The sequence below is a fragment of the Paenibacillus sp. GCM10012306 genome, from assembly GCF_042649265.1.
Classification (GTDB): domain Bacteria; phylum Bacillota; class Bacilli; order Paenibacillales; family Paenibacillaceae; genus Paenibacillus_AQ.
The window spans coordinates 1-230,686 of sequence record NZ_JBHRYW010000004.1 but is presented as its reverse complement, the minus strand read 5'-3'; the positions used below and the strand labels follow the sequence as shown (position 1 = coordinate 230,686).

The window sequence follows — 230,686 nt, the reverse complement described above, 5'->3', positions numbered from 1 at the left end:
TTCCACATTGCCCGCTGTACGCGGAATGACCATATTGTCGAACCATTTGTTCGACCCTTCCTTCGGCACAACGAAGTCCAGCTTGTCATTGTCGCCCATAATCTCCGAGGCGTCGCCTGACCAGACGATACCTACTGCGGCTTCTTCGTTCGCCAGCAGCATTTTGATCTCGTCCCCGACGATGGCCTTCACGTTCGGCGACAGCTTGTTTAGCTTGGTCAGCGCTTCCTGCAAGTGTTCCTCGTTGGTATCGTTAACGGAGTAGTGCAGGCTGTTCAGCGCCATGCCCATGACCTCACGTGCCCCATCCACGAGGAAAATGTTATTCTTCAGACGGCTGTCCCACAGGGAATCCCAGCTGCTGAAATCCATCCCCTTCGTCATCTCCGGGTTGAAGATAATCCCGACTGTTCCCCAGAAATAGGGAACGGAATAAAGATTATCCGGATCAAACGACAGATTCATGAACCGTGGATCGATATTAACGAGATTCGGGATTTTACTGTGATCCAGTGGCAGCAGTAGGTTCTCTTCCTTCATCTTCGAAATGGCATAATCCGAAGGAATCACGACATCAAAGGTCGTTCCCCCCTGCTCTACCTTGGTCAGCATCGCTTCGTTGGAATCAAAGGTCTGGTAAATGACCGTAATCCCGGTCTCTTTCTCGAACTCCTTCAGCATGGCGGGATCAACATAATCGCCCCAGTTGTAGATGGTCAGCGTGTTTTTTCCCGTGTAGCCCTGGTTGGAGTTCATCCATGACCCCAGATACATCAAGCCAAAAGCGACGATGACAATGGCGAGAAAAGCATTAACCAACTGTTTCATCTAGGCACCCCCGCTTCTGACACCGATTCTGCAACCGGAGCGGCTGTGCGGTTCTTGCGAGTTGTCAGGAAGTAATAACCGACCACAAGCAGAATGGTGAAGAGGAAAATCAAGGTCGAGAGCGCATTGATAGACAACGATACGCCCTGTCTCGCTCTGGAATAAATCTCAACCGACAAGGTCGAGTATCCATTACCGGTCACAAAGAAGGTAACCGCAAAATCATCCAGCGAGTAGGTTAGCGCCATGAAGAATCCACTAAAAATACCCGGCTTGATGATCGGCAGAATGACCTTGGTCAGTACATCCCGGCGGCTGGCACCCAGATCGCGGGCCGCATCGGTCAATGTAGGGCTCATTTCCTGCAAATGCGGCAGAATCATCAGCACCGCAATCGGGATACTGAAGGCCACGTGCGAGAGCAGCACGGACATGAAGCCCAGCTTGATCCCGACAATCGTGAACAAGATCAGAAACGAAGCCCCGATGATGACGTCTGGGCTCACGATGAGTACATTGTTCAACGACAACAGGGTGTTCTTCGCCCGGCGGCTACGGATGCGATAGATGGCCAGCGCACCAATCGTCGCAATCAACGTGGCAATCGCCGAAGACAGCAGCGCAATGACCAGTGTATTGATCACGATAATGATCAGCCGGGTATCCTGAATCACCTCACGGTAATATTCCAGGGTGAAGCCTTCGAACTTGTGCATCGTCCCCCCGCTGTTGAACGAGTAGTACATCAGATAAACAATCGGTGCATACAGCACAGCGAACACTAAAACGAGATACAGATTCGAGAATCCGTTTCTTTTCCTCATCTCTGCACCCCTTTCCGTGCGCCGCCCCACAGAATCATGAACAGCGCCATAATCGCAATCAGAAATACGGCTACTGTGGAGCCCATGCCCCAATCCTGTGTAACCAAAAAGTGCTGCTCAATCGCGGTACCGAGCGTAATGACCCGGCTACCGGCGATGAGGCGCGTAATCATAAACAGAGATAGCGCCGGGATGAATACCGCCATACAGCCAGAACGCACACCCGAAATCGTCAGTGGAAAGACCACCCGCCGGAAGGTTGTCCAGCCGGACGCTCCCAGATCACGCGCGGCATCGAGCAGAGACAGATTAAGCTCCTCTAGCGCACTGAAGATCGGCAGAATCATGAACGGAATAAAGATGTAGACCGACACGAACACAAAGCTGAAGCCCGTGAACAAAATTTGCTGCTCACCGATCCCAAGCACATCGAACAGGTTATTGATCGGTCCGAAGGTGCCGAAGATCCCGATGAAAGCATATGTTTTCAGCAGCAGATTAATCCAGGTCGGCAAAATAATCAGCAGCAGCCACAGCTGCTTATGCTTCGTTCTCGTCAGCAGATAAGCCGCCGGATAGGCGACCAGCAGCGAGAATAGTGTGATCAGAAACGCGTACCAGAAGGAGGTCAGCGTCATTTTCAAATATACAGGTGTAAAGAAATTCACGTAATTGTCCAGCGTCAAATGACCGTCCAGATCAAACAGAGAATAGTAGATGACTAGCAATACCGGAGCAATAACAAACAAGGCAATCCACAAATAATAAGGGATGAGATAGAACGACCGGCCCTTATTGTTCATGACTCTCCACCTCGCCGTAAGCTTCCAGACGTCTGTCGAACTCTTCCTCCGTTTCCCCGAATCGCATAACATGAATCGCTTCAGGATCGAAATAAAGGCCAATTTCACTGCCGACAGTAGCTTGACGTGTGGAATGGACCAGCCATTCATGCCCGGACTCGTCATAACAGCTGATCTCATAATGCACACCCCGGAACAGCTGGGAATCGACGCGCACGCGCAGCTTGCCTTGCTCCAGAGTCGTAATTTCCAAGTCTTCTGGGCGAATGACGATCTCTACGGACTCATTTGGGCGTAGCCCAGCATCGACACACTCAAAATGGCGCCCGTTGATCTCCACCAGGTAATCTTCGATCATAACCGCCGGAACAATATTGGATTCGCCAATGAAGTCAGCCACGAAACGGTTAATCGGTTCATCATAAATATCGTGCGGTGTGCCGCTCTGCTCGATTTTGCCCTTGTTCATGACAAAGATCCAGTCCGACATCGCCAGTGCTTCTTCCTGATCGTGCGTGACGAAGATAAACGTGATCCCCAGTCGCTGCTGCATCTCTCGCAAAATGTACTGCATCTCCGTCCGCAACTTCAAATCCAGCGCCGACAAGGGCTCGTCCAGCAGCAAGACCTGTGGCTCGTTGACGATGGCACGGGCGATGGCTACGCGCTGCCGCTGACCGCCGGACATTTCGTTAATGGCCCGCTGTTCGTAGCCTGCAAGGTTCACAAAGCCCAGCGCCTCCTGTACCTTTTGCGTGATGACATCTTTCTTCATCTTCTTGATGCGCAGACCAAACGCCACATTCTCGAACACATTCAGGTGCGGGAACAAAGCATAGTCCTGAAATACTGTGTTGACCTGCCGCTCGTTGGCAGGAATGTGGTTAATCACCTGGCCGTTCAGTATGATCGAGCCGCTTGTCGCCTCTGCAAAGCCTGCAATCAGCCGCAGAATCGTCGTTTTACCGCAACCGGACGGACCCAGCAATGTATAAAATTTGCCCCGCTCAATCTCGAAACTGACCTCTTTGAGCACAGCCTCTTCATCGTCGTATTGCTTCGTTACCTTCTCAAAAGAAATAATAGTGCCTTCCTGGGTAGCTATAGCTAACAACCTCCCTGCCTTTAGTAATACAATCCTATTTTACCCGCTTCCTGCGGGGAACAATCGATATCGGCATGCCCAGTGCGGATAAGCGACAATTCCTCCTTTCGTTCGACACTCCATATAGGTATAGCATAATAGATAGCTTCCCCTTATGCGATAGCTTAGATTGTTAACATCCCCCAGAAACTTAACAACTTCGTAAAACTTATCAGGATTTTCGTCAAAAATGAGGTGATATAATGAAAACGGATGAAAGTTAATTGATGTTTTCCTATTTTTGCGAAAGAAGATGAAGAACATGAACGAGGGGTTACTGGACCGCCTTGAGAAATTTGGTTTTTCCCTATATATGATACGTGTGACGCTAGCTGCATCGCTCTCTTGGGTGGTGGTGCACAGTCTTTATAGCAATCATTATCTGTACTTTGCTCCGCTAGCTGCCATTCTGATTACCCAAGGTACTGTTAAGGGCTCTGTAGAAAAAGGAATCTACCGGCTCCTCGGCATCATTCTTGGCGGGATCGTCGCTCTGATCGTCGGTAAGTTCTTTGACATAAGCGGGCTCTCTATCCTGCTTATGCTGCTCATCGGCATTGGCATCGCCACCGCCTGCCGCGTGAATATTCAGGCCGTGACCCAAGTAGGCGTCACCTCTGTTATGGCCCTTTCCTTCTATCAAAACGATTATGTAGTCTCTAGAATATTCGAAACCTTCATCGGCGTACTGATTGCCGTCCTCATCAATATGATTATCGTTCCGCCGAAGGGGTTCGTCAAGGTAAAAGCCTTGGCACTTGAAGGAAGCCTGCTGCTCGCAGATGCACTGAGAGGACTTGCCGCCGGAGAACAAAGTACGGAGAAGGGCAAAGCCGTATCGAAACAAGCCGGGGAGCTGCTGACACGAAGCCGCAAGCAACAGAAAGAGATTCACTACACACTATCCCATTACCAATGCCGTAATGAATTGCACAAGCTGAGCACAGCTACTACTCATCTGAAAACCGTTCATGCCTATGTGAAGGAAATTGCCGATGAGATTGCTCTGCTTCCACCGCATTATGCAGCTGCAGAAGGGCTGGCTGGTTCGCTGGAAGCCACCGCGGATTGCATCGCACTGTACGGAACGAAGACCCTGTCCGATATCGAGTGCACCCGTTCCCTCCCAGACGCCCTGCGCCATGCACGGGAATTACAGCTCTCTTGCTTCTCAGAGCTTCAGAGACATTGCCCTCTGACAGCCATGCGCGATCTCGGTGCAGTGTTCTCCCACTTGAACCGGGTGCTGGAAGAGGTGGAGCGGGCGGAATATGCCACCTGTTCAGTTGTACCGCATGAGGCCAAGACCAATATCGCACAAGGTATTCATTACATGAAAAAAGGACTCTCCCAAAAGCTATAAACGGGAGCGTCCTTTTATTTTACTAAAACCATCTTACGCGTTATAATTAAGGAAATGTGGAATATATAGGTACTTCTGTGGACTATTTGATCCCATGAGAGACGTCCCGGGCCATCCGGCTTAGACGCCTCTCTTTTACATGTGGACGGTCTGGGTGAATTTATTTATTTTATATTGTCAATTCGTTACTTTAGCACTAAAATTAAAAGGATTTAATGCCGACAATTTTATATATACGACGTACCGGCGCCTTCTTTTTTTGTCGATTTTAGTCGATTAAAGTGCCTGATGCTGAGTATACATCATTGATCCATTTTTAAAGGCAAACTATTCGAAAGGGTAGGACGCAAAGCAATGGGCCTAAGAATGCACAAGCTGCATTTATGGTTGCCAGGCTGCCAATTAGACGCCTGCATGGCGGATATCCCTAGCGGATATCGCATCTTAACCCGGTGCTCTCTATGTACAGATGCCTTTGATTATACAAAGAAGCGAGGTAACAGAATGTCGCAACACCCTAATCGAAATGACGTAAAAGAATTTGCCCGGCCATTGCCGATAGAGCCCTCCGAACAAATCTTGAATAGTGCTCCACAATCTCTACCACTGGACGACACGAACAATAAGGACGGCATCATCATTATTCAAAATAATCAATTTTTCATCACCTCACCTTTATCTGGCGGCAAACCTGCTGTCATCTCTCCCGTTCCTCCCGTTGTCCTTAGGAAGAACCGGCAGATCATTACTGCCCCTACCGAAGTATTGTCATCCGACCGCCTGGAGTGGGAGATTGAAGAGCCCGCACCGTATGAGATTACAGTCTCCGAAGACAAGTTATCGGCTTTCCTTACCCTGCGACGGTTGGAACAGTACGCCTGGCGCCTGAAGGATTGTGCAGCCACGAATAACATTGCGGTTAGTGCGGAGCAGGACAAGAAAGCCCTGCTGTCTACAGTCCGCATCGAACAGGTCCTTGCCGACTTTGACAAAAAATCCATCTCCCAGAATCTCAATATTCCAGCGATTTACGAGGCATTGAACCACCCTACCGGACGGCCTGTCCGTGTAGCGGAAGGTACCGCGCCCAAACCCGCGATCAATGCAAGAATCGAGATCCCTTTTTCCGAGGAAGCCCTGACCGCAGAAATCTTCCATAGAAACGTGAGTGGACAGGAAGAGCAGAATTACCCGGACATCCCAGAAGTCCAAGAGGGCGACATCGTAGCTATCAAGCATCCACCCATCGAAGGGGTTCCCGGATATGATGTGTATGGACATCTGCTGCCTGCTGCCCCACCTGAGGATTTCCAGCTTATAGCCAAGGAGCATACACAGCTTATATCCGGTCTGAAGGTCATGGCGCTTCGTACAGGCAGACCCCGCCTGACAGGAGTGAAGGGCAGAACCTTTGACATTGCCGCAGCGCACAGGGTTCTGGGGAATGTCAATCCTGAGACCGGCCACATCGTATTCCCGGGGGACGTTGCTGTTCACGGCGATGTGGAAGAGCAGATGATTATTGAAGCGATTGGAAATGTCTATATTTACGGAAACGTGAAGAATGCGACCATCGTTGCAACCGGGAGTATTTGGATACATGGCGATGTGGTGGAGAGCAGACTGTATTCGGGATATCATGGAGTTTTGAATAACCGACTCTACCATCTGTCAAAACAGATCCTAGAGGAAGGCAATCTGCTACGGAAGGCAGCCAAGGTGTTGGCCAAAAAGTTAGAAAACCGCCAACAGCCTGTGAATTACGGCCAGGTCATTCAGCTTTTGCTTGATACCAAATATAAACGATTTGCGATTCTGATCCCCGAGCTTCTGCATGTTCTCTCCGATATCAAGCATTCCTACCCTCAGGATATAAAACAGTTGAAACGATTGCTCGAGGTCTTTTTGCAGCCGGATCAATTTATCGGGATGTTGAATGATGCGGTTGTGGAATCCTTCCTGAAGCTGCTAAAGGATATGTACAACGGCATTACGGTTATGCTGGAGAGCAAAGTCCGAATTGATCTGCCCTATAGCGACAATAGCATCATTCAATCTGGTGGCAACATCACCATTTATGGGAAGGGTACTCGGCAAAGCAATCTGCAGTCCGATGGAGACATTGCCTACACAAGCCGCAATGCGGTCTGCGAGGACTCCAATTTAGAGGCCACAGGTGCCATCACCGCGCAGACGGTTGGCGGGACAAGTGAAACCAACTCCGTCCTGAAGGCCGGAAAGAGACTTGTTCTGCACAAAATGAGCGGCGGCAGAATCAGTGTTGGCGGCTACTCAGAAGAGGTTACCGGATTGCTGGAGAACGCCGTGATCACACCACAGACGCTACAGCGCCGACAATAAATGAAATAAAAAGAAAAGGAGGTCCCTTGCAGCATTGTCAGCAGGGATCTCCTTTTACTATTCAATATAAGGCATATGGTCTTGATCAGTTAGCCGACAGTTTGGCCGAACGCCTGAACTTCACATTCACCAGGACAATACTACACACAATTAGCAGCAGTCCGATGACTAGGTTAAGCGTGATTTGTTCTTTAAGGAAAATTACACTGGTGCCAATCGAGATTAACGGAATCAAGAAGGTGAACGAACCTACCTTGCCCGCCTCCCCTTCATTAATCAGCTTGAAGTACACGACCCAGCCTATCGCGATCACAAAAATCGAAATGAACAAGGTATCGGCAATAAAAGCACCATTCCACACAATATCTCCCCAACGTTCAGTCACGGACCCCGAAACCGTCAGGATCAGTCCGCCGATCGTAATCTGCATGGCGGTCATCCATAGCGTATCTACACGGGCAGACCGCAGCTTCATATAGATCGTGCCAAATGCCCAGCTTAACGCACTGGCAAGGGCGAGAAGAATGCCCCAAGGGGAAATGCTGCCTGTAAATCCGCCGACGCTCAGGGAGGCTACTCCGATGAAACCCAGCATCAGTCCGGCAATTTTGAGTGCATACATGCTCTCCCCCAGCCACATCCAGGAGAAGATTCCTAGCAGGACTGGCTGCAAAAAAACAATCGAAGAGAACAGACCGGCCGGCACATATTGTAGCCCAATGGTCTGAAAGCCATAGTAGAAGACAATGCTGAGAATGGCAGAGACAAGATAGATCGGCCACAGCTCTTTAAAGCGCAGGCTCTTCCATCTGGGTAGAGCGAGCAGTATGAGCAGCACACCGCCAATCAGCGTGCGAATCCCTGCGAACAGCAAGGGTGGCGCGTAGGCCAGTGCAATCTTGGACAAGGGCCAGTTAACGCCCCAAACAATAACAAGAAATAAGAGCAGCAGTATATTTTTCTTCTGCATAGATGTAGGTTTCATCTCCTTGAATCGGCTTCATGTCAAATGATACAATAATCATACTCATAATAGAAATAAATATTAATCATAAGGGGCATATCAAAAATGATATGAACAACAATCAGATTCGCTTATTCGTTAAAATCGCCGAAAGCGGCAGCTTCACTAAAGCCGGATTAGAGCTAAACATGACCCAGCCCGCTGTCAGCCGGGCCATTTCAACGCTGGAAGAAGAGCTAGATGTGAAGCTCCTGCTCCGTGACCGGCGCAACGGTCTGGCGCTTACCGATGTAGGAAAGCGTGTCCTTGTTCTCTTTCGTGAAATTCTGGCCGGCTTCGACAAAGTTAATCAGGAGATCGCTCTGGAGAAGGGCCTCGAGAAAGGCCGAATCCGCATTGGCGCTTTTCCCGTGGCTGCCGCTTATTTTTTCCCAAAGATTATCCGTTCAATCGCCTTACAATATCCCGGTGTGGAGATTGAAATGTACGAAGGCTCTGTCACTGAGGTTAAGGACTGGCTGGATTCCCGCTTTATTGATGTCGGATTGATCCTGCCTCCCATTGGAGATTTTGAGACCTTCCCCCTCTTCCGTGAGCAATTGTTCGGTGTGGTGCAGGAGGATAACCCGCTTGGCAAACAAAAAATTATTCATGTAAGTGATCTTCAGGAGGAAACTCTGCTAATCTGCAGAGCTGGTTACGAACCGCCGGTAGAGGACCTGTTCCGCCGCAGCGGCAGCACACTGAACCCCAAGTATGTGGTGAGCAATTTCGCCACCGCATTGAACATGGTCAAGGAAGGATTGGCCGTTAGCATTATGTCCGAGCTGTCGCTAATCTCAATACCCTCGGGCGTAATCGTACGAGAGCTGTCCCCGGATGCCTACCGCGACATCCATATCGCCGTCCAATCGCTGGAGGATTCATCTATTGCGGTGAAGCTCTTCATCGAGACGGCGCTGCAATTATTCACCAATAAAAATATGGAGTGAAGGCTATGAACTATCATCGACTTGGAAACAGTGGACTTCAGGTATCTGCACTCGGTTTAGGAACGAATGCCTTCGGCAAACGGGCTGACGAGGGTACTTCCATCGAAATTGTCCATGCAGCCCTGGACGGAGGTATTAACTTCATTGATACTGCCAATATCTATGCTGGAACAGAGTCGGAGCGGATTATCGGCCAGGCCCTGAAAGACAGGCGCCACCATGCGGTACTCGCTACCAAGGCAGGACTAATCCGCAGTGAGGGCCCGAACGGAAGCGGATCCTCCCGCCATCATCTAATGCAAGAGCTGGAAGGTAGTCTGCGCCGCTTGAAAACAGATTATGTTGATCTGTACCAGATTCATACCTTTGATCCCTATACTCCACTGGAAGAGACCCTGCGTACGCTGGACGATATGGTCTCCTCAGGCAAAGTCCGCTATATCGGTGCCTCCAACTATGCCGCCTGGGAGCTGATGAAGGCTCTTGGCATCAGCGAAGCACACCGCTTCACCAGATATGTCTCCATTCAGTGCAGTTACTCGCTGGCTGACCGGACACCGGAGAATGAGCTGCTACCACTCTGCCTCGATCAAGGCCTCGGTATCATTCCATACTTCCCACTTGCCGGGGGTATCCTGACCGGCAAATATAAATCGGTCAGCGATGTCCCGCAAGGCTCACGGGTCGAGACCGATCCAAGCTTCTCCCGCTTCCTCAGCAAGGAGCGGATCGCGCTTGGCGAGACCGTAAGCCAATTGGCGGCAGCGCTAGATACTACGCCTACCGCCTTGTCTCTCGCCTGGCTGATGAATAGGCCGGCTGTCTCCAGCGTCATCGTAGGCGCTACCCGTGTGGATCAGCTGCAGGAGAATCTCACAAGCACCACGCTGGCGCTTGATGCAGAGACACTCCGTAAGCTGGAGGAAGCTAGTAACGCCTTTCGTTACGGCGAACCATTCGCCTACTACCGCTTGTCATAAGCATCATAAAGCTGAAAAACAGCAAGTCCCTGATTTCGGGACTTGCTGTTTTTCAATTTATTCAAGGACGCGTCGGCTTTGGCTCTCCCGTCACTGCTGCAACTGGGGTTCTTGATCCTCTACCAATCCATAATTGGACACCAATCATTAGAACAATCACGACCATAAGCCCCATCAAGGCCAACCGGAACTCACCCGTCCAGTCATAAATCCGACCGATCAGAAGCGGACCCGCAGCACCTAGAATATAACCACCGCCCTGGTTCATGGCTGACCAGGAACTGACTTCCTCAGGCCGCTGTGCCTCAATAATCGGCAGCATCAGCGCTAGTGGGAACAAGCCCCCTGCTCCAATCCCGAGCAGGATTGCACTCAGGAATGGCGATACTGCACTGATTAGCGTAATGATCCCAACCAGTTCGAACAAGCTGCACAGCACCAGCCAGAAGGTGCGCCGTTTATATTTAGCTACCATAATCGGAATGATAATACTGACCGGGATCTGAATTAAAGTAAACAGGGTTAGCAGATTACCCGCCTCATGTCTGGTATACCCCATGGATGATACAATCGGGGCCAGCCAGGCCGTCAACGAATAGAAGATACTGGCCATCATTCCGAAGAATACGGTTAACAGCCAAGCTCGTTTATTAGTCAGCGGCAGCGTAAAATCGGCGTTGTTATTAACCGGCACAGGCTTCGAGGCGACCTTCCACCAGACAAGAATGGCGGCAATCGCCAGGACTGCCCATATGGCCAATGATTTCTGCCATGATTCGCCCAGTAAGGTATACAGAGGGACTGATAATCCTGCCGCCAGTGAAGCTCCGAACACCAGCGAGGCGGAGTAGACGCTGACCAGCGCGGAACCGCTGGGAAAATGAGCTTTAATAAAACCTGACAAGAGCGGTCCGGCAATCCCGATCCCGATGCCTGACAGGAACGCTGTCAGAATCAGGATCCCGGAGGAGCTCGTTACTGCCCGGGCGGCTGTAGCCGCACCAATCAGGATCATGGAGTACAGAATGGCTCGCTCCATACCGATTTTGCGACTGATCTTAACAGCAAGAGGAGCAAAGACGCCCATACATAATACAGGTAACGTGGTCAGCAGACTAGCAGATAACCCGCTCATCCCGAGATCACCCTGGATATTGCTCAGCAGCGGAGCCACAGACGTAATGACCGGGCGCATATTTAAAGAGGCCAGAAACAACGCGGCCAGTAAAAGCACGATTGGCATGTGGATCATCTCCTGTTCAAAGTAGTATCATTTCTGCTTCCTGAGTATACGACCCTGCATAAGAATTGTTCAATACTATTGTTTGTATTATTATCATAGAAAATAACTATGATTGGTAAGGAGCAGAGCATGGAGACACGACATCTGCATTATTTTCTTGCGTTATGCGAAGAACTGCATTTCACCAGGGCTGCAGAACAGCTCGGCATCAGTCAGCCAACCTTAAGCCAGCAGATTCGGGTGCTGGAAGGTGAATTAAATATGCCCCTTTTTGACCGTATTGGTAAAAAAATCGCACTTACGGAAGCCGGGGTTCTGCTCAAAGCCTATGCCTCCCGGATGATCCAGGATGAGCAGAACGCCAAAAATGCCATCAACGAGCTTCGTTCCGACAGCCGTGGAACAATCCGGCTGGGTCTGCTTCCCTCTGACCTCGATTATCGCCTTACACCGCTCCTCGTACAATTTCACCAGGAGTTTCCCAATATACGACTACAGGTATACGCCACCACTCTGATTCGGCAAGAGGTGCTGGATAACAAGCTGGATATCGGGATCAGCCTCAAAGGCCCGCGAGACCCTATGCTGGTCGAAGAGGATCTAGGCATCGAGCTGTACCAGTTGATCATTCGCAAAGATCATCCCTATGCTGACCGCAAATCTATTGAATTATCCGAGCTGCCTGATCTTCCTCTGGTCATGTATCCGCGAGGCTTGCTTGGTCGGGAGCTGGTGGAGGATTGCTTCCGGGAAGCAGGGCTGGAGATCACGCCCCTCATGGAGACCGGATCAGCTACCTCTGTACTCCAACTGGTCAAAGCGGGGATTGGAGGCACGATCCAGCCTGCCAGTCTGCTCAATCATCTGGAGGACCGCAGCTTCTGCTCCATTCCGATTATTAATCATCCTCCACAACGTGAATTGAGACTAATCTACCGGAGTGACCGATTCATCAGTCATGCCACGGGCATTTTCATCGAGCGACTTAGAGAATTTCTGATTAGTGACCTTACCGAAGTGAAAACAGAATCTGATGCTTAGGGATAATAGCTGGACTATATAGTGAGATTGGCTCAGACAATAGCACTGAATAGTTGTTATGAATAGTCAGGAAGGCCTTACGATTATAGACACAAAGCCCCCTCCAAGTTAGTATTAACAAATATATAATGGAATCAGGAGATCAATGAAATGCCGACAATTAAAGATGTGGCACTGAAGGCTGGTGTTTCAGTGACAACCGTATCCAGAGTGCTGAACAACAGAGGTTATCTCAGTGAAGAACTGAAGAAAAAGGTCTATGATACCATGGAGGAGCTGAACTATCGGCCCAATGAATTGGCCCGTTCATTAAGCCGCTCCAAGTCTAACATTATTGGCCTCATTATTCCCTTTGTCTCGCACCCGTTTTTCGGTGAATTGACAAGCCATATTGAAGAACATGCCTACCGGAATGGGTATAAGCTTCTGCTCTGCAACTCTCAATTGGACAAACTCAAGGAGTTCGAATATATCGACATGCTGCGCTCCAGCCGTGTGGATGGCATTATTATGGGGAGCCATACGCTAGAAGTGGAGGCTTACCGCCAGATTCATCTGCCGCTGGTCACCTTTGACCGGCAGATATCACCAGAGATCCCTTACGTCTGTTCCGATAACTACCGGGGGGGAGTACTGGCAACGAGCTTACTGGCTGACAAAGGCTGCCGGAAACTGGCCCACATTGGCGTACATCCGCACCTTAATCTGTTGTCCCACCAGAGATATGTCGCTTTTCGGGACGTTGCGGAGCAACGCGGGATATGGCATACCTCGCTGCACACAGATGTTAATGGCTATAAACTGGAGGAATACGATGCTTTGCTGGAGCGACTATTCTTGGAACACCCGGATATCGACGGAATTTTTGCCAGCAGCGATATTCTGGCGGCGTATGCCCTCAAGGCTTGCCAGAACAGTGGTAGACGGGTTCCGGAGGATGTCCGCATCATCGGCTATGACGGCATAGCCCAGCGGAAGCTGCAAACGCCGCTGATCTCCACTATCCGCCAACCGATTGAAGAGATTAGCAAACGCGCGGTCGAACTGATTATCGAGCAAATGCAAGGCAAGGCTGTCGCCTCCGAGCATATCCTGCCGGTAGAGCTGGAGGAAGGCGCCACTACATAACAGCGGATTCGCTATGGTGAGACCGCTACATGAATAAGGAGGTCACAACGATGACTTTGAACGCTGTTCCATGTATACAGGTGCTGCTGCAAGAAGTGCCGCAGACCTTTCGAAGTCTCACCCATGCCGAGGCGTTAGAACCACTAGCACCTGGCAAATGGTCCCGGCTGCAGATTCTAGGACATCTGTGCGATTCAGCTATCAATAATGTATCGAGGTTCATCCGGATTTCGTACGAGCCACAGCCCCTGGTGGTTTTTGCCTATGAACAAAATCATTGGGTAGATGCGCAGCGTTACAACCAGGCCTCCGTAGAAGAGGTGCTGAGTCTCTGGATTAGCTTGAATCAATCTATATTACGGGTAATCTCGGATCTGAAGCCCGCTCAGTTATCGTTGTCCTGTAAGTTACCTAACGGGGACAACGTCACCCTACAGTGGCTGGTAGAAGACTATCTGAATCATATAGTGCACCACCTGAAACAAATATTCCCGGATATTGATTTCCTTTAAAACTCACAAGGCCCCCGTCACGCTTCCATCGTAGGAAGCAGGACGAGGGCCTTTTTTCATTCTCTCATAGCGTTATCTTATCGCAGTGCTTACCCTTTTACCGATCCACCCATGAGACCTCTGACAAAATATTTTTGTAGCAGGAAGAAGATCGCCAGTGGCATCAGCATAGAGATGAATGCGGCCGAAGTAAGCAGATGCCAATCGTTGCCGCGCGAGCCGACAAGGTCGGCGATCTTCATGGACATGACCTGCACGGATGGTTGGCTGCCGATAAAGATCAGCGACACCAGATAATCATTCCACACCCACAGGAACTGGAAGATGCCGATTGAAGCCAGAGCCGGAACGGACAATGGCAGAATCAGTCTGCTGAAAATCGTAAAATGACTAGCCCCGTCTATAAAGGCTGACTCAAACAGGTCCTTAGGCAGCTGGCTAATAAAGTTGTACATAAAGTAAGTCACCAGCGGCAGTCCAAACGCAGTATGCGCCAGCCAGATGCCCAGGTAGCTCCCGTTCAGACCAAGCGCAGTGTAATCCTTCAGCACTGGAATAAGTGCTACTTGAATCGGGATCACCAGCATGGCAATAATGGTGACGAACAGCGTCTTGCGCCCCGGGAACCGCAGCCAGGCGAAAGCGTACGCGGCAAAGGAGGCAATCAGCACCGGAATCACTGTGGCCGGCACGGCAATCGTGAGCGTATTCCAAAACGCCTGTGACAGACCAGAGCCTTTTTGCACCTTTTCACTGCCATCGGCTTCCTTCAGCTTGTATTCCTTACCGGACAGCACATTCTTATAGTTCTCGAGTGTCAGATCTGGCGTGGTCTTCCAGCCTTGCTCCTGGATGTTCAGGGTACGTGCCCGGCGGTTCTCCCACATTAGGCGATTGCCGTCTACCGTTACCCCCGCTTTTAACTGGTCATCCGTATAGGTCTTGCCCTTGACCTCTATTGGCTGGCGCAGATCCACATCCTTGGAGAGTTGAATGCTTTCCCCTGCCGTCCAGGTCTGATGAGGGAACACCTTCCACCAGCCGGTCTGCAAAATATCCGCCGCCGGCCTGAAGGAGGAAATGAAAAGGCCCAGTGTCGGCAGCAGCCAGATGAAGCAGATAATGCCCAGCACGATGTTAACAGCTGTTTTGCTACCTTTTCTCTTCTTGTTACCGACCATTAGAATCCCCCTTGCTTGCGGAACTGACGCAGATTAATGAAGATCACCGGTAAGACTGCTATCAGCAGAACAATCGCCAACGTCGAGCCGTAACCGAAATTCCGGTACATGAAAAACTGTCTGTAGAATTGTGTGGCTACCACTTCTGTATCGTATTGACCTCCCGTCATCACCATGACGACGTCAAATATTTTCAAAGTAAAGACGATAATGGTTGTCGTAACCGTCAGGATCGTGGTTGAGATGTAGGGAATCATGATGCTGAAGAAAATTTTGATCTCACCCGCACCGTCCACTCTTGCCGCCTCCAGAATATCTTCAGGAACCCCCTTGATCGCTGCCGAAAAAATGACCATGGCAAACCCTGTCTGCATCCAGATCAGAATGATGATGAGGAAGAAATTGTTCCACGGCTGAATCATACTAGTCCAGGCCTGCGGCTCACCGCCAAAATAAGTCACAATTGCATTCAACAACCCAATTTGTTCATCACCTGGCTGATAGTAGTACACAAACTTCCAAATGACACCTGCGGCCACAAAAGATATCGCCATGGGCATAAAAATAATCGCTTTGGCGATTTTCTCATAGCTGCTGCGGTCGGCAAGAATAGCAATGAGTAGCCCCAAGGCTACACATGCCAGTGTTCCCACGAACACCCAGAGCAGATTGTTACGCAGTGCCGTCGCCAGCAGACGGTCATTAAAAATCGCCGTATAGTTGCTCAGTCCAACGAATTTCTCCGAAGAAGCATTGAAGAAGCTCAAGTACAGTGTCCGCAATGCAGGCAGCACCAGCAGCCAACCCAATATCAGCACCGCTGGTCCTATGAAAACATAGGGGAGCACTCTCCTGCGAATATGGGCGGGGTATCGCTCAACTGCCCAGGTCAGTGTATAGTAAATCAGATAGACGCCCAGCACGCCCCAAAGCACGGCAAGAACGGCGGTCACCAGCGGATTCAGCGTTGAATCCCGGAAAAATAGAAAAATCAGTCCATTCACAACGATATTAGCAAGCAATACACCGAGGGATAACAACACCGCCGATACACTGATTCGTTGCTTTGCTTGTGCACCCATGTTAGCTTCCTCCTATAAGTTCTGCCGAGCAAAACTCTCTTTGCAAGCAAGAAAAAGAGAGGCAGCTTACGGTTGCTGTGGCCCGCCTCTCTTCTTGTTGTCATACAGTCCTGTGTTTACGTATTCCGTTTAGTTGTTCCATCCCGACTGGATTTGCTCCAGTGCTTGATCCAGGGTAGCCGTCCCGCTTACATAATCGGTCATGCCCTTCCAGAAGGTCCCTGCACCCACCTTGCCCGGCATGAGGTCAGATCCATCGAAGCGCAGAGTTGATGCGTCCTGAACTAGCTTCGCCATACGTCTATCGGATTCGGAGCTGTACCAATCCAGGGAAGCATCATTCATCGGAGCAATCATCCCGCCAGATTGAACCCAGCTCTTGACCGATTCACCTGTTGTGAAGAACTCCATTACGGCCCGGACTTCCGGACGATCGTTGAACATCGCATAAATGTCGCCAGCTACAAGCACCGGCTTGCCGTATTGAGGATCAATTGGCGGCAGGTAGAACCAGTCGTAATCGACATCCACCTTGGCAGTTTCAGGGAAGAAGCTGGTGATAAAATTTCCTTGACGGTGGAACCAGGCTTTTGGCGGATTGTCGAACATCGGTTTTGGCGCATCACCAAACGCTGTGGTTACAATCGACTTCGTGCCACCGTAGACATAGTCTTTATTCATCCAGATCTTCGACATCACTTCCACAGCATGCTTTACCTCAGGAGAAGTGAACGGTAGCTCGCCTTTGACCCATTTGTCATAGTTCTCTGGAGAAGTGGTACGGAGCATGATATCCTCCACCCAGTCTGTAGCTGCCCAGCCAGTAGCCGCACCGCTCTCGATACCGATGGTCCAAGCAGGGTCCCCGTCCTTGGCGATCTGCTCCGTAAGAGCCATCATCTCATCCCAGGTCTCAGGGATCTTGTAGCCGGCTTCATCAAATTGCTTCTTCGGATACCACACCAGGCTCTTCACGTTGCTGCGGCTCCAGACACCAGCCATAATTTTGCCGTCTTTGCCGTCCATCGTGGACATATCCAGCCAGCTCTTGTTGTAGTTGGACTTCATCTTCTCCTGATCCAGCACATCTGTCAGATCAACGACCTTCCCGGTTTTGGCGATGGCGGCTAGTAGCCCCGGCTGCGGGAAATCAGCGATATCAGGCGCGTTGCCTCCGTCTACCCGGATGTTGATCGTCGCTTCGAATTCTTTGGAGCCCTCGTATTGAATATCAATGCCGGTCTTCTCTTCAAACTCCTTGATGCTGTTCTCGAATTTCACCTGGTCGGCATCTACGAACGGTCCGAACATAGTGACCTTGGTCCCTTTATATTCACCTTTCATCGCTAAATCCAGCGGTGATCCCGCTACGGTGTCCGTACCTGAATTTGTTGAATCCGGAGTATTGTTCGTCTGATTGTTGGCTTTTGCTGGAGGATCTGTCGGTGCTGTTCCGTTATTGCTGTTGCCGCCGCCACATGCGCTTAGCATCATAGCGAAGGACAAGCAGAGTACAAGTGGCAGAGTTACTTTGCGTGTTGAAGATTTTTTCATCTTTGCATACATCCCCTTTTAGTGGTTTAGAGAAGTTTCTGCTGTTAATCACGCCAGGTAGCCCGACGCTACCAGCTTTCCTGGATCACCCCCTTTGCAAAGGTTTTCAAAATATGGATATTGCCGTACTTAAATAGTCGGATTAAACAGCAGTCATTATAATAGCGCTTACATTTAAGTGTTATTTTATAATGAATGCGCTTGCAGTTTTATTTTTATAGGTAAACTCTAAAGTTGGATTGGGTGTAATTCATGGTGGGATAGGAGAAGAGAATACGATGCATGAAGTTATGGTTATTTTAGTGAAAAGCTTTTCAAAATAGATGGAAAAAGAATGCTGCCACTCATTTTTCCCTTGAAGATTCCCTTACGATCAGTCTGTGATCCATTCTTTCCCGCAGAATAGCAACCGAACCGGTCACAAGCAGCTCATGCAGCTTCTCAGCGGCACGATATCCAAGTTCATAGATTGGCTGTGCGATGGTGGTCAATTTCGGAATGAACATACTAGACATTCTAAGGTTATCAAAGCCGACAACGGATACCTGGCCTGGGACATGAATATTCCGGTCTTTAAGATAGGAGATCGTACCCATCGCAAATTCATCAGCTACGCAGAAGACGGCGGTTAGCTCCGGATATGCCGTGAACAACTCATGTGCAGCCTCATAAGCATGCTCAAAACGATGATTGGCGTATCTGATTTTGCCGATATTCTGTTCAAGACCACATTCCGTCAAGGCCCTGATGAACCCTTCATAACGTGGTGGACCAGCGATGGAATTGTCATGGTTAAAGCCGATCATACCGATTTCCTTGTGGCCAAGCTCAATCAGGAATTTTACCGCATCATAGGCAGCCGCTTCGTCATCAACCTCAATAGAAGGAATTTCATAGTCGTAGGTGTGGGAGGATAAGAGTACAAAAGGAATACGGCAACCAACAAGCTTGTCGTAATACTCGGGGTAAAGAACGTCACTGGCGAACACGATGCCGTCCACCTGCTTCTCATGGAAGTTATCGATGTAGGACAACAAGCGTTCCTTGTCACGGTCTGTGTTGCAGATCATCAGACTGTAGCCTAGCTTAATACATGCATCCTGCATGCCCCGGATAATTCCTGCGAAATAGAGGTTCTCGATATCCGGTATTAACAGCCCTAGCGTGAAGGATTTCTTGTAAATCAGACCACGTGCAAAAGCGTTCGGCTGGTACTGCAGCTTCTGCACTGCTTCCATGACCCGCTTACGCTTGCTCTCCACCACCGAATCAGGGGAATTCATCACTCTGGATACGGTACTGATGGATACTTCGGCCATCCTGGCCACATCTCTGATTGTTGGCTTCATTATAGATACTTCCTTTTTAGAAAACCTTTTCAAGGGGATTATAGCAAGGCTGTTTGAAATTGACAAGAGATTTTGTTATGCGCTTTCAAAAATATGTTGCCTAGCAGATCCTCTATAGAGAATCCGGAATTTCAAAAAGCAATTAACTTACTTGAAGTGTGTAAATTATAATTAATCATGGTATAATGTCCTGTGTATCTCCGCACAGCATTGCAAATACTGTTATCAATAGTATGGGAGGGATTATACTTGAAAAAACTTCAGGACGTTCGTATCTCTGTGCTCGATCTGGCTCCGATTGTGGAGGGCGGTTCGGCACGCGATTCTTTTAATAATTCACTCGACCTGGCTCGCCATGCCGAAGATTGGGGCTATCACCGCTACTGGCTGGCCGAGCATCATAATATGCCCGGTATTGCCAGTTCCGCAACATCGCTTGTGATCAGCCATGTGGCAGCAGGAACCAAGACGATCCGCGTTGGTTCTGGCGGCATTATGCTGCCCAACCATGCGCCTCTCACCATTGCCGAGCAATTCGGTACATTGGAATCCTTATATCCAGGCCGTATTGATCTGGGCCTTGGCCGGGCTCCTGGCTCGGATCAGCCTGCTTCCCGTGCGCTACGCCGAGGACTCGGCAGCGACGGAAGTGATTTTCCCGAGCAGCTTAGCGAGCTGCGGGCTTACTTTGACCCGAATGGCGCGGAGTTCCGCCCAGCAGGCGTGCGCGCCGTTCCTGGCGAAGGTCAGAACATTCCGATCTGGCTGCTGGGCTCCAGTGGTTTTAGCGCCAGACTTGCTGGTCAGCTAGGTCTGCCATTCGCCTTCGCCAGCCATTTTGCACCAGAATATCTGCTGCCTGCATTGCATCTGTATCGCACCAGCTTCCGTCCGTCTGAAGTGTTGGAGAAACCGCATGTTATGGTCGGTCTCGGGATTACGGCAGCAGATACCGTGAAGGAAGCCAAGCGGCTTGCTACTTCCCAGCAGCAGCAATTCCTGAATCTGATCCGCGGACGTACCGGGATGCTTCAGCCACCGGTTGACAGCATGGATGAGCTCTGGACTCCGCACGAGAAAGCTATACTTCTCGACAAAGGGAAATATGCCATTGCCGGAGACAAGTCTGCCATTAAGGAAAGACTACAACAAATTCTCGAAGAAACAGATGCGGATGAATGGATCATTGCTTCTCAGATCTATGACCATGCTGCACGACTGCATTCCTATGAGCTGGTGGCCGAAGCCATCAAGGAGAGCTAATATCTTCAGGTGAAACTGTTCGCAATAAAATACACCTTATCTGGTGTAATCTCTAAAAATAAAGAGATAACAAGAGGAATCACTCAATAAAATCATATAATGATTAGAAAATGACCGATTTCAGGTATAACACTTGAAATTGGTCATTTTTCTTTATATCGCATTTTGATTATACTTTAGTTATTCGCTATAACGAACAATTGTGTTCATTATATCCTCTTCTCTGTGCCTCTAACGATTACAGACTGTAGAGAACGGTTGACTTCGTTTTTATAGTAGTTCTTAAAAGAACTACTTTTCGACAAAGTATGAGGATATATGTGTAAATCAACAGCGTATTTTGGCGGGTACCGACATAGTTTGTCTATGCACATGGCAAAGGGCCCCAAGTGAGAGGAGCGAAGACTGTGATTAAGAAATATCGCTCGGCCTTTATAGCTGCGTATGCCCTGATTATTCTGGCAGGTGTCATCTGGCATGCGGGTGGGGCAAGCGCACAGGACACCATTAAACTTAAAGTAAACTCGCATACGACGAGCACAGCAACAATGAACAATATGAAGCCTGGCGATCAGATGCGCTCCGACTACACGATTATTAATGAGGGTAATGAGGGTTTCGATTATTATGTAGACTTTAAATTCAAGTCCGGGGACGTTGAACTGTATAAAATACTGCAAATGACCCTGCAAAAAGAGGGAGTAATCCTCTATTCCGGGGTGATGAGCGAAGCCGCCGGAAGAGTAGCGGTAGGATCGCTCGCCGGAGGCGGGCAGGAAGCCATCATCATGGATGTCACGTTCCCATGGGAGGCCGGTAACGAATACCAAGGGAAAAAGACTACGGTAGCGTTCGAATTCACGGCTTCGGGCACAGCGACGCCAACACCTTCGCCTAAGCCGTCTACCGAACCTAGCCCGACTCCGTCTGCTACGGCCTCACCTGGACCGTCTGCAGAGCCTAGCCCTGAGCCGACTGCTTCTGCTTCGCCGGTGCCGTCTACCGGTCCTAGCCCGACTCCGTCCGCTACGGCAACACCTGGACCATCTGCGGAGCCTAGCCCTGAGCCGACTGCTTCTGCTTCGCCGGTGCCGTCTACCGAACCTAGCCCGACTCCGTCCGCTACGGCAACACCTGGACCATCGTCAGAGCCTAGTCCTGAGCCGACTGCTTCTGCTTCGCCGGTGCCGTCCACTGGTCCTAGCCCGACTCCGTCCGCTACGGCAACACCTGGACCATCTGCGGAGCCTAGTCCTGAGCCGACTGCTTCTGCTTCGCCGGTGCCGTCCACTGGTCCTAGCCCGACTCCGTCTGCTACGGCCTCACCTGGACCATCGTCAGAGCCTAGTCCTGAGCCAACAGCTTCTGCTTCGCCTGAGCCGTCTACTGGTCCTAGCCCGACTCCGTCCGCTACGGCCTCACCTGGACCATCGGCTGGACCTAGTACTCAGCCGACAGCTCCGGCTACTAGTGAGCCTACATCCGGACCTACGGCTACGGCTTCCCCGGGTATACCAGGCTTCATTGTAACGCCTGGACCGTCGGTCGCTCCAACGCCAACGGCAACACCAGTGCCACGCGACATTATCATCACCGACGATTCGGTCCCACTGGGTGGCGGTGATCACAGTGGCGGAACTGCTCCATCGGCTTCACCAGGTGCAGGCACCACTGCTGGTAGTACAGCTAAACCAGCACCATCACCGACATCGTCACCAGGTAAAGATGTCACCTTGACCGACGATAAGCTGCCGCTGGCGGCTCCGGATGCCGGTGATAAGCTCCCGGATACCGCGGAGCCTTGGTATAATCTGATTCTCATCAGCTTGGCTGTCGCTGTGATCAGTGTCATCATTTTGCGCAGATTGAGATCGAAGGGGTAAACTGAATTTCCCTAAGTCTGGAGGAGAGAGTATGAAGAAGAAGCGTTCCGGTGCCGTCATTGCCGTGAAGCTGATCCTCATACTCTCTTTGTCTGTGCTGCTGTATGCTGTCGTGCAGGTGGTTAAAGCCCCTATAGAGGCCAGGCAAGCCCTGCAAGCCTGGGAGAAAAAGAGGGAGGAAGCTGTAAATCCCTCCCATATTGAAGAACAGCCCCTGCCGGAAGGGATGATTAATGTCCCTGCGACAGACCCCGGCTCCAAGCCATCCTATACGGAGGGCGAAGTGATCGGGGAGATTTTTTTCCCCACCTTGAATAAAAAAGTAGCTATCTTGGAGGGGACGGACAGCCCGCAGCTGAAAAAAGGAGCCGGGCACTACGCAGGAAGTGCAGCTATAGGTATGGACGGCAATAGCGTGCTGGCTGGACATCGTGACACTGTATTCCGCAATCTCGGGGAGCTGGCAATCCATGATCCCATCGAGGTGGAGACCGCAAGTGGAAAATTCACGTACGAAATTACAGGAAGTGTAATTGTGGACAAGGACGAACGCGGAGCGATCAAATCGAGTGCAGAGCCTGTTCTCACGCTGATTACATGTTATCCATTCTCTTTCGTCGGTTCGGCGCCTGACCGGTATCTGCTCACTGCGAGGCTAGTGGGGAAAGAACCACTCGGTTCATTTTGAAAGATGGCCTGAGGATGAGACCAGCGATGGAACGTGATACTATAAAGAGAGAGGATTTGAAAATGTTGTGTTGAGGAGCTGAGACAAATTGAAGCAAGAAGTGATGACACGCTTTATTTCATATGCAGTAATAGATACACAGTCTAATGAAGACAATGATACCTGTCCTTCCACACCAGGGCAGTTTGAGCTGGCCCATAAGCTGGTCGGAGAGCTGAAAGAGCTTGGCATGCAGGAAGTGACGGTGGACGAGCATGGCTATGTGATGGCTACGCTGCCGTCCAATACGGACAAGGAAGTGCCGACCATCGGCTTTTTGGCCCACTTGGACACAGCAACGGATTTTACCGGAGCAAATGTAAAACCACAGATCGTAGAGAATTATGACGGTGGCGATATTGTTCTGAACAAAGATCTTAATGTGGTCTTGTCCACGCAGAGTTTCCCTGAGCTGGCTGAATACAAGGGACATACGCTAATCACCACAGATGGAACGACGCTGCTGGGCGCAGACGACAAGGCGGGAATTGCCGAGATTATGACGGCCATGAATTATCTGCTGCAGCACCCAGAGATTAAGCACGGTAAGATCAGGGTGGCCTTTACCCCGGATGAGGAAATCGGTCGCGGACCACATAAATTCGATGTGGCGGCTTTTAACGCTTCTTATGCTTACACGATGGACGGCGGACCGCTAGGGGAGCTGGAGTACGAGAGCTTCAACGCAGCCGCAGCCAAAATCACTGTGAACGGCGTAAACGTCCATCCCGGAACGGCGAAGGGGAAAATGATTCACTCTTCCAAAATCGCCATGGCGCTCCATCTTAGACTGCCGGAGGAGGAAGCTCCCGAGCTCACAGAGGGTTACGAAGGCTTCTACCACCTGATCTCCATTCAGGGATCGGCCGAGCAGAGCAAGCTGAACTACATTATCCGTGACTTTGACCGCAGCCAGTTTGAGGCACGTAAGGCTCATCTGACAGCGATTGTGGACGAGTTCAAGGCCACCTACGGTAATGAGAACGTGATTCTGGAGATCAAGGATCAGTATTACAATATGCGTGAGAAAATTGAGCCCGTGCGTCAGATCGTCGATATCGCACACGAGGCGATGGTGAACCTCGGCATCAAGCCGATCATTCGCCCGATCCGTGGTGGGACCGACGGCTCGCAGCTCTCCTATATGGGGCTGCCAACCCCCAATATCTTTGCCGGGGGAGAGAACTTCCACGGGAAGTTCGAGTACGTTTCCGCCGATAACATGGTGAAGGCGGTTCAAGTCATTGTAGAAATAGCCCAGCTATTCGAGCAAAAAGCATAATAGCAAAAGCCGGGCAGAGGGATAAATCCTCTGCCCGGCTTTTTTAATACCCTCTAATCACTCAATTAATCCACGCATAATCACTCAATTAATCCACGCAAACAAGATTCGCTTCCACTGTTCTCTCCACATAAACACCTGTATTTATGGTGGATGAATTCACCCAAGGTTATTTTGCCCAGATTACCCAAGCAATTTTCTGAATATTTCGGAGAAAAGATGCTGCATTTTCAGAAAAGCTGTGCTAATATTACACTTTGTTTGGAGGATAAAAAAACTATATAGAGTGTGAGCCTACACTATATAAGTATATAAATAATAAGAAGGTGCATCATGGAAAACAAAAATCATCAACAATTTAATCTAATGAAGCTGACTTGGCCGATCTTTCTGGAACTCTTCCTGTTCATGCTCATGGGTAGTGTCGATACCTTTATGATCAGCTCCGTCTCAGATGATGCCGTATCCGGGGTAGGCGCAGCCAATCAGATTATCGCCATTGCCATTCTGGTTCTCAGCGTAATCGGGAACGGCGCATCTATCGTCGTCTCCCAGTACCTCGGTTCCAAAAAACCACGGGAAGCCGCAGAGGTGACCGGGAATGCCATTACCCTCAATCTGATTGTAGGGCTGATCTTGAGTGTGTTACTGTTCGGACTAGGCCGTCCTATGTTACATGCCCTTAATGTTCAGGGCGATATTTTCGATTATGCGCTGTCCTATATGAATATTGTTGGCGGGCTGATCTTCTTTCAAGCCTTGATCAACGGACTTGCTGCCACGATCCGTACACATGGTTTCACCAAGCAGACGATGGTAATTTCCCTGCTGATGAACATTTTTCACGTAATTGGCAACTATCTGCTGATTTACGGACATTTCGGTCTCCCTGCGCTGGGCGTGGAAGGTGCCGCTATCTCGACGGTTGCGAGCCGTCTGATCTGTCTGGCTTTATTCTTCTGGCTGCTCTACAGAATTATGGAAGTGCGGGTTAAGTGGAGATACTATACCCACCTGACCAAAAACTATGTGATGCAAATTCTCAAGATTGGTATCCCATCCGCTTTTGAATCGATTATCTATCAAGCTTGTCAGCTTGTATTTACGCTCTATATTACGTACCTGGGCGCGGAAGCCATGGCTACCCGTCAGTATGCACTCAACATCTCTAACTACATCTATCTGTTCAGTGTAGCTGTATCCATGGGTACCTCCATTATCGTGGGCCATCTGGTGGGTGCAGGACGTAAGGAAGAAGCGTATAAACGTGTATTCTCCAGTGTAAAATGGGCCATGCTCGTCACCGTTATCATTGACGTTATCGTTATTGTGTTCCGGGTGCCGCTGTTTGGACTGTTCACCAATAATGAGAACATCATTATTATGGGTGCCCAGGTTATCCTGCTGAGCTTCTTCCTGGAGACGGGTCGTACAACCAATCTAGTTATCATTAACTCCCTGCGCGCTTCTGGTGATGCCAAGTTTCCTGTCTACATGGGTCTGATCTCCATGGTCTGCATGAGCTTGCCGCTCGGTTATGTGCTGGTGTTCAAGCTTCACCTTGGTCTTGCCGGTGTGTGGATTGCCACAGCAGCAGATGAATGGTTACGAGCGGTTATCATGTACTTCCGCTGGAAGAGCCGGGCTTGGGAAAAACATGCGCTGCTGGAACCGGATCGTCCGGAGTCCTCCTCCGCTTCAACAATGGCAGCTGTACATTAATTTATACTAAAAAAAAGGGCAGTTCTTCGCGTCATTCAGACGCCAAGAATTGCCCTTTTTATTTAATTTCTTAAAAAATGAGGACTATTTTCTAAATTTTAACACATATTTTTTCTGACAAGCTTCCTATTATAATGTAAGCGTTATCAAATATAGTTGAAAAGGAGGAATTTCAATGATTCAGCACTCCCGCAAGCGTAGACAGAAGCACGCCCGGCCCAGGCCGCTCTCTAAGCTAATGTTAGCTGCAGCTGTACTGTTCACCTCTTTCGCTATACCGTTCCAGACCCCTTCCGCTCAGGCCGCACCAGGAGCCGCACAGGTCTATTTCAGCTCCGAGTCATCCACAGGTTCGCCGGGTAGCGGCATCTGGTACAATAATCCCGCCGCCGCTGCTGCCGGAATTCAGTACGCTACAAGCAAGCAGGCCGATATTCCCCTCACCAATCCCACAAGCTCCACTGCCACAGCCATCACCGTAAATCCAGATGTCCAGTATCAAAATATGCTGGGATTCGGCACGTCGCTGGAGGAGTCTACGATCTATAACCTGTCCCTGATGTCCACAACCAAGCGGGATGAGGTACTGCGCAGATTGATTGATCCCGTGAACGGAGCTGGCATGAACCTTTTCCGGATCACTTTCGGTACCTCTGATTTTACGAGCCGGAATTTCTACACTTATGAGGATACCAGAGGCAGCTTCTCCATCCAGAAGGATATTGACTATAACATCATCTCTACCGTGCAGCGCGCCATCGCTATCGGGAACGAGACCGGCAATCCGGTCAAAATCTTCGCCAGCTCCTGGACCGCACCAGCCTGGATGAAGACTAACAATAGCCTGATTGGCGGCTATTTAAAACGGGAAAATACAAATGATCTGGCGGTCTACTACCGCCGCGCCATTCAGGAATACCAAAGCCGCGGCATCCCCATCTACGCTATGACCCTGCAGAATGAACCGTTGTATGCCGCGCCTGATTATCCCAGCATGCTGCTGACCTCCAGCAATGAACGAGAACTGGCGATTGCCTTGAAGTCCCAGCTAGACACCTACAACATCTCCACCAAGCTATGGGCGTACGATCATAACTTCGGCGAGGTCTGGACTCATCTTCCCGGTGTTCTGGACAATGCGGCAGCGAATGCTGCTATTGAAGGGGTCGCTTTCCATGACTACTCCGGCGATCCTACGGCTATGACAGCGGTGCGCAACACCTATCCGAGTAAATCCATGCAAATGACCGAACGTGCCTTGTGGGGCACGGGAGGAGCCGACAGGATGGCACAATATTTCCGCAATTGGTCCGGTTCCTACACCAACTGGGTCACAATGCTAGACCAGAATATTCAGCCCGAGAAGTGGACAGGAACGCCAGGACCGACCATGCTAATCCAGAGCACGTCGAACCGCAATACGTACTGGGTAGCGCCAGAGGTGAATTTTATCGGTCAGTACGCCAAATTCGTGAAGCCAGGAGCCAAGCGGATCGACAGCAACTATGGCTCTGCCGCGACAGTCACCAATGTCGCTTTCCTGAATCCTGACAACAGCATCGTGACAGTCGTCATTAACCAGACCAGTTCCGCCAAGAGCTTCAAAATTCTCTCTGAAGGTCAGCAGCTTCTCGGAACCCTTCCCGCTAAGACTGTAGGTACGTACATCTGGACCCGTGGCGGAGGCGGTAGTGGCGGCAGCGTGCCAATCGGTTCCACCATCGCACTCCAATCGATGGCCAACAATCTGTATGTATCAGCGGATAATGCAGGTGCCAGTCCCCTGATTGCCAACCGGGCGACGGTCGGCACATGGGAGAGATTCCTGGTGGCCGATGCTGGGGGCGGCTTCATCTCCTTGAGAGCACTGGCGAACAACAAATATGTGACAGCAGAAAACGGCGGCGCTGACAGTCTCATTGCCAGCAGAGACACCGTTCAGGGCTGGGAGCAGTTCAAATGGATTGACAACGGGGATGGCACTTTCTCGTTGCTATCGAATGCCAACAACAGGTACGTGACGGCTGATAACTACGGCAATAGCCCACTGATAGCCAATCGTACAAGCATTGACGGCTGGGAGAAATTCAAATTCAGCATCCAATAACCGAGTATCCTGGCGCACTCGGACAACAGGTAACAGCCCGCCCCTCCATCAGGGGCAGGCTGTTCTTGGACAATACCCGTCACACTTCTAAAATTAAGCAAGCATAAGTGCACGACTTATGCTTGCTTAATTCATAGAAACAGAAGACAATATTCAGGTACCCGCAATACATCAACAAAATTGAAGCTTAATCGATGTATCCAGCGAGTCCCTTGTCCATCAGATAATCCATCTCGGCATCGAGAATCGTCTCCACAGTCAGCTCGTCCAGCTTCACATCACGCTGGGCTGTGATATAATCCACTAGATCATCATTATCGATGTCTACCTCACCCTTAGCATTAGCTTGGGCTTTATTAATAAAGGTCTGTTCATGCTTCAGCACCAGCCGGATTAGTCCGGGATCGACTTTAGTCTTGGCAGACAACACCGCCACCAATTCCTGCTCATTCACCTGTTCGCTCATATTGATTGTCATCTCCTTACAAGTTGCTGCAAAGTCATTGTAACACAGTATGCCCTGAGCCGGGAGATTTAACTTTAGCACAAACTGTGCGAAAGCGTTCAAATTCGGGAATTACCCGCATAAATATAGCCAAGAACCCTTGTTTTGCCTTGTAATTACTCCCATAGACGTATAATTATTCACCCCCTTCTCCAATAAAACGTATCATTCAGAGTAAAGTTTTTTTAAAAAACAGTTGTTAGCGGCGCGTTCTTATGCCAAAATAATAAAAAATATATCCCAGCGTGAAAGCAGTAACGCGAAGAAGCATTAAAACCAAGGAAAAATAATTATACGTAAAGGCGGTTGAATTCATGAGCTTAGTACCTTCGATCGATACAGACACCTCCCGCAACGATGCTCAACTCTATGTTGAGAAGGTCTACAACAACGTTGTGAAACGGAACCCGCATGAGCCTGAGTTCCACCAGGCCGTTAAGGAAATCCTGGAATCCCTTCTTCCTGTCCTGGAAGCAGAGCCTAAGTACCAAGAGAATTCCATTCTCGAAAGAATTGTTGAACCGGAGCGTCTTGTTCTCTTCCGGGTGCCTTGGGTAGACGATCAAGGTAAGGTTCGCGTGAACCGCGGCTACCGGGTACAGTTCAACAGTGCCATCGGACCATACAAAGGCGGACTCCGCTTCCACCCGTCCGTAAACTCCAGTATCATCAAATTCCTCGGCTTCGAGCAAATCTTCAAGAACGCCCTCACCGGCCAGCATATTGGCGGCGGTAAAGGCGGCTCCGACTTCGACCCTAAAGGCAAATCGGAAGGCGAAATCATGCGTTTTGCCCAAAGCTTCATGACAGAACTGCATAACTACATTGGACCACAAGTAGACGTTCCGGCTGGCGACATCGGTGTCGGCGCACGTGAGATCGGCTACATGTTCGGACAATACAAGCGCATCCGCGGCGGCTACCCTGCCGGCGTATTGACTGGTAAGAGCGTAGTCTACGGCGGAAGCCATGCCCGCCCTGAAGCAACAGGTTACGGAACCGTGTACTTCGTCAATGAGATGCTGAAATCCAAAGGCCTGTCCTTTGAAGGCAGCCGTGTAGTTGTCTCCGGCTCTGGTAACGTTGCTATCTACGCAATCCAGAAGGCTGTACAATTGGGTGCGAAAGTCGTAGCATGTAGTGACTCTTCCGGTTACCTATATGATGAAGACGGCATCAACCTCGACACTGTCCGTCGTCTGAAGGAAGTAGAGAGAAAACGGATCAGCGAATACGTGAAGGAGCATCCGAACGCTGTGTACACCGAGGATTCCTCCCAGATCTGGACAATTCCTTGTGACATCGCGCTGCCAAGTGCAACCCAGAACGAAATCGACGAGACCCTGGCATTGAAACTGATCGCGAACGGAGTAAAAGCGGTTGGTGAAGGTGCGAACATGCCATCCACTCTGGAGGCTATTGAGCAGTTCCATAAAGCCGGCGTTCTGTTCGGACCAGCCAAAGCTGCAAATGCAGGCGGTGTAGCCGTATCGGCATTGGAGATGGCGCAGAACAGCATGCGCTTGTCCTGGACCTTCGAAGAAGTAGATGCCAAGCTGCATGATATCATGGTCGACATCTACAAACAGTCCGTAGAAGCGGCTGAGCAATATGGACACCCTGGTAACCTTGTGGTTGGCGCTAACATCGCCGGCTTCAAGAAAGTTGCAGACGCTATGCTCGCTGAAGGTGTTATCTAATATAATAAGGCCGATTATTCAATAGCCGGCCACTGACAGAGGGACCCTGCAATTTAAGGGTCCCTCTTCTATATCCAAAAAGAGTCTCGTATCCAGCCAAAATGACACACATCGCTGGATACGGGACTTTTGTCAGCTTATTTCCGATTCAGTTTACGAACCAGCAAAATAATCAGCAACAGTGATACGATGATAATCACAGTATTAAACCCCGTGGCACCAGTCAACCAGCGCAACCCGGTAGAAGATACCGTTGACACCTCCGGTAGGGCGTTCTCAGGTCCTAATCTGGCTGTGCCTATCTTTTCCCCTTCAATATGACTCTTGAAGCTTACAATGTCATACTGGGGCGCTAGAGCCCCAATGTTCCCATACACTAACCGGAAAGGTCCTTCGCCTTCAGCGGGAAACACCAGCTTATCCACCAAGTATTCCAGATGGACTCCCTGGAGTGAGATAGGAGCATCATCCCGGTTCTCAATGACAACTGCAAAATAAGGCGCGGTCGTGGGCTCCTGGAGAATAATATCTGTCCCAGCAATTCGGGAATCTTTGAAGTCAAGCCGATATAGCTTACTGCTCCCTACAACACCAAGCTCCCTTTCACTGTCATCGCGCAGCACATAAGTACGAGTAAAATTCCCGGTCGCCTCCAGCCGGACCATCGATACCTGCAGCCGGTCATCATTGCGGATAACAAGCTGTGTCTTCGAACCCTCCTGCTTCATCTCGTAGACAGGATCTCGCTGCCGTATGAAGTCTTGGACAGTCACCATAGCTGTCTTGTGGATCAGCTTCATTTGACCGAATTCCAGCTTCTCAGCGTTATTCGGGACCACCAGACGGTAGTGGGTGAACTTGTAAGCCGAGCCCAAATCAATGCCATTCTGCGCAAATTCCCCCACCCTATACAGATCGCCCTTGGCCAGAGGCTCCCACGTATTCCCGTCATATCCGCCGTAGATCTGAACATGCTTCAGGAACGCTTCGCCGGGTAGATCGAATTCCAGCCTGCTGCCCTGAATATCACGATTCTCTTCATTCGGGATCACCCTGTAATCAAAGGTCGTCTCCAGGTTCTTATTGAATTTAAGGGTTAAGTCGGTCTTGTAGCTATTACTCTGCTCTTTCCACTCCGCCTCTCTGGATTCCCGATAGAAAGGGACAAACTGCCCCTGGTTATCTTCAATTCGCAAGTCGCTCAAACTGCTGTTGGCGTGCTTATATACCTCTTCGTCAAGATATAACTTCTGATATATCGCGCCATCACCTGGTTCGATAGCCTTGGCGAATCGCCACTGGGCACTGTTATTTGCCCCATCCGTCTTGGATGCAGCCGCTTCTGCAACACGCACTCCACTAATCTGACCCGGTGGGAGCATGCTTGCTCCTATCCCGCTCAGTCCCAGACAGCTTAGAAAAAACAGCGTGATACTAACCCTGCGTATCCGTCTTTGCCTCCGCATGAGCCTCCTCCATTCTGTTCGATACTTTTTGATACAAGTAGGAGATCCCGAGCAGACAAACCCCGAAGCTGAAATACGCGATGATCTTGTGGCCCGTGCTGAGGAGGCTCAGGTCATACAGCAGCAGTTTGCCTGTTGCCAAGAGTGTAAGCCCGAGGCCGAAGCGGCGGATATATACATACCGTTGGCTGAAACCATACAAAATGAACAGTACAGCCAGCAGCAGATAGACCATACTGAAGATCAGACCGGCATCATGTAATTGAAGCTGCACACCCAGGAATGCAGTAATAATGCCGAGTAGATATATCGCCAGAATGACAGGGTATAACTCCATGCTCTTATATTCCCGCTTCAGGATAGCGACCAGCAGTTGACGACTGCTAAACCAGACGAAGATGTTGAAGACCACAAGCAGCCCCAGCGCGATGTAATCGGCTGAAGTATTTTGCGCCAGTTCGCCTTCCAGGCTCGGTAGTCCGGCTGTAATTCCGATACAAATAACATAACCGACGCCATATAGCAGTATTGCAAAATACCTGACTATAGTGTCAAACAGTATCTTCACCTTCGGCAGTAAATAGGCCAGAATTATGGAGATTACAGCAACCAATACCCAGCGGTAGAAAACCGTATGGGTGAAGTCATCGGGAACCACACGCTGATAGAGCAGGCCCGATCCGTAGAGTAGAAAGGCCCAAACATTCAGCAGGGCAGCATACTTAAACCAGACGGCCAAGCGAATTTCCATTAGTCCGCTCATTGCCGACGCCTCTTTGTTGTTATGACGGATGGCATACAATACAGCAATAATCATCATCCCGACAGTAACAAAAGCATATTTCAAGGCAAAATAAGGATCGCCATCAGGCATGACCGTATTTTCCATAATCACCTGCATCGGTACCGACAGTCCAAAGAAGGCTCCCAAGCAAAGGGCAAGTATCCCCCAACCTGCCCGTTCCAGTCCCTTGAACCGATACTGGCTGCCATAAACGGTTAGAACGACCGCCTCCACCAGCCAGCCAATAGACCACCAGGCTGCACCCAGCTGGAAGGGAATCATCAGCACCGCAAAGGTTAATGAGGTGGCGTAGAACAGCAGCATACTCTGCTTCTCCTGCACCATATACTTCTCCAGCAATCGACCAAGTCCCAGATACATGAGACAGAAGAGCAGTGCCAGAGCACCCTTGTAATGGCCCAGTCCAGTATCCACTAGCAGCACGTACAAGGTGATGCAGCTAACTAGCGTGTTGCAACCCAGCAAGGCGAAATCCCACCAGGACAGCTTGATGCGATACTTGAACGGATACCACAAGGTAATGCACAGATACATGGCAAAAGTCAGCACGGCATATAACATACTTGCGCCATCACTACCAGACAACATGATCAGCAGAAGCATGGATGGCGTATTAAACAAGAAGCTGATGTAATTCACGACCACCCAGCGCTTTCGCAGCGAGATCAGCAGCACCGAAAGGTTCAGCAAAAATAGATAACCCATCGCGACATAGACTGCGCTGCCCTCCAGTCCAAACGCCAGTATGTAGGAAAAGAGAGGTAAGTAGCCGCCGACAAGGCCGAGCGAGCAGATTGTCCGTGACTCATACCTTAACGACAGCAGCACTGCCGTTAACGTCACGAGTATGGAGAGGGACAGCCCAACATAAATACTTATAATCCCCAGTAAGAAATAGCTGTAAAAGATGGATCCATAAAGAATGGAAATCCCGCCGCCAAGAAGACCTAGGGCGAACGTATTTCTACCCTTACGAAACAGCCATTCCCCAACGCCCAATAACAAGGCCCCTAGCAGGAAAAAGGCGCTGCCCTTCATATAGCCATTGAACCAGGTGGAATAGCTGTACTTGAATCCTGCGCCGACGGCGAGGATTAGGAGCAGAATACCCAGCCGGTTGATCCAGTTCAGGCCGATCTTCATCTCGATCTGATTCTGCTTCCTTCTACGCTGCAGAACCTCCTCACTGACCCCTTCGGCTTCAAGCTCACGGTATTTATCGGAAAGCCCAGCCTGATGAATCTGTTCTAGTTCCCTCTGCCGCTCACGGCGTAGTTGAATTCGCTGGTTCAATTCCACAGCAAGGCCCCCCAGTCGGGCGGTGATTGCTTCCTTATCCTCACCCAACTGACGGTTAGCGGTACTGTACATTCGCTCCACACGGTGTTTGGCCTCCTGTTCAAGAGCCGTCAGACGATCCGTATAACCACGGCTTTGGGATGCAAAATAAGTATGTAGCTTCTGCTGTGAAATTCTAAGAATGTTGCGCTTCTCGTCCATCATTTGTTCTGACAGAGCAATACGCAGCTCGGAGTTCTCCATCTCCAGACGGGAAGCCTTGACTCTCAGCTCATCCAGGACAATGAGATGCTCGTCATATTGCTTCTTCAGCGCTTCATGCTCATGTACCAAGTCATGACTTTCATATTCAGCGATCAGTTTTCCGTAGTCTTGCAGAAGCTCATTCTGCCGCTCTTGCACGGACCTCATCCGTTCTCTGAATTGCTCCATAGCGCCTCCCCATGTCTTTATTTGTTAATATTTTCATTTTACTACAAATGAACAATAGTTCGATGCAATTTGCCTGAAACTACAGAGATTTGCCTGTTTTGCCCACAGATTTGCGGTTTTTGGTTCATCTGGTGCAACATTCTGGAAGAAACCAGCGTCAGATACGTAACAATGGTCTAAAATACTCATGATTAAAGGAGCCTCACAACATGAATAACATACTTAAAACCAGTGCAGTCCTCTTGACCCTGTCCATGGCTTTGACCACAGGCTCAGCCCTGGCCAAGCCGTCACCAGCTAATCAGAACAATAGTGTGCAGCCGTCTGCGACGAGCGCAGGACAACAAGTCTTCACCATTGAGATTAACGGAGCTTCTCTTACAGACACAGGCTATCAGCTTCCTGGAGGCAAGGAACCGCTGGTTCCTCTGCGGGCAATGTCCGAGGCCTTGGGATTCAAGCTGGAGTGGAACAGCAAGACCAAATCGGTCGAGCTGAGCCAAGGTAATATTTTCACAACCGTAAAGACTGGCGAGGACCGCTATGTCATCAATAGAATGTACACCACGCTTGGCACCGCCCCTGTGCTCAAGGGAGACAAGCTGTATGTACCAGCTTCCTTCGCTAGCGAAGTGCTGCATCAATCCGTCTCGGTGAAAGGAGCCTCGATTGTTATTCATACCAACACTCAAGATCAAGATACTCTGATCGACACCGGCGTTATTACATCGGTTTACCAAAGCGAAAACGGCAAATACAAATCTGTTCAGATTCAAGGCGCAGGTACAGACGGGATCATCCTCACTGTCAGTCCGGATACTGTCATTAAGTCGGCTGACGGAAAGACTCTTGCGTTCACTGATCTTCATATCGGGATGACCGTGCAGGCAGCCCATTCCATAATCAGCACCTTCAGTCTGCCGCCGCAAACCCCTACGTATTCCATAACCGTTTTGGATCAAAAGAAACAGGGTGACCTGCTCGGAACTGCAGGAACCCTGGAGGAAGTGCTGAAGGATGCAGATGGTAGTATCAGTTTCCGTCTGAAAGGCGACCCTCTCACCGATCTTTCGCAAAGTGAAATTGTACTTCGCTTGGCTAAGGACACCGAAGTGGTGAATGGAAAAGGCGAGGCTATGGACAGTAGCAGTCTTGTAAAAGGGGCCAAAGTTATTGGCTTCTATACTCCGATGATGACCAAGAGTCTGCCGCCAATCGGCACAGCCGTCAAAATCGTCGTGCAGCCTGCACCTGCTAGGCCTTAAAGCAATACCGTACCAACGGCAGCACATATCACAAAGAAGCCCTGACTCCAGTATTGAAGTCAGGGCTTCTTTGTTTAGTATAACTTACGCGCTAACTCTTCAGGACCTCCTGAGCTGGCGATTGACCACCCAAAGTAACTTTATCCTTACCTGTCGTCTTGGATACGTACAACGCTTCGTCCGCCTCGCGGTACAGTGCCTCGAAAGTCACATCACCTCGCTGGGTATAGACGATTCCGATGCTCACAGTCAGGGATATGTTATGTTGGTCATCCAGCTTCACGACATGATCCCTGATCATAGTCCGGAAAAACTCCGCTTCCTCCAGCGCCGCCGCCTCGCTGCTGGCAAAGAAGCAGACCGCGAATTCTTCACCACCCACTCTTCCGGAGATGCCTATGTCTTTGTATACACTCAGAATTTTACTGGCCAAGTCGACTAGCGCCTGGTCACCCGCCAGGTGACCATATGTATCGTTGATTAATTTGAAGTCATCAATATCGAACAGCAGCAGCGCTGTGCCCTTTCCTTCCTGCAATCCATGCTTCTGTACCAGTCCCATAAAGTGCCTGCGGTTGTAGAGCCCGGTCAGATCGTCCACCGTAGCCTGATGCAGCAGCTCCCGCTCGTACCGCTTCTTCTCACTCTGATCGCTGAAGACCAGCAGCATGCCTGTTGTCTCAAGCTCATTAGGCTCTGTCACAATCAGTGAAACCCCATAATATGAACCGCTCGGGCCAGCGGCCTCAATCTCGTATTCGCCCGCCTGTCTCTGTCTGTAGGCTTGGGTAAGCTCCGCATCCTCTGCCAAGAACGGAGTAATATTCTTGCCAATCCAAGTCGAAGGCCATTCTCCAAACAAATCAGATAACATCATGGCACCATTCTCATTGATATCCATAATGATGTCATGGGGATCAATCACAACAATGCCGTCCTTCATATTCTCAAAAACTTTGTTCTTATCTAGTGGGTACAAAGCAAGAGACGGATCTCTAAATACGGTGAAGTACGCGGCTATCGTTGCTGGCAAATACGTAAAGGCTGTGAAGCCTGTAACCGTAATCTTCAGAATCGGGAGCAGAAAGATGGAAGCCACGGGTACCAGTAGTCCGCCAAGCAGCAGCAAATTGCGCCTCAAGTAGTATTTGGGAGCACCCCACATAGAGGTGACCAACAAATAAACTGCATAGACGCCAAAAAGCTGATCATAGGCGATCAGACTCATACTGAGCAATGTAGGTTGAACCATAATTCCGCTGATTCCCGCCTCTGTTGCCATGCCGACTTCGCTGCGCATCAGATGGTGATAGGAATCCGTAAAGATAAGCAGCACATACGCGAAAACAGGGATAGAGAACAGAAATAGCCGACGCGGTAGCTCTGCCGTGGAGCGGGACACGTAGTCCTTGATTACGGCATATGTAAAAATCGTACTCAGAAACAGCGGAGGCTGCTGCAGGTTCTTCCACCACAGCTTAGCCTCAAAAGGAATAGCAATTATCTCTCCGGCCGTCGCTGCAAATATCCAGCTAACCAGCAGCATCAAAATCCATAAATAGTGTCTTCCTGGTGTTTTACGAAACTGATAAGCTTTGACACCCATGTAAAGACTGAGAATACTGCCCATGATTAAGTAATACGGATAACCCTGTATCCACGGCATGTAAAATTTCTCCTATTATTAGATAGCTTTGCCTTATTATAGCTCACTCTCACTAACAATTGAATCATTCTTCCATAATCCTCAAGGATAATATTGGTAGGCATATTTACGTAGCCGCTGTAGTTATAGGATTATCCCTTAAATTTAACCCGATTTGAGAACATATGCTTTCTGGCCAGTTCTTTGAAGAACTGCTTGTCCTCCTCCGAATGGAAGAAACGTTTGGGAAGGATTAGCGCCTGATTGGGAGAGAGAAAAAAAGCAAATAAACTAGCTGTCTCCCCAATCTTATATATCTCTTCCCATTTGACGTGCCCGGAGCCTGAATCAGACTGATGCCGGATGCCCTCATCCGAGATTACATAGCTTTGGGGTAACTTCGATTGACTGTCATTTTCAAAAGCTCTTTTCGACTTTTTGATCAAGTTTGTTCGCGTAATAAACCAGAGAACTACAGCAAGTCCAACTGCTGTTACCGCGAGAATCGAAAGACTGGAAGTACTGTAATTCTTAGTTATCGCCAGCATAATTGCGAAATAGGCAACCACACTGAACGAAGTGATGATAATTCTGCTATTCAGGCTGAACCACAGGTTAAACTCCTGAACATCTCCGCCGCTTAACTCGGTATCCACCTTGATCTCTTGTGTCATCCTGACTCTCCTTCAGCGCATGATAAAATGTATGATCCTATAATTGTAACACTAATTATGCAGGATGTGACCTCCTGTATAGGCAGAAATAGACACTTAGCAGACAAAAAAAGACAACCCTCCACTTGAACGGGTTGTCTGGTCCGAAAATGGTATCTTATTTCTTCTGTGCCAGGCGCTGCTTGAACTTGTCCACACGTCCGCCGGTTTCTGCTTCTCTCTGCTTACCGGTATAGAAAGGGTGGGAGGCAGAACTGGCATCTACCCGAATCACCGGATAAGTGTTGCCGTCTTCCCACTCCATCGTCTCATTGGACGACTTGGTGGAGGTGCTGAGAAATTTGAAGCCTACGCTGGCATCCAGGAATATAACCTGGTTGGTTCTGGGATGTATGCCTTCTCTCATGGCCGATGACCCTCTTTCTGAGCTATTGGATTTAAATAGTAATCATTACGATTTAAATCATGTCTACATCATACGCTAACTCTGACATGAAAGCAATCTTAATGAAACAGCATTCCCAAAACCGGTTATTTATAGTCCACTTGCAGCTCAATAAATCCATGGCCTTATCTGATCAAACATCGTACTCCAACTGTTTCTTGGCCTGAACAATGAAATCGAGCGGGTTCTCGATGGTATCCGGCTGATATTGCACAGCCCCAATCTTCAGTCCCAGCTTAACCTTGTATTTACTCATAAACCCGTTATCGTTCAGTTCCTGCAGCTTATACTTGATCCGTTCAATGACGATTTTTGCCCCGTCGCGGTCTGTGAACAGCAGCAGACCCCACGTGGCATCCTCCTTGTCCAAGAGGTAGATCGCATCATTGGTACGGATACTGGACTGGCTGATTTGTGAGACATCATAGATGGCCTCTGTAAGCTGATCTTCCGGAATCAGGCGCCGGATCTCATCCCAATATTTGACCTTGACTACAAGTAGGGTGAGCGGAATCTTGTACCGTGTAGAGATGCCGGTGAACAGGCTGGCGTCCTTCTGGAAGGCCACGCTGTTGCGCAGATCGGTGTTCTCGTCCACCGTCGCCAGCTGATCTGCACGTTTCTTGAGGTTCTCGTTCTCCGTCTGAAGCTGGCGGTTGCCGAGCGTGAAGATCCAGACCACAACGGTCAGAAGCGGGGTCATGATGAGCCAGAAATAGGTGTTCAGACCAATGGTCTCACCCTGCGATATCGTCTGGAACATAACGAAGAACCCGTAGCCGAAAATAAACGCAAGATTCAGCACCAGTCCAGCCGTCACTGTAGTGAAATAAGTGACTACCGCCAGGATAAAAGCCACATTCAGAATAATAATGTTCTGAATGTAATGATCTGGTGATCCGGCAATGAACACAATACAAATGTAGGCCAGAACAAGAAATCCCAGAAAGGCGGCATCAGATACCAGAATGCTGCGGTTACGTCTCACGCTTATCACCACGTTTCTTCATATGTTTGCGAAGCAGCAGAATCAGGGATATCAGTACCAGCGCAATGACCATTACGGTCGCAACCACAAAACCTAGCACGTCGCCTCGTTCCAAGACCTGCTGTACTGCCGAGTCCTTCGGAGCACCGGTGACAGTCTTGAAACGATAGGCATTGACATTGCCATCTTTGTCAGCAATTACGCCATCGCCAAACACCTTCCATCTGTCCTTCTCCGTGGCAAGCAGTCTGGAAGCCACATAATAATCCTCGGAGCGAGCGCCCGTAACAGCCAGCATCCCCCGGCCAGCTTGAAATGGCGATTCAATTAACTGCAGGGTACCTATCTGTCCTCCGTAGTTGTCCTCAATGCTCATTTTCTCATTCGAGCGAAATCTAGTACCGTCAGAATTATATTGAAAATATAGCTTGTTATTCGTATCCCGGATGACCTTATTGTCTTTGAAGCTACCGATGGCAATAATGTTATTGTTCTTCAGACGATCCTCGTTGACATTGTCCGGGTAGAAAATAATGTCGCCTGTATTGCTGCCCGCATATTTGCCTAGCAAATTGAAAACATTGGACAGGCTGCGAAACGCGTAATCATCCAGTTTCTGCGGAAGCACCACAGCCACATGATTATAAACTCCATCGCGCAGGAACGGATACGGATAGTTGTTGAACAAGAGATCGGTGCGGTCCTTTGTATTCAAATGCATCATAGAGTCCTTGCCGATATACGCCCACGGCATTTGCTCTGTATTCGGCGTACAAATCGCGTTCGTCATCTCCAGATCAAAAGCCACCTTGACCGAGAAGTTGCCCGAGATGTTCAGATTCTGCGGAATGGCCAGATTCAGGGTATCCCCGTTCGCCAGCTCCCGATTCAGCTTCTTGCTGCCGATCGGGGTATCGTTGATGCTCACCGTCACCATCGCACGGTCGAAGTCCAGATTTTGCGCATAGCGGAGATCCAGACTGATCTTACCAGAATCGGCAATCGAACGGTTGGAAGGCAACGAGACAAAGTAAGTTTGCTCCTGATGATACGGTCCGGTTAGCTTATCCCCATTCTCAGTAAAGGTAATGTTGGTGCTAAGATCGAACGGAGGTGAAGCCACTTCTGTTGTATCACCAACGACTTTCAGATCACTGCTGATCTGACGGGTCAGCTCCCCATTGGCAAGCAGCCGACCGGCTTTAATCAGCAAATTCTCGTCTCTGGAGGTGACAACCAATGTAGGTCGGGTCTCTTTGTTCACCAGTTCAATCACCGCATGAGTTCCCATATCCTGAGATGGAGTAATTGCTGCCTTGAGGCTGGCCGGGAGGCGGTCATACATGGCGATCAGCACTACCGCTTCTTTATCCTGAAGGGTATCGCTCCGGTAGGGAAGCAGCGGGATGGTGCGGTCATTCAATGTATTGGCCTTGGCGTACCCAGAGAGGGCGTAAGCTGCGGCTTCCAATTCCACAGCTGTAGCGTTCTCCGGCACGGTAAGCAGGCTTTTGCCCCCTTTGACCATATCAATGCCTGAGAACCGCCTGCTGAAGTCGCTGATCCCCCCGGTCAGGTCTTTCGGTGTATAAGTCACACTTACACTGGAGGTGTTGAATAAATGTAACCAATTATCCGGCGTATTATCGACAGAACAGAGCTGATCATCAGTGAGTTTGGTCCGCAAATATCCCTGAATACTGAGCGTGTTCGTCCCCCGCTTCAGAAATCCCTTTGGTGCAGGAATCGTCAACTGCTGCTCTCCATTGTTTCCAAGGGAAGGACGAAAGGTGTAAAAAGGGCTGCCGTTGAGCGACAGAGTCACACTGGACAACTGATCTTCGGTAATTTGCGATATTTGAAAATGCAAGTTGATTCTGAGATCCTGCACATTCCAGTAATCCATGACCTCAAAGAACTGCTGCCGGGAGCTTGTCCCCATCAATGAGGAGTCGGTTCCGGTAAAGAAGGTCTCATAGCTCTTTCCTTGGGTTCCGGGGAGCGTTTCGGCAGCCACGACCTGCAGAGGGGTCAGGAAAAGGATGAGGCAGACCGCCCATAGTGCCAGTTGTTTTTTAATCATAGTTAAACTCTCCTGTACTCTTGTATTTCTCTTCGGTGCGCATCGGGTTCAAGCTCTGTCTGCCGTCTGGCACTAATAACGCTCGGTCTTGTACCATTTGGCTTCCCGTTTAAAGATCTGGTCCTTCATATAGTTATAAAGTCCATAAGCGGCAACTACCATCCACATCTGACAGTAGGAGACATACATCAGCAGGATAATCCACAGGTTGGAGAGGCTCATCTCGCCCTTCTCGGTTGTCAGTGTAATAAAAGTGCCTACTATGAACAGGATGACCGCCAGCAGCCACAGAAAGTTGCTTAATCCGGCAATGGTCGTATGCACGTAGCCCAATGCATGCAGAATCAGCAGCACATCAGAGGTTACGAGCGAGGTCAGGAGCAGGAAATAGATGGACAGAAAGTACAGGATGTCGAAGCGTACTCGCTTGGCAGACTTATTAAAAAGCAACGGAATATTCTTAACGATGACATAAATATTGCCCTTAGCCCAGCGCGTCCGCTGCTTGAACCAGACCTTCACCGTTTGCGGCTCCTGCTCCCAGGTCACGGCCTTGGGCTGAAATTTGATCCGGTAGCCCATCATATAAATGCGGAAGCTGATCTCGGTATCTTCTGCGATTGCCTTGACATCCCAGCCCCCGATACTCTCCACAATCGACCTGCGCATAATGAAGTTGGTGCCAGGTATGGTGCACAGCTTGAACAGCTTCCAGCGACCTGCCTGTGCCATCCATTGAAAAGACAAGGTCTCAATATTAATAAACCGGGTCAGTAAGCTGGCATCACGATTGCGGGTCCGGAATTTCCCGATCACCGCGCCTAAGGTAGCATCATTCATAATCTCCCCTACCAGGTACCTCAGCGCCGTTTTCTCCGGCGTATTGTCGGCATCATAGATGGCGATGAGCTCCCCCTTACTATGGCTGAAGCCAATATTGAGGGCATTCGACTTGCCTTTACCGCCGGTTACAGCATCCGTATTGATCACGATCAGGTTCCGCCCGGGATGGCGATCCTTGATATTCTGCAGCAATTCAGCACTATTATCCGATGAATTGTCATTGATGACAATGATCTCATAGCGGTCATGCGGGTAATCCAGCTCCAGCAATGATTCCACCGTTCTGCTGATGACAACACCTTCATTATGGGCTGGCACCATGATGGAGACGAAGGGGATCTCTCCCTTGATATCAGGCACTTCCTCATCTTCAGATTTAATGTAATACAGGTACCCGGCAATAATAAGAACCACATTCACCAGCAGCAGCGACCAGATGCAGACCACTGCAATGACCATCAACACATCCGAGATTGTCATGGTTTTCTCCTATGAACAAGTTATTTTATTATTTCATATATTTACGGCGATATATCCGGTAGCCGATAATGAGCAGTCCACCGAAGAACACCAAGGATACGATAATCGCCACAATGAAGAACTGGTTCTGTACACTGAACAGCCTTGTGAAGCTCTTGACCTGCTTCTGTGAATACTCGAAATCTGCACTCACGGCCTTGGGGCTGTAATCTATATTCAGCTCTTGACCATTTATAGAGATCACGCCCTGCGAGGAGGTGATTGTATAGGTGTCTGTAGCCACCTTATGCGCTTCCTGTTTATAATCTGCAAAAGGAATCCAGGACTGCTCCAGCTTCTGCAATAGCTTCTCCATTCCAGCTTCATCCTCCGGAAAATCGGCGACTATAGCGGTGTCCATTGGTAGATCTGTCAGTCCACTGCTCCCTGTTTTGTATTGTGTCACTAGATCATCCAGTGGCACACTGTATAGTGAGGAGATAAATGCCTTCGATGTATTGGTCTGCTCCATATAATGGAGTTCCTTATTGGGAAAAAGCACTGCCGAGTCAAAGAAAAGGAGGCCGTCCTGTGCATATTCCTTGTCATAGGTCCAGTAGCTCTCTGCGCCGACGCCAAGTGGAGCAACGCCCTGATCTGCCAGTAGATTGATGAAGCTGCTCATCTTCTCCCGTAGCGTATCGTCGCTCCGGCTAATGACGGGGCCAATCACCGGGACATTAACCACAATACTGCCGTTACGGGCTTGAACAGCCTTCAGCGCCTCCAGGTACCGCATCATTGCCGGGAAGTCAGTATTGGTAAAGACAGGGCGGATACTCGCAATGAAAGGAATGCCCTCCTGATATAACCGTTCCGCCATCTGTTGCAGCAGGCTTAGATCAGTGAACGGATAAATCTCTTTTAATATGAGATACGAATGAGGGATATCCGTAATACGGAGCCACTCTCTCAGGACACAGGCCATCGCCAGCGAACTTCCATCTCCCTGATTTAAATATGGAGCATACGTATATTTGCCGCTGCTCACAGCATAAGGAGCCTGTACACTGCTTCCAAGAAACAATAGATTCCCATATGAACGGTCTGCTTCGCTTGCAGCAATGTAAGGCATATCTTGCACCTGTAGGCTTGCCTCCGGCAGCCCGCCAATCCTTAGACTTGCGCTACCGCCAGGCTGTACAGCCACCGATAGATGCAGGGCGTCTTTCATATCGGCCATAGGGTTATACCCAATATGCAAATATTGCCCCTTATAATCCGCTAAATCCTCCAGAAAAACATGATTGTCAGTAGTAATATCAGCGGCATTTATTACCGTTATCACATTGGAATAATCATTCATGGCGCCTTTAACATATTGATCCAGGTGCACCACTGTAACCTGCGCACTGTAGGCCGCCAGCTGCTTTTGAAGCTCATCAACATTGCCCTCGTGTACGGTCCCTTTCGCCAGACTATCGAACAGCAGCAGGACACGCAGCGGCGCGGCGGCGGATTGCGCAGGGGCAGGCGTAAGGAGCAGCAGACAGAGGAATAACGGCAGTACAACCATTGTAACTCGAGTCCTCATGCGCCCACACCCTTTTGCACTTCCGGATTGTAACCGCCGGTTGTATTCCGTTCTACATCCTTGAATATGGAACGGCCAATGACATTGGACACAGCCAGGAAGGTAACGAGATCGAACGATAACGTGAACAGAAATTCGTGTTTGGATAAATCGGCATCACCCGCTCCGATAATCGAAACCAAGATACCCGATACCCCTACACCCATCGTTGCCAGCACGAGCGCCATGCGCTGAATTCCCCGCAGGTTCCCTTCCTTGACAGCTGCTATACAGGACGGCATGTACAACCCCAAAATTAGCAGCACCCAGATAACAACAAAACCGAATGTATGAGGAGCAAGCTTTTGTTTAAGTAAACTGTAGCCAGAGAAAAAAAAGGTGTGTGCACCATATTCTTTTCCCACAGATTTCTCGTAATTCCCCATCGCCGGCGGCCTTATTGTAAACGCGCTTTTGGCAGCTACATTCAGAATAGAAGTCAACTGCCCCGGATTGCTGGCATAGTATTTCAGAATAGGAACGAACCCGTATTGACTGTAGAACTCTCTCTGGAGAATAGGTGAGTTCACATCAATCGTACTGTATTGCTCATAGTAAATCGTCCCTTTCAAAATGGCGTACTGTTCATCGATGCCAAAGGACTTCAGTGTATCTTCCGGGTTCGAGGACTGATTTAGCACCCCGCGGGTCATGGCATGGTATTGGTTGATATCCACGAATTCTTTGGAAATGTTCAAGTAGGTTGCAACGCCAGTGAACATCATCAAGATCACGGAGCCCATGGTCAGCCAGTGAAATAATCTATCCTTGCGAATCCAGATAAGTGTGATAGCTAACACGGAGATAATCATGCCCACTGGGGCATTTTGCTGCTTGGAGGTGGTCAGAATAACAGTGCTGGTGACTAACAAGGCCAGCATCGCGTAGTCATTGTATCGTTTGCGGTATAAAGCCAGCCATGAACCGAACACGAAAATCATCATGATCGTGACCACACTTTCACCAAAAAAAGAGTTAAAAAAAGCCGTATAGGCCGTATCGCCAAAGATAAAAATAGCAATCGCTGCAATTAGCAGCCCTTGCTTGCGGGACATTTTCCACGTAATCGATTCTATCAGAATATAAATAGCGCACACATACAGTATGGTATACATCGCAGCTTGAAAACGAACATCAAACACCTTATCGCTATACAACAACTTGTTCAGGCCGATCGCCAGCTTGATAAACAACGACTGGGAAGAGCTCAGAATCGCTTGGTTCTCATTGTAATACTGAAAGATTCCGAACTGCTTGATAAAGTAGCCAAAGTACTGACTGTCATAGTCCGGCTGGTTGAAATAAAGCCCGTTGCTGTAAGTGATGCGAAAGAAATCGCCATTATCGGCCATACCAATATAGGGGGCTGTAAATAAAGCGATGATTGTAATTAACAATACCCCAAATGCTGCTATAAACGCAGGAGATGTAAGGCGATTTGAAAGCACCAGCCTTTGCCGGAAAGACGGTCTGAGATTGTATTCAAGCATACAGGTTCCTTTCCTTCTGTATAGATTAGTCTTCGTAACAGTAAGCCAACAGCGCCATCAGGTTGTCAAAAGAGTAAGCCTGTCCGCTCGCCGTGTCGCCGAATCCCCCATACAGCACGCTACCAGTGTCCTGCACACGGAACTCGTTCATCCGTTCAATGCTTGTACGGTAGAGCTCATCATCTGCGAGCTGCGCCCCGATCAGGGCCGTTATGGCATAAATCGCTGTGGAACGAATATCATTCACCGGAGTGCCTTCCCGCGTGTATTGACCATACAGTGTTCCCGCCTCAACCTGCTGACGGATAAACTGGATGCTAGCAGGCTTCTGCAAATGGACCTCCGATAGAGCCAAAATGGTTAGTAGGGATTCTACTGTATTAATGTTCTCAGAGCTATACCTTCCGGTCTCATAATCAAAACGAGTCTCGTAGAAAGGAAATGAATCCGAGAGATAGCCCTGCTCCTGAATTTCCTGCATGTTATGCATGAGGACGGCGCGTTTTTCAACAGGAATCGACATTTTTTGCAATCCACTTAGATTAATATAACATAAAGTTACAAACTTGTTAGTGACATTATAGTTCCTATCGTAAAAATCATACATATATCCATCTTTTACATTGTAATTATAAAATCTTTGCCCGTACTTCTCTGCTTCCTGCGAGTAGCCCTCATCCTTAAAGGCCGCTCCAGCTTCCTCCAGCGCCCCAATCAAGCGCAGATCATCCACTGCCGCATTTACAGGATACTGCTTCTGTAGCTTAGGGCTGAAGCGATAGCTAAAGCCGCCTTCCATATCAAACGTCTTCTTGGCCGTCTCCCATTCCGCGGCGAACAATGCTCGGTTACCAGTTAGCACTGCGTATCTCATTATCAGAGACGCTGATTCGCTCAGAATCTCGTGTCCAGTGGCAGCTTCGCCTTTCTGGTCGGTATCCAGCAGGTTCGTGTATACGCCATACTCTCCAGTCAGTCTGGAGGAGATAAAGGAATAGAGCGTCTTCGCCTCCTGTATCTCGCCTGCCTTATGCACCGCTCTGTCTATCTGCTCTGGAGCTTCCGTATGGCTAATTGGGTCTTGGACAACAGGTTTTACCTTTGCTTCGCAGGCGGACAACACGGTCATAGTGACGGCTATCGCCGCAATAGCGCTCATCTTTCGTTTCATTGTTCCCTTCAACACGTCACTTCCCTTCTACGATGACTTGGCGCCTTGATCGTGACCCTCTGTACCACATCAGCATACCCAGTGAACATAGGCAGACTGCTAGTAGTACCCCATATACTTGCTTGTAAGCTATAGCTGGAGCAAGATCCTTCTGGGCATGCAGCAGTAAACCGCAGACAGCCACAGACACCGATCCGCCGAAGAACTGAATTAATTGCAGCAGCCCCAATCCGGACCCGATCCATTTAGGCGGAAGAATCAGTGAGGTCTCATTGTTGAGCGACGCCATCGTTGCTGAGAAGGCTGGGGAAAAGCAGAGATAGCCGAGCAGAATAATCGCTGGCGAGGCCGAAAGATCCAGCGCGAACACTCCCAGCGTGATGGCCATGACGGCATGCCCGATCAGCAGGAAGCGCATATTGCCATAACGGTCGATCCAGCGGCCGACAAAGCGGGTACAGAAAGCGGAAAAGACTGCGCCAGGGGCAATAAACAGGCCGATTGCCAGCGCCGATTGATGGAATAGATTTGCGAGAGCGAGCGGCATCAGGAATAGATTGCCAAGATTCAACACCAGGATACAAAATCCGATGACGACCAGCTTTCTATAGCCTGACATGCCTAGTAGCTGAGGATTTATAAACGGGCTCTTCGCCCGTTTAAGATGTAGCGCATGCACCGCGAACGAAACGATACTGATACTAAGCCAGATCAACGACTGACCCGTTACAGCAATGAGCAGACTGGCCGCATTAATGATTGTAAGAGTAGCGCCTGTCACATCGAAGCTCGCCTGCTGCGGCATCTCCTTGGGCAGCAGGCGAAGAAGCACCGGCAACACTAACAACACCAGACAGGTAACCCCGAACAGTCCGTTCCAGCCCCAATACTGGCTGATGAGGCCGCCCACAATCGGTCCGAGGCCGAAGGCCATAGCACTCCCCGCCGAGATCATGGCGATCGCTGCGCCCCGGCGCTCGGCTGGCACATACCGGCTGGCCAGAACAAGACCGAGTCCTGCCATAGAACCCGATCCTGCCGACTGCAAAATTCTCGTGATTAAGAGTGCCGTAAAATCATGTGCAAACAGCCCGAAGACCGAAGCTAGTCCGAGCGTAATCAGACCCACGCTGAGTAGTCTGCGAATCGGCACCAGATCCGATAATCGGCTGTATATCACTGTAGACAACGCATATCCGATCGAATAGCTGGAGATCACCCATGAACCCAAATCGGCGGTGATCTGCAGATCCTGTATAATCGTTGGAATGGATACGTTAAACATCGTTGTATTCATCACGACAATAAAGAGGCAAAAGGTCCAAAGCGGCATCACGACTTTATCATTCATCAGGTTTCATCCCTATCTCTTGTTATGAATCCAGTATAACCTTCATGCAAAGAAGAGCAAGCCTGGGAATAGGCTTGCTCTTCTGCTGTCCCTAATAGGGATATCTTATTGGGCTTCCTGCGAAACCGCTACAGGCGCCGCATTATCCTTGGTTTTGGATAGGAAAATATTTAGAATGATGGCGGTCAGCGAACCGGACACGATGCCGTTCTGCAGCAACATTTTGGCAAACTCAGGCAGTTGGTCGAACATGGCAGGCAGCGTAGCTGAACCAAGACCTACTGCGATACTGCAGGCAGCAATCAGCAGGTTGCCGTCCTTGCGCAGATCTACTTCCGACAGAATTGACATCCCAGAGGCAGCTACCGAGCCAAACATTACGATCATGGCTCCGCCAAGCACTGCATTAGGAATGACAGTAGTCAGTGCAGCAAGCTTAGGCAGCAGACCAAGCACGATCATAATTCCGCCTGCGGCAAAAATAACATTGCGTGTCTTCACGCGCGTCAGAGAGATCAAGCCAACATTCTGGGAGAATGCGGTATACGGGAAGGCGTTGAAGATCCCGCCCAGCATAATGGCAAGGCCTTCCGAGCGCAGTCCGTTCACAATTTGCTTCTGCTCTACCTTCTGATCTGTCGCACGGCCTACTGCAAAGTAGACGCCTGTGGACTCGACCATACTAACGATATTCACGATAATCATAGTCACGATCGCCGTCAGATTGAACTCCGGCCAGCCGAAGTAGAAAGGCTGGGCAATGCTCACCCAAGAGGCTTCACTTACAGAGGAGAAATGCACGATACCCATACCGTAGCCGATGGCCGTACCGACAACCAATCCGACCAGAACGGATACCGAGCGGAGGAAGCCAGTCGCCAGACGATTGACGAGCAGGATGACCAGTAGTGTAATCAGGCCCAGCAGCAGATTGCGGGGCTGTCCGAAGTCAGGACTGCCTTGGCCGCCAGCCACGTTGTTCATGGCTACCGGGATTAACGAAAGACCAATGATCGTTACGACAGAGCCAGTAACGATAGTCGGGAAGAACTTCAGCAGCTTGCCATATAAGGGAGCCGCCAACACGACGAATATACCTGAAATAATAATAGCTCCGTAGGCCGTCGCCAGATTGCTGGAGAGGGAGATCGCAATGATCGGACCTACGGCCGTAAAGGTACAGCCGAGAATGACCGGCAGACGGCTGCCGAAATACTTGGTGCCCATGACCTGCAGCAGTGTTGCCAGCCCGCAGGTGAATAGGTCGGCGGCGATCAGATACGCCATCTGCGTATTGTTAAGCTTCAGCGCGCCTCCCACAATCAGCGGGACAATGACCGCGCCGGCATACATCGCCAGTACATGCTGAAGCCCGAGTGTGAATACTTTTTGTTTGCTTAACATCCTGCACTCTCCTTCATTAATTGTGATTCTACCTTTGTATCATTGTCTATAAAATGAATCTCCCCTGGTGCCATAGAAGATATACGGGCCAAAGAATGAACGTTGATGCCCCGCTGCTCCAGCAGTCCACGTCCTTCCTGGAAGCTCTTCTCAATCACGCAGCCTACGCCGAGCAGTTCTGCGCCCGCCTCCTCGATAATATCAGCCAGCCCCACCAGGGCTGCGCCCGTAGCCAGAAAGTCATCGACAACGAGTACCTTATCTTCGGGCCCAAGATATTTTTGCGAAATGCTAATTTGGTAATCTTCCTGACGGGTGAAAGAATGTACAGGAGCAGAATATACTGCTTCGGATAGAGTGACTGCCTTTCTTTTCTTGGCATAGATGAACGGAACGCCCAGGGCAATCCCCGCAGCCATCGCAAACTGAATTCCGCTGGCCTCCACCGTGAGTATTTTTGTAATCGGCAAGTGACCGAAGATCCTCTTAAACTCTTGCCCGATCGCCAGTGCCAGCTCCGTATCGACCTGATGGTTCAGAAAGGAATCCACCTTCAGCACCTTGTCCGATAGAATCAAGCCCTCTTGTCTAATGCGTTCCTCTAGTACCTTCATAATGAAAATTCGTCGCCCCTTCTCATGTTGAAAAATAAAAAAGGACAGACTCCTTGAGCAGTTTCTCTCAAGTGAATCTGTCCTTCTGGGTTTTTGTCCCTTAGTGGTGTAACACATTATAGTGTCCGCATCGCTTGGACCAGTCCTTCTTCGCCGCAGCAGCAGAAGCGGAACCCTAGATGCGCTACTTCACTCATAGTCGGACAATTACATTGGTCATCCGGTAGAAACTTATGGGCCATATCCCCATGATTATATGAGTTTTTATGAATATTCCGATTGAATACTTTGTTTATCTTACACGGTCAGCTCAGGTGTTACAAGCAAAATTTTAAGGGTGTTTCTCCCTGCCTTAATGAAATAAACCATTTCATCCATTTCGCAAAACATGGTTATCCCCTGCTCTAAAAACAAACTCCCGGGGCTCTGATCCAGAGTTCCCGGGAGTCGGTTATACCATTTTAATTTCAAGCAATTCGTACTTGATGACGCCAGCAGGTGCATTAACGTGGATAACATCGCCGACTTTCTTTCCCAGCAATTCCTTGCCTAGAGGACTCTCATAGGACAGCTTGTTGTCCAGCACATCTGCCTCGGCTGGGCCGACGATCTTATAGTCGATTTTCTCCGCATATTCAATATCGTTCAGCGTGACCGTCGCCCCTACACTAACCGCGGAGAGATCCACACTGCTCTCATCCACGATCCGGGCCTTAGTCAGCATCTTCTCCAAAATCATGATCCGAGTCTCCATGAACGACTGGTCTTCCTTCGCAGAGTGGTATTCGCTGTTCTCCTTCAAGTCCCCATAGCTGATTGCCAGCTTCAGACGTGCGGCCAGTTCCTTCCGCTTGACGGTCTTCAGGTCTCTGAGCTCATCTTCCAGCTTGGCCAACCCTTCTTTGGTTAACAATACCTCTTCATTGGACATATTCTACAACTCCTATTTGGCTTTCCTTTACTGTAGTGTAACCTATATTGGCCAAACTTGCGAAAAGAAAACGCGAAACCAGACGATAATCTACGATTTAAAATCTTTGCAAGAACTTTCCGTCTGCTGGAAAGTATAAACTTACTGTACCATAGTCGCATGAATGTTCCACGTTTCCAGGAATATGCCTCTAAAATAACTACAGTAAGGAGTATGGCATGTGAATCTCAAACCGACTAAAAGCAAGCTCAAGAAGACTTATGGATGGCTGCTTATTACACTTATTCTGTCGCTGCTCACCCCTATTCCTCTCTCCTCAACGACCCAGGTCGCTTCAGCATCCAGTTCAGGATCTGCCCAGTATGATGTCGTTGTGATTGGAAGCGAAATTCAGGGCGTCCTGCTGGCCAGAGAGGCGCGGAATCAGGGATTGAACGTACTGATTCTAGACCCGCGCAATCGTCCGGGCGGCGAATTAATTCAGGGTCAGATGTTTTTCCTGGATGATGTGAACGACAACAGCAAGAAGAACCTGGTTCAAGGCGAGATCAAGAACCTCTTCAATGACTACAAGAAAGGCAAGATCCGCAAGGCTGCCGATTTCGAGCTCTATTATGAGAAATTACTCCAAGGCATTCCGCTGAAGAGCGGCATCACCATTGATTCCGTGTCCACCTTGAGTGGTGCCAAGGATAAGTCCCTGCAATCCCTGACTTACCGTCTCAAGGACGGTTCCAAAACTAACGTCACCTCCAGATACTGGGTGGAAAATACAGACTTCAATGCCCTATCCGGTAAGCTTGCTGGCAAGCGTATCCCCGGAATGGAAACCCTGTACAACGGCAAAAAGCCGGATTACATGGCAGCTACTTATATGCTGAACTTTAAGAATGTGGATTGGGGCAAGCTGCACCAGGCTGTTTTGAAAGACTATCCATTAACCAACGTGGCCAAAAAATATGGTCCTAACACCTATGTAGACTGGCAATTTGCCACCGGCTTCAGCAACATTACCAGCCAGTACAAGGCACTAACTACGCTATTGAAGCTGCGCGGGCTGAACGTAACCTATCAGAAGGATGGCCAGGCCATCATCAACGCTCTGCTCATTTATGATGTCGATCCTGCTGACCCCATCTCTGTACAGGGTGCGGTAGCCAAAGGCCGTGCTGAAGCGCCGCACATCTTGAGTTTCCTGCGGGCCAATATCCCTGGTTTCGCCAAGGCGGAGCTGAACGGCTTCCCTGACTATCTGTACATCCGCGACTATAACCGGTTCGAGACGAAATATGTTCTGGACTACCCTGATCTCATGGACAGCAAGATGTTCTGGGATAATGTCAGCATCGGCGGCTATTCGATAGATCTGCAAGGTACGCGGGCCATTCCAACCGGCATCGGCTTCGGCAAGCCGGATCGTTACGGCCTCCCGCTGCGTTCGTTCGAGCTGAAATCCTATGATAATGTGCTGGTAACTGGAAAAAATGTCGGTGCTGCCATCAAGGCATACGGCAGCGCCAGAATTATGCCAACCACAGCGCTTGCCGCACAAACGATTGGGATTATTTTAGGACGAGAAAAGAATAAGCGGCTGGTTGACCTGACACCGGCCGATTTCAAGATAATCCATCAGTACTTGGCCAAGGATTATAAGATCGTGCTGCAATAGCAAAGCAAGAGCAAGAATACCGGTGAATGAGCATTGACGGATCAGGACGAAGCTGGTAGATTGAATCTAAATCATACAATTCAACTCGGAATTAATACTTTTAAGCTAAAGGGGTTGTTATCATGAATTTTGTATTTTTCTCCCCTCACTTCCCGAAGAACAGCACAGAGTTTTGTTACCATCTACATGAACAGGGAGCAACTGTGTTAGGGATTGGCGATGTCGAGTATGCCCACTTGGAGGACAAGCTGACAACCTCGCTTACAGAGTATTACAAGGTAAGGGATCTGGAGAATTATGATGAGATTCTGCGGGCCGTAGGGTACTTCACCCATAAATACGGCAAAATCGACCGCTTCGAATCCCTGAACGAATACTGGCTGGAACAGGACGCCCGCATTCGAACCGATTTCAATATCTATGGCACCAAAACGGATTTTGTGTATAACCTAAAGCAAAAGTCCAAGATGAAAGAGTTTTTTCATAAAAGCGGTGTAAGTACCGTGCAGTTCTCTACAGGAACCACCCATGCTGACATTGATCCCTTCCTTCAGACCGTCGATTTCCCTCTGGTCGTTAAGCCTGACCTTGGTTCAGGAGCCAGCATGACTTACAAGATCAGCAATGAAGAAGAACTGAACGAATTTTTTGCAACTAAGCCCGGGGACGTGGCTTTTATCATCGAGGAATTCATCGACGGCATCATCCTCACCTATGACGGACTGGTCGATATTAATGGGACCGTGCGTTTTGCGACTAGCCACCGTTTTGAGCAAAGTGTCATGGACGTCGTCAACAATGATGATCATCTCTTCTACTTCTGCCTCAAGTACATCAGTCCGGATGTGGAGCAGGCAGGCAAGAGTATTCTGAAGGCTTTCGATATTCGCGAACGCTTCTTCCATATTGAGTTGTTCAAATCGAACAAGGATGGCCGGATCATTGCGTTGGAGGTCAACATGCGGCCGCCCGGAGCCTGGATGACGGATGCTATCAACTACACTCATGATATCGATGTATACAAGGAATGGGCCTCCATGATTGTCCATAACGAGGTTGGTGGTCCCTACGAAGGCAAATACTACACCGGTTATGCCAGCCGTAAAAATCACAAAACCTATACTTATAGCCATGAAGATATTCTGGCCACCTTTGGCGCAAATATCGTCCATTTCAATGTGATCGAGGAGGTATTTAGCAGGGCCTCAGGGAACAGCGCCTATCAATTCCGTGCAGAAGATCTGGATAAGATCAGACAGATTGTCCGCTATATCCAACAAGAAGAACAGGGAGTGTGAGGATGAGGATAAGCTATCATAAAGAGTACAGTCATTTTCTGAACCGTGATATGGAGTATAAAATCTATGGCCATACCGGCAAGCCGATGCTGGTATTCCCCACCTCGCTGGGCAGATTCTATCAATATGAAGACTCTGGCATGGTGAACACGCTCCGGGAATTTATCGATGCCGGAAAATTGCAGATTTGGGCCTGCGACAGCATTGATGAGGAGACCTTTTTCTCTACGCACTGGAATATTGAAGACAGGGTCGCCAGACATGAGCAATACGATAAGTACATTACTCAAGAGCTAGTACCTGGTATCCTTCAGCAGAGCAAATGGAATAACGGCGGTGACGAGCAGCGCATCCTGATCTCCGGCTGCTCCATGGGCGCTTATTACAGCGGCAACTTCTTCTTCCGTTATCCGCAATATTTCGATACCTTGATTGCCCTTAGCGGGGTTTACTCTACAAGATATTTCTTTGGGGATTATGTAAGTGAATCTGTCTATTTCAACTCACCACTGGACTATCTGCCCCAACTGCACGATGACTATTACCTGAACCAGTACAGGCACAGCAGCATCATCATTTGCTGCGGCCAGGGTGCTTATGAAGACGAGATGCTGGAAGAGACACACCTGCTACAGGATCTGCTGGAACGCAAGGAGATCCCGGCACGTATCGACTATTGGGGCACAGATGTCGACCATGACTGGCCCTGGTGGAACCGGCAAATTCATCATTATGTCAGCGACTGCCTCTAAGTCCTGATGACGTTAAAGCGCCCCGGGCATCCTGCCCGGGGCGCTCTTGTGATTGTCTTGTCGTTATGCCTTATGCTTCCGGCAAGTTGTCTTTGCAGAACTGCAGCAGCTCTGCTTCCTCATCTTCTTCCAGGTCGAACTCCAGAATCTGGTGAGTTGTCGTCCCCAGCAGATCATAGGTCACGATACTGGTAACATCATCTTCGACCTTCACAATGGTCCGTGCGGTAACGCCGCCGTCCACATACAACTCATCGTCCTCGTCAATATCCAGATGAACCATAAACTCATATCGTTTGCCGGAAATAATTCCGAACGGGTCCTTGATATGTTCCACTATGTAGCTTTTAACTGTTAACACTGCTCCATCAGCCTCTTTTCCTCGTAACTGCCGCTTACCTGTATCATAACCTAACATCCGCTGGGCGGCAAACGGGGTTGAGTATCCATAAGTTCTGATGTCTTCTTGAGCACAGACAGCATCTGTGTTTAGGCATAATAAAAGACGTCCCCGAAGGGACGCCCGCAATATCATGCTTAGCCAGCCGCAACTGTATCCTGTGCAGACTTGCCTTCTTTAGTCTTCTTGATCTGCTTACTGCGCAGCTGACCGCAAGCAGCATCAATATCGGTTCCGTGCTCCAGACGGGTGCTGACGCTAACGCCCTGTTTCTTGAGTGTATCAAAAAACGCGCGCACCGTTTCCCGCTCAGGTCTCTGATACTGGCCATGCTCATCCACCGGATTGTACGGGATCAAGTTCACGTTGACGAGCTGTCTCCGATCCCCGATCAGTTCCGTCAGCTCCAGCGCTTGCTCCCGCTGGTCATTCACATCCTTTAACAGAATGTACTCCAGCGTAAGTCTCCGATTGGTCTTCTCCAGATAATAATCGATGGCAGGCATCAATTTCTCCAACGGAATGGCGCGGTTAATCTTCATAATCCGTGTCCGTAGCTCATTGTTAGGCGCATGCAAAGACACAGCAAGGTTCACCTGAAGATTGGCGTCGGCGAATTCTCTGATCTTATCGGCCAGACCACTTGTCGATACTGTGATGCCTTTTCCGGCAATCGCCAAGCCCTTATGATCCTTGATGACTCCAAGGAAGTCGACCATGTTCTTAAAGTTATCGAACGGCTCACCAATCCCCATCACGACCACATGGCTTACTCGCTCGCCTTTTCCTTTACTGTCGAGATCGAGTTGCACCTTCATGATTTGCTCTACAATTTCTCCAGCTGAGAGGTCCCGGCTCTTGGCCAATAGTCCGCTGGCACAGAAACTACAACCAATATTGCAGCCCACCTGTGTGGTTACACAGACAGACAAGCCATATTTTTGCCGCATGAGTACAGTCTCAATCAGGTTGCCATCCTTCAAACGGAACAAGAACTTGATCGTGCCATCTGTAGATTCCTGCTTCACATGCTCTTCCATCGTACGAATCACGAAGTGGTCAGCCAGCAGGGCGATACAGTCTGTATTTACATCCGTCATCTCGGCGAAGTCTGTGACCCGTTTCCGGTACAGCCATTCCCACACCTGGGTGGCCCGGAATTTCTTATGCCCATGTTCCAGCAGCCATGACGTCAGTTGTTCAAAAGTCAATCCATAAATGGATTCTTTATTCATTGGTTATCCTCTTTTCAACACATAAAGTCCAGTCTATTCTAGCGTGTTCCAGCCAGGCTAACAATGCCTATTTATTGTCTCAAATTTTTTTTATTAAAACAAGGGTAGTAAACAAAAGCCTGCGAACTTATTAGAATTACACAAAAAAACATTTATTAGAAGACTATGTAAATATAAGTATGATAAAGTATTGTAATATCTACAAGAAAAGGAGATTGTTTACGTGCCAAATCCTGTGTACGGTAAAAATGCAGTGAAGCTTAAAAGCTCTGTAAAGATTGCAAGCCCGATATGGGCCCTGGTTGTTGCATTTATCCTATTCTTAGTCTGGACCCCTTTTCAAATCGGTTTATTTAATGGGCTTAGGGCGGATTTTGAGAAACCTCTGTATATAGCTGCCTTAATAAGCCTCTTGATGCTGCTGGGCTGGATCGCTCTGGATGCTGCCAAATTCAAAATAACCGAGCAGCGTGATCTCATCCCTTTGGCTGCTGTGCTGCTGCCGGTTACATACAACCTGTCCTTATTCGTTGCCGTGTCCAATTATACAGCTATGAATATGATGTTCATCCAGAGCATGTTTGCAGCGATATTCATAATTTCAGTCTACCTGCTGAAGCAAGTAAGGATAAACATTATTCTCCAGCATAGCCTGCTTGCTATCGCTTATTTTATCGTAGCCTTCGGACTACTGAACTGGCTGGGAAGCTGGAAACTGGCCGGCTCTCTGGTTGGCTGGTTCTCTGGAACTGTATACGAAGGAAAATATAACGATGCGGTAATGATCGACTCCAACGGCTTGCGACTGACTTCCATTTTTCAATACGCCAATACATATGCAGCCTTCCTGATGGCCTTCCTCTTCGTGGCCTTATTCGCCCTGATTCGTACCCGAAAGAGATATGCTAGGCTGGCTCACGGATTTATGCTGGTCCCCATCATCGTGTCCATCCTGCTAACGCTATCACGCGGTGGACTGGTCATGCTGCCGGTTGTTTTCATCCTGCTGCTCCTGTTCCTGAAGCCTTTGCAGCAGATCCTATGGATCGTACATCTTGGCATCGCCGGTATCATCTCACTAATTATTGCTGCACCTGTCACAAGCGCAGGTATTGCACTAAATGAGGTATACACCTCTTCCGCCGCTCTAAAGGGATGGGGATATCTCCTGGGAGGCTCCCTGGTCTCTACCGCGTTAAGCTGGCTAATTCAGCGTCATGTCGCACCCCGGTTAGGAGATAAGCTACGCAGACTGGATTCACGCAGATGGTCTGGACTGTGGATTCCACTGGGATCCGTACTGTTAGTCGGAGTCATCGCCTTCCTGTTTATCAGCACCAGCATGAAGCATATTCTGCCGGCCAATATGGAGACGCGGCTTGAGAATATTAATTTTAATCAGCATAGTGTGCTTGAACGGATTACCTTTTATAAGGATGCAGTAAAGGTTATGAAGGATTATCCGGTGCTCGGTGCCGGAGGGGGAGGCTGGGCCGCTCTATATGAACATTACCAGAACAACCCCTATATCAGCTTCCAGGTACATAACTTTTTCCTGCAGTATCTGATAGAGGTTGGCATTCTGGGATTTATCATTTTCATGGGCTTTATTCTTTATATTTTCTATAAATACATTCTGGGCTATGTAAAAAGAGAAAAAGACGAATTCACCAATGGCTTCTTCTATCTCATTATTGCACTGTCTATCCTGCTTCACAGTCTGCTCGACTTCAATTTAAGCTATGCCTTTATGGGCATATTGGTCTTCATCGGCTTGGCTGGAATGGCCGTAGCGATGGACAGCAAGCCGCTAAAGCGAAACTGGAATAAGCAATGGCTGCGCTGGGGGTATTTCTCCGTGCTCGGAGCAGGCTCATTAATTCTGCTGTTCATCCTGGTCGGTTATATCAGTTCAACCAATGCGCTTGCCAAAGGTAAACAGCTGCTTCGTGTCAGCCAGATGTACGAAGAAATCAAGGAACCGTTCATTAAGGTACTGAATCAGCGCCCGGGTCACCCTGAAGCGACATTATATCTCTCTTCTCTCGATCAGCAGGTATTTAATCAGACTTTGAACGAGCAGTTCCTTGACGAGTCCTATCAATTAGTTATGAGAGCGCTCAAGAACGAGCCTTACAACAAGCAGCTACTGACCCAATTGGCCGCTTACTATGACCTCAAAGGTCAAGGTGATCTAGCCCTAGGCGTGTATCGTGATCATGCTAAAGATTTCGTCTGGGATATTAAATGGATTGATACATTAATCAGTCGCTCTTTCGCCATGGGGGCTGAGGCCAATACCCTGAAGGACGACGCTAGAAAACAAGCATACTTCAACACCGGCCTTGAAGCCTATGCTAAGGTGCTCGCTGGCGTAGAGTATTTGAAGACATTACCTCCGGAGCAATTGCAAGGACGTCCATACTCTGTCACACCGACCATTGCATTGAATGTAGGTAAAATGCAGTTGTTGACCGGTGAACCGGAAAAAGCAGAAGCCACACTAGAGCTTGGATTCAATGAGGCTTACGCCGATCTCTTATCCAGCAGCAATCTCTGGGAAATGGATTGGTACGACACACTAATCAGCCGTGCCTATGAGTTGGAACTAGCTGCATTCAAGAGGGAAGATGAAGACAATATGGAGGCCAATTTAAGCGTCGGACTTCAAGCATACAGCCAAATTGTTGCCGATCTGGAATACCAGAAGACACTTTCGCCTGAAGAGCTTCAGGGGAAACAGCTAGCTATTCCTCCTGCTATTACGCTGAATGTCGGCAAAATGAAAATGATTACCGGGAAGCTGCAAGACGCAGCCGCTACTTTCAAATCAGGTCTGACCGAAGATTACAGTGACGCTACAAATCGTGAAATGGCTCGCTGGTATCTCGCCGCCCTGAAAAGGTCGAACGCAGATCTCGACCAAACCGTTTATGACCAGCTGCTGGCAGCCGATCCTGCGGCAATAGAGCAGGTGGATACCGCTGCTGCCTTACAATTTTAGCCCTATCGTGTTCCTGAAGAATCCATTGTTTTAATGCTAAGAAGCGTATCCGGAAAATTCACGGATACGCTTCTTAACTTTTGCTACTTGAATATAACAAATTTCAGATCCTTCGCTATCAGGTACTCGATAATTTCAGGCAAAGCTTCCACCGTTATTTTCTTCTCATGCAGGAGGAAGATCGCCCCAGAGGGATCAACGTTATGGAAATACTGAATCAGGTCTTCCGGTGCCTTCTTCCGCCAATCCTCCGTGTCTCGATTCCACATGAGAACCTTCATCTGCTGCTCCGTCACCTTACGGGATACCTTGGCATCTATGGCTCCATAAGGCGGACGGAAGAGGGAAATCGGCGCACCTGTAATCTTTTGCAGCGCTTGATTAGCCTTCATCAGGTTCGCCTTATTCACGGCTTCGCTGTTCGCCGTCAGCTTGCTATGGTCCCAGGAATGATTGCCAATTGTCATCCCCTTGGCCAAGGCATATCTAGCCTCATCGGGATGATGCACCACATTTTTCCCTATAAACAGAAAGGTCGCTGCCACACCATGCTCCACCAGAATATCCACGATCTCCTGGGTATACTTGGATGGCCCGTCGTCAAAGGACAACGCAACGTATCCCTTGGGCAGTTTAGAGGTATACTTGCCCTTGTCTATGACAACCTCTTCAATTGGCAGAGCCTGTTTCTGGGGTTTCTGGGACGCTTGCGGAGGAACTTCAGGTTCTGTAGAGGGAGGGAGTGGAGCATTGTTGGAGGCATTGTTTGGATCAGGAAGAGCAGGCACAGGAAAGCTGGCCTTCGGCTGCTCTGTAATTTCAGAGTGCTCGAGTGCCTCTTCATTCTTGACCGATAGCGCTCGGTCTTCGCGTAAGGGGGACAACAGCAATAGAATACACACTAAGGCGAGTAGTACAACAGGGCCTATACGCCGCTTCACGAGCGATTTAGCTCGCGATTTTACATAATCAGCAACACTGCTTATCCGTTCTCTTTGGAATGGCATCTGCAGAAGCTCAGGCACCGTCTCCTCCGCTTGGTCAATACGTTCTATTGCTCTCAATTGATTCAGCTGTGACACATAATACTGGGAACAAGCAAAATAAAGCGTCTCATTGAAGGTAGACTTCATTCTGATGAGCGTACTGAAATATATATTCCGAAATGGGTCCCATTTGGGGTACAGTGATAATCTCACTCTGTCCGAGTCAAAGGGCCCCAGTGCATTCAATTGGCTATATGTATATTCATCCAGTTCAAGAATACGTGTATGATACCCGTTACCGTCCGTTAAGCCTACCTCAATCTCATAACCGTTTGGTCCCTGACCAAGCGACAATAGCTCTATCATTACCGTGCTACTGGTTTCACTTACAGACATAGCGTCTATGCGTCCCCGTTTCCTTCTTTGCGCTCGTTACTCGTGTTACCAAAAGGTATCGACATACGGTTGGTAAAGTCGCTGATCATATTTGAGAGGTAGGTTTTTTCTTGCCGCACGGTGTCGTATTTCTGTTTCAGATGAGCATTCTCGGTTTCCAGACGTCCCATCTTCTCTTCCAGCTCATTCATTTTCTTGAGTTTTTCCGCATGTGCTTCATTGTGCTTCTGCACTAGATTCACATATTTCTGTTGCTCCAGGTCAATGTTATTCTTGAGCTCGTCGATTTCGGTAGACAGGGACGCCTGAAGCTCCCGGTAATCTTCCAGCACCTGATCAACCTTCAGATTCTTTTCGATCAGCTTCTTCTCAAGCTCCATAACGTTCTTTTCTCTTTCTTCGATGACCTTGCTAAGATTCTTAATGTCCCGGTTGAGTCGCTCTACATGCCCGTTCGTATGTGTAAGGCGATCCTGAAGCTCATGAATGTTCGTCTCGGCATGCTGTCTGGCCTGAATCATCTGCTCTACGGCAAAGATCAAATCAAGCGATTTTTTATCAAGCTGCGCTTTACCTGTCGAAATCATACCCACTGGCTGCTCTACGACATCCACGATCTCTGTTTCGATTTCAGATTCTTCGGCAATTTGCATCTTTTGAACCATATCTGGCCTCTGCTGCTTATCGGCTGATTCTTTCTTTTTAAAAAAGGGAGAAATCATCTATTCCAATCACCTCAATTATAAATGTCAAAATATGTCGACCCTTTACGAGTCTATTATAGTTTAATTGATCAGGTGATTAGTGAGCCTTTATATCTAACTTTGTTATTTGTTACTAAAGACCTATTTTGCAAAGCGAAGGATCTAAACGCCTTTTTCTAGGCCATGTTCCCTATAAAAAAGCACCCTTACGGGTGCCTAGATGTGGATCTTATTCATTCAAACTGCTTCGAAAATTGCTTGACGATACCCTCGCTGAGGATATCTGACAGCATGAGCATATGGTTTAAATTTTTGTCGAAAACAGCAATATCGGCGCCCCATTTCTTGCCGAGCCTTGTGACCACCTCTTCCGTAACATATTGTAGATGGGTGTACAATATCTCCTTCAGCTCCTTTTCTGACCAATTGGGATTAAGGCTGCTGAGGAATTTGGCGATCTCGTCGGCATTTTGGTGCCACTCTTTATTGTATTTGTCCAGATCGGTCTTATTTCCAGCTTTCGCAGCATCAAGAACCTTGCCGGCTAGCAGGATATGATCCTTCAGCAGCTCAGCCAGCTTATTGCCTGCAGCCTCTCCATAAAACGGCTTGAAGGCATCTCCGAGATCCTGCTGGTTCTTCAGCAATCTCTTCAGTGTCTCGTCCTTGTCTTCAAGGCCTGCCAAAGCGCTGACAATATAGCTTCTTGTCCAGAGGACGTGATCGGTCCACAGCTTTCTGAGATCCTCTTTGAGCTTGACCTTCGCTGGGCTCACACATTGCTTCCCCGCACGAGCAGACGCACTCTCTGCCGCTTGAGCCGATGGCGGGTTCACGCTGATTGTAACGAATGCGCACAGCAATATTAGCTTTAACCATCTACTCATGAAATACCTTCTCCTTTAAACTGGGAATTCAACATCGTGTCTAGTGTGAACTAACCCGTCTATTTCATTCATCGTTTCAGATTCAGGCCCTTTCATCGTCTGTCGCTTCCCCCTATAATGGTTGTGAATATAGCCAAGGAGGGCTCCTATGCTTGAGAATCAGGAAGTAGTTATCGGAGTAGATGGTGGAGGCACCCATACTCGTGTAATGGTTAGTAGCCTGGATGGACGTATTCTCTCTTATGTCGAGAGCGGGGCAGCTTGGGTACATAAAGATTTGCAGGCCACACACAACGTAAAACAAGGGATACAAGAGGCTTTGCAAGTAGCAGGCAGGACACTGGGCGATGTGAGAGGACTTGCGGCCGGCATTGCTGGATACGATTCGGAAGAGGATCTGGAATGGGTTAAAGCGCTAACTGCAGTGGAGGGACTGGACTGCCCTAAATGGCATTACAATGATGCGGTCGCTGCACATTACGGCGCTCTTCTAACGAAGCCCGGCATCGTTGCCCTTTCCGGCACAGGCTCCATCATTATGGCCTTGAAGGAAGACGGTGAATATCTTCGGAATTATGATTTTCACCATTATACGCGCAGCGGAGCCCGCTTCCTGGCTTATGATGCTGTATATGAAGTGCTGGCAGGGCATGCGGACGGAACAGATCAGCAGCTGACCCGGGACATGCTCCGTCACTGGGACGCAGGCACGGTTCAGGACCTGTGGCAGCTTGGTCAAAGCGGATTCACTCAGGACCGCCGGAACCGGGACCGCAAGTTCGAACAGTTCGCCCCCTTTATCACCGAAGCGGCCTTCAAGGGAAGTTCCCTGGCAAGACGGGTCTCAGACCGGGCTATCTATCAGCTTAAAATGGGGATCGAACTGGTTGCACCTTTTGTAGCGGGAGAGACCGTACTCGTCTCATTCATTGGAAGCGTCATTAACAGCAGCTATTTCACAGAAAAGCTCTCGGCTCTCTTGATGCAAGCCAGCAACCAAATGTACACGATCGTGGAGCCCCGCTTCACGCCCGTCACCGGATCTGTGCTCTATGCCATCAGCCGAGTAACCGGACACGGTATACAAGAAGAGCTTATTAACAATCTGGACAAAAGCGTCCATACCCGCTCCCGGGTATAGAGATAGGGGCAAGAGGTTGGCGGCGAGGGGGGCAATTCGCGGCGCGGAAGGCGGGTCGCTATGCGGGGGGCGGTTAGCGCCGCGGGGGCAGGGCGCTTTACGGAGAGCGGGTCGCGGTTGTCTGGGTGAAGCCCCATTCGTGCGTTTTTCAGAGCAGCGGCTACGTTTCCTGGGCGAGCCACTGTCTGCATAATCTCCCGCTCCGCTATTCCTTTTATCTAGAACTCATTAAAGTAACAAACAAAGCCTGGAAAAAAGAGAGATCATAATAATGATGCTCTGAAGTGTAATTAACAGCATTTTTGTACCCTAAATCATCTGCAGCTAAGGGTTTATTTGAATTAAAGGCAATATTGTACCTTAAATCTTCCAAAATGGCCCTTTTAGCGTTCTTTTCCCAAAAATAAGATACAATAATGCCCTTATACCAGTTATTTTTCTATATTTAACAAATATAAGGTACAAAAATGCCGTTAGTTGGGGTGGCTGAGCTCTTTTTCATTTATTCAACGGTGCGCTGGCTCATTGCCGGCAGGTGTTAGGTCAGTCGTAGTGAATCCATCGGCTAACGACAGGATAACAGAAGCTGGCTTGATGCAAATCCGTAGATGCCGCAATTTCAGTGCGTGGGTCCGCAAAAAATAAACGCCTGCCCAAGGACTGACGTTTACTTTGTTTAAATCCTATTATTTGTAGAACACTTTATCTACATTGTATTTGGCTTTTCCGGTATTGATGATGTACGTCTCATAGATCTCTCTGTCCACCGCATCTTCCACGAGGCATACTTCAATCTTGGTAACTTCATCACGATGCTGCTTGATTGGCGATACAGTGTCTTCAAAATGCTTCTTGATTCTCGGTCTAAGCTTTCTGGCTTTGCCTACAAACAACAGCTCATCCCTGTCATTGTAGAACATAAAAATTCCGCCGTGCTCACGAGTGATCAAGTGGAAATCAGTAAATCCGTAGATGTTGCTAAGTACAGGGTTGTCCTGTTTGGTAATGGTAACTTCCGGTGTCGGAATGGTGATTTTGATCATGGGTAAGATTCACTTCCTCTGTCTATATAGACCTAAATCTTATCACAGTTCATCACGCAACACCATTTCTAACTTCAGCAGATCAGCAGCGGATTCAGGACTTGGGCTTTGTCTTAGCCTGGCGGCGCTTGATGGCTTGAATCGTCTCTGTAATGCCTTTCTCGTAAGAAAGCTCAAAGCTTATGATGAAAAGGACACACCAGCTCCGCCCCATTGTCTTCGGCCTCTGTCTTATCAGACTTATCTTGGTCCTGTCCAGTCCCATCCAACCAACCAGCATAAGCGGCCTTTTGATACCGGAAGCGCGGACGTAGGTCCAGCTCCTTCAAGGTACTGTCATGCCAGATCGGGGTAGTCGAAGGCGACATCGGCGGAATCAGCCAGTTCCAGCGGCCGGAGACCTCACGGCCCACTTCCTGTTCCTGCTGCTGGAACCTGACGAACTGGTCAGCCGCCGTATGATGGTCCACGATGCTGACACCCGCTTGCTTGAACGAATGTAACACCGCACGGTTCAATTCCAGCATGGCCCGGTCTTTCCAGAGCGAGGTGTTCGTAGAGCGGTCCAGCCCCATCAGATCGGCGACTGCCGGCAGGCGATTGTACCTTCCAGTATCCCCAAGATTACGGGAGCCGATCTCGGTCTCCATATACCATCCGTTAAAAGGAGCCGCCGTGTACCGGATACCGCCGATCTCAAGCTGCATGTCCGAGATAATAGGTACCGAATACCAGCGCAGCCCAAGCTCCGGGAAGCGTTCAATCTCGGGATGAGTAAGCGGCACTTCCTTAATGAGAGACTTTGGAATAGGATACCAGCGGGGCTTGCCTTCTCCAATCGAGACCACCAGCGGCAGAATATCAAAGTCACCGCCTGTCCCCTGCCAGCCCAGAGAGCGACATACCGCGGTAAAAGCATCGGAAGCGGGATCACCGAAACGCTCACCACCCGGTGTCTCCGCCGGATAACCGGCATAACGGATCAGTTGATGATTCCAGACGCGAATTCGACTGTCCGGTTCCTCTCCGCTGCGGAATATAGTGATCACAGAGCGGATGCGGCCTCCGTTGCCAGCTCTTTCGATGTGCCGAAGCAGCGCTTCTGCAATCTGGTCCTCCGTCTCTGCCAGACGGGCGTCAATGACCTCCATCGTATGCCAGAACAGACGGCCGATACAGCGGCTGTTATTCCGCCAAGCCATACGCGCTCCATGCGCCAGTTCTTCTCCGGTATGCCGGTAGGTGCCAGTGGCCCGAATCTCTTCCTGCACCTCCAGGATACGCTTCTCCAGCTCCGCTTCAGATGATCCCAATTCTTGATGACACACCCTGAGGAAAAGCTCTGCTTGCGTCTTCAGTTCTTCCACACTACTGTTCTCCATGCTGCCCACTCCCCGATCTACGGCTATCCGCCTCATTTCTTTGATCAAAGTATAACATCTATCCCCTGCCGTCCACATCTTTTGCACAGTACCCTAGCCTGCTTATCCTCATTGCAGCCATGCGCAGTCGCCCGGCAACCCTGTTTCTGTGACCCAAGCTGGAATCACCCTTATACCTATTTTCAATAAATGCCCTATATTTCATGCAAAAATCACTTGCGTGACAGCCTTCCGCATGGCCGATTTCTCAATATTGCCGTATTTTAAAAAATGCCAGTTTTCATTTGTCGTATCGTGATGAAAAAATGTTGTCGCTGTGCTACAATATTGGAATTGCAACGGCAATGGTTAGGGAGGATATTAAATCGCCATGCTTATTATTGGTATCGCCGGCGGCACCGGATCGGGTAAAACCACGGTGGCTCGTTCCGTCATAGACCGGCTTGGGACGGGCAAAGTAACATTCATATCTCAAGATAATTACTATAAAGACCATTCGCATCTCAATATGGAAGAGCGGGCGCTGATCAACTATGATCATCCATTCGCCTTTGACAATGAGCTGATGATTGCGCATCTTAAAGAGCTGAAGCAAGGGCTCGCGGCCCAGGCTCCAGTATACGATTTTACGGTTCATGCACGTTCCACAACGGAGACGGAAGAACTGTTGCCGAACAACATCGTTATCATCGAAGGGTTGCACGTGTTGTCGGACGAGCATTTGCGGGACATGCTGGATATCAAAGTCTTCGTCGATACCGATCCCGATGTACGTATTCTGCGCCGCGTACTTCGCGATATCGAAGAGCGCGGCCGGACCATCCAGTCGATTCACCAACAATATCTGACTACAGTGAAGCCGATGCACGAAGCTTTTATCGAGCCTTCCAAGAAATACGCAGATCTCATTATCCCTGAAGGTGGAGAGAATGAAGTCGGCATACACCTGTTGTCCGTCCTGACCGAGAAATATTTGTCGGGCGATCAAGAGTGGTCCGGAGCGTAAGACGCCGGACACGCAGCAGCGGGAAAGAGAATATGACCGCTGAATTATATAAGAAAAGGCAGACCCGCAGGTCTGCCTTAGGCTGCCGGGAATCCCGGCAGTTTTTTTCTATTTTATAGCGATATAAATCTGTACTTCTACACCCTCCGAGTCAAACTTGCGTGCATCATACTTTTCAAAGTCACCGGTATACGTACGCTTCTCCGGTGAATCCTTGAAATACTGCCAGATCTCCGCCCAAGCCTGCGGGACCACTTCTTCCATCGGCCCTTTTGCAGTCGTGAACACCATATAGCTGCTCCCCGGAACGATAGCATGGGCAATTCCGCTCTCCTTATGGATCTCGGCGCTTCCGTGCTCATGACCAATAAGAATCGTGTAAGCACCTGTGAAGTCACTTTCATAATCCGTATACAGCCCATAGGTCAGATGAGGGTTAGCTGCACCTGTGGCCTCCGCAAGATTAGCTTGGGAGAATTGTTCCCACAGTCCCGGAATCACGCCGTTTGGCCCGGCTTCCTCGGCATTGGTCGTCCGTGCGCTTATTCCTGTCAGGATCATCTCTGGTCTATGAACAATCTCGGTATGCATAGGCTGTGTCCTCTTTTCTCTGTATTTGTAGCTAATTATACAGAGTCAAAGTAGACAGCCCTCTGTCCAGTTTCATAAAATCAGGTAATTATTACACAAAAATATTATAAAACCGTGAGCCGTCAGAGAACGTAATCACAGCCGACGCTGCCGCAATGAGGATAATCAGCGCCAAAGCGATGTAGTCGCTCTTAGTGAACGGACGCAAGCTATACCAGGTGCGTTTGCTGCCTCGACCAAAACCGCGCAGCTCCATAGCTGTGCTTATCTTGTCTATCCGCTCCACACTGGTTAGAATCAGCGGGAACAGGATGGATACGATATTTTTCAGCCGAGTAGGCAGCTTTTCCTTGCGTGAAGTATCAATTCCCCTGGCTTGGGCAGAGAAGGAGATATTCTCATAATCACGCTGGATGTCGGGAATATAACGCAGCGCCAGCGAGACGGAATAAGCAATCCGGTAATTCACGCCAATCCGGTTCAATGATGCGGCAAACTCACTAGGATCTGTCGTCAGCAAGAACAGCAGCGCCATCGGAATAACCACAGCGTATTTCAAAGCAATATTCAATTGATAGAACAACTGCTCCCAAGTGACGGTATACCGTCCGGCAATATGGAAAATATCATGCCGCGTGCCATAGATCGAGACACCTTCCAGAGGTGAGAAGAGAAAGATCGCCAGATGATTCAGCACGAAAAAAATCAGGATAAAATATAGAACAAATGCATACTCCTGAAACGGCACCCGTGACATTTTGAAAGCAATCAAGCTGAACAGCAGCATGACAGCCAGAACTCTCGTATCATAAGTTATCATCGCAGAGACGGACCACAGCACAAAGAACAGCAGCTTGGTCGCACCGGTCAAACGGTGAATCGGTGTGTTCAAGTCAGTGTAGGACAGCATCTTGACCTTCATCAGTGTCTCGCCCTCCGATCATAGGCAATGAACCGTCTGACGAACTCGGAAGGCTGCTCTATTCCGGCCTTCGCTCCCAAAGTGTACAGCGAGGTTTCCTTAAGATTGGCGTTACGTACAGCTTCCATATCGGACAATACAGATTCCGGGCGGTCGTCAGCGATCTTTCTTCCGTCTGCAAGCACAATCGTCCGCTGTGCATATTCCAGCATGAGGTGCATGTCATGTGTAATCATAATGACTGTCATGCCTTGCTGGCTCAGCTGTAGTAGAAATTCCATCATTTCATTATAATGCCGGTAATCTTGCCCAGCGGTAGGTTCATCCAGAATAATGACCTCCGGTTGCAGAACGAGAATAGAAGCGATAGTAACCCGCTTCTTCTGGCCATAGCTGAGTGCCGAAATCGGCCAGGCGCGGAACGGGTAGAGACCGCAGATCTGCAGTACCTCATGAACACGCTCCTGAATGAACGCCTCCTCCATGCCACGAACCTTGAGCCCTAGGGCTACCTCATCAAAGAGCAGCGTCTTCGAGATCATATGATTGGGATTCTGCATCACGAAGCCAATGTGCCCAGCCCGTTCTTTGATCGTATCGGGAGCAATATCACGTCCGTTCATCAGAATCATGCCCGAAGATGGACGGTAAAAGCCACAGATCAGCTTCGATACTGTCGACTTGCCTGCCCCATTCTTCCCGGCTATAGCGACCATTTCGCCCTTGCCGATGGTTAGGGATAGTCCATGCAGTACCGGCTTGCGCTTCTCATAGCCGAACGAAAGATCCCGCAGCTCCAATACAGGTGGGCAGTCCGGGTATTCCGGCTGCGCATCGTTGGCCTGGTACCAGCCACTCAGCTTTTCGGAACAGTCCTCAAGCTTTAGAGTATCCATATGCTCGGGCTTAATATCCGGCGTAATGCTGCATCCAGCGTATTTCAGCGCCGTCAAATACAGCGGCTCGCGGATGCCCGCCTCCGGCAACATACCTGAACTCAGCAGCTCGGCTGCGGGCAGGTCTGCGGCAATTTGGCCATCATTAATGACGATGATGCGGTCAACGGCCCGATGCAGAACATCCTCCAGCCGGTGCTCGATAATAATGACCGTTTTGCCGGTCTCCTGCTGTACCCGGTCTATTAATTCGATCGTTTTGGTCCCTGTATAGGGATCGAGACTGGCCAGCGGCTCATCGAACAACAGGATATCGACATTGCCCACCAGTACCCCGGCGAGCGTCGTCTTTTGCTTTTGCCCTCCCGATAATTCCTGGGGTGAAGCTCCAAGATAGTCGTAGATATCCACGGCTCTGGCGGCTGCGGCGACGCTGTCTTTCATCTCGCTCTGGGGAATGGCCTCATTCTCCAGCTTGAAGGCAATGTCCTCACCCACTGTAAGCCCAACGAATTGGCCGTCCGGGTCCTGAAGCACCGTTCCAACCCGTTCTGACAGTCCAGCAATGCCTGAATCCTGATGGTCCAAGCCCAGAATGCGCAATGACCCAGTGATCTCTCCTGGATAAGAGGACGGAATCAGCCCGTTGATCGCATGGGCTAGCGTACTTTTGCCAGACCCGGAAGGACCGACAATCAATACCTTCTCTCCTTCATAGATCGTTAAGTTGATCCCTTGCAATGTGGGCTCGGTCTGAGCCCTGTATTGAAAGCTAAAATTCGTAAATTCGATGACCGCTTTATTCGACATTCATACATGACCTTCCTCAGTGTTGATATAAGTAGCAGACGGGGATTATTAGTTAAAATGGCAATGGAAAAGCCGGTGATGCTCACCGGCCTTTGGTTTGGATTGTAGGGGATTATGCCTGCTTGGTCAAGCTTCCCTTTTTAGTTCTTGTCTTGCTGTAAGCAATGGCAAGCAGTGTGCCGATTACGGCTACAGATAAAATGTTAAACAAAGCGGCTGTTATCCCTTGTGTAAATACCTTGTTGGCTGGTTCCGCGTAAATAAGGATATCGAGGACTGGAGCCACAAGTAACCAGGCGACAACGTTGGCAATAATCTGAGCAATATTGAAACGAATGATTTCTTTTCTGCCGAACTCCCCGTCATGAATGGAAATATTGCGTACGATCAGTCCAATAATAAGACCGACCACACCGGAAGCAATAACCCAACTGAACCATGGCGACCCGTAAGAAATTGCATCCTTCAGTGTGTGCCCGATCAAGCCGATCAGCAGTCCTGCTGTAGGCCCGTATAGCAGCGCGAATAGCGCCAGTATTGCATAAGTGGTCTCAATGCTGGTATTCGGGATACCCGTTGGGATGGAACCGAACCTTCCCAGAATAACGAACAGCGCCGAACCGATGCCGATCGCTACAATCGTCTTGATTGATAATGTCTTCCCCTTTGCCATCTTCTTCATCTCCCCTGTGTTCATAATAATCTTACGCCTGCAACCACACTATAAAGCCATGAAGTAAGCATCTTATGTATGTATTTCATTAATTATACATCGGATTAGTGGGTATTTCTATAGCGCATTCTGTACTATTTTAAATAAAAATTAATTGAAATAGAAGTTATTTTCGCAAAAACAGCCCTCATTGCTGCAATCAGCATTAAAGGGCTGCTCAGTTTGATGCACAACCGCTATCAGCGGTTCTTATTATCCAGCGAAGACAGGCGATCCTTCTCATCGGCAAGTAACTCCTCGGCTAACTCTGCTCCTTGACCATTAAATACTCGCTGTGCCTCGTGGACCGCTTGTTCCGTATGCTCCAGGCGATTCTCGGCCTGTTCGACCGTCTGTTCGTTCGGATGACTTAAGGCCTGGGATACGGCATCATGCAGCTTCTTTACCGACCGCTGGGCCTGGGTCACCACATTGTCTTCTTTCCAACTGGTATCATTGCTATTATTCATGGATGAGATTGTCTCCCTTCTGGCATTCCTGCTATTCCTGATTAGGATGGATAAGGGAGCAACATCTTATACATGAGGATCAACAGATCTCGCTCTCGTCCCCATTCTTTATATGCCTGGGCCCATTGTCTAGTCTATAATTGAGCTACAGATGAATCTGAAGCCACGGAGGGGTACATATGAATCTAACTGAAAAGGTAAAAAACCTCCCTATGACTCCCGGCGTATATCTGATGAAAGACAGTCTGGGAAATATCATTTATGTCGGCAAAGCCAAGGCTTTGAAGAGGCGGGTGCAGTCCTATTTTCAAGACTCCAACTCCCATTCGCCTAAGGTCAAACGTCTCGTCAAAAACATTAGAGATCTGGACTATACACTGACGGACACCGAATTCGAAGCTTTTATGCTGGAATGCACATTAATCAAGGAGCTTAAGCCGCCTTATAATAAAAAAATGAAAAATCCCCTCGCCTACACCTACATTGTGATTCGAACCGACGGTCAACGACGGAGGATTGAAGTCACCCCTGACCTCGGCGACGGTGCAGAACGAAGCGATGGGCGATTGTTTTTTGGCCCTTACACAAGCCGAAGCACTGTAGAACGGGCGATACAGGGAGTCCTGGAAAGCTACAGCATACTCTGCAGCAATCCCCACTCCAAAAAAGCTTCGCTCTGCCTCAACCACTCACTGGGCCTCTGCATCGGAATGTGCGCTGGCGGGGAAGCTCTGACGATATACAACCGCATTATGGACGACTTCGTGGCCCTCTTAGACGGAACAGATCTGCGGATTCTGGAAGGGATGGAACAACGGATGGCGGCAGCTGCAGAGAATTATAATTTCGAAGTCGCGGCTAAATACCGTGATTACATTGGGGCGGTGCGCTCCCTCCTCCAGAAAGAGAAGGTCATTGAATTTGCCGGAGCGAATCAGCGGATCGCCATGGTTGAACCCATTAACGACCAGATACTCAAGCTGCTGTTGCTGCAGGGCAACCGTATTCTTTTTCAAACCAAGCTTGAATTAGAGTATTTCAGGAACGCCAGCCTGCAGGCAGAGATTACAACAATCATCAAGGACGTCTTCAGAGGTCATAACTTTACAGGATCGGCAGCCGTCAGTAGGTATGAGATTGATGAGGCCCAAATTATATATAGTTATCTTAAGGGTAGCTCGTGTAACCATATCATTGTCAGCGAAGAGTGGCTTGCTCCTGAGAACGACACCGTGATAGACGATGCTGTTCGTGAGATGCTGCTAAACTGTTATGCCGTTTGAGTAGCCGCTGAGGTATCCCCCCAGATCCACAACAAAAACCAGCATTCCCTTCCGCGTAGGGGCACCCCATGTCTGTGAGACAGGCTGGACTGCCTGGAAAGGTTGCTGGTTTTATGATGATTATTCGAAAAAAGCACCCTGTTCTCGATGAACAGAATGCTTGCCGCCAAGCGTAAGCTATACTTTTTTCACAAATTCCGATTTCAGCTTCATCGCACCAAAGCCGTCGATTTTGCAATCAATATCATGATCGCCTTCAACCAGGCGAATGTTCTTGACTCTTGTGCCTATTTTGACAACGAGGGAGCTTCCTTTCACCTTAAGGTCCTTAATTACGGTTACGGTATCGCCATCGCTGAGCACATTTCCATTGGCATCCTTGATGACCTTCACTTCTTCGCTGTCATGCTCGGCTTCTGCTCCCGGAGACCACTCATGGCCGCATTCTGGACAGACCAGCATTCCGCGATCCTCATAAGCGTATTCCGAGTTACATTCCGGGCAGTTTGGTAAAGTAGACATGAATTCATAGACTCCATTCGATAAATTAATAGTTGTTCTCTTCAAGTATAGGGGAAGTTATGGGAGGGTTCCAGCACATACTGTCTATATCAGTTGGCAGTCCTTACTGGCGTAATCAGAAACAGCGTAAATTCAGAAGGGTCTTTTGGCAAAATAACAAGCGGCCTCATAATTCCCGTAAACCTGAATCTGACATACTCGCAATCTATACAACGCAGAATATCGAGGAGGTATGTGGCATTCAAGGAGATCTTGAAATCCTCGCCGTTCTTTTCCGCTAAAGCAACATGATCCAGAACATCCCCTATCTCCGCAGTTTGCGACAATAGCTCCAGACTATTCGCAGAAACAATCAATCTGATAATACTCCCCGAAGCTAGGACAGACACACGCTCCACTGCCTGCAATAGAGGTACCGTCTTTACCGTCAATTCGGATAAAAAAGACTGTGGAATCAGCTTCTCTACAGAAGGATAGACTCCCTCAAGGAGAGCGGACTGAACCTGCAGTTCTTTTGACGTAAATTGGATCTGGCTAGGCCCCACTTCAATAACGGTCGTCCCCTGCTCGTCCTTCAGCATCTTGGATACTTCGTAGAGATTAACTCCCGGGATAACACCTTGGACATGAACGGCCTCAGATTGTTCTACCGTTAGGGTACGGGAAGCGAGACGCACACCATCGGTGGCCGATAGCACCAGATCTTCATTCTTACACTCGAAAAACACTCCCGTCAGGATCGGCCTAGTCTCTGAAGTAGAGACCGCAGAAGCAGCCTGTCTAACAGCAGATTTCAGCATGGCGTTATTGATGCTAAATCTGGATATCGTGTGGCGCTCTGTCTGTTGAATCATAGGGAATGCTACAGGGTCCATTCCACACAGCCGGATTTGTGTCTCCCCGGAAGAGAGGAGCAAGAGCATCTGCTCTGTAGTCTCCAGCCTGATAGATCCTGGTTCGAGCTTACGAACGATCTCATATAAATAACGCGCTGGCACCACAATAGCACCGTCCTCTTGTTCCAACGTGGAGCTATTGGTCAGATAAATTCTGTATTCTATGGTCATGTTCGTATTACTTGTGGTAAAGATCAGGACATCCTGATCCTTCCGAATGCTGACCCCTGACAGGATAGGGATGAGATGATTCGCCGAAACGGCCTTTAACACATGCTGGAGTGCATGCAGAAGAGACTCTTTGGTTACACTGACCCGCATAGATGACCTTCCTCCCGATACGCTAATTGGAATAATATGCTTCAATCATCTTGCGGATGAGCTCCGATCGGGACACTTCATCATCAGCACATTGCTGCTCAAGCTTGCCCCACAGTTCCTCCGTTAAGGTTAGGGAGACCTTCTTGGTCACCCCGATTCCCTTTCTACCCGCTCCTTCACGAAGTCCCCCTCGGGTGAATACAAAACCAAGCTGCCCCTCCTTATTGGCGACATCCACCTTAATCTTCTTGTTGTCCATATGATCACCATTTCACTTTTTTTGAATTAGGTTACCTGTATCAATAATCCGTTAACTAATTCTACCATGTGGAGATGCCTTCTTACAACATTTTGAACTGAACTATATAAGGCAAGCTAAGGATCCAAACAAAAGACCCGGTTGTCATTGCGGTGGAAGGTTCGGACTCCCGGTCACTGTTACCCCTTAACAAAAGAAACAAAAAAACTGACCAGGCAAGCCAAAACTCGCACCCGGTCAGTTATATTATCATTTTGGCTGCAAAAAAATTACCTACTGAACTTGCTTGCACAATGCTATCTAATAAATGAAATCCTATAAGAAGAGGCTAAGCCGTATAAACATCCCCACTGCCTTGGGCCGACAACAGCAATTCTCTACCTTTAAAAGCTTTGTTCAGCGCCTTCAGGTCCTCATAATTATTAGCAGCCGGCAGAAGCCTGGACAGCCACAGCAGTCCCTCGCTCCAGTTGCCTTCCAGAGACCAGAACTCGCATAGTGAGCCTGCAATCCGCAGTCCCGTTCCTTCCGGATCATTTTGCGAATACGCCCATTGTAGAGCGGCCCGTAGATTATCGTACTCCGTCCTGATCTTTCCTAGAGCAATCGTGGTATTGCCACTTTGGACTTCCTGTTCCATCTCTTCCATGTATCGGGCAAAATACTGCGCATGAAGCCGGTAAATATGTTCTTTGTCCGCACCGTGCACTCTGTGGCATTCCAGTTGGCAGGATTCCAGTTGTTCCTGGGCATATTGCTTCACCGGGGCCAACAGGGCATAAGTTACCCGATCCGCGGACGTGGAACTATGCATGGAAACTAAAGATTTATTGACCAGATTGGCGAAAAGATTCAGAATTTCTTCCTTCGTCAGCGAGCAAGGCTCCTGATGTTTTGGACGATACACACAGACCTCTTCCACGGTCTCTAGTGTGAATTCACCCATGAAAACACTTAATAGCCGGAATAGCAGCTGTTCCTTCTCGGACAACAAGGAATAACTCCAGTCCATGGCCGCTTTAAGGGTCTGTTGGCGCGGGGTGGCTGTTCTTTTGCCTGCGGTGAGAAAACCCAGTAAATCCGTGAGCCGTTCATTGATCTGCTCTGGGGAAAGCACGTTCATTCGGGCGGCGGCCAGTTCCAAAGCCAGTGGATTGCCCTCTAACTTTCGGCAGATGTCTGCAATATGCACTGCCTGTGGCTCTTGGACCTTGAAATGGGGTAGAAGCAGGGTCGCCCGCTCAACGAATAGCTGGACCGATTCATACTCCATCAATTGACTGTAGGACAAGTCCTTTTCGGGCGGTGTATTTAATGCTTGGACAAGGTAACGGTTCTCCCCCGGCAAGTTCAGCGGTTCCTGACTTGTCGCCAGAACAACAAGCGCAGGCGAACGTGCTAGCAAGGACTCTGTAACCACCGCGCAGGCATCAATCAGGTGCTCACAATTATCGAAGATGAAAAGCATGCTTCTATCTTGTATAACATCGAGAACAGACTCCATTGGAGTACGACCCTGCCGATCCTCCAGCCCAAGGGTAGACATCATGTACGCGACGACCAGTTGCGGATCAGACACCGCTGCAAATTCGAACAGCCAAATGCCATCCGGATAGCTATCCGCCAAGGACGAGGCAAGCTGAAGGGCAAGCGAAGTCTTCCCGCTGCCACCCGGACCCGTTAAGGTGACCAAAGAGGATTGGCGCAGCAGATCATGGATCTCAGCAAGCTGCGCTCCGCGTCCAACAAAGCTGGATAGCTGGATCGGCAGATTTCCTGCGGGGCGCTTTTTGAGATCAGAGCGTTCATTAGCCCCCACTGCCGGTTCCACCTGTTTATCAGGGCGCTGTGTGCTTACTCCCTTTTGCAGAATAATAGAATGGTTAGATCCAGCCTCTCTGTCAGCCAGAACCTGTACAAACCAGTTCTCATCGAATTCAGGGTAATAACGATACGTACCGGGTCTGCTATCATATACCAGCTTAACGGATTGCCATAGCATCCACGCTTCCTGCCGTTCAGTCCCGGGCAGAAATACCGCTTCCTCCACATATACCTGCACCAGTCTTTGCAAGTTATATGCGCTGGGCAGTCTATCTCCGCCTTCCCACTGTTGAATGGCCCTTGTATCCACGCCAACCCGCGAAGCCAGATCACTCTGGCGTAGTCTCTTCTTCCGGGACGTAGAAGGTCTGTTTCTGAGCATCTTCATAAGCTCTTCCGGCTGCATCAGATCGTGGGTATCGTGCGACATAGGCAATGCACCTCCCTAAGTGGATTCAACGAACAAGAATAACATCCGTACCGGACACGAACCAACATGAACAGGCCGGACGAACGCATGTGCATTCTGCAATATAATAACTGCTGATACAATTTAATCATGTTAGAGCATGGATAAGCAATCGCCAAATTCACATTAAACAGGGAGGAACAATATGAGCACAAATCAAGTTACCGCAGAGGCATCCGGCACCTATACCCTTGGAGATTTACAGATTAACCGTCTGGGATTCGGTACCTTGCAACTAAGTGGTCCAGGCGCCTGGGGTCATCCGGCTGACCCTCAAGAAGCTGTACGCGTCCTTCGGCGCGCCGTGGAGCTTGGCGTGAACTTTATTGATACTGCGGACGCTTACGGCCCCCTGGTTACGGATGTACTAATCAAGGAAGCCTTGCACCCTTATGCGGATGACCTTATCATCGCTGCCAAAGTAGGGGTTGCCCGGCCAACTCCCCAAGACTGGGTGCCAGTAGGCCGGCCGGAGTATCTTCGTCAGCAGGTTGAACTGAATCTGCGCCATCTGGGCCTGGAGCGGATTGATCTCTTGCAGCTCCACCGGATTGATCCCCAAGTTCCGCTGTCCGAGCAACTGGGAGAACTGGTCCGTCTTCAAGAAGAGGGTAAAATCCGGCACATCGGACTAAGCGAAGTGAGCGTAGCCCAACTAGAGGAAGCCCGTAAAACCGCGAGCATCGTATCCGTCCAGAACCTCTATAACCTGGCGAACCGCGATGCAGAAGCCGTGCTTGATTATACGACCACGAATCAGATCGCCTTCATTCCTTGGTTCCCGCTTGCGACAGGTGAATTGGCTAAAGCTGGTGGGCCGCTCGATGACTTGGCACAGCGCCTTGGCGCACAGCCTGCCCAGTTGGCCCTGTCTTGGCTGCTGAAGCGTGCCGCCAACATTCTCCCGATTCCTGGAACTTCATCCGTAGAGCATCTGGAGCAAAATATTGCAGCAGCGGGCATTAAACTAAGCGATGAGGACTTTGACACGCTAACTCATGCTGTGTAAAAACTCTACTTCCGCCCTTAAGGCGGGAGGTTTTTTATCTCAACCAGCGTCTGTGTAGATTCAGTGCATAAAATGAGCCAGCAACGATCAACCTACCTGTTAGCTCCCAAGTTGGGCGCTTTTAATGATGAGGAGGCGATCTAAGCAATGGCAAAGCCAGATAATCGGGCAGATAATGTAGATCATTTGCAGAAAAGTATCCAGAATACGCAGGAGAACCTGAAGGAAGCCGAAGGCTACCTGAACGAATTCTCTTCAGAGCTGGACAGCAAGGAACGTAATCAAATTGAGGAAAAAAATGCACGCCGCAAGCAGAGTATTCGTGGCTTCAAAGAAGAAATCAAAGACGAAGCCGCTCATTCCGAGAAATAGTGAAGGACGCCCCCTGAGGGCGTCTTTTTTTATAAAAATAAAATATAGGGATTTATTTTAAAATTAGAGGTTGATATAAACGCAGCAAAAAAGCGGAGGGTCGGAGGGATTCTGAAGAAACGATAGTGTTCGCCTTTAAAGACCGATTACAACCTTTAGCTCCCTTTACAATCCAGGAATCGGGCTTTAACAGCGATCGTAAGAACCCTCCGAACCCCTAGCGGCCAAATGCAGCGTCAACCACTAATTCTAACTAACATCCCAAAATCGATGCCTGAATTTCGGCGATGCCCTCCACGGGAAGAGATTATAATGAGAACAACATTGAAAGGTTAGGACGTGCTGCTATTGTTACCTGCTGAGCGAAATGAAGAGTATTACAAGGCGCTGCTGGAGAAAAATACGGAATACGAGGGATTGTTCTACGTTGGCGTCAAAACCACAGGTGTATTTTGCCGTCCGACATGCCCTGCCCGAAAGCCCAAGTTGGAGAATTGTGAGTTCTTTGCAAATCCCCAACAGGCACTTCTGGCCTCTTATCGCCCCTGCCAGCGCTGTCGTCCGCTCTCCCATCCCAATCATGTCCCGGAGATTGTCCGTGTACTCGTTGAAGCCGTGGAGAGCAATCCAGAGAAACGCTGGACAACACAGGATTTCAAGAACCTCTCGGTCGATGAGTCCACGGCGCGGCGTCAATTCAAAAAACGGTTTGGCATGACCTTTGTGGAATATGCCCGCGCCCGCCGTATGGGACTTGCCCTGAAGAATATCAGGTCGGGCAAGACTGTCATCGATAGCCAGCTGTCCACCGGCTACGAATCTAGCAGCGGCTTCAGGGACGCCTTTTCCCGGATCATGGGGGCAGCGCCCACTTTGCTAGAGGACGGTAAGGTTCTGAAAGCCGCCTGGATTGACACCCGGCTTGGACCCATGATGGCCATTGGGGATGATGAGGCCTTGTATCTGTTGGAATTCATCGATAGACGAGGCCTGGAACGCGAGGTGGAACGACTCCGGAAACGAACGAAATCGGCGATTATTCCGGGCGTTACCGCGCCTATTCTCTGGATTGAGCGGGAGCTGGGGGAATATTTTGACGGAGAACGGACGACCTTCGACACGCCGCTTGCTCTGCTTGGCTCCCCTTTTCAACAAAGCGTATGGGGAGAATTAATGAAGATCCCGCCAGGGGAAACGCGTTCCTATCTGGACATATCCGTAGCCCTCGGCAAACCGACGGCCTTCCGTGCAGTGGCCCAAGCCAACGGGGCCAATCAGCTAGCCATTGTGATTCCCTGTCATCGTGTCATTAATGCAAACGGCGAGCTGGGTGGATATGGCGGTGGTCTGACACGTAAAAATTGGCTGCTCCATCATGAGCAGGGAGGAGAATAATGATATGAATACCCAACATGAACAAGCGCTTCAGTTTCATCAATTGCATACTAAAGGGGACCCGCTGGTGCTGATCAATATCTGGGACGCGGGGAGCGCGCAGGCAGTTCAAGCCATCGGAGCCAAGGCTATTGCGACCGGCAGCTGGTCTGTAGCTGCGGCGCATGGATATGAAGACGGCGAGAGTCTTCCTTTTCCACTGGTCCTGGAGAACTTGAAACGAATCAAGGACAAGGTGGATGTGCCTGTCACCATTGATATTGAAGGTGGGTATGGACTAAATCCGGACGAAGTTAGGGGAAATGTAGGGCTGGTTATTGAAAATGGAGCTGTGGGGATTAACCTGGAGGATCAGCGGATTGGCGGTGAAGGTCTCTACACGACCTCAGATCAATGTCTGCGTATTGCCGCTGCCCAAGCAGCAGGCGAACAGACCGGCCTACCACTTTTTATTAACGCCAGAACGGATATCTTCTTTCAAACGCCAGCCGAGCAGCACGCAGCCTGTATTGAGCAGACCCTCAGCCGTGCGCACGCTTATGCAGAAGCCGGGGCGGGCGGTATTTTTGTGCCGGGGTTAAGCGACGCCAGTCTGATCGAAGCCCTATGTAGACAATCGCCGCTTCCGGTGAACGTTATGGTGACCGCACACACCCCGTCCCTCGGTCTGCTTGCCGAACTGGGCGTAGCGCGTATCAGCTACGGTTCCTTACCTTATCTGGAAGCGATGAACGCTTTAAAAGAAATAGGTCGTGCTGCATTATCTCTGAAGAATTAAGCTGCATCCCGAATAGAATACGAATTACTCCACATACTCGCTTAACCTTCCCTCATAAATCAACTGCAGCCTGTCACTCTGCCGGAAATCATCCGGTGTCACGAGTGCAGGCAGCTTGTTCCACAGCTTGATGCCGGAACGCTCCAGAATTTCCGCAACAAATTGTGAGCAGAAATAGGAGTTACTGAACTCAACAGGCTCTTTAAGGGCGATGCCGATGACGCCCAAAATATTATAAAGGTACTTTTGGCGGCTGCGGATAAAGATATGCAGAACCCGCTTCATTTTCTCCACTTCCCGCTCGGTTACCTGCAATTCATAGATTACACACGTCGTATTAGGATATTTGCTGTACGTGCCTGTCTGGATATCCTCCCTCACGAATCCCCCATTTAGCGGATTGTTCGGATTCTTTCGCCCGAAGCTGTACATCTCCGAAAGCTCGCGGTCAAATGAAATCGAAGCGTGGTTATACGGCGCTTTTGTGTAGGTCTGAATCATTTTCGTAAAAAGCGTTCCGGTATTCGTAAGCAAGATAAAAACCGACTGATCTGCAACCATTTACGAAATTTCCCCTTATCAAGATTGGACTATTCCTTCATAATAACATAGGATCCCTCTCATGAAATCCTACCTCTCGACAAGTTGGTGATTGCTCTGGATAGAAACATGTTAACGTTGGTCCTTATTTTGGCAGCCCTATGCGCCATTCAACTCATCTATTATGTGATAAGCAAAGTACAGCCGAACAAGGATTACGCCCCCATCGGAAACGCATCAAAAGCTGGTGGGGCATGGTATTCATCTTCTGCCTCGCTACCTTGTTCAATTCTGTGGTCTCCCTGATCTCCCTGATGGTGCTGACTTTCTTCGCGCTGAAGGAATACTTCTCCATGATCAAGTCGAGAAAAGCGGACCGCAGGCTGTTTCTATGGGCATACTTGTCGATTCCACTGCAATTCTACTGGATCTATATCGAATGGTACGGGATGTTCATTGTCTTTATCCCTGTTTATGTGTTCTTGCTGCTGCCGCTGCCCCGGATCATTAACAAAGGGACGGTCGGATTTCTGCGCAGTGTCAGCTCGACCCAGTGGGGTCTGATGCTGATGGTGTTCGGGCTTAGCCATCTGGCGTATTTTCAGTTCGCTACCCCCGAGTATGGGGCGGGGCTCGTATTGTTCCTGGTTGTGCTGACACAGCTTAATGATGTGGTGCATCACCTGGCATCGATCTATTTTGGCAAAAGAAAAGTGGTTCCTACAGCGAATCCCTATCTGACCTGGGAAGGCTTCGCCTGTGCGTTCGTGGTTACCACGACAGTATCGTATCTGATCTATCCTTATCTGACACCGCTCACCCCGATTTTCGGGATTTTCTCCGGGATGCTGATTAGCCTCAGCGGTTTCTTCGGCAGCTTGACCGTATCTGTGCTGAAGCGCGATCTGCTGATCGGCGATGATGACAAATTCGAGGCTCTGAAAAAAAGCTATCTAAGCCGGGTCGACAGCTTGACCTACACCTCGCCGGTGCTGTTTCATGTGATTCGTTACTTTTTTGACTTTATGTAGGAGAGCACTGCCCCAGAATTGTCCTGCGAAAAACAGCCGCTACGAGTAGAAACTATTGATAATCTAATAAGACCCAATTCTAGACTCGGGTGCGAGAGCAAACGCCCAGTAGAAGAATGAATTTAATAAATATAAAAAAAACAATCGGATAAAAGCCGCCTGCGGCTAGTCCGATTGTTGTATTGTTCAGGCTCGCAGTAATATTTTTTAAGGAATCAATAGAATCTTACCCGTACTGCTTCTGCTCTCTAACAGCCGATGTGCCTCGGCGCCATCGCGGAGCGGGAACGACTTCGGTTCCTCCATCTTTAATTGCCCTTGTCTTATCGCTTCAAAAAGCACCTCTGAACGCTCGATCCGGTCACTGCGTGTAACGATATGGTTCCACAGGTCGCCTCCGGTCAAAGTTTTCGAGGTGTCCATAAGCATGCGAGGATCAATGTGAGGCGGATTGCCGCCGGCCATCCCATAGAATACGACTGAACCTTTGATCTTCGTCGCCTTGAAGCTGTCCATGAGGGTGGAACCCACTGAATCATAGACTGCGTTCACTCCTTGGCCGTTATTGGACCAACGAATCGCGCCTTCCACCCAATCACTATCGTAGAGCAGCACTTCGTCCGCTCCTGCAGAGAGCGCAACTTCACGCTTCGCTGAAGAAGAAGTCAAACCGAGAACTCTAGCCCCCTTGGCCTTAGCCAGTTGCGTCAGAAGCTGCCCTACTCCGCCTGCTGCTGCATGAACCACAATCTCATCGCCTGGCTGAACTGAATAGCTATCGTTCACCAAATAATGCGCCGTCAGACCTTGAAGCAGCAATGCGGCTGATTGTTCGAAGGTGATGTCGTCCGGTAGTGGAATGATATGATCGATTCCCGCCTTTACCAATTCGGCATTCGCATGCGGAACATCAGCAAATGCGACCCGGTCTCCCACGTTCACCGTCTTCACATCCTCCGCAACCCGTTCCACAACTCCTGCACCCTCGTACCCTAAAATGTAAGGTGCCTGCCCTGCTAAATGATAATCACCTCGTCTACGATAAATGTCGGCGAAGTTTAATCCAATCGCCTGCGTTCTAACCCATACCGTCCCTGGCTCCAGCTCCGGATCTGGAAGATCTGCATAACGCAGGACCTCCGGTCCGCCAAAACGTTCAAAAATCAATGCTTTCATAGATAACCCTCCAGTTCTATAATCGCTTAAGCCTATATTTCACTATAGAACGAATATAATGATTCCAATTCCGACAGCAACTGTTCATACAGCAGCACCATGTCTGGCGAAGGGCCTCCCCCTACTTCCTGTCTCAGCAGACTCGTGAAATGAGTGAAACGGCGAGTCAAAGCCTCTTTATTTTTTTGCAAAGCCAAAGCCCGCATTTGAAGTTTAACCGTCTCTTCATCCAATTCATTATAGGTAGCTAGCCTATTGAGAATAGGAATAGCCGTCAGGAAATCTCCCTGAGACAACAATGCTCTGCATAAGCGTTGCGTAAACTGAACATACAGCAGCGACAAGTGCTCGATCTCACTTATGGCCCAAGGGTAGTCATTACTTCCGAACAAATCACCAAGATAGAGCCGTTCCAATTCAATCGCTTGCTCGAGGTTCGACTCGTCTATAACCGTCATACCCTTACACCCTTCTTCAAAACGAAACAGATCGACGTCAGCCGAGGGGAGATTCAAAGCATAATGATTGCCATCTGAATATAGACTGTCTCTTAGACCATTCTCTCCAAGCAGCTTGCGTAGTTGATAAGCGGTGGTATTCAAATAAGTCTCTGCGTTCTTGAGCGGCATATCCCTGAATATATCCTCGATCAGTTTGGAGCGAGATACCAATTTGCCATGATGCAATAATAAGTATCCGCACAATTCTGCGCTTTTACTGGTTTTCCACTTAAGCATTTGGTTCTGCGCACTCTTCATCTCCATTCTGCCCAGGAAATTGATCTGCACATGAACCGGAGAATCTGCCGGGGATTCTGAGAAATCACGCTCCCGTTCAGCCTCCGCCATGGCTCTTTGAACCGTTCGCTGTAGCCGCTCCAGCACAACAGGCTTCACGATATAATCATAGGCATAGACATCAAAAGCGGACAAGGCATATTCAGTATGCGAAGTCACAAACACCAGTTTGACTTTGCTACCCTTGTCCCTTAACCGCTGAGCGAACATAAGACCACTCTCTTGTGGCATATGGATATCCATAAAGACGATGTCTGCGTCATGATCGTTCAAATAATCTTCGGCTGCAGCTGTATTCAGGAAAGTTCCTACGACTTCCACATCACCGATTTTTTTCAACATCCGCTTCATAATCAAGTGCATCGCTTTTTCATCATCAATAAGCACGATCTTCATTCAGCAGCCCTCCTTCCATACGAGGCAACAGCTATATTTGAATTGATATTAGGGACTTCTGAAGGAAGCGGAACAGTGAAATAGAATGTGCTTCCTTGAGCAGGATTACTGTCGAACCAGATCTCCCCTCCGTTTAATCGAACAAATTCTCTGCAAATCGCAAGTCCTAACCCGATACCTTGCTCTCCAGCTGTACCTGCCGTAGAGGCTGAATGTTCTGACTGTAGCAAGGTTTGGGCCAAATCCTCCCGTACTCCAACACCCGTATCGCTTATTGCAACAATCATCTTCCCGTCCGATCGCTCAGCTCGTACCGTAATGCTACCTCCGGTATCCGTGAATTTCACAGCGTTCGAGAGCAAATTGCGAACGATTAAATTCAACATTTCCTTATCCGCGTAGACCCACGTATTGGGGGGAACCTCAGACACCATAACAATCCCTTTGCCTTCACTTCGAATTCGTAGAAGATGCAGACTCATCTGTACGGCATCGAATAAATCATAGGTGTCAGGGCTGAGGATCATGCCACCTTGATGTTTCCGGAACCAGCCCAACAGATTCTCTGCCAAGGTGAGTGTTTTACGTAATTGCTGACCCATTTCATGAACAATCTCCTCGTGGTCCGCATCACCGGCAGGCAGTTCCTCTTCCAAGATCTCCATTAAATTCAGAAGGATCGCCAGCGGATCACGAATATCATGGGCCACCACACTGAAGAGTTCGTCCTTGAACGTGTTGAGCTCCTGCAATTGCGTGGCGTTGTTGATCAGTCTCTCCTCGGAACGTACCGCATCAGTCGTATCGCGCAGAAGAAGCATCTTACCCGATGGCCTCGAGCGATTGTCGTAGATATATAGCATTTGCGCCTGATAGATCCGATCATTGTCTTCATCACCGAACAATATCCTGTTCTCCGAGAGAGGCTCTTGCAAGATCGTGTGAAGAAGCGTCGGATAGGAAGAGAATAGCATCGCTGCAGGCTGGCCAATACCATTTCTGTTGTAAAGGCCCTTGATCATTCGACTCGCTGAACGGTTGTATTCAGAGATGTTATCATCCAGATCAAAGACGATAACCGCATCCTGTATAGAGTCAAATACCTTCTGCTGTGCAAGGGGCGAGAGTTTGAGCATATCGAATTGATAAATACCGAGTAAATAGAATACTCCAGAGATCACGAAGCCGAATGGGGATACATCTATGGGGGTTTTTAGAACCCCGGTAACATACATCAGTGAGGACCCAAAGGGCCCGCAGGATCCAATCATCATGAAAATAATTTGTTTCTTCATTCGGGACGGAGCTGTGAAGTACATATGAATTAGTAAACCCATACCTAGGAAGAAAAAAAAGAAGGAATACACAACATGGAGATAGAACAGGGGTCCGTGATTTAGAACGACTAGGGGTACTCCTTCAGAAGAACCTATCGACACACTCCTATAAAATAAATGGTGCCAATCGTTCGTGTGGACAGCTGCGAGAGTGCTGACAGGAACAATCATAAGTATAGCAATTGTCCATTTACGTATGTACGCTTGCCGCCCCGTATACTGCAGCACCATAATCATCCACAATGTCGGAGCAAAGGGAATCCCGATATACTCGAATTTGAGCCAGAACAGAATATCCTTCAGGTCGTCACTGATAAGTTCGAAAGCATACCCAAGGGTATAAAAGGCACCCGCTAACACACCAAGTCCATAACTTTTTGCTATCGGAAGCTGTCTTCTTCTCCAGGAAAGATAAACCAGAATCAATGAACTTATGGTTGCAACCATTAAGATTTCAGATAGATAGAGATTGAATTTCATCGTTGTGTAACTCCTGTACGAAATGTCCTAGTGCCTTAGCTTCATAATATCAGATGCTGACTTATAGCAATATCCGATTCTCCAAAATATTTTTCAGACTGATATGCGACTTCGAGGGTCCAAGCTTGATCAATGAATCTTGAAACTCAGCCAGTTCTTCCACCGATGCGGTCTGAACCTTCAATAAATAGTTATATTCGCCGCTGATGCGGAACAGATCGGTCACTTCCCTGGAGCCCGTGCAAAAATCCACAAGTTCCTGACAATGCTCTGTCTTCAATAGAATAAATGTAGTAGTGCCCCGGTTAAGTTCCCGCAGCTCAAAGGAAGCCGTATACCCGGAGATAATGTTTCTCTCTTCCAGCTTCACAATTCTTTCCTTCACAGACGGTTGAGACATGGATACCTCTTTGCTGATTTGAGAAATAGGCATTCTCGCATTGTGCTGCAGCAGCTGCATGATTTTTTTATCAACCTCGTCAATGATTTGTTCCAAGATGAAGACCTCCAGCTCGCAGTTTTTAAAAATAAACCTTTTTAGCAACAATACCTTATATTCAGTAATCTTTATACGATAAAATGCTTATTTTCCATATGTATTCTACATCCTGAATTCACTATAATCTAACTCATCTTATGAATTGGAGTGATGAAGAATGAGCATCAAAGGACTTGCCCATGTAGCTATTCAAGCCAAGGATTATACAGCCACTATTGCTTTTTATACGGAGGTGCTGGGGTTCAAAGTGGGACATCATTGGAGTCTGCCAGCGTTTCAGCTCAAAAAAGCTACTATGCTGATCTCTCCGGATCAACGAACATGCATCGAGGTTTTTGACAACGAAGCTGTCATTCCCGCCCAAGGCACAAAAGCAACCTCCGAGGAGGAGGTCGCTCATGGTGCATTGCTGCATTTTGCATTCTATGTGGAGGATGTGAAGGCCATCTATAAAAAGGCGCTTGCTCACGGCGCAAAGGCTTATGTAGAACCAGGGGTGCTCTCGCTTGGTGAACCGCCCCTCATCGTAAAAAACGCGGTCATTCACAGCCCCAACGGGGAAATCATCGAATTTTTGGAGGACGTTGACTTCAGTCTAACTCGGCACGGGAAAATAAATCTCTGATCCGTTCGTCGTCCTCACAGGCTGCCTTGAACCCGGTTGCGAAGCTTTGCACAGCAGCTCTATTGCTAGAGTACGCGCAGAACATATCCGCCTCCGGGTCAAAGCGTATCGTGTCCGCTAACTCAGGCATTTTCTCCTCCAAGAACACAGCCGCCAAGGAGGTCCAATCATAACCATTGCCTTCAAAGCCTTCGTCCCGTCGTGTCTCAAAAAGCTCAGCTTTATACCTGCCGACACTCAGAATAACCGACATCCCGCCATTACCCTGCTCTACCAGAATAAAAGGAGCTACAGCTTCTGCTGGAAGGACTACCGCTTCCGACTGAACTGCTGCTGACTTGAGCCTGCTCAACACGTCCTTAACAGCTTGCTCTGTGAAGGATAGTGCTCCGCTGCGCTCGGTGATCATGCCTTGCTGCATTCTCTGATCCAACCATTCTGTAATCCATCCAGGAGCATAGCCGTTCTGGCCAAACTCACCGCCAAAGGCGATCATTTTATCATAAGCTAGCAGATACTCCTCTCGACTCGTATTTGGATAAGTCTTGGTGTACAGCCAGAACTGCACATCGTACATCAATGTAGACAATTCATCGTTATGGAATGAAAAGTGGCCTTTTTCCTCGACAATCTTGGTACAGACCGCACGGATTTGGCCCTCAATATCCGCTGTCTCCACCACGTTGCCGCATAGTTCTGTCAGAAGTGCCGAAAATTGGCCACTCGATACTCTCCGCAGCGCCTCTTCTTTATCCGCTTCAGAAGTATCGTAAACATCATAGTTCACCAGGCCACGGATGAAAGCCTCGAAGCTCGGCGCCAGATAGGTAATGGCATAATCGCCTTCCTGATCCACATGGATCACTTCCGGTTCACCATCTCTGCCGCATTTGCGGTAATCCAGCATGACAACATCATGGCCTGCCGAAGGGCAGTCACAAAAAACCACACCAATATCAGGGTAGCCCCAGTCCTCGATCATGAATCGGCTGCCAAATTCACCGCCCAGCGAGTAGCTTTTCTCCCGCCCTATGCCTAGAATTCCCGCGATTGAGATGTATTCCGCTCCCCAAGATTCCGTCACCTCTGTCGGAAAACATGCGTTGCGTGGAATACCCCCATTATGTTGCTTCATCATCTCAATATAAGCAGCAGGCAGCTTGTAGCCCAACTCTTCTTCCACAGACGCAATCAACTCATCGGTCGGCGGCTCGGACACATATTCCTTCAGAGCATAGTCGCTATCATCCCAAAAGTTTGAGAGATCCGATGATTCCGAGAGTAGTGCGCTCCGGCTCCACTCCAAGAACATAAGTGTACTGCTGTCTTCTGGATTCAGAGAATTCGCAGCCTCAAACGCACTTACAGCATCCTCGTATTGCTCCAGATAATAGTGTGAATACCCCACGCGAAAATGCCAAAGATGATCGTTCTTCTCCTGCTCAGCAATACTCTGAAGCTGTTCAAGCGCCTCCGCGTAACGTTTAAGGTTATTCAAGGCTCTAGCCAGCTGACCGATCAGCTGATGATCTCGCTCCCCCGCAGGAATCTCCATAATCGTGTCCACAATTCGCTGATGCTCATTCTCTTCATGCCAAAGGGCTAGTTGCGCCAAAAGATTATTCTGCATGGTCTTCGCCTCCAGACTATAGATTGTAATATTGCAGCAAATTTTAAATATCGGTATTACATTATTCTACCAGAATGACGCGAGCGTTACTCCCAGCCTTTTTTCACCAGCAGTTCGCATAATCGTGTGGGGAAAGGAGTCCGCTATAGCGAATTCTTGGTATAATGATCTACATGAGAAACAATAACGTTTTGAAAAATATAGCCACTATTCTACTATTTATCACTGTTCTCTTTGGTCTTCGATTGGTCTGGTTGAGTATCTTCACGACGTCCGGATCTCCTCCTGTAGTCAATGGTGTGCTTGATCTGCGCGGCCAGGACCTCGAGAAGGCGGATCTTTTTAAGCTGAACGGTGAATGGAAGTTCTACCCTTCCAAATTCGTCTACCACAAGGATATTGCAGCACTACAAGATCAATCACATACGCTTAAGGTGCCGGGAAACTGGAGCGAAGCGCTGGCGAATAGCCAGGGGTCTTCTTATGGTTACGGAACCTATCAATTACGTATTCTGGTTGATCCGCTGCGTCAGCCCGTTTCTTTATGGCTTAAACAAATTCAATCCTCATCCGCTGTGGAAATCAACGGAGTCGATTCGGCCCATGCCGGTAACCTTTCTATATCGGATAAGGCGTACAAGCCCAAAACGAGCTCTTACACTGCCCACTACTTTGCAGAAGGCACGACAGAAATTGAAGTGCTTATTCGTGCAGCAAACTTTGATCAGCCTTACAAGGGCGGCATAGCAGGCTCGGTTTTCTTTGGCAGTCAGGACAAAGTGGACAGCATGCGCTTTCTTTCGATGGGGTTTCAAGTTCTTACAGTGATCATTTTACTGCTGCATGTCTTGTACACCTTTATTCTCTTCTTGTTTAGTCCTGAAGAGCGGGTTTTACTTCTTGTTGGGCTAATGACGCTATCCGTAGCGGTGGTCATTCTGTTCCGTAATGACAGCGTGCTTTTCCTATTAACGCCGTTCAATTACACATGGACATTAAAGATCCGACTGATCTCTTCCATGTGGCAGCTCTTTTTTATCATGCTTGTGTTCAGGAAGTTTATTGCTGCACCTACAAGCAACAAAGGGGTATACCTGTTCACCACTGCAATTTCGTTGTACACAGCATTCCTGCTGGTGTCACCAGCTCAATGGGTGAGTGAGTCCACCCACTTAGGCGTGCATAACTTCTTTCTTTTTTCACCATTTATCTGGCTCATCTATATCATGGGGATTATGCTCTTCAGGAAGCAGAAGGACAAAGATGTTGTCTTCATGCTGCTATCGGCAGCCGGTATTATCTCTAATCTGCTCTGGAACGTATGGGGCTCCTTCTTCATCTACTATCCGCTGGATATTATTGCGGCGATTGTGGGTTTCTCTGCCTACTGGTTTAAGAAATACTTTCAGAATGCCAAAGAAAATGCTCAGCTCAATGAACAATTGAAGAAAGCGGACAAACGGAAAGATGAATTCCTGGCCAATACGTCACATGAGCTGCGAACACCGCTGCACGGTATTATCAATATCGCGCAAAACGTGGTCACCAAAGAAAATGAGAAACTGTACGAAAGCAGCCGCAAAGATATGGAACTGCTGATTACTATTAGTCGTCGCATGTCTCATATGCTCGGAGATCTGCTGGATGTTGCTCGTCTCAAGGAGCATCGTATTACTCTGCACCAGGAACCATTACAAATTCAATCCGTCGTTCCTGGCGTAATCGGTATGCTTAAATTTATGATTGAAGGCAAACCGGTGCAGTTGATTATGAATCTTCCAGACACTACACCTCCCGTTCTCGCCGATGAGAAAAGATTGGTGCAGGTGCTATATAACCTGGTTCACAATGCCCTCAAATACACTGAGGAAGGTATGATTTCCATCTCAACAGAGGTCCAGCATGGGCGGGCGTTAATCCATGTCACGGATACGGGAGTAGGCATGGACAAGGAGACCCAGGCACGGATATTCCTCCCGTATGAGCAAGGCGCTCATGGGATTAGCGATGGGAGAGGGATCGGGCTTGGTCTGAGCATATGCAAGCAGCTGGTAGAATTGCACGGAGGCACATTAAGTGTTCGCTCCAAGATTGGCAAAGGCTCCGTATTCAGCTTTGATCTGCCTCTTGCGGATTCGCTCAATCAGCAGGTGATAACACCTGCCGCTGCTCTTTACCCGATTACGGATGCGGCTCAGGAGCAATTAGCAGGGTGGATTTTTCCGGAAAATGAATGGAACGGGCTGGAGAGCCCTATGCAGATTCCGCCTCTGCTGACAAAGAAGAAAATTAACATTCTGGCGGTGGATGATGATCCCGTGAATCTGAATGTACTCATGGGGATTCTTTCGACTGAGCCCTATACCATCACCACGGCAAATTCAGCGCGTGAGGTACTGGAACTGCTGCACAAGGAGCAGTGGGATCTGCTGATTGCCGATGTGATGATGCCGCACATGTCCGGCTACGAGTTGACACAGAAGGTACGGGAGCATTACTCCTTATCGGAGCTTCCGGTGCTACTGCTGACCGCTCGCAGTCAGCCAGCCGATATCTACACCGGATTCTTATCCGGTGCTAACGATTATGTCACCAAGCCAGTAGATGCGGTTGAGCTGAGGTACCGAATTAGAGCGCTCACCGAGCTGAAGCAATCCATCAATGAACGTGTGCGTATAGAAGCTGCTTACCTGCAAGCGCAGATTCATCCGCATTTTCTATTCAATACCCTGAATTCGATTATGGCGCTGAGCGATCTCGATACGCAAAAGATGCAACAGCTGGTGGGGGCGTTCACATCCTTCTTACGTATCAGCTTTGATTTTCTAAACACAGGAGAGTTAGTTGAGCTCTCTCATGAGCTAGAGCTGGTTAAAGCTTATTTGCATATTGAACAGGAACGTTTTGGTGATCGATTACAGGTAGAATGGGAAGTTCCACCAGACATCGGTGGCTTGCGTGTACCTCCGTTGTCCATACAGCCACTGGTAGAGAACGCGGTGAAGCACGGGCTGCTGAGCAGGCATAAAGGCGGGACCGTTCGTATTCAGATTAGCCAGTTGGATCACTCCACGCGAATCGAAGTTAGCGATAATGGCAAAGGCATGGATCAAGAAACGCTCACAGGACTGTTAATCCCCACCATGAGGGGCAAATCCGGTATTGGTTTAGCCAATACCAATCGAAGGCTCAATCAACTGTACGGGCAGGGATTATCCATTTCCAGTCAGCAAGAAGAAGGTACAACAGTGTCCTTTGTAGTTCTGGAAATCAGGGATTGATAATTTCAAAAAGGCGATATTTGCACCCTATTTGGGTTGCGTATATGATAGCTTAATCATCGTTACCAGGGAGGCTTCAATTTATATGGCAGTATTCATCAATGAACAAATACGGGCGTCCGAGGTCGATCTGACAGGGCTCCGCGGCGAAAAGCTTGGCGTGATCTCCACGAAGGAGGCGCTGGCTATGGCTCGTGCAGCAGGAGCAGACCTGGTCTGCACCTCACTAATGAGCAGTCCCCCGCCCTGCAGCCTGATGCCAAAGGGCAAAGGGAAAGCGGCTGCGCAGAAGGAGAATTCGGCAGCACGCAAGGCAGATGCTGGACGAGCTTCGGGAAAGGGTAGTAAGGAGAAGGTCAAGGAGCTGCGCTTCACTGCTCATATCGAAGAACATGACTACGACACCAAGCTTCGCCAAGCGGAGAAACATCTTCGCTCCGGCAAGCCAGTGCAGCTCGTCGTCAAAGCGACTGGTGCGAAGGAAGCTGCGGCTGCGAAGACCGTGATCGAGCGGCTGGTGGCCGATCTGAAAGAGGCTGGCGTGAAGGACACCGGTATCCAGACTGGCGGCAAAGGCTCGCAAGTGAAGCTAAATCCGCGCTGAAGCTGAATGATCATACGCGGGAATGGAGCAGTCGGCCAATAAGCAGCAATAGCTGCCTGCAACTTATTCGATAAAACGGGGCGCCCAGTGGGCACCCCGTTTTTTTGTAAATCATTAATGCCAACTACTCTTTTCCAAGGAAGCTCTTGATAATAAAGTCCAGATGAGCTTCCATAGATACAGCATCATTATAATAAGAACCCTGGGCATTCATAAAAAACACACGGTTCTCTTTTACAGCGGGAAGGCCCTTCCATAAGGAGCTGCCATATACCACATCCGGGTCACCGTCGTCCCAGCCCCAGTTGCTCGTAAAGATATAATCACCAGCATATTCCGGCAGCTGCTCCAGAGACAGGTCAACAACTCCTTCATGTTTGTCCAGGGCTTCCTCTTGAATAATCTTAGGAGCCTTCAAGCCAAACTCTCCGTACAGAATTTCACCGCCCCTGGCATAGAAATCACCAAATGCATAAAGCCCCTTGGCATACGGCTGCAGGATGGAAACTGTTCGGTCGCCTACGACCTCCTTTATTTGCGGCTTGTATTCATTGATTTTCCGATCCCACTCTTTAACCCAGTCCTCTGCGGCCTGCTCTTTGCCTGCAATCTTCCCGTATTCGAGCATCAGATCTTTGTAAGAATACTTTCCATATTCTAAACGAACGACCGGGGCGATTTTGTCCAACTCTTTAAAGGTCGGCTCCATCACATCGGCAGCGACGACAATAATAAGATCAGGCTGCAGACTCAAGACTTTCTCGGGTGAGAGTGAATCACCTACAGCTTCGACTCCATCTAGCATCCCCTTCAAGAACGGATTCTTCATGGTTTCACTTTGCATACCCACCGGTTTAACGCCTAGTGCTAGTAAATTACCAGTAAAACTACCGGTCAGATCTACGATCCGCTGTGGATTCGCTGGAATGACCACAGTTCCTTGGCTGTCCGTATAATTTCTTGTCGTCGCATCCGTAGAGGGTTGTATAGAGGCTTTCTCCGTTAAATTCTGGCCAGTCGATCCTGCACCAACGTTGCCAGTACCAGCGTTCCCTGTGCTTGTCCCGCTTGAACAAGCGCTGAGCAATAACATAATACACATTAGTATTGTTACCGCCGCCATGGAGGCTGGTTTATTTTCTTTATACATGCGCAAACTCCCCTTTTCACTCAGTTGATAACGGTTCTCATATCCATTATCAATATAACGAAGCGGGGATTCCTGCACAATGGCAGTTCGGGAATGGATGCGGGGCAATTTCAGAACTAAATTCCCACTGCGTTGCATTGTTCTGAACGACGTAGGGGTCTGGCCATAGTACTTCTTGAAACTACGATTGAGCGTATGCGCATCGGGAAAGCCTACTCGTTGGGCAATCTCCTGCAAGGTACCTTCAGTATCTATTAATAACTGCGCAGCCTTGTTCATCCTGATTTGTGTAAGCAGGCGAATCGGGCTGTCATTCATTCTGCTTCTGAACAGCTTCGTCAAATACCTGGTGCTACAACCAAACTGGTCTGCCAATACATCCAGTGTAATAGGCTCCATGTAACGATCATTCATGTAACGAAGGACCTGGGCCACCAGATCAGGCCGGGAAGACTCGATTCCCTGACGCTGCATCTGCCATAACAGTTCGTGCACAAATTGGTAGAATAACGATCGTGCATGGAATTTATCCAAGGGTTCGGATTTCATCCACGCCTCGAAAATACTCCCTGCCTTATCCAGCAGCGAGAGCGGGTGAGACGGTGTGAGCGCGTATTGAAGCTGATAGGGCTTGTTCATGGCCAATAGCCGCCCCCTTTCCTGAGAGGCAGGCAATGTCAGCACGGCTTTGTATAAAATCAAATAATATTCCAGCTGCTCTTCGACTGCAATATCCAGGCGTGCACCCTTCCCTCCATGCAGGACATGGAACGGGCTCACACTATACATGGAATCATCCATCCAGATCCTTGCACGGCCGCGAACCACACACAGAAAAGTACTGGCCGGAAGGCAGTATTCCAACAAGGCTTCTCCTTGCTCCAGCAGCACATAACGTACATCCATTAATTTTATGGAAGTATGGTTCCACAGCGTAATATGCTCGTTCAAATTCATCGCAGCGTCTCATTCCCTCCAGCCGCACAACTGCGGTCTTCATCTTCCCTTATTATATTGATAACCATTCTCACAGTAAAGGAATGAAGACGCTCGCATCAGATGATGCCGGCGTGAAGCTTACTAATCTGATTGGTAGTTTTTGTACGCTGATCTCATTTATGTTATCATTGTACTCGTTCGTTTACTTATCATTGAAGGAGGAGTACCTGATGAAGAAAAGATCACTTAAAGATTTATCCTCTGGTATCGGGTATTCTACGGCTGTTTTTTTCTAGAATCCAAATCGACGGGATAAGTCTGTCTAAATCGCTGGCATTCTAAAAAAACGGTGAAAATATATAATCGAAGTATTATGTATTTTCCATTTATAAGGAGACCTACAAATGAATCTTAAACAAATTCCAGTTAAACGATATAACCCCGAAATGATCGCGAAGCCTGTTGGAAACTACAGTCATGTCACCAAAATAGACAGAAATGCAGAGCTCTACGTCTTCTCCGGCCAAATCGGCATCGATCAGGACAATCATATTCCTGACGATTTTAATGAGCAAGTCACAAATACCATGAACAATATCGTCGCCATCTTGTCTTCTCAACAACTAACGCCCGACCATGTCATTAAAATAAACATTTGGGCGACAGAAGAGATCGATTGGGATCATTTCTATGACCAATGGAACGCTGTATTCGGACCGACATCGCCTTCCATGACGGTTGCATATATTCAAGGCTTAGGATTGCCTGAATTAAAAATTGAATTGGATGTCTGGGCAGCCGGTTAATGTCTGCAAAGCCCCTATAATATACAAAACGAGCCCTAGAATGATTCTAGTGGCTCGTTTTCTTAGATCGACTTCTTACTCAGTCGCGCCAGCCTCAACACTTCCCAGCCCGCGGATAAAGGTCTCGAAGTTAGGGGCCAATTCTGTAATCTTATGGCCCTTCTCTTGGCTGACATGGACAACTTCCGGTTCGCCGACATTGCCGGATGAACGATAGTCGAGCATAATCACACCTTGTGTTGGAGCAAGACTGTCGCCAATGACGACGCCAATCTCCGGATAACCCTCATTTTCAATCACAAACCGGCTACCGGCTGCTCCACACAGTGAATTAGGCTTGTCCCGGCCAATTCCACGAATACCGGCAATCGTAATGAATTTTTCTTCTGTTATGGGGTAACTCGTATTTTTAGGAATACCGCCGTTATGTAATTTCATCAAAGCAACATAGGATGGAGGCAGCTTGAAGACCAATTGTTCCTCCACTGAATCGATCAGTTCGTCTGTCGGCGGCTCCGATACATACTCTTGCAAAGCAGCCTCGCTGTCATCCCAAAAGTTTGAGGCATCAACTGGCTTATACGAACTCTTGGCAGGCGTTTTGGCCGGTTTCTTTGCGGTTTTTTCCCGAATCCATTCCAGGAACTCCAAGGTATCCTCATCTTCGGGGTCTAGCTTATCTGCTGCTTCAAAGGCTTGCCGCGCTTCGTCATATTGCTTGAGATAATAATGAGACACTCCAACCCGGTAATGCCAGAGCGCATCCTCCAGGCCTTCCTCCCTGATCTTCTCAAACTGCTGAAGCGCCTCTTCGTATTCACCCAAATTATTCAGCGCTCTGCCCAAATGGCTAGTTAATTCATAATCTCGCTCTTCTTCAGGAATCTCCGTAATCGCATCGACGATTTCTTGAAATTCATCTTCCTCATGCCATGTTTCCAGTTGTTCCAACAACTCATCGCTCATCTTCCATGCCCTCCCGTAAGAAACTACAATATCTATTAGAAGTATACCATTTCCAGCACAGCACTCTCCAGCGCGGACAGGCTTACGTAGTCTGCCCTATCATTATATGGCTTGAATCCAATGCAATATACGTTTGTCCCGCTACGCGCAAATAGCCAGGGCACCCCTAAGAATACCCCAGCCATATACATATTCATTCAGCGACCCCAAACATACCTAAGATTATCATGGATGCACTAGAACTTGCTTACTAGCTGCGCCGTCTGCTTCCAGTAGCTGCTTCAGCTTTTGCCTTGTATCCGTACCATTCTTCGGCGTATTGACATACATCTTCAGGTTTGTATTTTCCGATATAAGAAAGCACGTAATCTCAAAATTTAGCTGTCCAGCCTGGGAATGATTCAGCAATTTGTACATATCCCGGTCTTTGTCGATCCGGTGCATCGGCCACCACTGATCAAATTCCTTGCTTAACGATCTAAGCTCATCAATAAATTGCGTAATCCATGGATCGTCAATAAATTGGCTGCAATCGGCCCGGAACTTGCCCAGCATCGTCTGGGCACTGATCTCCCAGTCCGGGAACAGGTCGGCAAAATCTTTTTCTGTGAACATGACTCGCATCAGGTTGCGCTTGCTGCACTCTAATCGGCTGAAATCGTAAAATACAAGCGCCGCCGCTCGATTCCAGGCCATAACATTCCAGCGGTTGTCCACGATCATGGCTGGCGATTCCATTAGATTATCCAACACATGTTGATGCATCGGCTTGACCTCTTCATAACTGGGGTAATAGGAAGGAGGAACGTGTTGAGCAAGAGCATACAGGTGCACAATCTCCTGACGGTTCAGCATCAGCACTCTGGACAAGCTCTCCAATATTTGTATAGACACCTGAATCGGACGTCCTTGTTCAAGCCAGGTGTACCAGGTTACGCCGATTCCTGCCAGAGAAGCAACCTCTTCCCGGCGCAGTCCCGGTGTACGGCGGCGTATTCCTGCAGGCAACCCTACTTGTTCGGGGGAAATTTTTGCCCGGCGGGTTTTGAGAAAGTCCCCAAGCTCTTGATGACGCTGCTTTGTATGATTCATTCAAAGCCCACCTGCCTTTCAATACGTAATATCTTTGGGGCCAAAATGCACCCCTGTAGCTATCTAAGCTAAGGATGGTAGTAGTATATACGAATGATTTTTCAAAAGCAAAAACGTGGATGATAAACAGACCAGAGCAAACTAAAGAACGCCAGCCATAAAGCCGGCGCTCTGTGCGAAAACCAAAAAGAGCTGTCTCACCGCAGACAAAGATGCGATGAGACAGCTCCTGTTATTAATACCTAACCTTAGTAGCGGGAACCGAAGACAATGCCTTGTGGAGCGATCGCTTCGATCTGAGCAAGGTCGTCTTGTGTCAGTTCAATGTCCAGTGCACCAAGGTTCTCTTCAAGATAAAGTGTGCGTTTTGTACCCGGAATCGGCACAATATTCTCTCCCTGAGCAAGTAGCCAAGCCAAGGCTAGTTGAGATGGCTTGCAGTCTTTCTCATTCGCAAGTTCCTTGATCTTGGCCACAAGATCAAGATTCTTCTGGAAGTTCTCGCCTTGGAATCTTGGAGAAGTGCGGCGGTAATCGTCCGGTTCGAGGTCCTCATAACGCTGAATCTGTCCAGTCAGGAAACCGCGGCCGAGTGGGCTGTACGGTACGAAGCCAATGCCTAACTCGCGGCATGTCGGCAGAATGGACTCTTCGACATCACGATCCCACAGCGAGTATTCAGTCTGCAGCGCTGTGATCGGATGAACAGCGTGTCCACGTCGAATAAGATCGGGTGATGCTTCCGATAGACCAAGATAACGAACCTTACCTGCCTTGACAAGGTCGGCCATCGCGCCTACAGTTTCTTCAATTGGTGTATCCGGATCAACTCGATGTTGATAGTAGAGATCTATATGATCGACACCGAGACGTTTCAGACTGGCATCACATGCAGCCTTTACATATTCAGGGCGGCCGTTGACGCTAACGGCACCATTCTCCCCAACTACTGCGGCGAACTTAGTCGCTAAGATAACCCCATCTCTGCGACCTTTTAGCGCCCGTCCGAGCAGTTCTTCATTTTCGCCTAAACCATAAACATCTGCGGTGTCGAGCAGCGTAACACCAAGCTCCAATGCCCGGTGGATGGTACGGATGGATTCCGCTTCATCCCGCCCGGCATAGAAGTCGGACATGCCCATACAACCAAGACCTAGCGCGGATACCTCCAGTTTGCTGTTTCCAAGCGTTCTTTTTTTCAAAGCTTTCTCCACCTTTCTAAATTAAGGAGTATTCTAGATAAGACTCCTGTGATTTTTGTTAAAAGTGACGCTAGTGACATCATACAGGGCTTGGCCCGCCGCTGACAGATGCCTGTTTATACAGGTATTAATACTACCATGATACAGTGGAGGCCCCTCTCCTCTGGTCGCCCATTTTGCCCTATTCCATATCTACCGGCTTCTGAATACCATCCTCATAGAAATCAAAGAACAACTGCTGCTGCGTGCCTCTTACGGCGTAGAACACATCCGACAGTTGCTTTCCCTTGCGCTTCACTTGTTTTTCTAACCATTCCCTGGTTAGCCCTTGATTCTCCAGGTTCCCCTCCAGGATGACACCATCCATCACGAATTCCACTGGAAAATGTTCTGTCTTCGCAGGAAGCTTCAGATCCTTCTTGGTGACAAATTGGTACTCCTCTTTTTTTAATACGGATACCGTCCCGTTATCTTCCAGCACCGCATAAGCCACCTCTTCCATATTGAAAATCCCCATGCCCCGCAATACCTGGGCCAAGGTATCGAGCGTATATCTTAGCTTCTTCATGTTGTTCTCAAGAATCTTCCCATTTTCGATCAGTACCGTAGGCGAACCCGAGATCCAGTTTCTTAATTTGGGATTCTTCAAGGCGATGTAAGATAGCAAAAAGGACACGATGGTGACAACAATAAGCGCCAACAGGAAATAGGATGTTTTAAGCGATTCATTAAACGCCAGATTGCCCGCAATCGAGCCAAGCGTAATACTGGTCACAAAATCATGAAATGTCATATTGGAGATTGTCTGCTTCCCCAGCAGCTTAGCTACCAGTAAAAGCGCTAAGATCGAAATCATAGCCCTGAATAATATGTCCAGATAAGCATGCATGTCATCCACCCTCCTCCCAATCATTGTTGCCAACCAGTAATGGAAACAATCCCTGTCAGATGGCGAGATTATTGAACGGGGCGCATATCCTATCGGACGCGCTTTTATTACATCTCATTTATGGATTATATTTGAAGTGAAGAATTTAAGAGGAGTGAGTGCATGATCAACCAAATGATTGTAAGTGAAATGATCTCACAACTGGGCATGGACCCCGCAGAAGTTAAGCTCCTTGGAGGGTATAACAGCAATGTCTTCGAGGTCGGTTTAAAGGAACCCTTTATTGTAAAAATAATGGAGAGGTCACATCATTCCGAAAGGGACACTTTATCGGAGTTGGAGTGGCTAGGATACCTGCATTCGCAAGGGGTTAATGTCGTTCAGCCACTGTGTACTAATGGGAATGGATATATTCAACCTCTGGATGATGAGTATTATTATGTAGCTTTTAAAAAGATAAACGGTGTGCATATTTCACCAGACCAACATGAAGCTTGGGGAGATACTTTATTTGAAAAGTGGGGCGAAGTACTGGGCAAGGTACACTCGACTACCAAAAGGTATTCGGCCGTTCATGACCGTCCTCATTGGGACCACAACAGTCTACTTTTAAATGTAGAGACTCTCCCTCTCAAGCCGCAACTCATTCAAAAATGGAAACAGTACATAAAAGAGTTACATGCACTACCTATTTCAAGTGATACTTTCGGACTGATTCACGGAGATCTTCATTATGGAAATTTATTAACGACAGGAACTGAGCTCACCCTTATTGATTTCGGAGATAGTGAGTACCATTGGTTTGCTTACGACATTGCCATTGTTATTTATCATGCCTCTCTCACTGTACAAAAATCTGAAAGGGATGAATTCGCTCAAAACTTCTTTAGCTCATTTATGAGTGGTTATACCCGTTCGAACCCCAACACATCATTCATTAAAGACATTGCCTACTTCATTGATTTCAGACATCTCTATTCCTTTACGTATCATTCATTACATCTAGACAAGAGCGCATTAACAGAGGAGCAACTACGCTACCTTCATGAGATGGAAGAGTCGCTTTTGAAGGACAGCCCTTTCTTAAATACATCCTTTACATGATGCTGAGAAGATATGGCGTCTGAAGCCTATTGAATGCCTGTATAAAAATAACCCCATTGGCTTTGCCCAGACATTTAAGATCCGGCAGCTCAATGGGGCTATTCATTTTTCTTAGAGTTTCTTCTCATAAAAATGTGCAGAAAACCTTCCGTGTTCATTATTCATCTCGTTCTGCTAAAAGATTTCCGTCAATCACCCGCCTATACGACAGGCTCTTGAACGGCTTCTTTCTCCGCTGATGGGTTCACATCGTTCCATACCGAACTCTTGATCTCGCGCCGCAGGGTAGGAGCGACCTCCTCGGCGAAGCGTGCCGCTTGCTCGCGCTGTTCGGACTCCGTCAAGCCATCCACGCTGATGCTGAGCACCTGATTGCCGAACGCCTTGTTATAGCGCAGTATTTTCTCAATCACATGCTCTGCACTGCCGACCAGAATGGGACCATTCTCGATATTGTCCTCGAGATCCCGGAAAGGTGACAGATCATGCGGAGCTTTCAGCCTGCCATGGAACGCATCATAATAAGGCCGGAACTTCTTGATCGCTTCTTCGGTCGTATTGGCTATAAAAATAGCGCCGCCGGCGCCTGATCCAATGACTGCCTTGGCGGGATCATGGCCGTAAAAAGCCAGCCGTTCGCGGTAATGCTCGATCAACGCTGTGTACTTGGACTGGCGGTGAATTGTATTGGAGGAGAACAACGGCTCGCCGTATTTGGCTGCCAGCTCGGTTGAATGCGTACTTGAGGCGCTTCCGTGCCAGATCGGAATCGGCTGCTGGAACGGCCGTGGCTGGGTCGTCACATTCTCTAGCGGAGTGCGATAGCGCCCCTGCCAGCTGACATTCTCTTCGCTCCATAGCCTTTTCAGCAATGCGTACCGCTCGGCAAGCGACTCCCACTGTTCCTCCTCGGAAATACCGAAGAGTGGATAATGGCTCGCGTCGTTACCTTTACCGATAATCAGCTCAATCCGTCCGCCTGAAAGATGATCGAGCGTCGCATAATCCTCCGCCACCCGGACTGGGTCAAGCACGCTAAGCACCGTCACGGTCGTTAAAAGCCGGATGTGAGAGGTTCTCGCAGCGATAGCAGTAAGCACAACCGGTGGCGATGAAGCGATGAATGGCGCGGTATGTCGTTCACCTACACCGTAGGCGTCGAAGCCTAGCTCCTCGGCAAGCACAGCTTGCTTCAGCACGTTCTGGAATTTCTGCTGTGTCGTGAACGATTCCCCTGTCAGGGCGTTAGGCGTGTTGAGCAGCAAGCTCATCAATGCGAATTTCATGGTCAGATGGCCTCCTTATGGTGAAAATGGTAATGGATCAAAGTGGATAATGACAAGCTGCGGCATGGCCGCTGCTGATGTCCGCAAGCTTCGGCTCCTCTTCCCGGCACCTTGCCGTAGCTGCTGGGCAGCGAGTATGAAATCTGCAGCCAGACGGCGGAGACATCGGCGAAGGAATTTCGCCTTGAATGGAGACGAATTCCCGTTTGCGACTGGGATCAGGCCAAGGAATCGACGCAATCAACGCGGCGGTGTAGGGATGGGCCGGATGCTGAAACAATTCATCTGCCGGAGCGACCTCGACCAGCTTGCCAAGATACATAACCCCGATCCGTGACGACACATGCCGGACGATGTTAAGACCGTGCGCAATAAATACATAGGTTAAGCCCAGCGTGTTCTGGAGGTGCTGCATTAAGTTGACGATCTGAGCCTGTACTGACACGTCAAGTGCGGATACAGCCTCATCTGCCAACACGAACTTTGGCTGCAAGGCAATTGCGCGGGCAATCCCGATCCGCTGGCGTTGCCCACCTGAAAATTCATGCGGGTATCGGTCAGCCCAAGCCGGGTTCAGGCCCACCAGTTGCAGCAGCTCCTCCACACGTGCCTTCCGCTGCGCGGCAGGCAGCGATTCATGCACAACTAACGGCTCAGCAATGGTCTCGCCAATCGTCCAGCGCGGATTGACCGAGCCGTAGGGATCCTGGAAAATCATCTGCATATCACGGCGGACATCCCGCCGTCTTGCAGCGTTCATGACCGTCAAGTCTTCCCCGCTGAATAAGACACGACCAGCGCTTGCTTGCTCCAGCTGAATCAGGACGCGCCCGAGCGTAGATTTGCCGCTGCCGGATTCGCCGACAAGCCCGAAGGTCTCACCTTTACGAATCGTGAAGGAAACGTCATCTACAGCATGGACGACGGCCTTGGTCAGGCCGAAGGGCCCTTTGACCGGATAATGCTTCGTTAATCCGGCAACCTCAAATAGCGGTGGCGCCTTCGTCAGCGCTTCAGCTGCGATGCTTGGGAACGACGTTTTATGGGAGACTTCTATCTTTTTCGACACATTTAGTGGTACTGTCCGGCGGTCCGCGAAGGGATCGATGTCCTCACCGTTCAGAAGCTTATCCGTATGCCAGCAAGCTGCTTCATGACCATCCTCTCCAGCCAGTAACGGCACCTCGGTACGGCATTGATCGGTAGCCAGCGGGCAGCGGGGATGAAACCGGCAGCCGGAAGGGAATTCCGCCACATTGGGCGGCGTTCCTTCAATGGTATACAGCGCGGCGCTGCGGTCACTGTCCATCGTCGTAATGGAACGCAGCAGCCCGGCGGTGTAAGGATGGCGCGGCTGCTGAAACAGGCGAACTGCCGGTGCCTGCTCTACGATCCGGCCCGCATACATGACGATCATCCGATCAGCCATTTCGGCCGCGATCCCGAGATCATGGGTGATCAGCAGAATGGACATGCCATATTCCGCCTTCAGTTCGTTCAGCAGCTTGAGAATCTGCGCCTGGATCGTGACATCGAGCGCTGTTGTCGGTTCATCCGCGATTAACAGCTCCGGCCCGCAGGCAAGCGCCATAGCAATCATTGCCCGCTGGAGCATCCCCCCGGACAGCTCATTCGGGTATTGACCAAGGCGCAGCTTCGGCTCCGGGAATCCGACGCGGCGCAGCAACTCCTCGGCATGTGCCCTGGCTTCCTTCTCGCTGCGCTTGTCGTGGCGACGAATCGTCTCCACAAGCTGGGCACCAATCGTAAAGACAGGATCGAACGCCGCCATCGGCTCCTGAAAGATCATCGCGATTTTTTTGCCACGAATGGCCCGCAGCAAGTTCTGGGGAAGTGTCGTTAACTCTTGTCCGTCCAGCTTGACACTGCCCGCCGCGATACGCCCCCGGTCGAAATCGGTCAGGCGCATGATGGCTTTGGACGTAATCGTCTTGCCGCTACCGGATTCACCGACCAGGCATACCGTCTCACCTCGGCCGATATCAAAGGAGACATCCGCGATCGGCACAAGTGTGCCGCCGGATGCCTGGAATTCAACCTTCAAGCTTTCGATTTCCAGCAAGGGCCGGGTCATATACTGCCTCCTTCCGCCAGTCAGGCGCCGCTTTTTCTTGGATCCAGCTTATCCCGCAGCCGGTCTCCGATGATGTTGATAGCCAGTACGAATAGCGCGATAGCAAGCCCCGGGAATGTGCAAATCCACCAGGCTACCGTCAAATAACCCCGTCCTTGTGCGAGCACAGTGCCCCAATCCGGAATTTCCTTAATGACCCCAAGACCCAGGAAGCTAAGTCCCGATCCGGTCAGAATAGACGTTCCAATACCTATCGTGGCCATCACCAGGAATGGTGCCAGAGAGTTGGGCAGCACATGCTTGTAGAAGATGCGAAATCCCGAACTACCGATAGAACGAGAGGCTGTGACGAACGCCCGATTCTTGACGCTAAGCACCTGGCTCCGCATCACCCTTGCATAACGCGGAATCGTCCCGGCCGCAATCGCCAGTACGACGTTGATCAAGCTGGGCCCGATGGCCGCAGCGATCGCCAGCGCCAGCAGAATGCCCGGTATCGTCATCAGTACCTCAATGATCCGCATAATGACCTGATCAATCCATCCTCCGACATAGCCAGAGAAGGCTCCGAGCACACCACCGGTCAGTCCACCCACGATGACGGAAGATAGACCGATGAGCAGCGAATCCCGGCTTCCATAGACGATCAGGCTGAACACATCTCTTCCGAAATAATCGGTGCCAAGGAAATGCTTAGCGCCGGGCGGCTGCAGCAACTGAGCCGCATCCATCATCGTGGGCGAATAGGGCGCGACCCACCCCGGCACAATCGCACAAACGACCAGAAAGAGCACCACTAATTCCGCCGCGTACAGGAACAAATCGGATACGCCGAGATGCCAGGACCTTTCAGGGCGTTTGCTTTCGCTTTTCCATATGGGCTTAAGCGCCGTTGCTTCTTTCATTCCGGTTCCTCCTCCCTTCTATACGCGTTCTTATTAGGTCGACCGCCGGATGCGCGGATCAACTAACGAATACGAAATGTCTACCAGCATGTTCACGGACACATAGATGATCGCGGTGAAAAAAACAACGCCCTGCACCACCGGTATATCCTTTGCCATGATTGCGTCAGCGAGGATGCGGCCAATCCCTTGGCGCGCGAACACCGTCTCGATCACGACCGTCCCGCTCAGCAGCTCGCCGATCATAACCCCTATCATTGTCAACGCGGGAATTAGGGAATTTCGCAGCGCATGACGATACATGACCGCTCGTTCCGCAAGACCTTTGGCGCGCAGAGTCAGAATAAACGGCTCGCTCAAGATTTCAAGCATCGTATTACGAACCATCCGGACAATAAAACCTGCACCTACCAGCCCCAGCGCAATGCCGGGCAGTACGAGCGTTTTCCAGCTTCCAGAACCCATCGCCGGGAACCAGCCCAGCTTAATGGAGAACAACAGCAGCAGCAAAATACCCGTCCAGAACGACGGCATCGAAATGCCGAACAGGCCGACAAACCGCGCCAGCACATCGATAATGCCGTTCCGGTGGATCGCAGACAAGACGCCAAGCAGGATGCCAACCACAATGGAGACCGCAGCGCTGACGAAAGTGAGCGCAAGGGTAGCCGGAACCTGTTCGAGGATTTTGGGCAGAACCGGATCTTGTGTAATCCGCGACTGACCGAAATCTCCTTGTAACAAATGGATGAAATAGCGGGAAAATTGTTCATAGAACGGCTGATCCAATCCGAGTTGATGGCGCAAATCCGCAATCGCCTCAGGCGATGTCGCATTACCATCCAGCATTTGCAATACCGGATCGCCGGGCAGTACATACATGATGAGGAAGACCAGCATCGACGAACCGACCACGACGAGCAGGGAAGTGAGCAATCGCGTTACAATGGTTCCGGCCATTTCCTTGGCCTCCTCTCCGGTTATTTGTGGATACTTACATCATAAAATTGCGGGTACCCGAGCAGATCGAATTTCAGACCTTCGACCGTTTTCGGATGGGCTACCGTATACGGGAACACATAGATCGGGAGAATTACGGCATGATCAATCAGATATTGCTGGATTTTGGTATAGGCTTCTTTTCGCTTCTCCAGATCGGTTTCCTCCGAGCCAAGATCAAGCAGCTTGTCGATTTCAGGATCAGACAGATTCGACCAGTTCGTACCTCCGTTGGCGTATTCCTTGCCGGACTGGAAAATGCTCCGCATGACATCAGGATCAGCCTTCACCTGAGAGTTGCCAAAAAGATCGAAGTTGCCTTCCTTAAGTGGTGTACTCGTATCCTTCGTAATGTTGAGTGTCACATTGACGCCAATTGCTTTCAATTGCTGCTGAACGATTGCTGCAATGTCGTTACGCTTCTCACGATTCGGCGAACCATCAAGATAACGGAGAATCAGCTTCTTGCCATCCTTCTCACGTATGCCGTCCGCACCTTTCTTCCAGCCTGCTTCATCCAGCAGTTGGTTTGCCTTGTCAAGATCGGGTTTGATCTTGTTCTCTAGCGATGCATCATATCCGAGCAGCTCTGGTGTGATAGACGACCAGGCCCGGTCATATGTACCGAGGTACAGGGTTTTGACGATCGTATCGACGTCGACCGCAAGCTGCACAGCTTGGCGTGCCTTGATATCACTCCAAATGTCACTCTTCAAATTGAAATAGAGGGAGAAGGCCGTTCCGTTCGTGATCGCCTGATCCACCTGGAACTCGGGATCATTTTTAAGAGCGGCAATGTTCTGCGGTGGAACTGCTTCTGCAGCCAGCAATTGTCCGCTTTGTACACTACCGATGCGTGTCGCCTCTTCCGGCACTATCTTGAACGTCAGTTTATCCAGATGCGATGGTCCTCTGTTATCCGCAGTTGGTGGACCCCAGTTGTAGTCCGGGTTCTTCTCCAGGGCGATTTCGTCATTCTCCGTCCAACTGACAAATTTGAACGGCCCCGTGCCTACGGGATGCTTGCCATATTGATCACCATACTGCTGTATTGCCTGTGGTGAAGAGATACCGAGGAATGCCGAGCTCAGCCCGCTAAGAAACGGCTCGAACGGTTGTGACAGGATTAGCTTGATTGTATAGTCGTCAACCACCTCCGCCGATTCAAAAGGACCGATAAGAGACTTGGCCTGACCTCTAGCCCCTGTCGTAATATGGTCGAAATTCGCTTTAACAGCCGCGGCGTTGAATGGTGTGCCATCCTGGAACTTGACGTCTTGGCGCAGTTTGAATGTATAGGTCTTGCCGTCTTCCGATTTCGTCCACTCCGTTGCTAGCCAAGGCTGGAAGCTTCCATCCTGAAGCTGAACGACGAGGCTATCCGTGATATTTCGGAATACCCGGTGAGATACTGCAAATCCGCTTGCTCCCGGATCGAGAGTATCTGGAGATGTCGCCAGCGCGTAGGTCAGCTCTCCACCTTCCACTGGCTTGGCAACCGCTGGAGCCGCTGCAGAAGAATTGGTAGAGCTAGTGGCTTCTCCGCCTTTGGCCGCGCAGCCTGCCAAGACCAGTGTTAATGCCGCTGTTAACGATACGTAAGTCGCCCATTTGATAACCCGTTGTCTTATCATACTTAGCTCCCCTTTTCTCTTAAACGTTATAGTAGACCACACACTGCAATTACGCCTGCTGCAAAGTCAACGCCTTACCGTCCCACACTGTGCTGGGAATTTCGCGCCGTAGAACCGGCATAACATCCTTAGCGAACCGCTCTATTTGCTCGAGCTGTTCTGATTCGCTCAATCCGTCCGCGCCGATGCTAAGCACCTGATGACCATATGCACGGTGGTAAGTCAGCACCTTCTCGATTACACTCTCCGGACTGCCAACCAGCGTAGGACCGTTCTCTACTGTATCTTCAAGGCTTTTGAATGGCGATTGATTATGCTTCGCCGAATCCGTGGAGCTGAATGCCTCGTAATAAGGCTTATATCTACGGATCGCTTCTTCCTTCGTATCCGCCAAATACAGACTGCCACCACCGGCTCCAACGACAGCATCCTTCGGATCGTGGCCATAGTACTCCCAGCGTTCACGGTAATGATCGATCAGTGCCTTGTACTTCGCCATCGGGTGAAAGCCATTTGACGAGAAGATCGGCTCCCCGTATTTCGCCGCAAGCTCGGTCGACAACGGGCTAGAGGCACTGCCATGCCACACCGGAATCGATTGCTGGAAAGGCCGGGGTTGTGTGGTCACCTTATCCAGCGGCGTCCGGTAGCGTCCCTGCCAGGTGACATTTTCTTCGTTCCACAGCCGCTTGAGCAGCTCATAGCGCTCGGCAAGAGACTCCCACTGCTCCTCTTCCTTAACCCCGAAAAGCGGATAATGGCGCGGATCGTTGCCTTTCCCGATAATCAGTTCGAGCCGTCCACCGGACAGATGATCTAACGTAGCATAATCCTCAGCCACCCGCACAGGGTCCAGTACGCTTAGTACAGTCACCGTCGTAAGCAGACGGATGCGACTCGTTCTGGCCGCAATTGCCGTTAGAACAACCGGTGGAGACGAGGACAGGAATGGCGCTCCGTGTCGTTCGCCCACACCATAAGCATCGAAGCCCAGCTTCTCGGCCAGCTCTGCCTGCTTCAGCACGTTCTGGAATTTTTGTTGTGTGGTCAAGGCCTCCCCCGTAAGAGCATTCGGAAGATTAAGCATCAGACTGAACAAAGCGAATTTCATCGGATACCCTCCTTCATATGATTTCACCAAAACATTATAATCCGGTTGTTTTAGTATGAATTATAAAGACTGTAGCATCCTTGCCTCTTCACGTCTAATAGAGTTTTTCTAGTATTCATTCGGAAAATCTGATACAAGTCCCTCTTGTCCTGTATTTCTCTATACTTTCGTCTAGTTATCTGCCACGATTATTCCTGGGAGAGGGCGTATAGGCGATGTGCCAAATGAACCGATAGCCCCTCTATCTTGTCTATTCTTTAGGAGGTGATCGCCGGTGGACGACGATTACTTGAAATACGCTGCTCCCATGGATGCTAATACACTTGAGTCACTCATGCGCGAATACGGCCAAGAAGTATGGAACTATGCCTATTTGATCTGCCGTAGCCGGAGTATGGCGGACGATATTACGCAGGACGTCTTTCTAAAGGCATACCGACACCTCGCCTCGTTTCGCGGGGAGGCATCCGTGAAAACATGGCTGCTCCGCATTACACGCAACCTGAGCTACAACTATAGAAATTCAGCCTTCTTCCGAAAAACACTGCTGCTCGATGTCATTATCCCAAACGGCAACCAGCGCTCTGCCGAGCAAGCGTTCCTGGATGAAGAGGCGACCAACGAAGTTTGGCGTCAGGTGTTCTGTCTATCTGCCAAGCATAGAGAGGTTCTGTTGCTTCATGCGAGGCATCAACTGTCGCTCGCCGAGATTGCTTCGCTGCTCGGGGTTCCCGAAGGCACCGTGAAATCAAGATTATTCACTGCACGCCAAAAATTATCAAAGCTGCTCAAGGAGGATGAAACCCATGGACAGTTTATCTAATCCGGATTGGTACGACACTTTGAAAGAGGATCAGCCGTTCCGAACGCGTAATTTCACTGAAGCACATGTGGCTGATATTTCTACGAAGGCGGTTACGGCAGCAGCCCGAAGCACCTTTTTCAAGCGAAAAAGGGTTGGAGCGGTAATGATTGCCGCCGTCGCTTGCACAATTCTTCTCTACTCGAACATGCTTACATCGAACGTGGCGCCAGTTGCCTCCACCCAAGCAGGTGGAACCATCGGTACGCTCGATCCGCACATCCGGGACAGATTGATTAATTCGAGCAGCAGCCAGGCACAGCAGAAAGAAATTCTATCCGAGAAACGTGTCAACGACCATCTCGAATTGATCTATTCTGTACCTTCAAACCCCGCGCTAAGTTCCGCCTTATCCATCGACATTTTGAGATGGACCGACTACGGCGGAGATCGTTCCATCGGTACCGGCCTCGATGGTTGGTCTCACGTCTTCAGGGGTCAAGCTGGAGGAATCGATAATCTCGTGATGACTGGCGTATCGTGGGACGGAAAAATAACGTACGATGGCCTTAATCTATTTACTGGGAAACTGCTCCAATCCAGCATCGCAGGCATCCGGGTCGTAGACGGGTCCGGCAAGGCGTGGGATGCGCAGCTCTCCCCAGGACCGAATGGCTCGCGCTATTGGTTCGTCGACATGCTCGTACCGGTCAACGAATTCAGAATTGAAGCCTTGAGCGAACATGGAACTGTGCTGTCCAGTTATTCACCTGAATAACCTAACGGAAAGGATGGTTCTCAGAAAAGCAAAACAGCCCTCGTTCCATGGAATTCAGGAACGAGGGCTGTCTCAATTATTTTTCATATCGCCTACCTCGCGGTCTGCTGTTCACTACTTAAACCCAGTGTCTGCGCTGTAGAAGTATGAATTTTCTGAATAAGATCTGGGTTTTCCACTAGTGACACTCCGTAGGAAGGAATCATTTCTTTTATTTTCGGTTCCCAATCTTGTAGATGTTGCGGGAAGCATTTCTCGATCACCTCAAGCATGACGGAAACAGCGGTAGAAGCACCTGGAGAAGCGCCGAGCAATGCGGCAATCGATCCATCAGCGGCACAAACCACTTCTGTACCAAATTGCAGCGTTCCTTTGCCCGCAGCCGTATCCTTGATGACCTGCACACGCTGACCGGACACCAATAGATCCCAGTCCTCACTTTTAGCATTTGGGATGAACTCCCGCAGCTCTTCCATACGCTGTTCCTTCGAAAGCATCACTTGCTGGATCAGGTATTTGGTCAGAGACAGATTTTTGGCCCCTGCCGCCAGCATTGTTAGCACGTTATTAGGTTTCACAGAACCTAACAAGTCAAACATCGAACCGGTCTTCAAGAACTTGGGCGAGAACCCGGCAAACGGTCCAAAGAGTAGCGATTTTTTATTATCGATAAATCTGGTGTCTAGATGCGGAACAGACATTGGCGGGGCGCCGACCTTAGCTTTGCCGTATACTTTGGCATGATGCTGGGCTACAACTTCCGGTTTATTACACACCATGAACAGACCGCTGATCGGGAATCCACCAATATGCTTGCTCTCAGGGATACCAGACTTTTGCAGCAAAGGAAGGCTTCCTCCCCCACCGCCGATAAAGACAAACTTCGCCGTACGGCGTTCAACTTGACCACGATCATTCCGTACCTTCAGTTCCCATAAGCCATCGCTGGTCCGTTTAATATCTTCAACACCATGCTTGTAATGAATATCGACATTCTTAGTCTTTAAATGGTTGAACAGCATGCGCGTTAAAGCGCCAAAGTTAACATCCGTGCCAGATTCGATTTTAGTTGCTGCGATCGGCTCATCCAATGGCCGGTCCTTCATAATCAGCGGTATCCATTGCTGCAATTGCTCGGGATCATCGGAGAATTCCATACCTTGAAACAACGGATGATTTGAGAGCGCTTTAAAACGTTCCTTCAAGAACGCTACATTCTTTTCCCCGAGTACCATACTCATATGTGGCAATGGCATGATAAAGTCTTGCGGATTACGAATCAGATCACTGCTCACAAGATAAGACCAAAACTGCATGGAATCTTGAAAATGCTCATTCACAATGACAGCTTTGCTGATATCTATGGTTCCGTCCGGTTTTTCGGTAGTGTAGTTAAGCTCGCATAGTGCAGCATGCCCCGTTCCCGCATTATTCCATTCGTTGGAGCTTTCCTCTCCTGCGCTAGCTAGCTTCTCAAACACTGTGATTTTCCAATCGGGTACTAATTCTTTCAACAATGTCCCCAACGTCGCACTCATGATTCCGGCACCAATTAAAATAACGTCTGTTTCGGTTTGTCTGCTGCTCATGTATACCGCCCTTACACGTTAGTATTTGAAGAAAAGATGCAGTGCGATCTGAGCTTACATCTTCTCAATTATAACCTGAACCTAGTATATCACTTTTAATTTTATAGATTAAGTTTTTTACAGCTTTCTTCTCAAGAAATGATGCTCAGTATTTTATCAATAACCTGCTTGTCTAAAACAATGTTATGACCAGATATACAAGTATCAAAATCCATCTCTCGATACTTCAAGAGTGTGCGGATATAATCTTCCTTTTCCCCATAAAGACTAGGAATAATCTCATCCATGGAGTCGCCGATATTATCGCCTACATTGATCACTTTATCTACTTCATCAAGTACACTTATAGAATCCACGGTATGGCCAGGGGTATAGATAAGCCTTATTTTATCTTCAGGAAAATACAGTTCTTGTTCAAACGTCAGATTGGGCAGATGCATTTCTGCTTCACCCTCAAGATACATTTTAAACTTCTCGAACGTGTTCTCCCAATTCTGCTCTATCATCTCTCCACATAGCCTATGAGATATGATCATACAATCTTGAACTGAGCTATTACCCCAAATATGATCCCAGTGATGATGTGTATTTATCACAATGATTGGTTTGTTGTTATGCCCTATGTATTCTTTGATCGCTGCAATGGTTAGAGAGCCAAGCCCTGTATCAATAAGATAATTGTATTTATCCCCCAGAATAAGTTGAACATTTAAATCCCATCCTGAAGCCGTTCGGGTAGTAAACAACACACTTCTATTCTTAATTTTTTCTATTTGCATAATTACATTCTCTCCTCATGTTTTTAAAGAAAATAATATACATAACAACTTGATAATTATAACATTAAATCAAATAAATAGTGTTCAATATCCTAAGGGGGGGAATATCTTGCCTAAGCGAATTGGAGCAGCAGCAGTTATCTTGGATTCCGCAGGAAGAGTATTATTGGTAAAACACAGTTATGGAAAAAACAATTGGGACTTGCCAGGCGGAAAAGCTGAGGATAACGAGTCTGCGGAGGAAACAGCAAAAAGAGAAATATATGAAGAAGTAGGGTTAAAAGTGGACGTGCGTCAATTAACAGGTATTTATTACGATCCCGACTATGACATGCATCATTTTGTATTCATTGCAGTGAATGAGAGTGATCAAGCACCTCAACCAAGTTCGCCCGAAATTTTAGAATGCAGATTCTGCTCAAGAGATGATCTCCCAAGACCGATAAGTGACTTCACCTGTAAACGTATAGAAGACGCAATAAATGATGATCGACAACAGCTATTCCATAGTATTGGGCCAAGAAAATGGATTGAATAATTGTGGTTGTGAAGCTCATTATCTATTAAGCCAAATGGTGAGGCACCTGATGGGGTGCCTTTCGTTATGTCTGCGTTTCAAATTTTTTTCCATGAAAATAACTTTTTGTATGACTTCTCCATCTAATCATATAGAGGGCCCTCAAGGAGGAACAATGAATTGCTGGAAAACGAAATGGATATCAAAAAGGCGCAGAGAGGCGACCATGAGGCGTTTATCCGTCTTTTCAGGCAACTGGAATCACAGTTGTACAGATTAGCTAAGACCATTTTGATGAAAGATGAAGATTGTGCGGATGCTCTTCAGGAAACGACACTCAAGGTATACAAAGGGTTGGCCAACCTTAAAGAGCCCAAGTTTTTCAAAACCTGGGTCATACGCATCCTGATTAATGAATGCAATCAGTTGCTCCGCATTCGAGAACGAACGGTGGTTGTGGCGGAAGTTCCCGAAGAAACGGACGTTTCTTACGCTTATTTTGAAAATTCAGGGACTGTGGACCTGCAAAGCTTCATTAACGAGCTGGACGAATCCCTGCGGCTTGCTATCGTGCTTTTCTACTATGAGGATTTATCCATTAAGCAGATTGCGGATGTGCTTAATATCTCTGAAGGAGCGGTCAAGGCACGACTTCACCGCGCACGGCGATTGTTATCCAAACAGATACATCCTGTGCGGGAGGAGGGGCTTGCAAATGAATAATAATAATTTGGAAAAGCAGCTTAGGGAGCTAGGGAGAACTAGTACACCGGAACTTCCTCCTTTATTACGATCACGGCAGGATTCCATTTATGAATCTCTGGCCACCATTGTCCAAGATCCTCCGGAGAAGAAGAAGAAAAGAAAGATATATCCCAAGATCGCAGCTGTGGCTGCGGCATTATTGCTCAGTGTTATGCTAACGGCAATCTATCCGCCAGCATTGGCCAATGCGCTGAAGCAGCTTCCATGGGTAGGCGGCATTTTTGAACGGGCAGATGATCTGGGGCTACAGGCCGCCCAGCGTTTGGGTCTGATCTCCCGCCCGAACAGCAGTGATACGCATGATGGAATCACCTTGTCTGCCGAAGAGGCAGTATTTGACGGTAACCGTTTAGCATTTGCCGTGAAGGGTGAGGGAGAAGCAGCGGGCGTTAAGCTAACGCCTTTGGCGGTAGGGCCTGATGGAAAGATAACTAGAATGGAGATTGGGCCTGATGGAAAGCTTGTTCTAAACAAAGGCACAATAATCTCTGGAGAAGTATTGATCAACGGAGCTCCCTTGGAGGATTACTCAGATGGTCGTTTACAATCTATGCCGGTCCTAACCTGGCAGGCAGGCAAGGAGGAGAATACCGCTATTTTCCGACTGGTGGATTCTTCGAATCTGGGTCTCTCCGCCAAACCGTTCCCGGATCAATTCGTACTGACCGTAACGATTGGCTTACAAGACATTGATGAACCGTATATTCTTCAAATCCCTGCACGGAAGGTCACAACGAATACGATTTCCACACCTGATATAAGCGCACACGCAGAAGGATGGACTATGCTGCTGCAAAAGCTGGAATACAGTCCATTAACAACTCGTCTATCGCTCATGTTTGAACCAGGGCCAGATGGAGATCCATCCGCTCTGGACGGAGTATCCTTTGAAGTAAAGGATGATCAGGGAGAGGTGCTGAATTTTATATCACAAAAAAACCTCCCGTCTACCAATGGATCATTTCATGTGGATTTGCTGACTGAGCCGTTCGACAAGCATCCTAATAGACTCACCATCCGTGCCTATCTTAATGAGTTCGAAGACCCGAAAAGTAAGACTGGAGCATTCAAAATAGACAGTTCCGGCAACATAGTTAAGCATTACATTGATGGTCTTAAGATAAGCGTGCTAGTCCAATAATAAACTTAGGAGATGGATATCATGAGAACAAAAACAATGAAATTGTCTGCACTTCTATTTGCTGCTGCTGTAGGTCTTGGCGGGCTGGGAATACCGGCCACAACCCATGCAGCCGCTGTTCAACCAGCCGCTAACACGTTGCTAAATACAGCGAAAGCCTCCGATTCACACGATAAGGTTACTTTAACAGGCGTTGCACAGTTTGACGGTAATTATATTAAGATCAATCTGAGCCGTGAGACGTCTTCATATCCAGGAAATTTTGCAGCACTAAACTATGATGATGAAGGTAAGCCTTATCTGTCAGATGGATCACTCATTAGAGTAGACGCAGCAATATCAAACCCAGAAGGGATTCAGTTTAAGTCACCACGCTGGATCAGTGGCGGTGATGCCAACAAGGCGGTCATTGTTTTGCAAACAGGATGGTTAGATGAGAAACAAAGGGCCAGCCTGGCCTCCTCTGAATTGAGTGTTGATTTGAAGCTACAAGGAATCCAAGATCCGTATACACTGAAGTTTTCATTCAAGAAAGGCGGATTGGTGCGTAACATTACAGCATCTGCTGCAAAGTCAGATAAGCAATTTAAAATCCAGGCCAACCGAGTTGCTGTGGGAGAAGCTTCTGTACGCATTGGATTAACGGTTACAGGAGTACCGGAGCAAGCGCACGCTATAGGATATGACGCTTACGATGATCTGGGGAATAAAGTAGAATTCATTGCCCGGGAATCTACTAAAACCTCCAAGGATACTACTACTGAAGATTTGTTGCTCCAGAAGATCCGCCCGGACGCACAATATCTGACCCTCAGACCTTATGAAGCAGTGTTCGAAAAAGGCAACTCCGGGGCATATAAATTGGATGCCAAAGGGGATGTAGTTAAAAACTACAATAAGCAACTGGAAATCAAAATTCCTTTGAAATAGTCATTGTCGCAAGCCAATAGATTCATACTTATCTGAAAAAAGGGGATTACCGATCGGGCCGCACAGCCTGAGGTAATCCCCTTTTCCATTGTGAGAAAGTCTACTATTACTGATCATTCTTAGCTGAAAAGCGAATATTAACGGTTGTCCCATGACCTTCAGAGCTTTCATAATGAATCTCTCCATCATATTTTGCTACGATATTAAAACAGATCATTAACCCTAACCCTGTTCCATTACTTTTCACTGAATAGAAAGGAGTGCCTAGCAGCTTAACCTCAGCTTCTGACATTCCGCTGCCTTCATCGATGATTTTTATCTCAACAAAATTATTGTTTCTCTTTGCGATAATAAATACGGATTTACCAACATCCGAAGCTTCTAAAGCATTTTTTATTAAATTAATGAGCAGCTGCTTAAACTCAATTTTATTGATGGAAATAATGCAGTCTTCCTCTACATTTATATGGATTTGATTATCAGATAGCATTGCATACGAATTGAGCAGCCCTGAAACCCTCTGTAGAACTTCATTCACATCGACTTTCTCTGTTGTCTGGTCTCCATTCGGTTTGGAAAGTGTGAGGAATTGCGAGATAATTTGTTCCACTGTGTTCAATTCATCTATCATTAATTTGAACTTGTTTTTGATAGGATCACTAAATGAAGCATCTTCTTTGTAAAACTGCAAAAAACCTCTAACCACTGTTACCGGGTTTCTAATTTCATGTGCCACAGCTGCTGTTAAATGTGCGACCATCTTTAACCGCTCAGATTGCTGTAATTGTTCATAATAAACTTGCTGACTTCTCATTCTTCTAAAAGAGAGATAAAAAATAAGAAATAATAAGGCTTGAATAGCTATTATATTTATAAGATTACCTATACTATCTTGATGTAAATATGCATATAAATTACCTCTATTCATATCAATCAAGAAGATATAACTAAAAGTAAGAGCTATCAATATCCCATTTACAATAAAAGAAAAATAAAACAGCTTTAAATCATAAAATAGAATAGAAAGAGCAGGTATGAGGCAAATAAAAATATAGGTGGTCCAAGTCTGAGGATATAAAAAGAAAAGAAGATAGAAGTAAGCAAATGCTAATAGAATAATGATCTTTCTGAGAAAATGAGTTTCATGCTTAGGATAGATCAACAAAGAAGCAGATATAAAAATCACACACAAAACGTGCAAAATGTATCCAAAAGTAATCCCCTCGAGCTCTGTTGTAGAAAGTATTAATCCAGCAACCATAAGTACGATGATCATTACCATTACTATATAATATGTTCTTCGATTCACCGCACTATCCAATTCTTTCATGAATTCACCACATTCAAATTAATTTTACCGTTTTCAATATGCAACCTCTCAAGAGGCGAAATATAAGGGCACCCATCTGGATGCCCTTTTCTGCATATAGTTGCAATTAATTATATCAGCGAGTATCTAAAAATGGTAACATACTTTTACTGAATTGAATTCATCAACTCAAAGAAATATTTGGATTCATGAGTCTTATGAAGACTATACCAGGCATTTAATGTTTTTGAAGAAAACACCCCCAGAGCTTTCATTACATGTACAGAAAACTCCAACGGAGCCGTTCCAGATGCAGTGATCAGATTTCCATCCGTTACAGCAGATTCCATTTGGTAATTCTCTTCGCCCATGTAGGTGGGGCAGATCATTTTAAGGAATTCCAGATCATTACTTGTATGCCTACGTGAATTTAGTAGTCCTGCTTGGGCAAGGCCAAATGTGGCACCACAAATCCCCGCAACTAATACCCCTTCCTGCAAACACCTCTCAGCGACTTTTAAAATGGGCTCGTGAATGGCTTCTGTCCATGTATCTCCACCGGGCAAAATCAAGGCATCTGTGCTTTCAATGTTACACTCATCCAGCTTGATGTCAGGTAGTATTTTCAATCCGCCCATTGTTGTTACTGGCGTCTTTTCAATGCCCACGGTAACTATTTTTGATGGGGCTACTTCCTTTTTATAATATCTTCCCGAATTCAGTTCAGCAGTTAAATAACCGATCTCCCAGTCTGCCATTGTGTCGAATACATAGAGGTATACGGTATGATTCATTCTCAAGCTCTCCTTATTTTACAATTCAACCAGTGATCTCAACCATCGGTCGGTGATCAATGTTTATCATCATTATAAAAAAGCATCACTGACATCTGCTGTCAGTGATGCTTTTTATTATATAATTGGATTAATATGGATTGATCTATCAAGAACATATAGCAACTTAACTTGAGGAGGAACGATATGGTACAAACCACCGTTAAGAATCTTCCAGAAGATCACGATTTATCTTCAAAAGACTTATTAGCGTTTTTCAAGAAAGTGCAAGAGTCGAACTTAGATATAAATAGTTTTATTTTAATGCAAGATGGGCAAGCTATTTCTCAATTTTATCGGGAGCCTTATCGAAAGGATACACCACAATTATTATTTTCCCTTAGTAAAAGCTTTACATCTATTGCGGTAGGAATAGCTTGGGATGAAGGATATTTCGACCTACACGATAAGGTGATCTCGTTCTTCTCAGACAAATTGCCTGATTATATATCGCCTAATTTGTCACAGATGACCATACATCATCTCTTATCAATGACTGCTGGTCATCAAAATAATATTTATGGCGACGTGGTAAAGCATACTGACTGGATATCATCATTCCTATCTCAAGAGGTACATCATGTGCCAGGAAGTTATTATCGATATAGTACGCACTCTACTTACATGCTCTCTGCTATTGTTGAAAGAGTAACCGGTCAGAATTTAGTCGATTTCTTGATGCCACGATTATTCGAACCTTTAGAGATTCCCAGACCATCGTGGGAGACTTGTCCAATGGGAATTACAGCTGGGGGAATGGGGTTAAGCATTTCCACCGAAGGAATTGCCCGATTTGGTCAAATGCTTTTAGAGAAAGGTATATTCAAGGGTAGAAGAATTGTATCGGAGAAATACATTAACCTTGCTACCTCAAAACATGCGGATACGATGCGCGACGAGAGCAGAATTGATTTTTCAAAAGGATACGGTTATCAATTATTTCTATGTCGTAATGATTGTTTCATGGGTAATGGTGGATACGGACAACTTTGTTTTGTAGCCCCTAAGGAGAGGATTGTTATCGCAGCAACCTCCTGCCTACCCAGTATGAAGCATCTGCAATCGCTCCTGGACTTAGTGTATGAATACATCCTTGGGCAATTCAATCATGGGACTCCTTCGGAATTAGAAGACGCAGTTGCATTACAAGAATACCTTTCTAACGTTGCCTATCCCTTCCCACCATCTAAGGATTTAATAAACAACGAATTCATTTTCAAGGATGCCCGATATACTATTCACGACAATTCTCAGTGCATAGAGGAAGTCCGTTTCTCTTTCCAAAACAATCAATTAGAGTTTCAAATGATTTATGACAGCAAGGTAAATAAGAGATATTGGTTTGAGTTTGACACTCTTGTTCATGCACGAGACTTATTCACGAAAGACTTGGCCCTTCATGATCAAGAAGTTGTTACTCATGCATATTGGTCTAGTGAAAATACCTTGGTGCTCACTTTGTTTTACATTGAAACGCCTTATGTGATCACATACAATATTTCCACTAGAAATAAAACCATTGAACTCCAATGTTCCAACAATGCATCTCTTGATAGTGAGGCGTACACCATAACTGGGGTATTATGAAAATGAACCGATACTTAAACGCTTATTCCAATATTACCGAATTGCTCTCCCTGCTGCATTCTGTGAAATGCCTCGGCAGTATCTTGTAAAGGATATACTCGATCAATGATAGGACGAAGACCGTGGCGTTCCATAAATTGCAGCATATCAGCAAACTCTTCGCTGCTTCCCATAGAAGTGCCGATGATACTAATTTGCGGGAAAAATATGGACCGAACGGGGATCTCTATTCGATCTCCCGAGCTTGCACCAAACGTGACAATACGGCCATTGGGTCTAATAATGTCAAAGTAATGCGGGAACGTCGCAGGCCCGATGCTGTCGAGGATGAGATCCACGCTGTTCCCATTCATACATTCCTTCCAATCACCGTTACTGTCGAATGCATAGTTAGCACCATATGTGAGGGCAGCTTGTCTTTTCGCCTCACTACGTGATGTGACACTGACACGTGCATCTGCTGCTAACGCCATCATCATGGCATAAGTCGCAACACCACCGCCGATGCCAGGAATAAGGACGTGCTCCCCTTGCTGCAAGCGACCTTTCGTGAACAGAGCACGATAGGCGGTCAAGGCAGACAGGGGCAGCACACCCGCTTCTTCCCAAGACAGGTACGCTGGTTTACTGATGGCATTTTGTGCAGGGATGATAATAGACTCGGCGAATGTACCTTCTGAAGGACCGCCCACAATGGCTGGAATGTGTGGAACATTGTCGACAGATTCCCATCCGAGACATGGGTTAATGATGACAGCAGCCCCCACTGTATGGTGGGATACACCTTCACCTACTGCTTCAATCCTGCCCGCGCCATCAGAGCCAATAATTAGAGGGACATCTTGTTCTGTCCGGCCTGCCATAATGAACAAGTCCCTATGGTTCAGTCCTGCAGCCTTTATCCTTACCTTCACTTCGCCAGCACCCGGCTGTCTATCTGTAATATCCCTATATTTCAAGCCCTTCAGGCCACTTTGCCCAGCATGTACAATGGCTTTCATTTTGATTACTCCTTTAATCGTTGTTAATGAATATATATAAGATGAACAAAAGAGATTAACAGAAAGGGAGGAGGAATGGAGTGGAATGATTGGAACTGTAGGAGCGCAGCGTTCGCCTTTGTCTCCTGATTTCAACCGCTAGAAGCGGTTCAATCGAAGAAATCTGGAGACAACAGCGACCGGAAGTCCAAACATTCACCGTAGTGACGACCGAGCTTTACGTTCGGATCTTAAATTCATCGTATATATTGAATTGTACATAGAGGATATAATCCAGTAAAATGATCAAAAATGAAGGCGACTATCAAAAAGAATCATACCAGGCAGGTGGATGGAAATGGAAAGTGGGGATTTGAGAATATTTCAAGCCGTTGCACGCGAGGGCACTATAACCAAGGCTGCACAAGCTCTGAACTATGTCCAGTCCAATGTGACGAGCCGGGTCCAGCAGCTTGAAGCTGAGCTGAAGCTCCCTCTTTTTCGTCGATCTAATCGGGGGATGACACTAACGGCGGCAGGTAAGAACCTGCTAGAATATACGGATAAAATACTGACGCTGATGGACGAGGCTGTGAAATCTACACAATACTCGGAACACCCTGCGGGCCTTCTCCGTGTAGGTTCTGTCGAAACGACAGCGGTTATTCACCTCACCCCTCTTCTGACCAAATATCACTTACGATACCCCGATGTCAATCTATCCCTCGTAACTGGCGAAACGCATGGTCTCTTACAAAAGGTGCTTGATTACGAACTAGATGGAGCCTTTGTGTATGGACCCATAGATCAGCCTGATATAGATCATATCGCGGCTTTCGACGAGGAGTTGGTGCTAATCTCACAACCGGGTAATAACGACATGCACCAATTACTTACGAAGCCGATGTTGTTCTTTGACGTTGGATGTACACACCGGGCAAAAGCTGAACGCTTCCTAAACGAAAGCGGGATAAGTGCTTATCAGATTATGGAGTTTGGGACGTTAGAAGTGATTCTAAGTGGGGTAGCCGCTGGACTCGGCGTATCTTTGCTACCACAATCGTCGATTACCAAAGCGGAAGAGGCTGGAGCCATCGCTTCCCACCGTTTGCCTGAAGGGTATCGTAATTTGCAGGTATGGTTCGTGTATCGCCGGAATTCGGTTTTCTCCAGTGCATTGTCAAGCTTACTCCAAATGATTGAGCAGGCTTAGACGCAAGTATTAGCTCCATTAAGCATCTTCTGATCTGGTTCCCTTTAACGAAGTTCAAAGTTTATTGGAAGTCGTTTCTCCAAAAAACATTGCAGTTCTTTGCTCTTTTCCTCTCCATTCGGAAATGAAACGATCCTGTTTAGCAGCAGCCACCTTAAGGCAGCGATGCTTTCAAATACATTTAGTTCAATATCTTCAAAGGGTTGCTGAGATAAATAGGCTGACTTGAACCAGTTGTATTCATTCTCACCTAAAGATATTAACAGCAGAACAGCGGACCACGCTACATCGTAACGGATATCTCCCACTTGAACATTAGTCCAATCGATTATTGTGATCTCATGATCTTTAAGAAGAATATTCCCTAAGTTAAAATCACCATGAATTAGCCTGCGTTCTCGATCTGGATAGGTTCCTTTCAAACTTTCCAGTATAATCATAATATCTTGATGCTGTTCAATATCGGGAAAATACTGATTTATAATTATATCAATAATTTCACCCCCGGTATCACTATCCAATCCAAGATGATGGGTTGGGGTATGGTGAATCTGATATAGAACCCTTGCAAATTGTTCGATTTGGCGCTTTGATGGTTTATCGACTGGATATCCTGAAAAATCAGTGGCTAGAACTTCTGTCCCCGTATCTGTTTTTCCCCAACCAACAGGCGTTGGGACAGGTAATCCTGCAATTTGCGCATTAAATAAGAACTTATATTGTTGATGTGCTTGTGAATTAAAAAGTTGTTTCCATACCTTTAACACATACTTAGGTTCATCCTTCTTCTGCAATAACAATATATCGGCTTCAAATCCAGTTGTTATTTCACGGAAAGTAATATCCATTCCTTGATTTAGCCACTCAGCGAAAGATGGTTCTTGTTCACTCCATTGAACATTGATCACAATGAATCCCCCGATCTCTAATTCCTTTTTAACTAATGCAAAAGGTTGCTCAGCCGTAGCTTAATTGTAAATATTAGGTGGTCATTCTTTCAAGATAAAATCGAGAGGATAATCGCTACCGCTCACTGTATCAACATTATGCAAAAATAGGGCATCCCCAACACGGGTATGCCCTTGCCTTTTCAATCTGACCAATCATCATGGTCTAGCTTATTGGTACAGCCAAATCCCCGAAACCGTCATAACCGCCGGCAGCGCAGATTCATCCACGGCTACATTGTCATACCAGCCACCCACCGCAAGGTTAAGTAGCAGATAAAAAGGCTCGTCAAAAGGCGTTACACCTGGCTCCAGACGATGCTCGGCATAGCAATGCCCGTCTACCAGCCAACGTATTCCCTCTGCATCCCATTCCAGCGCATAATCACGGAATTCGTTTATCGTTCCGTCTTCTAATTGGTAGGAGAACTCCTCAATGACTTTATGTTCCCAGTCCTTTCCGTAGTGCAACGTGCCAAAGATTTGCTGGGGCAAGCGGCCCTTGGCTTCCAGAATATCAATCTCGCCAGAAGCAGGCCAAGGCCCATAAGTCTGGTGCTGTGGAAGCAGCCAGATAGCAGGCCATAACCCTTGCCCTACAGGCAGCTTTGCACGTACAACTAGCTTCCCGTAGCAAAAGGAAAAGTGATCCTTGGTGTCCAAACGGGCCGAGGTATATGCAAAATGACGGCCCTCCGATTCTATATTTTCACTGCGCGCGCATAAATTCAGACCAAATTCATCGAAAAATAGATTGCTGGAATGATCACTATAAAACTGCTGCTCGTTGTTGCCCCAGCCTGGGGCTATAGGATTACCATGGTCATCAAGTAAGTCATTCCCAAGGCGAATATTCCACTCTTTCAAATCAGCATTTTGCTTTAAGAAATTCTGTTCCCATACAAGCTTGTGCATCCTTTACACACTCCCCTCATTTAATCACAGCATACTTAAATTTTGCGCCTGGTCAAACAAATCTAAAATAATGGGATAGGGTCCATAATCATGGGCTTTTTTTCCTATGCGCATTTTCATACGATGAAATAGAAAGGGGGACGGAACATGTTCCAATACAGAACGGGACAAATGAAAGCGCTTCTTAAGCAGTGGCAATTGCAAAGCATGGTCATTCCAGGCATCATCTGGATGTTTATCTTTTGTTATATCCCCATGTTTTGGCTCATTATTGCATTTATGGACTACAGTATCGCCAAGCCCTTACTTGATTCACCATTTGTCGGGCTGAAGCACTTTCAGGATTTTTTGTCGGATGAGCGGTTTTGGCGTTCGATCCGCAATACCCTGGGGATGAGCAGCATCAAGCTAATTTTGGGCTTTCCCATTCCGATCTTGTTTGCCTTGCTCCTCAATGAAATACGGAGTCTTCGATTTAAGCGTACGGTACAAACCATTTCGTACCTTCCGCACTTTATCGCCTGGACGATTTTTGGCGGGATTGCACTTAACTGGCTGGGCGAGGGCGGTGTGATCAATCAGCTGATGATGGGGCTCGGACTCCAGGAACGCGAAATCCTGTTTAACAGCGAACCTAAATACTTTTGGTGGATTACCTTTTTCACCGATACGCTGAAAGAAACCGGCTGGAGCGCCATTATCTACATAGCAGCAATATCTGGTATTGATCCGGGGCTATACGAGGCGGCCGAGCTGGATGGCGCAAATCGGTGGCAGCGGATGTGGCATATCACTATTCAGAGCATACGCCCCACCATCGCTATTCTGTTCATCCTCGCTGTCAGCGGGATCCTCGGCAGTAACTTTGAGCAGATCTTTATGTTGAAGAACAACATGAACATGAGAATGGCGGAAAGCCTGGACTTGTACATCTACAACATGGGGTTGGTATCCGGGCGTCATTCCTTCTCAACAGCCGTCCTGTTCGCCCGCTCTATTGTGGCGCTTGGTTTGTTATTTTTGGCTAATTCCACAGCCAAGAAACTAACTGGCGATAGCATTTTTTAAAAGGAGGGAGGAGAGAAGTATGGAAAGACGCAGAAGATTTCGACAGATTGGAGTGTTTGAGGTCTGTAACACCCTGCTAATGCTGGCGGTTTGCTTTTTAACACTGTACCCGATGTGGTTTGTGTTCGTGAACTCGCTTAATGCGCCGCAGCAAGCATCGCTGGGTACCGTCAACTGGTTTCCCAAAGAATTCTCGCTAGCCAGCTATAGTGTTGTATTCAACGATAAAACGATGATGAACGGCTTTTACATCACTACTCTGCGTACGGTGGTCGGGACAGCGACGCATGTGTTGTTTACCGCCATTATCGCTTACGGAATGAGCAAGTCCAATCTGATCGGTCGCAAGGTGTATATGAAAATCGCCTTGATTACGATGCTATTCTCAGGGGGGCTGATCCCCTCGTTTATCCTGATGACGAAGCTTGGCCTATACGATAATTTCTGGGTATTCATCATTCCTTCCATGTACACTTTCTTTAATATGGTCATATTCATGAGTTTCTTCCGCACCATTCCCGACAGCCTGGAGGAATCTGCGAAGGTAGACGGTGCATCCGACTATGGCGTCCTATTCAGAATCGTATTGCCTAACAGCATGGCTGTTATTGCGACCATATCGCTTTTTTCAGCCGTCTATCATTGGAACGATTATTATCAGGGGGTCATTTACATCCGCTCCCAGAACCTACTGCCGCTGCAGACTATGTTGTACAAAATTATTGCAGAGAACTCCATGTCGTTCATGCAGCAGCAAGCGATGGCGCAATTCGGCGCACGGCTGCCCGGCAACTCTATCAAATTTGCATCCATGATGGTGGCCACACTGCCTATTCTGGTAGTTTATCCTTTCATTCAGCGCTATCTCGTCAAAGGCGTGATGATTGGAGCCATTAAAGGGTAGGTGTATGCGTCGATATATATTGAACTTAAGATGTTAACATAAGGATCGGCGTCGCTCCGGTGAAGCTTGGACTTTCGGTCGCTGTTGTCTCCAGATTTCTTCTATAATTAACCTCATGTCGAGGTTGAAATCTGGAGACAAAGGCGATCGCTAACGCTCCTACAGTTCCAATCTTCCCCTCCACTCCTTCTCCCTTTTCGTTTCTTTCTTTAGTTCAAGTTATATAAAAACTTATATACAAAGTTCAGAAAAAAGAAAGGATGATCCTGTCATGAAACGCAATTTTCTCAAGCCAGGCTTGACCCTTGTTCTAGCTACATCCTTGGCGCTAGGTATGGCCGCGTGTAGCAATTCATCTAACGAAAGTAGCCCGACCCCACAACCTACGGATAGTACGCAGTCGCCGCCGAGCGAAGTAAAGCTCAATCCCGATGAACCTGCATGGAAGCAGGATACCAGCCCCGTAGATTTAACCTGGTTCGTAGGCGCTAACTGGTACGGCCAAACCTGGGGTGATAGCTTAACTTCCAAGTATGTCACGGAAAAGACTGGCGTTAACATCAAGCTGGAAGTACCTTCTGGGGAAGCGAATGAACATGTTACCCTGATGATGACCTCCGGCAAGCTGCCAGACTTAATCTCGATGGGTTCTTGGGAAAACGCTGTCAAAAAGCTATGGGAAGGCGATCATGTGTATGCCTTGAATGAATTGGCTGATAAGTACGATCCCTACTTCTTCAAGGTAGCTGGCGAAGGATCATTGAAGTGGTATCGTCAAGAAAATGGTAATACTTATGGCGTGCCAAATGATTCCTATAGCCCTAACCTGATGCATGAAACCGGCATGACAGCCGCCAACCAGACCTTCCTGGTGCGGAAGGATCTGTATGAAGAAATGGGTAGCCCGGATCTGAGCACCCCAGAGGGCTTTTTGAACGCGCTGCAACTGTTGAAGGATAAGTATCCCCAGTATAAAGGTCAGCCTATCAGTCCCTTCTTTGCACAGGGGAATGTTCCTTACGGGATGACTGAATATCTGCAGAATCTGTTGGCCGTACCACATGAGAAAGACGGGAAGGTATATGACCGAGTTACCGATCCCGATTATGTCGCTTGGTTGAAAACCTTCCGCACAGCTTACGAGCGCGGGCTGATTAATGTAGATTTCCTGGTGGATTCCGATACTCAAGTTGAGGAAAAAACGAACAATGCCCGTTATTTCATGATGGTTCGCGAGTGGAACGGAATGGCAGCTGTCAATCCGATGCTGGCTGCAAGCTCCAACCCGGACTCCTACTACATCGCAGTCGATGGGCCAAAGAACAGCAAGGGTGATGGTCCTAAGCTATTCCCTGGTAACATGGACGGCTGGATGGTAACGATGATTAGCAAATCTACCAAAAACCCTGAACGAGCCATCAGCTTTTTGACCTATCTGGCTAGTGAAGAAGGACAAAGAGATTTGTTCCTTGGTAAAGAAGGTGAAACATGGGAGATGGTTGATGGCAAGCCGCAGTTGAAGCCTGAAATGGTTAATCTGCAGGAGAACGATATTGAGAAAATGGAGAAGCAGTACGGCATCATGGATACCTATTGGATGATGCGTAACCCTGTAATCATTAACCAGTGGAGACCGGCGAAAGCCCCTGTCCTTAAGCAAATGGAGGACTTCGCCAATCAGCGGGCTGATATTGATAGCGGTATCTACAAAGGTCTAGATCCACAAGGCGATTCTGATGTATCCGTGTCCTGGGCGCGTATTGCTCAGAATTGGGAGGAAGTGATGCCTGAGCTGATTACGGCCAAGAATGAAGCTGAGTTTGATAAAATCTTCGACAATTTCCTTGACCGCCGCGGAACCTATGGCTTTGACAAGGTGATGGAATACCGTCAGACCGAACTAGATGCGCGAAAAGCTAAAATGGCAGAGTAACAATGCTTGTACCAAGATTGTACCGGTCACCGAAATGGTGGCCGGTACTCCCTGCTTCTGGGGTTCTAACCATTGGGAACAACAGCCTCGTTACCTACCGGGCGGTTTGTAATATATGGTATATTACAAAGGTAGGGAGGCTATTAAAATGATGTATCTGCTTACTAAAGTAAGAAAGCTTTACCGCAATTCGCGCATATCTAAGAAATTATTTCTAGCTTTTAGCATGCTGATTGTCATCCCTGGAATTTTAGTATCCTTATTATTTATACGCACACAGGAACGCCAGCTATACAAGGATGCAATGGCCACCGGCAGCAATCATGTCTCACGGCTTAACGAACAGCTGCGTACAAGACTGGGGATTATTGAGAGCGCTTCCTCTACTGCGCTGAATCAAAAGGCATTTGTGGATTTTATTCACTCCAATATGCGCGGGGATGGCCTGCGTCTTGTGAAATTTAGACAAAACCAATATGAGCAAATGCATAATATTATTCAGAGCCATGAGATGATCAGTGAGCTCAGCTTCTATGTCGATAATCCAAATCTATTTGAGATTTGGCCTGAAATCTATCATTATGACAAGTTTTGGCCGCAAAATTACTGGGTGACGCTTCGGGAGGATGGCGGGGCCGCACACCGCTTATTTGCTTTTAAAGATGGCGAGCATACCCTTTCCTATTACCGGCTGGTACGCCTTCAGGGTCAGCAGCAGAAGCTCCCCACCATTATGGAAATTCGCACCCCGCATAACGTGTTTTTTAGCGATTTGCTAGAGGAGAGCGGTGGAGATTTTTTTTCTGTGGTAATGGACAGAAGTAATTCTGCTCGATCTGTATACAATCCTCAGCACATGTTTGCGCAAACGTCCGGGAACGAGCTGAATGAGATTCTTGGCAGCATTCATCAGCGGCTGGATGTACTGCAGCAGAATAATCCAATTAAAGTCAATGTAGGGGATCATACGTACTACGCACTTTATCGCTACATCGCCCCACTGAACGCCTATGTAGTGGATATTGCCTCCCATCAGGCGCTTATGGAGGGCCCGCGAAGCTGGTATCTGCTCGTAGTAGCGATCACATTATGTGTGCTGCTATTGATGCTGCTGCTCGTTTCGCATACCACCCGGCGCATTTTTCGCCGATTAGACAGAGTACTGGTCTCTATGCGCAAGGTGCGACAAGGCCAACTGGATGCGAAAATTAATACCGGTCTCGGTGAAAATGAACCTGGCGATGAAATCGACGAGGTGGCCGTCAGCTACAATAGTATGCTAGACGAGATCAAACATCTGATGACACAGGTGGTGGATAAGCAGCTAATCGCCAAAAACGCACAGCTGCATTCGCTGCATTCGCAGATCAACTCCCACTTTTTATATAACGCGCTGGAATCCATCCGTATGCTGGCAGAGGTTCAGCGGCAACCAGCGATCGCCGACGCATTGGTGTCGTTAGGCTCACAGCTACGATACAGCATGCAGTGGCGCAGCGATACTGTTGCCCTTAGCGAAGAACTGGCGAACATACACAGCTATGTCCGTTTCATAAACTTTATGGAAGGTGGCAGCATTGTATTGACGGCGGATCTCCCGCAAGAGGTGCTGCGCTATACGATTCCTAAAATGTGCATGCAGCCCATTGTCGAAAATGCTGTGCATCACGCAGCACCTTCGGGTGGCAGTGTAAACATCCAAATTACCGTATCCGTAGAGAATGACAGCTTTCAGCTCATCAAGATACGGGATGACGGTGCAGGAGTTGACCCTAAGATGCTGTCCAGTTTGCAGGCTGTGCTGCGGGGCGACTCCGATACGCCGATTGTCACCAGCAAGAATGGACTGGGCTTGGAGAATGTTCATAAACGCATACAGCTTCATTACGGCAAGGGCTGCGGCCTATGGATCGATAGTGTGCAGGGCGTCTATACCTGTGTAACCATACGATTGCCTTGGGAAAATGTGAATCTTGGAGGATGGTAAGGCATGATCAATATTCTGATTGTGGACGATCAAAAACATATTCGCGATGGGCTACAGGCCATGCTGCGCCAATTCCCTCTGCAGCTTGATAACATTTACTGTGCCGTAAACGGGATTGAGGCACTGGAAATATTGCGTCAGTACGACATCCAACTGGTAATTACTGATATCCGCATGCCCGATATGGATGGACTGACACTGATGGCGCAGACCAAAGAGGAGCACATTGAGGTCGATTTCCTGATTATTAGCGGCTATAGCGATTTTGCTTATGCACAAAGGGCTATTGGGCTTGGGGCCAAGGGTTACCTGCTCAAACCTGTGAAACGTGAAGATCTGCAAACCGCGGTTGAACATGTAGAGCAGGAGATAACAACACGGCAAGCGCTCTCGCGCAATATGGAGCATATCTCCCGCCGCGCGCAAGAAACAGACCGCAAGGAGCTAAGTATGTACATGCAGGGTGCAGTGAACGATGAAGCGTGGATCCTTCAGACCCAGGGGCAGAATCCAGAGCTGTGGCAGAATTACCGTCTGTGTCTGCTACGGGAGGAGCTATGGATTAACCAACCGGGGGCGGACAGTAGCCACAGCATAGAATCCATTGCCTATCGTGTATATGGCAGACAAGGATGTATATGCCTGCAACACCGGCCGTATCTGATCCTTGCTGTCGATGCAGCCGTAGATCCGGGAGTCTTTCCCACGGCTCTTAAGGCAGAGCAGAAGGATGCTATCATTGCCATGACTGGTCCGCAGCAAGGATTAAAAGAGCTGCCTAATAGCTATACACAAGCGTTAGAGCTATATCACCACAGTTACCTTTTTCCTGATCGGAACTGCATCCTGCCAACACATATTGAGCGGCTAGAGCAGCAATGGGAGCTTCCCTATGAGGAGCTATATGCCCTGTTCCAGCTAATCGGCACCAAGAACAGCGGTACAATCACCCAAGGCATTTCCAAAGTATTTCACAAAGATACGCTGCAACGCTATCACATCCGCTACACACAGCAGTTATCCCGCGCCATTGTACAGATGCTGGAGGAATATGTGCGAGTGATCACCCCGTATATGGGAGAAGAAACGCTGGACATCGAATGCTTGCGTAATCTATTTGATTATCATGGCATTCGCGATTATATTCAGGCGCTGCAACAACAGCTGCTCCGGCTGAACCAGTTCTACTATGAATATAAGTGCAGCTATCGCAACACGCAGGATCTGAATGAAGCCATACGTTTTATACACGAAAGCTATCATAAACCGCTAGACCTGGCGATGGTGTCCAACCACGTGTCGCTTAATTATGCCTATTTTTCAAACCTGTTCAAGAAGAATATCGGTAAAGGCTTTGCTGAATACCTGCGCGATGTACGTCTGGATAAAGCCCGGCGACTGCTCGCCGAAACGGATCATAAAATCGTCGAAGTAGCCACCATGGTCGGGTATGAGAGCTACAAGAGCTTCACACGGACCTTCCGGGATGTCATGGATATGCAACCCACCGAGTACCGGCAACTGATGCGTAGAAAATATGACAGCGAAGGGGAATACCAGGACACCGCACTATAAATGGGCGATATCCGTGCTTAAATAAACAGACATAAGCAAAAGCCAAAAAATTGGGTTATAACAAAAATTATTGTACCTTTCAGCCCATTATTACATTCGATAGAATAAAGATGACCCTAAAATGAAAGCGGTTTCCAAATAGTGCGCACAGAACCGCTTCATTGGGGACATTGTCGTCTATAGGTCAGTCTATTCCGAAGGAACACCATTATTTTAGCACAGGAGGGCAAGTATGAAGCGACTTCGCAAAACGGAGAGTGGATTGACGCACAGGCTATTAAGTTTGTTCTTAGCAGTAGTGCTGCTGGCTGGTGTTGGGCTATTGCCAACTTCAAAGGTTCAGGCAGCAGGAACGACCGTTACCTCTATGGCTTACTTTTCAGGGGCAGACGGACCTGTCATCTCCAAATCCGGGGTTGGACAAGCCAGTTTCGGTTTTGTTATGCCTATATTCAATGGAGGCTCCGCTACCTGGAACAACGTGTCGGATGATGTAGGTGTAAAGGTAAAAGTGAATGGCAATTGGCTTGATATTGATAGCGCAAGTGGCTACACCTATAACCAGAACTGGGGGCACTGGAGCGACGGCGGCTTGAACGGTTATTGGTTCACACTCTCCGCAACCACTGAGATTCAACTGTTCTCCAAAGCTAATGGGGTTACCCTTGATTACACTCTTGTCTTTCAAAACATAAACAAAGCAACCATCACTGCTATGGCACCTACTCAAGGGCCGCAGATTACAGCAGGTTTCACAGGCAGTGCAGGCTTTACTTATCCTACCTTCAACAATGACCCGTCCATCCCTTATCAAGCTGTGGCTGAGGATTTGAAGGTGTTCGTAAAACCTGTAAACAGCAGTACATGGATTGATATTGATAATAACGCAGCCAGCGGCTGGATCTATGATAACAACTTCGGCCAATTCACCGAAGGCGGTGGTGGCTATTGGTTTACCGTAACGGAGTCTATCAACGTAAAATTAGAGTCGAGAACCTCCTCGGCTAACGTCGTTTATACGATCACTTTTAATGAACCCGTAAGAAATTCGTATGTGCTCACTCCCTATGATGGCACAACCTACACAGCAGATGTGAACGGCGTCATAGGCGTACCGCTGCCCAAAATTGATGGGGGCGCCCCAATCGGCACCGAGCTTGGAAAATTCGTGTACCAGATTAACATTAACGGACAATGGGTGGCTATGAGTGACTCCAGTCAGAGCGGATTCGCATACGCCGCGAATGGCTACAACCACATGTCCGATGCCAATCAGTGGGGATACTGGGCTGACTATATCTACGGACTTTGGTTCCAACCGATTCAGGAGGATATGCAGATCCGTATCGGTTATCCATTGAATGGCCAAGCGGGTGGCAGTGTCGGCAATAATTTTGTCTACTATACCTTTATTGGCAATCCAAATGCCCCACGCCCGGATGTATCTGATCATGATGACATTGCCATCGGCACACCAACTGATCCGACAATCGCGGGCATGAATCTCATTTGGCAGGATGAATTTAACGGAACCGCACTCGATATGAATAAATGGAACTATGAAACAGGGTACTATATCAGTAATGATCCTCATAGCTGGGGTTGGGGCAATGCGGAGCTGCAGCACTATACAGACAGTCCACAAAATATTTTTGTACAAGATGGAAAGCTGAACATCCGGGTCTTGCACGACTCCAAATCCTTTCCACAGGATCCAAACCGGTTCGCACAATACTCCTCTGGTAAAATCAACACCAAGGACCATCTGTCCTTCCAGTATGGCAGAGTAGATATTCGTGCCAAGCTGCCTACAGGCAATGGCGTCTGGCCTGCACTCTGGATGCTCCCAGAAGATTCTGTATATGGTGCATGGGCTGCATCCGGTGAAATCGATATTATGGAAGCAAAAGGACGCTTGCCAGGTACGACCAGCGGCGCTATACACTTTGGCGGGCAGTGGCCGGTTAACCGATATATTGCTGGCGAATATCACTTCCCTGAAGGTCAGACCTTCGCTAATGACTATCATGTGTATTCCATGGTCTGGGAAGAAGATAACATAAAGTGGTATGTGGACGGCAATTTCTTCTTCAAAGTTAGCCGAGATCAATGGTATTCCACTGCCGCGCCGAACAATCCAAACGCCCCATTCGATAAGCCATTCTACCTCATCATGAATCTGGCGATCGGTGGTTACTTTGACAATTTAAATACCCCAGATCCGTCTGATATCCCTGCAACGATGCAGGTCGATTATGTTCGTGTGTATAAAGAAGGCAACAGTGAAAATCCAGGTAACAACAACGTGCCGGTTACCGGTGTAACGCTGAATCAGACCACCGCACAGGTGGAGGTTGGAAAGACTGTACAGTTGAACGCCAATGTCGCCCCGTCCAATGCAACCAATAAACAGGTCACTTGGAGCGTGTCAGGCAACAGCATCGCTTCCGTGAGCCAAAACGGTACCGTGACCGGCCTCGCTCCAGGCACGACAACCGTTACAGCTACAACTGCGGATGGCAATAAAACAGCCGTCTCCACCATCACCGTTGTGCCGTCATCATCATCCGGTACAATCATCGTTGGCGATGCGGTGCGGGGCTTGAAGAAGACAGGCAACGACCTGACCTTCTATGTGAATGGTGCAACCTTTGCCGACTTACATTATAAGATCAATAACGGTGGGCAGTTGAACGTAGCTATGACCCCGGCAGGGAACGGTAACTATACGTATCCTGTAAATAACCTGCAACAGGGGGATACCGTCGAGTACTTCTTCACCTATAATCCGGGGCAAGGGGCTGTAGATAGCCCGACGCTCACGTATGTTCATGGGGTGACGCAGGGGACTCCGGAGTAAATTGGTTAGACCTTAGTAGGAGCATGTTGCTACTAGGAGAGGAATTAAAGTGACTGGACGCTAGGAGAACTGTGTGAATACGAACAGGCGAGGGGGAGTGTTGGCTTCCCCTCGCCTGTTTTGTTGTTTCAGCAACATCGTTAGGAGCACTGCAATATCGCGGAATCGATTGGGTATCTTTCCTTTCTTTTATCGGATTTTATAGTACAAATGTCACTAAAAAATTAACAGTTTCAGCTACGTCTTTAGGTGTAACTTTACTAGTAATGAGTTGATGAATCAAATACTGTTTTTCTCCATTCTGGTATGGTATCTATCATCGGTATAAACCATCTTATGCGCTTTACCCCTTACATTATCCTCATTAATTCTGGAAGTATAGGCAACAGCCCTTCATTCCTCTGGAAATTAAAACTTTGTAGATAGTCACTTCCGCTAGTTGTTATAAATTCCATAAATAAACAAAATTAGTTAATTTGAACTATTACCTAATTTTTGAATTAAATATAATATTAAATAGAATTAATTAATTTAAGGGAGATGATTTAATGAAAAAATCAAAGTTGTTTTTAAAATCATCATTAGTTACTGTCTTGGCTGTTTCGTTTGCTCTTCCAGCGTATGCTGAAACTGATGGTGATCTTATTAATTCCAGCAAGCCAGATCAACAAGTTATAAACAATATTACATATTTAAACGGTATAGAAGTAATTCCTGACGACTATGCTGGAAAAAGAGATGCTGAACTAAAAGAAATTGTTCAAGTACCAAAATCAAAAGATCAAATTTCAACTAGGGGTATCAACAAATGGACCAAAATATCTGAATCAAACTTTTATACAGGTCATGATTGGGATAGATATAACAATAATACAAGCAAAGCTGTTTCGGTAACGTTAAAAACGACATCGAGCATGACAGCTTCAATTAGTGGAAGCACTAAATTCGGATTTAAAGATGTGGCTGAGGCTTCAATGACTGCTACTATCGGTGAAACATATTCGAAGGAGTTTACACAAAGCGTGTCAGTTCCTGGGTATTATGTTACTGAACTCAAAAGTGCCAAGAAAGCTTTAGAGCAAAACTACAAATACACTGATACAGGTATTATATGGGATACTGATTATTACGCTTCAAGTCTTGATCATCGAGGTAATGAATATTGGGTATTTTCAAATCCTCTATAGGTTAAGATAATTTAGTTAGTGGTAATGGGGCGTCCATTAGAGGATTGCCCCATTGTCGTAAGACAAGGAGGGTTGGCATGAGGAATATTACGTATACGGGTTGGAAAGCAACTACGCGTTTCATTCAATTAAATATACTAATTATTGTAGGATTGCTCATTTTAAGCGGATGTTCGGATCAGACAGTAACAGAAATAGAGAAATTTAGATATAACGAAGAAAAAATACAGACCCTCGAAAGTTTGAGAATAAACGAAGAAACTTTTTTGTTTAAAGATGATATGTTCACTATTATTTTTCCTTATTCTTTGGATTTTCTTAATAAAATTAAAGAGGTTCGCTTTTTTTTTAATGAGGAGCAAACTGATACCATTTCAAATGAAGACACACCAAAGATTAGTTTGAATGAGAATAAAATCATCTTTAATGAAGAAAGTCCAATAAACGATTTCAATCGTATTGAAGTATTGGACCTGTATGATCAAGTAATCACATTAAACACGGGTTTATATTCATTTGATAACTCTGTGAAGTATAGTGAGCTACCAGAGGGAAAAGAAAGCTACCAGAGATCAAGTCATTTTAGGCAAGAAGGACAGAAAATCATAATGACTTTTAGCTTAACTAATACTCCTGATTCTAAGATCAGATTTAGACTTCCATATTCCACACAAGATATTCTTGTAAACCCATCAACAACTTTACTAACTGAAAATGATAAATCTTCTTCTTATCAATTTGTATTTTTTGTTAATCAGTCTTATCTATTGAATAACGATCTTAACAATGTTAGTTTTGAACTAATTGTAGAGCAGCAATACCGTGGTTTGCATCATGTTATCAGCAAATCATTTATTCCAATAGACGCTCAAAGTATCAATAACAACTAGCGTTATATGAGTATTCTCGTTCGAACCTCTTTGTCAGTAGAATAAGGTTCTGCGAAGTTCACCTGTAAAGATAAGTAGCCTCCAGGCTGGCATAACAAGCAAATTCTCCTGCCCGATCAGCCGTAGCCATCAAGAATGTTTTTGAAGGGCCCTCCGAAGCAAATAGCTTCAATATCCTTGTCGGGATACTGAAGCTACAATCTATTATTATTGAACTTTGCCTTCATCCACTGTCTTCATTAATATCCTGAGTAATTCCCGAACCAGCTTAATTTCCTCCAGGGCATCAAATGGCTCAACCTCCAGAGCAGTAACAATCTTTTGGGTGTCTCCAGCGCAATGTTTCATTCTCCTCGTTCAACACCTGCCAAATACGTATCGATCATATCATCACGTTCTGCAAGTGCCTAAACCATAATTGAATGAGTTCGAAAGAATTAATAAAATCACCATAACAAGCAATTATCGACGCATAAGCAATTCTATTCTCCAGAGAAAAACAACCCCAAAAAAGATCCATGAGCATTCGAGAAATCAAATGTTCCCCCTAGAAAATATCCAATGGAGATAAAAATCGCACACCAGCACAAGGCTCCGAGGCCCGAGAAAAGTATATATTTCCGTGGGTTCATAGCGCTCATCCCTGCCAGATAACAAGTCAGATGACGGAACCCTGGAATATAGTAGCCGATGCAGATCGCCCAGGGGCCGTAACGCTGGAACCAGTTCTCTGTTTTCTCTAACCTTTTGGTTGTGAGTCTGACCCATTTTCCATACTTCCATAGCAACGGCTTGCCGAACTTCCGTCCAAGGGCGTAACTGCACAGCATACCACTCATAGCCCCGAGGACGCTGACCACAAGGGATACTGGGAAATTAAGCACCCCTATTGAAGAAAAATAGCCCACAATCGTCATGAGAACTTCATCAGGCACAGGCAAACCAATAATACCAAGCGTAAGGCATAGGAAGATGCCAATATAACCGTACTGGGTAACGATATCTTGTATGAAAGCGATGATGTCCACACTCCAGTTCTAATGGCTTTGGGCAAGGGAGACTGTTCTCGTCTCCTGAATGATTCATCGCCCTTTCAGGTATCTTAGCGCCTCCCTTGTCAATGAACCTAGTGCCGAATTGTCACATGACACTTGCAAAGCAGCTGAATGTCATAGATGACGAAATGCAACTTGTTGGTGTGACAACTCCTTTGCGATACTGGGCTCAGCCGATGATTAAAAGGCAAATCCAATAGTTAAGGAGACATCATTTATGAAGAATACGAAGAATACAAAGAATACGAAGAAATGGATTCGCAAGAATCGCGCAGTTCTACTATTAACTGTTCTGGTGTTAACGGGTACAGTCATTAACGCTTGTACGGAAGTAGGGAACGCAGCCAATAGCCCGCAGACTCCCCCGCCAGTTACATCTGAGGTTACCAGCCTGAAGGCGCCGCAGGATACCAAGGCACTGGAGGGACCGCGGGATTCCAAGGAACTGGAGACCTTTGCAGATGGCGTTTTTAAGGAAGCGATGAAAAAGTATAATACGGTTGGTTCTAATTTTGCAGTCGTTTCAAATGGTAAAGTGCTGTTAAGCAAGGGTTACGGTTATGCCGACAGGGAAAATAAAATTCCGGTAGACAGCAGCACCGTTTTCCAAATTGGTTCTGTGACGAAGCAGTTCACGGCATTGGCAGCTATGCAGCTGGTCGATAAGGGAAAAATTGATTTGCATCACGATATCCAGGAATACCTGGGAGGGATGAAGGTACCGAATAAAACAGGCAAAAAACTAACGATGTACGATCTGCTTACGTATACCAGCGGCTTTGACAAACCGGATATCCTCTCGGGATCGAAGCCGGAATATGTGAATCAATTCTACCCGATGAAGGAAGCTCTTGAAGCGAATATGCCGACGGTGGTCAGACCTCCGGGGGAAGCGTACACCTATGATAATTTTGGATTCACACTGGCGGGGTATGCGGTAGGGCAAGTAGCGGGCACGTCATACGCCCAGTATATGGAGGACAATATTTTCAAACCGCTGGGCATGAACTCGACGAATGTGCGGTTTAAACCCGACCTGCTCAAAAGAATGGCTGCCCATTATGATCCTAAAGGCAAGCTAATCCCCTTGGAGGGATTCATACCAACCGATCGGCCTAGCGGTGGTATGGTATCCAACGCAGATGACATGGTGAAGTACCTTATGATGCATCTGAACAACGGAACGTATGAAGGAAAACAAATCTTAAGTCCCGAGAGCATCAAGCAAATGCACACCTACCAGGTGTTCCCTGACAAAGATATCCCTGTCACAACCATCGGATTCGAAGGCTACTTCAAAGAGAAGATGAATGGTCAACATGTGGTTATCAAGGGGGGAAATGTGACTGGGCATTCTTCCTTGATTGTTCTTCTGCCGGAGAAAAATACAGCGCTCTACATGTCCTACAATAACGACTCCATGATGAGTCTCGACGTGTATGAGGCATTTATGAATCATTATTATCCTAAAAAAACAGCGGATCCAAAGCCATCCTACTCGGCTATCAGTGAGCAGCAAGCCAAGGACTACGTGGGATTGTACCAAAACACGCGTCTTGGATCCATGAGATCACACGTTTCCTATTCAAACGGAAAATTGGTTATAGAGACAGGAGATCTGGGCAAGAGTACGCTGAAAATGATCCGCCCGTTACTCTTTGAGGATGAAGCCGGCAATAAAATAGCCTTTCAAAAAAATGGGGCAGGCAAAATCACCTATTTCTATTACATGACGCTTCCGCACTACGTGGGTTATGCACAAAAAGTAAATACGGATACGCGATTCACTGATGTACCGGCGAACAGCAAGTATGCGTCTTATATTCAAAATCTCCGTGCTTTAAAGATCATGGACGGAAAGACAGCTACCCGCTTCGATCCGAATGGAAAGTTAACTCAAGGCGAGTTCTCGGCGTTGCTGCTACACGCCCATGGCTGGGAAAGCATGCCTTATACGATTGAAGACAACAAGAAGCAAATGTTGTCCGGAGTGCCTAATTATAAGCCTAATTCTCCTATCACCAGAGAGATGGCGGCAGTGATGATCCAAAACCTGAGACAAGCTGAGCCTGGAACCAAGAAGGTTACATTGCGTGGCGAAGGTGATGCCTGGGCAGTTAAAGCCATCACAACCCTTGTATCCCAAGGCATCATGGACCCGGATACCCAGATCAATAAGGACGGCTCCATCAACTTCCGTTCCAAGCAGCCACTGAAGCGGCAGGAAGCGAGCGCCTTATTGGATCTAGCATTTGATTACTACACATTGCCAATTGCCAAACGGTAATGAACGTAAACCCTAATTCTGAATAAGTAAAAAAGCCTTTAAAAATCTAAATGGCGGATGCCGACATACGAAGCATTATCACTCCGTATGCCGGGCATCCGCCACCATAATACATAACTTGGGGTTATTCCAAAAGCCCAGCCTCCCTGGCTTTTTGCACCGCTTCCTCCCGGTTGCGGACCCCCAGCTTCATATAAGCCGATGATGCATAGTTTCGAACCGTACCATCGGATAAATACAACTTAGAAGCAATGCTTTTATATCGCAGCCCTTTGGAGACGAATTGTAAAATTTCAAGCTCCCGGGGCGTTAACTCATAGGCCGATGACGCTTCTTTGACTAACGAAGGATCATCTCCGCTATTGTCCGCTTCCAGTTGGGCAAACAATTTGTGCGACATGCCTTGATCGATCAGTGTACCCCCGCGGTAGACGGTGCGTATCGTTTCAGCCAGCTCTAACGGCTGCATGGACTTCAACAAGTATCCGTCCACCCCGCTTCGCATTGCCTCGAGAGCCTGTCTGGTATCCTCGAACGTAGTGAGAATCAGAATGCGGATATCGGGCCACAATTCTTTTATCGTACGAGATGCGGCGATTCCATCCATGTTCGACATTTCCAGATCCATAAGCACCAGCTGCGGCTGAACCTGCCTGCACAGCTCGATCGCTTGCTCGCCATCCTCTGCCGTTCCAACAACCTGCAAATCCTGCTGCTCCTCCAGCAGAGTCCGCAGGCTTTCACGGATAAAGGGCTGGTCATCTACGACCAACAGCCGGATGACTTCATCCTTAAGCTCCGTTTGTCTGGGCAGCGTACAGGTAACCAGAGTGCCTTGTCCCGGCTCCGTATAGACGGCCACATGGCCTTGCAAATTCATCGCCCGCTCCTTCATGGCGCTCAAACCGAAGCCCTCCTTCACATTTTCCATCCCGCGGCCGTTATCTTGGATTTCCAGTCTCGTCTGCTGGGGCTCGAATTGCACGGACACCTTAATCTCTGTCGAGTTTCCATGACGCACAGCATTTGTCAACGACTCTTGCAGGCAGCGATAAAGGGCTGTCTTCGCTTGCTTCGTTACAGGGTATTCTTCCCCGTAGGCATGGAACCGAACCGTCACCTTGGCATGCTCTTGAAACTCCTCCGCCAGCTTCTTCAAAGACTGAAGCAGCGGAAGTGCCTCATGCGGCGATTCGATTTGATGCACGTAGCTTCTGACCTCCTCCATATTTTGGCGGCCCAGGTTCAATAGGGAATCGAGCCTTTCTCTCCCTGTATCCGTTGCCACCTCAGGACGCAACGTTTCCAATCCCATAATGAGCGAAGTGTAGGCATGACCGACGGTATCGTGAAGCTCTTTGGACAGTCGGTTCCGCTCTTCAGCAAGCGTGATGCGCTCGATCTGGGACAGGTACTGCTCCAACACTCCATTTTGTTCGCGGATAATTTCGCCTTGACGAGAATTGAGCGCGAGTAAATGAAAGGAAAATCCGAAGACATACGCCAGCCCGATGTGAACGGCCATGACCCAGTATTCACTCTGCTCTGCAAGCAGCTTGATCATGGCGGGCAGGAGCAATATGGATACAGGCCCTGACCAGAGATAGGTCTTTTGCGCGCTGTGGGCAGCAATTAGAAAGGCATACAGCAGGAATGAGAAATAGGCTTGCGGAAAAAATGCAGCCAGGTACAAACACATCCCGCCCGAGATCACGATTTCGGTAAACAGGTAGTATTTATAACCGAGCTGCAAGCAAAGCCACGGAACGGAAAAAGCAATCAGCTGCCACAGGATAAGCACCCCTATCGGCAGCGTGAAATATTCTTGCAGCCCTATAGTCGTAAACACGAGCGAAATGCTGCATATCAGGCGGATTATGAACATGAGCCAATCGTACCAATACCATTGCTTGACCATATCGAACAAATTCATCAACCCCTAACGACCTTCAGTATGACATTACGTAATTAGTATTGAATAAACCGCTATAGAGTAAACTACCATCGGGCGGCCTACGTTGCAAATACGGGCGTGGCGACTACCGGTTCACATGCTTGATCATCAGACGTGTGTAACCGCCTATCAAGTACGCCAAGCGACCCGTAAGCCTGTAGCTCACCGCCATCAACACGACCCCTGCGGCCGATACCATCACGGCTTTGGCAATCGTATCTACCCCCACAAAGGAAAGGTTGATAAACCGATAGAGGAACGGGGCCGCAATCAATACAAGCGGCGCTGCGTAAAGCAAGGCCGCACTGATCAGACTTAATATCCCTATCGGGAATTTCAACAGCAGCCAGCCAATTGCGATCCAGTTGCGTACGTTCAACAGCTCCTTTTTCGCTTGAAGCCAGCTCGACACATCGGGTCTCGCGGATTTAACGCAAGGCTCGGTGGTAATGTCCGTATAGATCTTGGTCTGTACTCGTTCAAATTGCAGGAAGGCGGTCGTCGTCCGCAAAACGTGTGTCAGGAGAGGAACTCCCGCGACAGTAAACGAAAGACTCAAGCCCAAGGTTAGAGCGACCAGATAAAAGCTGAAGTAAAACATTCCTGTGACAAAAGTAAGCAGCAGGAAATAGCCGTTTTGAATAAAGCTAACGACGGTTCTGGCCATCAAAGAGCCCACATCCTTTCCAAGTAGTAGATGTATTTTAAGGATCTTGATGTCAAATCCGCCAGTGTCATAATGTCATATGACATAAAATGAACGGAGTTATCCGCAGTAACGAGCGGGACAGGTGCCAGATGAGCCACTTTTCGGTCTCCGTTGCCTTCGCCCCTACGTATCTACTCATTAGAATCATCTTGATACATCGGATACAACGGCGCCGATGACGATCTGCTATCAGAAGATGAAGCTCTCCCAACTGTCCGTCAAGCTTAGGGCTTAGCGCTGACAAACTGTATTAAACGTGCTAGCATATTATCTAATCATGACGAATAATTACACGCATAGTATGGAGGAATTGGGAAGATGCTTGAAAACCATCGCCTAAAAGTCTTAATGGAAGTCCAACAGCAGATGCTGTTATCTAACTTTGATCTGAAGTTGTTTATGCAGACAATCTGCGATCGGATGTGCCTATTAACTGATGCCGACGGTTCTACTATAGAAATGCTGGCGGACGATGAAATGGTTTATGCCGCTGTCAGCGGTACCCTGCAGCCTCATCTTGGAATTCGAATAAAAAAGAACGGCAGCTTGTCGGGTTTGTGCGTGACAGAGAAAGAAATTTTGTATTCGCCGGATACACAGCAGGACGATCGCGTCGATAAGGAAGCGACTATGAGAGTCGGCGCACGGAGCATGGTCTGCGTACCCCTGTTTGACTCCAGCGCTGCCGTCGGCGTGTTGAAGGTCATTTCCGGTCGCTCCGACGCTTTCTCTGACCGCGATATTGAAACGCTACAGTTATTATCGCTCGCCCTGGGCTCAGAATTAGGCAAACAAATTAACTACGATGACAAAATTCGTGTGCTTAACGATTATGAGCAATTATTGATTCAATTAAGAGCCGAGATCGAAAAACGTAAAGAACTAGAGATCGAGCTTATTCAATTGACAGAGCGTGACATTTTGACGGGCTTGTTGAATCGCAGAGGATTTAGCACTCGCATCCAAGGCTGGATGAATCGGGCTAGTTGCCAAGAAGGCGTATTCGGGGTGTTCTACCTCGATTTGAATAAATTCAAGCAATGCAACGATACTTACGGACATGAAGTCGGTGATCTTGTACTTGTAGAGTTCGCGAAGCGAATTAAGCAAGTCGTTCGGGAGACCGATCTATTAGCACGCGTTGGCGGCGATGAATTTCTGGTGGCAGCATGGCTGCAAAACGGCTACGACGGCTTGGTGCAGGTTGCTAAGCGTTTGATCGGGCAACTAGAGTCACCGATGCAGATCAAGGAGCTTCAACTACCGATGACCACTAGCGTTGGCTGTACGCTATGGGTGGAGGGCATGACGGAACTTGATCTCATTCGCGATGCGGACCAATCGATGTATCTCGCCAAGACCAACGGTACTAATAGAATTGCGATTAAAGGCGAGCTGGTAGTGTGATTTCAGTTATACGGATACCCCATTAAGAGGGTCACGGGGCCAGTCAAAACAATGGAAATATTCATCGACGCCGCGAGTCTAGGCAAAAGTGAGAAATCGAAAGGCACCCGATTAGGGTGCCTTTTTTTGCTAATGGATTTACATTCGGCCATCTCTGTCTCACAATCTCCATAATGCCAATGGCGTAATCTTATAGTTGAACCATATCATCCCTTATAATAAAATACTTTGAACAGAGGAGTTGATGTTATGAACGAAAAAGAAAAATCGCATGCTGGTCTGTTATACCAACCTGGCGATCCTGAGCTTGTCGCAGACCGTGCGGATACCGTGAAAAAGCTATATGAATATAACAATATACACCCGCTAGACCACGAAGCACGACGGACTGCCATTCGCGGACTGCTGGGAAAGACGGGAGATAATTGCGTTGTGGAGCAGCCGCTTTTCTGTACTTATGGGTACAATACCACGGTAGGGGATAATTTTTTTCTCAATGTTAATTGCAAACTCATGGACAGCGGGAAAATTACTATTGGTAACAACGTATTTATTGCGCCCAACGTCTGCCTTATAACAGAAGAACATGCCATGGATGTAGAGCAACGGTTGGAGGGGTTGGAATACACACATCCAGTCAATATTGGTGATAATGTATGGATCGGTGCAGGCGCTACAGTCCTGCCGGGAGTGACGATCGGCGCGAACAGCGTGATCGGGGCCGGCAGTGTCGTTACGAAGGACATTCCGCCAGATAGTTTGGCTGTGGGCAATCCGTGCAAGGTCATTCGCTCTTTGAAAAAAGCCCTTTAGTCGGGCGCCAATCGGGGATTCTATCGCTGTCAGAACTATAACAACAACCCTCATGTGGTCTCACCCTAATTCCTAGCGTTATCTATCTGTCACATTTACATCCTGGGATTCGAGCAGTATTGGACTTTGCTTTGATGTGCAAGCTCCACACAAAAACAAGGCTGCTTTGAAATTGACTTCAAAGCAGCCTTGTTTGATTTCCCTTTACTTGTTATTTTGCGCCAACATTCTCAGTAGCACCGTTACCGACTCTGCTCTTGTCGTTTTATCGCCCGGGGCAAATGCATTTGCACCTTTGCCTTCGATAATGCTCAGCTTTTTAATGGCCCCAACTGCACCTTTCGCCCAGTTCGGAATTTCCTTTTCGTCCGCGAAGCCTGTTGCCGTTGCAGCTTCAACTGACTGTCCCAGCGCTTTTGCGATCATCACCGCCATCTCCAGACGCGTAATTTCGGCGTCCGGTCGGAAAGTGCCGTCTTCATAGCCATTAATGATGCTCGCTTTTACCGCTTGCGCGACCGAATTCTGCGCCCATGTTGCGATCTTCCCTTTATCAATAAACGTCAGTTCGGCTCCATCTCCTTGCGGCTTGAGAGTATTCATCAGCATAACTGCAAATTCCGCACGCGTTACGGTACGGTTCGGATTGAACGTACCGTCCGGATAACCGCTGATGATTCCGAAGCTTACCGCTTGATTGATGCTCGCCTCAGCCCAGTGTCCGGAAATATCGCTGAAGTTGACCGGCGTGACTGTAGCTGAATCTTCGCCTTGACCTGCTGCGAGTACCGCATACTTCGTAAAGTGGTTAACTTTTATGGTGATGGTATTTCCTTTTACCTCGCCGCCGATTTCCACCCATACCTTCTTTATTTCGTCGTAGAAAAATACAGAAGGTTTTTGATTACCCTTTAATTTTTTCGGATCAAAGGTAAAGATCATCGTGAGTTCCTTGCTGAAATTTTCCGGAAAGTTTTTTAGAATTTCGAATACCGGACTGACCAGAACATCCTTGCTTGTAAGCAGCTTTTGTGTGTCTGCCACTTTTTCTACCGTGATTTTCAATTCTTTGTTTGACGCACCTGTAGGAATTATAATCTTGACATCATCGCCTATGCTAACCTCGCCGGATTTACCAATGGAAAGCGTTAGCGTACCGTCTGTGGAGATCACTGTATTGTTTGAGGACGTTACTGGCAGGGTACCGCTATTGCCTGATGTTGGTTCTGATGTTGGTGTTGGTGTTGGTGTTGGTGTTGATGCTGGTGCTGCTGCTACCGTCACCGTTACTGTATAATCCTGTGTCGTATTGTCCGCTGCTACAACGGTGTATATCACTGGTTCCGTGAAATTCTGCTGCGTTGTTCCGCTCGCTTGTGTTGTGCTTCCCACCTTCACACTAGCGCCCGTTGTTGTAAACGTTGGCACTAACGACGTTACATTCGTTCCATATGGCACGGTCAATGCGATGGTTTTGTTCGATTCATTAACCGTTCCCGTTACCGCCGAACTCAATCCCCCGAATCCAAATGCTGTGATGGCCTTTGCAGAGTTCGCCGCTACCGTCACCGTTACCGTATAATCCTGTGTCGTATTGTCCGCCGCTACAACGGTGTATGTTACGGGTTCCGTGAAATTCTGCTGTGTTGTTCCACTCGCTTGTTCGGTGCTTCCCACCTTCACGCTAGCGCCCGTTGTTGTAAACGTTGGCACTAACGACGTTACATTCGTTCCATATGGCACGGTCAACGCGATGGTTTTGTTCGATTCATTAACCGTTCCCGTTACCGCCGGGCTCAATCCCGCGAATCCAAATGCTGTAATTTCTTTTGCAGAGTTCGCTGCTACCGTCACCGTTACCGTGTAGTCTTGTGTCGTATTGTCCGCTGCTACAACGGTGTATGTTACTGGTTCCGTGAAATTCTGCTGTGTTGTTCCACTCGCTTGTTCAGTGCTTCCCACCTTCACGCTAGCGCCCGTTGTTGTAAACGTTGGCACTAACGACGTTACATTCGTTCCGTATGGCACCGTCAATGCGATGGTTTTATTCGATTCGTTAACCGTTCCCGTTACCGCAGGGCTCAATCCCGCGAATCCAAATGCTGTGATGGCCTTTGCAGTGTTCGCCGCTACCGTCACCGTTACCGAATAATCCTGTGTCGTATTGTCCGCTGCTACAACGGTGTATGTGACCGGTTCCGTGAAATTCTGCTGTGTTGTTCCACTCGCTTGTTCGGTGCTTCCCACCTTCACGCTAACGCCCGTTGTTGTAAACGTTGGGACTAGCGACGTTACATCCGTCCCGTATGGCACGGTCAATGCGATGGTCTTATTCGATTCGTTAACCGTTCCCGTTACTACCGAACTCAGTCCCGCGAATCCAAATGCCGTGATGGCTTTTGCAGGATTCGCCGCTACCGTCACCGTTACCGTATAATCTTGTGTCGTATTGTCTTCCGCTACAACAGTGTATGTTACTGGTTCAGTGAAATTCTGCTGTGTTGTTCCGCTCTCTTGCGCAGTACTTCCCACCTTCACGCTAACGCCCGTTGTTGTAAACGTTGGGACTAGTGACGTTATATCCGTTCCGTATGGCACGGTCAATTCGATGGTCTTATTCGATTCATTAACTGTTCCCGTTACCGCCGGGCTCAGTCCCTCGAATCCGAATGCTGTGATGGCTTTTGCAGAATTTGCTGCCACCGTCACCGTTACCGTATACGTTACCTTCGTAGTTCCATCCTGCGCAGTAACAATAACCTTCTTGCCGGTTGCCAAAGCCGTCGCTACGGTTGTTCCGTCTGCATCATAGACTTCAAACGATGCATTCTCTGCCGGCGTGATCGCTGCCTTGAACTCATTCAACGTCGTGGCGTACGGAACATTCGTGATGCTTTCCTCCGCTGTTCCGCCTGTGCTTACCGTTCCTATCGTCGAGGTCAGCGTTGCGTCTGCGCTCAGTGTCTGAACAGGGACTGCATCGCTCTGCTCCGATTCACCAATTGCATTGAATGCGCTCACCGTAAACGTATAAGAGGTATTCGGTGTCAGTCCGCTCACCGTATAAGTGGTGCCGGATACAGTGGCAATCGCCGGATTGTCTCCATTCTCGTAGAGGTAATAACCGGTCGCTCCTGATACGGCATCCCACGAAAGGATAGTTGATACAGATGTGGTGCTGCTGGATTGCAAATTCGCAGGTGTTTCGGGAGCGATTAGTTGTACTACACCGTTTATTCCCCCTGCGTATAGCGTTCCCCCGACTTCCAGCAGCGCATGTAGCTGGCTCGGCGAACCGACTACCTGTTCCCATATGCCGTTGCTGTACATCCACACGTCGTTGCTATCGTTATCTGTCCCCGCATACAGCGTACCGTTCGCATTGAGCAAGGCATTCACACCACTCGGCGCATGGCTGGTCGTCATCTGCGTCCATTCGGGTATAGTCGCGTTAGCATCGTAGGTCCATATGTCATTGTCAAAGTTACTAGTCCCCGCATACAGCGTACCGTTCACATTGAGCAAGGATGTCACATAACTCGGCGCATGGCTGGTCGTCATCTGCGCCCATTCGGGCGTAGTCGCAGTCGTGTCATATGTCCATACGTCATTGCCACCAGCAGCATTCCCCGCATATAGCGTGCCGTTCACATTAAGCAACGTATTTACGTAACTCGGCGCGCTGCCGGTCGTCATCTGCGTCCATTCAGGCATAGTCGCGGCAGTATCATATGTCCATATGTCATTGTCGCCGTTATTCGTCCCCGCATACAGCGTTCCGTTTACATTGAGCAAGGCATATACGTTACTTGGCGCATTGCTTACTGTCATCTGCGTCCATTTTGGAGTAGTAGCAGACGTGTCATATGTCCATACATCGTTGTCATCGTCGTCATTAGAAGTCCCCGCATACAGCGTACCGTTTACATCAATTAAGGCATACACATATCCCGGCGAGCCACTCATCTGTGTCCATCCGCCTCTGGTCGTATACGCCCATACGGCGTTATTGTCGTCATCCGTCCCTGCATACAGCGTGCCATTGGCACTAAGCAAGGTGTTGGTTCTGCCTGGCAAAGCGCCCATCTGTGCCCACGTGCCGTTACTGTTCGTCCATACGTCGTTCCTTCCGGTCTGCGTCCCTGCATACAACGTCCCGTTGTCATCGAGCAAGGCATATACACTGCCCGGTGCGCCGTTCATCTTCGCCCAACCGTCGCCAGTCGTGTACGTCCATACGTCGTCGAAACCGGCACCGGAGGCAGTTCCCGCATACAGCGTGCCGCTCACGAAGCGCAAGGTTTTCACTCTGGCCGGCGCACCGGCTATTGGCGTCCATGTACCGTTGCTGTTATTGTACGTCCAAACGCTGCGGTTGTCTCCAGATTGAGTTCCCGCCGCATACAGCATGCCGTTTACATTAAGCAACGAAGCTATATATTTGGGATTGCTAACGCCGTTGCTTATCTGCATCCAGCTACCGTTACTGTTCGACCATACGCCGTTGCTTCCAGTCCCCGCATATAGCGTGCCATTAATATACGTCAAGGCTTGTACATCGCCCGGCGAACCCATCATCTTCGTCCAACCGGCAATAGCCGTGTACGTCCATACGTCGTTGCTAGAGCCATTCGAAGCCCCCGCATAAATCGCACCGTTTACATCGATCAAGGAATACACATTGCTCGGCGAGCCGGGCATCTGCTTCCATCCACCACTAGCCGTGTACGTTGATACGTTATTGCCGTCACCCCAAGCCCCCGCATACAACGTGCCATCCGCATCAACGAGAAAGCTTCGCACATTGGCCGGCGAGCCGCTCATCTGTGTCCAAGTACCATTACTGTTCGACCATACGTCATTGCCGAAATTCCCCGTCCCCGCATACAACGTGCTGTCCACTTTGAGCAAAGTTTGCACGTTGGACGGTTGTACACTTTGTCCCACCGCTGGCCAAGTTGACGAGGCAGCATGGACTGCCGTTCCTGCACCCATGAATGGGATGAGCGTCAAGACGAGTACAAATGCCAGAACGATCTTCCCTGATCGGGAAGACCACCTCTTGAGTCTTGATGTCGATCGTTTCATAAATTCGTATACACCTCTTTATTTGTAATAATGATTGCAACCGGCGATGCAGCGATACAAGATGACTATAGACGACAAATAACAACATTCCCTCGCCATTCTTGTCGATCATTGTCACTGTCGTCCTAATATAAGACGATTTCAACACAAAAAAAATCCCCCATCTAAGGGGGAGGGACGGAAAAAATATGGGGGATATACCTCATGCAAATATTTATTGTACAATAAGGATTCTCCTTAATTGCGATAAATAGCTCTCACAACCATTTTAATTCTTTTCCTTGCTTCAGTGCCTGTGCTCTGCTGTTCACATGAAGTTTTCTATACATACTTTTCAGATGGCTCTTGACCGTTTCGGCTGTGATTTGAAGTTGTTCGGCGATCTGTTTATTCGATAGCCCCATGTCAATCATCCGTAATATTTTTAATTCCTGTTTCGTGATAAGGGCTCTCGGGCTTGCAGTCCCATTCGTATGATCCGACATCAACAAAAGCAATTTTCTGGCGTAGAGTATACCCGCAGACTTACGGTTAACGCTGATCTGCCTTTGCCGGATATATTCACGCAGCAATTCGGCCATCTTTGCCCCTTCATCCAAGAAACTGCGGATGTATTTCCCTGGTTCCGCCAATTGGAGTGCCGCTTCCAGCTTCATTACAGCGTTCGTCAATTCTCCTTTTCGATAAAAAGCCATGCTTTGTAGAATGACCACCTTGACCTTATCCCAGGTCCGCTCAGCCTTATCGACAAGCAGGTACAATTGTTCTAGCAGTTGTAAAGCTTCATCGACTTCTCGGCGTTCCATAAGCGCGCTTGCCAAAATAAGATATTCTTTAATCGGACCGAGCGGGATCGTATCGGTATGCTTGATGCCGCATGTTTGCAGCCAACGCTCATCCATAGAGCCGTTCGCAAGCGACAAATTTGCCTTCTCCGCCTCTATCCTCCTCATAAACATGGCTTTATCCACTGAATTGATCTTAGGTTTAACCCACTCAAGCCATTCCAACGCTTTAGCCGAATCCCCCTTGGCCTGACAGATCCGCGCAACATTAACAGAAGCGCCTAACAGAATAAGAGCATACGGCTGCATACACGTTGACCTCAGTACCCTCTCCGCATAAGCTTCGGCTTCTTCCAAGCGGTTCCATTCATATAACAGCAAGCTGTACGTATTGTAGAAAAACCCGGCGTAGGGGTAATTGTCTCTCTCTTCCCATACTTTAATCCATTTATTAAAGAATCTCTCCGCATCATGCAGATCATTGAAAAAACTCAATAAGGTATCAAAATACATCGAATACGAGTTCGCTTCGATCATCTGAACGTAGCTTCCCTCAGGCGCATGCCGATCAAATATCTCAAAATATTCATTCGCCCGCCGAAAGTCTCTTCGGTAAAAAGAAACGGCCGCGGACAAAAAATGGACGGTTCCTGCGTAAGGTTTCCATTCCGGATCCGATAGCTTGTCCTCCATTAGGCGAAGTCTTGCTTGTGCCAACTCCAATTCATTAGTTTCCACCATCACTTTGACAAAAAGAAATTGAATTCCCGGCTTTCCAGTAAAACAGGACTCCGGTAGATCGCGCAACCATCGATAAAGCACACCTCTCTTCGCATGAAGGTTTTGCAGATGCTTTTCGATCAAAGCGCTTGCTTCGAGTTGAAGTCCACCCATAAATAGTTGCTCAACCGCTTCTTCCAAAAACCCGTGCTCCTCCAACCAACGGGCTGCCTTGACATGCAACTCCTTCGATTGTCCCGCATACCTCTGCCGAAAAAGCCTCCGTAAAAACTCGGAAAACAAATGATGATAGCGATACCATTCCCGCTGATCATCCAAGGAAACGATAAACAAATTATGCTGTTCCAGTCTTTCCAGCAGCTCCTGACAATTCGCTTGTCCGGTAACCGTCTCGCACAACGGGCCATTCATCCTGACTACGATCGAAGTTTCCAATAGAAAGGACTGAATTTCGCTCGGCTGGAGACTAAAAACCTCCTGAAACAAAAAATCGGATATGTTGCGGTGTTCCCCGCTAAAGGCGCGGATAAAATCCGAATAATTGCTACTTCTTTGCAGCGAAATGGCCGCAAGATACAGTCCGCTAATCCACCCTTCCGTGCGGTCGACCAGTACAGCTATCTTTTCTCCCGACAGTGGCAATCCCATGCAATCCTGAAAGTAACGAATTCCTTCCGCAAGTTGAAATCGCAGCTCCTGAATCGTGATTTTCACCATTTGGCCAGTCGTCTGCAGCCTTGCTGTAGGAAAGGGCATTTCTGCCCGGCTTGTTACATAGAGGTGGATATGAGCGGGCAAATAAGCAAGAAAATATGCCACTGATGCGTGAATGGAGGCAAGATCAATCACATGATAATCGTCCCAAATCATGACCAATTCATCCGAGTTGCTGTCAAGCTCGCGAATCATGGCTGAGATGAACGGCTCAAACGCTCCTGACTTTAAGGATGACAAATACGGGGTGACTGTTTCCGCAAATTGGGGGTTCTTACTATTGACTGCAGCGATCGTATAGCTCCAAAACTCAATCAGATCATTATCTTGAGGACCCAAGGAAATCCATACGGCAGGTATGGCGGACTGCTGCAGCCACTGACTCAAAGCTGTAGTTTTGCCGTACCCTCCGGGAGCCGTCACAGATGTAAGTTTGCTCTTTAATCCTTTATTTAATAGATCCGTGATCGTCGCTCGCTCAACAAGGTCATCGCGCCGCGTCTGCGGGATATGAAGCTTAGTACTCAGGATCATTGAAGGGCACCTCGAATCTGGTTGTGTTAATCCTTTCTCTATTATATCTGATTTCTAATCTAGAGTTGCTAAATAAAATAAGCCGGGCAGCTTCCTCGCCCAGCCATCGATTAATGCGAAAAATTTCGTCTTACTTATGATACGGTTCACCGCGTTGGCTGAAGCGGCAAGTTTTAGGGCCATCCTTTGTCGGATGGCCCTTTCTTTGATCTGGCTTTGTTCAACTATCGTTCGTCACTAGTTCAGTTAGAGGATGCTACAAAAAGACTAAATATTCCGTTCCTCATACTCAAAGGGCTCTTCACAAGAGTACATGTCATGGAAAAATCCCTTATACGGGATATCGTCCTCCAGACATTTTATGAGATACGACAATTCCTCGTCACACTCCGGTTCCTCACCAGCGTTCTGCATTACCTCGAAAGCATCCACAATACTCTCCATAATGTCTACTTGAATAAATAAGGGCAGCCTATCCAACATTGAATCTTCCACTTTGGTCTCGGATCTATATCCCGCGAGGACAGTTTCAAAATAATCATTCATAAACTTTCTGCGTTTACCAGCGTCCGGTTCAAATTGAGTCCAGCCCACTCCGTGAGTCCAGAGACTTGCTAGGTCACACATATACCACCCGAAACATGAATTATCGAAATCATATACGGTTATTTGCCCAGTATCAAAATCTATCGAATAATTCCCATCGTTATAATCAAAATGGATCATACCGAACGTCTCCTGATTAATTCCCAATCCTTTTAAAGTATTGAGGATCTGTACCATTTTCCCCTTAACCAAGGGTAAGGAGTCAGGAATCAGTCTATCGATATATTCAGCATTAAATTTATCAAAAAAACTATAACGGCGATGAACAGGCGTATATCCTTTTGATATATGGTGCAGCTTCCCCAGAACTTTACCGCAATTATAATAATATTCAGTAATCGGAGCTCCATCCCGGTACTGATAATGATTTTCCACAAGCGTCTTGCCCTTGGCCTTTTCAAATAGGCAGACAAAAAAAGTGCGGTTATTGTGAGTGATTTCTTCTAGCAGGTTTCCCTTCTTGGAGCTGACTACATCCGCGACAGTTCCACCATGCTCGAATAAATACCTGATATACTCCACTTCTCCCAGAAAATCTTCCCGGCTTCTGTCAGGCAAAAAAGCGATTCTTAGTATCTTGGCGTTGACACCTTCTTTCTCACAGGTGTATACGACATTCCTGCCGCCCTCATGTGGCGGTATCTGCCGGATGACAAAGCCTTCTAATCCGAACAATTCTGATACTGCTGTAAGTAAATAGGTATCTCCGATTGAAACAACTTCGTTGTAGTTTATAACTATCTCTCCTTTTCGTACAACCATCATTTATGAATACCAAAAGAGCATACCTCAATAGCGGCAAGCTCAATGGACTTTTTTGATCATTTTAAGCATTGTTCACTCTGATGGGCGCAAACCATTCCATTTCACAATATTGTCCATCATATGCATCCGTGTCAATTTTTTCGAAGAAGAATTCGCTATCCAGAAGTTCGTATCTCCCATTGTGCTCCTGGACAAGCCTATCGATGGCAGTATACAGCGCCTCTGCGCGTAATTCGCTAATTTCCTCGTAATGATGGTTCCCAATATAGCGAAAGCTCACACACATAGAAGCAGGGACTGTGTCACCTGTAAAACCGTCTGGAATATCGTTCAGATCCCTTACACGCATAGACGGTAGATAGTGCGTCCAACTAAGCGATGAATCAGGTTTCCTCGTTAGACCGTAAAAGATATTAGATTCTACTGGATCAGGAACATTATGCCGATTGCCCCACCAAAACTGTTTGGCCACTTCGGGTGCTTTTGTCGGTGCTTCAGCAATCTCAATTTGATACATTCGCCCGATTAAATGAAAGGATGGAATCATGACCAATTCCGGCCCGTATAGCATATTCCCGCTAACATTATTCTTTGGAAATAGATTAAGAGGAGGTGTTAAGTGAATGTTTCTGCCGGAATCTCTACATTCACCAGGCGTAAGCCCATATTCGCGTTTAAACGCACGTATGTAGGTTTGCTCATGTTCATAACCGCATTCCATAGCAATGTCGAGGACCCGCTTCTCAGTTTTCATCAAATCCTCTAAGCTGACGGCTAGCTTTCGAGAGCGGATATAGCTTTGTAGCGGCACGCCAAAAGCGAACTTGAAAAGTCGACGCAAATGAATAGTGGAGATCGGGAGATCGTTCAGATATTCTGTCTCGCTCGTACCAGAAATATTTTCTTCTATTCGGGATAGGAGATCAGAAAGGAGTTTGTATGGTTGTATAGCCGATGTCACTCTCCTGGTATGTTTTTGTTCCTAAAATTCTAAACCGAACATATTTGCTACTAGTGAAATCATACCACAAGGTGGAAATTATTGTCGCTTAATTGAAGGGCTAGAATCCTTATAAATTATCGAATTTCCTGCTATTCTGTACGTTAGCTAAGACCGCTTCAAGCAATTTTTGCTACATATATCATATTCATGACCTAGAGCCAAGACCCTTATATCTAACATATTTCATTCCAACTCTAAAACTGATTCGCCACTAATTATCGTACCGTTATTCTTACCTTCACAAATTTCTTTCATCGAGCCTGGTTTATCGAAGTTAAACACATGCATTGGCAGATTGTAGTCTCTTGCTAAAATGAAAGCTGATTGGTCCATTACCTTTAAGTTGTGTTTTAAAACGTCGTTGTAATGAAGCGAACGAAATTTCCTTGCATCTTTATCAAATTTAGGGTCTGCATTAAGAACACCATCAACACCTTGCTTTGCAACTAATAAAGCGTCACAATTAACCTCGATGGCTCTTTGTACTGAAGGATAGTCTGTTGTAACGTAAGGTTGACCGTTCCCCCCTGCAAAAATTACAATATAGCCTTTTTCTAGATGGTGGATTGCTCTTAGACGGATGTATGGTTCTGCAACTGAAGTAATAGGTATTGCCGTCATTACTCGTACTTCCTTTTTGGTCTTGGCTTTAAGAACTCCACGAAGCATTAAACTATTTACTACAGTCGCAAGCGTCCCAATGTTATCAGCTTCTGCCCTTTCTATCCCCCAGCTTTCCGCCATATTACCTCTGAAAATGTTACCCCCACCTATAACTAACGATACTTCAACGCCTAAGTTTACTACTGACATAATTTCATCCGCAATATGGTCTAACCTTTCTGGCTCAAAACCAAATTCAGAGTTTCCTGCTACTGCTCCACCACTTAGCTTAACGAGAACCCTTTTGTACCTTGACAATTATTACACCCCCATAAAATAAAAACACTAAAGCAATAAATGCTTTAGTGTTCTAATGGAATGGAAATATGAAATTACGCAAGTCGACTGAATGTAAGTCTTCCGTTTCCACCTCATACTCCCACCCCTTGATGTTTTTTCCATCAAGTAATTTTACATTACGTGAAGGTAAATTGCAATTACCGTAACCTACATATTTTACTTGTTATCGTATCGCTTCGCCAGACCGCACCAGAAGCCATTCTGGTGTGTTCTACACCTTACTTCCACGGGCTTCTCAACGGTAATAACGAAGGTTGAACCAGTGAAACAAAAAGACTTACTTCACTCAATCATAAACAAGATCACTGTTAACATTGGGAACAACCCCGACGAAAGAAGCGTCAAGGACATTGAATTGTTCTTTGACGCTTCAATTAACGACGACTTTGTGCTTACTTGTGATACCGTTCACCGTATCATCTTTAAAGCGAAATTGAAAGGCACCCGTTTGGGGCCTTTGGGTGCCTTCACTTGGATCTCACTTCAACGACAGAGTATGGGCATGGGATACGCGAAACGAGTCAATGATAAAGACTCCCTCGACCTTTGGCAATTGAGATTTAAGTCCTGTTACACACTACACATGATTGATTTAGAAGTTCAGTGAACGTCCAATGGTTCGGTTCCTGCAGGACAAAGGGCTGAAATTTATCGCTGATTATTTCCCTGTACTCGTCTGCTTTTTGAACTGCGATGAAATTTTTGATAACCTTCTCTTTAATCATTGCTCTCACAGTGCTGGATAACTCCATAGCCAAGATAATTTTCGGAATAGAGCATTCAACTTGTCCACACGAACATTTTCGGATAAATATGCAGCCAATTTCCCCATGCCAGAGATACCTGCGCCTGTAGAAATACCGCTCCCAACAACAAGTACAGGATTTAATTTAAATGTATATTTTATAAAATCAGAATACTTGTTTTTTCATAGCGTTGTCTCCTTGGATCGAAGCATTAGTCTCATTCATGCTCATAGTTCGACATTTCTCATGAAAAACCTGCTGCCAATTAAGAGGCGTCTAAAAACAAGATATCGTTCTTAAAATATGTAGTGTTATCCATTTTTCGTTATTCAACGGTCGACTGTTTCGAGCTTTTCATGATGGATGGCAGATGTTTCTATACCTCCTATGGAAAAGGCAGGAATTTACCGATGAAAGCTAGAATGATAGAAATTATGTCGAAAATACTAAAATGCTGCTAAGGAGTTACCTTATGATACGAGTTTATAGGGGCAAGCGATCTGAACCGTTTTATCAAGAGTGGAAAGCCCAAGGACTGCTTTCAGATAAATATAAGTTATCAAGAGACTTCATCGAATTCGTAAATGAAAAGTGTGTTTTCTGTGAAACACAAGGCAACGACGAGAAACTTTTCCTAGATTATTATAGGCCCATAAAGGGGGCAAGAAATTCAACAACAGGCGAACTCTTCAAAGACCATTATCGATGGTTAGAAAATGAGTGGGATAATTTCGTCGTTATTTGTCAGCATTGTCTAAGATCAAAGAGTAATCGATTTCCCGTTGAAGGAAGATTGGCACCGATAGACGCATCCGAAAAAGAATTACTTAAAGAAAAAAGATTATTGCTCAATCCGTTTATTGATCATCCAGAAAAACACTTCTTTTATGAAAGAAACGGAAAAATCGGTTCACATACGCAAAAAGGTCTCACATCGATTGACGTTCTAAGTTTGAATCGAGTCGATTTGGTGGCAAGAAGAAACGTGGAAAGTAAGAAGTTTGAAGCCCTCTGCGAGCAATATTTGCAGTATCAAGACGATTCTAGCTTGCTCTACGCTATCGAAGAGAATGTTTCTCCACATGCAGGTATGGCAGGTCTTAAAAGATTTTTGCTCGCGGAAATGATCGAGTCGGGCCAGATGCCGAATAGGAAAGAGCTACTGAGCCCCTTACGTCGAAAGATTGGTACGAATCCCCGTTATTACCAATTGGGGCCGGCTAAAAAGCCTGCAACAATGGAATCAAATATCATTGAAAACCGCGATTTTAACGATCCAAATGGCAGACTGCTCATTCGGGACATATACGGTAAGCAAAGATTCATTGAATCCGTAGAGATTTGCAATTTTCGGGGTATCAAACACATACATCTCGATTTCAGTCGAAGTAAAAGCAAAACGGCCCCATGGTTAATGCTTCTCGGCGAGAATGGGATTGGAAAAAGCTCAATCTTGCAAGCGATCTCGATCACGTTAATGGGACGGCAGGCAAGGGAAGTTCTTAAGTTGAAAGCGCGCGATTTTTTGCGACATGGCGCTGACTTGGGGCATGTCTTCGTTAAATTAACTGGTGAAAATAAACCGGTGAGACTTCTTCTGAGTCAAGGTAGCGATGGGTTTGAAGGAGAACATCACATTTCTCCGAGAGTGTTGATCCTTTCCTACGGTTCGACAAGATTATTGCCGCCAATAAATTATCCGCAAACTAACGACGAACAATGGGTACGCGTAGAAAATCTATTTAATCCTTTTGCTCCTCTAGTCAATGTAGAACAATACTTAACAAGTCTGCAAGAAGAGGATTTTATTAAAATGAGGGAAGCCATCGAATCATTATTTCTTGAACCGGTGCTGTTATCTCGTGAACCCAATGGAATCCTATTCGAATTTATTGAGAAGAAGGAAATGGTACTTTTGAGGGATCTTAGCGACGGGTTCAGAACCATTATTGCACTAGCGGCGGATATCATGATGGTTATGAAAACGAGATGGAACAGCATGGATGCGGAAGGAATCGTCCTTATCGATGAATTAGATGCACATCTCCATCCTCGATGGAATATCGAAATTGTCATTCGGCTCCGTAAAGCATTTCCTATGGTTCAATTTATTGCGACGACGCACAATCCATTAACGTTACGAGGTCTTGATCAAGGTGAACTGTCAGTCATCTTGGAAGATAACAATCGCAACACTGTGATTAGTCAACAATTGCCCAACCAAAAGGATCTGATGATCGACGAAATACTCACTTCGAAGCTGTTTGGATTAAATAACACTTCTCCCGAGATAAATGAAAAATTTAATGAATATTATCTTCTCTTATCCGATCCCAACCCTACTAGAGAGCAGCAAGAGGAGATTAAAAAATATCAATTAGAACTACATACCGCAAGCATGATGGGGACGACGATGCGTGACCGCTTATTCTATGACGCGATTGATCTCTATTTAGCCCATCAAAAGCATAGAAATAGCGAATTAATTGAACGAGACCTTCAGCACGGGATTATGGAGGCCATTGAATTGTTAGAAAGGAAATATTTATTATGATCTACGTAGAAAGAAAGGAGAGACCTGCAATCCTTGATCTAGAAGATCAAGGATCTAAAGGATATATTGAATATCAGGCTGCTCTTACACATTTTAGAACAAATGACCGAGCATTTAACTTCGATGTATATTCAGATCCAAAGGTTAAAGAAGCACTCATCGGCATGTTCCACGGCAAGTGTGCATATTGCGAACGTGAAGTAATTTCCATTGACTATGGGGATGTTGAGCACTTTCGCCCAAAACAAGCTTACAGAAGGGCAAAGGGTCAAGACCTCATTTATCCAGGGTACTACTGGCTCGCAATGGATTGGAACAATCTGTTGCTATCTTGCACTAAATGCAATCAAAAGTATAAAAAAAATCTATTTCCTATAGTTGATGAAAGTCAACGTAAAACGACACATGACGCGCAAATGCAAGAAGAGCCGCTGCTTATCGACCCCTGTAATAAGAATGACGATCCAGCAGCTCATTTCGAATATACTACTGCGGGAGTTATCCAATCCAAGACAGATAAAGGAAAGACATCTATACAAGTATATGGGCTTCATCGCAAAGAATTAAAAGATCGAAGAGAGAAATTCGTTAAGAATATTGAGGATCGGAAAGCTCAGGTGATTCAGTATATTCAAAATGTAAAACTTTTCAGTCGACTGCCTGCGGATCAAGAGATCGCTAAAGCCATTGAGAACAACCTTCGCGATCTGAAGATCTGTTTTGAATTTTTACATAAATCGGTTAACGATCCAACGGAAGAATTCCAAGGCATTGCCCGTAAGTTTGCTACCGATTTTATTACGCGACAAGAGCCGGTTGTGCGCCCGTTGTTGGAGTTATTCGGGAAAATGACAGGAGAGCCCCAAGTACTTGCCAAATAACCTTGGAGCATCTTCAATAGCCACTTTTCTAAACTCTTGAGGTAACAGTTGCTCCACTAGTTAGTATCACCATTGGCATAATATAGAATATTCTCATTCTTCTTTACCACAACAATCACTCGATCATAGTTTGTTGATACTTTTACCGATATCTCAAACTCTATTAAAGAAAGATAAAGGGCGTCTTTCTACTAATATCTACTTATACTTCGCCTTTCTTAGAAAACAACCTACAATTTCGCCCTACTTGTGATACGGTTCAGCTTAACGGGTCTATCGGCGAAAAATCGACCTAAGTGTGCCACTGCATAGGATTTTCCACTGTTTTGCTCATAAAATTAAACAAAGCTCCACGATTTCAAAAATCGATTATGAATCATGTCGGTCAGGAGCAGATCTACAAACCCATAGATCCTTCCTTATATCAGTCTGTTATCGAGTTTTCTTCCCTATTCACTTTTTAACGATAAAGGTAACCGTGGTGCCTTGATGGAGGTTGCTTCGGATTTGCAAACCGCTGCCATAAAGCTGCTTTAGGCGGCGATTAGTATTAGTCAGACCTATGCCTGATTTTCGTCTGGATTCTTTACCCTCCAGCTGCTGGAGGGTCTGATTATCCATCCCAACACCATTATCTGCCACTGACACCTCAGCGTAGGAGCCAAGATCCAGAATTTGAATATGAATGCTCCCGCCTTCGGTACGCTTCAAGATGCCATGGCGGATGGCATTCTCAACCAGCGGTTGGATCGAAAGCGGGGGAATAAGAAGCTCCATGCTCTCATCGATATTCCAAGTTACTTGAAGACGTTCTTCAAAACGTTCTTTTTCAATGAACAGGTAAGATCGAACAAGGTCCAGTTCATTATTCAACGGGATCAAACGCTCAGAATTGCGGAAATCAAAGCTTCCCTGGAGATATTTACCGAATTCAACAAGCAAATTGTGCATGCGGTCTGAGTCAAACTCACTTAAAGCTGCGATGGAATTCAAAGTATTGAATAGAAAGTGCGGCTGAATTTGCGCTTGAAGCCATGCTCCTTCCATCCGCAACCGATCGCTGATGGATTTTTTGATTTCGGTCAATGATCTCACACGTGACCTCAGCTCCATCGCATCAACAGGCTTTGTCACATAATCATTAGCTCCCGCCAGAAAGCCTGCCTCAATATCCTCGGGCCGATTGCGTGCAGTTAGCAGTAGGATTGGCTGCTCCGATACAGAAAAACGATCACGTATGGACCGCGTAACCTCATAACCGGACATAAGGGGCATCATCACATCGGTAATAATTAAATCCCACTCTTGAGAATCCAGATAAGCTAATGCCTCAGCCCCGCTTGTAGCTGTTACGATATCATATCGCTCTATAGACAGAACATTGACCAAGATGCTCAGGTTAATTGGGTCGTCATCGATAGCTAAAATTTTAGGCCTATCTTCAGCTAATGTAGTATTAACTTCGGAAATTAAGCTTGAACTAGCTGCTGCGGTCTCTAAATAGCCTGAAGAGAGCAGAGCAACAGAATCAACATCATCTTGATTACGAGAAATATCAGATAAAGGCAAGGTTAGAGTGAAAGAGGAGCCTTGACCTGGTGTGGAGCTGACAGAAAGCGTTCCATGGTGCAGTTCTACAAGCTGCTTACAGATGTTTAATCCCAGTCCAAGTCCAACTACACTTGCGGTTTGTTCCCCTTCACCTTGCTCATAGGGTTGAAAAATTCTTTGCTGTGTTTCCAGATCCATCCCAATTCCAGTATCCGTGATATGTATGTGGGCTTTATGATCTATAATTTGTGCCCCTATTGTGATAGAGCCTTCGTTAGTGAATTTCACAGCATTATGCAGCAGATTAAACAGGATCTGAATCAGGCGATTCTCATCTGCGATAACGTAGGGGAAATTATCCGGGATGTTATGAATAAGTCGAATGGATTTGCCTTCCGTCATAAATCGCAGCATATCCAATACGCCTGTAGCAAGGGTTTGCACTTGAATATTCTCGACCTGAAGCCGCACACGGCTCTCTTTAAGCATCGTTACATCCAGCAAATCATTCAGCAAGAAGGACATCCGTTTTCCTACAGAAATAAGCAGCTTCATATGTTCTTTATTTTTATCTTCATCATATCTGCTTTCGCTATTTAGGACGGTTTGGGCTATATTGAGCATGCCGTGCAATGGGTTTCTCAGCTCATGAGAGGTATTAAGCAGAAAGTCATCTTTCAGCTTATCCGCTTTTTGAAGCTGCTCTGTGAGCTTTGCTCTCTGCAAGTTGGAACGAACATAACCTCTAAACCAGAAGGCACCAAAGGCGACACTGGTAATGACCATATCGAAAGGGTAGAAGTTCATTTCAATGATGCCTGTATTTTTAATAACGCCCCAGATCGAACTCGTTGTTAAACCCGTTAAACCGAATAATAAATAAATCGCATCTTCATTGCCCTTTCTAACTGAACGGTATATTAGGACTGGGAGCACAAAGAAAGGGACAACGATTATAAATGTATGAAGAGTATCAGCAAGCATGATCGTTTTGACCGGCAGAATCAGCACAAATAAGGCATAAACTGCACATAGGATTGAATACCAACGGAAGCTCTTATAGGTTGCATATTCGGGCAAAAGCAATTTGATATATTGAGTCATAAACGCGGCGACGCCAAGATATGCCAGGTAATATAGCTTTAAAGTCCAATGGTAGTTTACAGCAGACCAAGCCGGCAATAACCGATCATCGTCGATCAGGATAGTGATAATAGCACAAAGCATCAGTATCACAAAATAGAGCAGTGCTCTCTGTCTAGTTCCCATCCAATATAAGATTAATGCATAGATGACATGCATCAGAAGGAGAAGACAAACCGCTACCTGTGCGACTACTGAAAATCCGACAGCCTTGTCGATAGCACGATCAGTGCCGAATTTAACAGGAAAAAACAGACCTCCCGACAAACGGTCGGTATAGTTTGCTACAACTATAATAATTTCGATCTCGTTCTGATCGGTGGCAAAAGAAGCGGTATAAGGCACATTGCCAGCGGTGTATTGCTCTGCGTTAGCGGCAGGATTACCGGAATGGGCCAACAAGCGTCCATTGACATAAAGCTTAGAGGAGGAAGCGATACTGGGCATACGGATACTAAACAATTGGTCTTTATCAGGATCGATCAGGAGCCGTAAACGGTAGCTTCCGTAACCGAAGGTTGGATTTTTATCGTCATCTATAGCGTTGTTCCAGGTTCCCGGTACATCAATAAACACTTTATCATCGGGGATGAAGTGCTCGCTATTGTTCTTCTGTTGAAGCAATAAACGAGGATAAAACTCCCACTGCCCATCGAGTGATAGCGTACGATTGTCCGTGAAGTCCCAATTTCGTAAATCCAATTCACCCTTAATGGCATGAAGATGATCAGGAGTAGTTTGAAAAAGTATCCATATGATTCGCATTGCCGTTAGGATTAGGAAAAAGCAGCCGACTTTGAAAAGAAATTTTTTTCTGGTTATCATAAGCATATCTTCGACAAAAAATGCTGTATTCCTCCCGTTAATGAAATGAACAAGCACCGTTTCACATTATTACCGCCTTTTTAGCCCGAATTAAGCAGCGAAAATACGCCTAGGTGTGCCGCGGCGGCGTTCCGGGCTTAATGGCAACTTGTGCATTTTGCAATTCGGCTCTGAACCGAACTTTCTACAGCAAATTTTTCGCCGTCACTTATGATAAGGTTCCCCCCGATTTATCTTCACCGCGCGATAAATCTGCTCCACCAACACCAGGCGCATGAGCTGATGGGGCAGCGTCATGCGCCCGAAGCTCATGCGCTGCTGCGCGCGGCGCATAACATCGTCGGAGAGCCCGTGGCTCCCTCCGATAACAAAAACAACATGGCTCGTCCCATAGGTGCCGAGCCGGTCGATCTCTCCGGCAAGCTCTTCCGAGCTCCAGAGCTTGCCGTCGATCGCGAGCGCAATGACATGCGCCTCGCTTTTAATCTGCGCGAGGATACGTTCGCCCTCGCGCCCCTTCACCTGCACCACCTCTGCTTCGCTCAGAGAGTCGGGTGCTTTTTCATCCGCTACCTCAATCACTTGGAATTTGAGGTAAGGCGTCAGCCTTTTCGCATATTCCGCGATGCCATCAATCAAGTACTTTTCCTTCAATTTACCTACGCCAATAATCTGAATTAACATATGACCCTCCATCTGTTTGCTTACAACACTATGTCTAAAATCTATCTTCTTTCATGGGGTGTAACTCCAGCGAAAGGCCCTGGCGTCACTATGGTAGCATGTCTAAACTTCCAGTCGCTCTTGCCCCAGACTTTTTCTCTATAAACCGCTTCTACCGATTCAAATCTGAAACTCTTACTCCTACAGCTCCAAGCTCTTGTCTCCGCCTACTCCCCTGCTCCCCGCAACTCCACCATCCGCGCCAGAATCCTTCTCTTCCGGTACAGCATCCGCGCAGCCTCACCTACATCCTCAATCGTTTTGCGATTGGTATAAGCGCCAAAAACAATTCCCGCCACCGGGACCATCTGCAACAGCTTTTTCCAACCGAAGTTGTCCCGGTATACGGTGATGACTTCGTGCCAGCCCTTGATTTTGGATACGGCCGCGTTTGTTCCTTCCAGGATATCGCCGCTGCCTCCTGCTTGCAGATTCAGCTCTTCCAGAATCGCCTGCTTACCCACGATGTCTGAGGAAGCAAACTGCATCACTTTTACCGTGAATACCCGTTCCGCCTTATCGGTCGGATCATAGCCATAGCACAAGCCGATCTCCTGAATAACCTTCAGGGATAGGCCTAGAATAGCCGGAATATCTACTGCCAGGGTGAACACGCCGCCAACTCCAGTGGTCGCCCCCTGAATCGTCGCTGTCTCCCGTCCATTCTCGATGAGCTGAAGTGCTGACGCATCCATGACAGACAAGGAATAAGGACCTCGCTCCGACCCGCCAGCGGCCTGACTTTGGGAAGCCACGAGGGTTCCTACCTTACGTCCCGCTACCAGATAGTTGCCACCGTTCTGGATATAGCCCCCCAATTCGTCGAGCAGTTGGCCTATTTTATCGTGAATAATCTTCGGTGTAATCTTGTCCAGTAATTTAAAAGGGAGACGGGACATGCGGTCCCAGATCATCAGCTTTTTCTGCTCTTTTTCCCACTTCGTGACCTCAGCCAGTGCGGCTTCAAGCCGATCCAGTGTCTCTAACTGTGCAGATGGATGTTGTGGATGCGCCATTTTGAGAACCTCCCTAATGGTATACGGGGCTTAGCTGCCCCTGATCAAATCATCTTTATTTAAAAGATATACGTCTGAGCAGATGATCAGGTCCATATTTCAGTCCACCCTGTGACCATTCCCCGATTACCGCCCAGCGTAATTCCGCTGCTGCCGCTTTTCTTTTAGTGTACCACAATGTGCCGTCCTTCAAGACAGCCGTACGTATACGCACAAAAGCACCCGCTACCCGCGGATGCTTTTTATATAGATAAATTCGATCCCATTACACCAGAAACATTGCCACAATCGTCGTCACCGCCAGCCCCAGCAGTACAGGCTTCAGGTTGCGCCGGGCCAGCTCGAACGGACTAACACCGCAGATGGCGGCTGCCGGAATGAGCGCCCACGGGATCAGCGTACCCCCGCCGACCCAGATCGCGGCCACCTGCCCCAAAGCGGTCAGCGTTGCTGCCCCGGTATGAATAGCAGATGCGAATAGCTGCGCAATAGAGCCAGCCAGTGAAATCCCGGAGAAGCCCGAACCATCCAGCCCGGTGATCGCCCCGATCACAGTCATGGTGACAGCGCCCACCGCACCGTTAAGCGGAACATGGTTCGCCAGCGCCACACCGAGGTCGTTCACGATGCCGTGCGAGGCATCCGGGAGTACTTTTCCGAACAGTTCCGTGAACGCCGAATCACCCAGATAGAAAAAAGCCGCAATCGGAATCACCGGACCAAACACCTTGAATCCAAAAACAAATCCTTCTATTAAATAGGATGTGATCTTTTCGAGCCCCCGGTTGCGGTGGGCCAGCATGGTGATGGCGATCAGAATGAGTACCGCCGTGCCGCCAACGAGCGCTGTGGCATCCCCGCCTTGCAGTTTCAGAACGAACATCGCAACAACATCGACTAGGAATAGAAGCGGGATGACGATCGCCAGCGTTTTTTTGCCACGGGGACTAATCAATAACGGCCCTATGAGCTGTTCACCCACCTCCGTGAGCGTACTACCTCCTTTTACCGTGACCAGCCCATCCCGCCACATTCCATTCTTCTGATCTCTGCGCATCAGCCAGAACGCCGCCACCGTCGTAACCACCCCCATAACAATCACGAGCGGGACACTGGCCTCCATTACACTGCTTACCGGGAGTCCGGCTGCGTCTGCGGTGAGTTTGGGGGCGCCCTGAATAATGTAATCCCCGGATAGCGCGATACCATGACCGAACAGATTCATCGCCATGGCCGCGCCCAGCGCAGGCAGACCGACACGAACCGCAACAGGCAGCAATACAGCACCGATCAGAGCGACCGCCGGCGAAGGCCAGAAGAATAGGGACGTCACCATCATAATGATGCCAATTCCCCAGTAAGCCATGGACGGCGTACGAATGAAACGGCTGAGCGGCGCAACCATCGTCTCATTGATCCCGGTAATAATCAGTATCCGGCTCATCGCTACAATAATGGAGATAATCATGATCGTACCGAGCAGCTCTTTGGTCGCATAGACAAAAGAATTGAAAATCCCCGACACCGAACCGCTCAGCGTATTCGTCGCTAATAGGCCCAAGGCAAAAATCCCAACCACACAGATCATTGTTGTATCCCGCCGCCGGATCAGTAGGCCAAGGATGAACACAATGAACACCAGATACACATAATGGATCGCTGATAGCTCAATCCCCATGATCGTGCGCCCCTTTCTCACCTGTAACTCAGTAGGTGCTATATGCTATGCAGGGGCATGGGCGAAAGTTCGACATCAGGTGCCTATAGGGGAAATAAAAAGGGGCATTTTTTAGCTGCTAATCGCATGGCAATTTCTTGGACTTAACTATCCATTAACCTCATGCAAATTAGTTTAGAAGCATAGCTTAAAGATGAGACTGAAACAGAAAATAAATGTTATAATTTGTATATAACGTCCAGTTTCAAGGAGGGGAGTAAATGAACAGAATAAAGCAAAACATGCCCGCTTTGCTGATTATTTTAGGTGTTGTCTTATTTTTCTTGGTATTCAGTAGAGCTCATACATCCGCTATTGTTCAACTCTCAGAGATATCAAAAGATAGTATTGTTGTAATAAACGCGGTTGGAGAAAAAACAAAAGTGAGAGTGCCTTCTAAAATTGACACCAGTACTCTTAATGAGCAATCTTATTATTTTGTAAGCTATAGCTCAAGTTTTTTTCAACGGAACCGCTTTGATAAAATAGAAATATCACACTAAAAGAGGGAGGGCACATTGCTCATCTCACTCAAACAGCAAACCCTCCATAAATACCGCGATATTATTGGAAGTTTGGAAGCCAGGTGGCTATCCCTGACCCTATATTGAGCATTAAAAAAAGAACGTGAACACTCACGTCCTTTTCATCATCTTATCATTTACGTACAGGCCTTTTACACGACCAAATACTCAGCATTCTTCTCACATTCCGCACATTTCGCCGGCGGGTCCCAGTCAGAGAACTCCGTTTCCTTCAGATCCACAACATCCGGTGCGTCTTCGTACTCGTCCACAAACCTGTCAATGGCTAGCTCCACGTGTTCCTTACACACTACATACATTCAACCAAGCATCCCTTTCTGTGCCGCTGCGGCGTAATACTCCTTCTACTGTTCTACCACACTTCCAGGTAAAAGGGAACTCCCCGCCGTCGATTCCTGTCATTTCCTTAGAGGTGGATGTAATTTTGGAAATTATACCCGATAATATAAGAATGCTGTTGCAAATATTACTCGGAGGATTCCAATGTTCATAACGATAGGATACGTCTCTTTTAGTCTGTTCACTGCAGGCCTCTTTATATTCCGGGCTATCAAACAAAAGTTCACCAAGTACTACAGAGAGAATGTAGGGTTACTCTTTTCATTCATAATAGTAGGCCTTAACCTCAAGGCTCCCATTGAAATAAAAACTGTATGCACTCTACTACTCCTGTTAACATTCATGTACGGAACTACCCAAAGATAACCCCTATTGCAACGCTGTGAAAAAATAACCCCGTCAGACTTTTACCTGACGGGGCTTTATCTTGATCTGTATTCCGCTTCGGGTTACACTTCCACTCTCAATCTCTTCCATGATCCAACGACTTTACACGTCTTCTTATTAGCCCAGGAACTGCACCGGCCGATCCAGCTCATACAATCTACGGTAACGCGGCTCCTTCTCCAGCAGCTCAGCATGAGTGCCGCGCATTTCGACAGTTCCATTCTCCATAAAAATCACTTCGTCCATCAGTTCCGCACCCACAAGGTGGTGCGTGACCCAGACCAGCGATTTTCCGGCCATTGCCTGGAACATCGTCGCCAGCAGCTCGCGCTCGGTGCGTGGGTCGAGACCCACGGTGGGCTCGTCGAGCACGACGACCGGCGTATTCTGGAGCAGGATGCGCGCTAGCGCGATCCGCTGCCGTTCGCCGCCGGAGAAGCGCTGCCCGGCTTCGCGGACGGGCGTGTTATAGCCCTCCGGCAGGGAAGAGATCAGGCTGCCCAGCTTCGCCAGCTCGCCAGCAGCCCGGATCTCTTCCTCGGAAGCCTGCGGATTCCCCAGCCGGATATTGTTCGCCACTGTGGTGTCGAACAAGTGCGGACGCTGATTGAGCACCGCAATCAGCGAAGGGATGTCGTCGCCGTAGGACGCGGCGGCCCGCCCGTTAATCTCAGCCGTACCTTCCATCGGCTGAATCACACCCTGAATGACCTTCAGCAGCGTCGATTTGCCCGCTCCGCTGCGTCCGATGATCGCGATCTTTTTCCCCTGCGGGATATCCAGGCTTAGATCGCGGACAGACCAAGCATCATCGGTTCCGTACCGGTAGCCGACATTCTCCAGCCGGATGTGAGTCTCAGCCATACTACCATGTAGGCTGTGGCCTTCATTACTAGCTTGCCCCGTAGTCGTCGAAATGTCGCGCCCACCAACAGTCACTCTAATTTTCGCTATTCCAGCACTTTGCATACGTACTTCGTCCAATGCTTCTGTACTACTTCCAGCCGCTGACGCTACTTCCAATGCACCAGCACTTACCGTACGGGCTCCCTGCGCATTCTTTTCTTTCACTATAGCGCTCTGCGTGAGCACCCCATCCTTCTCCTCCACCCCGGACAAGCGCTCCAGCGAGTTCCGGTACTGCGGAATCTTCTCCACCGCTTCCGAGACCGGCAGGAAGGCATCCGCCACTGGAAAGACCACCAGCACGAACGCTGCGATCAGCGTTCCAGCAATGGCTCCGTTAGCATATTCTCCCCCTGCCCAGTAAAGCATCGACAGCACGCCGATCCCGACAATAGCCTGCCCGATAAACATCCGCAGACGGGCCCAGCCTCGCAGCCAGCCATCGGTACGAGCCACTTTGCGCTCATCGGATTCATAGGTCTCTACAAACTGGCTTTGCCGTCCGCTGATCATCCAGTCGCCCATGCCTAGTACAGCATCGGTCAGCTTCTGGTAGAGACGGTTACGCTCCTGCTTCACTTCACGCTGCCGTCTTTGTGTGAACAACAGCGAGACCAGTGGCAGCACAACCACCAGCACCAGAATGTACAAGCCCATCAGAAGCGCGAAGGCCAGATCGAAGGTACCGAGCGCTATAACCGCTCCGCCATACAATAACAGCGCGATAATACTAGGAAAGACGGTACGCAGATATACGTTCTGCAAATATTCAATATCGTCGGCCAGCATGCCGAGAATGTCGCCAGTCCGAAAACGTGAGGACAAGAACAACGCTTGTGGCTCCAGTATATGATACAGGCGGACACGCATCTTGGACAGAATCCGCAGGATCGTGTCATGACCGACCAGCCGCTCCACATAGTGGATCACTGCCCGGCTTGTTCCGAAGGTGCGCACACCGACGATCGGTACATAGATCATTAATATATTTTCCGGCGGGATGGATGCCTTGGAGATCAGGAACCCTGAGGTGTACATCAGAGAAGAAGCCGAGAACACCGTTAGTGCCCCAAGGATAATAATCAGCACAAACCGCCAGAAGTATGAAGATACATAAGGGGCAAACCATCCTTCTCGTTTCAATGGATTCCCTCCAATTGCGATTGAATAAGCTCATAATAGGCACCCTTGCGAGCAATCAGTTCCTGGTGGGTGCCAGTCTCAGCTACTTGCCCCTGCTTCATCACGACAATGAGGTCCATATCGACCATCCAGTGCAGGCGATGTGTCGCGAGGAAGACCAGCTTCCCGGCAAACAGTGGAAGCATCGTTTCCTTGAGCTCGTACTCTGTTTCAATATCCAGATGGGCGGTCGGCTCATCCAGCAGCATAATCGGGCGGCTGCTGAGCAGAGCGCGAGCCAAAGCCACCCGCTGTTCCTGTCCGCTGCTGAGGGAACGACCTCCCCCGCCGATCATTTCGTCTAGTCCACTCGGTAAAGAATCTACCAATCTCGATAATCCGGCTTCGCTGATGACTCTGCGAACATCCTCTAGCGAGGCTTCCGGGTAATAGAAGCGCACATTATCTGCAAGCGTACCACTGAAAATATAAGGCCGCTGCGGGATATAAGCGGTCTGCTTCCGCCAGGCTTCGTCTGTCAGCGAACTAAACGTGTTATTGCCCACGGTAATACTGCCAGAAGTAGGATGCAGAAAGCCGCCCAGGATATCCACCAATGTGGACTTCCCTGCTCCACTCTCCCCAATAATGCCGATCTTGGCCGCTCCAGCGAACCGCAGATTGACCCCTTCCAGTGAGGATGGACCGCCTTCTTCATACTTCACGCCAACGTCATTCAATTGTAAGATGGCATCGTTAGTCCAAGCAAAGTCGGAAGCAGCGGACGGCTTCCCCACAGGGGCGGTGTCAGCAGTTTCAGCGCGACCAGCACTATCGGCATTATCAGCACTACCAACACTGCCAGCACTACCAACACTGCCATCACTACCAACACTGCCATCACTACCAACATTAATAACACGTCCAGTTCCACCCTCCGTCAGCTTCACCGCCTGCACGGTCTCCCGGTCGATAATACTCTTCATGGCCTCACCCGCTTCCTTCCCGTCCAGCGTAGCGTGGAAGTCTGCACCCACGAGCCGGACCGGCAGGAAATACTCCGGTGCCAGGATCAGAATGGTCAGCCCGGTGACCAGCGTCATCTGCTCATTGACCAGCCGCAGTCCAAGACTAACGGCTACAGAAGCTACCGAGAGCATGGTGAAGAAATCCAGTGCGAAAGAAGATAGAAACGCCACACGCAAGGTGCGCATCGTGGCCGAGCGATAACGATCGCTCACCTGGGCAATACTCTCGCTATGACTACGACTGCGACCGAGAAACTTCAGCGTCTCTAACCCCCGCAACGAATCGACAAAGTGATTCGACAGCGTCCGATAGGACTTCAGCTGACGATCCATTTGTTTACGCGCAGTCATACCGATCAAGATCATGAAGACAATAATGATCGGCATCGTCACGGTGAGAATCACGCCGCTTGTCGTATCTTGCGTGTACACATAGACGAGCACCAGCAGCGGTGTGACCGACATGCCGACCATCCGTGGAATAATCAGCTCCAGATAAGTGCGGAACTTCGTTACGCCTTCCAATACCAGTGTAACCAGCGTGCCGGTTCCCCGGTCGCCTGCCAATCTCGGCCCTAGCTGGAACAGCTTATCCATCATCTGCTGCCGCATGCTGCTTCCGGTGGCTTCCGCGAACCGGTAGGATACCCTGCTCATCAGCAGAGCGCACACATGGCGCACCAGAAACGCAAGAAGGAACAACAGGGAAGTACCCCATTGTTCCTTCAGCGGTGCTCCCGCAAACAGCGCAGAGACAACTTCCGCCAGCCATTTGGCCAGTAGAAGAATGGACAGGCTTTGCACCAGGGTTAGGAAGCCGACGATCAGGAAGACCGGCTTAACTCCTTTGTACCCAAGCAAATTTTTATCCATTAGTATTCAAGATGCTCCTTCTCGTGAACCCGTTTGTGAAAGATAAAATAACTCCAAATCTGATAACCTAGTACGAACGGTAGCAGCGTCAACGCCACAATCGTCATGACCTTCAGTGAATAGTGTCCGGAAGCCGCATTCGTGATTGTCAGGTTGAACGCCTGATCAATAGAGCTGATCATCACTCGTGGGAACAATCCCACGAAGATGGAAGCCACCGACAGAGCGAATACCGCTCCCGTCATGCCGAATGCCCAGCCGTCCTTCTTTTTCAACATGAAGTAGCCCGCCAGTACATATGCAATAATACCCAATATTACTATACTCAGAAGCAGTGTTCCACGCTTTTCAAAAATATCAGTCATGAAGTAGGTCATGACCACAAAACTCAGCAGCAGTACGCCGAGTGGAATCAGCAGCTTCTGTCCTAGTTTGCGGGCCCGAACCTGTAGATCGCCAATCGTACGCAGCGTCGTGAACATCAGGCCGTGTACCAGACAGAGCAGAACTACTGTAATCCCGGCAACTACGGTGTAGATATTGACGATATCCGTGAATCCGGCATACATCTGCATGTTCGCGTCAATCGGCAGGCCCTTGATGAAGCTTGCAAAGACAACAGCCAGCAGGAATGGCGGAAGGAAGCTACCAAGGAAGATGCAGACATCCCAAGTTTTTTTCCAGGCCAGGGAATCGCGCTTGCCCCTGAATTCAAATGCTACACCCCGAGCGATCAGCGCCAACAGCGCGAACACAAAGGGAATATAGAATCCACTGAACAGCGTCGCATACCAGTTCGGAAAGGCCGCGAACATCGCGCCCGCACCAGTCAACAACCATACTTCATTGGCATCCCAGAATGGCCCGATCGAGTTGATCAGCACCCGGCGTTCCGTATCATTCTTGGCCAGGAACTGTGTTTCCATTCCTACGCCAAAGTCAAAACCCTCCAGGAAGAAGAACCCGATGAACAGAACCGCAATCAATACAAACCACAATTCATTAAGAGAAAGCATGGGATCCCTCCTTGTTATATGGATCATGCGAATCGCCGTGATCGTTATCCATCGCATAAGGACCTTTTTTGATAACTTTGATGAACAAGCCGACCAGTACCAGACCCAGAATTAAATAGATTGTTGTAAAAGAAATCACTGAGAACAGTACCTGTCCGCTAGTAATATTAGGCGACACACTGTCTTTGGTCTGCATCAAGCCAAATACGGTCCACGGCTGACGACCAAATTCGGTCATGATCCAGCCCGCTGTATTAGCGATTGGTGGAAGCAATAGTCCCCATAACATGAAGCGCATGAACCAGGTGTTCGGACGATCCATCTTTTTACGCCAAATCAAGTACATTGCATACAGACCAAGCACCATCATTAGCGTACCCGCAGCGACCATGATCCGGAAGCTCCAGAAGGTAGTCCGTACCGGAGGGATATAATCCCCAGGTCCATACTGCTGTTCATATTCTGCCTGCAATTGGTTCATCCCTTTAACTTCACCGGAGAACTTACTGTAAGACAGGAAGCTAAGCAAGTATGGGATTTTGAATTCACCACTGTTGGTCTTGTTCGTAGGGTCAATACTCGCCCACACCGTCCAAGGTGCAGGATCGCCGCTATCACCCCATAGTCCTTCAGAAGCCGCCATCTTCATCGGCTGAGTCTCTACCAGGTATTGTGCCTGGGCATGTCCTGCCACTGCTACACCCACAGAAGAGATAATGCCGACAATCGCCGCAATTTGGAAAGATTTCTTAAAGAAAGATACTTCCTGTTTCTTCAGCAGCTTGTAGGCACTGATACCCGTTACAAGGAACGCGCCTGTAGCGTAGGCCGCCAGCACCGTATGTGGGAACTCCACCAGCAATTGTCCGTTCGTAATGAGAGCGAAGATGTCATTCATTTCTGCACGCCCATTGTTGATCTCGAAGCCCACCGGATGCTGCATGAAAGAGTTCGCCGCTAAGATCCAGAAGGCTGACAGCATCGTACCGAGCGCAACCATCCAGATGGAGAGCAGATGCACCTTCTTAGAGACTTTGTCCCAACCGAAGATCCACAGCCCGATAAATGTAGACTCCAGAAAAAAGGCCAGAAGAGCTTCCACGGCCAGTGGTGCACCGAACACGTCACCGACGAATCGTGAATAATCTGACCAGTTCATCCCGAACTGGAACTCCTGCAGAATACCTGTAACTACCCCGACCGCAAAATTTATGAGGAACAGCTTTCCCCAGAATTGCGCCATTCTCTTGTACTCTTCATCGCCTTTTCTTACATACATAGTCTCCATGATCGCAATCAAAAGCGCTAGCCCAATAGACACTGGCACAAAGAAATAGTGAAAAATTGTCGTCGACGCAAATTGAATACGTGACAGCATGATTGTATCCATATTTCTCCCCTTCCCTTTCCCTTATCAATACGTCTATTTTGTCAAAAATTTTAAGGGTAACGTGTGATGTAAATCACATTATACGCTCTAATTTAGCTATAAAAATATAAATTTTGTGACAAATATCACAAAGTAGTGACAAGAAAGCAAAAAAAATAAGACGGTTTAACCGTCTTGGAGTTTGTGCGTTATTCTATACTAGGCTTGGCTCATAAAGGCGCCCGTCACGTAATGGAAATACCTTTCTTCAGCGACTTTAGATCACCGTTGGAATTGAGCAGCAGCGGCAGCATCTTCATACTGCGGACCATCGGAGCGTTGCAGAGACGACAAGAAGGTACAGTGTCAAAAGCAAAATTGTCCCTCATCCATCCATTGCACCCCTCGTTCGTACAGGCCCAAATCGCGGTATTCTCTTCCGGGATTTCCTCCACGGGTTTCTTCCGGTAGTTCATTGCCGTTCCTCCTTCCTTTATGCCACAAGTGGATTAACGATACATGATACCCCAAAATGTTAAGATTTATGCTTACACCTCTATAATAATAAGAAAAGCCCCAATACGGAGCCTTTACATAGGTGTTGAATTCTGTTAAAAAAAGACCGTCCCAACTTTCAACAAGCGGGGACGGTATCTTCTATTATTACAGTTTTACAACGTTTTCGGCTTGTGGACCACGGTTGCCTTGAACAACGTTGAATTCAACGCGTTGGCCTTCGTCCAAAGTTTTGAAGCCTTCGCCAGTGATCGCACTGAAGTGTACGAATACGTCGCTACCGCCTTCAACTTCGATAAATCCGAATCCTTTTTCAGCGTTGAACCATTTAACTGTACCTGTTTGCATGTGTGTAACCTCCACAAATTTAAATTAATATGTTCTTTTTATCTTCAAACAAAGAAAAAATTCACACATTGAAAAAGGTTGTATATTACTTAAATTGACAGCCCTTTTCAACGCGAGAATTAGGTATCAAATGTATGATTGTTTTCATAGTACCACACCTGCGGAGTAAAGGCAAGCTGACCCATCCGAATATCTCCGTTTTTTCCCACAAAAGGCTGACTTCCCAATGTAAGGGCTGTCAGCCTGTCTGGTCATGACTGCTGTATCATTATATACCATTTCTGAAGGTTTTATTCCTCAGGTTTCTCCAAAAGTTTTACCGAGACCTGCTTCAGAACCCCATTTCTGTAAAAAGTGATCTGCAATTCGTCACCGATCTTGGTGTGATTATACAAATACTTCCGCAGTGAAAGGGTAGAAGTAATCGGCTCTCCGTCAAATTTTGTGATAACGTCATTGAACTGGAGGCCCGCAACCTTTGCCGGTCCAACAGCATCGAGTACAACTACACCATCTTTAACCGCCGCAGGCAGGTTCAGTTCCTTGCGTTGATCTTCAGCCAGCGGGACATATGGATTGTTCAGATCCACAGTGTAGACACCGAGATAGGATCGTGCGATTTTCCCCTTGCTGGTTAGCTCCTCCGCCGTCTCCATAACATGATTGGCCGGGATGGCAAAGCCAAGCCCTTCTACACCAGTATCCGAAATTTTCATCGTATTGATCCCGATTACCTTGCCGTTGAGATCTACCAGCGCACCACCACTATTGCCTTCATTGATAGCCGCATCGGTCTGGATGACCTCCTGCTCCCAGTCGTATACACCATCCTGGTTGAGAGAGACCGGAATCTTCCGCTCCGTGTAACTTACAATGCCAGAAGTCAGCGTGTCACCAAGACCAAGCGGATTGCCAATGGCTATGACGGTCTCTCCAAGACGCAGCTTGGAGGAATCGCCAATCTGGGCCACGGTGTTGATTCCCTTGGCGTCAATGGACAACACAGCAATATCGCTTACCTTATCTGCGCCGACCAGTTCGGCTCTGCGGGTCTCCCCAGCCACCGTAACAATCTCCAGCTTGCCTGCTCCCTGAACGACATGGTTATTGGTAATGATGTAGGCCTTATTCGTATCTTTCTTATAAATAACTCCGGAGCCCAGTGAGGACTGATCCAGAATATTCTGTTCCTTGTTATCTTCCTTGTGGTTAACGATACTTACTACGGCAGGACGGACCATCGCCGCCGCCTGAATAATACGATCATAAGGATCGCCACTGCTCGGCGTCACGTTCTCAATGACGGTTGAGCTTTTTGCTCGCTCCGGCGCCCATTGCCCGGTCACCAGGCTGAACAGCAATACTGCTACCACCGCACTGATTACGGAGCTAACTGCAGAGATCTGCCATGTTGAGAGACTACGGCGCGATCTGCTAGTACGCCACCCGCGTGAAAAGCCTTTGGATTTGTCCTGTTCTCTGCTCCGCCGTGGTACCTTCGTTGAATAAAAATCATCATCAAACAATCCCAACTGTAATCCTCTCCCCTCTATTGCTACTGCATTCATACCTGAACGCCAAGCAACACCCGAACGGCTTCGTACTCTTTCAAGACTCCAAAGAGTGCCAAAAGGTTTCACTTTATCCATTCACCCAAATAGGCGGATTCCAAGCGTAGGGGTCTCATATTCTTTCAATCAGGGAATATTTTACGACTTAAAAGACTACAATAGTAGAAAGCTCCAATTGTCACTTACGCCTAAACGCTCTGTATTGATTGTATCACAGGCGGGCACGCTTTCGCGGCTTTTCCGCCGTAATTATTCTGCACATTTTTCCCAAACCCCTATCTCATCCCCAAAGGAAGTGCAAAGAAATGGAATCCTCTTCACTAAACATGGATTTGGTGCAATTTATCGGTAAGCTTGGTGATTTGAAGGATGAGCATTACCATATGACACATGCCCTCAGTGCCGTCATCGAGCTGTTGATCGACAAGGGCCTGATCACTCGTCAGGAACTGGAACACAAGACATCCGAACTGGACCAGCTTATGGCTGGCTCACCGTATCCCATGGCGTAGGGCGGTCATAATAAGTCTCGCATAGTTTAAATTCGCTGTCTTTGTAGAAGCAACCCCGGTCCTCCATGGCGCCGCGCACAGACATCTTCGCTAGATCCATCATATTATGATCCAGGCTCAAGTGCGCCAGATAGGTGCGTTTCGTCCGCCCCGTCAGGATCTCACTCAGGGCTGCGCCCGCAGCTTCGTTGGAGAGATGGCCCATGTCGCCGAGAATACGGCGTTTGGTGTTCCAAGGGTAGCGTCCCATCCGCAGCATCTCGATATCATGGTTAGCCTCTAGCACCAGCACATCGGAATCGGCAATCGCCATCCTTACCTTATCGCTGACATACCCCAGGTCTGTAGCTACGCACAGCTTCTCTTTGCCATCATAAAAGTTGTAGCCCACCGGCTCTGCGGCATCATGGGAGATTGCGAACGACTCCACACGCAGACTGCCGAAATCCCTCTGCTGTCCGGTCTCCATAATCACGCGATGATGGTCCGGTATTTTCCCGATGCCCTTCTCGATGGCTCTCCAGGTATTGGTGTTGGCGTAGATGGGCAGCTCATATTTACGGGCCATAGCCCCGAGCCCCTTGATATGATCGGAATGCTCGTGGGTCACCAGAATCCCGTCAATATCCTGCCCGGTCAGCTCACGCATGCCCAATAGCTCGTCGATCCGCTTCGCACTAAGACCCGCATCAATCATCAGCGTTGTCTCCCCATTGCGTACCACGGTCACGTTACCTGTAGAACCACTGGACAATACTGAAAAAGATATCCCCATGTTTACTACTCCTTCTATCCTGAAATCACGATATTTCTATATTTCACTAGAGAATATCGGTCTCCCATGAAATTCAATCCTCTGATGGTGCCGCCAAGGCGGCAGAGAGGTTCTAATCTGTTGTCTTGGGACTGATGATGTCCGCGCTGATGGCGTCCACATAATAGGACTTGCCATTCTCCAGCATGAACCGCCACATCGGGGCAGCCACCTGGCTTTCGGAATTGAACAATTCCCCGTAATAGCCCAGCTGAATTTCCTTGACTGCCGTGTCCGGAGGAAAATATTTCTCAATCAGACTGCTCAGGGCGTTAGACGCCGGAAGCACCTTCTGCACATCCTCATTGCTGCCCAGCCCTATCTCGATTTTGGGACTTCGGTACGCCACAATCTTCTGGTTGTTGTAGATTAACTCCAGCCTGACCCTAAACAGCGGCCATTCCTTCTTCACCAGCGGATGCAGCACGAATTTGCCCGCTCCGCTCTCCAATGGATCGAACTGGTAATTAGAAATATCAGGTATTTCATTTTGCAGCTCACGACTAAGCTCAGAGAATGTAAAGATCAGCTTACTGTCTATCGGCCGCTTGAGCAGAACTGGCTGCTCGCTCTGCTCATCCCCGGAGTAGCGGTATGTAATGCCAGGAAGCTGCGGCGTTGCCGCCGGGATTGGGCACAGAATACGGATTCCCTTCTGCTCCATCACTTGCTGTGTAGTTTCGGAGAGGGAAGTGAAATCCAGATTGGCGCTGACCTGATCGCGTAGGTCGATCCACAGTTGATAACACAGCAGCATATTCAACAGTAAAAAAGCGTAGATCAGCACATTTTTGGCTCTTCCCCAATCCATCTCCGTTCCTCCTTCAAGTGAATAGCTTAATCCAGCGTAAACATACTGCCGTCACGCAGCGTAACCTTCCATACCGGCACCAGCTGCAGCTTCTCTCCCTTCAGCGAAGGGATATAGGCCGGTGTTAAATCCTGAATCGGCGAGGTCTTGCTGACTTGGGCCAATCGGCTAAGCAGTACTTCGCCCCCCGATAGCTCGGCCACCTTTTTCACCGCCTGATTCTCGTTCAGATACAACAGAGAGCGCTCATAAGAAGAGACAGTCCCCTTCTGCAGTTCCAAATGAATCACACCGAATTTCAGCTCCGGGCGGTTCAGGATCGGATAGGAGCCGTAAGGGTAAGAACCATAGTATTGTTGAAAAGATACCCGTCGCTCCTTGTTACCGTCCCCTATTGGCAGTTGGTCCTGCGTTTCGTCTTCCGCCGCAGCCAGCCGATAGGTTCCATTCCAGCCTCCATGCTGGTTCACGAAGTCCACAGCTTCCAGCGCATCCTTCGCAGGCGTACTCTCCCCGGCTGGCAAGGCCGCCGGATCACTGTAACTCATCCAGTTCTGCTCTTGATCCACCTGGAGACTGCGCTTACTGTCTGTATAGATCTCCGATCCGTCCTTCTCGCGAATATACCGCGTGCTGCTGGTATCGAAGAAGAGATTGCTCTGCATTTGCTCAATAGTATACAAACCAGAAGGAATTTCGACCTCTACCAGCGACAGCTTGTCTGTCGGTACATAATAATCGCCGTTCGCCGTCGTATATAGCGTCCAGTTCTTGCCGAAATCCACATGCTGCTGAACGTCCTGCACGGTCAAGTCGGCTTTAGCCGCCTCATAGACGATGTCGCCTCTCGTACTGAAGAAGATGGCATGCGCTTTGGAATCATTCTTGACATTGTAGATCCAGATTCGGTCGATGCTCTCCCCGGCGAACAAGGAATCGGGCGAGAGCTGCATCACCCGTTGCAGCAGCGTTACAGGAATCCCTGCACCGAAGGAAAGCTCAATGCCCGGGTTCTCTTTGCGGATCTTATTCCAGTCGAAGTCGTCCACCGACCGGCGCTGGAAGCTCTCGAAGGTGCGGCCCTTCAACCGATTGATGATCAAGTTGTAGAACGTGGAGCTAGGATAAAACAGCGTATGCTTGTCCTCGCCCATATGAATAATCATCTTGTCGGGATAGAGCAGGTTCTCTACCTTTTCCTCCGGTCCCATGTTGTCTGTCTTTACATACAAATTCTCCGACATCACCGCCGAGTCGCTGCCCGGCAAGCGATATATCAGATAATAGCTCTCTACGAGACTGCTGAGGACGAGCAGCGCAAGAATCCATGTCTTTACTCTCTCCTTCACGCTTCACTCCCCCTTTGCTCGTTCAGAGGCAGCGTGAAGGTCACCTTCGAGCCTTGGTCGACTTCAGATTGCAAGGAAATAGAGCCTCCGTGCGCCTTCACAATTTCCCGGGCAATGGAGAGTCCAAGACCGGTTCCCCCCATGTTGCGTGAGCGGGCCTTATCTACCCGGTAAAAGCGTTCAAAAATGCGCTCAATATCCTTCTTCGGAATCCCGATTCCGGAATCTCGCACAGAGATCGATAGCATCCCTTCTTCATTCTGCAGGGCTTCCAGCTCAATACTGCCGCCCTCGGGCGTATACTTGAGCGCATTGGACACCAGATTGCCCAGCACCTGATCAATCTGATCACGGTCCAGCCAAGCGGAAGCAGCCTCCTTGCGCACCTTCGTACGGATATTGATCCGCTTCTGCCGGATCTGGAAGGAGAAACGGTCTGCCACATCCTCCAGCATCTCGGCCACATCCGTCTGCTGTATACGCAGAAGAGCCTCCTTGGAGTCCAGCCGCGATAGATGCAGCAGATCCGTTACGAGCCGGATCATCCGCTCTGTCTCATTGCGGATGACTCCGACAAAGCGGGCAGCCAGCTGCGGATCATCCAGTGCGCCGTCATCCAGCGCCTCGGCATAGCTCTTGATCGTCGTGAGCGGCGTACGCAGCTCATGCGATACATTCGCCACGAACTCGCGGCGGGATTCCTCCAGGTTCTCCTGCTCCGTGACATCCTGGAGCACGGCGATCGTTCCTGCGATCCCGCCTTCCCGGCGGTGGATCGGCGTGAAGGTGACCCGCACAATATTAGGGTCACCACCGTCCATCGGCAACAAACGGAGCATGGCCGAATGGGCATTGTCACGCGGCAAGGCTCCGGCCTGCTCAGGGTCCAAGCCGAGTAGTTCATTCAAGGGCGCCCCCTCTGGGAGCGGCCCTTCGGCACCCAGCATCAGCGCGGCGCGGCGGTTCATCAGAATGACCACGCCTGTCTCGTCGGTTGCCACCACGCCGTCGCTCATGTTCGTCAGAATGGAGGCCAGCTTCTCCTTCTCTTCCTCATTCTGTGACAGCGCCTCATGCAATCGGCCTGTCATATAGTTGAAGGCCTGACTCAGCTGACCGATCTCGTCATTGCCAAAGACGGGCATTTTCCGGTTGAAGCGCCCTTCAGCCACTGCCGTAGCATGACGAGTCATCTCCTTGATCGGCTGTGTGAATGTGTGGGCAATGATAACGCCAAGCACCGCCGTAAGGGTCAGCGCAAGTAATAGGCCGGAGATGAATACACTGTTAATCCGGCTCATCGTGGCATAGAGATCCTTCATATCGGCAGCGATATAAATAGCGCCCACGACTTTACCGCCGGAGAGTACCGGCTTTGCAACGACCTTCTTGCGTACATTGTCATCGCCGATAATATATTCCTCATTGTCGCTAATGCCTTGAAGGGCACGGCTGACCACGGTCTGCGTATTTCGCTGACCTACATAGTCATTCTGTGAAGGGACAGACGTCGTGATAATCTTACCGTTGGCATCCAGCACCTGTATTTCGGCACCGTTAATGTAGAGATTGTTCACCATTCCGCGCAGACTCTCTACCGCTGTCTCCTCATCGATGGTACCAGCCTCACTACCGAACTTGTCTGCAGTCAGAATGGACAGCATCTCGGCTCTCGCCTTGAGATCCTTCGTAAAGTTGTCGGTCAGTGAATTTTTCATCGAGCTGACAAAATAGACGCCGATCAGTTGCATCGCAATCAAGATCAGCAGGACATAAATGATAATGAACTTGGCTTGAATCGTCCGGAAAAAGGACAGTCCCTTCATCCTAACCCTCCGTTTTTGGGGCTATGCATCAAATAACCAAGACCGCGTCGGGTAAAGATATATTCCGGTTTGCTGGGGTTCTCCTCAATCTTCTCCCGCAGACGCCGGATCGTAACATCCACGGTCCGCACATCACCGAAGTATTCAAAGCCCCAAACGGCCTGTAGCAAATGCTCCCGGGTCATGACCTTGCCAGCATGGCGGATCATATAGTAGAGCAGCTCGTACTCCCGATGCGTCAGATCGAGCGCTTCTCCATCTTTATAAACCATGTACATATCCGTATCTATAAACAAATCGAAATGGTGAATGCCCTGCTTGGCTACAGGAGGCTCGTTACTGAGCGTCTCTGCCGCACTGGGCTTGTGCTGCCGCCGCATCTGCGCCTTAACCCGGGCCAGCAGCTCACGCGTGCTGAACGGCTTGGTTACATAATCGTCGGCCCCCAGCTCCAGCCCGAGTACCTTGTCGATCTCCCCGTCCTTGGCTGTGAGCATTATGATCGGAATATCCAGATGGGCCGAGCGTACCTCCCGGCATACATCCATCCCGTCCTTGCCGGGAAGCATCAGATCCAGCAGCATAAGATCGGGCCGTTTGGACAAAGCCAACTCTACTGCGCTATTGCCATCAAAGGCACAAATGACCTCATAGCCTTCTTTTTCAAGGTTAAATTTCAAAATATCAGCAATAGGCTGCTCATCGTCCACAACCAGAATCGTTCCCATCTGCATATGCGGCTTCACCTTTCTCTCTGTACTTGCTTACATTCCTTTATTCTAACATACCTGCCGTGGCCTCACATCCTCCCAATTAAGCAGTCTGCCGAGGGAAAACAGAAGCCGCCCGAAGGAAGTCTCGGACGGCCTGTTAGAAGATATGAATTATTTTAAATACTTCATAGGATTCAATGCCGATCCGTTCTTACGGATCTCGAAATGCAGATGCGTACCTGTGGAACGTCCCGTGCTGCCCATGACGCCAATCGTCGCGCCCTGCTCCAGACGCTGTCCCCGGGATACAGCAATACTGCTGAGGTGGCCATAATAAGTCTCATAGCCATTGTTGTGATTAATAATCACTACATTGCCATAGCCGCTCTGCACACCCGCAAAGGACACCGTGCCGGCATCCGAGGCCTTGATCTTCCGATTACCGGACACCAGATCTACACCCTTATGGGCACGGCCCCACCGTTCACCAAAGCTGCTGGAGATCGTAGCCCCGCTAACCGGCCATGCAAACATACCCGATGATTGCATGGCCGCTTTGATGCCAGAGGCTTGCACGGCCGCTTTGGTGCCAGATGCTTGCTTGGCCACTTTGGTGCCCCGGTATACAACCTCCGGGAGTGAGTCCTTCAGCACCGTCTGGCCCAGCCATTCCTCCTGCACCACGACTCCGTTCTCCTTAGTCAACCGGTACTCCATCTCTTTAAGTCCGGTTTGTCCGGGACGAACCACCTTGCTCTTCCCGGCTTCCAACAGATCGCTTGTACGCACGATCACTTCCGGTTCCGTAACAATCTGCTCGGACACCTTCTCTACCGTTACAACGGTAAGCTCCGGCTGGGGTACCGTGAGCTGCAGCTCATCCCCGATCTGTAGTGTCAATTCCTTGACCCCAGGATTGTTACGGAAAATATCAGCCTGTGTGATTCCAAACCGCTTGGCGATAGCCGAAATGGTGTCACCTTCCTGAACCTCATAAATCAGCGGAGCATCCTTGCCTTCCGTCAGCACCTTGATCGCTTCTTCCACGCCCAGCACCTTGTTCGGGTCTGCTTTGGCTGGTTCAATCGTCACTTGTTCACGAATCTTCGCCGATCCCACCAGCTCCGGTGAGGCTTTAGACCCAGAGGCCACCGCTTTCCCGCTCGCCGCCGTCCGCTTCAGCTGAGCGCCTTGTGATGCTCCCGTTTCTGGTACATAATGCTGCTTCACACCTTGCAACACGGCATTAGCCGTTTCCTGATCCTTAACGATGCCGACGGCTTTACCGTTCACCATCAGCTGTACACCTACCGCGTAGGCTTTGAGCATGCCATCCAATTTCTTTAGAGTGGCTTCGCTTTCAACCTTAGGCTTGTAAGCCTGATCAGGCTTCGTCGTAATCCCGTCCGTCTGTACAACCATCAGCGCTCCTGGGTACTTAGTCTGATACTCCAGTCTCTTCTTCTCGAATAGGGCGGACAGCTCACCGGTGTCACCGATTGTACCGATCTCCTTGTCACGCAGCATTACCCGGTAAAAGGACTCCGTGTTAGCAGCAACGTACTTCTTCTCTGCATTGATGGCAAAGATGGTGAGCAGCGCCACCCCAGCTAAAGCCAGTGCCCAGTAACGCCACCGTCTTCGGGGCTTTCTTTCTTCATGAACATCCTTCACACCGGACTCCGCAGGCATCTCCGCGCTGTTCTGCAGCTTCCCCACCCGGCGTATTAACTTGAATCCTTTCATGAAACTCTCCCTTTCAGCTTGCATCTCCATGCCGCAGGTCAGCGACCAAGCTTAAAATTGCGATCCCATGTGTATCCTCTGCTGTATAAATTGCTGCTTCTATGCTGCATCGATTTGTATGGTTCTCTCTAGTCTGTAGCTACGAAAAAAGGTTACAAAATATTAACCTTATTCAATCCTTGTCTACTTTAACATAGCCAGCCGAGGATTTTCAACTTTACTGACATGGAAAAACCCGCTGAAAACGCGGGTTTTTTCCAGTAGTATAGGCTTTACAGGGTAATTTCGTGTCCAAATAATGACAGATTTCAGTGCAGCGAAGTTTCCGGCACCGTAGGAGTAAGCATTTTCATCAACTCATTATATTCCTTGGGGTCCACATACTTGGCGATAACCGCCTGAATTTCCTTGACCTCCGCCTCCGTCAGTCCGTCCTCCATCATAACGGAGATCTTCTGCATTTCCTCCTGTGGCAGCTTGTTCATCAGGATATTGAAAATGTTAACCTTCTCTGCAGACGGCAAATTGTCCTTCAGATCACGCATAGCCTCCGGGGTCATCACCAATTGCTGGTCCAGGGCACTTCCCCCTTGGTTCTGGGCATCTGCGGACTCGCCAGCAATCTGCCCCATGACAGGGAGCGCATCCTCTGGTACCTTCTCCTCCGTGGGCTTGTCGCCACTGGCCGGGGAACTTGATGGTTTTGGCGTATCCTTGTTGCTACCACTCTTGCCCTTATCCTGTGTCGCTTTACCCTTGTCCCCGTTCACAGCTTCTGCCACAGCAGGCTTTTCCTTCGTCCCCATCAGGCTCCGCATCATCCCGACAATGCCAGGTGCAGGCTTTTCCAGCTTGATGTCAAAGCTCGCCAGCACCGATTGAATGTAGGCATTCACCACAACCCCCGTCGTCAGGATTGAAAGGGTGCTTGCCAGCACGACAATCATGCATACGGCTAGCGTACGTTTTACCAGTCTCATATTTACCACTCCCTTAGTGTCTGTTCAACGCTGATCCCTAAGGATCATGCCGCTTCTACATCCATCTCTCCAGTATTGACGGGAACAGGCCTCGGGAAACCTTGAGGTAGCTATGAAATCAGGAAAAAGACAACAAAAAAAGAAGCCTCTAAAGAGGCCCCTTTGACATTAGATATAGATTGGCAATACTTGATTTGTCTGTTCACGGTTGCGTCCTACGGAGAAGATCGCAATCGGAATACCTGTCAGCTCCGATACACGCTCAACATATTTGCGAGTGTTCTCAGGAAGATCAGCCAGCGTCTTCGCACCTGTAATATCCTCGCTCCAGCCTGGCAGCTCTTCATACACTGCTTCGCATTCAGCCAGCATCTTCAGGCTTGCAGGGTAGTGTGTGATGATCTCGCCACGGTATTTGTAGCCTGTGCAGATTTTAACCGTCTCAAGACCGCTCAGAACGTCCAAGGAGTTCAAAGACAAGCCGGTAATTCCGCTAACCCGACGAGCATGACGTACCACGACGCTGTCGAACCAACCTACACGGCGAGGACGACCTGTAACAGTACCGTACTCATGTCCGGTCTCGCGGATCGTATCACCGATAGCATCGTTCAGTTCAGTTGGGAACGGGCCGTCTCCAACACGGGTAGTGTAAGATTTGGCTACCCCAATAACTTGTTGAATCTTCGATGGACCCACGCCGGAGCCAATGCACACGCCACCTGCGGATGGGTTAGAGGAAGTTACGAACGGATACGTACCTTGGTCGATATCCAACATAACCCCTTGTGCGCCTTCGAACAGCACTTTGGAGTCGTTATCGATGGCATCATTCAAGACAACCGAGGTGTCTGTCACATACTTGCGCAGCACTTCAGCATAGCCGAGGTATTGGGTCAGAATTTCCTCAACGTCCAGTGCTTCCGCCCCATAGACTTGAGTAATGATCTGATTCTTCTCTGTCACCAGATGGCGCAGGCGTAATTCGAACTCTTCAGCATCCATCAGATCTGCAATCCGGATACCGTTACGGGCAGCTTTATCCATGTAGCAAGGGCCGATCCCTTTGCGGGTAGTTCCGATTTTGTTCGGGCCTTTACGGTCCTCTTCCAGTGCGTCAAGCAACATATGATATGGCATGATTACGTGAGCACGATCGCTAATAACCAGATTCTCTGTGTCAAAGCCGTTCTCATGAATATAATTAATTTCCTCGATCAGCGCTGCCGGGTTGATAACCATCCCGTTGCCGATCACGCAAGTCTTCTCTTTATAAAATACACCTGATGGAATAAGGCTCAACTTGAACTTCTTACCGTCAATCAGAATCGTGTGACCGGCATTGTTGCCCCCCTGATACCGGGCGACCACATCTGCGCTCTCCGCCAGAAAGTCAGTGATTTTCCCTTTACCTTCGTCTCCCCATTGTGTTCCCACGACGACTACTGTTGACATGTTCATTCCTCCGTAGGTGCTCACAAACAGCACCATTATTTTTCATAATATGGGCCCTTAACAATGATATTATGTACGCAGCCCTTGCGGGTGCTTCAGCGGTTTTTCCCGTTAAAGCACAATAATCAGTGTACCAGTCGTCATTTTTAAAGTCAAATAAAAACGAACGATTATACATCGAAATGTACAATCGTTCGGGTATTGTCAGAATTAGGTTTAACCTGCAAATGGTTCTGCATGAGCTCGCTCATAGTTGACGAACTTGTTGAAATTCTTAAGGAATACCAGCTCTACCGTACCCACTGGTCCGTTACGCTGCTTGGCAATGATAATCTCGATAATGTTCTTCTTCTCGGTCTCCTGGTTGTAATAATCGTCACGATACAGGAAGGCAACGATATCGGCATCCTGCTCGATAGAACCCGATTCCCGCAAGTCACTCATCATCGGTCGTTTATCCTGGCGCTGTTCCACACCACGACTGAGCTGTGACAGTGCAATAACCGGCACATCCAGCTCACGGGCAATCATCTTCAGGGTCCGGGAGATTTCCGAGACTTCCTGCTGACGGTTCTCGCCGGCCTTGCCGCGCCCTTGAATCAGCTGTAGATAATCGATCAGGATCATGCCAAGTCCTTTTTCCTTTTTCAACCGACGGCATTTGGAACGAATATCCGTGACTGTAATCCCCGCCGTGTCATCAATATAGATCTCAGCCTCTGACAAGGACTGAATTCCCATTGTCAGCTTGGACCAATCATCGTCGCTTTTGAAGTCACCAGTACGCATAAGGTTGGCATCCAGGTTCGCCTCGGCACAAATCATCCGCTGTACGAGTTGGGCTGCACCCATCTCCAGACTGAAAATAGCAACGGTCTCTTTGGCACGAACCGCGACGTTCTGGGCGATGTTGAGCGCAAAGGCCGTCTTCCCTACGGAAGGACGTGCCGCTACGATGATAAGGTCATTCCGCTGGAAGCCGTTCGTCATCTTGTCCAGATCGGCGAACCCGGAAGGGATTCCTGAGGTGTTACCCTTATTCTGATGGAGCACCTCAACCCGCTCGAAGACTTCCATCAGGACATCGCGGATGGCGACGAACCCGCTGCCGCTGCGGCGGTTGGAGATTTCCAGAATCCTCCGCTCGGCATCGCTCAGCATATCACCGACATTTTCGCCGCCCGTATACCCCTCGCTCACAATTTGCGTCGCTGTACGAATCAACCGTCGCAGCATCGCCTTCTCTTCGATAATCTGTGCGTAATAATCCACGTTGGCCGCAGTCGGCACCGCATGTGCCAGCTTAGCCAAGTAGCTGACACCTCCGATATCCTCAAGCTCGCCCTTATCCTGCAGCTTGGCGGTCAGCGTAACAAGGTCAATCGGCTGGCTCTCTTCTCCGAGCTGCACCATCGCTTCAAAGATCATCTGATGCGGTTTATCGTAGAAGTCTTCGGTGTTCACCCGCTCCATTGCGGTAATTAACGCCTCGTCCTGGAGTAGAATCGCGCCGATGACAGCCTGCTCTGCCTCCAGATTCTGCGGGGGAATCCGATCGAAAAAGAGATCTCCGCCCATCTTACTCCTCCGTTACCTGAACCTTAAGCGTAGCTTTTACTTCCGTATGCAGCTTCACACTTACCTGGGTTACGCCCAGATGACGAATAGGTTCGTTCAACTCAATTTTGCGTTTATCCACGGTGATGCCGTTTGCGGAAGCCAAGGCTTCTGCAATCTGTTTGCTGGTAATAGCACCGAACAAGCGGCCACCTTCGCCAGCTTTGGCCTTCATAGTCAGCGTCAGCTCGTCCAGCTTCTTGCCAAGGTTCTGAGCTTCTTCCTTCTCGTTATCCTTGCGGCGCTGTTCAGCAGCAGCCTGATTCTCCAGCACCTTCACATTGCCCTCCGTAGCTGGGCGAACCAGACCGCGTGGCAATAGGAAGTTAGTAGCGTAGCCTTCAGATACCTCTTTAACCTGACCTTTTTTACCTTGTCCCTTAACATCTTTTAAGAAAATGACCTTCATTCGAACAGACCCTCTTTCGCTTCAATTTCTGCCAGCACCTTAAGCAGTCTGGCCTCTGCTTCCTTGCAGTTCCCTTCCAATTGGACGGCGGCATTCGATAAATGCCCGCCTCCGCCCAGCTTCTCCATTACGACCTGCACATTCATCCGCCCAAGTGAACGGGCGCTGATACCGATCAGGCCGTCAGGCCGCTCGCTGATGACGAAGGACGCTACCACATTGGTCATGCCCAGCAGCGTATCCGCCGTCTGTGCAATTAGAAGCTGGGGAATCTTCATCCCCGGCTGAGTCACTACCAGCGCAATATGGTCGTAGACCATCCGCGCATGCTTGATAATCTCCGCCTTAGAGATGTATTCTTCCAGATCCTCTTTCAGCATTCGCTGGATAAGGATCGTATCCGCGCCGATCCGGCGCAGAAACCCTGCGGCTTCGAAGGTGCGCGATCCGGTATGGAGCGCAAAATGCTTGGTGTCCACCGTGATTCCCGCCAGCAGCATCGTCGCTTCCAGCGGGCTTAGCTGAACCTTGTCATGGATGTATTGCAATAGCTCCGTGACAAGCTCGCAGGTGGAGGAAGCATATGGCTCCAGGTACACGAGCACAGCTTCGTTGATGAATTCCTCGCCCCGCCTGTGGTGATCGACAACCACAATCCGGCTGGCGTGTTGCACAAGCCGTGGTTCCATCGTCATCGATGCCTTGTGGGTATCCACCACAATCAGCAGGGTATGCTCCGTCATGATCTGCAAAGCTTGCTCCGTGGAGATGAAAGACTTGTGCAGCTCCTCATCCTTGCGGATCTGTTCCAACATACGCGTGATGGACGGGTTAGGCCCTTCCAGCACAATGTTGGCCTCCACGTTGTACATCTGCGCGGCCTTGAGCAGGCCAATCGATGCCCCGACGGCATCGATGTCTGGCGTCCGGTGCCCCATAATCAGCACCCGGTCGCTCTCCTGCATCAAATCACGCAGTGCGTGGGCGATAACCCGCGCACGCACCCGAGTCCGCTTCTCTGCGGCGTTGCTCTTGCCGCCGTAGAAGGACAGCCGCTGGCCGGACTTGACGGCCGCCTGATCGCCGCCCCGCCCCAGCGCCATGTCCAGGCTGGACTGGGCCAGCGCCCCAAGCTCGCTCGCAGAGTCTGCCCCGAAGGCCAGCCCGATGCTCAGCGTCATCGGCACCTTCAGATCAGCGGTCATCTCCCGCACTTCGTCGAGAATGACGAACCTGCTCTCCTCCAGTGCCTGCAGGCTGCGGTGATTCAGCAGCATGAGGTACCGCTCTGATGAAAGCCTCCGCAGGTATACCTCATACTCCTTGCTCCACTCAGTAATCTCGCTCGTTACCTTGGCAATCAGTGAGGTCCGCTGCTGGTCATCCATCCCCTGCGCCGACTCGTCCAGATTGTCCATCATTACTATACCTAGGGCAAGCTTCTCGCCCTCATAACGTTCACGCAGAACAACAAGCTCGGTAATCTCATATAGATAGAGCAGGCGCTCACTTGGGATTATCACCACCTGGTAATACCGCTCATCCACGGTAATCTCCACACGGTGGTCCTTTACCGCCCCGTCTTTGACAACTTCACGCTTCCCCTGTGCGCTTCCTGCGAGGGAAGGCATCAGATCGGGAAGGAGTTCCTGAAGCGACTCCCCAACCAGTGACTTACGGGCAAAGATATCGCCCGCATTCCGGTTGTGCCATTCTACCGTGCGGTCCTCGCTATAGAGGATAATCCCGAGCGGCAGCATACTGACCGCTTCCCCTTCTATCCGCTTGATGCGAAACGACAGACCGTTGATATACTCCACCAGATTCCGGCGGAATGAGATCTCCGCCTTCAGCATCGTGAAGCACAAGGTGCCTGCCAGAAACAGGCTGACGATCCCCAGAGCCCAGTTATAGATGCTCACGATTATGATAAGAACCAGCAGCAGCATGAACGCCCAGACGGTATGATAGCCGTGCCAGCGTCGTTGCAGAAATTTAGGCATGACCTCTCACCCTATCGTTTCGATTTCGTCACAAGCTCGCGCAGCGGGAACACCAGATCAATGATACCGATGATCCGTAGCGGCGGAAGCAAGATAACAGGAACCGCCAGCAAAATTGGCATCACTTTATTCCATTTCCGTTCATGCGCCAGAAAGAAGAAGAATCCGATGGCCTGAATCATAAAGCCGATTCGCAAAAGTGGCAGCAGATTGGCGGCGATCATGAGCATATAGTTGTTTTTTGAACCCGAGAACATCAGTTGAATCACAATTCCAATCAGATAGTACCAGATAAAAGATCTCGGCAGTCTCCATTCCCGTGCAGGCTTGAGCTTCGGAACCGCATAATCCATGCTGTTCAGGATAGGACGGACAATGGAGTGGGTAATAACAGCAATCATGAAGGAGCTGACAATAAGTGTCATCGGAATCATCTGGATCGTCATATGACTGATCATCCGCACATCTTCAGACGAAAAGCTCAGATCGTTCAGAAGTGGATTGGTCGTGCCGAGCTGCGACATTGGTGAAGTCACCATTTCCAGCACATCATTCACATAGCCAGTCAGGTCAAAATGGAACAGCGTTGTTCCCAGAAGGAGCATAAGCAAGAACTCACCAAGAATGGTGACTGTCCCTGCCAGCAGGGTGGACATTGCCGAAGCACGCCTTTTGTACCATCTGCCCATCACCAGAGCGGGAATCAAGAAATAGAGCGCAATCAATAAATATACCGGGGTAATTAAAGCAATAATCAGCAGAACCGGCACTACATGCAGAATAAACTGCTTGGTACTGAGGCTGGTGAACAGCACTACAGCCGGAACAATCATAAATAATGTGGTGATAATGAGCAGCGGGGTCGATAGAGATAGCAGCAGGAGCAAATAAGCAATACTCCACGCCACCGATGTCCAACGAAATTTCAAAAGTATTCACCTCTTACGCATATGGTCTTCTAATGCGGATATATCCTGGTACCAGTCTTCCAGTTGATGACCTTCCTGGCGGTGTTTCCTTAGCTTCTCCAGCAGCAGATCATCCATTTCACGATAAGAAATGCCGAGTCTGCGCCCAAGAATGTAAGAACTCATAAGCAAGCTTGCCAGACTGTCACCTACACGGGTCGTACTACCCTCCCATAAGGCTTTAAATAACCGCGAGACTTGATCAATTACTTCGGTTTTCAGCCATTCAATCACCTTGGCGCGTTTGGCTACATCCAGATCCTTCGGCACATTGGGCACGTCTCTCTACCTCCGGCTAAAAGCTTTATTCTCCATTATAGCATAAAAAAATCGCGGTCACACAAACCCTCCGGCGGCAGCGGCACTTCCAAAAAAGGCCCGCATTCCGCTGGTGCCGGAAATACAGGCCTTGGTTTCGCTCTCTCGGCTGACTAAGATAAGCTAGTTATAACGATTCCTGTGACTGCCGCGAGACAAACTTCTCACAGTATTCTATGATCTGGCTGCGGCGGACAATGCCAATGAACCGGTTCATATCATCGACGACTGGCACAAAATTCTGGATCTTGGCCAAGTTGATCAGGTCCTCCATATCCGCTTCAATGGATACAGGCTTATTGTTCATTCTGAGTGGTACATCCTTAAGCTGATATTTGGAGGCGTTCTCGAATGTTACCTTGCCTTCCGAATCCTTAAGATACCAGAGCAGATCACCTTCTGTGACCGTTCCAGCGTATTCTCCGTTCCTGTTCAGTATGGGGATGGCTGTATAACGGTGATGCTCCATCCTCTCCAGCGTTTGCCGCAGTGTAGAGTCCAGCGTAACACAAGCCACCTCCTGCTTCGGGAGCAGAAAAAATGCAATGTTCATGTCTTGATCCTCCTCAAAGATTTCCGAAGGAATAACGTGCCTAACCTTCCCCTTGTCATAGGGCCACCGTAATTATACGCAGAAACTCATGAATAGTTCCAGCTCATTATACCATGAAGACAGCAAGCAGCAGCCACTAACATTATGAATGGCTGCTGCTTTTTTCAACTTATGGTATGAATTTATTAGAATTATTCTGCTGTTGGTGTAGACTTCGGCTCCAGCGCGTTTCCAGCCTTACCCGGCTGAATCAGCTGATCTGCTGGCGTACCCGCATTGATCCAGTTATCGATCATCAGCTTAGCTTGATCCAAATCCTTTTGGTCTACAATGTCATAAGAAATACCGTCTATACGCTTACTTTCACCCATGACCGTGAAGCTGGAGATATCCATTTCCTTGCCACCCATGAACTTCTTGGCCAAACCAAGAATCATGGAAGGCTCGATATCCGTCTTGAAGTTGTCACCCATAATATCGAGCAACTCCGGAATGTTGCCGATCTGGCTGATCGACAGCATCTTATTCGCGACCACATCGATGAACACTTGCTGGCGTTTAGTCCGGTTAAAGTCGCTATCTTCACGGTAGCGGGTATAGTTCAGTGCCTCTTCACCGTTGTAATTCGACTTGCCACCCTTGATCGTGAATTTCTCATGGTCCTTGCCTTTGTTAACTATATCTTTCTTGATGGGCAGCGGCACCCCGCCGATAGCATCAACAGCGTCCTTCAGCCCCTGGAAATTAATCGTGGCATAATATTGGATATCATGTCCCAGCAAGGCCTCCAGCGTATCCTTGGCCATTTGTTGGCCACCAAAAGCAAAGGCATGGTTGATCTTGTCTTTCTTATTGCGGTTATGCCCGATGATCTCCGTATATGTGTCACGCGGAATCGAGACCAGCAGGATCTTGTAATCCTCCGGGCGAACCACCGCGTAGATCATGCTGTCCGACCGTGCGGTCTCATTACCGCGCTGGTCTGTTCCCAGCAGCATAAGGGAGAACGGATCATTTTTATACACGATAGGCTCCGGCTTGGGCTTGTCGTCATTCACCAAAGGCTGATAGGATTTCTCTACCAGCTTGCTCTCCACTTGATCGGAGAGGAACAAATCGAACGCAAGCACCATTAAAGGTTTACGGAACAGGAAGCCCCCGGTCACGAGAACCACAAGTACAATTAACGCGATATATCGTTTTTTCAACTTTTTCATGATTTGACCTTCTTTATTGTGGAATAAAAGAATAACGAATAACAATATATGGGCAATGGCCGCCTTTGCATCTAACACAGGCGCCCATGATAGGACTTCTCCGGCTGTAATGATAGTTGTCCCTATTCGGTTGCCTTATTGTTCCCCCTTTCCGGAAATAGGGTCATACCAATTATTAAATAAACGTTAGGAATTTCATTGGACTTCAAGCTTGGCCGGAAATGTAAATTGCTCTCCTTCGAGTCTGCCTGTAGAACAATATTTCTATTGTAATCACTATGCGCCCAAAAAGAAACAACAAAAAACGGCAGTATTAGTGGTAAAGCACCATACCGATGATGTAAATCGGCATGATGCTTTATCTCCAGCTCAGTAAGGAAAAGGTCGCATGCAGGATATGCTTCACTCTCTCCCCGGTCGGCAAACTTTTGTAAAATCCATGGTTAAACAGCCTCGTTGCGGCTTCAAAACGACTCTGACTGGTCTCCGCCCCCAGCACAACGGCAATCAGCCGGTGCCCGTCACGCTGAGCCGTTCCTGCGATGCAGTAGCCGGATCGGATATCATATCCGGTCTTCAAACCATCCGTTCCGGCATAGGCAAACGCTCCGCCCATGGCAGGCAGCATCAGGTTGGTATTGCTGGCATACAGCCCCTTGGCCTTCAGCTGCATCTGTGTCCGGCTGCTGGCATTCAGCACCTCGGGATGGCTGCGGATCAGAGCTGCCGCTAGCCTTGCCGTGTCCTTGGCTGTCATCAAGGTCTCGCCGCTAACATATCCCGGCGGACGGCTCGGTCCTAGTTCACTCGATGCCAGCCCGGAGGCATTGGTGAAAATCGTACCTGGCGACAACCCCAGGCTACGGGCCTTCTCATTCATCAGCCCCACGAACGCGTTCTCCGAACCAGCCGTATATTCAGCCAAAGCTACAGCAGCATCATTCGCAGAATACACTGTGATCCCTTCGAACAGCTCTCTTACCGTATAAGTTTCCCCCCGTTTGAGGGATAGTGTTGCGCCCCCTAGAGATCCCGCATAGGGGCTAACCGTTATCTTGTCGTCCCAGTGGATGGCTCCTGAGGAGATGCGATCCAGCACAATCATCTCTGTCATTAGCTTCGTCACACTCGCTGTGGGCATCGCCTTGTCACCGTTCGATTCCATCCATATGCTGTCGCTCTCCATATCCAGCAGTACAGCCGCGCTGGCGTCAATGCGCGGCCTGAACCCCAGACCTTCCGGTCGGCTCACTACAAGTATGGCAACGATTAGCAGGGCTACTAAGGCCCATATTATGCTCCGTCTCTTCATCGTCGTCATCCTCCATAATATATATGACGAATGAAACACCATTTTGATTTCATATTTTTTGAAAAAAATAAATATTTTTTTGGTAAATTCCCCTCGGATACCTACTTTTCACCAAAATGATGCGGGTAAGAAACGTATAACCGCCATAAAAATACAAAAACCGCAAACCGGTTAATATCAAAAGCCCGGCTTGCGGTTAAGTGACAGGGACACAGCCCCTATTCTTCCTTGATCCACCATTTCTGTGGTTCAATAATATTGCCCATTGAGTTGACCCGTACGCCCTGCAGGCGCTTGTTAACTGCGGTTATGGTCTCCCGTTCGGCGAAGAAGATCATCGGCACTTCTTCATTAATCATTTTTTGCCACTTATAGTACACTTGTTTACGGTATTCTTTATCATAAGATTTCATACTAATTCCGTCACGAATTAGCTCTTCATTCCGCTGTGATGACCATCTTGGGTAGTTCCACAGGTCATTCTCCCGCCACAGACCAGATGGATCAGGATCACTGGCTAGACCCCACACTCCGTTGAACATTTCAATAGAGGGGTCATCATTTTCTACCGCATCGTAGAAGGCATTATACTCCTTGAGACCTCCATCGCTCAATCGAACATCCAGTCCAACATCCCGCCAGTTTTGGATAATAGCCGCTGTGCGTGGCCCAGCCATTGAGCTACCGATCATTGCATCATAGTGGATTTTGAATTTATTGCCCTGCGGATCTTCACGCCATCCGTCCCCGTCGCTATCCAAATAACCTGCTTGATCCAGCAGCTCCTTGGCCTTCTCAGGCGAGTACGGATACGTATTGATCTCAGAATCCGGGATTTTGGCCCAACTGCTTCTTGGAATCGGTGTTTCAATAAGTCGGCCCAGCCCATAGGAATAGGCATTGATAATACCTTGACGGTCCAGAGCGTAGTACATAGCCTGCCGTAACCTTTTATCCTTGAATTTCGGATTATCCATGACAATCTTCTGCGCATCGTTATCCCAGTGTCCAAATTTGAACCCGATATATTCATACGATAGCTCCGGTGTCTGCAATAGAACCACAGTATCCAGCTTGCTCAGGCTCTCAAAAGCATCGCGGGGCACCGTCTCGATATCAACTTCACCTTGTTCGAACAAACTGGTGATCATTTTCTCATCGGACACTTTGTACAGTACACCATCCAAATGCGCTTTTCCCTGATAGTAATTGTCAAAACGCTTCAGCTCCACGAGCTGGCCAGGCTGGATCTCAGTAATCTCAAACGGACCAATGCCGATGGGATGCTTCCGCACCTGGTCACTGTCCGGCATGTTCTTGACCTCAACGTCTGTGAAGTATTTCTTATTCATCGGGTATGGCCACAAATTGTCGATCGAGTTCACCCGTGCAGTCGCCATCGTAATTCGAATGGTATAGGGATCAACTACCTTAATGCCGGAGATTTCCTTAGCCTTGCTGGTATGATAAGCCTCCACTCCCTGGATCATTTCCACACTATAATAACGTGAACCTGTGTAGTCGGGACTTGCAATCGTTTCCAGTGCAAACTTCCAGTCCTCCACCGTCAACTCATCCCCGTTGTGCCAACGGATACCCGGCTTGATCTTGAAAGTGAATACTTTGTGATCCTCCGATTCCATCCAAGTGGCGATATTCGGCTTCGTTGATAAGTCATCCTCTATGGTGAACATCGCTTCTGTGCTGAATTGCAATACATTATAATCATCTTCACCTTCATAGAATGCAGGCTCAAATAGACCCTGGAACGGCGAAGCATATCCGTACGTAACAATACCGCCCGCCTGTGGCTTTTCTGCCGCTTCCGAGTGGCTTGCAACAGATAGAGTACTACTGGAGTCCCCTCCGCTGCACGCGGACACCAGGACTGCTACTGCTATCATAAGCAGCCACAGCGTGACCCCGCTTCTTCTCTTGTTAATCATATGTTCCTTCCCTTCTCTTATTCTGTGATGCCTTAGATGTCTGTGACAGGATGGATGAAAGACAAAGTACCCCCTTGGATTATAACGGGGCGCTCCTCTAAAGAAGAATAAACCATTGGTCAATTCAATATATGTCTGTTAAAAATGTTTAGTAGTCACCACTATACTCATACTATAGTAGAATATATACAATAATCCCGGCAAAGTGAAGCCTATAATTTAGCCAATACACCTCGCGCCTTGGCAAAATAGCGAGAAAAAGAGCCTGCCCCGTCAGGCAGACCCTTGTAACTTTGTTGTTTTTTTATCGATCCTCTTTCAGCTCGACAGTCAGTCCTTCCACGTGCTTGCGGCTCATCAGCTTGCGTTTCTTGCGGTTCTCCTTGCTCTCAAAAATAATATCCATATCGTAATCCTCCGGATACAGCTCCTCCTTCGAAATGTACGGCTTAAGACGTTTATGATTGACGCTTAGGCGCTGTTTCTGAATCATTATGCCGACCATCCCTAGCGAATCTCGTGGTGCGCAGACAATACCTGTTCTCCCCAGCGAGCTAACAAATACGGCATCTCCTATTTCAAAATCCCGTTTTGGAGCTTGAAGCTGTTGGCCCTCCGACCCTTTCTTATTCTCATTCCCCGTTATCTGTGCCTTCTCATTGGCTTGGTTTACAAGCTTGGTATTCCATGGAATGGTAGTCTCCTGATCTTGCCCCTGCTGTGCTTCTACAATTTGCCGAGAACGACGGATCACCTCGGCCCGAATACCAAGCTTCTCTGCAATTTGCAAGGCATAGCTTTCACCCGCTTCACCGATGGTTAGCCGATATAATGGCTGCAATGTGTCTTTGTCAAACTCCATTCGTGCATTCTGAAATCCGGGAGTGGCTGCGGCAAAGCTTTTCAACTCATTATAATGAGTAGTGACGATGATATTCGCCCCTTGGCGGCTCAGCTCTTCCAGAATCGCGATGGAGAGGGCGATCCCTTCCCCGGGGTCAGTACCTGCCGACAGTTCGTCAATCAACAACAGAACGCCCTTCCCGGCATGTCGCAGCATACCTTCAATACTCTTCATCTGTGCCGAGAATGTGCTGAGCGATTGCGCCAGACTCTGTCCATCTCCAATTACGCTCATGATCTCGGTGAAAATAGGAAACTCGCTGTCTTCCGCCACCGGAATCAGCAGGCCAGATTGTACCATAAGCGTCAGCAGGCCTAATGTCTTAAGCACCACCGTTTTCCCGCCCGTATTAGGTCCAGTCACAATCAGGGATTGATAGCCACTGCCAACGCTCAGGTTGATGGGAATCATCTCTTTAAGCAGCGGATGCCGTCCACCGTTCATGACCAGAACCCCTTGCTCATTCAGCTTAACGGCGATTCCCCCGATACTCCGGGCATATTTGGCTTTGGCGAAGATGAAATCATACGTCCCGGTGACCTCAATATTCAGCCGTAGCGCTTCCTGTTCCCCCTCTACAAGACCAGTCAGCATGCTCAAAATTATGGCCTCCTCGCGTGCTTCTTCTGCCGACAGCAGATCCAGCTCGTTCTGGAGCGCTGCCACCTCATCAGGCTCCACGTAGACTGTCTGCCCACTTGTGGACTGATCCAGCACACTCCCTTTGACTTGCTTGTGATACTCCCGTTTCACTGGTATGACATATCGACCGTTACGCATACTGAAAAGCTGTTCCTGCAAAATAGACTGGTGACGGGACATAATCCCCTCAATTTTTCTTTGCAGACGCAGCCGGGTCGCCTTCAGACGTTTTCGCGCCCGTTCCAGCCCCTTACTGGCTCCATCATCAATGGCACCAAAACGAATGCAGCGGTTAATTTCATCCTGTACCTGCCTTAGCTCCATCAGCGAGGACGCATAAGCGCCAATCCGTGGAGCGATTTGCTCCTTGGAGGCCATATATTTGCGCAGCTGACTGCAACTGTTCAGAAAAGTGGCCACCGCCGTGAAATCCTTCTCACTGTAAAGATATCCTGTTCCTATCAGGGACATAAGCCATTCCATGCCTTCCAGCGAAGGAATGGGGACACTTGCCCCTCTATCCAGAAGAGCTCTGGCCTCTTCAGTTTCTTCAAGCGCTCTCCTTATCCCCACAAGGTTCTTCATCGGTGCCAATTCCTGAACATAACACTTCCCAACATAAGAAACCGCGTGATGTCCAAGCTCCTCTTTAATAGATCTGTATTCCAATGTGTCCATACTTTGTCTATCCAAGCTACCTGCCTCCTTTGGCTTGCTTTCACTTCGTCCCTAACTGTCCCACAACGCAAAAAAGGGCAAAGAATGCCACTACGGCAGTCCTTGCCCTCATTTCCAGCTTTTGTCCTTTGTTAAGCTCCTGTGGACACTGCATAACTGCTGCAGAGGCCATGGAACCAAAAAAACCGTGCTGCAAGAGCACGGTTAAATACAAAGAGAACAACAGCCGTAAACAGGCTATTCGACGCTTCGTGTGTTCTTAACTAACTCATTCACCCTTCGGATATCAGAGACCGCTAACATGCGAACTCAAACAGAGCACGCCTTATTGTTAAGACGGGCCTTGCTGCCTTTTCCTCAGGTGATATGAAATTGCTTAGTTAAGAACGCTCACCAACATCAAAATTTCCCCTTTAGTTATCGGATAATTGTAATTTACTACATTATCCAGTTAACGTCAAACTTCTCGGGTCGATGCAATGAACACGTCAGTTATGGCGCCTTTCCTGAACACAACAGTCTGAGCACAACAATCTGAGCACAACAAAAAAGACAGCCGGTTGCCCGGCTGCCTCTGTAAAGCGTACTATTCCGTTGTGTAAGGCAGCAACGCGATTTGACGCGAGCGTTTTACAGCAATGGTAAGAGCACGTTGGTATTTTGCACTTGTGCCTGTTACACGACGCGGCAAAATCTTTCCGCGTTCGCTGATGAATTTCTTGAGAAGCTCAGTATCTTTATAATCAATGTGAGTAATCTTGTTCACAGTGAAGTAACATACTTTTTTACGCTTGTTGCGTCCACCACGACGTGCTGGTCTCTTGTCGTTGTCTCCGCCTTCTCTTTGTTTGAAAGCCATGTCAGTTCAGTCCTTCCTTATTAAAATGGCAAATCATCATCCGATATATCAATCGGTTTACCATCGCCCGAAAAAGGATCTTGAGTATTGTTGTTACGCGAGAAATTGTTGTTATTTCCGCGTCCACTGTTACCGCCATTACCAGAGCCACCACCATAGAATGGTTCTTCAGGCATACCTGCACCACTTGAAGTATTTCCACCTTCACGGTTCTGCGATGATTCCAGGAAACGGACATTATCGGCAATAACTTCAGTAACGTATACACGTTTGCCTTCGTTATTCTCGTAATTCCGTACTTGGATGCGTCCTTCTACGGCTGCCAGACGTCCTTTGCGCAAATAATTGGCACAGGTCTCTGCAAGCTGTCTCCAAGTTACAACTGGAATGAAGTCTGCCTCACGTTCACCGTTCTGGCCCGTAAAGTTACGGTCTACGGCAAGCGTAAACTGTGTTACGGCAACACCAGCGGGAGTATAACGAAGTTCTGGGTCACGGGTCAACCGTCCGATCAGAATGATACGGTTCAACAATTCTGTTCCCCTCCTTTAGAGCGATTGATTACAAAGCTTGTCAAAATCTTAGGCAACGTCGTTCGTGATGAGATAACGAATAACTTCGTCGGAAATCTTCATGATACGTTCCAATTCGGTAACAACTGCAGGTTCTGCAGTGAAGTTAACCAAAACATAAACGCCATCACGGAATTTCTTGATCTCATACGCAAGACGGCGTTTACCTTGCACGTCGTGCTTTGTAATTTCCCCGCCATTGGAGATGATGCCTTGGAATTTTTCGACTGCTGCTTGAACGGCTTCTTGTTCAATGTCAGGACGAATAATGTACATCACTTCGTATTTGCGCATAAATTTCACCTCCTTATGGTCTGCGGCCCCTGATCGAGTCAGGAGCAAGGATCGAGCACAAACATTAACTCGAACCATATTAATATACCAAAATGAACAGTCGAGTGCAAGCTATATTCTGGATGCAGTCAATCCTTTGCTACTGTACATGAACCCCTCCCTCTCCGCACACAATAAAGACGGACTTAATTACTCAAGAGGAGGATGATAACCATGGGTGAGAAGACAGAATACGAAAAGGGCGATAAAGCCCCTAACCCCGGTATGTACACAGAGGTCGGAGAAGCGCGCAGCTTCCACACTGAGATCCAGAATCCGAAGCGAATTCACATGGACAAGGGTGATACCTTTCCCGAAACCACCAATAAGAACCGCAAGTGGAAAAAGGTTGAGAAAGCACGGGTCCATTAATTTTTTTAAAAAGGGATGTATAAAAAAACTCAGCTGGCACATACTATTCTCAGGCAGTACAAAAGAGAGGTGTGGTTCCGTTGGACTTCGTAGTCGAACCAAATCACTGGAATTCTGAATCAGCATCTATTGTAAGTTGGGAACAGTAACAGCTGCCGCCTTAAAAAAGCGGCAGCGAGCACGAAGCCTATCGTCACTTTAGGGCTTAGACAGAGAAATTCCGAACATCAAAAATGTGCTGCCTCCTAAAGAAGGACCCCCGGGTCCTTCTTTTTGTTTGTTCGGGACAACAAAACGTTTTTCAAAAAAATTGAAACAAAAAAGCCTTCGTTCGGGGAACGAAGGCTTCGATAGTTGATATTAAGATCTAAATGGCGGAGAGAGTGGGATTCGAACCCACGCACGCTTTGACACGCCTAACTGATTTCGAGTCAGCCCCCTTAGGCCTCTTGGGTACCTCTCCGCAGCAAGGTTTATTTTAACATGCAGCTTGTCTTATTGCAAGCCTAATTATTGCTAGTCCCGCCCTCGGCTGACCGCAGGACCTTCTTCAGATTCTTCTCGAACTTGGCGCGAGGAATTAGCACGCTGTGCTGGCAGCCCGTGCATTTCACACGAATGTCCATCCCCATGCGGATAATCTCCATTTCATTGGTACCACAGGGATGAGGTTTCTTCATCTGTACCACATCACCAAGCTGAAATACCTTACGTTCCATTACTTCTCTTCCTCCCCTTTTTCCAGTGTTGCAGCCGCCTGTTGGCGCCCTTGAACGCCACCCGGCTTCTGACCTTCTTCAGTCGCTTCTGTGGCCGTCTTGTCCCCTTCCGCACATTCCTCAGACTCGGCCTTCTCGCGCGCCTCAGCTTCGGCCTCAGCGAGTTCCAGTTCGTATTGTTTCTCCAGTGCGTGCTTGATATCGCTTTGGATTTGTCGCTGTGCCTCATCGCGGGCATTGGGTAGACAATTCGCTGCCACACGGATCACATACTCAGAGGTACTCATCGACTGGATGCCCAGTATATTAGGGTAAGACAAGACATTGGCGTTACGTTCTTCAATCCCCTTCAGCGCCTCAGCGATAAGGCCAAGTGTGGACTCCAGGCTTCGTTCCATTTTAACCGGTACATCAACTACCGCTAGTGCATTAGCCAAGGAATAGTTGGTAACATTCGTAATGGAGCCATTCGGGATAATATGCATCTCCCCAGTAGAACTAAGCAGCTTGGTGGTTCGGAGTCCAATCAGCTCCACAGTCCCTTTATATGTGCCCGTCTGAATAACATCGCCAACTGCAAACTGGTCCTCCAGGATAATAAAGAAGCCGGTAATGACATCCTTCACCAGACTCTGTGCCCCGAATCCGATCGCAAGCCCAAGAACCCCTGCGCTGGCCAATAGCGGTGCCAGATTAAAGTTGAACTCTGAAAGAAGCAGCAGGATCATCACAAAATTGCAGATGACCGTCACCACATTTTTGAGCAATTCACCTACGGTAGTGAACCTTCGGGTGTTCGCAAGAAGCCTTCCCCCTGTTTTTCGATCAAGAGAACGATCTATCACCTTATAGACTACCTTAATAATGACCCTTGTCAGGATAAAAATAAGGAGAAGTCTCAAACCAGAGAATAATATATTGGTCCACATCTCAACATCCGTAATCAGATTCCAGATCTTATCTTTAAAACGAAGTGCAGCCTGTACCTGACCCTCAGTCGTAGCTTCAAGCACCCATCTATTCATGGTGTTCTCCCCCACTTTCAATCAGAACATACCCTTCAGTATTCTTCCCATAAATCCCACGAATCTCAATCCGTTGATCCACAATAATATGCCTTACCTCATCCAGCTTATCCCCTTCGAACTGAATGGAGATCGCACAGCCCGCTGTAATCTCCTTCGGGGTTGGAAAGATATCAATCTCAAGCTCTGCATACTCAAGCAGCATTTCGGCGCGCAGCGCCTGCTGGGTAGAGTCAAAAGCAATCAACATCTCATCCTCCATCGCTCTCACGCCTCCTTTTTGGGTATCTTGTCCTATCTCTTGCTGCCATAGTATAAAATCGTTCTTCCATCCATATACTAGATATCATCAAATAGAATCAGCATCAGAAAGGAAGATGAGATGAACTCGCCCAAAGCATCATCCATGCAAGAATTGTCCTGTTTAAAAATATCACATACTGATCCTGATATCTATTCCGCCATCACGCACAGACTGCTCTTCCATTTTGCCCGCACCACTGCTGACACTCAGATTGTGGTCGTCTGCATCGGCACAGACCGCAGTACAGGCGATTCTCTCGGACCGCTTGTAGGCACAGCACTCACCCGCTTTCACAGCCCGTTATTCGAGCTCTACGGAACTCTGGAGGAACCTGTCCATGCCGTGAATCTTGAAGAGACCCTGGCACTAATAAATGATAGATACAGCAATCCGTTCATTATTGGAATTGACGCCTGCTTGGGCCATTCCACCAGTGTTGGGTGCATACAAGTCGTGGACGGTCCACTCAAGCCTGGTGCTGGCGTAAATAAACAATTGCCGCCGGTAGGCGATATCCATTTGACAGGAATCGTTAACGTCGGCGGCTTTATGGAATACTTTGTACTTCAGAACACCCGATTAAGTCTGGTGATGCGATTGTCAGACATTATCGCTTCCAGCCTCTATTCTGCCCTGAAGCAATGGAATCTTCATTCTAAGACCGCTGCTGCGCGAGAGCAATAACCTCTTTTTCCTCCGGGGACAGCGGGTATTGCGATTCACCGTTCTGTAGTGGCTTGGAATAAATGTAGGAGTTCTCACGGTTGTGGAGGCTGGTCAGCACGACCCCACTGCGCTCATCGTCCAGAACAGCCAGGGAGAAGCTCAGGTCGCTGCCCCGTTCACCAAAAGCATTGTAACGCTTTAGCGCTACATTGGATTTCATACTGCGAATTTTCAACTGGGCAGCCTCCAATTGGGCAGCTTGATCACGCATTCCATCTTCCAGCATATCGCTTTGATTTTTCAAATCAATCAGCAAGCTTTCCAGATCTTCTACCCCTGTGGCGGTCATCATCGCCTCGTATCTGCGTTTCATTTTACGCAGTCTGCTACCCTGCACCATGGCCACAATCAACAGCACCAGAATTAACACCGTGAACCCCAATACAAACCACTGTAACTGCTCATTAATCAATTGATTCATTTCTGACATGAACGGACCATCCTTTTTATTTGGTGCTGCGGGCACTACCGTAGAGTTCTTTCATAGCTGCCAGCATTCTACTTATATCTTGTTCGGTTGAATCAACACCTACACTTGCCCTGACGGCCCCACTGGTCAGCGTATTCACTGCCGTGTGGGCCAAAGGCGTACAATGCATCCCTGCGCGTACAGCTATATTGTATTCACGATCCAGTCGATGAGCAATTTCAGCAGAGTCATGCCCTTCAATCACGAAGGACACAATACCACTTCGCGGGGCCCCAAGCGCAGGACCTAACAGTCGAATACCTGGAATGATGGACAGACCCTCCATCAGCGTTTGAGTCAGACTCCATTCCCGTTCGTGAATTACGTTTACTCCAATAGATCTGACTTTTTTCACACCTGCCATGAGCCCGGCTATCCCCACTGCGTTCTGTGTCCCTGCTTCATACCTGTCTGGGCGGACCAAAGGCTGTTCGATATTCTCAGACTGACTTCCCGTCCCTCCAAGCATTAGCGGCTCCAGATCCAGATGTGGTGCAATATACAACCCACCCGTTCCTTGCGGACCCAGCAATCCCTTATGTCCAGGAAATGCTAGCAGATCAATGTTCATCGAAGACACATCAATATCTAGCGCCCCTGCGCTCTGTGCACCATCCACCAGAAATATTGCGCCATGAGCTTTTGCCAGATCACCAATATCACCTATCGGAAGAATACTGCCTAACAGGTTGGAGCTGTGATTACAGATAACCATCTTAGTATTATGCTTAAATGCCGTCTGCAATTCCTGCAGATTAAGCTGCCCTTCCTCATTCACCCGAATGTAATCCACTTCAAGCTCCTGAGTCTTCCGCAAATACTCCAACGGACGGCGAACAGAATTATGTTCAGTCATTGTCGCGATGACATGGTCCCCAGCACGCAATGCCCCTCTGATTGCCATATTAAGACCCATAGTCGTGTTGTGAGTAAAAGCAATATCCTGCGCATTGGACACTCCGAATAAATCCGCCAATAAACTGCGAGTCCGCATCAACACACGTCCAGCGCCCATAGCCAGGGAATGATTACCTCTACCTGCATTCGCTCCGGAATGCTGCAGGGCATCCATCATAGCTGAAGCTACCTCTGGTGGTTTAGGCCAAGAAGTGGCTGCATGATCCAGGTACACCAACTTTTCCACGCTCCGCCACCTTCCATTCTATTTTGACTGAATCAATTCCATAAATCCATAAGTGAGACTTTGATCATCGACCTATTCGGATTGAAATCCGCATTATGAAATTGATTTGACTTTAAAAAACATACCCCTCCTTATCCGTTCCAGGATATCTCAGGATATGTTTTTCAATACCTAGTGCTCATAGGTTACCCAACAACTCCAAAAGTCTTTCCAAGTCTTGGGCGCTGTAGTAATTCAGCTCGATCTTTCCTCTTTCTTTGCCCTGCTTGATCTTAACGGTTGTCTTGAATCGTTCTCGCAACAACTCTTCAACATTATCGATATAAGGATCACGTTTCACGGTTTTCGTCTTGTTCGCGCCTGCCGGTTTGCGATCCAGATTTTTCACCGTTTCCTCAAGTTCCCGCACGCTCCACTCTTGCTCCACACACTGCTTAGCCAACTGTTTGACCAGTTCAGCATCCTTCAATGCGACGATAGCACGAGCATGTCCCATAGAAATTGTTCCACGTGAAACATATTCCTTTACTTCCTCTGGCAAAGATAGCAGCCGCAAGAAATTTGCGATATGCGATCTAGATTTTCCAACTTTGAGAGAAAGTTCCTCTTGAGTTAACGAGAACTGATCCATCAGACCTTGGTAGGCAACAGCGATTTCCATAGCATTCAGATTCTCGCGCTGCAAGTTCTCGATCAACGCAATCTCCATAACCTGCTGATCACTCAGGTTGCGAACAACCGCCGGGATGGTTGCTTTGCCACAGTATTGGGAAGCACGGAATCTGCGTTCCCCGGCAATAATCTCATACCCCTTTAGCACACTGCGTACAATGATCGGTTGGATGACACCATGTTGCCGAATGGATTCTGCCAATTCCTGAATGGCCTCTTCGTTGAAATCTTTACGAGGCTGATAAGGGTTAGCGCGAAGCTGTCCTAACGAGATTTCTACCACCTTATCATCTTCATTAATAGACAGGGACGGGATCAATGCATCCAGCCCTTTACCCAAACGCTTACTCATAAGAAATCACTTCCTTTGCCAACTCTAAATACACTTCCGCTCCCTTAGAGCGGGAATCATACGTAATGATAGACTGTCCATGAGACGGAGCCTCACTAAGCCGTACATTTCGTGGAATAATCGTTTTATATACCTTTTCCTGGAAATACTTCTTAACCTCTTCAATGACTTGAATTCCCAGATTGGTCCGAGCATCCAGCATAGTCAGTAGTACGCCTTCAATCTTCAGTTGAGGATTCAAGTTCTTCTGAACAAGTCGTACCGTGTTCAATAGTTGACTCAATCCTTCAAGCGCATAATACTCACACTGGATCGGTATAATCACAGAGTCCGCAGCAGTCAAAGAGTTAATGGTTAATATCCCCAACGAAGGCGGACAGTCAATAATGATGTAATCATAATTCGCCTTAACTGCATTCAGGGCTTTCTTCAGCTTGAGCTCCCGTGAGATGGTGGATACCAATTCAATCTCCGCACCTGCGAGCTGAATGGTGGCAGGAATGATATGTAGACCCTCAATTGTGGTCTCCAGAATCGTTTCCCCGGGTTCGGCTTCATTGATTAGAATATCATAAATGCAATTTGCTACATCTGCTTTGTTGATGCCAACGCCGCTGGTAGTGTTGCCTTGAGGGTCGATATCGACAAGAAGCACTCTCTTTCCCAGAGTAGCCATGCCGGCACCCAGATTCACAGAGGTCGTTGTTTTACCGACACCACCCTTTTGATTTGCTATGGCAATAATCTTGGACACTTATTTCACCTCGAATAGTTAGGAAGAGTCTTCTTGTAGGTCGCAAGTAGAAACGGCGTTGCTGACCTGATGGACAGCATCACTTTCTGCGAGAATTATAAGCAAAGCATCTATGGATGCCTTTCCGAAGAAGCAGGCGGTATAACATTATGAATATTCGCTGTACATCCTTGGCTAAGCCACAGAAAAGGCGACCAAACACCACCGGGTCGCCTTCAGCTATTGAAACAATTTATCTTTTAGGAATTTGGATTACAATCTCGTAATGGTCACCACGGTCGTTCTCCGACGTTTTGATTTCCATCCCCGAGCCTGACACCATATCAATAGATTGACGAATTGTATTAAGAGCTAGACGAACATCCTTTGTATAGGAAACCCGTTTTGTTTTTTTAATTTGTGATACTTCTTTATAAAATGCGATACGCGCTTCTGTTTGTTTAACATTCAATCCCTTGGAGATAATCTCCTCCAGAACCTTCAGCTGCATTTCCAGACTATCCAGAGACAACAATGAACGTGCATGTCTTTCTGTTATCTGGCGTTCCATAAGCGCTGTCTTCACTTCTTCAGGAAGCTGAAGCAGTCTGATTTTATTAGCGATAGTAGATTGGCTCTTACCGATCCGTTGCGCCAGGCTTTCCTGGGTCAATTGATGTAAATCAATCAATTTCTGATACGCGTAGGCTTCCTCGATAGCGGTCAGATCTTCGCGCTGCAGGTTCTCAATCAATGCAATAGAGGCCGCCTGGGAATTATTGAACTCGCGAACAATAGCTGGAATGGTCTCCATACCGAGCTTCTTCACAGCCCGCCAGCGACGTTCACCGGCAATGATCTCATACTGTGAATCGCGCATACGAACCACTATAGGTTGAATCACGCCATGTGTCTTTATCGTCTGGCACAGCTCGTCTATCTTCTCGTCATCAAATATCGTCCGTGGCTGATAAGGACTGCTGATGACCTCATGAACCGGGATTTGTTTGACCTCATCTCCGCTGCTCCGCTCGGTAAATCCAAAAAGCTTGGTGAATTGTTCTTTCATTCCGTTCATAACCACCTAATTTCGTTATAGTACGATCTTCTTGACCTTTTTCCCGGTAAAAGCATATCGTACAGCAATGGAAACTGCTCGCCTAGGCCAGCAAGTTCTTCCCTCTCCCCCGCTATAAATGCCGAAGAGAGCCTTATTCCGCTATAAAATTCTTACTATATTATTCTATCACTTTTTCTTCTATAATCCTATTCTCCGTAAAGACCTATTTTTCCTGCATTTATCAAATATGCGTCTCTTTACATTTCACAAGGAGGTGTCGTCTCTTGCATTGCTACTTTAAATATTGCCCTTAGACATAAGCCCTTCTCACCTTTTGCATAAGCCCCACTATTTTTTAAAGAAAAGGACATCTATTTATTGAACTTAAGGGACTAACTTTGGGATCGGCGTCGTTCCGGTGAAGCTTGGACTTCCGATCGCTGTAGTTCCCAGACTTCTATTTAACCCCTGCTAGCGATTGAAATACGAAGATAAGCTATGCTTCCGAAGCTAGCCTTCCTACGAAACAATTTCAGGGGATCGCTATCCCTCCTACAGTTACAATCTCCCCTTCACTCTTTCTCACTTTTCGTTTTCTTTCTTGAGTTCAGCTTATAATAGGCACCCCTCTCCATTAAGAAGCAAAATGATCCCTATCGCTCTCTCCGTTCAGCTACCACTCCCGAATAATCAAAGCAGGTGCTTTGTTCATTTCACATATGACGGCCAACACTTTAATGCCGTATACCGAAATCACAGTTTATGAACTGCTCACAAGGGAAGGCTCAGGATCTACAACACATTTTTGTCTTCATAAAAAAAGCCGCCCTCATCTTCAACGATGAGAGCGACTCTTGGGATATCACGATAAATCTATAGCTGCTGATGTTTCACGTGAAACATTTATACCAAAGGTGTCTTGGCGGGAATTCCCGCCTTACGCGGATACTTCGCTGGTGTAGTAGCTGTCTTACTAACCAGAATAATGTGCCGCGCCGATTCCTCTACAGGAAGTTTGAAAGGCTCTACCTTAATAAGTTGGCCTCGCAATTCCTTCAAGCTGTACTTGGCTTCCGTTAATTCCTCAGCAGGATCGCTGCCCTTCATGGCTGCGAAGACGCCATCCTTCTTGACAAAAGGAAGACAGAACTCGTTCAGCAGTGCCATCCGTGCCACTGCCCGGGCTGTCACTACGTCATAAGCATCGCGGTGAGCACCCTGTCTAGCGATATCTTCAGCACGTCCATGAATTAGCTGTACACCCTCCAGCTGCAACGTATCGCAGATATGCTGGAGGAATTTGATCCGCTTGCTGAGAGAATCCACAATCGTCAGCTTTAGATGGGGGAAGCATATTTTCAGAGGAATACCTGGAAAGCCCGCACCCGAGCCGATATCCGCCAAGCTTCCTCTCTCCTCCAGATTGAGGTAAAAGGCCAGCGAAATAGAATCGTAAAAGTGCTTGGTATAGACCTGATCTCGTTCGGTAATCCCGGTCAGATTCATCTTCTCATTCCAGGATACCAATTCTTGATAATAAAGCTCGAATTGATGCAGCTGAGTGGAATTCAGTCTTATCCCATGCTGCTCCAGAAGCTCTGTAAATTGTGCTACAGTCTGATCCATAACTTATCCTTTCGCCGCCGTCACCCGGTTATAATGCTCCAGATACACAAGGAGAATTGAAATATCTGCTGGAGTTACTCCGGAGATCCGGGAAGCCTGACCAATAGAGATTGGACGGATGTTGGAGAGCTTCTGACGAGCTTCCATGGCAATGCCGTGAATCTCATTGTAATTAATATCTTCAGGAAGCTTCTTCTTCTCCATCTTTTGCAGACGCTCCACATGCTGCAGTTGCTTCTCAATATAACCCGAGTATTTAATCTGGATTCCTACTTGCTCCTTCATGTCCTCGTCCAGCTCAACAGGAGATGGGGAGAATTGGTCGACCAAACTATAATCCACTTCCGGACGACGCATGAGGACAAGCAGATTGCTACCATCCACAATAGGCGCGGATTCATACTGTTCCAGGATGGAATTAATTTCTGTTGGCTTCACCTTGGTTTCTTGCAGGCGGATAATTTCACGCTCCACCCGCTCCTTCTTATCAAGAAAAGCATCATAACGTTCCTGCGTAATCAATCCGATGTCATAACCGATCGGCGTCAGACGCAAATCTGCATTATCATGGCGGAGCAGCAGACGATATTCAGCCCGCGATGTGAGCAGTCGATACGGCTCGTTCGTTCCCTTGGTTACAAGGTCATCAATCAGCACACCGATATAGCCTTGCGAACGGTCCAGGATAACAGGCTCTTTGCCTTGAACCTTGCGCGCAGCGTTAATACCAGCGATAACCCCTTGTCCTGCCGCTTCTTCATAACCGGAAGTTCCGTTAATTTGTCCGGCTGTGAATAAGCCAGGCAGACGTTTCGTTTCTAGAGATGGCCAGAGCTGGGTAGGCACCATGGCATCATATTCGATGGCGTAACCATTACGCATCATCTCTACTTTTTCCATACCCGGAATAGAACGAAGTATAGCCAATTGCACATCTTCGGGAAGACTGGTGGACAGACCCTGTACATAGTATTCCGATGTGTTTTTGCCTTCTGGCTCCAGGAAAATTTGATGCTTTGACTTGTCACTGAACCGGACTACCTTATCCTCAATGGATGGACAGTAACGCGGACCGGTTCCTTCAATAACTCCCGTGAACATAGGCGCCCGGTGCAGGTTGTCGTTGATGATCTGATGTGTCTCTTCCGAAGTATAAGTCAACCAGCAAGGAAGCTGTTCGTTATCGGACGATTTCGTTTCAAAGGAGAAGAACTTAGGCTTGCTGTCTCCCGGTTGAATCTCCGTCTTGGAGAAATCGATACTATCTTTGTGCACGCGCGGTGGTGTGCCCGTCTTGAAGCGAGCCAGTTCAAAGCCCAGCTCACGCAAATGCTCGGATAGCTTAATGGATGGTTGTTGATTGTTAGGTCCGCTCTCATACATGAGTTCACCCATAATCACCTTACCCCGCAAATAAGTACCCGTAGTCAGAATAACGGACTTGCTGTGATATTCCGTGCCAGTCTTCGTAATAACACCCGTGCACTGGCCGTCTTCAATAATTAGTTGCTCTACCATCCCCTGACGCAGCGTCAGGTTGGGTGTCTTCTCCATCGTTTCTTTCATCGCATGTTGATAGAGGAACTTGTCTGCCTGTGCACGCAGAGCATGTACAGCCGGCCCCTTCCCTGTATTCAACATCCGCAGTTGTATATAAGTCTTATCTATATTACGGCCCATCTCGCCGCCAAGCGCGTCAATCTCACGCACCACATGTCCTTTAGCGGGTCCGCCAATAGACGGATTACAGGGCATGAATGCCACCATATCCAGGTTGATCGTGATCATTAATGTACTGCAGCCCATTCGGGCGGCAGCCAGAGCTGCTTCGCATCCGGCATGACCGGCGCCGATGACGATTACGTCATAGCTGCCTCCATCATAACTCATGTCCTGTTTCCTCCTATATTATAATTAATGGCTCAACCTAAATGTGTCCTCCCAGAACATAGCGGAGGGTCGAAAAGATTCTGTAGAAACGAAGTGGCCGCCTTTAAAGACCGATTTCAACCATTAACCAAACACATCATGAAATCGGCATTTAACAGTGGTCGTAAGAACCTTTCGAACCTGTAACGGCTCTGTTCGTAAGAGATAACCTCAATTTTGGTTGTAAGCTTATTTACCCAAACAGAATTGCGAGAAAATTTGGTCGAGCAGCGAATCAGCGGCAGTATCGCCGACAATCTCGCCAAGCTGTTCCCAAGCCAGTCGCACATCAATTTGAATCATGTCGATCGGAATGAACTGCTCCGCCGCATCATAAGCATCCTGCAGCGATTTGTACGCTTTTTTCAGCAGGGCGATATGTCTGACGTTGCTCACATATGTCAAATCACCGGACTCCAGCTTGCCGCCGAAGAACAGTGTTGAAATAGCATCTTCCAGTTTATCCAGACCTTCCTCTTCCAGAACGGACATCGGAACAATACTGCTTTCTTCAAAATAGGTCAGCAGTTTGGCCTTATCTAATTTGGACGGTAAGTCCATTTTATTCATGATCACCAGGCATTGTCTACCGTGGATTTGTTCCATCAGTGCCAATTCGTCTTCATGCAGCTCTTCGTTGGCGTTCAGCACAAGCAGAATCAGATCGGCTCCGGTGACCGCAGCCTTAGAACGCTCCACCCCGATCTGCTCTACAATATCCATTGTCTCACGGATACCCGCGGTATCGAGCAGCTTCAAAGGAATGTTATTGATGGTTACATATTCTTCAATGACATCACGCGTAGTCCCGGGAATATCCGTAACAATCGCTTTGTTATCCCGAGCCAATGCGTTAAGGAGTGAGGATTTACCGACGTTAGGGCGCCCAACAATCGCTGTCGTAATACCCTCGCGAAGAATTTTGCCTTCACTTGCAGTCTTCAGTAATCTAGTGATACCTTCCATCACTTCACTACTCTTGTCCTTAATAAACTCAGCCGTCAATGACTCCACGTCGTGTTCGGGATAATCGATATTAACCTCTATATGTGCTAACGTCTCAATTAAAGTATGACGAAGGGCGTGAATTCGCTCCGACAGGGAGCCGCTAACTTGCTTCAGTGCTACTGAGAAGGCACGATCTGATTTGGAACGGATAAGGTCAATAACCGCCTCAGCCTGTGTCAGGTCGATTCTTCCTCCCAGGAAAGCCCGTTTAGTGAACTCCCCTGGCTCGGCGAGTCTGATCTCCTGCTGTAGCAGAAGGTCCATCACGCGGCGTACTGAAATAATCCCGCCATGGGCACTGATCTCCACAACATCCTCGGTTGTAAAGGAACGAGGACCCTTCATCACGGTCACCAGCACTTCTTCCATGGCTTCTCCGTTCTCAGGGCTGACGATATGCCCGTAATGAACCGTATGGGACTCCGCTTCTGTCAATGGAACCCTGCTGCGGAATAAGGGTGCTACCTGAGGGATAGCCTCCGGGCCGCTTACCCGAATAATGGCAATACCGCCTTCTCCGAGTGCTGTCGAGACGGCGGCTATAGTATCGCTGAACATGCTGTCTTTCACCTCGTTATATGACAAACTATATAAGATGAACTTAAGATACGAATATAAGGCTCAGTCGTCACTACGGAGAATGTTTGGACTTTCGGTCGCTGTTGTCCCCAGATTTCTTCTATATAAACCGCTTCTAGCGGTTGAAATCCGGGGACAGCTTGTGCTTTCGATGCCAGCTTTTCTACGAAAAGCTTTCAGGCGATCGCTATCGCTTCTACAGTTCCAAACTTCCCCTTCGTTCCTTCTCGCTTTTTGTTTCACTCTTTTATTCATCTAATATAATCTGTTTTATTTGTAAAAAAGCAATGACCCCTTAGTTTGGACTAGGAGTCATTGCGGCATATAGTCTCTACTTCAAAGTAATTACGACGCGGCGATTAGGTTCCTCGCCTTTACTGAGTGTGTTCACTTGCTTGTGATCCTGCAGTCTGGAATGAATAATCTTCCGTTCTTGAGGCGACATCGGCTCCAGCACCACCTCTTTGCGGGTGCGGACGACACGTCCTGCAAGCCGATCGGCCAGCTCCTCCAGCGTTTTCTTGCGCCGTTCCCGGAAATTCTCAGCATCCAGGACCAGACGAATGAAGCTGTCGGAATAGCGATTGGCTACGATATTCGCCAGATACTGCAAGGCGTCAAGCGTTTGTCCTCTTCTGCCAATGACCAGTCCAAGATCAGGACCGGATATTTGCAGAGTAGTCGATTCCTTAGTATGGACGATTTCTACTTCCACCGTGAGCCCCATGCTCTTGGCGACGTCCACAATGAAACGTACAGCTTGCTGGTAAGCTTCTTCCCCCGGTTGTCCGGAATCTTGGCGTGGTACACCGCCGATAGCCTCCTGTGTACTTTCTCTGGCTGACTGCTGAGGCACTGACGGAGCACTCGCCGCGGGCGCCGGTGCAGGGATCAAGGTCACTTCAACCTTGGCCTCTTTCGCACCGATCAATCCCAGGAATCCTCTTGAGGGCTGTTCAAGCACATTGACCGTAACGCGGTCCCTGTTAACTCCAAGCTGGGTCATTCCCCGTTCTACAGCTTCATCAATGGTTTTTCCTGTCGCGACGACTTTGCTCATTTCGACTTTTTAGCCCCCTTCGATGCCTTGCTGCCATTCCCTTTCGAGGAAGATGCATTCTTACTCTTCGCAGAGCTTACTTCCTTGTCATTAGCGGAGTTTACGACAGCGATTTTATTTTTATCGTTGTTGCGGTATAAGAAGTAGTTCTGAACAATGGTGTAGAGGTTACTATAGAACCAGTACAACGGAAGAGCGGACGGGAAATTATAGGACATGATGAAAATCAGGACAGGATATACCATCATCATGAACTGCATAGGTCCCTGCTGCTGCATCGGGTTCATCTTCGTCATCATGCGAGTCTGCAAGAATGTTGTTATCGCAGCCAATGCCGGGAGAATAAACAGATGATCCGGCTTACCAAGCTCTAACCACAAGAATGAATGCTCACGCAGATGCGGGTTGTAATAAATCGAGTTGTACAGCGCGATGAAAATCGGCATTTGTACGATTAGCGGCAGACATCCCGCCATTGGGTTAACCTTGTTTTCCTGGAAGAGACGCATTGTTTCTTGTTGCACTTTTTCAGGTGTGTCTTTATATTTTTTCTGGATTTTCTGGAGTTCCGGTTGTATGGCCTGCATCGCACGCGAACTCTTTACCTGTTTCATCGTAAGCGGCAAGATCAGCGTGCGCACAATAAGAACCATAACAAGTACGGCTAGTCCATATTGTCCGTTAAACCACTTTGCGAATGTGTCCAGCGATATAGCAAAATAATAAACAACGTTACTTTGCCAGAAACCGCCATTCTTTAAATCCTCCGTAGTGTGTGTAACAGTGGCTGACGGAGCGCAACCGGACAAGACAGCGATCATCAACACCATTACAGCGATGAGGAAGAACCATTTTCCTCGTCTAGTCTTCATTAGAGACACTTCAAAACCCCTCTCTTGAACATTCCATTGCACCGTAAATCATACCATAATTATGAATACAAATAAACAAGCCTCTTCGGCCCTTCTTATTTGCGAGAAGCCTTGAGTAGCTTGGCTTTGCGAAGCACATGGAGCACACTTTTCTCAAGTTCTGCGTATTCCATGGACAGAGCCCCTTTTCGCACAATAAACACCAGATCCAGGCCGCTTGCGATCTCTGGCTCATGATGCCTAACGATCTCCTTCACGACTCTTCGCATCCGGTTGCGGACAACAGCGTTCCCTACCTTTTTGCTGACTGACACCCCAAGCCGGAAACGCTCCACCTCTTTTCTATTGAACCAATACACCACGAATTGGTGGTTGGCAAATGACTTTCCATGTCGATATACGCGACTGAAGTCGGCGCGGTTTCGTAATCGCAAACTTTTGTGCACGAGAATCTCCTTACTTGAAAAGACCGGTCTGTTTTAGGCGTTCCGGAATTTTTCCTTCTATTTAGTAGTATACTCACCCGGCGATAGCCGTAAACGGCAGCTTGTACATAGATTGGGCAGCCTGGCTTAACGGTCCGACAATTCGGATTACTTCCTATATAGGTACATATACGAATAGCCCCACAAAGTGTAGCCGACGCATACTAGCGTAATCTAGACCTTCGCAGGGTTTCACCGGAAAAGTATGAATGTAACAAGCGAAAAACGGGTACCGCCCTTTCCGAAAGACGATACCCGTTTCACCTCTGAACTATAAGAAAGCGGAGTACGAATATAGATCAAATACTGTCTTATATGTTGAAAAAAAGACCACCGCAGTGGTCCTTAATGGCCTAACTTACGCACTCAGAACTTTTCTGCCTTTCAGGCGGCGAGCTGCCAGCACTTTACGGCCGTTTTTCGTGCTCATTCTTTTGCGGAAACCATGTACCTTCTTGCGTTTGCTCACATTCGGTTTGAACGTCGGTCTCATGTATTGCACCTCCCTTACAGGATCTTAATTACTGTCATATCTAAGCAGAAACGGCTTGGCCGTCCTTAAAGTAGGGACAGTATCTACAGTATCATCATTTAAATGGTTGAAGACATATCCTCACAGAAAACACCTTTATATATTTAAACACAACACACGGTCAAAAGTCAACCTGTCTTTGCAGTCTTCCTCTCCCTCTATATAGAACGTTATTATCCACAATCCCCATCCGTCAAAAAAATAATCCACAGCGTTCTACACTTATCCACCTGTGATTAAAAAAAGAAGTCGATTGTCCGCAGACTAGAACAACCTGTGTATAAAAATATCGAACGTCTGACAGTTCCTGTCGAACGGTGAACACTTTATCAACAATATGTAGTGTTGTTCTTAAATTTTGTACACAAGTGATTGAATTTGTGGATAAAATAGCCCGAATCATTGAAAAACAGGGGTGCTTTTGCTATGATGGTATTACTTTTGAATGTGAATAGATTTGATTGCTCTATATATTATCAACAAGCTGTGGATAAAGTTGTGAACAATTCAAATTTATCCATATTTTTTTGTCCCTTCATGCTGTGCATTGGGGATAAATATCAGCATCTATATATTTTCTTCGACATTTCCACTTCATGGCTGATGCCACATTTGGAAGATTTAAAGGAGTGACAGTCTGTGGACAGCCATACTTCCGAATTATGGCAGCAAATATTATCAATCATCCAATCCAAACTGAGCAAGCCGAGTTTCGATACCTGGTTTAAGGCCACCAAAGCGTTAACCTTCAACCAGCAGGCACTCATTATCTCGGCTCCGACAACATTCGCAGTAGAATGGCTGGAAAGTCGCTACACCAAGCTGGTGGGAGCTACAGTTTTGGAAGTTACCGGACAACAAGTGGATGTCAAATTCGTCATTGAGGAGAACAAGCCGGCTGAGCTGATCATTCAGCAGTCCGCCCCTTCCCCTGCCGTATCGCGCGAAGAGGCGCAGACCCATTTGCTCAATCCCAAATATACCTTTGACACGTTCGTCATCGGTTCGGGCAACCGTTTTGCCCACGCGGCTTCGCTGGCCGTCGCCGAGGCGCCGGCCAAAGCCTACAACCCCTTGTTCCTTTACGGCGGAGTGGGTCTCGGAAAAACCCACCTGATGCATGCGATCGGCCATTATGTGCTGGAGCATAACCCCAACAACAAGGTTATTTATATTTCCTCCGAGAAATTCACGAATGAGTTCATCAACTCCATCCGTGACAACCGTGGGGAAAGCTTCCGCAACAAATACCGCAACGTAGACATTCTGCTTATTGACGATATTCAATTCCTGGCCGGCAAAGAATCCACGCAGGAGGAATTCTTCCATACATTCAACGCCCTGCACGAAGAGCGCAAGCAAATCATTATTTCCAGTGACCGACCGCCAAAGGAAATCCCAACCCTCGAGGAACGGCTGCGTTCCAGGTTCGAATGGGGTCTTATTACGGATATTCAGCCGCCGGATCTGGAGACACGGATCGCAATTTTGCGTAAAAAGGCGAAAGCCGAGAACCTAGATATCCCTAATGAAGCGATGATGTACATTGCTAACCAGATTGATACGAACATTCGGGAGCTTGAAGGTGCACTAATTCGGGTCGTTGCCTATTCTTCCTTGACCAATCAGGATGTGACGACTCATCTGGCAGCCGAAGCGCTGAAGGATATCATTCCATCCAGCCGTCCGAAGATGATTACCATCGGTGATATTCAGCAAAAAGTCGGTGAATACTACAATTTGCGCCTGGAGGATTTCAAGGCACGCAAACGCACGAAAGCCGTAGCTTTCCCACGCCAAATTGCCATGTATCTCTCCCGTGAATTAACGGATTATTCGTTGCCTAAGATCGGTGAAGCCTTCGGGGGACGCGACCATACGACCGTCATTCACGCACATGAGAAAATAACGCAATCACTAAAGGTCGATCAGGAGCTATACAAAGTGGTAAATAATCTTGCGGAGAAAATTAAAAATCCTTCCTAAGAGGAATACAGAGCCTATACACAATCTATACACATGTGGGTAGGCTTAATTTTATGCGGCTTGCGAAGGTTATCCACATATTAGACGCCCCTACTACTAATACTATTAAATAACTTTAATAATTCATCATCTATAACAAGCGTGAATGCCACACGGCATAACGCAACTTTCCCATTTTCAGCTAGGAGTGAAATTATGAAGATCAGCATTCTCAAAAACGAACTCAACGAATCCATTGGACATGTATCCAAAGCGATCTCCAGCAGAACGACTATTCCCATTTTGACCGGGATTAAGCTAGAGGTTACCCATCAAGGCGTAACTTTGACAGCAAGCGACACTGATATTTCGATCCAGTCGTTTATTCCTGCTGAGAATGACAGCCACACCATCGTAAAAGTTGAGCAGCCAGGCAGCGTTGTGCTTCCAGCTAAATTTTTCGTCGAAATCATCAAAAAATTGCCGTCCAAAGAAATCCACATGGAAGTCAAAGAAGGCTTCCAAACCTATATCTCTTCCGGTTCCACCGAGATTCAGATCGTAGGACTCGACCCAGAAGAATTCCCGGTACTGCCAAACATCGAAGAAAATGATATGATCTCTATCCCAGGCGATTTGCTCAAAAATATGATCAAGCAGACGGCATTCTCCATCTCAACTCAGGAAACAACACCGATTCTTACGGGGATTCTCTGGAATCTGAGCGATAACGAGTTCAAATTTACCGCTACAGACCGTCACCGGCTCGCTACACGGGCAGCCCATTTGGAGGGAACAGAGAATGTTCATTTTTCCAATGTTGTAATTGCCGGTAAAACCTTGAACGAACTGAGCAAAATCATTCCGGACCAGAATATGCTGGTGGATATTGTCGTAGCCGATAACCAGGTGCTCTTCAAAATCGACAAAGTGCTGTTCTATTCCCGCATCCTGGACGGTATTTATCCGGATACTTCTAGAATTATTCCAACGGCATACAAAACAGAACTAACTTTGGACACAAAAAAATTAAGCGAGTCCATTGACCGTGCTTATTTGTTGTCCCGTGAGGAAAAAACGAACATTGTCCGCATGCAGACCCTGGATCAGGGCGGCATCGAGATTTCCTCCAGCTCCTCAGAGCTGGGTAAAGTGCGTGAAGAGCTGGAGACCATTGATTTTAAAGGGGAACCTTTGAAAATCTCCTTCAACTCCAAATATATGCTGGATGTGCTCAAAGTTATCGAAAGCGAGCAGCTTGTCATTGCCTTCACTGGAATGATGAGTCCGATTATTTTGCGTCCGCTGGATGACAGCCGCAGCATGTATGTGATTTTGCCATATCGTACGACTAACTAAAGTCACTGTTCACGAGTCTGTGGATAAGTGGTGGAAAGGATAAAAAATGATAAAAAAAATACTTATCCACAGTGGATATATTAAGCTGGACCAATTTCTAAAACTGTCGGATTGTGTATCCACAGGGGGAATGGCCAAGGCTCTGTTGCAGGAAGGGCTTGTCATGGTCAATGGGGAGAAAGAAGAACGCCGGGGCAGAAAGCTCTATCCAGGTGACCGCATTGAAGTGCAGGATGAAGGCACGTTCGAGGTTATTGGCGGCGAAGTGCAGAAATAAGAGGGGGAAGCCCCCTAAAGATCAGAGCGGCTCTTCGGAGTCGCTTTTTTTTAGTTCCAAGAACGGCCGGCATTTGCGAGACTACAACAATCCGTGTTTTTGGTATAAAATAAAGCTTTAGGGCATTTATGCTCATGGACGCTTCATGGACCATATAATTCTCGTTTTACGAAATAAGCTTTGCAGCATAAACTCCACGCTTGTGGGGTCTTGGGAGGAACCATTTCGTGTTTGTTAAAAATATCGGCCTGCAGCATTATCGCAATTACGGGCTGCTGCGTCTGGAAAGCCTGGGGGATGTGAATCTGATCCTCGGTCAGAACGCCCAAGGCAAAACAAACCTCATGGAGGCCTTGTTCGTCCTGGCGATGACCAAAAGCCACCGCACCTCCAAGGATCGTGAGCTAATCTCGTTTGATGCTCCTGCCGGCAGTGCACAGATCTATGCCGAGATTGGGCGTAAATACGGGGATTTGAAGCTGGAGCTCAGTCTCTCTGCCCAAGGGAAGAAGGCGAAGGTCAACGGTCTGGAGCAGCGCCGGCTGAGTGAGTTCGTAGGCTCGCTCAATGTGGTGATGTTTGCTCCAGAGGACCTGGAGATTGTCAAAGGTACACCGGGTGTTCGCCGCCGTTTCCTCGATATGGAGATCGGACAGGTGCAGCCAGGATATCTGTTCCACCTGCAACAGTACCAGAAAATTTTGGTGCAAAGAGGCAATCTGCTGAAGCAATTATGGGGTAAGCCAGCTGGCGGAACGGAGATGCTGGAGATTTGGGATGCCCAACTTGTAGAGCATGGTGTTAAAATCGTCAAAAAAAGGAAAGAATTCATAAAGAAGCTGCAGATCTGGGCGGAAAGTATCCACAAGGGAATTACAAATGGTGGAGAAGAGCTCAAATTGCGCTACGTACCCTCTTTTGGCGAGAGAGAGGAAGAAGATGAAGCTGTCTTATTAGACAATTTTATGTTAAAGTTATCACAAACGAGAGAGCAGGAAATCAGGCGCGGCATGACGCTGACGGGTCCCCATCGGGATGACCTGTCCTTTTTTATCAACGGAAGAGAAGCCCAGGTCTACGGTTCCCAAGGACAGCAGCGCACGACAGCCCTGTCGCTCAAGCTGGCGGAAATCGAGCTGATCCATGAGGAGATCGGGGAGTACCCTGTGCTGCTTCTTGATGATGTGCTGTCCGAGCTTGATCCTTATCGCCAGACTCAGCTTATTGAAACCTTTCAAAGCAAGGTGCAGACCTTCATTACCGCTACGGGAATTGAAGGTCTGCATGCCGATAAATTAAAGGGCGCAAGCCTATATCATGTCCGTGACGGACAAGTGGAGTTATAAAGAGCGGAGGAAGCAGATGTATATTCATTTGGGCGGGGAAAAGATCATCCGGTCATCAGAGCTGATTGCTATATTTGATATTTCGATTGAGAAATCTTCCAAGATATCCAAACAGTTCGTCATCCAGTCCCAGCAGGATAAGAAGCTGGTCCGGATTGGTGAAGAGGAAGCAAAATCTATTGTCGTAACCAAGAATAGCGTGTATTACTCCCCCATTTCCTCCTCCACTCTCAAGAAAAGAGCCAAAATGCTGTTGGAAATATAGCTCTACCACAGTAACAAAGAGATAATCTGAAAGAAGTAGGTGAAGGCATGTCAATGAATCAACCGACATATGATGAGAGCCAGATTCAGGTACTGGAGGGGCTGGAAGCGGTTCGGAAACGCCCGGGCATGTACATCGGCTCTACAAGCGCCAAAGGTCTGCATCATTTGGTGTGGGAGGTCGTAGATAACAGTATCGACGAGGCGCTGGCAGGTTATTGCGACCGGATTCAAGTGATCATACACGAGGATAACAGCATCACCGTTATCGACAACGGGCGGGGAATCCCTGTAGGGGAGAACACGAAGCTCAAGAAGTCGACGCTTGAAGTGGTTATGACTGTTCTGCATGCTGGTGGTAAATTCGGCGGTGGCGGATATAAGGTATCCGGCGGTCTGCACGGTGTAGGTATTTCCGTAGTAAACGCTTTGTCGGAGAGAGTTGTTGTATCCGTCAAGCGTGAAGGGCATATCCACCAGCAGGAATACAGACGCGGTGTGCCGCAGTACGATATCAAGATTACCGGTGATACGGAAGAGACGGGTACGAAAACTACGTTTCACCCGGACCCGGAGATCTTTACTGAGACGACGGTTTATGATTATACAACGCTACTCACTCGTATTCGCGAACTAGCTTTCCTGAACAAGGGAATTGAGCTTTCGCTCACGGATGAGCGCACTGGTGTCTCTAATGCGTTCAGATACGATGGTGGTATCGTGGAATATGTGAAATATCTGAATGAGAAAAAAGAAGCGTTGCATGAGGAGCCTATCTACGTGGAAGGCTCACGGGACATGATCCAAGTTGAGGTAGCGCTGCAATATAACGATTCCTACACGGAGAATATTTATTCTTTTGCCAATAACATTAATACGCATGAGGGCGGAACCCACGAGTCGGGCTTCAAAAGCGCTTTGACACGTATTATTAACGATTATGCCCGCAAATCCGGCGTGATCAAGGACGGCAATTCCAATCTGACCGGGGATGATGTACGGGAAGGCCTGACAGCGATTATTTCCGTCAAAATCCCTGAGCCTCAGTTCGAGGGTCAGACGAAGACCAAGCTCGGCAACAGTGAAGTCCGCGGTATTGTGGAATCCCTGTTCGGAGAGAAGCTTCAGGAATTCCTGGAAGAGAATCCGGCAGTATCCCGCCGTGTGCTGGAGAAATCCTTGCAGGCTTCACGTGCCCGTGAAGCTGCGCGTAAGGCTCGTGAGCTGACTCGCCGTAAGAGTGCGCTTGAAGTCAGCGCCCTGCCAGGTAAGCTAGCGGACTGTTCGTCCAAGGACGCTTCTATCAGTGAGCTGTACATCGTCGAAGGTGACTCTGCTGGAGGATCGGCCAAACAAGGCCGGGACCGTCATTTCCAAGCGATTCTGCCGCTGCGCGGTAAAATCCTGAACGTAGAGAAAGCTCGTTTGGATCGTATTTTGTCCAACGCTGAGATTCGGGCGATCATTACCGCTTTGGGTACAGGTATCGGTGATGACTTCGATCTGTCTAAAGCGCGTTACCACAAAGTTGTTATTATGACAGACGCAGACGTTGACGGAGCTCACATCAGAACATTGCTGCTGACGTTCTTCTACCGGTACATGCGGAAATTGGTAGAGGCGGGGTACATCTACATTGCCCAGCCGCCGTTGTTCAAGCTTGAACGGAACAAGGTTGTACGGTATGCCAGTTCCGAAAGGGAGCGCGATGAAATCATTGCCGCTTTCGGTGAGAACGTGAAGGTCAATGTCCAGCGCTATAAAGGTCTGGGCGAGATGAATGCAGAGCAGCTTTGGGATACAACCATGGATCCTGAAAGCCGGACCATGCTGCAAGTCACGATTGAAGATGCGATCCTGGCTGATAGCATCTTCGACACACTGATGGGCGATAATGTTGAGCCGCGGCGTGACTTTATTCAAGAGCATGCCAAATCCGTCAAGAACCTTGACGTGTAGGCTGAACAAGAATAACAAGTATCAACAATACAGAAACCTCCGGTTGCTATTCCGCTCGGGATAAGCAGCCCGGAGGTTTTCTTTTTTAGATAATGATCATAGAAGATGTCATAGTGCCTTACTACGGGAAGAAACAGTGCCCGCTGATTTCTTGAGTCTTCCGTAGGCGACTGCATTACGGTGGATTCTGCGATAGATGGATTTGTCGGGGAACTGCTTGAATACAACGATGGAGGGGAGGGTGTTCACCTCTAGGAGCCACATGTCATGGTGTTGGTCCAGAGCGACATCCAGGCCGATTTCTTTGATTCCCGGATAGGATAGCTCCAGTTGCCTCGCGATTTGAACACCGAGCTGCTTCAATTGCTTGATGGCGGAGCTGGACTCGGTAGGGTCCATATGCTCTTTGAATAAAGTATTCACCTGGAGAATGCGCCCTCCGCTGTGATAATTGGTCACGATTTTATGCGGTGCTGCGACCCGGCCAAGCATACCGGAGGTTTCCCAGGTGCCGATTGGCGTTTTCTGGGTAAGAACCCGCAGGTCGAATGGGCGGTCATGATGCTGCAGCAGCTCGATTCCCTTTTGAATCAGATAGAATTTGCCCTGCGTCCGTCTTAATATAGCTTCATGCAGTTCCTGGGAAGAAGCGAAGATTTGCGCTGTTTTGTTGAAACGCAGAATGTACATGGTTTTCTCTTCCTTCCGAACTGCCTTGCGATGATCGCTGTCGTCACCGTGAATGCTGGGCGCTAGGGAGACCATTCGCTGTTCGGCTCTCATCACACCGGTGCCATATGTCCCTCGGTCAGGCTTAACATACACTGTTGCGTGGATGGCCAGCATTTCTACAAGTGTAGGGAAGCTGTATTTGCGAGTATCAGGAATATAGTTTGATAATGCGGGATTGAGAAGGATTGCAGTTGTTTTAGCCCATTTGCTGGAGACCCGTTGAATTTTCATCATTCTCCTCCTTAGGGAGCCTAATCTCCTGTGGTTGAAATTTCAGGACAAGCTCTTTAAACAATGGTATAATACAAGGATATGGGATTATGCTTTATTGGACGAATACAGAACGATATAAGCTATCTTTCTCTCTATACAGTCTATGTGTGGGGGGCGTTCGCGGAAAGGGCATATACCCTTACAGGAACAAAAGAAATCAGGTTTAAAAGATAAAAGGCTATTATGTTTAATTGTGCTACTTTTGTGAAAGTAATATAATAAAGGGTAGCGGTTTTTTAACTGAAGGAGGTCCAGCACTCATGGCTGAACAAAATAACCCGCAAATCAAAGACCGGGACATTGGGGTGGAAATGCGCGATTCATTTATGGATTACGCAATGAGCATCATTGTCAGTCGAGCTTTACCCGATGTGCGGGACGGATTGAAGCCGGTTCACAGGCGCATTCTGTTTGCGATGTCGGAACTCGGAATGTCTCCGGATAAACCCCATAAGAAATCAGCGAGAATCGTCGGTGAGGTTATTGGTAAGTACCACCCTCACGGTGACTCTGCCGTATATGAAACAATGGTACGTATGGCTCAGGATTTCTCGATGCGTTATATGCTGGTTGACGGTCACGGTAACTTCGGTTCAATCGATGGTGATATGGCTGCTGCCATGCGGTATACGGAAGCGCGTCTGTCCAAAATCGCAATGGAAATGCTCCGGGATCTGAATAAAGAAACTGTAGATTTCGCTCCCAACTATGATGGTGAAGAGCACGAGCCTGTGGTTCTGCCTTCCCGTTACCCGAACCTGCTTGTCAACGGTGTATCTGGTATTGCTGTAGGTATGGCTACCAATATTCCGCCGCATAACCTGGGAGAGGTTATTGATGGGGTACAGGCAATGATCCGTAATCCCGAGATTACGCCAATGGAATTGATGGAATATATTCAAGGACCGGATTTCCCTACATCGGGATACATTTTGGGCCGCGAAGGGATTCGCCAGGCTTATCGTACAGGCCGGGGCTCGGTTACGATGCGTGCCAAGGCTACGATCGAAGAGAACAACGGCAAGGCGCGTATTATCGTGCATGAGCTGCCGTATCAGGTCAATAAGGCGCGACTCGTTGAGAAGATCGCCGAACTGGTGCGTGAGAAGCGGATTGACGGTATTACTGACCTTCGTGACGAATCGGATAGAACGGGTATGCGTGTCGTTGTAGAGATGAGACGTGACGTTAATCCAAACGTGGTACTGAATAATCTTTACAAGCATACTTCGATGCAGTCTACATTCGGAATCAATATGCTGGCGATTGTGAACAACGAACCGAAGATTCTTAATCTGCGCGATGTGTTGTACCACTATCTGCAGCATCAGATTGAGGTTATTCGTCGCCGTACAGAGTTTGATCTGAAAAAAGCGGAAGCCCGTGCCCACATTTTGGAGGGTCTTCGCATTGCACTTGATCATCTTGATGAGGTCATTGCCCTCATTAGAGCTTCCCGTACGACAGACATCGCACGTGAAGGATTGATGAGTACCTTTAGCCTCAGTATTGAGCAGGCTCAGGCTATTCTCGATATGCGGATGCAGCGTCTGACCGGTCTGGAACGTGAGAAGATCGAGAACGAATATAATGAGCTTTTGGCTAAAATTGCGGAATACCGTGAGATTTTGGCTAACGAGCACCTTGTGCTGGAGATTATCAGCAACGAGCTGCAGGAGCTACGTGATAAATATGCCGACAACCGTCGTACAGAAATCACCGTTGGGGAAGAGAGCATCCTGGACGAGGATCTGATTCCACGTGAAGAGGTTGTCATTACTATTACGCATACCGGCTATATCAAACGTCTACCAGTGACAACTTACCGCAGTCAAAAGCGCGGGGGCCGCGGCGTAATCGGTATGGATACGAAGGATCAGGATTTCGTGGAGCATCTCTTTGTGAGTAACTCCCATAACTATCTGATGTTCTTCACCGATAAGGGTAAAGTATACCGAATCAAGGCTTACGAGATTCCGGAGCTCGGCCGCACGGCACGGGGGACGCCGATCATCAACCTGATCCAGATCGAGCAGGGAGAGAAGATCAGTGCGGTTATCCAGGTAGAGGATGCAGATAGCGATAAGTACCTCTTCTTTGCCACTCGTGAAGGTATCGTTAAGAAGACGCCTCTCGAAGACTATAACAACATCCGCAAAGGCGGTTTGATTGCTATCAATCTTCGTGAAGAGGATTCTCTGATTGAAGTGAAGCTGACCGATGGGCAGCAGAATCTTATTATCGGTACAGCGCGCGGCATGTCGATCACGTTCTCCGAGAACGATGTACGGTCGATGGGACGGAGCGCAACGGGTGTCAAAGGGATTACCCTAGACAGCAACGATCATGTTATCGGTATGGACAGTGTCGATCCGGAGCTTGAGGTGCTGATCGTAACGGCTAAGGGATACGGTAAACGTACACCAGCCGGGGATTATCGTTCCCAGACGCGTGGTGGTAAGGGGATCAAGACGATCAACCTTACAGATAAGAACGGTCTGGTGGTTGGCCTGAAGGTCGTTAAGAAGGATGAGGACCTGATGATCATTACGACCAGCGGTACCTTGATCCGTACCAGCATGGATGGTATTTCTACCATGGGTCGTTATGCACAAGGTGTTAAATTGATCAATATTCGCGAAGACGATGCAGTGGCTACCCTTTGTCGGGCCGACAAGAATGAGGAGGACGATTTGTCTGAATCAGAGGAAGGCGTAGAAGGACAGACTACAGAAGCAGACGTAAGCGATGAGTCCGTTACAGAGATCAAGAACGAAGATGATCATCTGGAATAAAGTATGTATGAAGAGTGGAAGTTTCTTTTATAGAGACTTCCACTCTTTTTTATATAAAATTCAAGATTACCCTGCCTTATACTGGTCGCTTGCTCCCTTACATACTATAATTAGGGATATGGTGAAATAAGGAACTTCGGACTGGAATCAGCCGGACGTCATGTGTTTCAAACTACAAGAGTGTCACTATTAATGGGTTAGCGAATAAAGGGGCTGAGCTTATGCCATACATAGCGGTTGGAGAAGTTAAACCAGGTTCGAAAATTACACAAGATGTGGTCACACCGTTAGGAGGAACATTGTTTCCTAAGGGTAAAGTATTGCTGCCACGTGATATGGAGATTTTGCAGGCTTTTTTGATTCAACAAGTGGAGATTGAAGGCAGCGAGAGTGAGACCAAGGTCAGTGAGCCGGTCAAGTCTGGCAATAAAGCAGTTACGGCGAAAACAGGTTCGCTCATCAATGAGTCAACACTGTCCAAAAACTCGGTTTTACATGATGAATATGACAAAATGGTAGCTCTCATTAAGAGCTGCTATCGTTCTGCTGCGGCAGCACCCCTCCCTATCCTTGAATTGAGAAACCAACTCGAAATACTGATCGGCCATTTGAAGGAATATCATGTTCTGAAGTTTGCGCCGCGGACATTGAATGAACAGGACTACAATTACCATAATGCCGTGTTGTCGGCGTTGACTTCATACAAGATCGCTCAGTGGTGCGGTCATCCGCAAAAAGATTGGCTGCAGGCTGCCTTCGCAGGATTGCTGCATGATATAGGAAACGTAAAGGTAGATCCTTCACTGCTACTGAAGCCTGAATCCTTAACGGATGAAGAGAAGGAAGAAGTGCGTAGACATACCACCTATGGTTATCAGTTACTGCGTAACGTTACGGCGATAAATGAAGGTGTGAGACTTGCCGCATTGCAGCACCATGAGAAGGTGGATGGGTCAGGCTACCCACTTCGGATGGAAGGCAGTCAGATTCATGTGTACGCCAAGATTGTAGCTGTAGCGGATATCTTCCATGCTATGACACTGGAACGAGCCTACAAGAAGGCACAGTCGCCTTATCTTGTGCTGGAGCAGATCTTAACCGAGAGTTTCGGGAAGCTAGACCCGGCCATCGTTCAAACCTTTATTCAGAAGTCGACAGAGCTATATAACGGGACCCGGATCCGCCTCAGTGATGGTCGCCATGGAGAGATTATCTTTACGGATCGCACACACCCTACCCGGCCTATGGTACAGGTGGAGGGCAACATTGTTAACCTCGCCACCGAACGTGAGCTATATATTGATGAAATCATTGCTTAACTGATAGTGAAGCTGTACGGCTGCTATATATCCTGGGCTTTTGATAGCTTTCAAGGAGAGAGAAATAGGGATATATCGCAGCATTATAGTTTTTCTAAAAAAAGACTTGCAATGAGTTGCTATACATGGTATATTCTAATTCCGGCCAAGAAATAACGATGCCGAGCTCGAAAATGAAGTTCGAAAAAAGAAATTCAAAAAAGAGCTTGACATTAAAACGTCGGACATGATATAGTATAAGAGTTGCTGCTGAGACATTAAGCAGACGACGAGAACAGCTTGATCTTTGAAAACTGAACAACGAGTGAGTATCGAATTCACGCAAGTGGATTCATAAATGAGAATTTAATTCTCGTCAGATGTTTCAAAATGAGCAATCGCTCTTTCTAAATACCTATTTGGAGAGTTTGATCCTGGCTCAGGACGAACGCTGGCGGCGTGCCTAATACATGCAAGTCGAGCGGAGTTGATTTGAAAGCTTGCTTTCAAATCAACTTAGCGGCGGACGGGTGAGTAACACGTAGGCAACCTGCCCCACAGACTGGGATAACTACCGGAAACG

191 protein-coding genes, 1 tRNA gene, 1 rRNA gene, 1 pseudogene and 2 riboswitches (1 of these 196 cut by a window edge) are annotated in these 230,686 nt (G+C 48.2%); of the genes and pseudogenes, 68 read left to right on the top strand and 126 right to left on the bottom strand.

Features of this window, described 5'->3' with window-relative positions; genetic code table 11:
* The 4 genes in view from ACFORK_RS11845 to ACFORK_RS11830 are tightly spaced (each overlapping or abutting the next) and all read right to left on the bottom strand, a layout consistent with a single transcriptional unit that may run on beyond the window.
* Positions 1 to 828, bottom strand: the 5' portion of a protein-coding gene (locus ACFORK_RS11845) for an ABC transporter substrate-binding protein (protein WP_379198986.1). The gene continues 246 nt to the left of window position 1, outside the view; the window shows 828 of its 1,074 coding nt (coding positions 1-828); the start codon lies at positions 826 to 828; the stop codon falls past the left edge of the window.
* Positions 825 to 1,652 carry an ABC transporter permease gene (locus ACFORK_RS11840; RefSeq protein ID WP_379198984.1) on the bottom strand — a complete coding sequence of 276 codons (828 nt, stop codon included), beginning with the start codon at positions 1,650 to 1,652 and terminating at the stop codon, positions 825 to 827. Before ACFORK_RS11840 ends, ACFORK_RS11845 begins: the two co-directional genes overlap by 4 nt.
* Positions 1,649 to 2,455 carry an ABC transporter permease gene (locus tag ACFORK_RS11835; RefSeq protein ID WP_379198982.1) on the bottom strand — a complete coding sequence of 269 codons (807 nt, stop codon included), beginning with the start codon at positions 2,453 to 2,455 and terminating at the stop codon, positions 1,649 to 1,651. The genes ACFORK_RS11840 and ACFORK_RS11835 overlap by 4 nt, the downstream gene beginning before the upstream one ends.
* On the bottom strand, positions 2,445 to 3,569 hold the full coding sequence (locus ACFORK_RS11830) for an ABC transporter ATP-binding protein (RefSeq protein WP_379198980.1): 1,125 nt from the start codon (positions 3,567 to 3,569) through the stop codon (positions 2,445 to 2,447). The genes ACFORK_RS11835 and ACFORK_RS11830 overlap by 11 nt, the downstream gene beginning before the upstream one ends.
* Positions 3,570 to 3,861: 292 nt before the next feature.
* Between ACFORK_RS11830 and ACFORK_RS11825 the strand changes: the two genes are divergently transcribed.
* Entirely contained in the window at positions 3,862 to 4,962 is a 1,101-nt protein-coding gene (locus ACFORK_RS11825) for an FUSC family protein (RefSeq protein WP_379198978.1), read from the top strand.
* A gap of 311 nt (positions 4,963 to 5,273) precedes the next feature.
* Positions 5,274 to 5,365: riboswitch (cyclic di-GMP riboswitch) on the top strand.
* Between the two features lie 101 nt (positions 5,366 to 5,466).
* Positions 5,467 to 7,323 carry a flagellar assembly protein A gene (locus ACFORK_RS11820; RefSeq protein ID WP_379198976.1) on the top strand — a complete coding sequence of 619 codons (1,857 nt, stop codon included), beginning with the start codon at positions 5,467 to 5,469 and terminating at the stop codon, positions 7,321 to 7,323.
* 85 nt (positions 7,324 to 7,408) lie between these two features.
* Here ACFORK_RS11820 and ACFORK_RS11815 read toward each other — a convergent pair whose 3' ends face one another.
* The gene (locus ACFORK_RS11815) at positions 7,409 to 8,308 is read right to left on the bottom strand and encodes a DMT family transporter (protein WP_379198974.1); all 900 of its coding nucleotides are present in this window, start codon (positions 8,306 to 8,308) and stop codon (positions 7,409 to 7,411) included.
* 89 nt (positions 8,309 to 8,397) lie between these two features.
* Between ACFORK_RS11815 and ACFORK_RS11810 the strand changes: the two genes are divergently transcribed.
* Positions 8,398 to 9,279, top strand: a complete 882-nt coding sequence (locus tag ACFORK_RS11810) for a LysR family transcriptional regulator (protein ID WP_379198972.1) — start codon at positions 8,398 to 8,400, stop codon at positions 9,277 to 9,279.
* A gap of 5 nt (positions 9,280 to 9,284) precedes the next feature.
* A complete protein-coding gene (locus tag ACFORK_RS11805; RefSeq protein WP_379198970.1) occupies positions 9,285 to 10,259 on the top strand; it encodes an aldo/keto reductase in 975 nt (324 codons plus the stop codon).
* 61 nt (positions 10,260 to 10,320) lie between these two features.
* Here the strand turns inward: ACFORK_RS11805 and ACFORK_RS11800 are convergent, their stop codons facing one another.
* Positions 10,321 to 11,502: an MFS transporter gene (locus ACFORK_RS11800; RefSeq protein ID WP_379198968.1), complete on the bottom strand. Its 1,182-nt coding sequence runs from the start codon at positions 11,500 to 11,502 to the stop codon at positions 10,321 to 10,323.
* A gap of 129 nt (positions 11,503 to 11,631) precedes the next feature.
* On the opposite strand from ACFORK_RS11800, the gene ACFORK_RS11795 reads away from it, so the two are divergent.
* From ACFORK_RS11795 to ACFORK_RS11785, 3 genes are all read left to right on the top strand, one after another.
* On the top strand, positions 11,632 to 12,543 hold the full coding sequence (locus ACFORK_RS11795) for a LysR substrate-binding domain-containing protein (RefSeq protein ID WP_379198966.1): 912 nt from the start codon (positions 11,632 to 11,634) through the stop codon (positions 12,541 to 12,543).
* A gap of 150 nt (positions 12,544 to 12,693) precedes the next feature.
* On the top strand, positions 12,694 to 13,671 hold the full coding sequence (locus ACFORK_RS11790; RefSeq protein ID WP_379198964.1) for a LacI family DNA-binding transcriptional regulator: 978 nt from the start codon (positions 12,694 to 12,696) through the stop codon (positions 13,669 to 13,671).
* A 50-nt stretch (positions 13,672 to 13,721) separates the two neighbouring features.
* The gene (locus ACFORK_RS11785) at positions 13,722 to 14,183 is read left to right on the top strand and encodes a DinB family protein (protein WP_379198962.1); all 462 of its coding nucleotides are present in this window, start codon (positions 13,722 to 13,724) and stop codon (positions 14,181 to 14,183) included.
* Between the two features lie 89 nt (positions 14,184 to 14,272).
* Here the strand turns inward: ACFORK_RS11785 and ACFORK_RS11780 are convergent, their stop codons facing one another.
* The 4 genes from ACFORK_RS11780 to ACFORK_RS11765 form a co-directional block, all read right to left on the bottom strand.
* A complete protein-coding gene (locus ACFORK_RS11780) occupies positions 14,273 to 15,364 on the bottom strand; it encodes a carbohydrate ABC transporter permease (RefSeq protein ID WP_379198960.1) in 1,092 nt (363 codons plus the stop codon).
* Positions 15,364 to 16,446: a carbohydrate ABC transporter permease gene (locus ACFORK_RS11775; protein WP_379198958.1), complete on the bottom strand. Its 1,083-nt coding sequence runs from the start codon at positions 16,444 to 16,446 to the stop codon at positions 15,364 to 15,366. The genes ACFORK_RS11780 and ACFORK_RS11775 overlap by 1 nt, the downstream gene beginning before the upstream one ends.
* A 129-nt stretch (positions 16,447 to 16,575) precedes the next feature.
* Complete coding sequence (locus tag ACFORK_RS11770) at positions 16,576 to 18,000, bottom strand: ABC transporter substrate-binding protein (RefSeq protein ID WP_379198956.1); 1,425 nt, start codon at positions 17,998 to 18,000, stop codon at positions 16,576 to 16,578.
* Positions 18,001 to 18,344: 344 nt separating this feature from the next.
* On the bottom strand, positions 18,345 to 19,349 hold the full coding sequence (locus ACFORK_RS11765) for a LacI family DNA-binding transcriptional regulator (protein ID WP_379198954.1): 1,005 nt from the start codon (positions 19,347 to 19,349) through the stop codon (positions 18,345 to 18,347).
* Between the two features lie 249 nt (positions 19,350 to 19,598).
* Here ACFORK_RS11765 and ACFORK_RS11760 point away from each other — a divergent pair, with 249 nt between their 5' ends.
* The 6 genes from ACFORK_RS11760 to ACFORK_RS11735 all read left to right on the top strand — a co-directional run bounded on the left by ACFORK_RS11760 (position 19,599) and on the right by ACFORK_RS11735 (position 28,333).
* The gene (locus ACFORK_RS11760) at positions 19,599 to 20,612 is read left to right on the top strand and encodes an LLM class flavin-dependent oxidoreductase (RefSeq protein WP_379198952.1); all 1,014 of its coding nucleotides are present in this window, start codon (positions 19,599 to 19,601) and stop codon (positions 20,610 to 20,612) included.
* A 407-nt stretch (positions 20,613 to 21,019) separates the two neighbouring features.
* A complete protein-coding gene (locus ACFORK_RS11755; protein WP_379198950.1) occupies positions 21,020 to 22,495 on the top strand; it encodes a hypothetical protein in 1,476 nt (491 codons plus the stop codon).
* Between the two features lie 31 nt (positions 22,496 to 22,526).
* Complete coding sequence (locus ACFORK_RS11750; protein ID WP_379198948.1) at positions 22,527 to 23,183, top strand: sortase; 657 nt, start codon at positions 22,527 to 22,529, stop codon at positions 23,181 to 23,183.
* Between the two features lie 88 nt (positions 23,184 to 23,271).
* Entirely contained in the window at positions 23,272 to 24,504 is a 1,233-nt protein-coding gene (gene pepT, locus ACFORK_RS11745; RefSeq protein ID WP_379198946.1) for a peptidase T, read from the top strand.
* 333 nt (positions 24,505 to 24,837) lie between these two features.
* A complete protein-coding gene (locus ACFORK_RS11740; protein ID WP_379198944.1) occupies positions 24,838 to 26,226 on the top strand; it encodes an MATE family efflux transporter in 1,389 nt (462 codons plus the stop codon).
* A gap of 175 nt (positions 26,227 to 26,401) precedes the next feature.
* On the top strand, positions 26,402 to 28,333 hold the full coding sequence (locus ACFORK_RS11735; protein WP_379198942.1) for a glycoside hydrolase family 30 beta sandwich domain-containing protein: 1,932 nt from the start codon (positions 26,402 to 26,404) through the stop codon (positions 28,331 to 28,333).
* A gap of 187 nt (positions 28,334 to 28,520) precedes the next feature.
* Here the strand turns inward: ACFORK_RS11735 and ACFORK_RS11730 are convergent, their stop codons facing one another.
* A complete protein-coding gene (locus tag ACFORK_RS11730) occupies positions 28,521 to 28,799 on the bottom strand; it encodes a hypothetical protein (RefSeq protein ID WP_379198940.1) in 279 nt (92 codons plus the stop codon).
* A gap of 353 nt (positions 28,800 to 29,152) precedes the next feature.
* Between ACFORK_RS11730 and gdhA the strand changes: the two genes are divergently transcribed.
* Entirely contained in the window at positions 29,153 to 30,538 is a 1,386-nt protein-coding gene (gene gdhA / locus ACFORK_RS11725) for an NADP-specific glutamate dehydrogenase (protein WP_379198938.1), read from the top strand.
* Between the two features lie 137 nt (positions 30,539 to 30,675).
* Here gdhA and ACFORK_RS11720 read toward each other — a convergent pair whose 3' ends face one another.
* Together ACFORK_RS11720 and ACFORK_RS11715 are read right to left on the bottom strand one after the other, a co-directional pair.
* Positions 30,676 to 32,004 carry a DUF3999 family protein gene (locus tag ACFORK_RS11720; RefSeq protein WP_379198936.1) on the bottom strand — a complete coding sequence of 443 codons (1,329 nt, stop codon included), beginning with the start codon at positions 32,002 to 32,004 and terminating at the stop codon, positions 30,676 to 30,678.
* The gene (locus ACFORK_RS11715; RefSeq protein WP_379198934.1) at positions 31,973 to 34,540 is read right to left on the bottom strand and encodes a DUF2339 domain-containing protein; all 2,568 of its coding nucleotides are present in this window, start codon (positions 34,538 to 34,540) and stop codon (positions 31,973 to 31,975) included. Before ACFORK_RS11715 ends, ACFORK_RS11720 begins: the two co-directional genes overlap by 32 nt.
* A 209-nt stretch (positions 34,541 to 34,749) precedes the next feature.
* Here ACFORK_RS11715 and ACFORK_RS11710 point away from each other — a divergent pair, with 209 nt between their 5' ends.
* Positions 34,750 to 35,805, top strand: coding sequence for a copper amine oxidase N-terminal domain-containing protein (locus ACFORK_RS11710; RefSeq protein ID WP_379198932.1), 1,056 nt, complete (start codon positions 34,750 to 34,752; stop codon positions 35,803 to 35,805).
* Between the two features lie 91 nt (positions 35,806 to 35,896).
* Here ACFORK_RS11710 and ACFORK_RS11705 read toward each other — a convergent pair whose 3' ends face one another.
* The 13 genes from ACFORK_RS11705 to greA form a co-directional block, all read right to left on the bottom strand.
* The gene (locus tag ACFORK_RS11705; RefSeq protein WP_379198930.1) at positions 35,897 to 37,471 is read right to left on the bottom strand and encodes a histidine kinase N-terminal 7TM domain-containing diguanylate cyclase; all 1,575 of its coding nucleotides are present in this window, start codon (positions 37,469 to 37,471) and stop codon (positions 35,897 to 35,899) included.
* Positions 37,472 to 37,602: 131 nt separating this feature from the next.
* Complete coding sequence (locus ACFORK_RS11700; RefSeq protein ID WP_379198928.1) at positions 37,603 to 38,124, bottom strand: YcxB family protein; 522 nt, start codon at positions 38,122 to 38,124, stop codon at positions 37,603 to 37,605.
* 157 nt (positions 38,125 to 38,281) lie between these two features.
* Positions 38,282 to 38,530, bottom strand: coding sequence for a type B 50S ribosomal protein L31 (locus tag ACFORK_RS11695; protein WP_379198926.1), 249 nt, complete (start codon positions 38,528 to 38,530; stop codon positions 38,282 to 38,284).
* Between the two features lie 172 nt (positions 38,531 to 38,702).
* The gene (locus ACFORK_RS11690) at positions 38,703 to 39,557 is read right to left on the bottom strand and encodes a diguanylate cyclase domain-containing protein (RefSeq protein ID WP_379198924.1); all 855 of its coding nucleotides are present in this window, start codon (positions 39,555 to 39,557) and stop codon (positions 38,703 to 38,705) included.
* Complete coding sequence (locus tag ACFORK_RS11685; RefSeq protein ID WP_379198922.1) at positions 39,547 to 41,640, bottom strand: cellulose biosynthesis cyclic di-GMP-binding regulatory protein BcsB; 2,094 nt, start codon at positions 41,638 to 41,640, stop codon at positions 39,547 to 39,549. The genes ACFORK_RS11690 and ACFORK_RS11685 overlap by 11 nt, the downstream gene beginning before the upstream one ends.
* Positions 41,641 to 41,712: 72 nt before the next feature.
* Positions 41,713 to 42,963 carry a glycosyltransferase family 2 protein gene (locus tag ACFORK_RS11680; protein ID WP_379198920.1) on the bottom strand — a complete coding sequence of 417 codons (1,251 nt, stop codon included), beginning with the start codon at positions 42,961 to 42,963 and terminating at the stop codon, positions 41,713 to 41,715.
* A gap of 28 nt (positions 42,964 to 42,991) precedes the next feature.
* Positions 42,992 to 44,536, bottom strand: coding sequence for a hypothetical protein (locus ACFORK_RS11675; RefSeq protein WP_379198918.1), 1,545 nt, complete (start codon positions 44,534 to 44,536; stop codon positions 42,992 to 42,994).
* Positions 44,533 to 46,065, bottom strand: a complete 1,533-nt coding sequence (gene wsfD, locus ACFORK_RS11670) for a glycan biosynthesis hexose transferase WsfD (protein WP_379198916.1) — start codon at positions 46,063 to 46,065, stop codon at positions 44,533 to 44,535. The genes ACFORK_RS11675 and wsfD overlap by 4 nt, the downstream gene beginning before the upstream one ends.
* 25 nt (positions 46,066 to 46,090) lie before the next feature.
* The gene (locus ACFORK_RS11665; RefSeq protein ID WP_379198914.1) at positions 46,091 to 47,236 is read right to left on the bottom strand and encodes a hypothetical protein; all 1,146 of its coding nucleotides are present in this window, start codon (positions 47,234 to 47,236) and stop codon (positions 46,091 to 46,093) included.
* A 16-nt stretch (positions 47,237 to 47,252) separates the two neighbouring features.
* Positions 47,253 to 48,587: an MFS transporter gene (locus ACFORK_RS11660; RefSeq protein ID WP_379198912.1), complete on the bottom strand. Its 1,335-nt coding sequence runs from the start codon at positions 48,585 to 48,587 to the stop codon at positions 47,253 to 47,255.
* A 105-nt stretch (positions 48,588 to 48,692) separates the two neighbouring features.
* Positions 48,693 to 49,991 carry a nucleobase:cation symporter-2 family protein gene (locus ACFORK_RS11655; RefSeq protein ID WP_379198910.1) on the bottom strand — a complete coding sequence of 433 codons (1,299 nt, stop codon included), beginning with the start codon at positions 49,989 to 49,991 and terminating at the stop codon, positions 48,693 to 48,695.
* A complete protein-coding gene (locus ACFORK_RS11650) occupies positions 49,985 to 50,605 on the bottom strand; it encodes a xanthine phosphoribosyltransferase (RefSeq protein WP_379198908.1) in 621 nt (206 codons plus the stop codon). Before ACFORK_RS11650 ends, ACFORK_RS11655 begins: the two co-directional genes overlap by 7 nt.
* Before the next feature lie 176 nt (positions 50,606 to 50,781).
* Positions 50,782 to 50,885: riboswitch (purine riboswitch) on the bottom strand.
* A gap of 171 nt (positions 50,886 to 51,056) precedes the next feature.
* A complete protein-coding gene (greA, locus tag ACFORK_RS11645; protein ID WP_379198906.1) occupies positions 51,057 to 51,536 on the bottom strand; it encodes a transcription elongation factor GreA in 480 nt (159 codons plus the stop codon).
* 220 nt (positions 51,537 to 51,756) lie between these two features.
* Between greA and ACFORK_RS11640 the strand changes: the two genes are divergently transcribed.
* From ACFORK_RS11640 to ACFORK_RS11630, 3 genes are all read left to right on the top strand, one after another.
* Positions 51,757 to 53,205: an FAD-dependent oxidoreductase gene (locus tag ACFORK_RS11640; RefSeq protein ID WP_379198904.1), complete on the top strand. Its 1,449-nt coding sequence runs from the start codon at positions 51,757 to 51,759 to the stop codon at positions 53,203 to 53,205.
* A gap of 122 nt (positions 53,206 to 53,327) precedes the next feature.
* A complete protein-coding gene (locus tag ACFORK_RS11635; RefSeq protein ID WP_379198902.1) occupies positions 53,328 to 54,503 on the top strand; it encodes an ATP-grasp domain-containing protein in 1,176 nt (391 codons plus the stop codon).
* A 2-nt stretch (positions 54,504 to 54,505) separates the two neighbouring features.
* A complete protein-coding gene (locus ACFORK_RS11630) occupies positions 54,506 to 55,255 on the top strand; it encodes an esterase family protein (RefSeq protein ID WP_379198900.1) in 750 nt (249 codons plus the stop codon).
* A 70-nt stretch (positions 55,256 to 55,325) separates the two neighbouring features.
* On the opposite strand, the gene ACFORK_RS11625 is transcribed toward ACFORK_RS11630, so the two are convergent.
* Both ACFORK_RS11625 and rlmN read right to left on the bottom strand, forming a co-directional pair.
* Positions 55,326 to 55,592, bottom strand: a complete 267-nt coding sequence (locus tag ACFORK_RS11625) for a DUF6509 family protein (protein ID WP_379198898.1) — start codon at positions 55,590 to 55,592, stop codon at positions 55,326 to 55,328.
* Between the two features lie 200 nt (positions 55,593 to 55,792).
* Positions 55,793 to 56,890, bottom strand: coding sequence for a dual-specificity RNA methyltransferase RlmN (gene rlmN, locus ACFORK_RS11620; RefSeq protein ID WP_379198896.1), 1,098 nt, complete (start codon positions 56,888 to 56,890; stop codon positions 55,793 to 55,795).
* A 223-nt stretch (positions 56,891 to 57,113) separates the two neighbouring features.
* Here rlmN and ACFORK_RS11615 point away from each other — a divergent pair, with 223 nt between their 5' ends.
* A complete protein-coding gene (locus tag ACFORK_RS11615; RefSeq protein ID WP_379198894.1) occupies positions 57,114 to 59,894 on the top strand; it encodes an O-antigen ligase family protein in 2,781 nt (926 codons plus the stop codon).
* Between the two features lie 83 nt (positions 59,895 to 59,977).
* On the opposite strand, the gene ACFORK_RS11610 is transcribed toward ACFORK_RS11615, so the two are convergent.
* From ACFORK_RS11610 to ACFORK_RS11600, 3 genes are all read right to left on the bottom strand, one after another.
* Positions 59,978 to 61,276, bottom strand: coding sequence for a polysaccharide deacetylase family protein (locus tag ACFORK_RS11610; RefSeq protein WP_379198892.1), 1,299 nt, complete (start codon positions 61,274 to 61,276; stop codon positions 59,978 to 59,980).
* Positions 61,277 to 61,281: 5 nt separating this feature from the next.
* A complete protein-coding gene (locus ACFORK_RS11605; protein ID WP_379198890.1) occupies positions 61,282 to 61,941 on the bottom strand; it encodes a hypothetical protein in 660 nt (219 codons plus the stop codon).
* A gap of 272 nt (positions 61,942 to 62,213) precedes the next feature.
* A complete protein-coding gene (locus ACFORK_RS11600; protein WP_379198888.1) occupies positions 62,214 to 62,867 on the bottom strand; it encodes a glycosyltransferase in 654 nt (217 codons plus the stop codon).
* Between the two features lie 148 nt (positions 62,868 to 63,015).
* On the opposite strand from ACFORK_RS11600, the gene ACFORK_RS11595 reads away from it, so the two are divergent.
* The gene (locus ACFORK_RS11595; protein WP_379198886.1) at positions 63,016 to 64,008 is read left to right on the top strand and encodes a BadF/BadG/BcrA/BcrD ATPase family protein; all 993 of its coding nucleotides are present in this window, start codon (positions 63,016 to 63,018) and stop codon (positions 64,006 to 64,008) included.
* 16 nt (positions 64,009 to 64,024) lie between these two features.
* The gene (locus ACFORK_RS11590; RefSeq protein WP_379198884.1) at positions 64,025 to 64,201 is read left to right on the top strand and encodes a hypothetical protein; all 177 of its coding nucleotides are present in this window, start codon (positions 64,025 to 64,027) and stop codon (positions 64,199 to 64,201) included.
* A 493-nt stretch (positions 64,202 to 64,694) separates the two neighbouring features.
* Here the strand turns inward: ACFORK_RS11590 and ACFORK_RS11585 are convergent, their stop codons facing one another.
* Together ACFORK_RS11585 and ACFORK_RS11580 are read right to left on the bottom strand one after the other, a co-directional pair.
* Positions 64,695 to 65,051, bottom strand: a complete 357-nt coding sequence (locus ACFORK_RS11585) for a nucleotide excision repair endonuclease (RefSeq protein WP_379198882.1) — start codon at positions 65,049 to 65,051, stop codon at positions 64,695 to 64,697.
* Positions 65,052 to 65,224: 173 nt separating this feature from the next.
* Entirely contained in the window at positions 65,225 to 66,433 is a 1,209-nt protein-coding gene (locus tag ACFORK_RS11580) for a nitric oxide synthase oxygenase (RefSeq protein WP_379199351.1), read from the bottom strand.
* A gap of 370 nt (positions 66,434 to 66,803) precedes the next feature.
* Between ACFORK_RS11580 and udk the strand changes: the two genes are divergently transcribed.
* Positions 66,804 to 67,439: a uridine kinase gene (udk, locus tag ACFORK_RS11575; RefSeq protein ID WP_379198880.1), complete on the top strand. Its 636-nt coding sequence runs from the start codon at positions 66,804 to 66,806 to the stop codon at positions 67,437 to 67,439.
* A 108-nt stretch (positions 67,440 to 67,547) separates the two neighbouring features.
* Here the strand turns inward: udk and ACFORK_RS11570 are convergent, their stop codons facing one another.
* The 5 genes from ACFORK_RS11570 to ACFORK_RS11550 all read right to left on the bottom strand — a co-directional run bounded on the left by ACFORK_RS11570 (position 67,548) and on the right by ACFORK_RS11550 (position 71,840).
* Entirely contained in the window at positions 67,548 to 68,030 is a 483-nt protein-coding gene (locus ACFORK_RS11570) for a GyrI-like domain-containing protein (RefSeq protein WP_379198878.1), read from the bottom strand.
* Between the two features lie 91 nt (positions 68,031 to 68,121).
* Complete coding sequence (locus ACFORK_RS11565) at positions 68,122 to 68,952, bottom strand: energy-coupling factor transporter transmembrane component T family protein (RefSeq protein WP_379198876.1); 831 nt, start codon at positions 68,950 to 68,952, stop codon at positions 68,122 to 68,124.
* Positions 68,952 to 70,658: an ABC transporter ATP-binding protein gene (locus ACFORK_RS11560; protein ID WP_379198874.1), complete on the bottom strand. Its 1,707-nt coding sequence runs from the start codon at positions 70,656 to 70,658 to the stop codon at positions 68,952 to 68,954. The genes ACFORK_RS11565 and ACFORK_RS11560 overlap by 1 nt, the downstream gene beginning before the upstream one ends.
* Before the next feature lie 112 nt (positions 70,659 to 70,770).
* Positions 70,771 to 71,340 (bottom strand): ECF-type riboflavin transporter substrate-binding protein, encoded by a 570-nt coding sequence (locus tag ACFORK_RS11555; protein WP_379198872.1) that lies wholly within the window; start codon positions 71,338 to 71,340, stop codon positions 70,771 to 70,773.
* Between the two features lie 230 nt (positions 71,341 to 71,570).
* On the bottom strand, positions 71,571 to 71,840 hold the full coding sequence (locus tag ACFORK_RS11550; protein WP_379198870.1) for a hypothetical protein: 270 nt from the start codon (positions 71,838 to 71,840) through the stop codon (positions 71,571 to 71,573).
* A 179-nt stretch (positions 71,841 to 72,019) separates the two neighbouring features.
* On the opposite strand from ACFORK_RS11550, the gene ACFORK_RS11545 reads away from it, so the two are divergent.
* Positions 72,020 to 73,123, top strand: a complete 1,104-nt coding sequence (locus ACFORK_RS11545; RefSeq protein ID WP_379198868.1) for a GIY-YIG nuclease family protein — start codon at positions 72,020 to 72,022, stop codon at positions 73,121 to 73,123.
* Between the two features lie 177 nt (positions 73,124 to 73,300).
* Here the strand turns inward: ACFORK_RS11545 and ACFORK_RS11540 are convergent, their stop codons facing one another.
* The 4 genes from ACFORK_RS11540 to ACFORK_RS11525 all read right to left on the bottom strand — a co-directional run bounded on the left by ACFORK_RS11540 (position 73,301) and on the right by ACFORK_RS11525 (position 77,375).
* Positions 73,301 to 73,645 carry a zinc ribbon domain-containing protein YjdM gene (locus tag ACFORK_RS11540; RefSeq protein ID WP_379198866.1) on the bottom strand — a complete coding sequence of 115 codons (345 nt, stop codon included), beginning with the start codon at positions 73,643 to 73,645 and terminating at the stop codon, positions 73,301 to 73,303.
* Positions 73,646 to 73,734: 89 nt separating this feature from the next.
* The gene (gene dnaN, locus ACFORK_RS11535) at positions 73,735 to 74,862 is read right to left on the bottom strand and encodes a DNA polymerase III subunit beta (protein ID WP_379198864.1); all 1,128 of its coding nucleotides are present in this window, start codon (positions 74,860 to 74,862) and stop codon (positions 73,735 to 73,737) included.
* Between the two features lie 22 nt (positions 74,863 to 74,884).
* Positions 74,885 to 75,121 (bottom strand): ribbon-helix-helix domain-containing protein, encoded by a 237-nt coding sequence (locus ACFORK_RS11530; RefSeq protein WP_379198862.1) that lies wholly within the window; start codon positions 75,119 to 75,121, stop codon positions 74,885 to 74,887.
* A gap of 328 nt (positions 75,122 to 75,449) precedes the next feature.
* Positions 75,450 to 77,375 carry a winged helix-turn-helix domain-containing protein gene (locus ACFORK_RS11525; protein ID WP_379198860.1) on the bottom strand — a complete coding sequence of 642 codons (1,926 nt, stop codon included), beginning with the start codon at positions 77,373 to 77,375 and terminating at the stop codon, positions 75,450 to 75,452.
* Positions 77,376 to 77,559: 184 nt separating this feature from the next.
* Here ACFORK_RS11525 and ACFORK_RS11520 point away from each other — a divergent pair, with 184 nt between their 5' ends.
* The 4 genes from ACFORK_RS11520 (at position 77,560) to ACFORK_RS11505 (ending at position 80,968) form a co-directional block, all read left to right on the top strand.
* Positions 77,560 to 78,423, top strand: coding sequence for an aldo/keto reductase (locus ACFORK_RS11520; protein WP_379198858.1), 864 nt, complete (start codon positions 77,560 to 77,562; stop codon positions 78,421 to 78,423).
* A 147-nt stretch (positions 78,424 to 78,570) separates the two neighbouring features.
* Positions 78,571 to 78,795, top strand: coding sequence for a small acid-soluble spore protein Tlp (gene tlp / locus ACFORK_RS11515; RefSeq protein ID WP_379198856.1), 225 nt, complete (start codon positions 78,571 to 78,573; stop codon positions 78,793 to 78,795).
* Between the two features lie 348 nt (positions 78,796 to 79,143).
* A complete protein-coding gene (locus tag ACFORK_RS11510; RefSeq protein WP_379199349.1) occupies positions 79,144 to 80,190 on the top strand; it encodes a bifunctional transcriptional activator/DNA repair enzyme AdaA in 1,047 nt (348 codons plus the stop codon).
* A gap of 4 nt (positions 80,191 to 80,194) precedes the next feature.
* A complete protein-coding gene (locus tag ACFORK_RS11505; protein ID WP_379198854.1) occupies positions 80,195 to 80,968 on the top strand; it encodes an isocitrate lyase/PEP mutase family protein in 774 nt (257 codons plus the stop codon).
* Positions 80,969 to 80,992: 24 nt separating this feature from the next.
* Here ACFORK_RS11505 and ACFORK_RS11500 read toward each other — a convergent pair whose 3' ends face one another.
* On the bottom strand, positions 80,993 to 81,529 hold the full coding sequence (locus tag ACFORK_RS11500; protein ID WP_379198852.1) for a hypothetical protein: 537 nt from the start codon (positions 81,527 to 81,529) through the stop codon (positions 80,993 to 80,995).
* A 96-nt stretch (positions 81,530 to 81,625) separates the two neighbouring features.
* Here ACFORK_RS11500 and ACFORK_RS11495 point away from each other — a divergent pair.
* Positions 81,626 to 82,539: pseudogene (locus tag ACFORK_RS11495) on the top strand (phosphatidate cytidylyltransferase).
* 207 nt (positions 82,540 to 82,746) lie between these two features.
* On the opposite strand, the gene ACFORK_RS11490 reads toward ACFORK_RS11495, so the two are convergent.
* The 4 genes from ACFORK_RS11490 to ACFORK_RS11475 form a co-directional block, all read right to left on the bottom strand.
* Positions 82,747 to 83,715, bottom strand: a complete 969-nt coding sequence (locus ACFORK_RS11490; protein ID WP_379198849.1) for a quinone oxidoreductase family protein — start codon at positions 83,713 to 83,715, stop codon at positions 82,747 to 82,749.
* A 32-nt stretch (positions 83,716 to 83,747) separates the two neighbouring features.
* Complete coding sequence (locus ACFORK_RS11485; protein WP_379198847.1) at positions 83,748 to 84,908, bottom strand: response regulator; 1,161 nt, start codon at positions 84,906 to 84,908, stop codon at positions 83,748 to 83,750.
* Complete coding sequence (locus ACFORK_RS11480; RefSeq protein WP_379198845.1) at positions 84,905 to 86,725, bottom strand: sensor histidine kinase; 1,821 nt, start codon at positions 86,723 to 86,725, stop codon at positions 84,905 to 84,907. The genes ACFORK_RS11485 and ACFORK_RS11480 overlap by 4 nt, the downstream gene beginning before the upstream one ends.
* Positions 86,726 to 86,786: 61 nt before the next feature.
* Positions 86,787 to 87,221: an Lrp/AsnC family transcriptional regulator gene (locus tag ACFORK_RS11475; RefSeq protein ID WP_379198843.1), complete on the bottom strand. Its 435-nt coding sequence runs from the start codon at positions 87,219 to 87,221 to the stop codon at positions 86,787 to 86,789.
* A 160-nt stretch (positions 87,222 to 87,381) separates the two neighbouring features.
* Here ACFORK_RS11475 and ACFORK_RS11470 point away from each other — a divergent pair, with 160 nt between their 5' ends.
* Complete coding sequence (locus ACFORK_RS11470) at positions 87,382 to 87,849, top strand: VOC family protein (RefSeq protein ID WP_379198841.1); 468 nt, start codon at positions 87,382 to 87,384, stop codon at positions 87,847 to 87,849.
* Here the strand turns inward: ACFORK_RS11470 and ACFORK_RS11465 are convergent.
* Positions 87,815 to 89,479 (bottom strand): Imm51 family immunity protein, encoded by a 1,665-nt coding sequence (locus tag ACFORK_RS11465; RefSeq protein ID WP_379198839.1) that lies wholly within the window; start codon positions 89,477 to 89,479, stop codon positions 87,815 to 87,817. The two genes, ACFORK_RS11470 and ACFORK_RS11465, sit on opposite strands and share 35 nt — an antisense overlap.
* A 164-nt stretch (positions 89,480 to 89,643) precedes the next feature.
* Here ACFORK_RS11465 and ACFORK_RS11460 point away from each other — a divergent pair, with 164 nt between their 5' ends.
* Together ACFORK_RS11460 and infC are read left to right on the top strand one after the other, a co-directional pair.
* A complete protein-coding gene (locus ACFORK_RS11460; RefSeq protein WP_379198837.1) occupies positions 89,644 to 92,760 on the top strand; it encodes a hybrid sensor histidine kinase/response regulator in 3,117 nt (1,038 codons plus the stop codon).
* An 85-nt stretch (positions 92,761 to 92,845) separates the two neighbouring features.
* Complete coding sequence (gene infC / locus ACFORK_RS11455) at positions 92,846 to 93,364, top strand: translation initiation factor IF-3 (protein ID WP_379198835.1); 519 nt, start codon at positions 92,846 to 92,848, stop codon at positions 93,362 to 93,364.
* Positions 93,365 to 93,488: 124 nt separating this feature from the next.
* Here the strand turns inward: infC and ACFORK_RS11450 are convergent, their stop codons facing one another.
* Complete coding sequence (locus ACFORK_RS11450; RefSeq protein WP_379198833.1) at positions 93,489 to 95,471, bottom strand: ABC transporter substrate-binding protein; 1,983 nt, start codon at positions 95,469 to 95,471, stop codon at positions 93,489 to 93,491.
* A 386-nt stretch (positions 95,472 to 95,857) separates the two neighbouring features.
* Between ACFORK_RS11450 and ACFORK_RS11445 the strand changes: the two genes are divergently transcribed.
* Positions 95,858 to 96,259, top strand: a complete 402-nt coding sequence (locus tag ACFORK_RS11445; protein WP_379198831.1) for a RidA family protein — start codon at positions 95,858 to 95,860, stop codon at positions 96,257 to 96,259.
* 75 nt (positions 96,260 to 96,334) lie between these two features.
* On the opposite strand, the gene ACFORK_RS11440 is transcribed toward ACFORK_RS11445, so the two are convergent.
* The 4 genes from ACFORK_RS11440 to ACFORK_RS11425 all read right to left on the bottom strand — a co-directional run bounded on the left by ACFORK_RS11440 (position 96,335) and on the right by ACFORK_RS11425 (position 100,408).
* Complete coding sequence (locus ACFORK_RS11440) at positions 96,335 to 97,225, bottom strand: SMI1/KNR4 family protein (RefSeq protein ID WP_379198829.1); 891 nt, start codon at positions 97,223 to 97,225, stop codon at positions 96,335 to 96,337.
* 225 nt (positions 97,226 to 97,450) lie between these two features.
* A complete protein-coding gene (locus ACFORK_RS11435; protein WP_379198827.1) occupies positions 97,451 to 98,317 on the bottom strand; it encodes a helix-turn-helix transcriptional regulator in 867 nt (288 codons plus the stop codon).
* Positions 98,318 to 98,565: 248 nt separating this feature from the next.
* A complete protein-coding gene (locus ACFORK_RS11430; protein ID WP_379198825.1) occupies positions 98,566 to 99,519 on the bottom strand; it encodes an aldo/keto reductase in 954 nt (317 codons plus the stop codon).
* Positions 99,520 to 99,700: 181 nt separating this feature from the next.
* The gene (locus ACFORK_RS11425) at positions 99,701 to 100,408 is read right to left on the bottom strand and encodes a DUF421 domain-containing protein (RefSeq protein WP_379198823.1); all 708 of its coding nucleotides are present in this window, start codon (positions 100,406 to 100,408) and stop codon (positions 99,701 to 99,703) included.
* Between the two features lie 162 nt (positions 100,409 to 100,570).
* On the opposite strand from ACFORK_RS11425, the gene ACFORK_RS11420 reads away from it, so the two are divergent.
* The gene (locus ACFORK_RS11420) at positions 100,571 to 101,512 is read left to right on the top strand and encodes a phosphotransferase enzyme family protein (protein WP_379198821.1); all 942 of its coding nucleotides are present in this window, start codon (positions 100,571 to 100,573) and stop codon (positions 101,510 to 101,512) included.
* A 200-nt stretch (positions 101,513 to 101,712) separates the two neighbouring features.
* On the opposite strand, the gene ACFORK_RS11415 is transcribed toward ACFORK_RS11420, so the two are convergent.
* From ACFORK_RS11415 to ACFORK_RS11390, 6 genes are read right to left on the bottom strand one after another with little or no spacing between them, the layout of a single operon-like run.
* Positions 101,713 to 102,798: an LLM class flavin-dependent oxidoreductase gene (locus tag ACFORK_RS11415; protein ID WP_379198819.1), complete on the bottom strand. Its 1,086-nt coding sequence runs from the start codon at positions 102,796 to 102,798 to the stop codon at positions 101,713 to 101,715.
* A gap of 37 nt (positions 102,799 to 102,835) precedes the next feature.
* A complete protein-coding gene (locus tag ACFORK_RS11410; protein ID WP_379198817.1) occupies positions 102,836 to 104,893 on the bottom strand; it encodes an ABC transporter ATP-binding protein in 2,058 nt (685 codons plus the stop codon).
* Between the two features lie 20 nt (positions 104,894 to 104,913).
* The gene (locus ACFORK_RS11405) at positions 104,914 to 105,798 is read right to left on the bottom strand and encodes an ABC transporter permease (RefSeq protein ID WP_379198815.1); all 885 of its coding nucleotides are present in this window, start codon (positions 105,796 to 105,798) and stop codon (positions 104,914 to 104,916) included.
* A 33-nt stretch (positions 105,799 to 105,831) separates the two neighbouring features.
* Entirely contained in the window at positions 105,832 to 106,758 is a 927-nt protein-coding gene (locus tag ACFORK_RS11400) for an ABC transporter permease (protein WP_379198813.1), read from the bottom strand.
* Between the two features lie 20 nt (positions 106,759 to 106,778).
* Positions 106,779 to 108,431, bottom strand: a complete 1,653-nt coding sequence (locus ACFORK_RS11395) for an ABC transporter substrate-binding protein (RefSeq protein ID WP_379198811.1) — start codon at positions 108,429 to 108,431, stop codon at positions 106,779 to 106,781.
* A 49-nt stretch (positions 108,432 to 108,480) separates the two neighbouring features.
* Complete coding sequence (locus ACFORK_RS11390; protein WP_379198809.1) at positions 108,481 to 109,542, bottom strand: LLM class flavin-dependent oxidoreductase; 1,062 nt, start codon at positions 109,540 to 109,542, stop codon at positions 108,481 to 108,483.
* 274 nt (positions 109,543 to 109,816) lie between these two features.
* Here ACFORK_RS11390 and ACFORK_RS11385 point away from each other — a divergent pair, with 274 nt between their 5' ends.
* Together ACFORK_RS11385 and ACFORK_RS11380 are read left to right on the top strand one after the other, a co-directional pair.
* Positions 109,817 to 110,365: an RNA polymerase sigma factor gene (locus tag ACFORK_RS11385; protein ID WP_379198807.1), complete on the top strand. Its 549-nt coding sequence runs from the start codon at positions 109,817 to 109,819 to the stop codon at positions 110,363 to 110,365.
* Positions 110,349 to 111,122 carry a hypothetical protein gene (locus ACFORK_RS11380; RefSeq protein WP_379198805.1) on the top strand — a complete coding sequence of 258 codons (774 nt, stop codon included), beginning with the start codon at positions 110,349 to 110,351 and terminating at the stop codon, positions 111,120 to 111,122. Before ACFORK_RS11385 ends, ACFORK_RS11380 begins: the two co-directional genes overlap by 17 nt.
* Before the next feature lie 92 nt (positions 111,123 to 111,214).
* Here the strand turns inward: ACFORK_RS11380 and mqo are convergent, their stop codons facing one another.
* Positions 111,215 to 112,711: a malate dehydrogenase (quinone) gene (gene mqo / locus ACFORK_RS11375; protein WP_379198803.1), complete on the bottom strand. Its 1,497-nt coding sequence runs from the start codon at positions 112,709 to 112,711 to the stop codon at positions 111,215 to 111,217.
* A 131-nt stretch (positions 112,712 to 112,842) separates the two neighbouring features.
* On the bottom strand, positions 112,843 to 113,490 hold the full coding sequence (locus tag ACFORK_RS11370) for an MBL fold metallo-hydrolase (RefSeq protein WP_379198801.1): 648 nt from the start codon (positions 113,488 to 113,490) through the stop codon (positions 112,843 to 112,845).
* A 109-nt stretch (positions 113,491 to 113,599) separates the two neighbouring features.
* Between ACFORK_RS11370 and ACFORK_RS11365 the strand changes: the two genes are divergently transcribed.
* The 4 genes from ACFORK_RS11365 (at position 113,600) to ACFORK_RS11350 (ending at position 116,843) form a co-directional block, all read left to right on the top strand.
* Positions 113,600 to 114,028, top strand: coding sequence for an NUDIX hydrolase (locus ACFORK_RS11365; RefSeq protein WP_379198799.1), 429 nt, complete (start codon positions 113,600 to 113,602; stop codon positions 114,026 to 114,028).
* Positions 114,029 to 114,187: 159 nt separating this feature from the next.
* Entirely contained in the window at positions 114,188 to 114,730 is a 543-nt protein-coding gene (locus tag ACFORK_RS11360; protein ID WP_379198797.1) for a sigma-70 family RNA polymerase sigma factor, read from the top strand.
* Positions 114,723 to 115,913 carry a DUF5643 domain-containing protein gene (locus tag ACFORK_RS11355; protein ID WP_379198795.1) on the top strand — a complete coding sequence of 397 codons (1,191 nt, stop codon included), beginning with the start codon at positions 114,723 to 114,725 and terminating at the stop codon, positions 115,911 to 115,913. Before ACFORK_RS11360 ends, ACFORK_RS11355 begins: the two co-directional genes overlap by 8 nt.
* Before the next feature lie 12 nt (positions 115,914 to 115,925).
* Positions 115,926 to 116,843: a DUF5643 domain-containing protein gene (locus ACFORK_RS11350; RefSeq protein WP_379198793.1), complete on the top strand. Its 918-nt coding sequence runs from the start codon at positions 115,926 to 115,928 to the stop codon at positions 116,841 to 116,843.
* Between the two features lie 106 nt (positions 116,844 to 116,949).
* Here the strand turns inward: ACFORK_RS11350 and ACFORK_RS11345 are convergent, their stop codons facing one another.
* Both ACFORK_RS11345 and ACFORK_RS11340 read right to left on the bottom strand, forming a co-directional pair.
* The gene (locus ACFORK_RS11345; protein ID WP_379198791.1) at positions 116,950 to 118,173 is read right to left on the bottom strand and encodes an ATP-binding protein; all 1,224 of its coding nucleotides are present in this window, start codon (positions 118,171 to 118,173) and stop codon (positions 116,950 to 116,952) included.
* Between the two features lie 146 nt (positions 118,174 to 118,319).
* Positions 118,320 to 118,946, bottom strand: a complete 627-nt coding sequence (locus tag ACFORK_RS11340) for a type 1 glutamine amidotransferase family protein (protein WP_379198789.1) — start codon at positions 118,944 to 118,946, stop codon at positions 118,320 to 118,322.
* A 186-nt stretch (positions 118,947 to 119,132) separates the two neighbouring features.
* Here ACFORK_RS11340 and ACFORK_RS11335 point away from each other — a divergent pair, with 186 nt between their 5' ends.
* A complete protein-coding gene (locus tag ACFORK_RS11335) occupies positions 119,133 to 120,572 on the top strand; it encodes a serine hydrolase domain-containing protein (protein ID WP_379198787.1) in 1,440 nt (479 codons plus the stop codon).
* 14 nt (positions 120,573 to 120,586) lie between these two features.
* Here the strand turns inward: ACFORK_RS11335 and ACFORK_RS11330 are convergent, their stop codons facing one another.
* Positions 120,587 to 121,573: a zinc-binding dehydrogenase gene (locus tag ACFORK_RS11330; protein WP_379198785.1), complete on the bottom strand. Its 987-nt coding sequence runs from the start codon at positions 121,571 to 121,573 to the stop codon at positions 120,587 to 120,589.
* A gap of 337 nt (positions 121,574 to 121,910) precedes the next feature.
* Here ACFORK_RS11330 and ACFORK_RS11325 point away from each other — a divergent pair, with 337 nt between their 5' ends.
* Positions 121,911 to 122,765, top strand: a complete 855-nt coding sequence (locus ACFORK_RS11325) for a LysR family transcriptional regulator (protein WP_379198783.1) — start codon at positions 121,911 to 121,913, stop codon at positions 122,763 to 122,765.
* Between the two features lie 44 nt (positions 122,766 to 122,809).
* Here ACFORK_RS11325 and ACFORK_RS11320 read toward each other — a convergent pair whose 3' ends face one another.
* Both ACFORK_RS11320 and ACFORK_RS11315 read right to left on the bottom strand, forming a co-directional pair.
* Entirely contained in the window at positions 122,810 to 123,673 is an 864-nt protein-coding gene (locus ACFORK_RS11320; protein WP_379198781.1) for a phosphotransferase enzyme family protein, read from the bottom strand.
* Positions 123,674 to 123,883: 210 nt separating this feature from the next.
* Complete coding sequence (locus tag ACFORK_RS11315) at positions 123,884 to 124,627, bottom strand: glycoside hydrolase family 16 protein (RefSeq protein WP_379198779.1); 744 nt, start codon at positions 124,625 to 124,627, stop codon at positions 123,884 to 123,886.
* 147 nt (positions 124,628 to 124,774) lie between these two features.
* Here ACFORK_RS11315 and ACFORK_RS11310 point away from each other — a divergent pair, with 147 nt between their 5' ends.
* The 8 genes from ACFORK_RS11310 to ACFORK_RS11275 all read left to right on the top strand — a co-directional run bounded on the left by ACFORK_RS11310 (position 124,775) and on the right by ACFORK_RS11275 (position 137,031).
* Positions 124,775 to 125,695, top strand: coding sequence for an ABC transporter permease (locus ACFORK_RS11310; protein ID WP_379198777.1), 921 nt, complete (start codon positions 124,775 to 124,777; stop codon positions 125,693 to 125,695).
* A gap of 19 nt (positions 125,696 to 125,714) precedes the next feature.
* A complete protein-coding gene (locus ACFORK_RS11305; protein ID WP_379198775.1) occupies positions 125,715 to 126,599 on the top strand; it encodes a carbohydrate ABC transporter permease in 885 nt (294 codons plus the stop codon).
* Positions 126,600 to 126,870: 271 nt separating this feature from the next.
* Positions 126,871 to 128,532, top strand: a complete 1,662-nt coding sequence (locus tag ACFORK_RS11300) for an extracellular solute-binding protein (RefSeq protein ID WP_379198773.1) — start codon at positions 126,871 to 126,873, stop codon at positions 128,530 to 128,532.
* Between the two features lie 148 nt (positions 128,533 to 128,680).
* Entirely contained in the window at positions 128,681 to 130,519 is a 1,839-nt protein-coding gene (locus ACFORK_RS11295; RefSeq protein WP_379198771.1) for a sensor histidine kinase, read from the top strand.
* 3 nt (positions 130,520 to 130,522) lie between these two features.
* Complete coding sequence (locus tag ACFORK_RS11290) at positions 130,523 to 132,094, top strand: response regulator transcription factor (RefSeq protein ID WP_379198769.1); 1,572 nt, start codon at positions 130,523 to 130,525, stop codon at positions 132,092 to 132,094.
* Positions 132,095 to 132,326: 232 nt separating this feature from the next.
* Positions 132,327 to 134,954, top strand: coding sequence for a family 16 glycosylhydrolase (locus tag ACFORK_RS11285; protein ID WP_379198767.1), 2,628 nt, complete (start codon positions 132,327 to 132,329; stop codon positions 134,952 to 134,954).
* A 548-nt stretch (positions 134,955 to 135,502) separates the two neighbouring features.
* A complete protein-coding gene (locus tag ACFORK_RS11280) occupies positions 135,503 to 136,141 on the top strand; it encodes a hypothetical protein (protein WP_379198765.1) in 639 nt (212 codons plus the stop codon).
* A gap of 77 nt (positions 136,142 to 136,218) precedes the next feature.
* Positions 136,219 to 137,031 carry a hypothetical protein gene (locus ACFORK_RS11275; RefSeq protein WP_379198763.1) on the top strand — a complete coding sequence of 271 codons (813 nt, stop codon included), beginning with the start codon at positions 136,219 to 136,221 and terminating at the stop codon, positions 137,029 to 137,031.
* A gap of 207 nt (positions 137,032 to 137,238) precedes the next feature.
* Here the strand turns inward: ACFORK_RS11275 and ACFORK_RS11270 are convergent, their stop codons facing one another.
* Positions 137,239 to 137,379 (bottom strand): hypothetical protein, encoded by a 141-nt coding sequence (locus ACFORK_RS11270; RefSeq protein ID WP_379198761.1) that lies wholly within the window; start codon positions 137,377 to 137,379, stop codon positions 137,239 to 137,241.
* Positions 137,380 to 137,513: 134 nt separating this feature from the next.
* Positions 137,514 to 138,050, bottom strand: coding sequence for a DedA family protein (locus ACFORK_RS11265; RefSeq protein WP_379199347.1), 537 nt, complete (start codon positions 138,048 to 138,050; stop codon positions 137,514 to 137,516).
* 253 nt (positions 138,051 to 138,303) lie between these two features.
* On the opposite strand from ACFORK_RS11265, the gene ACFORK_RS11260 reads away from it, so the two are divergent.
* Positions 138,304 to 140,373 carry a serine hydrolase domain-containing protein gene (locus tag ACFORK_RS11260; RefSeq protein ID WP_379198759.1) on the top strand — a complete coding sequence of 690 codons (2,070 nt, stop codon included), beginning with the start codon at positions 138,304 to 138,306 and terminating at the stop codon, positions 140,371 to 140,373.
* Between the two features lie 124 nt (positions 140,374 to 140,497).
* Here ACFORK_RS11260 and ACFORK_RS11255 read toward each other — a convergent pair whose 3' ends face one another.
* Both ACFORK_RS11255 and ACFORK_RS11250 read right to left on the bottom strand, forming a co-directional pair.
* Positions 140,498 to 142,291 (bottom strand): response regulator, encoded by a 1,794-nt coding sequence (locus tag ACFORK_RS11255; protein ID WP_379198757.1) that lies wholly within the window; start codon positions 142,289 to 142,291, stop codon positions 140,498 to 140,500.
* A 121-nt stretch (positions 142,292 to 142,412) separates the two neighbouring features.
* Entirely contained in the window at positions 142,413 to 142,994 is a 582-nt protein-coding gene (locus ACFORK_RS11250) for a sensor domain-containing protein (protein ID WP_379199345.1), read from the bottom strand.
* Between the two features lie 408 nt (positions 142,995 to 143,402).
* On the opposite strand from ACFORK_RS11250, the gene ACFORK_RS11245 reads away from it, so the two are divergent.
* Together ACFORK_RS11245 and ACFORK_RS11240 are read left to right on the top strand one after the other, a co-directional pair.
* Positions 143,403 to 144,443 carry a sensor domain-containing diguanylate cyclase gene (locus ACFORK_RS11245; protein WP_379198755.1) on the top strand — a complete coding sequence of 347 codons (1,041 nt, stop codon included), beginning with the start codon at positions 143,403 to 143,405 and terminating at the stop codon, positions 144,441 to 144,443.
* A 249-nt stretch (positions 144,444 to 144,692) separates the two neighbouring features.
* Positions 144,693 to 145,256, top strand: coding sequence for a sugar O-acetyltransferase (locus tag ACFORK_RS11240; protein WP_379198753.1), 564 nt, complete (start codon positions 144,693 to 144,695; stop codon positions 145,254 to 145,256).
* Positions 145,257 to 145,460: 204 nt separating this feature from the next.
* Here ACFORK_RS11240 and ACFORK_RS11235 read toward each other — a convergent pair whose 3' ends face one another.
* From ACFORK_RS11235 to pyrH, 5 genes are all read right to left on the bottom strand, one after another.
* On the bottom strand, positions 145,461 to 150,344 hold the full coding sequence (locus ACFORK_RS11235) for an S-layer homology domain-containing protein (RefSeq protein WP_379198751.1): 4,884 nt from the start codon (positions 150,342 to 150,344) through the stop codon (positions 145,461 to 145,463).
* Positions 150,345 to 150,601: 257 nt separating this feature from the next.
* Complete coding sequence (locus ACFORK_RS11230; protein WP_379198749.1) at positions 150,602 to 153,118, bottom strand: winged helix-turn-helix domain-containing protein; 2,517 nt, start codon at positions 153,116 to 153,118, stop codon at positions 150,602 to 150,604.
* 267 nt (positions 153,119 to 153,385) lie between these two features.
* The gene (locus ACFORK_RS11225; protein WP_379199343.1) at positions 153,386 to 154,486 is read right to left on the bottom strand and encodes a phosphotransferase enzyme family protein; all 1,101 of its coding nucleotides are present in this window, start codon (positions 154,484 to 154,486) and stop codon (positions 153,386 to 153,388) included.
* A gap of 64 nt (positions 154,487 to 154,550) precedes the next feature.
* Positions 154,551 to 155,450, bottom strand: coding sequence for a helix-turn-helix domain-containing protein (locus ACFORK_RS11220; RefSeq protein ID WP_379198747.1), 900 nt, complete (start codon positions 155,448 to 155,450; stop codon positions 154,551 to 154,553).
* A gap of 225 nt (positions 155,451 to 155,675) precedes the next feature.
* The gene (gene pyrH, locus ACFORK_RS11215; RefSeq protein WP_301880595.1) at positions 155,676 to 156,413 is read right to left on the bottom strand and encodes a UMP kinase; all 738 of its coding nucleotides are present in this window, start codon (positions 156,411 to 156,413) and stop codon (positions 155,676 to 155,678) included.
* Between the two features lie 304 nt (positions 156,414 to 156,717).
* On the opposite strand from pyrH, the gene ACFORK_RS11210 reads away from it, so the two are divergent.
* From ACFORK_RS11210 to ACFORK_RS11200, 3 genes are all read left to right on the top strand, one after another.
* The gene (locus tag ACFORK_RS11210; RefSeq protein WP_379198744.1) at positions 156,718 to 157,062 is read left to right on the top strand and encodes a hypothetical protein; all 345 of its coding nucleotides are present in this window, start codon (positions 156,718 to 156,720) and stop codon (positions 157,060 to 157,062) included.
* Positions 157,063 to 157,673: 611 nt separating this feature from the next.
* Positions 157,674 to 159,755: an AAA family ATPase gene (locus tag ACFORK_RS11205; protein ID WP_379198742.1), complete on the top strand. Its 2,082-nt coding sequence runs from the start codon at positions 157,674 to 157,676 to the stop codon at positions 159,753 to 159,755.
* A complete protein-coding gene (locus ACFORK_RS11200; RefSeq protein WP_379198740.1) occupies positions 159,752 to 160,636 on the top strand; it encodes an HNH endonuclease family protein in 885 nt (294 codons plus the stop codon). Before ACFORK_RS11205 ends, ACFORK_RS11200 begins: the two co-directional genes overlap by 4 nt.
* Before the next feature lie 453 nt (positions 160,637 to 161,089).
* Here the strand turns inward: ACFORK_RS11200 and ACFORK_RS11195 are convergent, their stop codons facing one another.
* From ACFORK_RS11195 to ACFORK_RS11175, 5 genes are all read right to left on the bottom strand, one after another.
* The gene (locus ACFORK_RS11195) at positions 161,090 to 164,155 is read right to left on the bottom strand and encodes an ATP-binding protein (protein ID WP_379198737.1); all 3,066 of its coding nucleotides are present in this window, start codon (positions 164,153 to 164,155) and stop codon (positions 161,090 to 161,092) included.
* A gap of 204 nt (positions 164,156 to 164,359) precedes the next feature.
* Entirely contained in the window at positions 164,360 to 164,839 is a 480-nt protein-coding gene (gene rlmH / locus ACFORK_RS11190; RefSeq protein ID WP_066377914.1) for a 23S rRNA (pseudouridine(1915)-N(3))-methyltransferase RlmH, read from the bottom strand.
* A 206-nt stretch (positions 164,840 to 165,045) separates the two neighbouring features.
* Positions 165,046 to 165,894 (bottom strand): EcsC family protein, encoded by an 849-nt coding sequence (locus ACFORK_RS11185; RefSeq protein ID WP_379198734.1) that lies wholly within the window; start codon positions 165,892 to 165,894, stop codon positions 165,046 to 165,048.
* Positions 165,895 to 165,949: 55 nt separating this feature from the next.
* Positions 165,950 to 166,108 (bottom strand): hypothetical protein, encoded by a 159-nt coding sequence (locus tag ACFORK_RS11180; protein WP_379198732.1) that lies wholly within the window; start codon positions 166,106 to 166,108, stop codon positions 165,950 to 165,952.
* A gap of 51 nt (positions 166,109 to 166,159) precedes the next feature.
* Positions 166,160 to 167,572 (bottom strand): hypothetical protein, encoded by a 1,413-nt coding sequence (locus tag ACFORK_RS11175; RefSeq protein WP_379198730.1) that lies wholly within the window; start codon positions 167,570 to 167,572, stop codon positions 166,160 to 166,162.
* A gap of 260 nt (positions 167,573 to 167,832) precedes the next feature.
* Between ACFORK_RS11175 and ACFORK_RS11170 the strand changes: the two genes are divergently transcribed.
* Positions 167,833 to 168,114, top strand: coding sequence for a hypothetical protein (locus tag ACFORK_RS11170; protein WP_379198728.1), 282 nt, complete (start codon positions 167,833 to 167,835; stop codon positions 168,112 to 168,114).
* A gap of 173 nt (positions 168,115 to 168,287) precedes the next feature.
* Here the strand turns inward: ACFORK_RS11170 and ACFORK_RS11165 are convergent, their stop codons facing one another.
* The 8 genes from ACFORK_RS11165 to ACFORK_RS11130 form a co-directional block, all read right to left on the bottom strand.
* Positions 168,288 to 168,455: a CxxH/CxxC protein gene (locus tag ACFORK_RS11165; RefSeq protein WP_066377900.1), complete on the bottom strand. Its 168-nt coding sequence runs from the start codon at positions 168,453 to 168,455 to the stop codon at positions 168,288 to 168,290.
* A gap of 544 nt (positions 168,456 to 168,999) precedes the next feature.
* A complete protein-coding gene (locus tag ACFORK_RS11160; protein WP_379198725.1) occupies positions 169,000 to 170,931 on the bottom strand; it encodes an amino acid ABC transporter ATP-binding/permease protein in 1,932 nt (643 codons plus the stop codon).
* Entirely contained in the window at positions 170,928 to 172,811 is a 1,884-nt protein-coding gene (locus ACFORK_RS11155) for an ABC transporter ATP-binding protein/permease (protein ID WP_379198723.1), read from the bottom strand. Before ACFORK_RS11155 ends, ACFORK_RS11160 begins: the two co-directional genes overlap by 4 nt.
* Positions 172,811 to 173,827 carry a cytochrome d ubiquinol oxidase subunit II gene (gene cydB / locus ACFORK_RS11150; RefSeq protein ID WP_379198721.1) on the bottom strand — a complete coding sequence of 339 codons (1,017 nt, stop codon included), beginning with the start codon at positions 173,825 to 173,827 and terminating at the stop codon, positions 172,811 to 172,813. The genes ACFORK_RS11155 and cydB overlap by 1 nt, the downstream gene beginning before the upstream one ends.
* A complete protein-coding gene (locus ACFORK_RS11145) occupies positions 173,814 to 175,217 on the bottom strand; it encodes a cytochrome ubiquinol oxidase subunit I (protein ID WP_379198719.1) in 1,404 nt (467 codons plus the stop codon). Before ACFORK_RS11145 ends, cydB begins: the two co-directional genes overlap by 14 nt.
* 224 nt (positions 175,218 to 175,441) lie before the next feature.
* Positions 175,442 to 175,672 (bottom strand): cold-shock protein, encoded by a 231-nt coding sequence (locus ACFORK_RS11140; RefSeq protein WP_066377880.1) that lies wholly within the window; start codon positions 175,670 to 175,672, stop codon positions 175,442 to 175,444.
* Positions 175,673 to 175,859: 187 nt separating this feature from the next.
* A complete protein-coding gene (locus tag ACFORK_RS11135; RefSeq protein ID WP_039878010.1) occupies positions 175,860 to 176,060 on the bottom strand; it encodes a cold-shock protein in 201 nt (66 codons plus the stop codon).
* A gap of 290 nt (positions 176,061 to 176,350) precedes the next feature.
* Entirely contained in the window at positions 176,351 to 177,592 is a 1,242-nt protein-coding gene (locus tag ACFORK_RS11130) for a S1C family serine protease (protein ID WP_379199341.1), read from the bottom strand.
* Positions 177,593 to 177,936: 344 nt separating this feature from the next.
* Here ACFORK_RS11130 and ACFORK_RS11125 point away from each other — a divergent pair, with 344 nt between their 5' ends.
* Positions 177,937 to 178,143, top strand: coding sequence for a hypothetical protein (locus tag ACFORK_RS11125; protein ID WP_379198716.1), 207 nt, complete (start codon positions 177,937 to 177,939; stop codon positions 178,141 to 178,143).
* On the opposite strand, the gene ACFORK_RS11120 is transcribed toward ACFORK_RS11125, so the two are convergent.
* The 21 genes from ACFORK_RS11120 to rpsF all read right to left on the bottom strand — a co-directional run bounded on the left by ACFORK_RS11120 (position 178,112) and on the right by rpsF (position 202,129).
* The gene (locus tag ACFORK_RS11120; RefSeq protein ID WP_379198714.1) at positions 178,112 to 178,918 is read right to left on the bottom strand and encodes an MBL fold metallo-hydrolase; all 807 of its coding nucleotides are present in this window, start codon (positions 178,916 to 178,918) and stop codon (positions 178,112 to 178,114) included. The two genes, ACFORK_RS11125 and ACFORK_RS11120, sit on opposite strands and share 32 nt — an antisense overlap.
* A gap of 112 nt (positions 178,919 to 179,030) precedes the next feature.
* Complete coding sequence (gene yycI, locus ACFORK_RS11115) at positions 179,031 to 179,768, bottom strand: two-component system regulatory protein YycI (RefSeq protein ID WP_379198712.1); 738 nt, start codon at positions 179,766 to 179,768, stop codon at positions 179,031 to 179,033.
* Positions 179,769 to 179,794: 26 nt separating this feature from the next.
* Positions 179,795 to 181,117, bottom strand: coding sequence for a YycH family regulatory protein (locus ACFORK_RS11110; protein ID WP_379198710.1), 1,323 nt, complete (start codon positions 181,115 to 181,117; stop codon positions 179,795 to 179,797).
* Positions 181,114 to 182,943, bottom strand: coding sequence for a cell wall metabolism sensor histidine kinase WalK (gene walK / locus ACFORK_RS11105; RefSeq protein ID WP_379198708.1), 1,830 nt, complete (start codon positions 182,941 to 182,943; stop codon positions 181,114 to 181,116). The genes ACFORK_RS11110 and walK overlap by 4 nt, the downstream gene beginning before the upstream one ends.
* Positions 182,940 to 183,677 carry a response regulator YycF gene (gene yycF / locus ACFORK_RS11100; protein ID WP_379198706.1) on the bottom strand — a complete coding sequence of 246 codons (738 nt, stop codon included), beginning with the start codon at positions 183,675 to 183,677 and terminating at the stop codon, positions 182,940 to 182,942. The genes walK and yycF overlap by 4 nt, the downstream gene beginning before the upstream one ends.
* A gap of 150 nt (positions 183,678 to 183,827) precedes the next feature.
* A complete protein-coding gene (locus ACFORK_RS11095) occupies positions 183,828 to 185,402 on the bottom strand; it encodes a peptidoglycan DD-metalloendopeptidase family protein (protein ID WP_379198704.1) in 1,575 nt (524 codons plus the stop codon).
* A gap of 308 nt (positions 185,403 to 185,710) precedes the next feature.
* Positions 185,711 to 186,382 (bottom strand): hypothetical protein, encoded by a 672-nt coding sequence (locus ACFORK_RS11090; RefSeq protein WP_379198702.1) that lies wholly within the window; start codon positions 186,380 to 186,382, stop codon positions 185,711 to 185,713.
* A gap of 168 nt (positions 186,383 to 186,550) precedes the next feature.
* A complete protein-coding gene (locus ACFORK_RS11085) occupies positions 186,551 to 187,837 on the bottom strand; it encodes an adenylosuccinate synthase (RefSeq protein WP_379198700.1) in 1,287 nt (428 codons plus the stop codon).
* Positions 187,838 to 188,053: 216 nt separating this feature from the next.
* Positions 188,054 to 189,415, bottom strand: coding sequence for a replicative DNA helicase (gene dnaB / locus ACFORK_RS11080; protein ID WP_379198698.1), 1,362 nt, complete (start codon positions 189,413 to 189,415; stop codon positions 188,054 to 188,056).
* A gap of 1 nt (position 189,416) precedes the next feature.
* Positions 189,417 to 189,863, bottom strand: a complete 447-nt coding sequence (gene rplI, locus ACFORK_RS11075) for a 50S ribosomal protein L9 (protein WP_379198696.1) — start codon at positions 189,861 to 189,863, stop codon at positions 189,417 to 189,419.
* Positions 189,860 to 191,866 carry a DHH family phosphoesterase gene (locus ACFORK_RS11070; protein WP_379198694.1) on the bottom strand — a complete coding sequence of 669 codons (2,007 nt, stop codon included), beginning with the start codon at positions 191,864 to 191,866 and terminating at the stop codon, positions 189,860 to 189,862. Before ACFORK_RS11070 ends, rplI begins: the two co-directional genes overlap by 4 nt.
* An 11-nt stretch (positions 191,867 to 191,877) precedes the next feature.
* On the bottom strand, positions 191,878 to 192,795 hold the full coding sequence (locus tag ACFORK_RS11065; RefSeq protein WP_379198692.1) for a DUF2232 domain-containing protein: 918 nt from the start codon (positions 192,793 to 192,795) through the stop codon (positions 191,878 to 191,880).
* Between the two features lie 6 nt (positions 192,796 to 192,801).
* Positions 192,802 to 193,104, bottom strand: coding sequence for a MazG-like family protein (locus ACFORK_RS11060; RefSeq protein WP_379199339.1), 303 nt, complete (start codon positions 193,102 to 193,104; stop codon positions 192,802 to 192,804).
* Between the two features lie 175 nt (positions 193,105 to 193,279).
* Positions 193,280 to 193,705 (bottom strand): CBS domain-containing protein, encoded by a 426-nt coding sequence (locus ACFORK_RS11055; protein WP_379198690.1) that lies wholly within the window; start codon positions 193,703 to 193,705, stop codon positions 193,280 to 193,282.
* A 191-nt stretch (positions 193,706 to 193,896) separates the two neighbouring features.
* Positions 193,897 to 194,922, bottom strand: coding sequence for an LCP family protein (locus tag ACFORK_RS11050; protein ID WP_379198688.1), 1,026 nt, complete (start codon positions 194,920 to 194,922; stop codon positions 193,897 to 193,899).
* A 358-nt stretch (positions 194,923 to 195,280) separates the two neighbouring features.
* Complete coding sequence (locus ACFORK_RS11045; protein ID WP_379198686.1) at positions 195,281 to 196,234, bottom strand: D-alanyl-D-alanine carboxypeptidase family protein; 954 nt, start codon at positions 196,232 to 196,234, stop codon at positions 195,281 to 195,283.
* A 218-nt stretch (positions 196,235 to 196,452) separates the two neighbouring features.
* Positions 196,453 to 198,180, bottom strand: coding sequence for an oligopeptide ABC transporter substrate-binding protein (gene opp4A / locus ACFORK_RS11040; protein WP_379198684.1), 1,728 nt, complete (start codon positions 198,178 to 198,180; stop codon positions 196,453 to 196,455).
* 304 nt (positions 198,181 to 198,484) lie between these two features.
* Positions 198,485 to 200,419 (bottom strand): endonuclease MutS2, encoded by a 1,935-nt coding sequence (locus ACFORK_RS11035; RefSeq protein WP_379198682.1) that lies wholly within the window; start codon positions 200,417 to 200,419, stop codon positions 198,485 to 198,487.
* Positions 200,420 to 200,990: 571 nt separating this feature from the next.
* Positions 200,991 to 201,263, bottom strand: coding sequence for a 30S ribosomal protein S18 (gene rpsR / locus ACFORK_RS11030; RefSeq protein WP_019914552.1), 273 nt, complete (start codon positions 201,261 to 201,263; stop codon positions 200,991 to 200,993).
* Between the two features lie 20 nt (positions 201,264 to 201,283).
* The gene (ssb, locus tag ACFORK_RS11025; protein WP_379198680.1) at positions 201,284 to 201,796 is read right to left on the bottom strand and encodes a single-stranded DNA-binding protein; all 513 of its coding nucleotides are present in this window, start codon (positions 201,794 to 201,796) and stop codon (positions 201,284 to 201,286) included.
* Between the two features lie 48 nt (positions 201,797 to 201,844).
* Positions 201,845 to 202,129: a 30S ribosomal protein S6 gene (gene rpsF / locus ACFORK_RS11020; protein ID WP_025706808.1), complete on the bottom strand. Its 285-nt coding sequence runs from the start codon at positions 202,127 to 202,129 to the stop codon at positions 201,845 to 201,847.
* A 213-nt stretch (positions 202,130 to 202,342) separates the two neighbouring features.
* On the opposite strand from rpsF, the gene ACFORK_RS11015 reads away from it, so the two are divergent.
* Positions 202,343 to 202,540: a YjzC family protein gene (locus ACFORK_RS11015; RefSeq protein WP_379198677.1), complete on the top strand. Its 198-nt coding sequence runs from the start codon at positions 202,343 to 202,345 to the stop codon at positions 202,538 to 202,540.
* 372 nt (positions 202,541 to 202,912) lie between these two features.
* On the opposite strand, the gene ACFORK_RS11010 is transcribed toward ACFORK_RS11015, so the two are convergent.
* From ACFORK_RS11010 to ACFORK_RS10995, 4 genes are all read right to left on the bottom strand, one after another.
* Positions 202,913 to 203,003 (bottom strand) — tRNA-Ser (locus ACFORK_RS11010).
* Positions 203,004 to 203,046: 43 nt separating this feature from the next.
* Complete coding sequence (locus tag ACFORK_RS11005; RefSeq protein ID WP_379198675.1) at positions 203,047 to 203,259, bottom strand: DUF951 domain-containing protein; 213 nt, start codon at positions 203,257 to 203,259, stop codon at positions 203,047 to 203,049.
* Complete coding sequence (locus ACFORK_RS11000; protein WP_379198673.1) at positions 203,259 to 204,284, bottom strand: mechanosensitive ion channel family protein; 1,026 nt, start codon at positions 204,282 to 204,284, stop codon at positions 203,259 to 203,261. The genes ACFORK_RS11005 and ACFORK_RS11000 overlap by 1 nt, the downstream gene beginning before the upstream one ends.
* Positions 204,277 to 204,546 (bottom strand): putative Se/S carrier protein, encoded by a 270-nt coding sequence (locus ACFORK_RS10995; RefSeq protein ID WP_379198671.1) that lies wholly within the window; start codon positions 204,544 to 204,546, stop codon positions 204,277 to 204,279. The genes ACFORK_RS11000 and ACFORK_RS10995 overlap by 8 nt, the downstream gene beginning before the upstream one ends.
* Positions 204,547 to 204,666: 120 nt before the next feature.
* Between ACFORK_RS10995 and yyaC the strand changes: the two genes are divergently transcribed.
* Entirely contained in the window at positions 204,667 to 205,272 is a 606-nt protein-coding gene (gene yyaC / locus ACFORK_RS10990; RefSeq protein ID WP_379198669.1) for a spore protease YyaC, read from the top strand.
* Here yyaC and ACFORK_RS10985 read toward each other — a convergent pair.
* The 12 genes from ACFORK_RS10985 to rpmH all read right to left on the bottom strand — a co-directional run bounded on the left by ACFORK_RS10985 (position 205,244) and on the right by rpmH (position 217,796).
* Positions 205,244 to 205,744, bottom strand: a complete 501-nt coding sequence (locus tag ACFORK_RS10985) for a DUF4446 family protein (protein WP_379198667.1) — start codon at positions 205,742 to 205,744, stop codon at positions 205,244 to 205,246. The genes yyaC and ACFORK_RS10985 overlap by 29 nt on opposite strands.
* A gap of 16 nt (positions 205,745 to 205,760) precedes the next feature.
* Entirely contained in the window at positions 205,761 to 206,927 is a 1,167-nt protein-coding gene (locus ACFORK_RS10980; protein ID WP_379198665.1) for an aminotransferase class V-fold PLP-dependent enzyme, read from the bottom strand.
* A gap of 178 nt (positions 206,928 to 207,105) precedes the next feature.
* Positions 207,106 to 207,951, bottom strand: coding sequence for a ParB/RepB/Spo0J family partition protein (locus ACFORK_RS10975; protein WP_379198663.1), 846 nt, complete (start codon positions 207,949 to 207,951; stop codon positions 207,106 to 207,108).
* On the bottom strand, positions 207,944 to 208,705 hold the full coding sequence (locus ACFORK_RS10970) for a ParA family protein (RefSeq protein WP_379198661.1): 762 nt from the start codon (positions 208,703 to 208,705) through the stop codon (positions 207,944 to 207,946). Before ACFORK_RS10970 ends, ACFORK_RS10975 begins: the two co-directional genes overlap by 8 nt.
* A gap of 232 nt (positions 208,706 to 208,937) precedes the next feature.
* Positions 208,938 to 209,753 carry a nucleoid occlusion protein gene (noc, locus tag ACFORK_RS10965; protein ID WP_379198659.1) on the bottom strand — a complete coding sequence of 272 codons (816 nt, stop codon included), beginning with the start codon at positions 209,751 to 209,753 and terminating at the stop codon, positions 208,938 to 208,940.
* Positions 209,754 to 210,647: 894 nt separating this feature from the next.
* Positions 210,648 to 211,370, bottom strand: a complete 723-nt coding sequence (gene rsmG / locus ACFORK_RS10960) for a 16S rRNA (guanine(527)-N(7))-methyltransferase RsmG (RefSeq protein ID WP_379198657.1) — start codon at positions 211,368 to 211,370, stop codon at positions 210,648 to 210,650.
* 3 nt (positions 211,371 to 211,373) lie between these two features.
* Positions 211,374 to 213,260, bottom strand: coding sequence for a tRNA uridine-5-carboxymethylaminomethyl(34) synthesis enzyme MnmG (gene mnmG, locus ACFORK_RS10955; protein ID WP_379198655.1), 1,887 nt, complete (start codon positions 213,258 to 213,260; stop codon positions 211,374 to 211,376).
* A 228-nt stretch (positions 213,261 to 213,488) separates the two neighbouring features.
* The gene (mnmE, locus tag ACFORK_RS10950) at positions 213,489 to 214,865 is read right to left on the bottom strand and encodes a tRNA uridine-5-carboxymethylaminomethyl(34) synthesis GTPase MnmE (protein ID WP_379198653.1); all 1,377 of its coding nucleotides are present in this window, start codon (positions 214,863 to 214,865) and stop codon (positions 213,489 to 213,491) included.
* A gap of 352 nt (positions 214,866 to 215,217) precedes the next feature.
* A complete protein-coding gene (gene jag, locus ACFORK_RS10945; RefSeq protein ID WP_379198651.1) occupies positions 215,218 to 215,946 on the bottom strand; it encodes an RNA-binding cell elongation regulator Jag/EloR in 729 nt (242 codons plus the stop codon).
* The gene (locus tag ACFORK_RS10940) at positions 215,943 to 216,827 is read right to left on the bottom strand and encodes a YidC/Oxa1 family membrane protein insertase (protein WP_379198649.1); all 885 of its coding nucleotides are present in this window, start codon (positions 216,825 to 216,827) and stop codon (positions 215,943 to 215,945) included. Before ACFORK_RS10940 ends, jag begins: the two co-directional genes overlap by 4 nt.
* 86 nt (positions 216,828 to 216,913) lie before the next feature.
* Positions 216,914 to 217,264, bottom strand: a complete 351-nt coding sequence (gene rnpA, locus ACFORK_RS10935; protein ID WP_379198647.1) for a ribonuclease P protein component — start codon at positions 217,262 to 217,264, stop codon at positions 216,914 to 216,916.
* A 397-nt stretch (positions 217,265 to 217,661) separates the two neighbouring features.
* Positions 217,662 to 217,796, bottom strand: coding sequence for a 50S ribosomal protein L34 (rpmH, locus tag ACFORK_RS10930; RefSeq protein ID WP_019914530.1), 135 nt, complete (start codon positions 217,794 to 217,796; stop codon positions 217,662 to 217,664).
* A gap of 678 nt (positions 217,797 to 218,474) precedes the next feature.
* On the opposite strand from rpmH, the gene dnaA reads away from it, so the two are divergent.
* The 6 genes from dnaA (at position 218,475) to gyrB (ending at position 225,005) form a co-directional block, all read left to right on the top strand.
* Positions 218,475 to 219,821 (top strand): chromosomal replication initiator protein DnaA, encoded by a 1,347-nt coding sequence (gene dnaA / locus ACFORK_RS10925; protein WP_379198645.1) that lies wholly within the window; start codon positions 218,475 to 218,477, stop codon positions 219,819 to 219,821.
* A 195-nt stretch (positions 219,822 to 220,016) separates the two neighbouring features.
* Positions 220,017 to 221,159, top strand: coding sequence for a DNA polymerase III subunit beta (dnaN, locus tag ACFORK_RS10920; protein ID WP_379198642.1), 1,143 nt, complete (start codon positions 220,017 to 220,019; stop codon positions 221,157 to 221,159).
* Between the two features lie 49 nt (positions 221,160 to 221,208).
* Positions 221,209 to 221,436, top strand: a complete 228-nt coding sequence (yaaA, locus tag ACFORK_RS10915) for a S4 domain-containing protein YaaA (protein WP_379199337.1) — start codon at positions 221,209 to 221,211, stop codon at positions 221,434 to 221,436.
* Positions 221,437 to 221,663: 227 nt separating this feature from the next.
* Positions 221,664 to 222,782, top strand: a complete 1,119-nt coding sequence (recF, locus tag ACFORK_RS10910; protein ID WP_379198640.1) for a DNA replication/repair protein RecF — start codon at positions 221,664 to 221,666, stop codon at positions 222,780 to 222,782.
* Positions 222,783 to 222,798: 16 nt separating this feature from the next.
* The gene (gene remB, locus ACFORK_RS10905; RefSeq protein WP_379198637.1) at positions 222,799 to 223,047 is read left to right on the top strand and encodes an extracellular matrix regulator RemB; all 249 of its coding nucleotides are present in this window, start codon (positions 222,799 to 222,801) and stop codon (positions 223,045 to 223,047) included.
* Between the two features lie 47 nt (positions 223,048 to 223,094).
* On the top strand, positions 223,095 to 225,005 hold the full coding sequence (gyrB, locus tag ACFORK_RS10900) for a DNA topoisomerase (ATP-hydrolyzing) subunit B (protein WP_379198635.1): 1,911 nt from the start codon (positions 223,095 to 223,097) through the stop codon (positions 225,003 to 225,005).
* Positions 225,006 to 225,113: 108 nt separating this feature from the next.
* Here the strand turns inward: gyrB and ACFORK_RS10895 are convergent, their stop codons facing one another.
* On the bottom strand, positions 225,114 to 225,968 hold the full coding sequence (locus tag ACFORK_RS10895; protein ID WP_379198633.1) for a YheC/YheD family protein: 855 nt from the start codon (positions 225,966 to 225,968) through the stop codon (positions 225,114 to 225,116).
* A 302-nt stretch (positions 225,969 to 226,270) separates the two neighbouring features.
* Between ACFORK_RS10895 and gyrA the strand changes: the two genes are divergently transcribed.
* From gyrA to ACFORK_RS10880, 3 genes are all read left to right on the top strand, one after another.
* Positions 226,271 to 228,805, top strand: a complete 2,535-nt coding sequence (gene gyrA, locus ACFORK_RS10890) for a DNA gyrase subunit A (protein WP_379198631.1) — start codon at positions 226,271 to 226,273, stop codon at positions 228,803 to 228,805.
* Between the two features lie 221 nt (positions 228,806 to 229,026).
* Complete coding sequence (locus tag ACFORK_RS10885) at positions 229,027 to 230,124, top strand: HD-GYP domain-containing protein (protein WP_379198628.1); 1,098 nt, start codon at positions 229,027 to 229,029, stop codon at positions 230,122 to 230,124.
* 395 nt (positions 230,125 to 230,519) lie between these two features.
* A 16S ribosomal RNA gene (locus tag ACFORK_RS10880) occupies positions 230,520 to 230,686 on the top strand; the annotation flags it as partial.

What these genes read in the sequence shown, in the direction of transcription:
- ACFORK_RS11840 (WP_379198984.1), bottom strand. Translation starts at nt 1,652, where the DNA reads ATGAGGAAAAGAAACGGATTCTCGAATCTGTATCTCGTTTTAGTGTTC.
- ACFORK_RS11835 (WP_379198982.1), bottom strand. Translation starts at nt 2,455, where the DNA reads ATGAACAATAAGGGCCGGTCGTTCTATCTCATCCCTTATTATTTGTGG.
- ACFORK_RS11825 (WP_379198978.1), top strand. Translation starts at nt 3,862, where the DNA reads ATGAACGAGGGGTTACTGGACCGCCTTGAGAAATTTGGTTTTTCCCTA.
- ACFORK_RS11820 (WP_379198976.1), top strand. Translation starts at nt 5,467, where the DNA reads ATGTCGCAACACCCTAATCGAAATGACGTAAAAGAATTTGCCCGGCCA.
- ACFORK_RS11815 (WP_379198974.1), bottom strand. Translation starts at nt 8,308, where the DNA reads ATGAAACCTACATCTATGCAGAAGAAAAATATACTGCTGCTCTTATTT.
- ACFORK_RS11810 (WP_379198972.1), top strand. Translation starts at nt 8,398, where the DNA reads ATGAACAACAATCAGATTCGCTTATTCGTTAAAATCGCCGAAAGCGGC.
- ACFORK_RS11805 (WP_379198970.1), top strand. Translation starts at nt 9,285, where the DNA reads ATGAACTATCATCGACTTGGAAACAGTGGACTTCAGGTATCTGCACTC.
- ACFORK_RS11800 (WP_379198968.1), bottom strand. Translation starts at nt 11,502, where the DNA reads ATGCCAATCGTGCTTTTACTGGCCGCGTTGTTTCTGGCCTCTTTAAAT.
- ACFORK_RS11795 (WP_379198966.1), top strand. Translation starts at nt 11,632, where the DNA reads ATGGAGACACGACATCTGCATTATTTTCTTGCGTTATGCGAAGAACTG.
- ACFORK_RS11790 (WP_379198964.1), top strand. Translation starts at nt 12,694, where the DNA reads ATGCCGACAATTAAAGATGTGGCACTGAAGGCTGGTGTTTCAGTGACA.
- ACFORK_RS11785 (WP_379198962.1), top strand. Translation starts at nt 13,722, where the DNA reads ATGACTTTGAACGCTGTTCCATGTATACAGGTGCTGCTGCAAGAAGTG.
- ACFORK_RS11780 (WP_379198960.1), bottom strand. Translation starts at nt 15,364, where the DNA reads ATGGTCGGTAACAAGAAGAGAAAAGGTAGCAAAACAGCTGTTAACATC.
- ACFORK_RS11775 (WP_379198958.1), bottom strand. Translation starts at nt 16,446, where the DNA reads ATGGGTGCACAAGCAAAGCAACGAATCAGTGTATCGGCGGTGTTGTTA.
- ACFORK_RS11770 (WP_379198956.1), bottom strand. Translation starts at nt 18,000, where the DNA reads ATGAAAAAATCTTCAACACGCAAAGTAACTCTGCCACTTGTACTCTGC.
- ACFORK_RS11765 (WP_379198954.1), bottom strand. Translation starts at nt 19,349, where the DNA reads ATGAAGCCAACAATCAGAGATGTGGCCAGGATGGCCGAAGTATCCATC.
- ACFORK_RS11750 (WP_379198948.1), top strand. Translation starts at nt 22,527, where the DNA reads ATGAAGAAGAAGCGTTCCGGTGCCGTCATTGCCGTGAAGCTGATCCTC.
- ACFORK_RS11740 (WP_379198944.1), top strand. Translation starts at nt 24,838, where the DNA reads ATGGAAAACAAAAATCATCAACAATTTAATCTAATGAAGCTGACTTGG.
- ACFORK_RS11735 (WP_379198942.1), top strand. Translation starts at nt 26,402, where the DNA reads ATGATTCAGCACTCCCGCAAGCGTAGACAGAAGCACGCCCGGCCCAGG.
- ACFORK_RS11730 (WP_379198940.1), bottom strand. Translation starts at nt 28,799, where the DNA reads ATGAGCGAACAGGTGAATGAGCAGGAATTGGTGGCGGTGTTGTCTGCC.
- gdhA (WP_379198938.1), top strand. Translation starts at nt 29,153, where the DNA reads ATGAGCTTAGTACCTTCGATCGATACAGACACCTCCCGCAACGATGCT.
- ACFORK_RS11720 (WP_379198936.1), bottom strand. Translation starts at nt 32,004, where the DNA reads ATGCGGAGGCAAAGACGGATACGCAGGGTTAGTATCACGCTGTTTTTT.
- ACFORK_RS11715 (WP_379198934.1), bottom strand. Translation starts at nt 34,540, where the DNA reads ATGGAGCAATTCAGAGAACGGATGAGGTCCGTGCAAGAGCGGCAGAAT.
- ACFORK_RS11710 (WP_379198932.1), top strand. Translation starts at nt 34,750, where the DNA reads ATGAATAACATACTTAAAACCAGTGCAGTCCTCTTGACCCTGTCCATG.
- ACFORK_RS11705 (WP_379198930.1), bottom strand. Translation starts at nt 37,471, where the DNA reads ATGCCGTGGATACAGGGTTATCCGTATTACTTAATCATGGGCAGTATT.
- ACFORK_RS11700 (WP_379198928.1), bottom strand. Translation starts at nt 38,124, where the DNA reads ATGACACAAGAGATCAAGGTGGATACCGAGTTAAGCGGCGGAGATGTT.
- ACFORK_RS11695 (WP_379198926.1), bottom strand. Translation starts at nt 38,530, where the DNA reads ATGAGAGAAGGCATACATCCCAGAACCAACCAGGTTATATTCCTGGAT.
- ACFORK_RS11685 (WP_379198922.1), bottom strand. Translation starts at nt 41,640, where the DNA reads ATGATTAAAAAACAACTGGCACTATGGGCGGTCTGCCTCATCCTTTTC.
- ACFORK_RS11680 (WP_379198920.1), bottom strand. Translation starts at nt 42,963, where the DNA reads ATGACAATCTCGGATGTGTTGATGGTCATTGCAGTGGTCTGCATCTGG.
- ACFORK_RS11675 (WP_379198918.1), bottom strand. Translation starts at nt 44,536, where the DNA reads ATGAGGACTCGAGTTACAATGGTTGTACTGCCGTTATTCCTCTGTCTG.
- wsfD (WP_379198916.1), bottom strand. Translation starts at nt 46,065, where the DNA reads ATGCTTGAATACAATCTCAGACCGTCTTTCCGGCAAAGGCTGGTGCTT.
- ACFORK_RS11665 (WP_379198914.1), bottom strand. Translation starts at nt 47,236, where the DNA reads ATGAAACGAAAGATGAGCGCTATTGCGGCGATAGCCGTCACTATGACC.
- ACFORK_RS11660 (WP_379198912.1), bottom strand. Translation starts at nt 48,587, where the DNA reads ATGAATGATAAAGTCGTGATGCCGCTTTGGACCTTTTGCCTCTTTATT.
- ACFORK_RS11655 (WP_379198910.1), bottom strand. Translation starts at nt 49,991, where the DNA reads ATGTTAAGCAAACAAAAAGTATTCACACTCGGGCTTCAGCATGTACTG.
- ACFORK_RS11650 (WP_379198908.1), bottom strand. Translation starts at nt 50,605, where the DNA reads ATGAAGGTACTAGAGGAACGCATTAGACAAGAGGGCTTGATTCTATCG.
- greA (WP_379198906.1), bottom strand. Translation starts at nt 51,536, where the DNA reads ATGTCCAATGAAGAGGTATTGTTAACCAAAGAAGGGTTGGCCAAGCTG.
- ACFORK_RS11635 (WP_379198902.1), top strand. Translation starts at nt 53,328, where the DNA reads ATGAATTTTGTATTTTTCTCCCCTCACTTCCCGAAGAACAGCACAGAG.
- ACFORK_RS11630 (WP_379198900.1), top strand. Translation starts at nt 54,506, where the DNA reads ATGAGGATAAGCTATCATAAAGAGTACAGTCATTTTCTGAACCGTGAT.
- rlmN (WP_379198896.1), bottom strand. Translation starts at nt 56,890, where the DNA reads ATGAATAAAGAATCCATTTATGGATTGACTTTTGAACAACTGACGTCA.
- ACFORK_RS11610 (WP_379198892.1), bottom strand. Translation starts at nt 61,276, where the DNA reads ATGTCTGTAAGTGAAACCAGTAGCACGGTAATGATAGAGCTATTGTCG.
- ACFORK_RS11605 (WP_379198890.1), bottom strand. Translation starts at nt 61,941, where the DNA reads ATGGTTCAAAAGATGCAAATTGCCGAAGAATCTGAAATCGAAACAGAG.
- ACFORK_RS11600 (WP_379198888.1), bottom strand. Translation starts at nt 62,867, where the DNA reads ATGAGTAGATGGTTAAAGCTAATATTGCTGTGCGCATTCGTTACAATC.
- ACFORK_RS11595 (WP_379198886.1), top strand. Translation starts at nt 63,016, where the DNA reads ATGCTTGAGAATCAGGAAGTAGTTATCGGAGTAGATGGTGGAGGCACC.
- ACFORK_RS11585 (WP_379198882.1), bottom strand. Translation starts at nt 65,051, where the DNA reads ATGATCAAAATCACCATTCCGACACCGGAAGTTACCATTACCAAACAG.
- ACFORK_RS11580 (WP_379199351.1), bottom strand. Translation starts at nt 66,433, where the DNA reads ATGGAGAACAGTAGTGTGGAAGAACTGAAGACGCAAGCAGAGCTTTTC.
- udk (WP_379198880.1), top strand. Translation starts at nt 66,804, where the DNA reads ATGCTTATTATTGGTATCGCCGGCGGCACCGGATCGGGTAAAACCACG.
- ACFORK_RS11570 (WP_379198878.1), bottom strand. Translation starts at nt 68,030, where the DNA reads ATGCATACCGAGATTGTTCATAGACCAGAGATGATCCTGACAGGAATA.
- ACFORK_RS11565 (WP_379198876.1), bottom strand. Translation starts at nt 68,952, where the DNA reads ATGAAGGTCAAGATGCTGTCCTACACTGACTTGAACACACCGATTCAC.
- ACFORK_RS11560 (WP_379198874.1), bottom strand. Translation starts at nt 70,658, where the DNA reads ATGTCGAATAAAGCGGTCATCGAATTTACGAATTTTAGCTTTCAATAC.
- ACFORK_RS11555 (WP_379198872.1), bottom strand. Translation starts at nt 71,340, where the DNA reads ATGAAGAAGATGGCAAAGGGGAAGACATTATCAATCAAGACGATTGTA.
- ACFORK_RS11550 (WP_379198870.1), bottom strand. Translation starts at nt 71,840, where the DNA reads ATGAATAATAGCAATGATACCAGTTGGAAAGAAGACAATGTGGTGACC.
- ACFORK_RS11545 (WP_379198868.1), top strand. Translation starts at nt 72,020, where the DNA reads ATGAATCTAACTGAAAAGGTAAAAAACCTCCCTATGACTCCCGGCGTA.
- ACFORK_RS11540 (WP_379198866.1), bottom strand. Translation starts at nt 73,645, where the DNA reads ATGTCTACTTTACCAAACTGCCCGGAATGTAACTCGGAATACGCTTAT.
- dnaN (WP_379198864.1), bottom strand. Translation starts at nt 74,862, where the DNA reads ATGCGGGTCAGTGTAACCAAAGAGTCTCTTCTGCATGCACTCCAGCAT.
- ACFORK_RS11530 (WP_379198862.1), bottom strand. Translation starts at nt 75,121, where the DNA reads ATGGACAACAAGAAGATTAAGGTGGATGTCGCCAATAAGGAGGGGCAG.
- ACFORK_RS11525 (WP_379198860.1), bottom strand. Translation starts at nt 77,375, where the DNA reads ATGTCGCACGATACCCACGATCTGATGCAGCCGGAAGAGCTTATGAAG.
- ACFORK_RS11520 (WP_379198858.1), top strand. Translation starts at nt 77,560, where the DNA reads ATGAGCACAAATCAAGTTACCGCAGAGGCATCCGGCACCTATACCCTT.
- tlp (WP_379198856.1), top strand. Translation starts at nt 78,571, where the DNA reads ATGGCAAAGCCAGATAATCGGGCAGATAATGTAGATCATTTGCAGAAA.
- ACFORK_RS11505 (WP_379198854.1), top strand. Translation starts at nt 80,195, where the DNA reads ATGAATACCCAACATGAACAAGCGCTTCAGTTTCATCAATTGCATACT.
- ACFORK_RS11500 (WP_379198852.1), bottom strand. Translation starts at nt 81,529, where the DNA reads ATGGTTGCAGATCAGTCGGTTTTTATCTTGCTTACGAATACCGGAACG.
- ACFORK_RS11490 (WP_379198849.1), bottom strand. Translation starts at nt 83,715, where the DNA reads ATGAAAGCATTGATTTTTGAACGTTTTGGCGGACCGGAGGTCCTGCGT.
- ACFORK_RS11485 (WP_379198847.1), bottom strand. Translation starts at nt 84,908, where the DNA reads ATGAAGATCGTGCTTATTGATGATGAAAAAGCGATGCACTTGATTATG.
- ACFORK_RS11480 (WP_379198845.1), bottom strand. Translation starts at nt 86,725, where the DNA reads ATGAAATTCAATCTCTATCTATCTGAAATCTTAATGGTTGCAACCATA.
- ACFORK_RS11470 (WP_379198841.1), top strand. Translation starts at nt 87,382, where the DNA reads ATGAGCATCAAAGGACTTGCCCATGTAGCTATTCAAGCCAAGGATTAT.
- ACFORK_RS11465 (WP_379198839.1), bottom strand. Translation starts at nt 89,479, where the DNA reads ATGCAGAATAATCTTTTGGCGCAACTAGCCCTTTGGCATGAAGAGAAT.
- ACFORK_RS11460 (WP_379198837.1), top strand. Translation starts at nt 89,644, where the DNA reads ATGATCTACATGAGAAACAATAACGTTTTGAAAAATATAGCCACTATT.
- infC (WP_379198835.1), top strand. Translation starts at nt 92,846, where the DNA reads ATGGCAGTATTCATCAATGAACAAATACGGGCGTCCGAGGTCGATCTG.
- ACFORK_RS11450 (WP_379198833.1), bottom strand. Translation starts at nt 95,471, where the DNA reads ATGAATTTGAACGAGCATATTACGCTGTGGAACCATACTTCCATAAAA.
- ACFORK_RS11445 (WP_379198831.1), top strand. Translation starts at nt 95,858, where the DNA reads ATGAATCTTAAACAAATTCCAGTTAAACGATATAACCCCGAAATGATC.
- ACFORK_RS11440 (WP_379198829.1), bottom strand. Translation starts at nt 97,225, where the DNA reads ATGAGCGATGAGTTGTTGGAACAACTGGAAACATGGCATGAGGAAGAT.
- ACFORK_RS11435 (WP_379198827.1), bottom strand. Translation starts at nt 98,317, where the DNA reads ATGAATCATACAAAGCAGCGTCATCAAGAGCTTGGGGACTTTCTCAAA.
- ACFORK_RS11425 (WP_379198823.1), bottom strand. Translation starts at nt 100,408, where the DNA reads ATGCATGCTTATCTGGACATATTATTCAGGGCTATGATTTCGATCTTA.
- ACFORK_RS11420 (WP_379198821.1), top strand. Translation starts at nt 100,571, where the DNA reads ATGATCAACCAAATGATTGTAAGTGAAATGATCTCACAACTGGGCATG.
- ACFORK_RS11415 (WP_379198819.1), bottom strand. Translation starts at nt 102,798, where the DNA reads ATGAAATTCGCATTGATGAGCTTGCTGCTCAACACGCCTAACGCCCTG.
- ACFORK_RS11410 (WP_379198817.1), bottom strand. Translation starts at nt 104,893, where the DNA reads ATGACCCGGCCCTTGCTGGAAATCGAAAGCTTGAAGGTTGAATTCCAG.
- ACFORK_RS11405 (WP_379198815.1), bottom strand. Translation starts at nt 105,798, where the DNA reads ATGAAAGAAGCAACGGCGCTTAAGCCCATATGGAAAAGCGAAAGCAAA.
- ACFORK_RS11400 (WP_379198813.1), bottom strand. Translation starts at nt 106,758, where the DNA reads ATGGCCGGAACCATTGTAACGCGATTGCTCACTTCCCTGCTCGTCGTG.
- ACFORK_RS11395 (WP_379198811.1), bottom strand. Translation starts at nt 108,431, where the DNA reads ATGATAAGACAACGGGTTATCAAATGGGCGACTTACGTATCGTTAACA.
- ACFORK_RS11390 (WP_379198809.1), bottom strand. Translation starts at nt 109,542, where the DNA reads ATGAAATTCGCTTTGTTCAGTCTGATGCTTAATCTTCCGAATGCTCTT.
- ACFORK_RS11380 (WP_379198805.1), top strand. Translation starts at nt 110,349, where the DNA reads ATGGACAGTTTATCTAATCCGGATTGGTACGACACTTTGAAAGAGGAT.
- mqo (WP_379198803.1), bottom strand. Translation starts at nt 112,711, where the DNA reads ATGAGCAGCAGACAAACCGAAACAGACGTTATTTTAATTGGTGCCGGA.
- ACFORK_RS11370 (WP_379198801.1), bottom strand. Translation starts at nt 113,490, where the DNA reads ATGCAAATAGAAAAAATTAAGAATAGAAGTGTGTTGTTTACTACCCGA.
- ACFORK_RS11355 (WP_379198795.1), top strand. Translation starts at nt 114,723, where the DNA reads ATGAATAATAATAATTTGGAAAAGCAGCTTAGGGAGCTAGGGAGAACT.
- ACFORK_RS11350 (WP_379198793.1), top strand. Translation starts at nt 115,926, where the DNA reads ATGGATATCATGAGAACAAAAACAATGAAATTGTCTGCACTTCTATTT.
- ACFORK_RS11345 (WP_379198791.1), bottom strand. Translation starts at nt 118,173, where the DNA reads ATGAAAGAATTGGATAGTGCGGTGAATCGAAGAACATATTATATAGTA.
- ACFORK_RS11340 (WP_379198789.1), bottom strand. Translation starts at nt 118,946, where the DNA reads ATGAATCATACCGTATACCTCTATGTATTCGACACAATGGCAGACTGG.
- ACFORK_RS11335 (WP_379198787.1), top strand. Translation starts at nt 119,133, where the DNA reads ATGGTACAAACCACCGTTAAGAATCTTCCAGAAGATCACGATTTATCT.
- ACFORK_RS11330 (WP_379198785.1), bottom strand. Translation starts at nt 121,573, where the DNA reads ATGAAAGCCATTGTACATGCTGGGCAAAGTGGCCTGAAGGGCTTGAAA.
- ACFORK_RS11325 (WP_379198783.1), top strand. Translation starts at nt 121,911, where the DNA reads ATGGAAAGTGGGGATTTGAGAATATTTCAAGCCGTTGCACGCGAGGGC.
- ACFORK_RS11315 (WP_379198779.1), bottom strand. Translation starts at nt 124,627, where the DNA reads ATGCACAAGCTTGTATGGGAACAGAATTTCTTAAAGCAAAATGCTGAT.
- ACFORK_RS11310 (WP_379198777.1), top strand. Translation starts at nt 124,775, where the DNA reads ATGTTCCAATACAGAACGGGACAAATGAAAGCGCTTCTTAAGCAGTGG.
- ACFORK_RS11305 (WP_379198775.1), top strand. Translation starts at nt 125,715, where the DNA reads ATGGAAAGACGCAGAAGATTTCGACAGATTGGAGTGTTTGAGGTCTGT.
- ACFORK_RS11300 (WP_379198773.1), top strand. Translation starts at nt 126,871, where the DNA reads ATGAAACGCAATTTTCTCAAGCCAGGCTTGACCCTTGTTCTAGCTACA.
- ACFORK_RS11295 (WP_379198771.1), top strand. Translation starts at nt 128,681, where the DNA reads ATGATGTATCTGCTTACTAAAGTAAGAAAGCTTTACCGCAATTCGCGC.
- ACFORK_RS11290 (WP_379198769.1), top strand. Translation starts at nt 130,523, where the DNA reads ATGATCAATATTCTGATTGTGGACGATCAAAAACATATTCGCGATGGG.
- ACFORK_RS11285 (WP_379198767.1), top strand. Translation starts at nt 132,327, where the DNA reads ATGAAGCGACTTCGCAAAACGGAGAGTGGATTGACGCACAGGCTATTA.
- ACFORK_RS11280 (WP_379198765.1), top strand. Translation starts at nt 135,503, where the DNA reads ATGAAAAAATCAAAGTTGTTTTTAAAATCATCATTAGTTACTGTCTTG.
- ACFORK_RS11275 (WP_379198763.1), top strand. Translation starts at nt 136,219, where the DNA reads ATGAGGAATATTACGTATACGGGTTGGAAAGCAACTACGCGTTTCATT.
- ACFORK_RS11270 (WP_379198761.1), bottom strand. Translation starts at nt 137,379, where the DNA reads ATGAAACATTGCGCTGGAGACACCCAAAAGATTGTTACTGCTCTGGAG.
- ACFORK_RS11260 (WP_379198759.1), top strand. Translation starts at nt 138,304, where the DNA reads ATGAAGAATACGAAGAATACAAAGAATACGAAGAAATGGATTCGCAAG.
- ACFORK_RS11255 (WP_379198757.1), bottom strand. Translation starts at nt 142,291, where the DNA reads ATGGTCAAGCAATGGTATTGGTACGATTGGCTCATGTTCATAATCCGC.
- ACFORK_RS11250 (WP_379199345.1), bottom strand. Translation starts at nt 142,994, where the DNA reads ATGGCCAGAACCGTCGTTAGCTTTATTCAAAACGGCTATTTCCTGCTG.
- ACFORK_RS11245 (WP_379198755.1), top strand. Translation starts at nt 143,403, where the DNA reads ATGCTGTTATCTAACTTTGATCTGAAGTTGTTTATGCAGACAATCTGC.
- ACFORK_RS11240 (WP_379198753.1), top strand. Translation starts at nt 144,693, where the DNA reads ATGAACGAAAAAGAAAAATCGCATGCTGGTCTGTTATACCAACCTGGC.
- ACFORK_RS11235 (WP_379198751.1), bottom strand. Translation starts at nt 150,344, where the DNA reads ATGAAACGATCGACATCAAGACTCAAGAGGTGGTCTTCCCGATCAGGG.
- ACFORK_RS11230 (WP_379198749.1), bottom strand. Translation starts at nt 153,118, where the DNA reads ATGATCCTGAGTACTAAGCTTCATATCCCGCAGACGCGGCGCGATGAC.
- ACFORK_RS11225 (WP_379199343.1), bottom strand. Translation starts at nt 154,486, where the DNA reads ATGGTTGTACGAAAAGGAGAGATAGTTATAAACTACAACGAAGTTGTT.
- ACFORK_RS11205 (WP_379198742.1), top strand. Translation starts at nt 157,674, where the DNA reads ATGATACGAGTTTATAGGGGCAAGCGATCTGAACCGTTTTATCAAGAG.
- ACFORK_RS11200 (WP_379198740.1), top strand. Translation starts at nt 159,752, where the DNA reads ATGATCTACGTAGAAAGAAAGGAGAGACCTGCAATCCTTGATCTAGAA.
- ACFORK_RS11195 (WP_379198737.1), bottom strand. Translation starts at nt 164,155, where the DNA reads ATGATAACCAGAAAAAAATTTCTTTTCAAAGTCGGCTGCTTTTTCCTA.
- rlmH (WP_066377914.1), bottom strand. Translation starts at nt 164,839, where the DNA reads ATGTTAATTCAGATTATTGGCGTAGGTAAATTGAAGGAAAAGTACTTG.
- ACFORK_RS11185 (WP_379198734.1), bottom strand. Translation starts at nt 165,894, where the DNA reads ATGGCGCATCCACAACATCCATCTGCACAGTTAGAGACACTGGATCGG.
- ACFORK_RS11175 (WP_379198730.1), bottom strand. Translation starts at nt 167,572, where the DNA reads ATGGGGATTGAGCTATCAGCGATCCATTATGTGTATCTGGTGTTCATT.
- ACFORK_RS11170 (WP_379198728.1), top strand. Translation starts at nt 167,833, where the DNA reads ATGAACAGAATAAAGCAAAACATGCCCGCTTTGCTGATTATTTTAGGT.
- ACFORK_RS11165 (WP_066377900.1), bottom strand. Translation starts at nt 168,455, where the DNA reads ATGTATGTAGTGTGTAAGGAACACGTGGAGCTAGCCATTGACAGGTTT.
- ACFORK_RS11155 (WP_379198723.1), bottom strand. Translation starts at nt 172,811, where the DNA reads ATGGATAAAAATTTGCTTGGGTACAAAGGAGTTAAGCCGGTCTTCCTG.
- cydB (WP_379198721.1), bottom strand. Translation starts at nt 173,827, where the DNA reads ATGCTTTCTCTTAATGAATTGTGGTTTGTATTGATTGCGGTTCTGTTC.
- ACFORK_RS11145 (WP_379198719.1), bottom strand. Translation starts at nt 175,217, where the DNA reads ATGGATACAATCATGCTGTCACGTATTCAATTTGCGTCGACGACAATT.
- ACFORK_RS11140 (WP_066377880.1), bottom strand. Translation starts at nt 175,672, where the DNA reads ATGAACTACCGGAAGAAACCCGTGGAGGAAATCCCGGAAGAGAATACC.
- ACFORK_RS11135 (WP_039878010.1), bottom strand. Translation starts at nt 176,060, where the DNA reads ATGCAAACAGGTACAGTTAAATGGTTCAACGCTGAAAAAGGATTCGGA.
- ACFORK_RS11125 (WP_379198716.1), top strand. Translation starts at nt 177,937, where the DNA reads ATGGAATCCTCTTCACTAAACATGGATTTGGTGCAATTTATCGGTAAG.
- ACFORK_RS11120 (WP_379198714.1), bottom strand. Translation starts at nt 178,918, where the DNA reads ATGGGGATATCTTTTTCAGTATTGTCCAGTGGTTCTACAGGTAACGTG.
- yycI (WP_379198712.1), bottom strand. Translation starts at nt 179,768, where the DNA reads ATGGATTGGGGAAGAGCCAAAAATGTGCTGATCTACGCTTTTTTACTG.
- walK (WP_379198708.1), bottom strand. Translation starts at nt 182,943, where the DNA reads ATGAAGGGACTGTCCTTTTTCCGGACGATTCAAGCCAAGTTCATTATC.
- yycF (WP_379198706.1), bottom strand. Translation starts at nt 183,677, where the DNA reads ATGCAGATGGGAACGATTCTGGTTGTGGACGATGAGCAGCCTATTGCT.
- ACFORK_RS11095 (WP_379198704.1), bottom strand. Translation starts at nt 185,402, where the DNA reads ATGAAAGGATTCAAGTTAATACGCCGGGTGGGGAAGCTGCAGAACAGC.
- ACFORK_RS11090 (WP_379198702.1), bottom strand. Translation starts at nt 186,382, where the DNA reads ATGAGACTGGTAAAACGTACGCTAGCCGTATGCATGATTGTCGTGCTG.
- ACFORK_RS11085 (WP_379198700.1), bottom strand. Translation starts at nt 187,837, where the DNA reads ATGTCAACAGTAGTCGTCGTGGGAACACAATGGGGAGACGAAGGTAAA.
- dnaB (WP_379198698.1), bottom strand. Translation starts at nt 189,415, where the DNA reads ATGGGCGGAGATCTCTTTTTCGATCGGATTCCCCCGCAGAATCTGGAG.
- rplI (WP_379198696.1), bottom strand. Translation starts at nt 189,863, where the DNA reads ATGAAGGTCATTTTCTTAAAAGATGTTAAGGGACAAGGTAAAAAAGGT.
- ACFORK_RS11070 (WP_379198694.1), bottom strand. Translation starts at nt 191,866, where the DNA reads ATGCCTAAATTTCTGCAACGACGCTGGCACGGCTATCATACCGTCTGG.
- ACFORK_RS11055 (WP_379198690.1), bottom strand. Translation starts at nt 193,705, where the DNA reads ATGAACATTGCATTTTTTCTGCTCCCGAAGCAGGAGGTGGCTTGTGTT.
- ACFORK_RS11050 (WP_379198688.1), bottom strand. Translation starts at nt 194,922, where the DNA reads ATGAAAAAGTTGAAAAAACGATATATCGCGTTAATTGTACTTGTGGTT.
- ACFORK_RS11045 (WP_379198686.1), bottom strand. Translation starts at nt 196,234, where the DNA reads ATGAAGAGACGGAGCATAATATGGGCCTTAGTAGCCCTGCTAATCGTT.
- opp4A (WP_379198684.1), bottom strand. Translation starts at nt 198,180, where the DNA reads ATGATTAACAAGAGAAGAAGCGGGGTCACGCTGTGGCTGCTTATGATA.
- rpsR (WP_019914552.1), bottom strand. Translation starts at nt 201,263, where the DNA reads ATGGCTTTCAAACAAAGAGAAGGCGGAGACAACGACAAGAGACCAGCA.
- rpsF (WP_025706808.1), bottom strand. Translation starts at nt 202,129, where the DNA reads ATGCGCAAATACGAAGTGATGTACATTATTCGTCCTGACATTGAACAA.
- ACFORK_RS11015 (WP_379198677.1), top strand. Translation starts at nt 202,343, where the DNA reads ATGGGTGAGAAGACAGAATACGAAAAGGGCGATAAAGCCCCTAACCCC.
- ACFORK_RS11005 (WP_379198675.1), bottom strand. Translation starts at nt 203,259, where the DNA reads ATGGAACGTAAGGTATTTCAGCTTGGTGATGTGGTACAGATGAAGAAA.
- ACFORK_RS11000 (WP_379198673.1), bottom strand. Translation starts at nt 204,284, where the DNA reads ATGAATAGATGGGTGCTTGAAGCTACGACTGAGGGTCAGGTACAGGCT.
- ACFORK_RS10995 (WP_379198671.1), bottom strand. Translation starts at nt 204,546, where the DNA reads ATGGAGGATGAGATGTTGATTGCTTTTGACTCTACCCAGCAGGCGCTG.
- yyaC (WP_379198669.1), top strand. Translation starts at nt 204,667, where the DNA reads ATGAACTCGCCCAAAGCATCATCCATGCAAGAATTGTCCTGTTTAAAA.
- ACFORK_RS10985 (WP_379198667.1), bottom strand. Translation starts at nt 205,744, where the DNA reads ATGTCAGAAATGAATCAATTGATTAATGAGCAGTTACAGTGGTTTGTA.
- ACFORK_RS10975 (WP_379198663.1), bottom strand. Translation starts at nt 207,951, where the DNA reads ATGAGTAAGCGTTTGGGTAAAGGGCTGGATGCATTGATCCCGTCCCTG.
- noc (WP_379198659.1), bottom strand. Translation starts at nt 209,753, where the DNA reads ATGAAAGAACAATTCACCAAGCTTTTTGGATTTACCGAGCGGAGCAGC.
- rsmG (WP_379198657.1), bottom strand. Translation starts at nt 211,370, where the DNA reads ATGGATCAGACTGTAGCACAATTTACAGAGCTTCTGGAGCAGCATGGG.
- mnmG (WP_379198655.1), bottom strand. Translation starts at nt 213,260, where the DNA reads ATGAGTTATGATGGAGGCAGCTATGACGTAATCGTCATCGGCGCCGGT.
- mnmE (WP_379198653.1), bottom strand. Translation starts at nt 214,865, where the DNA reads ATGTTCAGCGATACTATAGCCGCCGTCTCGACAGCACTCGGAGAAGGC.
- jag (WP_379198651.1), bottom strand. Translation starts at nt 215,946, where the DNA reads ATGAGCAAAGTCGTCGCGACAGGAAAAACCATTGATGAAGCTGTAGAA.
- rpmH (WP_019914530.1), bottom strand. Translation starts at nt 217,796, where the DNA reads ATGAGACCGACGTTCAAACCGAATGTGAGCAAACGCAAGAAGGTACAT.
- dnaN (WP_379198642.1), top strand. Translation starts at nt 220,017, where the DNA reads ATGAAGATCAGCATTCTCAAAAACGAACTCAACGAATCCATTGGACAT.
- remB (WP_379198637.1), top strand. Translation starts at nt 222,799, where the DNA reads ATGTATATTCATTTGGGCGGGGAAAAGATCATCCGGTCATCAGAGCTG.
- gyrB (WP_379198635.1), top strand. Translation starts at nt 223,095, where the DNA reads ATGTCAATGAATCAACCGACATATGATGAGAGCCAGATTCAGGTACTG.
- ACFORK_RS10895 (WP_379198633.1), bottom strand. Translation starts at nt 225,968, where the DNA reads ATGAAAATTCAACGGGTCTCCAGCAAATGGGCTAAAACAACTGCAATC.
- gyrA (WP_379198631.1), top strand. Translation starts at nt 226,271, where the DNA reads ATGGCTGAACAAAATAACCCGCAAATCAAAGACCGGGACATTGGGGTG.
- ACFORK_RS10885 (WP_379198628.1), top strand. Translation starts at nt 229,027, where the DNA reads ATGCCATACATAGCGGTTGGAGAAGTTAAACCAGGTTCGAAAATTACA.